This is a genomic window from Streptomyces sp. NPDC059989, assembly GCF_042736975.1.
Taxonomy (GTDB): Bacteria; Actinomycetota; Actinomycetes; order Streptomycetales; family Streptomycetaceae; genus Streptomyces.
Genome location: NZ_JBHWUO010000013.1, coordinates 1 through 189,363, shown reverse-complemented (window position 1 = coordinate 189,363; position 189,363 = coordinate 1). Strand labels below are relative to the sequence as shown.

181 protein-coding genes and 5 pseudogenes are annotated in these 189,363 nt (G+C 72.5%); 115 read left to right on the top strand and 71 right to left on the bottom strand.

Annotated elements, in window-relative coordinates:
• Positions 1 to 403: 403 nt before the first annotated feature.
• The gene (locus ACFWBN_RS14685) at positions 404 to 1,135 is read right to left on the bottom strand and encodes a hypothetical protein (protein WP_385176152.1); all 732 of its coding nucleotides are present in this window, start codon (positions 1,133 to 1,135) and stop codon (positions 404 to 406) included.
• A 263-nt stretch (positions 1,136 to 1,398) separates the two neighbouring features.
• Here ACFWBN_RS14685 and ACFWBN_RS14680 point away from each other — a divergent pair, with 263 nt between their 5' ends.
• Together ACFWBN_RS14680 and ACFWBN_RS14675 are read left to right on the top strand one after the other, a co-directional pair.
• Positions 1,399 to 1,929 carry an AAA family ATPase gene (locus ACFWBN_RS14680; RefSeq protein ID WP_385176149.1) on the top strand — a complete coding sequence of 177 codons (531 nt, stop codon included), beginning with the start codon at positions 1,399 to 1,401 and terminating at the stop codon, positions 1,927 to 1,929.
• A gap of 184 nt (positions 1,930 to 2,113) precedes the next feature.
• A complete protein-coding gene (locus tag ACFWBN_RS14675) occupies positions 2,114 to 2,518 on the top strand; it encodes a hypothetical protein (RefSeq protein WP_385176146.1) in 405 nt (134 codons plus the stop codon).
• A 32-nt stretch (positions 2,519 to 2,550) separates the two neighbouring features.
• Here ACFWBN_RS14675 and ACFWBN_RS14670 read toward each other — a convergent pair whose 3' ends face one another.
• Positions 2,551 to 2,985 (bottom strand): heavy metal-responsive transcriptional regulator, encoded by a 435-nt coding sequence (locus ACFWBN_RS14670; protein WP_385176143.1) that lies wholly within the window; start codon positions 2,983 to 2,985, stop codon positions 2,551 to 2,553.
• Positions 2,986 to 3,065: 80 nt separating this feature from the next.
• Here ACFWBN_RS14670 and ACFWBN_RS14665 point away from each other — a divergent pair, with 80 nt between their 5' ends.
• The 3 genes from ACFWBN_RS14665 to ACFWBN_RS14655 all read left to right on the top strand — a co-directional run bounded on the left by ACFWBN_RS14665 (position 3,066) and on the right by ACFWBN_RS14655 (position 4,985).
• A complete protein-coding gene (locus tag ACFWBN_RS14665; protein ID WP_385176140.1) occupies positions 3,066 to 4,040 on the top strand; it encodes an alkylmercury lyase family protein in 975 nt (324 codons plus the stop codon).
• A 37-nt stretch (positions 4,041 to 4,077) separates the two neighbouring features.
• Complete coding sequence (locus tag ACFWBN_RS14660; protein ID WP_385176137.1) at positions 4,078 to 4,542, top strand: DUF5990 family protein; 465 nt, start codon at positions 4,078 to 4,080, stop codon at positions 4,540 to 4,542.
• 65 nt (positions 4,543 to 4,607) lie between these two features.
• Positions 4,608 to 4,985 carry a VOC family protein gene (locus ACFWBN_RS14655; protein ID WP_385176133.1) on the top strand — a complete coding sequence of 126 codons (378 nt, stop codon included), beginning with the start codon at positions 4,608 to 4,610 and terminating at the stop codon, positions 4,983 to 4,985.
• 94 nt (positions 4,986 to 5,079) lie between these two features.
• Here ACFWBN_RS14655 and ACFWBN_RS14650 read toward each other — a convergent pair whose 3' ends face one another.
• From ACFWBN_RS14650 to ACFWBN_RS14630, 5 genes are all read right to left on the bottom strand, one after another.
• Positions 5,080 to 7,122: a serine/threonine-protein kinase gene (locus ACFWBN_RS14650; protein ID WP_385176131.1), complete on the bottom strand. Its 2,043-nt coding sequence runs from the start codon at positions 7,120 to 7,122 to the stop codon at positions 5,080 to 5,082.
• A gap of 171 nt (positions 7,123 to 7,293) precedes the next feature.
• A complete protein-coding gene (locus ACFWBN_RS14645; protein ID WP_385176128.1) occupies positions 7,294 to 7,608 on the bottom strand; it encodes a hypothetical protein in 315 nt (104 codons plus the stop codon).
• Positions 7,609 to 7,619: 11 nt separating this feature from the next.
• Complete coding sequence (locus tag ACFWBN_RS14640) at positions 7,620 to 8,120, bottom strand: hypothetical protein (protein WP_385176125.1); 501 nt, start codon at positions 8,118 to 8,120, stop codon at positions 7,620 to 7,622.
• A 64-nt stretch (positions 8,121 to 8,184) separates the two neighbouring features.
• Positions 8,185 to 8,859: a hypothetical protein gene (locus ACFWBN_RS14635; protein WP_385176122.1), complete on the bottom strand. Its 675-nt coding sequence runs from the start codon at positions 8,857 to 8,859 to the stop codon at positions 8,185 to 8,187.
• Between the two features lie 212 nt (positions 8,860 to 9,071).
• Positions 9,072 to 9,260, bottom strand: a complete 189-nt coding sequence (locus ACFWBN_RS14630; RefSeq protein WP_385176120.1) for a hypothetical protein — start codon at positions 9,258 to 9,260, stop codon at positions 9,072 to 9,074.
• A 377-nt stretch (positions 9,261 to 9,637) separates the two neighbouring features.
• On the opposite strand from ACFWBN_RS14630, the gene ACFWBN_RS14625 reads away from it, so the two are divergent.
• The 7 genes and pseudogenes from ACFWBN_RS14625 to ACFWBN_RS14595 all read left to right on the top strand — a co-directional run.
• Positions 9,638 to 10,696, top strand: a complete 1,059-nt coding sequence (locus tag ACFWBN_RS14625; RefSeq protein ID WP_385176117.1) for an MBL fold metallo-hydrolase — start codon at positions 9,638 to 9,640, stop codon at positions 10,694 to 10,696.
• Positions 10,697 to 10,798: 102 nt separating this feature from the next.
• Complete coding sequence (locus tag ACFWBN_RS14620; RefSeq protein ID WP_385176114.1) at positions 10,799 to 11,146, top strand: hypothetical protein; 348 nt, start codon at positions 10,799 to 10,801, stop codon at positions 11,144 to 11,146.
• 241 nt (positions 11,147 to 11,387) lie between these two features.
• On the top strand, positions 11,388 to 11,909 hold the full coding sequence (locus tag ACFWBN_RS14615; RefSeq protein ID WP_385176111.1) for a hypothetical protein: 522 nt from the start codon (positions 11,388 to 11,390) through the stop codon (positions 11,907 to 11,909).
• Between the two features lie 88 nt (positions 11,910 to 11,997).
• Positions 11,998 to 12,843 carry a DUF4097 domain-containing protein gene (locus ACFWBN_RS14610; protein WP_385176108.1) on the top strand — a complete coding sequence of 282 codons (846 nt, stop codon included), beginning with the start codon at positions 11,998 to 12,000 and terminating at the stop codon, positions 12,841 to 12,843.
• Positions 12,844 to 12,930: 87 nt separating this feature from the next.
• A complete protein-coding gene (locus ACFWBN_RS14605; RefSeq protein WP_385176105.1) occupies positions 12,931 to 13,929 on the top strand; it encodes an ATP-binding cassette domain-containing protein in 999 nt (332 codons plus the stop codon).
• Positions 13,926 to 14,717 (top strand): ABC transporter permease, encoded by a 792-nt coding sequence (locus tag ACFWBN_RS14600; protein ID WP_385176102.1) that lies wholly within the window; start codon positions 13,926 to 13,928, stop codon positions 14,715 to 14,717. Before ACFWBN_RS14605 ends, ACFWBN_RS14600 begins: the two co-directional genes overlap by 4 nt.
• A pseudogene (locus ACFWBN_RS14595) lies at positions 14,681 to 15,249 on the top strand (IS5 family transposase); the annotation flags it as partial. The gene ACFWBN_RS14600 and the pseudogene ACFWBN_RS14595, both read left to right, overlap by 37 nt.
• 107 nt (positions 15,250 to 15,356) lie before the next feature.
• Here ACFWBN_RS14595 and ACFWBN_RS14590 read toward each other — a convergent pair.
• Together ACFWBN_RS14590 and ACFWBN_RS14585 are read right to left on the bottom strand one after the other, a co-directional pair.
• Positions 15,357 to 15,791: a hypothetical protein gene (locus ACFWBN_RS14590; protein WP_385176099.1), complete on the bottom strand. Its 435-nt coding sequence runs from the start codon at positions 15,789 to 15,791 to the stop codon at positions 15,357 to 15,359.
• A gap of 111 nt (positions 15,792 to 15,902) precedes the next feature.
• A pseudogene (locus tag ACFWBN_RS14585) lies at positions 15,903 to 16,540 on the bottom strand (maleylpyruvate isomerase N-terminal domain-containing protein); the annotation flags it as partial.
• A 6-nt stretch (positions 16,541 to 16,546) separates the two neighbouring features.
• On the opposite strand from ACFWBN_RS14585, the gene ACFWBN_RS14580 reads away from it, so the two are divergent.
• From ACFWBN_RS14580 to ACFWBN_RS14560, 5 genes and pseudogenes are all read left to right on the top strand, one after another.
• Positions 16,547 to 17,263, top strand: coding sequence for a S8 family serine peptidase (locus ACFWBN_RS14580; RefSeq protein WP_385176173.1), 717 nt, complete (start codon positions 16,547 to 16,549; stop codon positions 17,261 to 17,263).
• Complete coding sequence (locus ACFWBN_RS14575) at positions 17,263 to 18,648, top strand: hypothetical protein (RefSeq protein WP_385176096.1); 1,386 nt, start codon at positions 17,263 to 17,265, stop codon at positions 18,646 to 18,648. Before ACFWBN_RS14580 ends, ACFWBN_RS14575 begins: the two co-directional genes overlap by 1 nt.
• 77 nt (positions 18,649 to 18,725) lie before the next feature.
• On the top strand, positions 18,726 to 19,991 hold the full coding sequence (locus ACFWBN_RS14570; protein ID WP_385176093.1) for an AAA family ATPase: 1,266 nt from the start codon (positions 18,726 to 18,728) through the stop codon (positions 19,989 to 19,991).
• A complete protein-coding gene (locus ACFWBN_RS14565) occupies positions 19,988 to 21,229 on the top strand; it encodes a VWA-like domain-containing protein (RefSeq protein WP_385176090.1) in 1,242 nt (413 codons plus the stop codon). Before ACFWBN_RS14570 ends, ACFWBN_RS14565 begins: the two co-directional genes overlap by 4 nt.
• Before the next feature lie 254 nt (positions 21,230 to 21,483).
• A pseudogene (locus ACFWBN_RS14560) lies at positions 21,484 to 22,211 on the top strand (maleylpyruvate isomerase family mycothiol-dependent enzyme).
• A 4-nt stretch (positions 22,212 to 22,215) separates the two neighbouring features.
• Here ACFWBN_RS14560 and ACFWBN_RS14555 read toward each other — a convergent pair.
• A complete protein-coding gene (locus ACFWBN_RS14555; protein WP_385176087.1) occupies positions 22,216 to 22,341 on the bottom strand; it encodes a hypothetical protein in 126 nt (41 codons plus the stop codon).
• A gap of 184 nt (positions 22,342 to 22,525) precedes the next feature.
• Between ACFWBN_RS14555 and ACFWBN_RS14550 the strand changes: the two genes are divergently transcribed.
• Positions 22,526 to 23,161, top strand: a complete 636-nt coding sequence (locus ACFWBN_RS14550; protein WP_385176084.1) for a VOC family protein — start codon at positions 22,526 to 22,528, stop codon at positions 23,159 to 23,161.
• Positions 23,162 to 23,248: 87 nt separating this feature from the next.
• Positions 23,249 to 23,943, top strand: a pseudogene (locus ACFWBN_RS14545) (transposase).
• Between the two features lie 35 nt (positions 23,944 to 23,978).
• On the opposite strand, the gene ACFWBN_RS14540 reads toward ACFWBN_RS14545, so the two are convergent.
• A complete protein-coding gene (locus ACFWBN_RS14540) occupies positions 23,979 to 24,290 on the bottom strand; it encodes a hypothetical protein (protein WP_385176081.1) in 312 nt (103 codons plus the stop codon).
• A gap of 438 nt (positions 24,291 to 24,728) precedes the next feature.
• Here ACFWBN_RS14540 and ACFWBN_RS14535 point away from each other — a divergent pair, with 438 nt between their 5' ends.
• The 8 genes from ACFWBN_RS14535 (at position 24,729) to ACFWBN_RS14500 (ending at position 32,331) form a co-directional block, all read left to right on the top strand.
• Positions 24,729 to 25,262, top strand: coding sequence for a hypothetical protein (locus ACFWBN_RS14535; RefSeq protein WP_385176079.1), 534 nt, complete (start codon positions 24,729 to 24,731; stop codon positions 25,260 to 25,262).
• A 150-nt stretch (positions 25,263 to 25,412) separates the two neighbouring features.
• Positions 25,413 to 25,751, top strand: coding sequence for a lysine transporter LysE (locus ACFWBN_RS14530; RefSeq protein WP_385176076.1), 339 nt, complete (start codon positions 25,413 to 25,415; stop codon positions 25,749 to 25,751).
• Positions 25,752 to 25,958: 207 nt separating this feature from the next.
• Complete coding sequence (locus tag ACFWBN_RS14525; RefSeq protein WP_385176073.1) at positions 25,959 to 26,723, top strand: cupin domain-containing protein; 765 nt, start codon at positions 25,959 to 25,961, stop codon at positions 26,721 to 26,723.
• Positions 26,720 to 27,793: a hypothetical protein gene (locus ACFWBN_RS14520; protein ID WP_385176070.1), complete on the top strand. Its 1,074-nt coding sequence runs from the start codon at positions 26,720 to 26,722 to the stop codon at positions 27,791 to 27,793. Before ACFWBN_RS14525 ends, ACFWBN_RS14520 begins: the two co-directional genes overlap by 4 nt.
• Positions 27,790 to 28,920, top strand: a complete 1,131-nt coding sequence (locus tag ACFWBN_RS14515) for a hypothetical protein (protein ID WP_385176067.1) — start codon at positions 27,790 to 27,792, stop codon at positions 28,918 to 28,920. Before ACFWBN_RS14520 ends, ACFWBN_RS14515 begins: the two co-directional genes overlap by 4 nt.
• The gene (locus ACFWBN_RS14510; RefSeq protein WP_385176064.1) at positions 28,917 to 29,858 is read left to right on the top strand and encodes a hypothetical protein; all 942 of its coding nucleotides are present in this window, start codon (positions 28,917 to 28,919) and stop codon (positions 29,856 to 29,858) included. Before ACFWBN_RS14515 ends, ACFWBN_RS14510 begins: the two co-directional genes overlap by 4 nt.
• A gap of 43 nt (positions 29,859 to 29,901) precedes the next feature.
• Positions 29,902 to 30,447, top strand: coding sequence for a hypothetical protein (locus ACFWBN_RS14505; protein ID WP_385176061.1), 546 nt, complete (start codon positions 29,902 to 29,904; stop codon positions 30,445 to 30,447).
• A gap of 96 nt (positions 30,448 to 30,543) precedes the next feature.
• Positions 30,544 to 32,331 (top strand): asparagine synthetase B family protein, encoded by a 1,788-nt coding sequence (locus ACFWBN_RS14500; RefSeq protein ID WP_385176058.1) that lies wholly within the window; start codon positions 30,544 to 30,546, stop codon positions 32,329 to 32,331.
• A gap of 67 nt (positions 32,332 to 32,398) precedes the next feature.
• Here ACFWBN_RS14500 and ACFWBN_RS14495 read toward each other — a convergent pair whose 3' ends face one another.
• Positions 32,399 to 32,857 carry a MarR family winged helix-turn-helix transcriptional regulator gene (locus ACFWBN_RS14495; protein WP_385176170.1) on the bottom strand — a complete coding sequence of 153 codons (459 nt, stop codon included), beginning with the start codon at positions 32,855 to 32,857 and terminating at the stop codon, positions 32,399 to 32,401.
• A 286-nt stretch (positions 32,858 to 33,143) separates the two neighbouring features.
• Between ACFWBN_RS14495 and ACFWBN_RS14490 the strand changes: the two genes are divergently transcribed.
• Positions 33,144 to 34,220 carry an alkene reductase gene (locus ACFWBN_RS14490; RefSeq protein WP_385176055.1) on the top strand — a complete coding sequence of 359 codons (1,077 nt, stop codon included), beginning with the start codon at positions 33,144 to 33,146 and terminating at the stop codon, positions 34,218 to 34,220.
• A 50-nt stretch (positions 34,221 to 34,270) separates the two neighbouring features.
• On the opposite strand, the gene ACFWBN_RS14485 is transcribed toward ACFWBN_RS14490, so the two are convergent.
• Complete coding sequence (locus tag ACFWBN_RS14485; protein WP_385176052.1) at positions 34,271 to 35,503, bottom strand: FAD-dependent oxidoreductase; 1,233 nt, start codon at positions 35,501 to 35,503, stop codon at positions 34,271 to 34,273.
• 115 nt (positions 35,504 to 35,618) lie between these two features.
• Positions 35,619 to 36,419: an alpha/beta fold hydrolase gene (locus ACFWBN_RS14480; protein ID WP_385176049.1), complete on the bottom strand. Its 801-nt coding sequence runs from the start codon at positions 36,417 to 36,419 to the stop codon at positions 35,619 to 35,621.
• Positions 36,420 to 36,678: 259 nt separating this feature from the next.
• On the opposite strand from ACFWBN_RS14480, the gene ACFWBN_RS14475 reads away from it, so the two are divergent.
• A complete protein-coding gene (locus ACFWBN_RS14475; protein WP_385176045.1) occupies positions 36,679 to 37,296 on the top strand; it encodes a TOPRIM nucleotidyl transferase/hydrolase domain-containing protein in 618 nt (205 codons plus the stop codon).
• A 64-nt stretch (positions 37,297 to 37,360) separates the two neighbouring features.
• On the top strand, positions 37,361 to 37,897 hold the full coding sequence (locus ACFWBN_RS14470) for an NUDIX hydrolase family protein (RefSeq protein ID WP_385176042.1): 537 nt from the start codon (positions 37,361 to 37,363) through the stop codon (positions 37,895 to 37,897).
• A gap of 60 nt (positions 37,898 to 37,957) precedes the next feature.
• Here ACFWBN_RS14470 and ACFWBN_RS14465 read toward each other — a convergent pair whose 3' ends face one another.
• Positions 37,958 to 40,024, bottom strand: a complete 2,067-nt coding sequence (locus ACFWBN_RS14465) for a SpoIIE family protein phosphatase (RefSeq protein WP_385176039.1) — start codon at positions 40,022 to 40,024, stop codon at positions 37,958 to 37,960.
• Positions 40,025 to 40,490: 466 nt separating this feature from the next.
• Between ACFWBN_RS14465 and ACFWBN_RS14460 the strand changes: the two genes are divergently transcribed.
• From ACFWBN_RS14460 to ACFWBN_RS14450, 3 genes are all read left to right on the top strand, one after another.
• Positions 40,491 to 44,324, top strand: a complete 3,834-nt coding sequence (locus ACFWBN_RS14460) for a hypothetical protein (protein ID WP_385176037.1) — start codon at positions 40,491 to 40,493, stop codon at positions 44,322 to 44,324.
• A 76-nt stretch (positions 44,325 to 44,400) separates the two neighbouring features.
• Complete coding sequence (locus ACFWBN_RS14455) at positions 44,401 to 45,018, top strand: GPP34 family phosphoprotein (RefSeq protein WP_385176034.1); 618 nt, start codon at positions 44,401 to 44,403, stop codon at positions 45,016 to 45,018.
• 156 nt (positions 45,019 to 45,174) lie between these two features.
• Positions 45,175 to 46,083: a hypothetical protein gene (locus ACFWBN_RS14450; protein WP_385176031.1), complete on the top strand. Its 909-nt coding sequence runs from the start codon at positions 45,175 to 45,177 to the stop codon at positions 46,081 to 46,083.
• A 124-nt stretch (positions 46,084 to 46,207) separates the two neighbouring features.
• On the opposite strand, the gene ACFWBN_RS14445 is transcribed toward ACFWBN_RS14450, so the two are convergent.
• The 4 genes from ACFWBN_RS14445 to ACFWBN_RS14430 all read right to left on the bottom strand — a co-directional run bounded on the left by ACFWBN_RS14445 (position 46,208) and on the right by ACFWBN_RS14430 (position 49,457).
• Positions 46,208 to 46,411, bottom strand: coding sequence for a cold-shock protein (locus ACFWBN_RS14445; RefSeq protein ID WP_328929665.1), 204 nt, complete (start codon positions 46,409 to 46,411; stop codon positions 46,208 to 46,210).
• Positions 46,412 to 46,642: 231 nt separating this feature from the next.
• Positions 46,643 to 47,890, bottom strand: a complete 1,248-nt coding sequence (locus ACFWBN_RS14440; RefSeq protein ID WP_385176028.1) for an MFS transporter — start codon at positions 47,888 to 47,890, stop codon at positions 46,643 to 46,645.
• 97 nt (positions 47,891 to 47,987) lie between these two features.
• Positions 47,988 to 49,121, bottom strand: coding sequence for a winged helix DNA-binding domain-containing protein (locus tag ACFWBN_RS14435; protein WP_385176025.1), 1,134 nt, complete (start codon positions 49,119 to 49,121; stop codon positions 47,988 to 47,990).
• A gap of 63 nt (positions 49,122 to 49,184) precedes the next feature.
• Positions 49,185 to 49,457 carry a hypothetical protein gene (locus tag ACFWBN_RS14430; protein ID WP_385176022.1) on the bottom strand — a complete coding sequence of 91 codons (273 nt, stop codon included), beginning with the start codon at positions 49,455 to 49,457 and terminating at the stop codon, positions 49,185 to 49,187.
• A gap of 269 nt (positions 49,458 to 49,726) precedes the next feature.
• Here ACFWBN_RS14430 and ACFWBN_RS14425 point away from each other — a divergent pair, with 269 nt between their 5' ends.
• Entirely contained in the window at positions 49,727 to 50,257 is a 531-nt protein-coding gene (locus ACFWBN_RS14425; RefSeq protein WP_385176019.1) for an EF-hand domain-containing protein, read from the top strand.
• A gap of 239 nt (positions 50,258 to 50,496) precedes the next feature.
• Positions 50,497 to 51,993 (top strand): serine/threonine-protein kinase, encoded by a 1,497-nt coding sequence (locus ACFWBN_RS14420; RefSeq protein ID WP_385176016.1) that lies wholly within the window; start codon positions 50,497 to 50,499, stop codon positions 51,991 to 51,993.
• Between the two features lie 34 nt (positions 51,994 to 52,027).
• Here the strand turns inward: ACFWBN_RS14420 and ACFWBN_RS14415 are convergent, their stop codons facing one another.
• Positions 52,028 to 52,435: a hypothetical protein gene (locus tag ACFWBN_RS14415; protein WP_385176013.1), complete on the bottom strand. Its 408-nt coding sequence runs from the start codon at positions 52,433 to 52,435 to the stop codon at positions 52,028 to 52,030.
• 173 nt (positions 52,436 to 52,608) lie between these two features.
• Between ACFWBN_RS14415 and sigJ the strand changes: the two genes are divergently transcribed.
• A complete protein-coding gene (gene sigJ, locus ACFWBN_RS14410; RefSeq protein ID WP_385176010.1) occupies positions 52,609 to 53,562 on the top strand; it encodes an RNA polymerase sigma factor SigJ in 954 nt (317 codons plus the stop codon).
• 43 nt (positions 53,563 to 53,605) lie between these two features.
• Here sigJ and ACFWBN_RS14405 read toward each other — a convergent pair whose 3' ends face one another.
• The 3 genes from ACFWBN_RS14405 to ACFWBN_RS14395 all read right to left on the bottom strand — a co-directional run bounded on the left by ACFWBN_RS14405 (position 53,606) and on the right by ACFWBN_RS14395 (position 55,974).
• Positions 53,606 to 54,538 (bottom strand): GNAT family N-acetyltransferase, encoded by a 933-nt coding sequence (locus tag ACFWBN_RS14405; protein ID WP_385176007.1) that lies wholly within the window; start codon positions 54,536 to 54,538, stop codon positions 53,606 to 53,608.
• A gap of 348 nt (positions 54,539 to 54,886) precedes the next feature.
• Positions 54,887 to 55,555 (bottom strand): DUF6042 family protein, encoded by a 669-nt coding sequence (locus ACFWBN_RS14400; RefSeq protein WP_385176005.1) that lies wholly within the window; start codon positions 55,553 to 55,555, stop codon positions 54,887 to 54,889.
• 83 nt (positions 55,556 to 55,638) lie between these two features.
• Positions 55,639 to 55,974 carry a hypothetical protein gene (locus ACFWBN_RS14395; protein WP_385176002.1) on the bottom strand — a complete coding sequence of 112 codons (336 nt, stop codon included), beginning with the start codon at positions 55,972 to 55,974 and terminating at the stop codon, positions 55,639 to 55,641.
• A 225-nt stretch (positions 55,975 to 56,199) separates the two neighbouring features.
• Here ACFWBN_RS14395 and ACFWBN_RS14390 point away from each other — a divergent pair, with 225 nt between their 5' ends.
• The 7 genes from ACFWBN_RS14390 (at position 56,200) to ACFWBN_RS14360 (ending at position 62,900) form a co-directional block, all read left to right on the top strand.
• Positions 56,200 to 56,625: a VOC family protein gene (locus ACFWBN_RS14390; RefSeq protein ID WP_385176000.1), complete on the top strand. Its 426-nt coding sequence runs from the start codon at positions 56,200 to 56,202 to the stop codon at positions 56,623 to 56,625.
• A gap of 85 nt (positions 56,626 to 56,710) precedes the next feature.
• A complete protein-coding gene (locus ACFWBN_RS14385; RefSeq protein WP_385175997.1) occupies positions 56,711 to 57,211 on the top strand; it encodes a pyridoxamine 5'-phosphate oxidase family protein in 501 nt (166 codons plus the stop codon).
• A 96-nt stretch (positions 57,212 to 57,307) separates the two neighbouring features.
• On the top strand, positions 57,308 to 57,973 hold the full coding sequence (locus tag ACFWBN_RS14380; protein WP_385175994.1) for a class I SAM-dependent methyltransferase: 666 nt from the start codon (positions 57,308 to 57,310) through the stop codon (positions 57,971 to 57,973).
• A 181-nt stretch (positions 57,974 to 58,154) separates the two neighbouring features.
• Positions 58,155 to 58,439 (top strand): isoamylase early set domain-containing protein, encoded by a 285-nt coding sequence (locus tag ACFWBN_RS14375; protein WP_385175991.1) that lies wholly within the window; start codon positions 58,155 to 58,157, stop codon positions 58,437 to 58,439.
• Between the two features lie 149 nt (positions 58,440 to 58,588).
• Positions 58,589 to 59,335, top strand: a complete 747-nt coding sequence (locus ACFWBN_RS14370; protein ID WP_385175988.1) for a VOC family protein — start codon at positions 58,589 to 58,591, stop codon at positions 59,333 to 59,335.
• Between the two features lie 619 nt (positions 59,336 to 59,954).
• Complete coding sequence (locus ACFWBN_RS14365) at positions 59,955 to 61,250, top strand: M20/M25/M40 family metallo-hydrolase (RefSeq protein WP_385175985.1); 1,296 nt, start codon at positions 59,955 to 59,957, stop codon at positions 61,248 to 61,250.
• 69 nt (positions 61,251 to 61,319) lie between these two features.
• Positions 61,320 to 62,900, top strand: a complete 1,581-nt coding sequence (locus ACFWBN_RS14360) for a carboxylesterase/lipase family protein (protein WP_385175982.1) — start codon at positions 61,320 to 61,322, stop codon at positions 62,898 to 62,900.
• A gap of 23 nt (positions 62,901 to 62,923) precedes the next feature.
• Here the strand turns inward: ACFWBN_RS14360 and ACFWBN_RS14355 are convergent, their stop codons facing one another.
• The 5 genes from ACFWBN_RS14355 to ACFWBN_RS14335 form a co-directional block, all read right to left on the bottom strand.
• Positions 62,924 to 63,979 carry a tartrate dehydrogenase gene (locus ACFWBN_RS14355; protein WP_385175979.1) on the bottom strand — a complete coding sequence of 352 codons (1,056 nt, stop codon included), beginning with the start codon at positions 63,977 to 63,979 and terminating at the stop codon, positions 62,924 to 62,926.
• Positions 63,980 to 64,049: 70 nt separating this feature from the next.
• A complete protein-coding gene (locus tag ACFWBN_RS14350; RefSeq protein WP_385175976.1) occupies positions 64,050 to 64,937 on the bottom strand; it encodes a LysR family transcriptional regulator in 888 nt (295 codons plus the stop codon).
• Positions 64,938 to 64,940: 3 nt separating this feature from the next.
• Positions 64,941 to 65,813 (bottom strand): MBL fold metallo-hydrolase, encoded by an 873-nt coding sequence (locus ACFWBN_RS14345; protein ID WP_385175972.1) that lies wholly within the window; start codon positions 65,811 to 65,813, stop codon positions 64,941 to 64,943.
• Positions 65,814 to 65,889: 76 nt separating this feature from the next.
• A complete protein-coding gene (locus tag ACFWBN_RS14340; RefSeq protein ID WP_385175969.1) occupies positions 65,890 to 67,641 on the bottom strand; it encodes a SpoIIE family protein phosphatase in 1,752 nt (583 codons plus the stop codon).
• A gap of 435 nt (positions 67,642 to 68,076) precedes the next feature.
• On the bottom strand, positions 68,077 to 69,405 hold the full coding sequence (locus tag ACFWBN_RS14335) for an ROK family protein (RefSeq protein ID WP_385175966.1): 1,329 nt from the start codon (positions 69,403 to 69,405) through the stop codon (positions 68,077 to 68,079).
• A 237-nt stretch (positions 69,406 to 69,642) separates the two neighbouring features.
• Here ACFWBN_RS14335 and ACFWBN_RS14330 point away from each other — a divergent pair, with 237 nt between their 5' ends.
• The 4 genes from ACFWBN_RS14330 to ACFWBN_RS14315 are packed head-to-tail and all read left to right on the top strand — an operon-like array spanning position 69,643 to position 74,251.
• Positions 69,643 to 70,968 carry an ABC transporter substrate-binding protein gene (locus ACFWBN_RS14330; RefSeq protein ID WP_385175963.1) on the top strand — a complete coding sequence of 442 codons (1,326 nt, stop codon included), beginning with the start codon at positions 69,643 to 69,645 and terminating at the stop codon, positions 70,966 to 70,968.
• 10 nt (positions 70,969 to 70,978) lie between these two features.
• The gene (locus ACFWBN_RS14325) at positions 70,979 to 72,013 is read left to right on the top strand and encodes a carbohydrate ABC transporter permease (RefSeq protein WP_385175960.1); all 1,035 of its coding nucleotides are present in this window, start codon (positions 70,979 to 70,981) and stop codon (positions 72,011 to 72,013) included.
• Positions 72,003 to 72,875, top strand: a complete 873-nt coding sequence (locus ACFWBN_RS14320; protein WP_385175956.1) for a carbohydrate ABC transporter permease — start codon at positions 72,003 to 72,005, stop codon at positions 72,873 to 72,875. The genes ACFWBN_RS14325 and ACFWBN_RS14320 overlap by 11 nt, the downstream gene beginning before the upstream one ends.
• Complete coding sequence (locus ACFWBN_RS14315) at positions 72,872 to 74,251, top strand: GH1 family beta-glucosidase (protein WP_385175953.1); 1,380 nt, start codon at positions 72,872 to 72,874, stop codon at positions 74,249 to 74,251. The genes ACFWBN_RS14320 and ACFWBN_RS14315 overlap by 4 nt, the downstream gene beginning before the upstream one ends.
• Positions 74,252 to 74,319: 68 nt before the next feature.
• Here the strand turns inward: ACFWBN_RS14315 and ACFWBN_RS14310 are convergent, their stop codons facing one another.
• Positions 74,320 to 76,482, bottom strand: coding sequence for a discoidin domain-containing protein (locus ACFWBN_RS14310; RefSeq protein WP_385175950.1), 2,163 nt, complete (start codon positions 76,480 to 76,482; stop codon positions 74,320 to 74,322).
• Positions 76,483 to 77,374: 892 nt separating this feature from the next.
• Between ACFWBN_RS14310 and ACFWBN_RS14305 the strand changes: the two genes are divergently transcribed.
• The gene (locus tag ACFWBN_RS14305) at positions 77,375 to 77,668 is read left to right on the top strand and encodes a WhiB family transcriptional regulator (RefSeq protein ID WP_385175947.1); all 294 of its coding nucleotides are present in this window, start codon (positions 77,375 to 77,377) and stop codon (positions 77,666 to 77,668) included.
• A 100-nt stretch (positions 77,669 to 77,768) separates the two neighbouring features.
• On the opposite strand, the gene ACFWBN_RS14300 is transcribed toward ACFWBN_RS14305, so the two are convergent.
• Positions 77,769 to 77,963, bottom strand: a complete 195-nt coding sequence (locus tag ACFWBN_RS14300; protein ID WP_385175944.1) for a hypothetical protein — start codon at positions 77,961 to 77,963, stop codon at positions 77,769 to 77,771.
• Positions 77,964 to 78,191: 228 nt separating this feature from the next.
• Here ACFWBN_RS14300 and ACFWBN_RS14295 point away from each other — a divergent pair, with 228 nt between their 5' ends.
• Positions 78,192 to 79,487 carry an MFS transporter gene (locus tag ACFWBN_RS14295; RefSeq protein ID WP_385175941.1) on the top strand — a complete coding sequence of 432 codons (1,296 nt, stop codon included), beginning with the start codon at positions 78,192 to 78,194 and terminating at the stop codon, positions 79,485 to 79,487.
• 28 nt (positions 79,488 to 79,515) lie between these two features.
• Here the strand turns inward: ACFWBN_RS14295 and ACFWBN_RS14290 are convergent, their stop codons facing one another.
• Positions 79,516 to 80,076 (bottom strand): SixA phosphatase family protein, encoded by a 561-nt coding sequence (locus ACFWBN_RS14290; RefSeq protein ID WP_385175937.1) that lies wholly within the window; start codon positions 80,074 to 80,076, stop codon positions 79,516 to 79,518.
• A gap of 100 nt (positions 80,077 to 80,176) precedes the next feature.
• Here ACFWBN_RS14290 and ACFWBN_RS14285 point away from each other — a divergent pair, with 100 nt between their 5' ends.
• The gene (locus tag ACFWBN_RS14285; RefSeq protein ID WP_385175933.1) at positions 80,177 to 80,572 is read left to right on the top strand and encodes a hypothetical protein; all 396 of its coding nucleotides are present in this window, start codon (positions 80,177 to 80,179) and stop codon (positions 80,570 to 80,572) included.
• 60 nt (positions 80,573 to 80,632) lie between these two features.
• On the opposite strand, the gene ACFWBN_RS14280 is transcribed toward ACFWBN_RS14285, so the two are convergent.
• The gene (locus ACFWBN_RS14280) at positions 80,633 to 80,821 is read right to left on the bottom strand and encodes a hypothetical protein (protein ID WP_385175929.1); all 189 of its coding nucleotides are present in this window, start codon (positions 80,819 to 80,821) and stop codon (positions 80,633 to 80,635) included.
• A gap of 156 nt (positions 80,822 to 80,977) precedes the next feature.
• On the opposite strand from ACFWBN_RS14280, the gene ACFWBN_RS14275 reads away from it, so the two are divergent.
• From ACFWBN_RS14275 to ACFWBN_RS14250, 6 genes are all read left to right on the top strand, one after another.
• The gene (locus ACFWBN_RS14275; protein ID WP_385175926.1) at positions 80,978 to 82,174 is read left to right on the top strand and encodes an aromatic acid exporter family protein; all 1,197 of its coding nucleotides are present in this window, start codon (positions 80,978 to 80,980) and stop codon (positions 82,172 to 82,174) included.
• A 154-nt stretch (positions 82,175 to 82,328) separates the two neighbouring features.
• A complete protein-coding gene (locus ACFWBN_RS14270) occupies positions 82,329 to 82,970 on the top strand; it encodes an endonuclease (protein WP_385175923.1) in 642 nt (213 codons plus the stop codon).
• A 102-nt stretch (positions 82,971 to 83,072) separates the two neighbouring features.
• Positions 83,073 to 84,044 (top strand): nucleoside hydrolase, encoded by a 972-nt coding sequence (locus ACFWBN_RS14265; protein WP_385175920.1) that lies wholly within the window; start codon positions 83,073 to 83,075, stop codon positions 84,042 to 84,044.
• Positions 84,045 to 84,058: 14 nt separating this feature from the next.
• Positions 84,059 to 84,445, top strand: a complete 387-nt coding sequence (locus tag ACFWBN_RS14260) for a VOC family protein (RefSeq protein ID WP_385175917.1) — start codon at positions 84,059 to 84,061, stop codon at positions 84,443 to 84,445.
• A 133-nt stretch (positions 84,446 to 84,578) separates the two neighbouring features.
• Positions 84,579 to 85,253, top strand: coding sequence for a YoaK family protein (locus tag ACFWBN_RS14255; protein WP_385175914.1), 675 nt, complete (start codon positions 84,579 to 84,581; stop codon positions 85,251 to 85,253).
• 104 nt (positions 85,254 to 85,357) lie between these two features.
• Positions 85,358 to 85,711, top strand: coding sequence for a PRC-barrel domain containing protein (locus tag ACFWBN_RS14250; RefSeq protein WP_385175911.1), 354 nt, complete (start codon positions 85,358 to 85,360; stop codon positions 85,709 to 85,711).
• Between the two features lie 169 nt (positions 85,712 to 85,880).
• On the opposite strand, the gene ACFWBN_RS14245 is transcribed toward ACFWBN_RS14250, so the two are convergent.
• Positions 85,881 to 86,585, bottom strand: a complete 705-nt coding sequence (locus ACFWBN_RS14245; protein WP_385175907.1) for a DUF4230 domain-containing protein — start codon at positions 86,583 to 86,585, stop codon at positions 85,881 to 85,883.
• 207 nt (positions 86,586 to 86,792) lie between these two features.
• Here ACFWBN_RS14245 and ACFWBN_RS14240 point away from each other — a divergent pair, with 207 nt between their 5' ends.
• Entirely contained in the window at positions 86,793 to 87,350 is a 558-nt protein-coding gene (locus tag ACFWBN_RS14240) for a VanZ family protein (protein ID WP_385175904.1), read from the top strand.
• Between the two features lie 38 nt (positions 87,351 to 87,388).
• Positions 87,389 to 87,787: a hypothetical protein gene (locus ACFWBN_RS14235; protein ID WP_385175901.1), complete on the top strand. Its 399-nt coding sequence runs from the start codon at positions 87,389 to 87,391 to the stop codon at positions 87,785 to 87,787.
• A 241-nt stretch (positions 87,788 to 88,028) separates the two neighbouring features.
• On the opposite strand, the gene ACFWBN_RS14230 is transcribed toward ACFWBN_RS14235, so the two are convergent.
• A complete protein-coding gene (locus tag ACFWBN_RS14230) occupies positions 88,029 to 89,402 on the bottom strand; it encodes a mycothione reductase (protein WP_385175898.1) in 1,374 nt (457 codons plus the stop codon).
• Between the two features lie 329 nt (positions 89,403 to 89,731).
• On the opposite strand from ACFWBN_RS14230, the gene ACFWBN_RS14225 reads away from it, so the two are divergent.
• Positions 89,732 to 90,304, top strand: a complete 573-nt coding sequence (locus ACFWBN_RS14225) for a hypothetical protein (RefSeq protein ID WP_385175895.1) — start codon at positions 89,732 to 89,734, stop codon at positions 90,302 to 90,304.
• A gap of 51 nt (positions 90,305 to 90,355) precedes the next feature.
• On the opposite strand, the gene ACFWBN_RS14220 is transcribed toward ACFWBN_RS14225, so the two are convergent.
• Both ACFWBN_RS14220 and ACFWBN_RS14215 read right to left on the bottom strand, forming a co-directional pair.
• Entirely contained in the window at positions 90,356 to 90,673 is a 318-nt protein-coding gene (locus ACFWBN_RS14220; RefSeq protein WP_385175892.1) for a hypothetical protein, read from the bottom strand.
• Between the two features lie 13 nt (positions 90,674 to 90,686).
• A complete protein-coding gene (locus ACFWBN_RS14215; protein ID WP_385175889.1) occupies positions 90,687 to 90,833 on the bottom strand; it encodes a hypothetical protein in 147 nt (48 codons plus the stop codon).
• Positions 90,834 to 90,974: 141 nt separating this feature from the next.
• Here ACFWBN_RS14215 and ACFWBN_RS14210 point away from each other — a divergent pair, with 141 nt between their 5' ends.
• The 10 genes from ACFWBN_RS14210 (at position 90,975) to ACFWBN_RS14165 (ending at position 98,991) form a co-directional block, all read left to right on the top strand.
• The gene (locus ACFWBN_RS14210) at positions 90,975 to 91,376 is read left to right on the top strand and encodes a VOC family protein (protein WP_385175886.1); all 402 of its coding nucleotides are present in this window, start codon (positions 90,975 to 90,977) and stop codon (positions 91,374 to 91,376) included.
• Between the two features lie 52 nt (positions 91,377 to 91,428).
• The gene (locus ACFWBN_RS14205; RefSeq protein WP_385175883.1) at positions 91,429 to 91,860 is read left to right on the top strand and encodes a VOC family protein; all 432 of its coding nucleotides are present in this window, start codon (positions 91,429 to 91,431) and stop codon (positions 91,858 to 91,860) included.
• Between the two features lie 282 nt (positions 91,861 to 92,142).
• Positions 92,143 to 92,928 (top strand): CAP domain-containing protein, encoded by a 786-nt coding sequence (locus tag ACFWBN_RS14200; protein WP_385175880.1) that lies wholly within the window; start codon positions 92,143 to 92,145, stop codon positions 92,926 to 92,928.
• 205 nt (positions 92,929 to 93,133) lie between these two features.
• Entirely contained in the window at positions 93,134 to 93,694 is a 561-nt protein-coding gene (locus tag ACFWBN_RS14195; protein WP_385175877.1) for a hypothetical protein, read from the top strand.
• A gap of 332 nt (positions 93,695 to 94,026) precedes the next feature.
• A complete protein-coding gene (locus ACFWBN_RS14190) occupies positions 94,027 to 94,794 on the top strand; it encodes a thioredoxin family protein (protein WP_385175874.1) in 768 nt (255 codons plus the stop codon).
• On the top strand, positions 94,791 to 95,438 hold the full coding sequence (locus tag ACFWBN_RS14185) for a TlpA family protein disulfide reductase (RefSeq protein ID WP_385175872.1): 648 nt from the start codon (positions 94,791 to 94,793) through the stop codon (positions 95,436 to 95,438). The genes ACFWBN_RS14190 and ACFWBN_RS14185 overlap by 4 nt, the downstream gene beginning before the upstream one ends.
• Positions 95,435 to 96,217, top strand: coding sequence for a cytochrome c biogenesis CcdA family protein (locus ACFWBN_RS14180; RefSeq protein WP_385175869.1), 783 nt, complete (start codon positions 95,435 to 95,437; stop codon positions 96,215 to 96,217). The genes ACFWBN_RS14185 and ACFWBN_RS14180 overlap by 4 nt, the downstream gene beginning before the upstream one ends.
• 66 nt (positions 96,218 to 96,283) lie before the next feature.
• Positions 96,284 to 96,862, top strand: coding sequence for a hypothetical protein (locus tag ACFWBN_RS14175; RefSeq protein ID WP_385175867.1), 579 nt, complete (start codon positions 96,284 to 96,286; stop codon positions 96,860 to 96,862).
• 9 nt (positions 96,863 to 96,871) lie between these two features.
• The gene (locus tag ACFWBN_RS14170; RefSeq protein WP_385175864.1) at positions 96,872 to 97,591 is read left to right on the top strand and encodes a response regulator transcription factor; all 720 of its coding nucleotides are present in this window, start codon (positions 96,872 to 96,874) and stop codon (positions 97,589 to 97,591) included.
• The gene (locus ACFWBN_RS14165) at positions 97,588 to 98,991 is read left to right on the top strand and encodes an ATP-binding protein (protein WP_385175861.1); all 1,404 of its coding nucleotides are present in this window, start codon (positions 97,588 to 97,590) and stop codon (positions 98,989 to 98,991) included. Before ACFWBN_RS14170 ends, ACFWBN_RS14165 begins: the two co-directional genes overlap by 4 nt.
• 42 nt (positions 98,992 to 99,033) lie before the next feature.
• On the opposite strand, the gene ACFWBN_RS14160 is transcribed toward ACFWBN_RS14165, so the two are convergent.
• Positions 99,034 to 100,647 carry an FAD-binding oxidoreductase gene (locus ACFWBN_RS14160; RefSeq protein ID WP_385175858.1) on the bottom strand — a complete coding sequence of 538 codons (1,614 nt, stop codon included), beginning with the start codon at positions 100,645 to 100,647 and terminating at the stop codon, positions 99,034 to 99,036.
• A 65-nt stretch (positions 100,648 to 100,712) separates the two neighbouring features.
• Here ACFWBN_RS14160 and ACFWBN_RS14155 point away from each other — a divergent pair, with 65 nt between their 5' ends.
• Positions 100,713 to 101,345, top strand: coding sequence for a TetR/AcrR family transcriptional regulator (locus tag ACFWBN_RS14155; protein ID WP_385175855.1), 633 nt, complete (start codon positions 100,713 to 100,715; stop codon positions 101,343 to 101,345).
• 47 nt (positions 101,346 to 101,392) lie between these two features.
• On the opposite strand, the gene ACFWBN_RS14150 is transcribed toward ACFWBN_RS14155, so the two are convergent.
• Positions 101,393 to 101,860: a MarR family winged helix-turn-helix transcriptional regulator gene (locus ACFWBN_RS14150; RefSeq protein WP_385175852.1), complete on the bottom strand. Its 468-nt coding sequence runs from the start codon at positions 101,858 to 101,860 to the stop codon at positions 101,393 to 101,395.
• Positions 101,861 to 101,948: 88 nt separating this feature from the next.
• Here ACFWBN_RS14150 and ACFWBN_RS14145 point away from each other — a divergent pair, with 88 nt between their 5' ends.
• The 5 genes from ACFWBN_RS14145 (at position 101,949) to ACFWBN_RS14125 (ending at position 107,380) form a co-directional block, all read left to right on the top strand.
• Positions 101,949 to 102,818, top strand: coding sequence for an SDR family oxidoreductase (locus ACFWBN_RS14145; protein WP_385175849.1), 870 nt, complete (start codon positions 101,949 to 101,951; stop codon positions 102,816 to 102,818).
• 94 nt (positions 102,819 to 102,912) lie between these two features.
• Positions 102,913 to 103,647, top strand: coding sequence for an ArsR/SmtB family transcription factor (locus ACFWBN_RS14140; RefSeq protein WP_385175846.1), 735 nt, complete (start codon positions 102,913 to 102,915; stop codon positions 103,645 to 103,647).
• Positions 103,648 to 103,733: 86 nt separating this feature from the next.
• Positions 103,734 to 104,675, top strand: coding sequence for a DMT family transporter (locus ACFWBN_RS14135; RefSeq protein WP_385175843.1), 942 nt, complete (start codon positions 103,734 to 103,736; stop codon positions 104,673 to 104,675).
• A 58-nt stretch (positions 104,676 to 104,733) separates the two neighbouring features.
• Entirely contained in the window at positions 104,734 to 105,663 is a 930-nt protein-coding gene (locus ACFWBN_RS14130) for a 2-dehydropantoate 2-reductase (RefSeq protein WP_385175840.1), read from the top strand.
• Between the two features lie 82 nt (positions 105,664 to 105,745).
• Positions 105,746 to 107,380, top strand: coding sequence for a phospholipase D family protein (locus ACFWBN_RS14125; protein WP_385175837.1), 1,635 nt, complete (start codon positions 105,746 to 105,748; stop codon positions 107,378 to 107,380).
• 51 nt (positions 107,381 to 107,431) lie between these two features.
• Here ACFWBN_RS14125 and ACFWBN_RS14120 read toward each other — a convergent pair whose 3' ends face one another.
• Entirely contained in the window at positions 107,432 to 107,875 is a 444-nt protein-coding gene (locus ACFWBN_RS14120) for a DUF3887 domain-containing protein (protein ID WP_385175834.1), read from the bottom strand.
• Between the two features lie 334 nt (positions 107,876 to 108,209).
• Between ACFWBN_RS14120 and ACFWBN_RS14115 the strand changes: the two genes are divergently transcribed.
• Positions 108,210 to 110,108 (top strand): hypothetical protein, encoded by a 1,899-nt coding sequence (locus ACFWBN_RS14115; protein WP_385175831.1) that lies wholly within the window; start codon positions 108,210 to 108,212, stop codon positions 110,106 to 110,108.
• Between the two features lie 28 nt (positions 110,109 to 110,136).
• On the opposite strand, the gene ACFWBN_RS14110 is transcribed toward ACFWBN_RS14115, so the two are convergent.
• Positions 110,137 to 111,681, bottom strand: a complete 1,545-nt coding sequence (locus tag ACFWBN_RS14110; RefSeq protein WP_385175829.1) for a DUF6056 family protein — start codon at positions 111,679 to 111,681, stop codon at positions 110,137 to 110,139.
• Between the two features lie 170 nt (positions 111,682 to 111,851).
• Between ACFWBN_RS14110 and ACFWBN_RS14105 the strand changes: the two genes are divergently transcribed.
• A complete protein-coding gene (locus ACFWBN_RS14105; RefSeq protein ID WP_385175826.1) occupies positions 111,852 to 113,354 on the top strand; it encodes a hypothetical protein in 1,503 nt (500 codons plus the stop codon).
• Positions 113,355 to 113,565: 211 nt separating this feature from the next.
• On the opposite strand, the gene ACFWBN_RS14100 is transcribed toward ACFWBN_RS14105, so the two are convergent.
• Positions 113,566 to 114,063 (bottom strand): hypothetical protein, encoded by a 498-nt coding sequence (locus ACFWBN_RS14100; protein ID WP_385175823.1) that lies wholly within the window; start codon positions 114,061 to 114,063, stop codon positions 113,566 to 113,568.
• A 134-nt stretch (positions 114,064 to 114,197) separates the two neighbouring features.
• The gene (locus tag ACFWBN_RS14095) at positions 114,198 to 116,303 is read right to left on the bottom strand and encodes a PIG-L family deacetylase (RefSeq protein ID WP_385175820.1); all 2,106 of its coding nucleotides are present in this window, start codon (positions 116,301 to 116,303) and stop codon (positions 114,198 to 114,200) included.
• 466 nt (positions 116,304 to 116,769) lie between these two features.
• Between ACFWBN_RS14095 and ACFWBN_RS14090 the strand changes: the two genes are divergently transcribed.
• Together ACFWBN_RS14090 and ACFWBN_RS14085 are read left to right on the top strand one after the other, a co-directional pair.
• Entirely contained in the window at positions 116,770 to 116,991 is a 222-nt protein-coding gene (locus tag ACFWBN_RS14090) for a response regulator transcription factor (RefSeq protein ID WP_385175817.1), read from the top strand.
• 172 nt (positions 116,992 to 117,163) lie between these two features.
• The gene (locus ACFWBN_RS14085; RefSeq protein ID WP_385175813.1) at positions 117,164 to 117,376 is read left to right on the top strand and encodes a hypothetical protein; all 213 of its coding nucleotides are present in this window, start codon (positions 117,164 to 117,166) and stop codon (positions 117,374 to 117,376) included.
• Positions 117,377 to 117,417: 41 nt separating this feature from the next.
• Here ACFWBN_RS14085 and ACFWBN_RS14080 read toward each other — a convergent pair whose 3' ends face one another.
• Positions 117,418 to 118,650, bottom strand: a complete 1,233-nt coding sequence (locus ACFWBN_RS14080) for a PP2C family protein-serine/threonine phosphatase (protein ID WP_385175810.1) — start codon at positions 118,648 to 118,650, stop codon at positions 117,418 to 117,420.
• Between the two features lie 235 nt (positions 118,651 to 118,885).
• Positions 118,886 to 119,386 (bottom strand): hypothetical protein, encoded by a 501-nt coding sequence (locus ACFWBN_RS14075; RefSeq protein ID WP_385175806.1) that lies wholly within the window; start codon positions 119,384 to 119,386, stop codon positions 118,886 to 118,888.
• Between the two features lie 200 nt (positions 119,387 to 119,586).
• Between ACFWBN_RS14075 and ACFWBN_RS14070 the strand changes: the two genes are divergently transcribed.
• The 5 genes from ACFWBN_RS14070 to ACFWBN_RS14050 all read left to right on the top strand — a co-directional run bounded on the left by ACFWBN_RS14070 (position 119,587) and on the right by ACFWBN_RS14050 (position 125,567).
• On the top strand, positions 119,587 to 121,401 hold the full coding sequence (locus ACFWBN_RS14070; protein ID WP_385175803.1) for a VanW family protein: 1,815 nt from the start codon (positions 119,587 to 119,589) through the stop codon (positions 121,399 to 121,401).
• A gap of 126 nt (positions 121,402 to 121,527) precedes the next feature.
• Positions 121,528 to 124,203: a SpoIIE family protein phosphatase gene (locus ACFWBN_RS14065; protein ID WP_385175800.1), complete on the top strand. Its 2,676-nt coding sequence runs from the start codon at positions 121,528 to 121,530 to the stop codon at positions 124,201 to 124,203.
• 9 nt (positions 124,204 to 124,212) lie between these two features.
• On the top strand, positions 124,213 to 124,899 hold the full coding sequence (locus tag ACFWBN_RS14060; RefSeq protein ID WP_385175797.1) for a M15 family metallopeptidase: 687 nt from the start codon (positions 124,213 to 124,215) through the stop codon (positions 124,897 to 124,899).
• Positions 124,900 to 125,050: 151 nt separating this feature from the next.
• A complete protein-coding gene (locus tag ACFWBN_RS14055) occupies positions 125,051 to 125,323 on the top strand; it encodes a DUF6400 family protein (RefSeq protein ID WP_385175794.1) in 273 nt (90 codons plus the stop codon).
• A complete protein-coding gene (locus ACFWBN_RS14050; RefSeq protein ID WP_385175791.1) occupies positions 125,310 to 125,567 on the top strand; it encodes a hypothetical protein in 258 nt (85 codons plus the stop codon). The genes ACFWBN_RS14055 and ACFWBN_RS14050 overlap by 14 nt, the downstream gene beginning before the upstream one ends.
• Positions 125,568 to 125,811: 244 nt before the next feature.
• On the opposite strand, the gene ACFWBN_RS14045 is transcribed toward ACFWBN_RS14050, so the two are convergent.
• Complete coding sequence (locus tag ACFWBN_RS14045; RefSeq protein ID WP_385175788.1) at positions 125,812 to 127,251, bottom strand: MFS transporter; 1,440 nt, start codon at positions 127,249 to 127,251, stop codon at positions 125,812 to 125,814.
• Between the two features lie 100 nt (positions 127,252 to 127,351).
• Between ACFWBN_RS14045 and ACFWBN_RS14040 the strand changes: the two genes are divergently transcribed.
• The 6 genes from ACFWBN_RS14040 to ACFWBN_RS14015 all read left to right on the top strand — a co-directional run bounded on the left by ACFWBN_RS14040 (position 127,352) and on the right by ACFWBN_RS14015 (position 136,170).
• A complete protein-coding gene (locus ACFWBN_RS14040) occupies positions 127,352 to 128,227 on the top strand; it encodes a helix-turn-helix transcriptional regulator (RefSeq protein ID WP_385175785.1) in 876 nt (291 codons plus the stop codon).
• Positions 128,228 to 128,496: 269 nt separating this feature from the next.
• A complete protein-coding gene (locus ACFWBN_RS14035) occupies positions 128,497 to 129,423 on the top strand; it encodes a cyclase family protein (RefSeq protein ID WP_385175782.1) in 927 nt (308 codons plus the stop codon).
• Positions 129,424 to 129,525: 102 nt separating this feature from the next.
• A complete protein-coding gene (locus tag ACFWBN_RS14030) occupies positions 129,526 to 132,258 on the top strand; it encodes a SpoIIE family protein phosphatase (protein ID WP_385175779.1) in 2,733 nt (910 codons plus the stop codon).
• A 132-nt stretch (positions 132,259 to 132,390) separates the two neighbouring features.
• Positions 132,391 to 133,941 (top strand): sugar ABC transporter ATP-binding protein, encoded by a 1,551-nt coding sequence (locus ACFWBN_RS14025; RefSeq protein ID WP_385175776.1) that lies wholly within the window; start codon positions 132,391 to 132,393, stop codon positions 133,939 to 133,941.
• Positions 133,938 to 134,999, top strand: a complete 1,062-nt coding sequence (locus ACFWBN_RS14020; protein ID WP_385175773.1) for an ABC transporter permease — start codon at positions 133,938 to 133,940, stop codon at positions 134,997 to 134,999. Before ACFWBN_RS14025 ends, ACFWBN_RS14020 begins: the two co-directional genes overlap by 4 nt.
• Before the next feature lie 34 nt (positions 135,000 to 135,033).
• Positions 135,034 to 136,170 carry a substrate-binding domain-containing protein gene (locus tag ACFWBN_RS14015; protein ID WP_385175770.1) on the top strand — a complete coding sequence of 379 codons (1,137 nt, stop codon included), beginning with the start codon at positions 135,034 to 135,036 and terminating at the stop codon, positions 136,168 to 136,170.
• 27 nt (positions 136,171 to 136,197) lie between these two features.
• Here ACFWBN_RS14015 and ACFWBN_RS14010 read toward each other — a convergent pair whose 3' ends face one another.
• Positions 136,198 to 137,259, bottom strand: a complete 1,062-nt coding sequence (locus tag ACFWBN_RS14010) for an alpha/beta hydrolase (protein ID WP_385175767.1) — start codon at positions 137,257 to 137,259, stop codon at positions 136,198 to 136,200.
• A gap of 226 nt (positions 137,260 to 137,485) precedes the next feature.
• Between ACFWBN_RS14010 and cseB the strand changes: the two genes are divergently transcribed.
• From cseB to ACFWBN_RS13985, 5 genes are all read left to right on the top strand, one after another.
• Entirely contained in the window at positions 137,486 to 138,226 is a 741-nt protein-coding gene (gene cseB / locus ACFWBN_RS14005) for a two-component system response regulator CseB (RefSeq protein WP_385175764.1), read from the top strand.
• A gap of 5 nt (positions 138,227 to 138,231) precedes the next feature.
• Positions 138,232 to 139,494: an ATP-binding protein gene (locus tag ACFWBN_RS14000; protein WP_385175762.1), complete on the top strand. Its 1,263-nt coding sequence runs from the start codon at positions 138,232 to 138,234 to the stop codon at positions 139,492 to 139,494.
• Positions 139,495 to 139,633: 139 nt separating this feature from the next.
• Entirely contained in the window at positions 139,634 to 140,425 is a 792-nt protein-coding gene (locus tag ACFWBN_RS13995) for an ABC transporter ATP-binding protein (RefSeq protein WP_385175758.1), read from the top strand.
• A 118-nt stretch (positions 140,426 to 140,543) separates the two neighbouring features.
• Entirely contained in the window at positions 140,544 to 143,084 is a 2,541-nt protein-coding gene (locus ACFWBN_RS13990) for an FtsX-like permease family protein (RefSeq protein WP_385175755.1), read from the top strand.
• A gap of 75 nt (positions 143,085 to 143,159) precedes the next feature.
• A complete protein-coding gene (locus ACFWBN_RS13985) occupies positions 143,160 to 144,014 on the top strand; it encodes an arylamine N-acetyltransferase (RefSeq protein WP_385175752.1) in 855 nt (284 codons plus the stop codon).
• Positions 144,015 to 144,091: 77 nt separating this feature from the next.
• On the opposite strand, the gene ACFWBN_RS13980 is transcribed toward ACFWBN_RS13985, so the two are convergent.
• A complete protein-coding gene (locus ACFWBN_RS13980) occupies positions 144,092 to 145,249 on the bottom strand; it encodes an epoxide hydrolase family protein (protein ID WP_385175749.1) in 1,158 nt (385 codons plus the stop codon).
• Between the two features lie 63 nt (positions 145,250 to 145,312).
• Here ACFWBN_RS13980 and ACFWBN_RS13975 point away from each other — a divergent pair, with 63 nt between their 5' ends.
• Complete coding sequence (locus tag ACFWBN_RS13975; RefSeq protein ID WP_385175746.1) at positions 145,313 to 146,278, top strand: helix-turn-helix transcriptional regulator; 966 nt, start codon at positions 145,313 to 145,315, stop codon at positions 146,276 to 146,278.
• 40 nt (positions 146,279 to 146,318) lie between these two features.
• Here ACFWBN_RS13975 and ACFWBN_RS13970 read toward each other — a convergent pair whose 3' ends face one another.
• The gene (locus tag ACFWBN_RS13970; RefSeq protein WP_385175743.1) at positions 146,319 to 146,771 is read right to left on the bottom strand and encodes a VOC family protein; all 453 of its coding nucleotides are present in this window, start codon (positions 146,769 to 146,771) and stop codon (positions 146,319 to 146,321) included.
• A 166-nt stretch (positions 146,772 to 146,937) separates the two neighbouring features.
• On the opposite strand from ACFWBN_RS13970, the gene ACFWBN_RS13965 reads away from it, so the two are divergent.
• Positions 146,938 to 147,411 carry a GNAT family N-acetyltransferase gene (locus ACFWBN_RS13965; RefSeq protein ID WP_385176165.1) on the top strand — a complete coding sequence of 158 codons (474 nt, stop codon included), beginning with the start codon at positions 146,938 to 146,940 and terminating at the stop codon, positions 147,409 to 147,411.
• A gap of 34 nt (positions 147,412 to 147,445) precedes the next feature.
• Here the strand turns inward: ACFWBN_RS13965 and ACFWBN_RS13960 are convergent, their stop codons facing one another.
• The 5 genes from ACFWBN_RS13960 to ACFWBN_RS13940 all read right to left on the bottom strand — a co-directional run bounded on the left by ACFWBN_RS13960 (position 147,446) and on the right by ACFWBN_RS13940 (position 153,634).
• Positions 147,446 to 148,117: a hypothetical protein gene (locus ACFWBN_RS13960; RefSeq protein WP_385175740.1), complete on the bottom strand. Its 672-nt coding sequence runs from the start codon at positions 148,115 to 148,117 to the stop codon at positions 147,446 to 147,448.
• Positions 148,118 to 148,205: 88 nt separating this feature from the next.
• Entirely contained in the window at positions 148,206 to 149,780 is a 1,575-nt protein-coding gene (locus ACFWBN_RS13955) for an FAD-dependent monooxygenase (RefSeq protein WP_385175737.1), read from the bottom strand.
• 69 nt (positions 149,781 to 149,849) lie between these two features.
• Positions 149,850 to 150,428, bottom strand: a complete 579-nt coding sequence (locus ACFWBN_RS13950; RefSeq protein WP_385175734.1) for a hypothetical protein — start codon at positions 150,426 to 150,428, stop codon at positions 149,850 to 149,852.
• Between the two features lie 80 nt (positions 150,429 to 150,508).
• A complete protein-coding gene (locus tag ACFWBN_RS13945) occupies positions 150,509 to 150,949 on the bottom strand; it encodes a DUF6086 family protein (RefSeq protein ID WP_385175731.1) in 441 nt (146 codons plus the stop codon).
• 129 nt (positions 150,950 to 151,078) lie between these two features.
• Positions 151,079 to 153,634, bottom strand: a complete 2,556-nt coding sequence (locus ACFWBN_RS13940; protein WP_385175728.1) for a discoidin domain-containing protein — start codon at positions 153,632 to 153,634, stop codon at positions 151,079 to 151,081.
• Positions 153,635 to 153,895: 261 nt separating this feature from the next.
• Here ACFWBN_RS13940 and ACFWBN_RS13935 point away from each other — a divergent pair, with 261 nt between their 5' ends.
• Positions 153,896 to 155,548 carry a hypothetical protein gene (locus tag ACFWBN_RS13935; protein ID WP_385175725.1) on the top strand — a complete coding sequence of 551 codons (1,653 nt, stop codon included), beginning with the start codon at positions 153,896 to 153,898 and terminating at the stop codon, positions 155,546 to 155,548.
• Between the two features lie 41 nt (positions 155,549 to 155,589).
• On the top strand, positions 155,590 to 157,755 hold the full coding sequence (locus tag ACFWBN_RS13930; protein WP_385175722.1) for an MMPL family transporter: 2,166 nt from the start codon (positions 155,590 to 155,592) through the stop codon (positions 157,753 to 157,755).
• 14 nt (positions 157,756 to 157,769) lie between these two features.
• Here ACFWBN_RS13930 and ACFWBN_RS13925 read toward each other — a convergent pair whose 3' ends face one another.
• The gene (locus ACFWBN_RS13925) at positions 157,770 to 158,378 is read right to left on the bottom strand and encodes an HPP family protein (protein ID WP_385175719.1); all 609 of its coding nucleotides are present in this window, start codon (positions 158,376 to 158,378) and stop codon (positions 157,770 to 157,772) included.
• A gap of 201 nt (positions 158,379 to 158,579) precedes the next feature.
• Positions 158,580 to 159,167: a DUF1720 domain-containing protein gene (locus ACFWBN_RS13920; protein WP_385175716.1), complete on the bottom strand. Its 588-nt coding sequence runs from the start codon at positions 159,165 to 159,167 to the stop codon at positions 158,580 to 158,582.
• Positions 159,168 to 159,299: 132 nt separating this feature from the next.
• Between ACFWBN_RS13920 and ACFWBN_RS13915 the strand changes: the two genes are divergently transcribed.
• Entirely contained in the window at positions 159,300 to 159,869 is a 570-nt protein-coding gene (locus ACFWBN_RS13915; protein ID WP_385175714.1) for a DinB family protein, read from the top strand.
• Positions 159,870 to 159,918: 49 nt separating this feature from the next.
• Here the strand turns inward: ACFWBN_RS13915 and ACFWBN_RS13910 are convergent, their stop codons facing one another.
• Together ACFWBN_RS13910 and ACFWBN_RS13905 are read right to left on the bottom strand one after the other, a co-directional pair.
• On the bottom strand, positions 159,919 to 160,167 hold the full coding sequence (locus tag ACFWBN_RS13910; protein WP_385175711.1) for a hypothetical protein: 249 nt from the start codon (positions 160,165 to 160,167) through the stop codon (positions 159,919 to 159,921).
• A gap of 39 nt (positions 160,168 to 160,206) precedes the next feature.
• Positions 160,207 to 160,431, bottom strand: a complete 225-nt coding sequence (locus tag ACFWBN_RS13905; protein WP_385175707.1) for a hypothetical protein — start codon at positions 160,429 to 160,431, stop codon at positions 160,207 to 160,209.
• 190 nt (positions 160,432 to 160,621) lie between these two features.
• Here ACFWBN_RS13905 and ACFWBN_RS13900 point away from each other — a divergent pair.
• Together ACFWBN_RS13900 and ACFWBN_RS13895 are read left to right on the top strand one after the other, a co-directional pair.
• A pseudogene (locus tag ACFWBN_RS13900) lies at positions 160,622 to 160,804 on the top strand (helix-turn-helix domain-containing protein); the annotation flags it as partial.
• A 351-nt stretch (positions 160,805 to 161,155) separates the two neighbouring features.
• Positions 161,156 to 163,156, top strand: a complete 2,001-nt coding sequence (locus ACFWBN_RS13895; RefSeq protein WP_385176162.1) for an XRE family transcriptional regulator — start codon at positions 161,156 to 161,158, stop codon at positions 163,154 to 163,156.
• A 26-nt stretch (positions 163,157 to 163,182) separates the two neighbouring features.
• Here ACFWBN_RS13895 and ACFWBN_RS13890 read toward each other — a convergent pair whose 3' ends face one another.
• Together ACFWBN_RS13890 and ACFWBN_RS13885 are read right to left on the bottom strand one after the other, a co-directional pair.
• The gene (locus ACFWBN_RS13890; protein WP_385175704.1) at positions 163,183 to 164,517 is read right to left on the bottom strand and encodes an LCP family protein; all 1,335 of its coding nucleotides are present in this window, start codon (positions 164,515 to 164,517) and stop codon (positions 163,183 to 163,185) included.
• A 106-nt stretch (positions 164,518 to 164,623) separates the two neighbouring features.
• Positions 164,624 to 165,211: a TetR/AcrR family transcriptional regulator gene (locus tag ACFWBN_RS13885; protein ID WP_385175701.1), complete on the bottom strand. Its 588-nt coding sequence runs from the start codon at positions 165,209 to 165,211 to the stop codon at positions 164,624 to 164,626.
• An 83-nt stretch (positions 165,212 to 165,294) separates the two neighbouring features.
• On the opposite strand from ACFWBN_RS13885, the gene ACFWBN_RS13880 reads away from it, so the two are divergent.
• The 3 genes from ACFWBN_RS13880 to ACFWBN_RS13870 all read left to right on the top strand — a co-directional run bounded on the left by ACFWBN_RS13880 (position 165,295) and on the right by ACFWBN_RS13870 (position 167,286).
• A complete protein-coding gene (locus ACFWBN_RS13880) occupies positions 165,295 to 165,708 on the top strand; it encodes a DUF4345 domain-containing protein (RefSeq protein WP_385175699.1) in 414 nt (137 codons plus the stop codon).
• 43 nt (positions 165,709 to 165,751) lie between these two features.
• The gene (locus ACFWBN_RS13875; protein WP_385175696.1) at positions 165,752 to 166,264 is read left to right on the top strand and encodes an isochorismatase family protein; all 513 of its coding nucleotides are present in this window, start codon (positions 165,752 to 165,754) and stop codon (positions 166,262 to 166,264) included.
• An 83-nt stretch (positions 166,265 to 166,347) separates the two neighbouring features.
• Positions 166,348 to 167,286 carry an alpha/beta hydrolase gene (locus ACFWBN_RS13870; RefSeq protein ID WP_385175693.1) on the top strand — a complete coding sequence of 313 codons (939 nt, stop codon included), beginning with the start codon at positions 166,348 to 166,350 and terminating at the stop codon, positions 167,284 to 167,286.
• 33 nt (positions 167,287 to 167,319) lie between these two features.
• Here ACFWBN_RS13870 and ACFWBN_RS13865 read toward each other — a convergent pair whose 3' ends face one another.
• Positions 167,320 to 167,748 (bottom strand): ester cyclase, encoded by a 429-nt coding sequence (locus tag ACFWBN_RS13865; protein ID WP_385175690.1) that lies wholly within the window; start codon positions 167,746 to 167,748, stop codon positions 167,320 to 167,322.
• Between the two features lie 74 nt (positions 167,749 to 167,822).
• On the opposite strand from ACFWBN_RS13865, the gene ACFWBN_RS13860 reads away from it, so the two are divergent.
• On the top strand, positions 167,823 to 168,467 hold the full coding sequence (locus tag ACFWBN_RS13860; RefSeq protein ID WP_385175688.1) for a TetR/AcrR family transcriptional regulator: 645 nt from the start codon (positions 167,823 to 167,825) through the stop codon (positions 168,465 to 168,467).
• Here the strand turns inward: ACFWBN_RS13860 and ACFWBN_RS13855 are convergent.
• Both ACFWBN_RS13855 and ACFWBN_RS13850 read right to left on the bottom strand, forming a co-directional pair.
• Positions 168,436 to 169,473: a PucR family transcriptional regulator gene (locus ACFWBN_RS13855; protein WP_385175685.1), complete on the bottom strand. Its 1,038-nt coding sequence runs from the start codon at positions 169,471 to 169,473 to the stop codon at positions 168,436 to 168,438. The genes ACFWBN_RS13860 and ACFWBN_RS13855 overlap by 32 nt on opposite strands.
• 118 nt (positions 169,474 to 169,591) lie before the next feature.
• Positions 169,592 to 170,605, bottom strand: coding sequence for an ArsR/SmtB family transcription factor (locus ACFWBN_RS13850; RefSeq protein ID WP_385175682.1), 1,014 nt, complete (start codon positions 170,603 to 170,605; stop codon positions 169,592 to 169,594).
• Between the two features lie 97 nt (positions 170,606 to 170,702).
• Between ACFWBN_RS13850 and ACFWBN_RS13845 the strand changes: the two genes are divergently transcribed.
• The 4 genes from ACFWBN_RS13845 to ACFWBN_RS13830 all read left to right on the top strand — a co-directional run bounded on the left by ACFWBN_RS13845 (position 170,703) and on the right by ACFWBN_RS13830 (position 175,669).
• Positions 170,703 to 171,926 carry an MFS transporter gene (locus tag ACFWBN_RS13845; RefSeq protein ID WP_385175679.1) on the top strand — a complete coding sequence of 408 codons (1,224 nt, stop codon included), beginning with the start codon at positions 170,703 to 170,705 and terminating at the stop codon, positions 171,924 to 171,926.
• Between the two features lie 153 nt (positions 171,927 to 172,079).
• Positions 172,080 to 173,450 (top strand): MFS transporter, encoded by a 1,371-nt coding sequence (locus ACFWBN_RS13840; RefSeq protein ID WP_385176159.1) that lies wholly within the window; start codon positions 172,080 to 172,082, stop codon positions 173,448 to 173,450.
• Between the two features lie 75 nt (positions 173,451 to 173,525).
• Positions 173,526 to 174,245, top strand: a complete 720-nt coding sequence (locus ACFWBN_RS13835; RefSeq protein WP_385175676.1) for a response regulator transcription factor — start codon at positions 173,526 to 173,528, stop codon at positions 174,243 to 174,245.
• Complete coding sequence (locus ACFWBN_RS13830) at positions 174,242 to 175,669, top strand: ATP-binding protein (RefSeq protein WP_385175673.1); 1,428 nt, start codon at positions 174,242 to 174,244, stop codon at positions 175,667 to 175,669. Before ACFWBN_RS13835 ends, ACFWBN_RS13830 begins: the two co-directional genes overlap by 4 nt.
• Before the next feature lie 3 nt (positions 175,670 to 175,672).
• Here the strand turns inward: ACFWBN_RS13830 and ACFWBN_RS13825 are convergent, their stop codons facing one another.
• The 6 genes from ACFWBN_RS13825 to ACFWBN_RS13800 form a co-directional block, all read right to left on the bottom strand.
• On the bottom strand, positions 175,673 to 176,617 hold the full coding sequence (locus ACFWBN_RS13825) for a TAXI family TRAP transporter solute-binding subunit (RefSeq protein ID WP_385175670.1): 945 nt from the start codon (positions 176,615 to 176,617) through the stop codon (positions 175,673 to 175,675).
• Positions 176,618 to 176,652: 35 nt separating this feature from the next.
• The gene (locus tag ACFWBN_RS13820) at positions 176,653 to 177,318 is read right to left on the bottom strand and encodes an MSMEG_1061 family FMN-dependent PPOX-type flavoprotein (RefSeq protein WP_385175667.1); all 666 of its coding nucleotides are present in this window, start codon (positions 177,316 to 177,318) and stop codon (positions 176,653 to 176,655) included.
• 40 nt (positions 177,319 to 177,358) lie between these two features.
• The gene (locus ACFWBN_RS13815; protein WP_385175664.1) at positions 177,359 to 178,306 is read right to left on the bottom strand and encodes a DUF5996 family protein; all 948 of its coding nucleotides are present in this window, start codon (positions 178,304 to 178,306) and stop codon (positions 177,359 to 177,361) included.
• 17 nt (positions 178,307 to 178,323) lie between these two features.
• Entirely contained in the window at positions 178,324 to 179,097 is a 774-nt protein-coding gene (locus ACFWBN_RS13810; protein ID WP_385175661.1) for a polysaccharide deacetylase family protein, read from the bottom strand.
• A 137-nt stretch (positions 179,098 to 179,234) separates the two neighbouring features.
• On the bottom strand, positions 179,235 to 180,119 hold the full coding sequence (locus ACFWBN_RS13805; RefSeq protein WP_385176156.1) for an aminoglycoside phosphotransferase family protein: 885 nt from the start codon (positions 180,117 to 180,119) through the stop codon (positions 179,235 to 179,237).
• A gap of 84 nt (positions 180,120 to 180,203) precedes the next feature.
• Positions 180,204 to 180,758: a hypothetical protein gene (locus ACFWBN_RS13800; protein WP_385175658.1), complete on the bottom strand. Its 555-nt coding sequence runs from the start codon at positions 180,756 to 180,758 to the stop codon at positions 180,204 to 180,206.
• A 194-nt stretch (positions 180,759 to 180,952) separates the two neighbouring features.
• On the opposite strand from ACFWBN_RS13800, the gene ACFWBN_RS13795 reads away from it, so the two are divergent.
• Together ACFWBN_RS13795 and ACFWBN_RS13790 are read left to right on the top strand one after the other, a co-directional pair.
• Complete coding sequence (locus tag ACFWBN_RS13795; protein ID WP_385175656.1) at positions 180,953 to 182,260, top strand: cytochrome P450; 1,308 nt, start codon at positions 180,953 to 180,955, stop codon at positions 182,258 to 182,260.
• A gap of 28 nt (positions 182,261 to 182,288) precedes the next feature.
• Positions 182,289 to 183,356: an amidohydrolase family protein gene (locus ACFWBN_RS13790; RefSeq protein WP_385175653.1), complete on the top strand. Its 1,068-nt coding sequence runs from the start codon at positions 182,289 to 182,291 to the stop codon at positions 183,354 to 183,356.
• 54 nt (positions 183,357 to 183,410) lie between these two features.
• Here the strand turns inward: ACFWBN_RS13790 and ACFWBN_RS13785 are convergent, their stop codons facing one another.
• Positions 183,411 to 184,355: a helix-turn-helix transcriptional regulator gene (locus tag ACFWBN_RS13785; protein ID WP_385175650.1), complete on the bottom strand. Its 945-nt coding sequence runs from the start codon at positions 184,353 to 184,355 to the stop codon at positions 183,411 to 183,413.
• Between the two features lie 97 nt (positions 184,356 to 184,452).
• Here ACFWBN_RS13785 and ACFWBN_RS13780 point away from each other — a divergent pair, with 97 nt between their 5' ends.
• Positions 184,453 to 185,250, top strand: a complete 798-nt coding sequence (locus tag ACFWBN_RS13780; RefSeq protein WP_385175646.1) for an NAD(P)H-dependent oxidoreductase — start codon at positions 184,453 to 184,455, stop codon at positions 185,248 to 185,250.
• A gap of 56 nt (positions 185,251 to 185,306) precedes the next feature.
• Here ACFWBN_RS13780 and fusA read toward each other — a convergent pair whose 3' ends face one another.
• The gene (gene fusA / locus ACFWBN_RS13775) at positions 185,307 to 187,379 is read right to left on the bottom strand and encodes an elongation factor G (RefSeq protein WP_385175643.1); all 2,073 of its coding nucleotides are present in this window, start codon (positions 187,377 to 187,379) and stop codon (positions 185,307 to 185,309) included.
• A gap of 445 nt (positions 187,380 to 187,824) precedes the next feature.
• Between fusA and ACFWBN_RS13770 the strand changes: the two genes are divergently transcribed.
• Together ACFWBN_RS13770 and ACFWBN_RS13765 are read left to right on the top strand one after the other, a co-directional pair.
• Positions 187,825 to 188,445 carry an L-threonylcarbamoyladenylate synthase gene (locus ACFWBN_RS13770; protein ID WP_385175640.1) on the top strand — a complete coding sequence of 207 codons (621 nt, stop codon included), beginning with the start codon at positions 187,825 to 187,827 and terminating at the stop codon, positions 188,443 to 188,445.
• Positions 188,446 to 188,541: 96 nt separating this feature from the next.
• Positions 188,542 to 188,790, top strand: coding sequence for a DUF6296 family protein (locus tag ACFWBN_RS13765; protein WP_385175637.1), 249 nt, complete (start codon positions 188,542 to 188,544; stop codon positions 188,788 to 188,790).
• Between the two features lie 159 nt (positions 188,791 to 188,949).
• Here ACFWBN_RS13765 and ACFWBN_RS13760 read toward each other — a convergent pair.
• Positions 188,950 to 189,363 (bottom strand): transposase (locus ACFWBN_RS13760; protein WP_385175634.1); only part of this gene is annotated, 414 nt, incomplete at its 5' end.

Here is a 189,363-nt window from a genome sequence, read left to right as displayed (position 1 = left end):
GACCCCCTGGCAACGACCCCGCTTACTAGTGGTCCTCGCAGCCGGGGCGGAACGGCCCCCCGGGGCCCGGATGGCCGTCCGTGCAGGTGAGAGCCCGTATGGAAGGGTGCATACGGGACCTTTAAGGGCTACGATCCCGGTTCGTATGTGACCTGGGTCCTGTGGGGCGGGTCACCGGCGGAGCGCCCGAATCTCACCGAATGTGACCATCCGTACCCCTTCGAGAGGCCCAACCGGATGTCCGAATTAGCTAAGAATCAACGGATATAGGCGGGGCCGAAGGCTGCATTCCTGGGGCGCCGCACGCCGGGAGGCCGGAGGAGCCCACGGTGTCGTGCCGGCCGTGCACGAGGAGCCGCGGCCGGCCGGGCCGTGGCAGCGGTGACCGCTCCGGAGACGGCGGTCAGGCCATGGCGTTCCAGGCCGTCGTGAGCCCGTCCAGCCACGCGGGCGGCAGCTCTGCGGCGTCCCACTCCTCCCCCAGCTCCTGCGGCGCGGCGTCGAGCCGCTCCAGCACGGCGATGCTCGTAGCGGAGTGGACGAGCGAATAGCGGCCGTGCACGGCGATGGCGCTGCCCGGTCCGAACGCCGCGAACAGTCGCTCCAGCCGGGCCCGGTGCGCCTCGGCGAAGTCCGTCAGCCGCCCGGCGTACCCGGCCCGCTGCCGGAGGCTCATCGTGCCGAGGACCGCCGCGAGCACCTCGTCGGTCACCTCCGGATCCAGCTCCGAGACCGATGTGTACGACAAGTACAGAGGTGTGAGCGCCACCAGCGCCCGCTCCACCTCCATGCGCCCGGCCCGCGGACGCTCCCCCGCCGGGCCCGGGTGCCCGTCCGCCCCCACGACCTGTGCCAGGGTCCGCTCGGCTACGGCGCCGAGCTCCCCCAGAACGGCCCCCGCACCGTCGAGCCAGCCCGCCCCGTACGCCTCGCCCTTGTCCCCCGGCGCGCTCCGGACGCCGCCGCTCAGCTCCTTGTGCGCGAGAGCCAGTGCACCCGCCTCTACGAGCCCGATCAGTTCCCGCGCATCACCGGAAGGGACCCCCGCCCGCGCGAGGAGCTGCAACAGCGTCGTCCTCGCGTTGTCGACACTGACCTCGTCCGGCCACTGCCGTCCCTCGTCGGCCGTGCTCATCAAGCCCTCCTCATCGCTCGGGTGGTGCGATGTGTGCAACGAGATCGCTCCCCTCGACGTTCCAAAGCCCGACAGCCGGGCTGTGTTCCCCGGCCGCGCAGCCCAGGCGGGCCTCGCCGCCGCCCGTGTGCGCCGACCGTCAGGTGACGGTGATGCGCACAACGTACGGCCCGTCGGTGCTGATCGTCTGCACTTGTTCCCACGGGTCCCCTCGGGAGAGGGCTCCCCCGCCACCCGCCGCTCTGCTGCCCTACTCTTCCCAGGTGAAGCGCATCCTTGTCGCCGGCATCAGCGGGGCCGGGAAGACCACCATGGCGCGGGCTCTCGCCGGACGGCTTCGGCTGCCGTTCCATGAGATGGACGCCCTGAACTTCGTCGGGCCGGACTGGGCGACCAACCCCGATCTGCGGGAGCAGGTGGCCGCGATCGCCGCCACCCCGGGGTGGATCTTCGACTCCTTCGGGTACCCGGAAGTCCGCGATGTGATGTGGCAGCACGCCGACACGGTGGTCTGGCTCGACTATTCGAAAGCCGTCGTCATGCCCCGCATCCTGCGCAGGTCGTTGCGCCGGACCGTGCTGCGCGAGCGGATCTTCGGCGGCAACGTGGAGACCCTGTCCGGCTGGTTCAGGAGCGACCACCCTGCCTGGTGGGCCTGGTCCCAGCACGCGGGGCGGCGAGCGGAGATCGAACTCCGCACTCAGGATCCCCGCTTCGCGCCGCTCCACGTCATCCGCTTCCGCTCTCCTCAGCGTGCCCACGAGTGGCTGCGAACACTCGATGAAGCTGGATGAGTGTGTCGCCTGACCGTCGTCCTCCGCGGAAATCTGCACCCGTCTGGGCGAAATCTTGATCAGATACTGCACGTCGCGCACCAAGGCAAGCCAAGGTCTCTTCTGAGGAAACGGGCTCGAAGAAGGGACTGCCACAGTGCATTTGAGGCGTACGGGAACGCTCCTTGGCGCAGCCGCGCTGACCATGCTGACGATCCCGGCCAACGCTCACGCCGCAGCAATCGCCTGTGGCGGAGGCACATCGACCGGCCGTGTGGCCATCAACGGCTGCATCAGTGCCCAGCGGGGATCCGTCGGCGAATTCCCCAGTCGAGAGATCACGGCGTACATCAAGGCGCGCAACACTGGAGCGAAAGGGCTCAACGTCTCCTACGAGGCGTTCTTCCGCGTCGTCGATGGGGGTCACTGGGAGAAACTAGGCAACGGTCGCGCCTACGTCCGGGCCGGCGAGGCCATCGGCCCTGTCGAAGTGGGGAGTTCGACGCGAGTCTGCGGCCCCGTGAAGGTCGAAATCCGGGTACATGCGCGAGCCGACGGCGCTGCCTGGAGCGGCTGGTCTCCCGCAGCCACGAAGCAGTGCCAGACCTGAGCGTTCTGGCCTAGGGCGCCGCGCACCGCCCCTCATGCTCGGAATGGCATCCCGCCGTCGGGGCGGTGCGCCGGCGTTGCGAGGATCGTGCAGATGTCGTCCTCGCTGCACGAGGCCGGGTCGACCTGGGCGGCTCGTCGGGCGAGTCCGCGCAGCGCCTCGCGCGTCGTGGCCAGCTCGGCCAGGCGTCGCTCGATGTCGGCGAGGCGCTGGTCGATCAGCGCGGTGACGTGCTCGCAGGGCGCCTGGCCGCCGTCGCGCAGGGCGAGGACGGAGCGGATCTCGGCCAGAGTGAGCCCTGCGCCCTGGGCGTCGCGGATGAAGGCGAGTCGGGCCGGGGTCTGCTCCGGGTAGTCGCGGTAGCCGCCGGGGGTGCGCGGCGGCGCGGGCAGCAGACCGGCCTGCTCGTAGAAGCGGATGGTCTTGGCGGTCAGCCCACTGGCTGTCGCGAGGTCACCGATGAGCATGCTCCCAGGCTACGCCTTGACCTTCCAGTGCACTGGAAGGTCTACGGTCGTCACAAAGGTTCTGAGCTGGGAGGACGCTCATGCGGATCACCGTGCTGGCGGTGCCGGACTGCCCCCATGCCCCCGTGATCGAGGAACGGATCGCCCGCGCGGGCCGTGACCGCGGCGCGAAGGTGGAACGGGTCGAGGTCGCCGATGAGGAGCAGGCTGTCCTGCTCGGAATGACCGGTTCGCCTACCGTGCTGATCGACGGTGTGGACCCCTTCGCCGTCCCCGGTGCACCCGCGTCCGCGTCCCTGTCCTGCCGCCTGTACCGGGGGCCGGACGGCCGGGTCGAGGGCGCGCCGAGCGTCGCCGATCTGCGGCGCGCGCTGATTGCGGCGGACACCGCCAAGGACTGCGCGTGTCCGCCGACGGATGCCGCCGGCCGCGGCGGCCGGGGGCGTCTCGCACCCGTGGCCGGCGGGCTGCGCGCCGTCCAGCAAGCGGTACTCCGCCACTTCGCGGGTGGCGCAGGCGCACCCTCGCCGACCGAACTGCAGGCCGCGGCCGCCGTACACGGCCGTGCCGCCGCCGAGGTCCTGGCCGATCTGGCGGCCGAGGACTTCCTCACCCTCGACGATCACGGCCGCATCCGGGCCGCCTACCCGTTCTCCGCCGTACCCACCTGCCACCGCGTCCGGCTCGCCGACGGCATCGAAGTGTGGGCCATGTGCGCGGTCGACGCGCTGGGCATCCCCGACATGCTCGGCACCGACGCCGTGATCACCTCCGCCGACCCGGTCACCGGCGAGACCATCACCGTCACCTCCACCGCCGGGCACATGACCTGGCAGCCGTCCAGCGCCGTCGTCCACATCGGCCAACGCTCCGGTCCCGGGGCCGCGGCCGACATCGCCTGCGGAGCCCTGAACTTCTTCACCAGCCGCCGCACCGCGCACACCTGGGCCCAACAGAACCCCGACCACACGGGCACGCCCGTCGACCACGCCCAGGCCGAAGCCCTGGGACGCTCCATCTTCGGCTCCCTGCTGACAGCATCGGAGCCGGTCTGAGCCGCAGACACAGACACAGACGAGGACAATGACCGGCATGCGCATCCGCATTGACGCTGTCGACCTGCCCGGCCTTACCTGCCCGCCCGAGGGACAGGCCGACGACGGGGCTGCCTACCGCAACATCCACGTCGCCGTACAGCGCCGCGACCGCCCCGCCGAGCTCCTCGACCCGCAGCCCGGCGACGCGGCCTCCGCAACCTGGACCCTGGAGTGCACCACGAGCGGCTCACCGACCGGCATCGACGTGAAGGGCCCCTACGTGCAAGGCCGTCCGGGGAGCCGGTTCATCTACCTGTCGTGGGGCACCATCGATGACACGGCTTCCTTCACCATGTTTCGCCGCGCCAAGCTCATGCTCGACGCCGTGCCCGTCCCCGTGCTCGATGCCGCCGTACGCAGCGGCCTGCTGGTGGGCCGCCTCGGCCTGACCGACGCGTGCGGCGCTCCCCTGTGCGCACGGGTCGTACCCCCGACCATCACCTGGAGACCCGCCACTTAGGACTTGTCCGGGCGATCTTGGATACCGAGGGGCAGGTCCCGCTGACGGCCACCTAGGATCCGTGCATGATCGCTGATCTGCAATGTGTAGTGCTGGACTGCTCGGATCCGGCGGGACTCGCCGAGTTCTACCGATCGCTGCTCGGCGGGACCGTCAATCAGCAGGATCGGCGGTGGGCAGTCGGCGACGGCTGGGCGACGTTGCACACGTCCTCCGGTCTCGTGTTCGCCTTCCAGCGGTCAGTGGACTATCGGCCGCCTCTGTGGCCGGACCCCGCCCGTCCCCAGCAGTTCCACATGGACTTCGGCGTTGCGGACCTGGACCAAGCCCAGGAACAGGTGCTGGCCATGGGGGCGACCGTATTGGACGGCGGTTCCGAGAGACGGAGCTGGCGTATCTATGCCGATCCCGCAGGGCATCCGTTCTGCCTGGTCCGTCACTGAGGACAGGTCACGGTTCCAGTCGCGGCAGGGCCCGCGGTGTGCGGACGGCGAGACCGGGCATCCGGTGGGCTGCGCCTCGCAGGTGCCGGAGTCGTCAAGCCTTGGTGCAGTCTCCGATGCTGCCCCAGCGGAGCCAGGTGGGGACCGTGTTTCCGTTGTCGATGAGGATCGCGTACCGGGTGTAGGGCCAGTTTGCCCAGGTCTTCGCTTCGGCGGTGACTTGCACGCATGTCTTCTGTGCGGCCATGCGGCCCCAGTTGGTCTGGGTGTTGTCGTCCCACTGGGGCTTTTCCGCCCACACGTACATGACTCTGTTGTGCGGGTCGAGTCCGACGCTGGTGTTGTCGTTGCCGAGCTGCTTTTCGGCGCCGGTGTTGAGCGTGTTCCACTCGGCGGTGACGGCCTTGAGGACGTCGGTGGCGACGCGGACCTCGTCACGGTCGGTGGAGGGGATCTGGGCGGCGGAGAACCCGGCCAGGTCGGGCTTCCACCCTGTCGCCTGCCCGTCCCCCGCGCCCGCGTTTGCGGGCCGGTCGTTGTGGGTGGTGGCGCAGTTCGAGTTGGTGACGAAGTTGTCGTCCCACAGGATGCTCGGCTTGGCCGGGTCGGTGGTGTCGATGAGGATGATCTTGTCGTAGCCCAGGTTCGTATACATGGCGCGCGCTCCTTCCCAGCCTCCCTTGAACTGGCGCATGGAGATGCAGGTCATCTTGGCGAGTTCGCTCACCTGGTAGCTGTTCATGATCTCGGCCTTGTTGCGGACGGTCACCTCGACGTACACCTCCCTCCGCTTCTCGTGGAACGTGACCACGGGCTGGGCGGCCGAGGTGGGAAGAACCCCGTCGGGGCCTCCCTGCCCGTATCCGAGGTCGTGCTGGAGGCCGCGTTCCACTTCGTTTTCCTGCTCGCCCTTGGCCCGCCGGGATTCCTTCCACGTGGCCAGGCTCGCCTCCCCCGAATCGGTCTTCGCCGTGTCCTGACGCGACTTGTCGGCTGCGCTCATCAGCGGGTCCGGCTGCGTCGTCGTGTTCGTTGTGTTCGTTGTGTTCGACGGCGTCGCGGAGTTGCCCTGAGCGTTGCCGCGCCGGCTGCGACCGTCCTCACCCGTGTCGAGTGCTGCGATGCCGCCGGTCAGCCCACCCGCGACGGCCGCAGCCACCGCGACCCCGACCACGACCCGCTTCAGGGACCTGGGCGGGGCGTGCCAGGTCGGGTCGTCCAGACTGGGCATGTCCCACTCGGCTGCGATGAGGTCACCGACCATCGTGGGCGCGCCGCCCTGCGCTATGGCCTGCGTGGCCTGAGCGGAGAGGAGGAGGGCGCACTGCTCGGCCGCTTCCTCGGCTGTGGGCCGGTCCTCGGGCTCCTTGGTCAGGGCCTGCTCCACGATGCGGCGCAGCTCGTCGGGTATGCCGTCCAGGTCGGCCTCGCCCGACATGACCCGGAAGGCGACCACGTCCGGGGCTCCGGTGCCGAACGGGAGACGGCCTGTGGCCGCATAGGCGATGAGCGCACCCCAGGCGAACACGTCCCCGGCCGGCCCCGCCGTGCCGGTGCGGTACTGCTCGGGGCTGATCCAGCCCGGGGTGCCGGTCATCACGCCGGTCCGGGTAACGCTCGTGCCGTCCGCGGCGTGGGCGATGCCAAAGTCCAGGACGCGGGGCCCAGCCGGGGACAGGATCACGTTCTGCGGCTTCACGTCCCGGTGCACCACACCAGCCTGGTGGATCGCGGCCAGCGCCTGCGCAGTACCAGTGGCCAGCGCGTACAGGGAGCCGCCTGTAGGCGGCCCATAGGCGGTCAGGTGCTGGTTCAGAGTCGGGCCGGGCGCGTACTCGGTGGCCAGCCACGGGGCTTCGGCCTCCGGGTCGGCGGCCAGCAGCGGGATCAGGCACGGGCCGGACACCCGGGCCGACAGCTGAACCTCACGGCGGAACCGGGCCCGGAACTCCGCATCCTGCGCCTGCGCGGCGTGGATGACCTTCACCGCGACCCTGACGCCCTGCGGGTCGAGAGCGGCGTGGACGGTGCCCATACCGCCGGAGCCGAGACGCCCGATGACCCGGTAGGGGCCGATCTTCTTCGGGTCACCAGGACGGGCAGGGTGAACCCGCCCACCAGAGCTGATGCTGCTCAAGGGAGCCTTTCCTTCATGTGATTGGGCAGAACGGGGCTGGGCGGGTCGCATTGCGGGTACGCCCGCCCAGCCCCGTGTCCGGCGGCGGATGTTATCTGCGGATCGCCGGGCGTGCGTGGCCGTCTCAGAGGACGGGCGCTTGGGTTTGCTGGTCCTCAGGACCCTTTGTTCTCACGCCACTTCTCGTACTGCTCCCAGTAGGGGTAGCAGTCCGAGGAGCGTCTCCCTCTGTTCGCTCGGTGGTGTGCCAGCAGACGGTCCACGGGTTGGGTTCCTTGCGGTGAGGTAGTCCAAGGAGCTGTGCTTGCGGCTCCCTGCGCCGGTGTCGAGGCGGAGTTCGTATCCCGCCGACTTGGCTGCCATGGAGGCATCGACGAAGCTCTTGCCCTGCTGGTCGGCCAGCGGCGGTGGTCCGTCACCTGCTCCGCAGCCCGTGAGGAGCAGGGCAGGGAGTACGAGGGCAGCGGCCATGGCGGTGCGCTTCACAGGGGTCTCCTTCAAGGGGGAAGGCGGCTTCTTGGCCCGTGCTGCCGTGGACGGACGGCGGATCGGCGGGGATGGCGGTGAACAACGGTTCCCTGGGCGTCGTACACGGTGACGGTGGTTCCCGAGCGCATGTCTTGGTATCCGCCGGTCCCGGAGCAGCCGTTCTCCCGGGAGGAGACCCTGCCGATGGAGCTCTTCTCGCCTCGGGCGGTCATGGTGCCGGTGAGGGTGAAGACGCCGGGCTCCTTGGGCTGGGGCGTGTCCTCGGGGGCGGTGGCGAGGTAAGTGATGCCGCTGCCGAGGATCGCTCCGGCGAGGAGTCCGGCGGCGGCCGGTACGAGCCGGCGGTTGCGGGGCGCGGGCGTCGGCGGCGCCGCTATTTGGGTGCCGTACGGGGGCGGGTAGCCGTAGCCCGGGGGTGGGGTGATCGCGGGGTCGTGCTGGGGCGGCTTCACCGGCATGGGTGGAAGAGCGGTCTCGCCTGCTGCGAGGCTGTCGGGCTGGTCGGACATGAGGTGATCGATCCTTCGGTCTATCCCCGCGTGGGCGGGACGGATTGTCGGGCTGCCCTTCCCGTCAGTGCGCGGTTTCGGTGGTGACGACCATGGCCATGCAGGAGCCGAGGGTGGAGTTCTCCTCGGGGGCGAGGTAGGTGACCGTCTTGGATGCGCCTGCTGCGAGGGTGAGGGGTTCGGGCTTCTTGGTCTTCTGACTGTCGATGGAGGCGCCGTCGACGCGGATGTGGAAGGTGACGGAGCCGGAGGAGGGGTTCGTCAGCCGGATCGAGGACATGAGGCGGCGCATCATGCCGTTCGGGGAGGTCTTGGAGGTGTAGTTCCCGGCCGGTACGCAGTCGACGATCCTGCCGGTGACGGGGCTCTTGCCTCCGGGCTTGGCGCGCTTTTCGGGGCCGGTGGCCTTAGCGCCTGCGATGCCTTCCTGGCAGCCCTTCATCCAGTCTTCGTTGTAGCCCTCACCTGTGTAGGCGTCTGCGCAGAGCAGGTTGGGGGCGACGATGCCTGCGGCGCTGTCGTAGATGTTCTTGCCGGTGTCGTAGCCGTCTTTGTAGTCGGCGGAGGCTGCGGCTTCGGCGGGGTCTGGGCTGTCGAAGGCTCCGGTGGCGGCTGCTGCGACGGCTGCTATGGCCAGGCCCGTGCAGACCGCGATGGCGATGGTGCGGGCGCGGGGGCGGCGGCGTCTGGGGGGCGCGACCACGGTGGGCTGGTAGGCGGGCGGTTCGGGGATGGTCACGGGGGTGTTCCTCGGTGGTGTGCGTAGGGCTGGCCCGGGGCCGGGCGGGGATTGTGAGCGGTGCGCCCACGGCCATTACCTTCGGTAAGCGGGCGGTGGATGCTAACCAGGTATGGGCGACACCTGAAGGGCCGTCTCACACCCTGGGAGGGGGTTGGCCGACGGCGCCGCGGATCTCCGGGCGTGCACATCAACGCCCGCCCGGCAGGCCGTCAGTAGCTCGTGATCTCTGCGTTCTCGACGGCGGTGGCCAGGGCTTCGACGTGCATGTCCTGGTCGCCCCTGATGCGGTTGTCGCCGACTTCGTTCTCGAACTCCACGAAGCTCCGCGGAGCGCCTTCGAGGAGCACGAGCTCCCGCGGCGGCACGTCGTGTGTGGTGAGCCCACGGGACGGGCCCACGCTGCCGCCATTGGTCCGGTCCGGGTGTTCTCGTATCGCATCCGCAGGTACGGAACCGGAGGCCGGGAGACGATCGTCGGCCGCAGCGTGCGTTTGAACCGCAGAACCGCCTCCTCCAGGCTCCTCCGCGGAACTCGCACTGGTACGCCGGGAAGACAGCTGAGACGACCTCGTTCAGGGCCTCGTTTCGCCCGTGGTGGTAGCCGTGCACGGGCGGCGAAGCCGCTGCCACGGCGTCGAACCACGGTGACCACCTTCCCGGGGACACCGCGCCCGGTGCGGCGTACGCTCGTCGGAGGGGACTGGTGGTCGACACGTTGAGGTGGGCGGCAGGGCTCCGGGGCGAGCCGGACCGCGACGAGACCGCGGGAGGATCCATGACCGCGCTCGGTGATCTGATCGAGATCGACGACAGGACCGTGCTGGTCCTCGGGCAGGAGCTGGATGTCGAGCACGATCAACCGGACGTCGCCAACGCCCTCGTACACCGGGTCGGCGACACCCTGGTGCTTGTCGACACCGGCGTCACGGCGGCCTTCCGCGCGGCGCTGCGGGCGGCGATCGACCGGGTCGGGCCCTTCTCGCGGGCACTGGTGCTGACCACGCACGGCCATCTCGACCACGTCGGCAACAACGACCTGGTCGACGAGCTGGGCGTGCCGGTCGAGCACTACGTACCCGCCCTTGACCTCGACCAGATGCGGGACCCGGCGTCGTACTGGGTGCGGTCCTTCGAGCGCATCGCCTGGGTGACGGCCCTGCCCGCGCCGCCCGCATTGGCCGGCAAGCTGATGTCGCTCTTCCAGCCGATGCGACCCTTCGGCGCGACGACCCGGACCTACGAGGAGCGACCGCTGGAACGGATTCGGATCGGCTCGCTTCGCTTCACCGGCTGGACCTTCGCCGACGGCGCGGTCCGCGTGCTGCGCAGCCAGGGCCACTGCGCCGGGCACGTGATCGTGCACCTGCGGGACTGCGGCGTCCTTCACCTGTCCGACGAGGGCAACGGGGCCTGCGGTGCGATGGCTGACGCCGACCAGCTGAAGATCCAGACCGCTCTCGGCGCCGTCGCTCTCCTCTTCGAGGAGGGAGAAGCCGAACTCCTCACGGACGGGCACACCTTCGCCGTGCGCCGTGGCGCCGAGGTCGTGTCCTACCTGGACGGGCTGCTGGAGCAGGCCACCGCCCTGCAGGCGGCGGCGCTCGGGCTGGCCGGGGAGAGCAGGCAGGTTCGGCCCGGCGAGTTCACCACCCGCTACGCGCAGGCCATCGCCGAACTGGGGGTCGGCGGCGCCAACCCGAATCCGATGTTCACCGCCATGATGGCCGTCAACCAGCTCCGCGAGCTCGGACTGCGCCCGGAGTCCGACGGCGTCGACGCGCCCTGGTCCCGACCCACGCTCCAAGACCTCGCGCCGGCTCGGCACGGACGCTGAGGACCGACGCACCGACGCACACCATCAGCAGCGTCAGATCTGTGGTGGGACCCGTTAGGCTCAAGCGCCCGCGTTCACTCCGTCGCCGACCGAGGACCATCCATGCCCCTCGTTTCGAGCCGCCGCGGCAGAATAGCCGTCGCGTCCGTCAGCTTCACCACGGCCATCGCCCTGCTCGTGTTCCTGGGCATCCACCTCAGCCAGGGCTACGACGCACAGAACCTCCCCCAGAGCAGTTGGGGAGGGTGGCGGATCGAGCACATCCAGGGCTGGGTCGCGAGGATCCGCGTCAACCGCTGGGTCAACGCGGCGGAGGCGGACGTACGACTGGGCAAATCACAGCAGGTGTTCCTCAACGCGTACGGGGCAACAGCCACCGAGACCACCGTCCCTGAGGACGTCACCTTCACGCTCACCCCTGACGGCAGACTCACGGTGAACCTCACGTAGCTTGCCGGCCAGCGCCTCACTGCCGGACGGCATCCCTGCAACCCATGGCACAGAGTGGCACCGTCCGGTGCCATCCGGCGCCATTACGCGCCCCAGAAGGCGCAGTGGCGGGCATGGCGCCACAGTGACTCAGATCGAGTATTTCACATTCTCGCAGGTCAGAGCGGTCACCCTCAGATTGACGCCACATGCGACGCCATCAGCCTTGCAGGCGGTGCCACGCTGATGCCATTATGGCGTCATGGATCTGACCCCCTATGTCGACACCCTCCGCCGCGAACTAGCGGTGGCCGCCGAAGCCGGCGGGGAAGAAGCCCGCGAGCTGGCCGATCGGCTCACCGCTCCGCTGGAGTCGGCGACCCGTCTGACCATGCTCAATGTTCTCTCCGCCGCGATGGACGAGATCACCCGCGAGCTCGCCCCCGGCTCGGTCGACGTACGGCTGCGCGGGGTCGACCCCGACTTCGTGGTGACGCTGCCGCCGACCGACGGCGGCAGCGGCCTTGCGGAGCCGGTCGCGCCCGTTGAACCGCTCAAGGCACCGGCGCCCGCCGAGGGCGACGAGGGCGGCACCGCCCGCGTCAATCTGCGCCTGCCGGCCCACCTCAAGGCGCGGGCCGAGGAGGCCGCGAGCCGCGAGGGCCTGTCGGTCAACGCGTGGCTGGTCCGGGCCGTGTCGGCCGCGGTCGAAGGCGGTGGCACGCCGCGTGCGCCGGAGAGGGCCCGCACCATCGGACAGAGCTTCACGGGCTGGGTGCGCTAGCCGCGCCCGCTCCCGCGCCCGCCTCGTTTCACCCACACCACGTCCCACCAGCGGGGACGACCCCAGGACTCATGAGGACGGTACAGCCATGCCTTCTTTCGACACTCCCGAACCGATTTCGGCCACCGCCCACGTGGACGCCGGTTCCATCCGGTTCACCGCGGGCGACCGTCTCGACACGGTCGTCGAGGTACGGCCCCGCGACCCGAAGCGGGACCAGGACGTGCGGTCGGCCGACCAGACCGAGGTCACGTACGCGGGCGGCGTCCTGACGGTCAGGACTCCCAAGCAGCGCTACCTCTTCGGGCGCACCGGCACCGTGGACGTGACGGTCGAACTGCCCACGGGCTCGCGCGTCGACATGACCGGCGCCTGGGCCCAGGTGCTCGGCGAAGGCCGGCTCGGCGAGGTCCACGTGAAGACCTCGTCCGGTGACGTCCGCCTCAACACGACCGGGCCGCTCCAACTGACCGCCTCCCACGGCTCGATCACCGTCGACCGGATCGAGGGCTCGGCCGAGATCAGCACCAGCTCCGGCAGCCTGCGCGTCGGCACCGTCGACGGCCCCGCAGTCCTGAAGAACTCGCACGGCACCACGACCGTCGGCGCCGCGACCGGCAACCTGCGGGTGAGCGGCTCCAACGGCGACATCGACATCACGCGCGCCGAGGGCTCGGTCGCCGCCACCACCGCCCATGGCACCCTGCGCGTCGCCGAAGTCGTTCGCGGCACCGTCCAGTTGGAGACGTCCTACGGCTCCATCGAGGTCGGCATCCGCGAGGGCACTGCCGCCTGGCTCGACGTCAACTCCAACCACGGGCAGGTACGCAACACACTCACCGCCTCCGAGGCACCGGAGACGACCGAGGAGACCGTCGAGGTCCGCGCCCGGACCCGTTACGGCAACATCGACGTGCGTCGCGCCCAGGCCTGACCGAAAACCGGCCCCCGCGAACTCGCCCCCCGCCCCTCGCCCCTTCGCTCAACTCCTCAGCCCCTCAGCCTCCGAACGGAGGGCTCCATGCCTTCTTCTGTCATGCCCACGCCAAGGCGAACTGGCGGCCTGCCGCCGTCGCCCGCTACCGCCGTCTCCACCCTCGGTCTGCGCAAGTCGTACGGCGACAAGACCGTGCTCGACGGCATCGATCTGCACATCCCGGCCGGGTCCGTGTTCGCACTGCTCGGGCCGAACGGTGCCGGCAAGACCACCGTCGTCAAGATCCTCTCCACGCTCATCGCCGCCGACGGCGGCCAGGCCGAAGTCGCGGGCCACGACCTCGCCACCGACCCGCAGGCGGTCCGCGCCGCGATCGGTGTCACCGGGCAGTTCTCCGCCGTGGACGGCCTGATCACCGGCGAGGAGAACATGCTCCTGATGGCGGACCTGCACCACCTGTCCAAGCGCGAGGGGCGGCGGGTCGCAGCCGAGCTGCTGGAACGGTTCGACCTGGTCGAGGCCGCGAAGAAGCCCGCCTCCACCTACTCAGGCGGCATGAAGCGCCGCCTGGACATCGCGATGACCCTGGTGGGCAACCCGCGGATCATCTTCCTCGACGAGCCCACCACCGGCCTGGACCCGCGCTCCCGCCACAACATGTGGCAGATCATCCGCGAGCTGGTCTCCGACGGCGTCACCGTCTTCCTCACCACCCAGTACCTGGAGGAGGCCGACCAGCTCGCCGACCGCATCGCCGTACTCAACGACGGCAAGATCGCCGCCCAGGGCACCGCCGAAGAACTCAAGCGGCTGATCCCCGGCGGGCACGTCCGGCTCCGCTTCTCCGACCCGGCCGCCTACCAGAGCGCCGCCTCCGCACTGCGCGAGGTCACCCGGGACGAGGACTCTCTCGCGCTGCAGATCCCCAGCGACGGCACCCAGCGCGAGCTCCGCTCCATTCTCGACCGGCTGGACTCAATCGGCATCGAGGCAGACGAGCTGACCGTGCACACCCCCGACCTCGACGACGTGTTCTTCGCCCTGACCGGCGGCACCGACCAGCGCAAGGAGGACCTCCGATGAGCTCCCTCTCCCTCGCCCTGCGCGACTCGTCCACGATGCTGCGCCGCAACCTGCTGCACGCCCGGCGCTACCCGTCCCTCACCCTGAACCTGCTGCTCACGCCGATCATCCTGTTGCTGCTCTTCGTCTACGTCTTCGGCGACGTGATGAGCGCGGGAATTGGGGGCGGCGGCGCCGATCGCTCCGAGTACATCGCCTACGTGGTCCCGGGCATCCTGCTGATGACCATCGGCGGCACCGTGGTCGGAACCGCGGTGTCCGTCTCCACCGACATGACCGAGGGCATCATCGCCCGCTTCCGCACCATGGCGATCCACCGAGGGTCGGTGCTCATCGGGCACGTCATCGGCAGCGTGCTGCAGTCGATCCTGAGCGTGGTGCTCGTGGGTGCCGTGGCCGTGGCCATCGGTTTCCGGTCCACGGACGCCACGGCCCTGGAGTGGCTGGCCGCGTTCGGCCTGCTCTCGCTCGTCGCCCTGGCACTCACCTGGATCGCCGTCGGGATGGGCATGGTCAGCCCGAACGCCGAGGCGGCCAGCAACAACGCTCTGCCGATGATCGTCCTCCCGCTCATTTCGAGCGCCTTCGTCCCGGTCGACGCGATGCCGGGCTGGTTCCAGCCGATCGCCGAGTACCAGCCCTTCACCCCGGCCATCGAGACCCTGCGCGGGCTGCTGCTCGGCAGCGAGATCGGCCACAACGGGTGGCTCGCGGTCGCCTGGTGCCTGGCCCTCTGCGCGCTCGGCTACTCCTGGTCGAAGGCGAGTTTCAACCGCGATCCCAAGTAGCCGGTGATCTGAGTGATGCCGAGTGGGAACGGCTTCGGCCGTTCCTGCCCGTCAGCAACGGGCGTTGTGGCAGGTGGCGGGATCACCGGCAGGTGATCGACGGGATTCTGCACCGGGTGCGAACCGGGGTGCAGTGGCGTGATCTGCCCGAGAGGTTCGGTCCGTGGAAGACCGTCTGCGAACGCCACCGCCTGTGGTCGGCCGACGGTACCTGGGAACGTCTGCTCCAGCAGGTCCAGGCCGCGGCCGACGCCGCAGGCGAGATCGACTGGGAGATCTCGGTCGACTCCTCCATCGTCCGCGCGCATCAGCAAGCGGCCGGCACCCGCACCGCCCCGCCTCCGGCCCCGGGATCAAAAGGGGCCGAAGGGATGGAACACCAGGGCGCGACCCCGTGGCAGAGCCTGGTCGCCCGCCTGGTGGAGGTGGTGCGGGAGGCAAGGGTCCGGGCCGCTCGCGGGGAGGGTTCACCAGCAAGCTCCACCTGAGCGCGGACGGCCGCTGCCGCCCGCTGTCCCTGATCGTCACACCGATTGAAGCAGTCCCGAGCGGTCACCACTCGCTACGACAAGCGCGGCCATGTCCTTCTCGGCACTGCCACCGCTGCGGCCGTCACGATCTGGCTTCGCACATGAACTCCTACGCGAGCCAGCAGTAGACGCCCTGGTTTTGGCGCAGGGCGCTACTGACGAGAGCAGCCAGATCACTCACGATCGTGTCGGCGATCTCAGTGTCGATGACCTGGCCATCCTCCGCGCGCAGCTGGGCCCACGAGGCAGCGACGTCACGCAACCTCGAGTGCCCGGCGCCCGCGAGTGCAGCGGACAAGCGAGGCGAGATCGCGAAGACGACGCACCCGTCATCGTCCTGGCCGGCGACGATGCGAGGCTCACCGGCTTCGACGAGTTCCTCGAAGCTGCCGCCGGCCAGAAGGCATTCCCACTCGATCACGGCCTCCTCGGGATCGAAGTTGCCGAAGGAGAGAGACTCGAACGCTCGTCCCGGCCCAGTCTGGAGGGCCAGACCCGCTGACGTGTCGTCTGGTGCCACGAAGAACTTCACCACGATGCTCACCCGGGCATCATGCCCGACTGCCCACAGCCATGATCGACCGGGCAAGTCCTAGTCCCGCCCGAGGGCGGCGTACTCCGACACCGCGTCGGCGTACGCCGCCCCGTCCACGTCCTACTCCTCCGGCTCCCAGGCGCGGAGCAGGTCGAGCAGACCCGCGTCTCCGTCGATGCGCAGGGAGTCCGCCGGGATGCGGTCGTACACGAAGAGGACCAGTTCACTGGCCGTGCCGCGGACGGAGGCGCCGGCCTCTTCCGGGCCCTCGTCGGCAGCGGTGCCGGGCGTCGTGCCGGTCGCGGGGAGACGGGTGCAGCGTGCGCCGTTGCCGTCGACCGTGAGGCGCCAGGAGCGGCCCTCGGTGGCGTGGAAGTCGAAGGCGGTGGGCTTGTGCGGCCAGGCGCTCGTCGTCGCGACGCAAGTGGACAGGAAGTCCTCGACACCGTCGAGCGCCACCTCGTCCGGCAGCGGCTGCGGGGCGCCCACGGTGACCTGGGCGTCGTAGGTGTGCACCGCGATCTCCTGGAGCTGGTGCCCGGCGACGGCACCGCAGGTCCGCGGCGACTGCGACCCACCCCACCACGTCCAGCAACCGCGATCCGGGCCGACTTCCCGCAGTGCGTCCAGCAGCTCCTGCGTCAATGCGGCCAACCAGGCCGACAGGGCTCGCGCTCCCGAGGCGCGGCCGGGGCGCCCTCCGCTGCGGACTTGGTGTCGGCGTCAGGCCCTGCGGCGATGGTGGCGGCCCAGGAGCGGTCGACATGGTCAGCGCCGCCTGCCCCTCTTGCAAGATCCTGCTTGTCCAGGCCAACGACGACACGTTTGGCAATCTCCTCACGGCCGTGGCTCAGGCCCGCACCCAGGGCGCAAAGTACATCTCCATGAGCTGGGGCGACTCGAGCGGTGAGAACAACGTCCGGCCTGTCCTCGACCAGATCTACTTCAATTTCCCCGGCATCGCCTTCGTCGGTAGCTCGGGCAACTTCGGCGTCGTCCAATGGCCCGCCGCCTCCCGGTACGTCACCGCGGCGGGCGGCACCACGCTCAGGCGCAACTTCCTGCCCGTACCTGGCCCGCAGTTCCTGCGCTTCGGCTGGCGCGTGCCCCGGCAACACCTACCTGTGCAGGGCGGTCCGCGGCTACGACGGCCCCACCGGCGTCGACAGCCCCCGCGGGGTCCTCGGCCTGCGGCGCTGACCACAGGGCGCGGACGGACAGTAGAGCGGAAGGTCGTTGCGTTGGGCCGCTTCGAGCCGCTGCGGTGGCCGCTCGCCCTCGCGCCCGGTGAGCATCTTGCGCGTCGGCTAGTGAGGTTGTGCCCCGGTCTCGCTGTCCGGCAGTACGTCCACGATCGGTTGGAGCTTCGCGCTCGCGTCGAAAACACCTGGCAGGGCGGGAGGGAGACGGTTACGCTCACCCCGATGACCACTCATTCTGCTTTCAGATTGGGGGTCCCCACCGCGCAAGGTGAGTGCTGATGCTCACTCGGACCGCTGATGGGGATTCCCACCCTTCCTTCTGGCTGCGCGTGCGCGAGTTCGCCGTGCCGCCCTCCATGATCGAGACTGCGACCGCCCGCCGGCATGCCGGCGACTGGGCGGGGGCGTGCGCCGCCGCAGGCATCGACGTCGATCTCAACCTGCGTTCCGTGGCACGCACCCACGGACACGACCTCGCGTCCCGCATCCGCGCCGACCTCCGCCATCTGGCTCCGGACCTGCTGCGCTGGCACATGCCGAGGATCGCTCCCGACGGGCTGCTGCGCCCGGGCCTGACGATCGGTCTGGCCCGGTACGAAGCCCCCGGGCGCGACGACGGCGCACGCGCGGTGCACCTCGTGGCCCGCACCGCGCCCCAGTGGGCGGACGGCGGTCAGCGGATCAGCCTCGCCCTGTGGGACGGGGCCCGCTCCGAGGCCGGCGCCTGCCGTCATCCTCGTCCCCGTCCCGACCGGCGGTTCCGCCTCGACCTTCACCGCCACCTTTGGGACGCGCGCAGGACGGACGAACTGCGCATCCGGCACGGGGCCGCCGGGCCGACCTTCGACAGCCGCGCCGACAACGGCAGTGCCGACGACGGCCGCGCCGCCGACCGGTGGGCCGCCGAGGCGGAGATCCTGCTCGCCGCCGAGGGACGGGCCACCGGCACCGTCACCGTACGGCTCGGGGCCCGGCACCGGCTGGTCCTGGACCTGGTCGCGGCCGGCGAAGGCCTCGGGCCGCCCATCCTGCGGACCGCGGCGGCCCGCACGAACGGCAGCGCCTCCGCACTGCCGGTCCTGCCCGACGCCGCGACCTGGGTGCTGCCCGATCTGGAACTGCTCCGCACCGGTGCGATCAGGGCCGACCGGCTGCACCCGCTGGTCGCCTCCGCGTTGGCAGAGGACCTCTCGCCGACCGGGCCCTCCCACGACCCCGGCGGGGCAGGAGCGCCGCACCTCGTGGAGTGCCGGGGCGCCCTGCACCGGATCGGCCTGGTCGACGGGGTGCTGGCCGCGCTGGACCACGACCCGGCCGAGATCCGCCGGGAGGAGCTCCTCGCCGCACTGAGCGGAACCCCGCTGCCCTGCCTGCAGGCCATCGACAGGGCGCACCGCCAACCGGACTGCCTCACCGGCGTCCGCGAACGCCTGGCCCACGGGGACACCGCCGGTGCGCTGGCCGTCGTAGAAGGCCTGCTCGGCCCTGACGCGCTGCTGCGTGACGGGGCGCTGCGGGACGAGCTGGAGGCGGCCGCGCTGCGGCGGATCACCTACGGCCTGTTCCGGGCGGGCCTGGCCGGACCCGGACCCGACCGCATCCGTCCCGGGGCCGCCCGCCCCCGGCACCACCGCTCTCGCCCGCGCCAGGCGACCTCCGCCTGACATCGGCGGCCACCCGCCGGCCGGGGCTCCGTGCCCCGCACCCACTCGCTTCCTCACGAACCCACAGGTGATCACACATGCCCGCATACGCTCCGTCCGCCGAAACCCTCGCCCCGGACCACCGCTCCCAGCTCGACGTCGCCGGCGAGCTGACGGCCCTGCTCCGTGACACCACCACCGAACCCCGCCCCGACACACAGCTGGAGGCGCTGACCCTGGCCGTGGCCGCCGACCTGCCCGTACTCCTGTGGGGTGAGCCGGGCATCGGCAAGACCGCGGCCCTGACCCAGCTCGCCGAGTCCCTCGACCTGCCGCTGACCACGGTCATCGCCAGCGTCCACGAGCCGTCCGACTTCTCGGGCCTGCCCGTCGTCGGGGACGATCCCGCGGAGCAGGGCGTGCCGATGGCCCCGCCGGACTGGGCCGTGCGGCTGGTCCGGGCCGGCCGGGGGCTGCTGTTCCTGGACGAACTGTCCACCGCTCCCCCGGCCGTCCAGGCCGCCCTGCTCCGCCTCGTCCTGGAGCGCAGGATCGGCGCCCTGAAACTGCCGCCCGGGGTACGGATCGTGGCCGCCGCCAACCCGCGCGCCTCGGCCGCCGACGGCTGGGAGCTGAGCCCGCCGCTCGCCAACCGGTTCGTCCACCTCCAGTGGATCCACGACCACGAGGTCGTCGTACGCGGCCTCGGCGGGACCTGGCCCCGGGCGACCCTGCCGCGGCTCGATCCGGAGCGGCTGCCGCAGGCCGTGGTCTTCGCCCGCCGTGCGGTGTGCGCGTTCCTCACCGCCCGCCCCAAGCTCGTACACCAGCTGCCCACCAACGAGACGCGTCGCGGCGGCGCCTGGCCCTCACCGCGCAGCTGGGACATGACGCTGTCCCTGATCGCCTTCGCGACCGCGGCCGGCTCCGCCAAGGAAGTGCTCTCCCTGCTGGTCAGGGGCACCGTGGGGGACGGTCCGGGGCTGGAACTGCTGGCCAGCCTCGACCGGTTGGACCTTCCGGACCCCGAGGAGGTCCTCGCCGACCCGGCGGGTGCCGTCCTGCCCGAGCGCGGTGATCTGCGCCAGGCCGTACTGGACGCGGTGGTGGCGGCGGTCCGCAAGCGCCCGGAGAAGTCCCGCTGGGACGCGGCGTGGGCGCTCCTGGTCCGGGCGGTGCAGACCGGGGCACCGGACCTGGTGGTCGTCCCGGCGACGACACTCGCCTCGCTGCGCCGCGCGGACTGGGAGGTTCCGGAGTCCATCGAGCGGCTCGCCGGAGTGGTGACCCTGTCCCGGCGGGCGGACGACGCGGCGAACCGTACGGCGGCCCGCGCCGGGCTCCCCGCGAGGGCCGGCCGGTGAGCCCGAACGCTCCGGGGCAGCTGGACCTCGACAAGCTGTTCGCCGCCCGGCTGCACGCCGCCCGGGTCCGCCCCTACCTGGCGACGGCACTGTTCGCCCTGCACACCGTGGAGTCCCGTCGGGTACCGACGATGGCCGTCGACCGGCACTGGCGGTGCTACGTCTCACCGGCGTTCGTGGACCGGACGCCGGTGGAGGAACTCGCCGGGGTGTGGGTGCACGAGGTGTCACACCTGCTGCGTGACCACCACGGGCGCGGCGACCGGGTCGCGCGCGAGCGCGATCTGACCGGCCCGGGCGAACGGCTGCGGATGAACATCGCCGCCGACTGCGAGATCAACGACGACGCCTTCGGCGACGGGCTGACCTGCCCCGAAGGCGCGGTCACGCCAGGGTCGTTGGGGCTGTCCGAGGGGGAGCTGATGGAGGACTACCTGCGGCAGTTCAGCCTCGGCCCGATCACCCAGGACCTGGTCTGGCTGGACTGCGGCAGCGGCGCCGACGGACTGGACCGGGAGTGGGACCTGGGCGCGGACGGCGCGCACGGGCTGAGCCCGCAGGAACGCGACGCGGTCCGGTTCCGGGTGGCGCAGGGCATCACCGGCCGTCCGGGCAGCGCCTCGAAGGGCTGGCAGCGGTGGGCGGAGGAGGTCTTCCATCCGCCGCAGCCGTGGCGGGAGTTGCTGGGAGCGGCGGTCCGATCGGCCACCTCCGGTTCGGGAGCGGGCGAGGACTACAGCTACGGCCGGCCCTCGCGGCGCTCGGCCGGGCTGCCCGGCATCGTCCTGCCCAGCCTGCGGCGCAGGCCGCCCCGGGTGTCGGTGGTCATCGACACCTCCGGGTCCGTCAGCGATGCCGAACTGGGCAGCGCGCTCCTGGAGGTCGCCGCGATCTCCCGGGCCGTGGGCGGCCGCCGCGACCTGATCACCGTGGTGCCGTGCGACGCGGCGGCCCGCATCGCGTACCCCCTGTGCCGCGGCGAGGGCATCCCGCTCCTGGGCGGCGGGGGTACGAATCTGCGCACGGGCTTCACCAAGGCCCTCCGGTCGGGCCCGCGGCCGGACGTGATCGTGGTCCTGACGGACGGGCAGACGCGCTGGCCGGACGCGCGGCCGCCCTGCCGGACGGTGGTCGGCCTGTTCCCGCGGCAGCGGACGGCCCGTTCGTGGGACGAAGACGATCCCGACTACGTGCCGGACTCGCCCCCCGAATGGGCCCGCGTGGTGAACATCGGCTAGAGCCTGTCTCTTGGAAGTGCGGTGCGCATGGTGCTGCATGCCGGATCGAAATCCTGTGGCAGCAGCGCTTGCCCCGCAGCGGCTGATCGAGCGGGTCGTGGGCCTCGACGAGGCGGCAGCGCTGCTGCCTGGCTTAAAGCTTTCTATTAGGTGCTCTAACTCCCACAGCTGACGGCCTGGAAAATAGGGTGCGGTCGGCTGAGCTGGGGTGATGGGTAAGCGATGCGACAGAGAGACTTGAGTATTCCGCCCTGCTGCAACTGATCGACGAGCGGTCGGCCGCGTTCCGGAGTGCGGTTGCCGCCGCGCCCAGCCTTGAGGCGCCGGTGCCGTCCTGCCCCGAGTGGACGTTGTTCGATCTGGTGCACCACCTGGGTACGGGCCAGCGCTGGTGGGCCGCAATCGTCGCCGCGGGCCCGACCGAGGCTCCGCCGGCCAAGGATGCCGCGGAGGTGCCGCGCGAGCTCGAGGCGCTGCCGGCCTGGTACGCCGAGTCGAACGAGCTGCTGCTGAGTGCGCTGCGCGAGGCCGGCCCGGAGCGCGAGTGCTGGACGTGGTGGGGCGCCGGCGTATCGCCGACGAATGCCTGGGGCGTTGCCCGGCGCCGGGTGCACGAGGTGCTGGTGCACACCTACGACGCCCAGCTCGCCGCAGGCGCCGTGCAGCCGATGCCGGCGGACGTCGCGATCGACGGCGTGGCCGAGTTCCTCGACACCTGCAACTCCACCCCGGCGGCCTGGCCGCACGAGGCCGCCACCATCCACTACCACGCCACCGAGGGCCGCTCCTGGCTCCTCTCGTTGGACGGCACCGGCGCCTGGCCCGCACCCCGGACGACGCCGCGCCCGCCTCCGCTGCGGCCACGGGCACGGCCGAGCAGCTGCTCCTCTTCGTCTCGGGCCGCCTCACATTGAGCGACCTGAAGATCGAGGGCGACCAGCAGGTGTTCGAGCGGCTGATCGCCTGGGAGCCCGAGGAGTAGCCAGTCAATACCGCCGGCGGACGGCCTTGATGACGACCGCCTCGGTGAACATCGTGAACAGCTCTGCGTCCGCGCGGCGGACGGCCAGTACGGCCTCGTACAGCTCGGGCCCGAGCGCCTCCCGCAGCACTGCCGACTCAGCCAGGAAGGGGATATGGCTACGACCAGGCTTTCTGTTAGGTGCTCTTGGACCGGGCCTCCCCCGCCGGGATGACGATGATCGATCCGTTCCACGGCTGAATCCACGGCGGACGCGGCCGGGGCGGCGGGCGTGGCGTCGGGATGTGTACGGGTTGTCGGGTGATGATGGCGCAGTGCGACTTGATCACGTGTCCTATGCGGTGGCCCGCGACAGCTTCGTCTCTACCGTCCAGTGGATCGGGTCGGCCCTGGGCGCCGGGTTCGTCGACGGGGGCGTGCACCCGCGATTCGGCACCCGCAATTTTATTCTCCCGCTGAGCGGCGGCACCTACGTCGAGGTCGTCACCACACTCGACCACCCCGCCGCCGACCGCGCACCCTTCGGCCAGGTGGTCGCGCGCCGCGCCGCCGAGGGCGGCGGCTGGCTCGGTTGGGTGGTCTCCGTCGACGACATCGCCCCGGTCGAGGCCCGCCTCGGCCGCACCTCGGCCGAGGGCCACCGTGTCCGCCCCGACGGGTTCGACCTGAGGTGGAAGCAGATCGGCCTGCTGGAACTGCTGGAGGACCCGCAACTGCCCTATTTCCTTCAGTGGTTGGTCCCCATCGAGGAGCGCCCGAGCGCCGACCCGCGCACCTCCACCACCATCCACGGGGTCTCCATCGCCGGCGACGCCGCCTCCATCGCCGAATTCCTCGGCGAACCGGCCGACCACCCCCTCGAACAGATCGACGTCACCTGGGTCGAGGATGAGGAACCGGGCCTGGTCTCGGTCGAGTTCGCCACCGCCCACGGCCCGGTCACGATCTGACCAGGGCCCGACCGCCCCGCGGGAGCAGCCGGCGGGGGTCTCCTGGCTGGCGCGTGCCTCTTTGATGGGTTGGTCAGTTGATCGGATGTGTCCGTCCGATTAGTGATCACTGATGCGATGTGGGGCCGGATCGAGCCGCTGATGCCGGCCGATCCGGTCCGCGGCAGGCGGTGGGCCGATCACCACCGCACCCTTGAGGCCATCGCGTGGAAGTACCGCACCAACTCGCCCTGGCGGGACCTGCCCGACGAGCTCGGCCCGTTCCAGACCGCCCACAAACGGCTGATCAGATGGGCCGTCGACGGAACCTGGCAGAACATCCTGACCGCCGTGCCGGCGGCCCCGGACGCCGATGACCGTGCACGGCCCCTGGCCCTGACCGTCACCGCGGGCCACGCCGCGACGCACCCGCCTTCGAAGCGGTCATGGCCCGCATCCGCGTGCCACGAAGTGGGCCCGGCAGGCCCCGAACCCGGCCGTTGACCGTGCTCGCGGACCGGGCCTACTCCTCCCGTGCCATCCGGTCCCACCTGCGACGACGCGGGATCCGCGGGTTCATCCCGCAGCCGTCCGACCAGATCGGCCACCGCCTGTGGCGAGGACGCCGAGGCGGCCGCCCGCCCGGCTTCGACACCGAGATCCACAAGCAGCGGAACACCGTCGAACGCTGCAACAACCGCCTCAAGCAGTGGCGCGGCCTGGCCACACGATGCGACAAACTCGCCACCGCCTACGAGGCAGCACTCCACCTCGCCGCGATTCTCATCTGGGCACGGCGCTGACCAAAGAGACAGAACCTAGCCTCCCCGGCTGCCGGCTAGCTGCTGCACTGGGTCAGTTCGCCGCCCTGCCGAACGGTGTACTGCCCGGGCGGCACGTTCAGGACCTGGAAGCCGCCGTTCTCCGCGATCTCGACGGACCCGCCGTAGCCGGACGACCCGTGCCAATAGGCCGGGCCCGGGGTGAAGCCGCCGCCGGAGAGGTGCACCTTGTTGTTCTCGAGGAGGCCGGAGACGGAGCAGGTCGCGGCCGGCGTGGACTGGGGGACCGCCGCGAGGGCGGTGGGGGCAGAGACGAGTGAGGCGGCCACGAGGGGGCCGAGGACGAAGAGGTGTGTGCGCCGGTTCATGAGTCTTCCTTACCGGGGGGAATCGGGAAGCCGCGGGCCGCACGCCCGGCGCCCCGGGCAGGCCCTGTCAGCCGCCGATACCGTCCGGCACTGACCGGCCGCGCGCCGCGAGCGGGAGGCCGTCCCCTCGCCGGGGACCGGGTCCGAGCCGAGAGCGAGGACCGCCGCCTTCCCATCGTCACCCCGCCCCCTCGTCGGTGCGACCGGGGACCGGAGCGCCCCGCCGCGCAGCCCGGGCAGCGCCGGAACCCGCTCGGTCGGCACTCGGGCTCGGGGGCTCGGCTCGCTGCGGCCGGGCCAGGATGTCGGGTCAAGACCTCGCGTGGGCGCTGTCAGTCGTGTCTGGCAAGGTTCGCCCGTGAATGATCATCTGATGGATGCAGACGCGAGGCCCCTCGTGGGGGTCCTCTGCCCTGCCGACCGCCGGGGTGAGGGCTGATGGGCGACCACTTCCAGACCATCGCCGACATCGACGCCACCGCCGAGGAGGCCGAGGCACTGGGGGCTCGGGTGGTGGCGTGGCTGGTCGCGGAGGGGATCGTGCGCGCCGAGCGGACGTACGAGATGCTCGGCAGGCCGGTGTACTCGCCGGGCCCGCGGTGGGACGACGTCACCGAGTGGCCGGTGCGGGGCGGCTGCGACGGGCTGGCCGTCATCACCAGCCGTACGGTCTTCTGGGGCTCCCTGGGCTCCGACGGCTCCCCCGTCTGCCCGCACTGCTCGACCCCGGGTACCACCGCGCCCTGGCCGGAGGCCGTGGACGCCTGGCACAGGACCGGCGCCTCCGAGCTGCGGTGTCCGGCGTGCGACCGTCGGGTCCCTCTGGCGGAGTGGACGTGGGAGGAGGACCGTTTCGCCTTCGCCCACCTCGGCTTCGAGATCTGGAACGCGGCCCGGCTCCGCCCGGAGTTCGTCGCCGAGTTCGGCCGGGTCCTCGGCCACCGGATCCGTACGCTCGCGGGGAAGCTCTGACCACCGATGAAATCGGCTCTGCCCTGGTGATTGCCCGGGACCCGCTGCAGGGCCGGCTCCTGATGCCTCTGCAACCAATTCCCGCCCGCGCGGGTCCTCCATGCCGGGGCCCGCGCGGGGCTGCGTCGTACTCAAGGGTGGAGGAGTGCCGTGGGGGTCCGCAGGGTAGCGAGAGGCATCGGCGAGTTCCTGGTGGAGCTGCTGGGGGAATTCGTCGCCGAGGTGGTCCTCAGCCTGCTCGCGTGCGCCCTGCTCGCCTGCCTGGCGCTGACCGCCTACCTGAGCTGGTCCTTCAGCCCGCCCTTGACCATCGCGGGCGCCGGACTGCTCAGCCTCTTCCTCGCCCACGGCGCCTGGCGGACCTTCCGCGACCCCGCGAAGGGCCGCCGCCGTCGGGGCCTCGCCGCCGCGACCACGGCCGGCTTCACCCTGACCGCCACGACGGCCGGCTTCCTGTTGTTCTACGCCACCGACTGCGGCTGCCTGTGACGTAGGTGAGACGTCGCGGCGTCGTGTGCCGGAGCCGTCCGTCTCCTGATGCCGGCCTGTGGCCCCCGGCGCGCGGGCGCGACACCTGGCGGTCATCCGCCGGCTGCGCCAGGTACGTTCCCAGTCCTCCCGCTCGTGGCGATCAGGGCCTTACCATGCGCGTGCGAGGCGCGTGGAGCGCATGGCGGGGCGTCAGGGGGAGGCGCGATGGCCGGACGACCGTACGACCGCACACCTGGACCGGGCGAGATGTCCCAGGACCTGCCGGACCGTGCCTGGCGCGGGCTGCCGGGCGGGGTGGAGCTGTACCACCTGAGGCCGGACGGCGGCATCGTGCTGGCCGACCGGGAGGGGGCCCGGGAGCTCGGGCCGGAGCGGGAGTTCCTGCGTTTCATCGACGACGGACAGTTCGCGCACTATCTCGTGGGTGACGCCGGCACCTCGCCGGAGCGGCCCTCCAACGCCACGGTGAAGCTCGGGGTGGTGGGACCGCGCAGCGCGTTCACCCCGCACGCGCACGGGGGCGAGCACTTCGTCCTCAGCCTCGGCCACGCCGCCTGCGGACTCTACGACCCGGACCGCGGCCGCGTCACCGAAGTCCCGCTCGTGCCCGGCATGTTGATCCGGATCCCGGAGATGATGCCGCACTCCTTCGCGAACCGGGGTGACGCACCGCTGACCATCCTCGCCGCCAACACCGGATACGGGATCGACCACGAGGACTACGCGATCACCGCGGCGGAAGCCGAGCACCGGGCGGCCGTGAGGGGCGGGCCGACCGGCCCGGCGGGGCGCGCCGCCGGGGCGGCCGCCACGGTCGCCGACGCCGCCACCGACTACCGGGTCCTCGCCGCCGCGTTGCGCGACATCGAGCGCGCCCAGCGGGTCCACGGAATCGCCGGCACCACCGTCCGCGAGCGGCTCGCCGCACGGCTGCGGCGGGTGGCGACGGCTTTGGAGGTCCCCCGGTGATCTGCCCGAACTGCGAACGCAACCTGCTCCGCAAGGAGCGCACCGGCAACATCTGCTCCCACTGCAAGCGCCGCTACGCCCTCGACCCCAAGACCAACTCCCTGCGCCTCAACGACCTCCGGGTGCGCCGGATAGCCACCGGGCTGACGGACAACGGCCGGATCCGGATCACCCCGGGCCAGTTGTGGTACGCCCTGTCGCGCAAGCGCCTCAGGGAAGCCGAGTTCGCACCCGGATGCGCGGGCGGGGCACTCGTCGGCGGCGTGCTCGTCAGTTTCTGGGCCATCTTCGGCAAGCTTCCGTTCATGCTGTACGTCGCGGGAGCCCTGCTGGCGACCGCGCTCGGCATCGTGATCGCCCGCCAGATGGGTGCGGGCCAGGGCATCGCGCCCATGACCCGCGGCTCCTTCCGTTCCGAGGCGCTCGCCGAATGGCTGCAGGTGTACGGGAGCCTGCCGGCCGGTGTGGTCGACGACGGCGGCCAGCCCTGGCCCCGGCGGCCGGCGGACGCGCCGGCGCCCCACGCCGTCCTCGTCTGCCCCGATCCCTCCATCGCCGCCTTCCTCGCCGCCGACGGACTGCCCGACCGCCACGGCATCGCCCTCGTCCAGGGCCCCGAGCACGTCACCGCCCTGCTCCCCGCCCTGCCGCCGCGCGGCCCGGTCCTGGTGCTCCACGACGCCGACGCGCGCGGTGAACTGCTCCTGCGGCAGCTTCGTGACACCCACCCCGGGCGCCCGATCGTCGACGCCGGAGTGTCGCTGCGTACCGTACGAAGCCTGCCGAAGGCCGTCCCGTACCGCGAACCCGAACGGAAACCCTCGGCGGAGGAGATGCACCGGCTCACCGCCCTCGGCGAGTTCACCGAGGAGGAGCTGAAGTGGCTGGCGCAGGGCTGGCGGTTCCCGCTCGTCGGCGTTCCCCCGGTCCGGCTGCTGGCCGTGCTCGACCGGCTCGCCGAACAGATCGGCCGCGGTGTCGACGCCGAACGCCGCCACGCCGCGGAGGTCGGCTTCATGACCTGGCCCGCAGCGGCCGGCAACGGCCCGGACCCGGCAGGTGGGCGGTGATCTGCCCGAACTGCTCGACCGAGCTGAAGCGCAAGGAGCGCACGGGCCAGGTGTGCTCCCACTGCCACCGCCCCTTCGCCCTTGACCCCAAGGTGCACGGCCGCGGCATGCACGACCTGCGGATCCGCCGCTGCGTGGACTCCCTGACCGACCGCGGCCGGCTCACGGTGACCCTCACCCAGCTGTGGTACCGCTGCCGCACGCACAGCAGGGCCTGGCCGGCGCGCGAGGCACGCGGGGTCCGGCCCTGGATCCGCCGGCTCGTGACGCTGCCGGTCGCCGGCGGGCTCCTCGTGTGCTGGGCCCTCACCAGCGGAACCCCCGCCCTGCTGGCCGCGGGCGCCGCCGTCGCTGTCCTCCTCGCAGCGCCCAAGCTCCTCCCCTACGATCCGGCCCTGGCCGCGGGCTCGTACCTCAACCCCACCGAGCGGGACTTCCGGCGGCTGATGACCGGCGAATGGCGTACGGCCTACGGGGGGCTGCCGCCGGGGGTGGTGGACGACGCGGAGCGCCGCCCCGGGCACACCGCGCCGCGGCCGCCCCGGCCCAGGGCCGTGATCCTGTGCACGGACCACTCCGTAGCGGTGTTCCTGCAGGCCAACGACATGCCCGTGCGGCTGCGGGCGGTGCTGGTGGAGGCGGAACCGGAATCCGCCCACCAGGCCCTCGTGGACGTCCCCGGGCGGCTACCGGTCGTGGTGCTGCACGACGCGAGCGCGCTGGGCGCGCTGCTGGCACCGCTCCTGCGCATCGCCCATCCGGACCGGGCCGTGGTGGATGCCGGGCTGCCGGTGGCCGTGGTCCGGGACCGTGACGCCGCCGTCCACCGCTTCTCGCCCGTCCCGGCGGGTTCGCGTGCCCCGGCCGTCGACGCCGGGGAACTGCGGGCCGTGGCGGGCCTGTCCGAGGAGGACGCCGCCTGGCTGGCCGAGGGGTTCTGGAGCCCCATCGCGGCCGTGCCCGCGCCGCTGCTCGCCGCTGTCGTCGAGGAGGCGGTGGAACGGGCCGTGGCCGCGGACTCGGCGGGGAGCGACTCCGCCCCGGAGTACGGCTTCTTGACCTGGCCGCACGCGGACGGGGCGGCAGGCGCGGACACCTCCGGGAAGAAGGGCACGCCCACCGCATGAGCACGAGTACGAGTACGAACACGGGTACGGGTACGGGTACGAGCCGGCCTCGCTCCCCGTCCGGCCGCTCCGGAGCCCCCGCCTTCGGCGACCGGCTGCTCGACCTGGCGATCGGTGCGGCCGCCGGCCGCGCGGCCGAGCCGGGCGGACTCCGGTTCACGGAGCGTCAGCTCTACTACGAGACCTGCCGCGTCCTCAGCCCGGCCGCGCCGCTCCTGCGCCGAGTGCCCGGTACCCCGCCACCGGTGCTGCGCCTGCCCTCCTTCACCCGCGCCCTGGACGCGCGGGGCCGGGGGTCCGTACCGGGCCTGCTGCCGGCCGCGGTGCCCCCGGCGGCACCGGCGGCACGGGCTGACGATGCGCAGGACCGGCCGTCCGAACCGGACCTGTACGACTACGGGCTCCCCCGCCTGCTGCTCTGCCAGGACCGCTCGATCGCCGCGATGCTGCTCGCCAACCACGTCCACCTGGAAGCGGCCTGCCCCGTCCTCGCCGCACCCGACGCACTGCCCCTGCCCCCGCGCCTCCTCGCGGCCCTGGAACGGGCCGACGGCGCCACGGTGCACGTCCTGCACGACGCGAGCCCCGAGGGCGTCACGCTCCCGGCCCGGGTACGCGCCGCGCTCGGCCCCGTTCCCGGGGTACGGGTCAGCTCGCTGGGGCTCGTGCCGCGGCACGCCGCCGCCCTGCGGCTGCCTTCGGGACGCGGCCCGGCCGTCGCCCCGGCGGCGGGCGCCGACTGGCCGGCCGCGCTGCGGCCGCGCGAGGCCGCGTGGCTGGCGCGGGGCCGGTTCGCCCAGGTGGCCGCCGTACCGCCGGCCAGGCTCGTACGGACGGTGCTGCGCCTGACCCGGGGTCCGCGGCCGCCCCGCGACTCCATGTGGGGCGAGCTGAGCGGTCTGCGCACCGCCGGCTTCATGACCTGGCCCGCCGCGTGAACGGCCCCCGTGACCCCTTCCACACATCCGAGGCAGGCACACGATGATCCGGCCCCAAGAGATCGGCTACGCGGACGAACTCCTCGCCGACGGCACGGTCCACCGCAGATACGAAGACGGCCTGGAGGAGTGGCGCAGCCGCACCGCCGGCCGCCCCCACCTGGTGCACTGGCGCGACAACCGGGGCGCCTCGGGGACGGACGAGCTGCTCGGCAACCGCGTCATCAAGCGCACCCTCGCCGACGGCACGGCCACCTACGCCCGGGACATCGGCTACGGCCGCACCGTGTGGCCGCGCGGCGAGAAGGTCACCGTCAACCGGAGCTCCTTCGGCGGCCGGGTGGGGGTGCTGCTCGCCGGCTTGGGCGTGGCGACGCTCGCCATCACTGCCGCGCACCTGCCGCCGCTGAGCATGACCCTGGAGGAGGAAGAGGCCCTGCGCCGCCAACAGGAGCAGAACCAGGCCTCGTCGTCGGGCGGCGACGGCGGGGGCGGGGATTCCGGAGGCGGCGGGGATTCCGGCGACGACAGCTGGGAAGCGGGCTGGGACGGCGACGACGACGGCTGGAGCGACGACGACTTCGGCTGACCCGGAGCGCACGGCGCACGAAGCGCAGAGCAGGAAGCACGCAGCAGTACGCGGCAGTACGCGGCAGTACGCGAGCACGAAGGAAAGGAGCCATCGGTGGCACGCTTCTGCGCCTGCCTGGCCGACACCACCGGGCAGGCCCGCGCCCATCTCGACGCGATGGGCGCGGTCGGACACGGCCGCGACCCCGTGGACGTACCGGGCGCCGCGCTGGGCCTCATCCCCGGCGAACCCGGCCCCGCCACCGGCCCGTTCACTGCGCACGGACGCACCGCGGTCGGCGAGGTCACCCTCCACAACCGGCCGGTGCTGTTCGCCGCCCTCGCGGCCCGGGCCGCCGCACCGCCCCCGCCGATCGACTGCCCCGACGGCGAACTCCTCCTCCACTGCTGGGCGTTGCTCGGCGAGTCCGGAGTGGCGCTCGCCGAGGGGATGTTCGTACTGGCCGTGCTCGACGGCCCCGACCTGGTCCTGATCCGTGACCACGTCGGCGCCCGCACCCTCTACTACGCGCGGGCCGGCGCCGCCTGGGCCGCCTCGACCTCGCTGCGCGCTCTGCGCCGCTGGCCGGCGCTCGGCACGTCCATGAACCTGTCGGCCGTCCGCTCCTTCCTCACCTTCGCCTACCTGCCGGGCGAGGAGACCCTGCTCACCGGGGTCCATGAGGTGCTGCCCGGCCGGGTGCTGCGGCTGGCCCGCGACGGCCGGGTCACCGAAACGGTCCACTGGGAGCCCCGGGAGCACATCGAGGACCCCGGCCCCGCCGACCCGACCGGCCATGTCCTGGCCCTGCGCGCCCTGCTGGAGCAGGCCACGGCGGCCCGGCTGCCCTTGGCGGAGCCCGCCGCGGTGCTGCTGTCCGGGGGCATCGACAGCTCCCTCGTCACGGCCCTGGCGGCGAAGCTCCACAGCCATCCCGTCCACACGTACTCGATCAGCTTCGGCGACGACCTGCCGAACGAGCTGGGCTACTCAGGGCTGGTGGCCTCCCACTCCCACACCCGGCACCGGATCCTGAACGTCTCGGGGGCGGCGGTGGCGGCGCGGCTGGCCGAGGCCGCGGCGCTGCTGGACAGCCCGGTCGGGGACCCGCTGACGGTGCCGAACCTGATGCTGGCCGAGGCGGTGGCCGCGGACGGCGCCTCCGTGGTCCTCAACGGCGAGGGCGGCGACCCCGTCTTCGGCGGCCCCAAGAACCTCCCCATGCTGGTGCAGGAGATGCACCGTACGCCGGGCGCGCCTTGGGACGAGGACCGGGCGACCGCGTACCTGCGCTCGTACCGCAAATGCTGGACGGACCTCCCGGTCCTGCTCACGGCCCCGGTGCTGGAGGCCCTACGGGACGCCCCGCGCCCGGAGCGGCACGTGGAGCCGTACCTGCTGCCGGAGACCGGCGCCGGTGGTCCGTACGCCATGGAACACCTCCTCAACCGGCTGCTCCACTGCAACCTGCGGACCAAGGGTGCGCACCACATCCTGACGAAGGTGGAACGGCTCACGTCCTCCCAGGGCGTGGAGGGCCGCTCCCCGCTCTTCGACCGGTCGGTCATCGACCACGCCTTCGCCACCCCGCCCGGGTACAAACTCCGCGGTACGGCCGAGAAGTGGATCCTCAAGGAGGCCGTACGGGACCTGTTGCCGGGCACGGTGGTGGACCGTCCGAAGAGCGGGATGCGCGTGCCGGTCCAGCAGTGGCTGACCGGTCCGCTGCGCGAGCTGGGGCACGAACTCCTCCTCGGCCGCCGTTCCCGGCAACGGGACCTGTTCCGCCCGGAGACCATCCGTACCTGGCTGAAGGGCGAGGGCACGCTGCTGCCCCGCCAGGGCGGCAAGCTCTGGCTGGTGCTGACGCTGGAGCTGTGGCTGCGGTCCTACGACGTGTGAGCGGCCGCCCGGCTGACGCACCGGATCCAGGGGGACGAGCGCGGCCCCTCCCCCGGGATCCCACGCCCTACCCGAGGGGCGCCTGGCGATCGACTGCCTCGACGAGGCTGTCCTCGATGCGGGCCAGGACCTGGATCGCGGCGTCCTGTTCGTCCGCGCCCAGACGGGAGGCGACGCTGTCTTCGAGTTCCGCCCAGATCTGTTCGACGTCCTTGCGCAGCGCGAGGCTGGCGGCGGTGGGTTCGATGATGGTGGCGCGTTTGTCGGTTTCGCTGGGCCGCCTGCGGACGAAGCCCGCGTTTTCGAGGCGCTTGATCGTACGGGTCATGGTGGCGGCGTCCGAGCCGAGCAGGCGCACGAGGTCGGCCTGACGCTGCGGGCCGAGGTCCCAGAGCTGCATCATGACGAGCTCCTGTCCGGGGTGCAGCCCCACGCGGCGCAGGAGCTGCCCGGCGAGCATCCGGTGCAGGCGGGCCACGCGGAAGATCGCGTGGGTCATCTCGCCGGCCTGGACCGAGGGCGGCATCGGCGGGCGGCTCACGTTCGCGGCGGCCGCTGCCGCTGCCGCGGATGATGCGGCACCTGGCTCGTTCGACACGTCGCCCGCCCCCACTCCTCCTGATTGCTGCTCGAACAGGAACACCTTACCCTGCGCGGCACTCCATCGCGCAGCGCGAGAAGACCGGGGCGAGAGCGCCGGCAAGTGACCCAGATCACACCCGTCCGGGAATCGATCCGCGGATTTACCTGTTCGGACAGGTAATGGCATCGCACGGTGCCACCCACTCACCGAACCGAACGGGAATCCGATCATGACTACGGCCTTCGCCCCCTACGAGCTGGGCGGCATCCACCTCTCCAACCGCATCGTCATGGCGCCCATGACCCGCAGCCGGGCCTACGGACCCGGGCAGACCCCCACCGAGCTGATGGCGGCCTACTACGCACAGCGGGCGAGCGCCGGCCTGATCGTCACCGAGGGCACGCAGCCGTCGGTGGTCGGCCAGGGTTACCCGGACACCCCCGGCATCCACTCCGCGGAGCAGATCGCGGCCTGGCGCAAGGTCACCGACGCCGTGCACGGCAAGGGCGGTGTGATCTTCCTGCAGCTCATGCACACCGGACGGGTCGGTCACCCGACCCTGATGGGCCTCACTCCGGTCGGCCCCTCCCCGGTCACGGCGAAGGGCCAGGTCTACACGCACAACGGGCCGCAGGACTTCGTCACCCCGCACGAGCTGACCGATACGGAGGTCGCGCAGACCATCGCCGACTTCGCCACCGCGGCGCGCAACGCCGTCGCAGCGGGCTTCGACGGCGTGGAACTGCATGGCGCCAACGGATACCTGATCCACCAGTTCCTCGCACCGAACTCCAACCGGCGCACCGACGCGTGGGGCGGCAGCCCCGAGCGGCGGATCCGCTTCGCCGTCGAGACCGCGAAGGCGGTGGCCGATGCCATCGGTGGGGACAAGGTCGGCTTCCGCATCTCGCCCGGAAACCCGTACAACGACATCGACGAGAGCGACCGGCCGGACGTGGAGGCCACCTACGCGGCCCTCGTGGACGCGCTCGCCCCTCTCGGCCTGGCCTATCTCCACCAGTTGGAGGCGCCCGAGACGCGCGACCTCGTCGCGCGGCTGCGCAAGGCGTGGCCGGGCACCTTCGTCCTCAATCCCTTCACGGACACGGCCCCCACCGGACCCGACGCACTGACCCTCATCGAGGACGGCACCGCCGACCTGATCGCCTACGGCGCCCTCTTCCTCGCCAACCCCGACCTGCCCGCCCGCCTCGCCGCCGACGGCGGCCCCTTGAACACCCCCGACAGCACCACGTTCTTCGGCGGCGACGAGCGCGGCTACACCGACTACCCCGCCCTCGCCTGACACGGTCCTCCGCTCGTGAGGGTGCCCGGCAGCGCCTCCCGGCCGGTCGTTCAGCGGAGGGACTCCTTCGGGGGGCGCTCGCGCAGGGCTCCGTACGAGATGAAGTAGGCCGGGATCCGGTTCAGCCAGCGTGAGTCGGTGACGAGCTCCGTCATCCGCTTGGCCCGTCGGGGATCGCCGAACGCCGTGCGGCCGGCCAGCAGCGGTTCGATGACCTGGGTGTGGGCGAGGCGCTGGAGGCCTTGGGTCGCCACGGTCGTGGGCCAGCGGCGGCGTTGGACGCGGCGCACGTCGCGGAGTCCCACGGTGCCCTCGCGCAGCGGACGCACCAGGTGGCGGGCCGCTGCCACCGCGTCCTGGACGGCGAGGTTGATGCCGATTCCGAAGACGGGCGACATGGCGTGGGCGGCGTCGCCGATGCACAGCAGCCCGGGGCGGTGCCAGCGGCGCAGGCGGTCGAGTCGTACGTCGAGCAGTTTCACCTCGTCCCAGGAGGTGACGGCGTCGCTCCGGTCGGCCAGCCAGGGGGCGGCGGCCGTGAACTGGGTCATGAAGCGCTCCAGGCCCTCGGCGCGGCGCTCCGCGTCGGTTCCCTTGGGAATGAGCCCTGCGCACTGCCAGTAGTCGCCGCGGTCGATGAGCGCGGTGAAGAACCGCTCCCCCAGGCCGCCCACGAGCCCGCTGGGGTCGTCCTCATGGCGCGGCAGACGGAACCACCAGGCGTCCATGGGGCACGGGAAGTCTTCCAGACCGAGTTCGGGCAGTGCTCGGGCCAGTGAGCCGCGGCCGTCGCAGGCCACGGTCAGGGTGGCCCTGAGCTCGCCGGTGCCGCCGTCCGCGGTGCGGTAGCGCACGCCCGTGACCCGTCCGCGCTCGATGAGGAAGGAGGTCGCCTCGGTGTCCATGCGCAGGCGGAAGGAGGGTTCCCGGCCCGCTTCGTCGGCGAGGAGGTCGAGCAGGTCCCACTGGGGCACCATCGCGATGTAGTTGTACTTCCCGTGCAGCGCCCCGATGTTCCCGACCATGACCAGGGACCGGTCCGGCCCGATGGGCAGCTGCACCGAGGTCACCCGACGCTGCGGCAGCCGGGCGAACCGTTCGGCGAGGCCGATGTCGTCCAGCAGCGACAGGGTGGAGGGGTGCACGGTGTCACCGCGGAAGTCGCGCAGGAAGTCGTTGTGCTTCTCCAGCACCGTCACCTCCACACCGGCCCGGGCCAGCAGCAGCGCCAGCACCATTCCGGCCGGCCCGCCTCCCACCACGCAGCACGTCGTACGCTCCACGGCAACCACTCCCTTCGCGGGGATCGGGTGAGCCCCAGGGGACGTATACCGCACCGAGGGCGGCGGGGCCGGTAACGGCGGCGCCGGGCTGACCCGGCGTCAGCCCGGCCCGGTGCTACCGCACCGCGGTGAAGAAGGTGGTCAGCACCGGCGCGAGGGCGCGCGGGTCGACGTTGTGGTCCTGTCCGGGGAGGGTGTGCAGGGTGTAGTTGTCCCCGTGGGAGGCGAGTTCCTTCGCCCCGTTGGCCATGTACGTCTCGCCCGCGCTGCCGTGGCCGACGAGGACGGGCACCTTCACGGACCGCCACCGGTCGGTGGGCAGCGGCCGGCCCGACATGGTGTCGCCGATCACCTGGCCGTCGTAGGGCAGGGTCGGGGCAGCGGCCTCCCACGCGGCCCAGACCGGGGTGTGCCGCATCCTGGCGATGCCTTCGTCCGGCACGGCCAGGCCCGCGGTCAGGAAGTAGGTGAGGGCCTCGGTCGCGTCCCCGCGCGCGACGAGCGCCTTCATGCGGTCGACGTAGTCGGCGGGCAGCGGCGGGCGGGTCCCGTCGACGACGAACGGCGGCTCGTACAGGGCCAGGGCGGAGACCGCGCTGCCCCTGGCCACGGCCTCCAGGGCCAGGACGGCTCCCAAGGACATCCCGAAGAGCAGCACCGGGCCGCCCACCCGCTCGATCAGCGCGTCCAGGTCGTCGACCTCGCGCTGCACGTCGTAGACGGGGTGGTCACCGCTGTCACCGCGGCCCCTGCGGTCGTAGTTGACGACGCTGAAGTCACGCGCCAGCAGCGAGGCGAGCGGTGCGTGCCGTGCCCGGGTCATCAAGGTGCCGCCGACGAGGATCAGCGCCGGGCCCTCGTCGCCGTGCCGCTCACCCGCGATCGCCGTACCGTCGGACGAGATCACCTTGAACATGCCGAATCCCCCTGCTCTCAAGGCCGTTCGGGCCTTGCACCCACCATCGGCCACGCCCCGGGCCAGAACCCGTCACCGGGCCGGGGGGCTGCCCTGGCGGTCAACTGCCCCCGCCCGTACGGTACGTCCGGCACACAGCACGGTGACCTGTACAGACGGACGAGATCACGCGCGGGCGACCTGGTCGAACCACCACACACCACGCCACGTCGACGGAAATTCCCTACCGCGGCGGCCGGAAGGGGCGGAGACTCGTCCCATGGCTGACATGGGGTCTTTCCGAGAAGCGGTCACCGCGTGGGCGGCCGGTGGCCCCGGCGATCCCGCGCGCGAGCTGGCCGCGCGGCTGCCCGTCCAAACGGTCGTCCTGCTCGAAGGGCCGAGCGACGTCGCGGCGGTGAACGCGCTGGCCGAGAGCCGCGGCCGGGACCTGGCGGCCGAAGGGGTCTGCGTCCTGTCGATGGGCGGTGCGATGAGCGTCGGGCGCTTCACCGAGCTCCTCGGGCCGCCCGGCCTGGGCCTGCGCCTCGCGGGACTGTGCGACGAGGCGGAGCGCGGCTACTACACCCGCGGCCTGGAACGGGCCCGTGCGGCGCAGGAAGGGTTCTTCGTCTGCGCGGCGGATCTGGAGGACGAGCTCATCCGCGCGCTGGGCACGGCCAGGGTCGAGGATCTCGTACGGGCGGAGGGCGACCTCCGCGCCCTGCAGACCTTCCTGCGCCAGCCCGCACAGCAGGGCCGCAGCTCACAGCAGCAGTTGCGGCGCTTCTTCGGCACGAAGAAGGGGCGCAAGATCCGCTACGGCCGCGTCCTCGTCGAGGCCCTCGAACCCGACCGCGTCCCCGCCCCGCTCGACGACCTTCTCACCTGCCTCTGAAGGCTCCTATGCGAAGTGGCCCGCGGATCGTGCGGCCGCTGCCCCCGGAAAGTATGATCAAGCAATGTCTGACATGACCGAAACCACGCCCGGCTGGCTGACCACGGATGAGCTGGAACTGGCCAGGGCCCGGATGCCGATCCTGTACGTGGAGGCCGTGCCCGTACGCGTGGACGACAGCGGCGAAGTCACCAGCATCGGGCTGCTGCTGCGCATCGGCCCGGACGGAACGGTCAGCCGAACCCTGGTGTCCGGCCGCGTCCTGCACCACGAGCGGGTCCGTGACGCGCTGCTGCGCCACTTGGAGAAGGACCTCGGCCCGATGGCCCTGCCCCGCGTCCCCGCCTCCCTCCAGCCCTTCACGGTCGCCGAGTACTTCCCCACGGCGGGCGTCACCTCCTACCACGACCCGCGCCAGCACGCCGTGTCCCTCGCCTACATCGTGCCGGTGGTCGGCGACTGCCGCCCCCGGCAGGACGCCCTGGACCTGGTCTGGCTCAGTCCGCAGGAGGCGGCCTCCGCCTCCGTGCAGAACGAGATGCCGGGCGGGCACGGGGTGCTGCTCAAGCAGGCGCTCGCCCATGTGGGACACGCCTACTGAGCTGGAGCTGGTTCTCCCGGCGGCACGCGGGGAGCGGGTGGAAGCGAGCGCACCAGGTCGTCAGCCGCCGATGCGGGCGATCAGGAGCGCGACGTCGTCATCGGCCGCCGCCGGAACGAGGTGGGTGATGAGCGAGTCGCACAGGTGGTCCAGCTGCGCCTGCGGATCCGTGAGCAGCTGCGTCAGTTCGGCCAGCCGCTCGTCGAGGTCACTGCCGCGGGCTTCGATCAGTCCGTCGGTGTAGAGCACGAGGAGGCTGCCGGGCGGCGCCGCGAACTCGGTGGGCGTGAAGGCGACGCCCCCGACACCCAGCGGGACGCCGGGCGGGGTGTCCAGGAGCCGGACCGTGCCGTCGGGGAGCACGAGTGCGGGCGGCGGGTGTCCGGCCCGGGTGACGGTGCAGTGCCCGGTGGCCGGGTCGACGACGATGTACAGGAAGGTGGCGAGCATCGGCTCGGCGAGATCGGTGAGGGCGGCTTCCAGCTGGTGCAACAGCCGGACGGGCGAAAGGTCCAGGCGCGCTAGGGCCCGTACGGAGGCGGACAGCCGGCCCATGACCGCGGCCGCGGCGATGCCGTGGCCCATCACGTCGCCGATGAGCAGACCGGCCCTGCCACCTGCCAGGTGCAGGACGTCGTACCAATCGCCGCCGACCTCGTTGACGTCGCTCGCGGGGAGGTAGCGGTGGCTGACCTCGATGCCGGCCGGCGGGGTGATGTGCTGGGGGAGCATGCTGCGCTGGAGGATGACCGCGGTCTCGTGCTCACGGTGGTAGAGCCGAGCGTTGTCGATGCTGAGCGCCGCACGTGCCGTGAGTTCACCGGCAAGAGTGACGTCTTCGGATCCGAACGGTCCTACCGGGCGCGTGCGGTAGAAGGTGGCGACGCCCAGCACCCTCTCCCGCGCCACCAGGGGCGCCATGATGAACGAGTGCACTCCCACCGCAAGCAGTTGCGCGGGTTTGGCCGAGTACCGGCCGGCGGGCGCGATGGCCTGCTCGTCGAGGCGGGCGATCAGGAAGGTCTGCCGGGCCGTGAGGGCCTGGGTGTAGGGGGTGCCCGGGGGGAAGAGGAGGGTACCGCCTAGCGGGGCGAGGATGTCGGTCACCTCGGATCCGGACAGTGGGGCCTTGCCGAGGCGCCGCAGGGCGACGCCGCCCGTCAGTCCCATGCCGGGCTCGTCCCCGCGCGCGAGCGCCTCCAGGACGTCCACGGTGACGGCGTCGGCGAGGCGCGGCACGGCGAGGTCGGCGAGTTCCTGCGCGGTGCGCTCCAGGTCGAGGCTGGAGCCGACGCGCATGCTGGCCTCACTGAGCATGGCGAGCCTGCGCCGGCCCGCTTCGGCTTCGACGTGGTCGCGCTGCTGCTCGGTGATGTCGACGAGCGAGGCGATGACACCGATCGGCATCCGGGCGGGGTCCTCCACCCGGACGTAGGAGCACGACCACACCCGGTCGTGGTCCGGTTCGGCCGGCGTCCGTCCGACACGCCGACGGTCCAGGAGCGGCTGCCCGGTCTCCAGGACCTGCCGCATGGCCTCCTCCATCTCGTGGGCGTTCACCTCCGGGAGGATCTGGGCCAGACGGCGCCCCACGTGCGCCGACTCGGGAAGGCCGTTCATGACTTCGAGAGCGGCGTTGACCTGCAGGAACCGCAGTTGCGTGTCGAGGATGGCGATGCCGACCGGGGAGCGGGAGAACAGGCCGTCCCACACCGCCGACGACCCCCTGATGCGCCGTGCCGCGTGGGCGTCGGCGGCGAAGACCAGCACCGTTGCCGCGCCGTGCTGCCGGTCGGACACCGGAGAGGCCCAGATCTCGACCTCGATCGGGTGCCCGTCGCGGTGCCAGGCGGTCACCGTGCCCATCACACCGCGCCCGGTGGCCGCGGCTTCCCAGAGGGAGCGGCCCAGGCTGCGATCGGATCCCGGGTGCAGGAGGTCGGCGATGTTGTGTCCCAGCATCTGCGGCGGGGCGTAGCCCAGCAATTCCTGCGCGACCTGGTTCCAGCGCACGATCGTCCCGTCGGCGCTGGTGGCCAGCAACGCGACCGGCAGCGCGCCCAGCCATCCGCCGGCGGCCTGCGCGGCGCCGCTGATCAGCTCGTCGACCGGCATGTGCTCGTTCATCTGGCACCTGTACCCAACGCCGCGGCGTCCTTGCCCTGCGTTCCGCGGTCGCGGTCATGCCCCGTTTGCTCAGGCGGACCGTCCGGGAACCGTGTTCCCATGGATCCATCGTCTGCCGGTCGGCGTGACGCCGCCTCCTGTCGTGACGTACTGCCCGTACCCGCTCACCGACCGCTACCACGGCGCGTCACCTCGGCGGGACCGCCGGACCGATCCTGCGCCGGCCCGCGGTCCTGGGCACGTCCGCGGAGGCAAGGCCGCCTCGCTCGGGCTGATCGTGCCCACGAACCGCCCCGGAGTGGACAGTTGGCTTCAACCCCCGTGTTCACACGTTCATTTGGTGGCAGTATGGATGCACGGGACACGTTCAGCCGACGGGTGGATCGGGGGATCTGATGCTGGCTGAGTCACGGCTGGCGCCGGCCGGCGGGAACGCCATCGTCCGGCGGGAGTCCGGCGGCCCCGAGTGAACTTCCAGCAGGTCACCGCCACCGGCGGGTTCGCGTACGGGGTGGTCGGTGCCGACATCCACGTGTTCGGTGACGGCACGCCGCTGTACGTGCTGGAGAACTGGCGCCCGCCCCCTGAGCCCGACTCGGCTTGGCTCGCGGAGCAGCCCAGCCGGATGCTCAACGCCCGCTTCGCGGTGGTCGGATTCACCGGCCGGGAAGGGGAGTTGGGCGAGCTGCGGCAGTGGTGCGGGGCCGGAGCCGGCCGCGCGGCCCGCTGGCTGCACGCCCCCGGCGGGCAGGGCAAGACCCGACTGGCCGACGAGCTGGCGCGCGAGCAGCTGCGGCAGGGCTGGAAGGTGGTCACGGCGACCGAGGGGCCCGGCAGCGTCCTGCCTCCGCCCGGCAGTCAGGACCTACGGCTCGACGGTGCGGCCGGGCTGCTGCTGCTCGTCGACTACGCCGACCGGTGGCCCCTTTCCTCTCTCACCTGGTTGTTCAGCAACGCGCTGCTGCACCAGCCGGGCGTGACCACCCGCGTTCTGCTGCTCGGCCGCAGTGCCGATGCCTGGCCGGCGCTCCGGGCCTCGCTGGTCAATCAGCAGGTATCGGCGTCGACCCAGGCCCTGCCGCCGCTCGACGCGTCCGGCCCCGGGGCGCGCGACGCGATGTTCCGGGCCGCCCGTGACGCCTTCGCGGACCGGTACGGCATCACCCCGCCCCCGGCGCGCGTGGACCTGGAGCACGAGGACTTCGGACTGACCCTGGCCGTGCACATGGCCGCCCTCGTCGCGGTGGACGCCCAGGCCGACGGCCTCGACTCCCCTGCCGGTCTGGCCGGACTCACCGTCTACCTGCTCGACCGTGAGCAGCTCAACTGGGCCCGTCTGCACAAAGGGCACCGCCACGGGAAGATCGGCACACCGCCGCGGCTGATGAACCGTACGGTGTTCACCGCGGCCCTCGCCGGCAGCCAACCGGCCGTGGAAGGCACCGAGTTGGTGGACGCCCTGCGGTTCGGGCACCCGACGGCCGGTCTGCTCGCCGACCACACGGTCTGCTATCCGCCGCCGGATCCGGGACGCGGGACCGTCCTCGAACCCCTCTACCCCGACCGCCTGTCCGAGGAATTCCTCGCCCTCACCGTGCCCGGCCACACGGCGGACTATCCGGCGCAGCCCTGGGCGGCGGCCACCGCCGCCCAGGTGGTGCGGGGGATCTCCCGGCCGGGCCGGGCGGTGACCACACTGGCCGCCGCGACCGCACGCTGGCCGCACCTCGGACGGAACTGCCTGTATCCGCTGCTGGAGGCCGACCCGGCGATCGCCGTGGCAGCCGGAGGCGCCGCCCTCTCGGCGCTCGCGGGGCTCCCGGACGTCGAGCCGTACCTGCTGGCGGAGATCCTCGACCGGATACCCGAACCCGTCCCGACCGACCTGGTGACCGCCCGGGCCACCCTCCGGGTCCGGCTGCTTCCCGCCCGGCTGGCATCGGCGGGCGACGACCGGGCCGAGACCGCCCGCATCCTCGTCAACCACGGCAACGACCTCCACGTCCTCGGCCGCGACGAGGAGGCCGCGGACGCCGGGCGGCAGAGCGTGGAACTCTTCGAGGCGCTGGCCGCCGCCGACCCGCAGGAGTACGAGGAACACGTCGGCCGGGCCCTCACCAACCATGCGAGCCAGCTCTCCCGGATCGGCCTGAACGCCGAGGCGCTGGCCGCGCAGGCCCGCGTCGTGGAGATCTTCCGCCGGCTCGGCAGGTCCGACCCGGAGCAGTACGACCTGCACCTGGCCACCGCGCTGGCCAATCACTCCCCGCTCCTCGAGGACGCCGGCCGGTGGCAGGACGCGTACCGGGCCAACCAGGAGGCGGCGGCCATTTACCGGAGGCTGGCGCCGACCGTCCCGCAGGCCCGGACGGGGTTGGCGATCGCCCTGACCAACGCGCAGGCCCTGACGCTGCGCAGCAGCGGCGAGGACGGCGCGGAGACGGGGATGGAGGCCGCGCTGGAGGCCGTCGAGCTGTGGCGGGAAGTGTCGGCGGCCGACCCGGTCTCCCACCGCGCGGATCTGGCCATCTCCCTGTTCAACGTGCAGACGGAACTCGCGGCGGCGGGCCGGCACCAGGAGGCGGTGGACGCCGGCGAGGAGTCCGTCGCGATCTACCGCGAACTCGCGCGGGCCGATCCTTCGTACCGGGAGGGGCTGGCCACCGCCCTTGGAAGACTGCGCGGCACACTCGTCGACGCCGGCCGGCCGGTCGAGGCCGTAGCGGCCGGCGCGGAGTCCGTCACCCTGTGGCGGCGGCTGGCCCGGGAGGCGCCGGGCGGGCACGAAAGCCACCTCCTCGGCGCACTGCACGAGCAGAACGACGCCCTCCGCGCCGCCGGCCTGCCGGAGGACCCCGAGGCCAGGGCACGTTCGCCGAGGGTTTCGATCGACTCGCTGGTCCACCGGCCCGCCGTCACCGTCGAGGTCTACGGGTGGGACGCCTCGGGTGTTCCGCCCACTCCGCCGCCGCCGGACCGGGCGGGGCGCGCGGCCGCCCGCCTCGCCCGGTCCGGCGACTGGCCCGCGTACTGGGAGCTGGTCTGCTCGCTCCCGATCGCGGAGGCCGTCCGGCTCGTCCGGCGCATCCCCCTGCGCAGGTGGCAGCCGCCGCAGGACACCGACCGTGAACTGCTGATGATGCTCAGGGAAGCCGACGCTGGCCGTACCGCTGCGGCGGTCGCCCGGCTTGCCGAGGCTGCGACCACCCGGCTGCCCGCCGAGATGAACCTCTTCAACGGCGATTACGTCTCCTTCTCGCACGGCGGTGCGGCCTTGCTGGTGGCCACGATCCGGCGGGACCAGAGCGAGGCGATCGAGACCTTCGACATCGAGGGCGGTCGCCGGGCGACCCTGCACGTGGGCGAATCCGGGCACTCCGCTCTGGCCTGCCTCGGGCCGACCCAAGTGGTGGCGGCCAGAAGGCTCGACGGGGACCGCTCCCTCTTCGAGATCGTCCGGCACAGTGCGGCGGGGACGTCCGTCCTGGCCCGCAGCACGGCCGTCGCCGGGGCCCGTTTCGCGGCGACCGCGACCGGGTGGGTGGCCGGGCTCCGGCTCGCACCCGCCGCGCTGGTCGAGGACGGTGCGGGCGAGTCCCGGCAGGTGGACCTCGGGATCTGGGGGCTGGCCCGGGGCGACCTGCTGGCCGCCGACCCGTCCGGGTCACGGTTGGTGCTCTCGGACGGCCACCGCATGGTCACCACGGACGCGGGCCTGCGGCGCGCGCTGGGCGTGGCCTCGATGCCCCCGGGTTGCGGTGACATCCGCTCCTTGGTCTTCGCCGGCCCCGACCACCTGCTGACCTCTGCGGCGGACGGCGAGCTGCTCCGGTGGGAACTCGGCGGCTACGAACCCACGGTGACGGCCCGGCTCCGGACCCCGCCGCTCGACAACCTGTTCGCCGTGCCGGTGTGGCGGGTGGTCGGCGGGAAGGACAACAGCGAGGCCCGGATCCGTTTCTACGACTCGGTCACCCTCGCGCCGGTACCGGCTCCTGCGGCCCTGGGCGGGGTCGCCGACCACATCAACCTGCTCCTGTCCTCGGCGGACGGTCGTTTCGTCGCCTACGGCGGTCAGCTGGCCGCCGGCGCCCGGCGAAGCAAGCGCTCCTACGAGTGGATCAGCATGCTGCACGATCTGGACCATCCCGGCTCGGTGCTCCAGCGCCCGCTCGTCGGCCTCCGCCGTCCCGTCCTGTCCGCGCTTGCGACCACCTGGAGCGACGATGAGCAGGTACGCGACCTGCTGACGCTCGCCTTCTTCCTGGCCTGCCGGTCGTCGCCCGGCGCGGGGGGATGAAACCAGAACCCGATACACGGCCGAGTCGATCAATAATGGGCCGTCGACCTTCCTGCACGATTGCGAGGAGCTCCAGATGACCACGACCACCCCCCGGGACTTGTTGATCATTTCCATGGACATGGGGTCCGGTCTCCCTGTCGAACAAGGCGACCTGTCGCTCGCGCTCGCAGGTGCCGAGGCGATCGACCTCCTCGCCGCCGAGGCCATCAGGCTGGACGGGGACCACATCGTGCCGGGCCACCAGCCGGCACTGGCCGATCACCTGTTGGACGAGGCAGCCGCGTCGCTCGTTCGCGAGGCGCCCTACGAGTCGGTCGCCGACTGGCTGTGGCGCAGGGGCCGAGGCCTGTCCGCGGCCTACCAGGCCGCACTTGAGGCAGAGGGGCAGCTCACCCGGCAGCGCCGTCACGGCATCTCCTTCCGGGCCGGCCAGTTGGAGCTGGCGGATTCGCCCGCCCGAAGCCAGGCTGCGGACCGCTGGACCTCGGATGAACCCGCCCTCGTCAACCTGGCGGAGGCCATCGGGGTCCGCGGCGAGCGGACCGGAGACCTTCCGGACGTGACCGACGACGCCGTCGCGACCGTGCTGGCCGCCGTCAACGACGCCTTGGTGGAACTGTCGTCCGTACGGCAACGCCGAGCCATCGAGGACGCGGCCTTCGACAACATCTGGCGAGGCGGCGTCGGATAACGACGGCGCGAGCCCGCAACCACCAGATTCGGCCATTCCCAACAGCCCCTTGAACAAATGGAGTTGCTGCCCAAAACCCGCGTTGCAAGACTCCGGTGGCCCTTACGGCAGCCCGCCGTGCAGGGTTCCACGCATGACACGTGGGGGGATTTGATCTTGAAGCGACAGACGATGCGCCGCGCCTTGGCGCGCACGGTCACCGGGCTGGGGCTCGCACTCGCTCTGGCCACGGGTGGGCTGCTGACGGCGACGGGCGCACACGCGCAGCCCGTGACGGAGGGAACCGTCAGCTTCAGCGGCGATTCCGGGGACTACATCAGCGGCGGTAGGTCCTACTCCTACTCCGCGGGCACGGACCAGATCCAGGTGAACGGATCCGCCGCGCGCGGACTGGTCGACGTCAGCGTCAGCGGCGCCAACGGCGACTGGTGGTCCCTCTCCCTGGCCGCGCCGCAAGGCCAACAGCTTCAGGCCGGAACGTACGAGGGCGCCACCCGGTTCCCGTTCAACGGGAGCAACGCCCCCGGCCTCAACCACGACGGCAACGGCCGCGGCTGCAACACGCTGACCGGGGCCTTCACCATCTCGAAGATCACCTGGGGCCCCAACGGCTACGTCGAGGCCCTCGACGCCGCGTACGAACAGCACTGCGAGGGCGGCGAGCCCGCCTTGCGCGGCCAGGTGCACATCAAGAACCCGGCCGCTCCCGCGGAGCTTTCGCTGGGCGTCGGCGTGGCCGTCGAGGGCAAGGCCAGCGCGCTCAACGGCAAGGCCACCGTGCACGGCAAGGTGACCTGCAACAAGCCGGTTCAGGTGGATGTTTCGGGCCTGGTGACCCAGGTCAAGCGGAACATCTTGATCCGTGGCTCGTACAGCACCACCGTGAAGTGTGTTCCCGGCGCGCCCGCCGCCTGGAGCGCCGAGGCGGATCCCACGGGAACCACCCCCTTCCAGGCCGGGGACGTCGAGGTCAAAGCGACGGCCACCGCGGTCGACAGCGACTACCAGGTCACCGTCACCGCCAGTGACGTCGCGGCAGTCCACCTGACCAGGGTGAAGAGGTAACGGGGCAGGGCAGGAAGGAGGCCCCGCGCCCGGCGACCGGGCGTGGGGCCTGCGTCCCGGCGGGCGATCCGGTCCCGCTCCGGAGCACGTGCTCCGGAGCGGGTGGACCTGCCGGCTACGCGTTTCAGGCGGCGGTGATGTTCTCCGCCTGCGGGCCCTTCTGGCCCTGCGTGATGTCGAAGGTCACGGCCTGGCCTTCCTGGAGCTCGCGGTAGCCGGTGGAGTTGATGTTGGAGTAGTGGGCGAAGACGTCCGGTCCGCCGCCGTCCTGCGCGATGAAGCCGAAGCCCTTTTCGGAGTTGAACCACTTCACGGTTCCGCTGGCCATGGTCATGCCTTTCAGTCGATGTCGGATCCGCACCGCGCGGACCCGGAGGTGATCGCCCTGGTCCGGCACTGCACAGCAAGACGCCCACGCCAGGGCGCGGGCAGGTACTGCGAACCACGACAGCTGGAGCTGAAGTTACACGCCGGATCCGCCCATCACCAGAGAGCAAGGATCACCGGCCGCCGACTCTTCCCGGTTCGCCTTCCGGCATCGGGGGTGAACCGCGGCCTGTCATGTGTGGTCGCCGGCCGGTTCCCGCTCGTGCTGTGGCGTGTGATCGTGCCGGGGAAGCAGGAGCGGCGTTGCCATGATGAGGAGACCGGCGATGGCGATCGCGGTGCGGGGGCCGGTGAGGGCGGCCAGCAGGCCCCACAGGGCGGTCAGCGCGGCGATGGTGGCCTTGCTGGTGACCGACCACGCGGACAGGGTGCGGGCGACTCGGTCTGCCGGTGTCCGGTCGAGCCGGTAGGTGGCGAACACCGGGTTGAAAGCACCCATGCAGGTGATCAGCCCGAGCTCCACGGCCATGACGAGCACGAGTCCGCCAGTGCCCGGGCCGACGAGGGCCAGACCGAGCAGCCAGCATGCCCGCAGCGTCCCGGCGGTGCGCATGACCCGGTGCCGCCCGAACCGTACGACGAGCCGCGGGGCCAGCCGTGAGCCGATCAGGCCGCCGACGCAGGGCACGGCGAACGCGAGTCCGTACTGCCAGGGCGTGAACCCGAGGCGGCCGAGCATGAGGACGGCGAGCACCGGCGCGGTCGCCATGATCAGGCCGCTGACCAGAACCGTGTTGAGGAACAGCGGGCGCAGGACGGAGTCGGTCAGGATGTACCGCCATCCCTCGAACAGGTCGCCGACTCGCAGCCGTGGCGGCGCGCCGGTCGGCGCGGGGTGCGGCTCGCGGCCGCCGATCGCGCGGATGCCGATCGCCGAGAGCAGGAAGCTCACCGCGTTGGCCACCACGGTCATCACCGGGCCGAACAGGCCGATCGCGGCCCCGCCGAGCGGGGGGCCGAGCATGGTGGCGGTCCAGGTCGTGGACTCGAACCGCCCGTTCGCCACGAGCAGGTCCTCCGGCCGGACCAGCGCCTTCAGGCATGCGCCACTGGCCGCCGTGAAGGCGATGTCGGCCGCGCCGACGACGACCGACACGACCAGGAGTTGGATGAAGCTGAGCCGGCCGAGCGCGTACGCCGCGGGCACGCTCATCAGCGCCGCGAACCGGACCAGGTCCATCGCGACCATCACGGGCCGCTTGCGGCGGAACTCGACCCACGGGCCGAGCGGCAGCGCCACCACCGTGCCGACCGCCAGGCCCGCGGCGGCCAGTAGCGACACCTCGGTCGTCCCGGCGTGCAGTACGAGGATCGCGATCAAGGAGAACGCGTCGAAGGCGAGCCACGTGCCGAGCGTGCTGACCGCGTACGCCGCCCAGAGCCACCCGAACCGCCGACCCAGCGACCGCCCAGCCACCATGATCAGCACACCCTCGCCCGCTCGTACGAACAACCTCACGTTGACCGGTGACATCCAAGCCTGCCGCACACCAGCGGTAGCCCGGTGGCGACGCCGGCTACAGCATCCGCACCTCGGCCTCGGGGAGCTTGTCCCACCAGTGGTGGTAGCGGCTGTAGACCGCCGCCTCGCGGTCGTCCAGGAGGGCCTTCAGGGATTGGGCCTCTGCGGCAAGTCCGTCCCAGGTGGCGGGCGACAGCGGCTGGAAGGCCGTGGCCTCGATTCCGTCGTCCAGCGGGCGCCACACCCCGGCGACGTGGCCGTCGACGAGCAGGCTGGGCAGCACATCGCCGTTGCGCCGGATCACCAGCGGCCGGTAGGCGGGCGGTATCAGCCGGCTGCGGTCGGCGTAGGCCAGCAGGGTGCTGTCCCACATGGCCATGAGCCGGGGCGGGGCGGGGGTGTCGGCGGGTGGCCGGGAGGCACCGGGGAGGTCGAACAGCGTGCCGCCGTCCGGGCCCTGGAGCTGTTCGACGGCGCCGTCGAGATCTCGGAGGGCCGCGCGGACGGGTGCCCGCTGCACCATGGCGAACTGCGCGATGTCCGCGACCGAGGCGGGCCCGAACCCTGCCAGATAGCGCAGGACCAGCGTCTGCATCGACTGCGGATCGAGCGCCCGGCCCGCAGGCGGGGCCGGGGTGTCCGCCGTCACGAACGACGGTCGGTGGCCGAACGACCATGCCGCGTCCGTCGGGGCGTGGTGCAGCGGCGCGTATCCCTTCAGCCCCCACCAGGCGCCGTCCTTCTTCTCGGCGCCCAGCCGTTCCTCGGTCCACGCCTGCATCTGCGCCGAAGTCCGCGGACTGCGGGCGAAGGCCAGCAGTTCCGGCACCAACTCGTGGGCGTCTGCCGGGGTCAGCCCCGCGGCGGCGAAGCGGGAGCCGAGCCGGGAGGCGTACAGCGTCGGCTGCATCGCCGCCCGGAAGACCGGGTAGTCCTCGGCGTGTACGGCGTGCAGGGTGATCCGCATCAGGGTCGCCTTGACGACCGACCGCCCGGCGAAGGCGGCGTCGAGCTCGGCCGGAGCGAAGCCCGTGAGCCTGTTCCACAGCGCGATGTACGGCGAGGCCGGGTGCTGCGCCTGGAGCGCGACCACGCGCCGCACCCCGTCGGGGACGCTCAGCGGTTCGCGTTGCAGCAGCAGCTGGCGGCTGAGGGTGGCCCTGTTGAGTTCGAGCGCGGTGATCGTCACAGCCCAGGATTCTGCCCTGTCCCCGCACAGCGACGGCGTCGCGGCTGCCGCGTAGAGGTGCTCCTACTTGAGGGCCACCCGGCAGGCGCTCACGGCGGTCCCGTTGGTCACACCGCCCGCGGTCAGGCCGGACACGCACTGCTCGTGGTCACCGTTCAAGCCGACGTAACACGCCGACCTGATGGAGGCCGGGGCCTCGCCACCCCGTAGCTCCCGCTCGACCTGGTTGATGCAGGCCGAAACGTCCGCGTGGGCGGCGGGGGCCGTGAGGGCCGCGCCACCGAGTGCGAGGGTCAGGCCGGTGAGGACACCTGCGATACGGGTCGACGTGCGCATGGGACGCACCTGCTCTCCGGATTCGTCGCGCGACCCGGCACCTGGATGTGACGGATCGGCGGAGGAACGGCGCCGAGCGCACACGGCCTGCGTACAGCCACTGGGCCCGGGCTCCCGCACCGGACCGGCCCGGCAGGGCCTCCCCTCCCTCCTTCGACGCTAGAGCAGCCCCCTGCCGCACGCACCCGCTGGGGCGCTCACCTGGCATGACACGCCCCCGGGTGCGGGAATCCGCTGGTACGGGGAGCCGCTCGGCCTAGGCTCGCGGCATGGGTACCGACAGGGTGACAGTGGCCGACCTGATCTTCGATCGGCTGGACACGAATGGTGACGGGGTGCTCGCCGCGGACGACTACCGGGCGAGTGCGGAGCACGTGCTCCAGTCGTACGGCATGGGGCCGAGCGCCCCGAAGGGACGCGCCCTGATCGAGGCGAACCTCGCGCTGTGGGAGCAGCAGGCCGAGCTGGTCGACCGCGATCACGACGGGAAGATCACGCGGGAGGAGTACCGGGAGTGGGTCGCCTCCCTGCCCGCCTCGGATTCCGGCCGGCCCTCGGGCTCCCCGGAGGTGATGGCCGCGCTGCACGCTCAGTTCAATGTGGCCGACCGCGACGGGGACGGGGTGATGGACCGCCATGAGTTCGCGGTGTGGCGGGGGCTCAAGAACGTGGCGGCCCAGACGGCGGAGGCCTCGTTCGAGCTGATCGACTCGGACGGGGACGGTGCGATCAGCTGGAACGACTTCACCGGCGCGGCGCACCAACACGGCCTGGCGGCGCTGCTGTACGGGCCGAGCTAGCCGAAACGGTGCGACCGTACCGAGGCGGGTGGGGGTGGCCTCGGCAAATCGCCTGGGGGGAGCTGGACACTGTGCGGAGCCGCTCGGAGGAGACCGGCGCCGAGCCGGCGAACGTGCCCTTCGCTGTCTGGGTCAGCGGCGTCGGAGAGTCACGCTGACCTGATTGATCCTCAGATCACGTGTACGTACTGTCTGATCATTGTCGGACGAGATGGTGCACTGAGTGGGGGGCGGGCGCATTGGCGTCGAAGGCGCGGCCGGGCAGGATCATCGGCGGACGGTACCGGCTCATCGAGGAGCTCGCGGCCGGAGGCTTCGGACGCGTCTGGAAGGCGCACGACGAGACGCTGCACGTGGACGTGGCGGTCAAGGAGGTTTGGCTACCGCCGGCGGCCTCCGAGGCGGAGCATCGTGAACGCTTGCTCCGCGCCGCGCGCGAGGCCCGCAATGCCGCCAAGCTGCGCGACCATGCCCACATCGTCGCCGTCCACGACCTCGTGGTCGAGGACGACGTCCCTTGGATGGTGATGCGGCTCGTCGACGGACGCTCCCTGGAACAGCACCTGCGGACGGACGGCCCACTGCCCGCCCGGCGGGTGGCCCTGGTGGCCAGGGCACTGCTCGACGCGCTCGGGGCCGCCCACGATGCGGGCATCACGCACCGCGATGTCAAGCCGGCCAACGTCATGCTGACCGCGGACGGGCAGGTGCTGTTGACCGACTTCGGCATATCCGTCCACCAGACGGACACCGCCCTCACCGCCACCGGAGGGATCATCGGCTCGGCTGAGTACATGGCCCCCGAGCGGTTGAACGGCAGCGACGACGAAGCCGCCGGAGACCTCTTCTCGCTGGGCGTCACCCTGTACCAGGCGGTCGAGGGCGTCTCACCGTTCCGGCGGAACACCCCGACCGCCACGCTCGGTGCCGTGGTGCTCCACGAAGCACCACCACCCCAGCGCGCCGGCGCGCTGGCCCCGCTCATCACCGCCCTCCTGGCCAAGGACCCCCGCGACCGGCCGACCGCCAAGAGTGCCCTGGCCGCGCTGCACAACACGCCCACGGAGACCTCGCCACCCCCCAAGGCCCCCAAGGCCCCCAAGCCCGCCAAACCCCCCAAGCCTCGCGAGCCCCACCCTCTGGCGCAGTCGACCATCACCGTCGCCAACGATGCCTCGGTCTTGCTCCGCGTCCTCGTCGACGGCGTCGTGCTCGGCAGGGTCGCGGGAAGCGAGACGTCCGCTTTCAAGGTCGCCCCCGGCCTCCACAGCATCCTGGTGCGGGCCGACGGATACAGCAGCCTTGCCTGGCCGATGCAGGTGAAACCCGGCTCCACCGTCAACCTCGTGGCCCGTACCCGGGGCGACGACGTGCTGCTGGGCACCGCCGACGGGAAGGTGCCGCAAGGGGCGGACCTGCCGGTGGAACCGGCAACGCCCGTCGGCAGGAATGGATTCGCGCCCTGGTTCAGCCTTCTTGGAGGAGCCCTGGTGATCCTCATCTGCGGGTGGATGGCCTTCGCGGCGTACGAAAGCTTTGCCGAAGCCGGCCGGGAGGCCGCCAACCCGATCGGCGCCGCATTGGTGAGCGCCGTTCCGGCGAGCGGCATCTGGGGTGGTGTGAACGCCATGGCAGGGCAGACGGTGTCGAGGCGTGCCACCCTGTGGCTCGCCTGGATCATCTCCTTCGGTGTCTTCGCGGTTCTCATGGGGAACTACGTCTCGCATCTTCCATGACACCGGAGCGCGGCGGTGGTCGTTCGCGCGGCGGCTAGCGCCGGGTGCCGGTGCGCTCCGAAAGGCGGCGGGACAGCACCTGGCCCAGCGCCAGCACGCTCAGGCCGAACATCAGGACGCCCAGGGGGACATGGAGCGACGGTATGCGCGCGACGCCGAGCACCACCTGCACCGAAGCGAGTACGAGGAAGCCGGACGCGTGCAGGATGGGGCGGGGCGAACCGCCGCCCGGGCGCCACGCCAGGATCGCGGCGAGCACGTACACCATCGACGCGCCGTACATCACGCGCGCTCCGACGCCGTGCAGCAATTCGCCGTGGGCCGAGGACAACAGGAGTCCGGCGGTGGCCGCCTGGAAGAAGATGGCCAAGGTCTGCAGGGCGATGGCGACCTTCAGGAACGTGAGGCTTCCCCGCACTGCTGTCGTCTGTGTGGCGGCCATGGAACGGTCCCCCTGTTCTGCCTCGCGGCGGTGGATCGGTAGTGTCTCGATGGTCCGACGAAACGGGCCGGCGAAATGTGAGGTGGGGCGCCTGCCTCGCAGGCCGGGTGCGGTGTTTCGGCGGACTGTGCGGAGCAGTAGCGGACGAGAAGAACCAGGAAGCGGTCACGACCATGAGCACCATCCCGTCCGAGTCAGGGCTTGACCGGTCCGAGCCGGGTCTGAGCGTGGTCGTCGGCGAGAGGCGTCAGCTGATCAATCTCGCCTACCGGCTGCTGGGTTCGCTGGCCGAGGCCGAGGATGCCGTGCAGGAGGCCTACACCCGCTGGTACGCGATGTCGCGGCAACAGCAGGAGGCCATCGAATCGCCCGGCGCCTGGCTGACGACGGTGGCCGGCCGCATCTGCCTGGATCTGCTCGGCTCCGCGCGGGTCCGGCGCGAGCGCTACGTCGGTGAATGGATACCCGAGCCGCTGCCCGACCGTACGGAGTGGATCAGCGGACGGGCGGGCGGCGGGGCCGAGTCGGCCGATCCCGCCGACCGGGTCACCCTGGACGAGTCGGTGGACATGGCCTTCCTCGTCGTACTGGAATCGATGACGCCGGCGGAACGGGTGGCGTTCATCCTCCACGACGTCTTCCGGTACCCCTTCACCGAGATCGCCGAGATCGTCGGCCGGACACCGGCGGCCTGCCGGCAGTTGGCGTCCTCGGCCCGTCGGCGTGTTCGCGCGGCGCAGGCTCCGGTGGTGCCGACGGCCGGGCAGGCCGGTCTGGTGCGGCATTTCAAGGAGGCGTGGGAGGCCAAGGACATCGAGGCCCTGGTCGGCCTCCTCGACCCCGACGCCACCATGGTCGCCGACGGCGGCGGCCTGGTCGGTGCCGTCCTGCACCCGGTCGAGGGCAGCGAGCACATCGCCGCGTACCTGATCCACATCGCCGGCAAGGCCCCTGGGATGACGCTCCTGGAGCGGACGGTCAACGGCCGGCCCGGCCTGGTCGCCCAGCACGGCGGTGTCACCGTGACCGTGGCGGCGTTCGGCCTGGCCGGCGACCGCATCACTCGCATCTGGGCGGTCCGCAATCCGGACAAGCTCCGTCCGTGGACCGGGATCGGACCGAACTGACCCGCGCCGGGAATCCGGCCCTCACGGCCGTCTCGCACCCTCGTCAGAGGGGGCGGCTGAACTCCAGTCGGGCCGCGAAGTTCTCGTACCCGGCGCTGCGGAACGCTCGGGCCATGGCCACATTGGCCCGGTCGCAGTCCCCGCGGACCTCGGTGGCGCCGTTCGCCGCGAGCACGCGTGTGCTCCGGCGCACGACCGAGACGGCATACCCCTTGCCCCGGTGGGCGGGGATGACTCCGACGAAGCCGATCACGGGCACGCTGGGGTTCTCGGCCGGCAGGCTGACCACGGCGGGGGTGCCGTCCGCGTCGTAGCCGATCTCCCACCAGTCGGGTTCGTGACGCAGCTCGGCCGTCTCCTCGAAGAGCAATTCGGCAGCGCGCCGCAGGCCGTGACGCTGCACGTCGGCGGCCAGGCGTGCGTCAGCGGTGTCGGCGAGCAGCTCCTGCAACACGTCGATGAACGGCTGCCGGCCGAGATCGGCGAGCGAGCGGAAGTCCAGCCGGGGGTCGTCCGCGGGCAGCTCCCCGGACACCTGGTGGCTGAAGCGCAGCCCGTCGCGAACCACCGTGAAGCGCGCACCTCGCAGGAGTTCGCCCCGGCGCTGTGGGTCCCGCTGGAACTGCGGGGCCTGGGCGGGCGAATCGACGACGTGTTCCAGCTCGGTCGCGCCGAGCTCACGGGCCTTCGCGGCTGCCGCGTCGAGCAGCGCGATGCCGGTCTCCGGTGAGTCTTCGGGCGCCTCGAACAACACGACGGCGAGGGGGACTTCGTGGCCCGGTATGGTCCACAGCACCACGCTGCCGCTCGGCCGCCCGTCGCTGCCTTCGGCAACGAGGCACCACTCCGGCCGCGTGCACTTCCTGTCGAGGAGCTGGCCGAGATACTCGCGGGTCGCGGCGTTGCGTTCGGTATCACCGGGGTACTCGACCAGGGCGGGGAGTTCGTCGGGGCGGGCGATGCGAATGAGTGTCACAGAGTGCCTTGTCATCGGGGGCGAGGTCGCTGGTGCGACGCGAATATAGCGCGCGCAACGGGCGTCAACCGAAAGGTTTTTGCAGGCATCCGCAGTTCACGCCGCTGAATCACCGCGCGTGGTCCGATGCCGTCCGGCGAGGAGCGGTCTCGGTCGCGTCTGCGAGGTTTCGGAGGGGGGCCAGGGGCGAGCGGACGACGAACAGGAGCGCGGTGAGGGTGGCCGATCCGGCCGGCACGCTGCCCGCGACAGTGATGCCCGGCAGGACAAGACAAGACCCAGGAGATACGTTCTAGTCCCCGCGGACAACGGTGAATCGGTGTTCGTGGAAGTGGTCCCAGTCCGGGATCAGGCGGAAGCGCGCATGGCCTTCGAGGTCTCGCGCCGCCACCGAGCGCCGGAGGTGAGGAGCTCGTCCGGGTACTCCAGCTTGCGCGTCAGGTGATGGATGATCGCCTGCTCAGCGCCCTCAAGGCTGCCCACTCGTCGCATCTCACCGAAGACTTGCCGCAGGCTGTGCGGCAGCGGGAGTACGTCCTCGGGCAGGGGAAGGGTCTCCGGCATCGTCCAGACGCCGTCGCCGTACGAGGCGATGCCGAGCGCGACCATGATGTCCGCCAGATCCCGGATCGTCGACGGAGCGCGCAGCCCCGCCGCCTCCAGGGCTGCCTGGCAGGCGGCCTGGCGTGCCTCCGCGTCGGCCCTGATCCGGGCCGCATCCTGCTCGTTGTCCGCCTCGTCGAGGTCATCCGGCTCCAGCCACATCACAGGGGAATCGAGGCTGTCGCCCACACCGTGGAAGACACCCGGCAGACCGGTCCCGAAGAGTTCCTCCGCCACCTTTCCGATGGCGGGTTCCCGCATGTGCCGTACAGCCGCCGTGCTGAAGATCATGCACAGCATGAACGATTGGTGGCGGGGCAGGACCCGCATCCACCCGCTGGGAAACCAGTCGTTGTGCACGGCCATGGAGTCGGATGCGGGACCGGTCGCGGCGCCCTCGGGTGTTGCTGACATGACTCGTGATCGTATGGACCCACAGCAGCCGGGGGCGGCCACCATCACCCGATCGGCGGTATGCGTCCACTCTCACGCGGCAGTCAGCTCGGGTTGACCGGTGGATGCCAGCCAGGCCACACCACGGGCGGCGTGTGGGGCGCGCGGCGCCGGCGGGTTTCCCGCGCGAGGAACGTGAATCCCGAGATGAGTGTCGCGCTGAACGACAGCACCACGATGGACGGCTGCCAGAAGGCGGCCACTCCCCCCAGCGCCAACCACAGCGATGCTGACCCCGCCGCCAGTACCAGCATCAACGGAACCCTGGCTCCGAGCGGCAGCCTGCCGCTCACCACGACGAGGACGTACCCGAGGACCGCACCTGGCGTGACAACCACCATCACACCAACGATCAGAAAGACGAAAAGAGCGATGATCATGTTGCGCTGACCTCCTGAGCTCATGGCGAACCCGCCACAAGGGCAGGCGGATCCACACCCCTCCGCCGCTCCCGCAGGTTCTCCCGGCGGCAATACTGCCAGAGGGCTTGAACGTGTTCAATATCGGGCCCCCCTCGCGGAACGCCGTCCTTCTTTCGGTGCGGTCACCGCCGTGGCGCGCACCGGCAGCCTGCCTGCGGCCGGTGCGCGCGGCACAGTGGGGGGATGAACGTGAGCAGCAACCTCCTGGCCCGGGCGGCGCGCGTGGCGACCAGGCTCCCCGCCCAGGATCTGGGACGGGCGCGGCGCTTCTACGCGGAGCGGCTCGGACTGGAGCCCGTCGACGAACGGCCCGGCGGTCTGCTGTACCGGTGCGGGGGCGCGGAGTTCGTGCTGTTCCGGTCGACCGGAGCCTCGCCCGGCACGTTCACGCAGATGGCCTTCGAGGTGGACGACCTCGCCACCGTGGTCGCCGAGCTCAAGCAGCACGGCGTGGTGTTCGAGGACGTCGACGTGCCCGGGTTCAAGACGACGGACGGGATCGCCGAGATCGACGGGAACTACCCGAGCAAGGGCGCCCGGGGCGAACGCGGCGCGTGGTTCCGTGACAGCGAGGGCAATCTGCTGGGGATCGGCGAGCCGGTCACCTGAACAGACCTGTTCGGCCGGTCAGCGCGTCCGCAGCTCTCATCCCATTCGTGATGTCAACTCCCGACCCCTGGAAGGTGGTCCGACCATGCAGCCGAGCGAGGTCACCGAGGTCCTGAACCGTCCGATCAGCCAGGAACTCCTGGCCCGCGATCTGACCCGCCTGGCCTACGTCGCCAAGGACGGCACACCCCGGGCCATTCCGATCGCCTTCGTCTGGAACGGCACGGAAATCGTCATGTGCACACCGCGGAACGCCCCGAAACTGCCGGCCCTGCGCCAGAACCCGATGGTCGCCCTGACGATCGACACCGAGGTGCACCCGCCGATGATCCTGCTCATCCGCGGTCGGGCCGAGCTGGACCTCGTCGACGGCATCCCGGACGAGTACCTCCAGGCCAACAGCACCTACACGATGACGCCCGAGCAACGCGTCGAGTGGGAGGCCGAGGTCCGCTCGCTCTACAAGGGCATGGTCCGGATCGTCGTGACCCCGACGTGGGCCAAGCTGATCGACTTCGAGACGACCCTCCCGAGCGCGGTCGAGGAGCTGATCCGGCAGCGGGAGGAGGAGCGCAACCGGGCCTGACCACGCACCCGCACCCGTGCAGGGGTGGGGCCGCATTTCCCGTTCGAGCAGATCCCACAGAGCGCTGCCGATACCTGAACCCGGAAGGCTGCCCACATGGCCGGACCGCCCCCGCACGACGACGCGGACACCGCGCAGCTCTCGCAGCGACTGGACGACCTGTACGCGGTCCGGCCGCCATGGGAGATCGGACGCCCCCAGCAGGCGTTCCTCGACCTCGCCCGGTCGGGCGCCATCCGGGGGCGGGTCCTGGACGTCGGCTGCGGGACCGGGGAGCACGTGCTCATGTGCGCCGACCTCGGCCTCGACGCCACCGGCCTGGACCTGGCGGACACCGCACTGCGGGCAGCGGAGGACAAGGCGCGCCGGCGCGGCGCCACCGTGCGGTTCCTCCATCACGACGCGCGGAGGCTGGCCGCACTGGGAGAGCAGTTCGACACCGTCCTCGACAGCGGTCTGTTCCACCTGCTCGATACGGGCGACCGTCCTGCCTTCGCGGCCGGCCTGCGGGCGGCGCTGCGTCCCGGGGGCCGCTACTTCATGCTGTGCTTCAGTGACCGGGAGCCCCAGACACCCGGGGCCCGGGGACCACACCGGCTGACGCGGGAGGACATCACAGCCGCGTTCGCCGGCACTCTGCGGATCGACTCCCTCGTACCGGCCACGATCGAGACCAACCTGGACCGGCCGGACGTCCGGGCCTGGCTCGCAGCCATGACGAGGGTCTCCGCGCAGGGTCCGAAGGCGCCGCGCCCCCAGTGACCGGGCGGGGCGTACGGCGGCCCGAGTCTTCGGCCGGTGACGTCGTCGCGGCGCCGTCATCCCCCTCGGTTCGGGTTCTCCACTCCCCCGGCCGGGTGGCCGTCCGCCGTGTCGTCATGTGGCCGGGCCGCCTCGGGACGAGGATGTGCCCGACGTTTCCCGACCTGGCAGGAGCTCCACCGTGCTCGAACGACACCGCCGCAAGGGCGCCGCTGACCGCACCGACGTCACCTTCGTCCTGCCCGCGGACACCCCGCCGGGACCCGTCAGCGTCGTGGGCGACTTCAACGACTGGCAGCCCGGCACCCACGAGCTGCGGCCGCGGAAGGACGGCACGCGGGCGGTGACCGTAGCCCTGCCGGGGAAGGCCACGCACGCCTTCCGCTACCTGGCCGCGGGCGACTACTGGTTCAACGACGAGGGAGCCGACGCGCTCGAGGGCCCCAACAGCCTCCTGCGCACCTGACGGCCTGCTCCTGGCCAACTACGCACCGTATTCCCCAGCACCCACGAGTACCGTTGGAGGGGCTCCCGGGGGCGCGTCAGTGGATGGGGTTGACAGTCGTGTCGACATCGAGCCATGAAACATTCGGTGCACCTTGCTGGGTCAGTCTCATGGCCCGTGACCTGGGCGCCTCCCAAGGGTTCTACAGTGCGGTCCTCGGCTGGCAATTCCGTACCGCCCGTCTCGGAGACGCGTTCACCGTGGCCTTCAGCGACGGCGTGCCGGTGGCAGGCATCGGCACCCTGCCGCCGACACTCTCGATCCCCGTCGCCTGGACGCCGTACTTCGCCGTCGACGACGCGGACACCACGGCGGCGCGCATCCTGGAGCGCAGCGGGACCGTCGCCGTCGGGCCGCTGCCCTTCGGCACCGGGCGGGCCGCGCTCGCCTCCGACCTGGACGGCGCGGTCTTCGGGATCTGGCAGGGGGACGCCATCCCCGACTGGGGCATGGGCAGCGAAGCCGCCCCGGCCTGGCTCGAACTGCGCACGAGGAACGCCTTCGACGCCGCCATTTTCTACGGTGAGGTCCTGGAGTGGGCCTGTGACCACGCGGGCTGCTGCGAGGTCGCCTTCGTGGAGGAGAGCAACCACATCCTGTTGCGCCACCACGGCCAGACCGTGGCGCGCCTGCGCGGCGGCGCCCTCACGGAGGCCCCCGACCCGCACATCCGGCCGCGCTGGCACGCCCACTTCCGGGTGCCCGACCTCGAAATGGCCGTGAAGGCGGCCGTCGGACTGGGCGGCAGCACCGCCTCCGGCAAGGACCCCGACCCCTTCCCCCGCGAGATCACCCTGCGCGACCCCGACGGTGCCCTGTTCGGCATCGTCGGCCCGGCCGGACCCGGCGCCTCCTGACCGCCCGCCTCTCAGCCGCGTGGTTGCGCTGCGATGCTCGAACCCGGGGAACTGCCAGGGAATGGCGCGCAGTTGGATGATGACCGCTCCGATGTCGTGGAAGGTGTAGAGGCTCATCTCCTCTCGCGCGGTGGTCACGTCCAGGCCCGCGCCTTCCAGCGCCTCTACGGCGAGGCCCAGGGGCCACCGGTCGGGATCGTTCGGTGCGGGGATGCCGAGGGATTCATTCAGTTCCCGCTGGTTGCGGCTGCCCACCTGCTGGGTGAGGAAGCGCCCGCCCGGCGCGACTGCGGTGCGGATGCTTGCCGCGTCCAGTAGTCCGTGCCGGTTGAGGACCAGGTCGAAGGGGCCGGGGTCACCGCCGCCGGTTGGCGGAACGGCCTCGCAGGGGCCGCGGCGGTTACACGTGCCGAGAACTGCGGGGCGGGGAGCAGTCGCAATGGTCACGATTCACAGCACGCTGAGCAAAGGGGCTAGACCAGAGCGCGGGTGCGATGCTACACAGATCCATCAGGGATAGTTACACGTGTAACAACACTCGCTCGAACCACGGAGGCTCCGGATGACAGCCCCTTCCCGCTGTCCGGCCCTGTGCCGTTCCGGGAACTCCGGAGGGTAGATGCCCACCGCGCCCCGGCCGATGCCGCTGCCCTTCTCCTGGGCCGACCAGGAACGACACCTCGTCGACCACCTTTCGGCGCTGATCCGCCTGGACACCTCGAACCCGCCGGGCAATGAGATCGCCGTCGCACGCCACCTCTCCCGCGAGCTGTCCCGCTCCGGGATCGCACACGAGGTTCTGGAGTCCGAGCCCGGACGGGCCAACCTCGTCGCCCGGCTGCCCAGCACAGGACAGGAACCGCCCCTCATGCTGCTGGGCCACGCCGACGTCGTCGGCGCCCAACCCGACGGCTGGAGTCGTCCCCCCTTCTCGGGCGAGGTCGCGGACGGCCGTGTGTGGGGCCGGGGGGCACTCGACATGAAGGGCCAGATCGCCGCGAGCCTGCTGGTGGTGCAGCTGCTCGCCGCGCACCGGATTCCCCTGCGGCGGGATGTGCTGCTGGTGGTCACCGCCGACGAGGAAGCCGGCAGCAGGCGAGGGGCGTACTGGCTGTGGGAGAACCACCGCGGCCTCGTCGAAGCCGAATTCGCGTTCAACGAAGGCGGCGGCCAGCGCTTCGCGACTCCCGGCGGCCCCGTTTACACCGTCCAGGTGGCCGAGAAGGGCAGCGCCCGGATGCGGTTCACCGCGCGCGGGCCGGGCGGCCACGCCTCCGTACCGCGCTCGGAGTCGGCGGTCTTCACGCTGGCCGAGGCCCTGCTCCGATTGCGCGCGTTCGCCCCGGAGTCGGTGCTCCATCCGACCGCGCGGCGCATGCTCGGCACCCTGGCGGACCTGCACCCCGGAGCGGGCGCGGAGGCGATCGAGCGGCTGGTGCGGGAGCCGACGTGGGCCCGTGCGCACAGCCTGCCCATCGACCCCGTCCTGCGGGAGTTCGTCGTCGCCGGACTCCACAACACCGCCACTCCCACCGTGCTGTCCGCGGGACACCGGCAGAACGTGGTGCCCGTCGAGGCGAGCGTGGTGCTGGACGGCCGCCTGCTGCCGGGCGAGCTGCCCGATCGGTGGGTGGAGGAGGTCCAGAGGGCAGTCGGAGACCGTGTCGAGGTGTCGCTGCTGCACGGCAGGGTGAGTCACGGCGTACACGACGACCCGGAACTCCTGCGGGTTCTGGGCGATACGGTCGCAGCCCACGAACCGGGTGCGCAGATCCTGCCGTACATCATCCCGCCGCCACGGACGCCCGCGCCTTCCCCGCCACGAAGGTGGTCGGATTCCTTCCCTCCGCGAGCGACGCGGACGTCATGCGCCTCATCCACGCACCTGATGAGCATGCCCGGATCACCGACCTGATGTTCGGCGGGAAATGCCTGCTCGACGCGGTCCTCAGACTCTCGACGTGAAAGTGAAAGGAGCCTCCCCATGGGTGTCGTCATCGAGACCTCGGCCGGCAAGATCGAAGGAACGGCAGAGAACGGGTTGTCCGTTTTCAAAGGGATCCCCTACGCCCTCCCGCCGGAAGGTCCCCTGAGGTTCCGCGCGCCGGCCCCGGTCCCCGCCTGGGACGGGGTCCGTCCGGCCACCTCCTTCGGAGCCGCACCACCGCAGTTGCCGCTGGTTCCCGGAATGCCCGCGGCCTGGCGACCGGAGGACGGCCTGGACTGCCTCAGCATGAACGTCTGGACTCCGGGCGGCGCCGGTGACCGGCTGCCCGTCATGGTGTGGATCTACGGCGGGGGGTGGAAGAGCGGCTACTCCGCCGACCCGAGCTACGACGGCGAGGTGCTCGCCCGGAGCGGCGTGGTCATGGTGACGTTCAACTACCAGGTCGGCTTCGAGGGGTTCGGCTACGTGCCGGGGGCGCCCGCCAACCGCGGCTTCCTCGACCAGGCCGCCGCCCTCACCTGGGTACGCGAGAACATCGCGGCCTTCGGCGGCGACCCGGACAACGTGACGATCTTCGGCGAGTCCGGCGGAGGCGCGTCCGTCGCCGCCCTGCTGTCCGCACCCGCCGCGCGCGGTCTCTTCCGGCGCGCCATCGTCCAGAGCATGGCCGGGCGGTTCCTGCCCGAGGAGGAAGCCCGGCGGATCGCCACGATGATCGGGGAAGCGGTCGGTGTGGGACGTGAGGGGCTGGCCGCCGTATCCCCTGAAGCCCTGCTGGCGGTACAGGACGTGCCCCTGCCCGCGATGCGGGCGGATCCGGCGAACTGGACGACTCCCGAGGCCATCACCTCCTTCTCGCCCGTCATCGACGGCGTCACCGTCGTCGACAAGCCCTGGCTCGCCGTCCGTTCGGGGTGCGCGCGCGACGTCGACCTGATCTCCGGCTACACGCACGACGAGTTCACCCTGTTCGCCATGGAACGCGGCCAGGTCAAGATCAAACCGGGCGCGATGCTCAAGGCCGTGCCCATGATGTTCGCGGCGGCACGCGCGGGCTTCCGCGAGCGCGCCGCGCGGAAGCCGGCGCAGCCCTCGGGGAAGATCCGCAACCTCGACCTCGATGTCGTGACCGAGGGGTTGGGGCTCGGCCGTCAGGCCACCGGCGCGTACCGTGCCGCCCATCCGGGCCTGACCGACTCCCAGTTGTACGTCACCATGTACTCCGACGCGCTGTTCCGGATGCCCGCGACCTGGCTGGCCGAGGCACACGCCGCCGCGGGCGGCCGTGCCTGGCTCTACGACTTCACCTGGAGCAGTCCGGCCTTCGGCGGAGCCCTGGGCGCCTGCCACGCCATCGACATCCCGGCGACCTTCGGCCATACGCGCGGACCTCTGGCGGGCTTCCTGTTCGGCGGCAAGCCCCCGTCCCCGGACTTCACACGCCTGTCCGAGCGGCTCCGTACGTCCTGGATATCCTTCGCCACCTCGGGAGATCCAGGATGGGACCCCTTCACGGGGGACCGGCCGGCGGCTCGCGTCTGGGATGTCGAACCGTCGGTCGTCGAGGATCCGCTCGGGGCGTCCCGCCGGATCTGGCACAAGGAGTCCGGGCTGTAGCGTCCCCGGTGACGGCGCCCCCGTCAGAGGTGTTGGAGGACGGCGGCCGTGAACTCGGCGGTGGACGCGGATCCGCCGAGGTCGCGCGTGCGCACCGAGGTGGTGGCGAGGACGCGGGCGATGGCGTCGGTGATGTCCGCCGCGGCCTCGGGGTGGCCGAGGTGGTCGAGCATCATCGCGGCGGACCAGATCGCGCCGATCGGATTGGCGATGCCCTGCCCGGCGATGTCGGGAGCCGATCCGTGGACCGGCTCGAACATGGAGGGGTACTCGCCCCGCGGGTTGAGGTTGGCGGACGGAGCGATGCCGATGCCGCCGGCCACGGCCGCCGCCAGGTCGCTGAGGATGTCCCCGAAGAGGTTGGACGCGACGACGACGTCGAAGCGTGCGGGGTCGAGGACGAATTTGGCGGCCAGCGCGTCGATGTGCTCCTGGTTCCAGTCGACCGCGGGGTGCTCGGCGGCACGTTCGACCACCAACTCGTCCCAGAACGGCATGGTGTGCACGATGCCGTTGGACTTCGTCGCCGAGGTGAGCCGGCCGCCGCGCCGTTCGGCCAGGCCGAAGGCGAAGTCGAGGACCCGGGTCACTCCCGTCCGCGTGAACACGGCCTGCTGGACGGCCAGTTCGTCGGGGCACCCGCGGTTCATCCGGCCGCCTATCTCGCTGTACTCGCCTTCGGTGTTCTCCCGGACGACCACGAAGTCCACGTCGCCCGGCGTGGCCGCGCGCACGGGGCTGGGCAGTCCGTCGAACACACGGATCGGGCGGAGGTTCACGTACTGGCTGAAGGCCCGACGGATCGGGATGAGCAGCCCCCACAGGGAAACGTGGTCCGGGACGCCGGGGTAGCCGACCGCGCCGAGGAGGATCGCGTCATGCCGGCGGAGCTGCTCCAGCCCGTCCTCCGGCATCATCGATCCGAGGCGCAGGTAGCGCTCGCAGGACCAGTCGAAGTGCTCGTAGGCGAAGGTGATGCCGTGGCGCCGGCCGACGGTGTCGAGGACCTCGCGTGCCGCCGGGAGGACTTCGGTGCCGATGCCGTCACCGGGGATGAGGGCGATGCTGTGGTTCGTCATGCCCCGAATTCCAGCAATCGGGGGCCATCCGGGTCCAACACGTATCCCCGATGCGTCTTATAGGCGGCGCCTATGTGCCGATCGTTCGGGTGGCGACGGCCAGGAAGGCGCGGGCTGCCGGTGTCGGCTCCATCGTCCGGCTGACCAGGACGTTGTGCTGCAGTGCGGGCGGCTCCAGGTCGAGGACGAGGGCTCCGGCCCGCTCGGAGAGGTCGGCCCACGCATCCGTCACCACGGCCAGCCCGACGCCTCCCAGCACCAGGGGCAGGAAGGCCATGCGGTGTTCGGTCTCCACCGCGATGCGGACGTCGATGCCCTGTGCTCGCAGGTCGTCGACGTAGGAGCGGATTCCGGTCCCCCGCTGTCCGACGATCAGCCGATGCCCTTCGAGCTGTTCGCGTCGGACCGGCTGCCCGGCGGGGAAGGGGCCGTCCATCGGGGTGACCAGGACGAGCCTGCTGTCCCCGACGTGGTGCGGTACGACGTTCAGGCCGCCCGGCAGCGGCGAGGAAGTGGCCAGGAGTCCGAGTTCGCATCCTCCGGTGCGCACCATCTCGATCACGTCCGCGCGGGTGAGGGCCAGGCGCAGGACGAGCGACACCGCCGGGTGGCGGTCGGTGAACCGCCGGACCATGGTGCTGAGCGGTTCGACCGTGGGTGAGGCCATCGCGGCGATCTCCAGGCGCCCGGCGCGCAGTTCGCGGACGGCGCCGACGCTGGCCCTGGCCAGCTCCAGTCCGTGCAGGGCCGCGCGTGCCGGTGGGACCAGTGCGGCGCCGGCCTCGGTCAGGACCGCCTTCCTGCCGATCCGGTGGAAGAGGCTGCTGCCCAAGTCGCGTTCCAAGCCCCGGATGGCCTGCGAAAGCGACGGCTGGGACACGTAGAGCGCCGCGGCCGCGCGGTTGAAGCCGCCGTGGTCCACGATGGCGAGGAAGTACTCCAGCTGCCGGAAATCCACGGCTCAGTACCGCCCGTCCGCGACGAACCGCACGGTCCCGTCACCGCCGCGCCGGAGGAGGCCTGCCGTGGGGGCGGGAAAGTGGGTGCCGATGACGAGCGTTCCCGTGTCGGCGTACCGCTCGACGAACGCCCGCCGGGTCGCCGCCGCCAGCGTCGCGTCGGTGTCGGCCAGGCTGGGTACGTCCGGCTCGATGAACTGCACGGGGTGGTGTACGAGGTCACCGGTGATCACCGCGCGTTCCTCCCCGGATTCGACGACGACCGCGACGTGTCCCGGGGTGTGCCCGGGAGCCGCCTCCAGGCGCACGCCGTCGCACACGCGGTGGTCGGTTTCGACGAGGTCGACGAGGCCTTCGTCGACCAGGGGCTGCATCGTGTCGCGCAGGTCGGCACCTCCCAGGTCGGTCCAGTGGCTCCATTCCGCGCGGGGGACCAGATGGCGGGCACGGGGGAACGTCGGCACCCACTTCCCTTCCACGAGGCGCGTGTTCCACCCGATGTGGTCGAAGTGAAGGTGCGTGCACACGACGGTGTCGATCGACTCCGGAGGGTACCCGAGGGCGATGAGGTCTTCGAGCCACGTGGTGTCCAGCATGGGCAGCATCGGCACCGAGGGCCGGGCGTTGCCCACGCAGGTGTCGACCAGGATCCTGCGCGGGCCGGTGTCCACGACCAGTGCGTGGATCGAGATCACGAAGGAGCCGTCCGCCTTGCTGTAGCCGGGGCCGGGCCACGGGTACCGCTTCAGGAGCGCGGTGTCGTCCGTCCGCAGGGCCGCCGTGAGGGAGGCGGTCACCTCCGCCTCCGGCACCTTGTGAACCGTCGTCGTACCGATGTGCCACGTCGCCACCATCCGGACCTCCACCTCGATCATGAGGAGTCGAATAATATTGACGTTCGCCAGAAATTCACAATAAATAAAGCTTCGCCGAGAGCGCTGTGATCAGAACTTAGACGGCCGGGCCCTCGATGGCCTGCTCCGTCCAGATGGTCTTCCCGCTACGGGTGAACCGGCTGCCCCAGCGGTCGGCGAGCTGGGCGACGAGGAAGAGGCCGCGCCCGCCTTCGTCCGTGTCCCGTGCCCGGCGCAGCCGCGGCTGGGTGCTGCTGGGGTCGGTCACCTCGCACACGAGTACCCGGTCCCGGATGAGCCGGAGCCCGACCGGGCCGCCGGCGTAGCGGATCGCGTTCGTGACGAGTTCGCTCACGACGAGCTCCGTCACGAAGCCCAGTTCCTCCAACTGCCATTCGGACAGCCGGCCCACCACCAGCTCTCGGGCGTGCGCGACGAGGGACAGGTCGGCTTCGAGTTCCCACTCGGCCACGTGGTCGGAGGAGAGCGCGTGGGTGCGGGCGAGCAGCAAGGCGACGTCGTCGGAGGGCTCTTGGGGCAGCACCCTGTCGAAGATGTTCTGGCTCGTCTCCCCCAGCGGGCTGCTCGAATCGGCGCCGGCGAGCGAGCTCCTCAGTCTCTCCATTCCCTCCTCGATGTCGCCGCCTCGGCCGTCCACGAGTCCGTCCGTGAAGAACGCCAGCAGGCTGGCGGGCCGCACGCCGAACTCCGTTACCTCGAACGGCATTCCACCGACTCCCAGCGGGGGACCCGGCGTCATGCCGACGAAGACGGGCTCCTCATCCGGCGACAGGACGACCGGCGGCGGATGCCCCGCGGTGGCAGCGGCGCATTTCCTCGTCACCGGGTCGTAGACGGCGTACAGGCAGGTCGCTCCGAGCACCGCCGGCTCGGAGCGGGATTCGCCGGTCGTGTGCTCGCTGGACAGGCCGAGCACCAGGTCGTCCAGGTGCGTGAGGAGCTCGCCCGGATCCAGATCGAGGTCGGCCAGGGTCTGCACCGCGGTCCGCAGCCGCGCCATGGCGGCGGTGGCATCGAGCCCGTGGCCGACGACGTCCCCGACGACGAACGCCACGCGGAGCGACGGCAGGGGGATCACGTCGAACCAGTCCCCGCCGGCCCCCACCCGGCCGCCCGCTGGCTGGTAGACCCCCACCGTGTCCGCCGCGGCCACGTTCAGGGCGGAGTGCGGCAGCAGGCTGCGCTGCAGAGCCAGCGCCGACCGGTGTTCCCTGGTGTAGCGGCGGGCGTTGTCCACGCCGAGTGCGGCCCGGGAGGCGACATCCTGCAGGAGGGCGGCGTCCTCCTCGCTGAATGCGGAGGGCAGCTGGCAGCGCCAGACCGTGACGCAGCCGAGGATCAGGCCGCGCGCGTAGAGCGGCACCGCCACCGAGGAGTGCGCTTCGTTCGGCACGAACAACAGCAGGATCTCGGGATCCACGCCGAGCGCCGTACGGAGGACGGAGACGTCGGACACCAGCACGGGCCGTCCCGCCATGAGCGGACGCATGACGTCGTTGTCCGGTACGGGAGGAAGTGCCTCTCCGACCGGCAGGAGGTCCTCCGCGGAAATCCCCGGGCTCTGCGCGGCCGCGGTCCGGCGAAGGCGGACATCGCCGCTGGCATCGAGGTGCGGGGGCTCGTCGCCGACCAGCACGGGCTCGGCGAGGTCCACGGTCGCCAGGTCGGCGAAATCGGGGACGAGGAGACTCACCAGGGTTTCGGCCATCTCCGTCACGTCCAGCGAAGCGCCGAGGCTGGCGGCGGCGGCCTGCGACAGTCCCGTCCGGCGCCGCTCCGAGTCGCGCTCGGCCGCCTCCGCCACGGATTCGGCCGGCGCGACCAGCACGAGCCATTGTCCGTCGGCGTCAGGACCGCCCGAAGCGGATGGAACCCGCGGAGTGCGCGCCGTAAGCCGGACAACGGTGCAGATCAGATCGACCTTGCGACCCGCATGATCGCTTCCGTGCAGGGTCACAGGGCGTCCGGGCGGTCCCGCTTCCGTCCCGCCGCGCGGCAGCAGCCCCTGCAAGGGAGCACACGCATGACCTGGAGAGCAGTCCAGCAGGGTCGCGGCCGTCTGCGAACAGGCGATGACCACGCCGTCGCCGTCCAGTACGACCGCTGCCGTGGCGCTGACGGGCGCCGAGGCCGAAATCGGGCCGCGATGCTCCGGTTCACGCATGTCGCCTCCACGCACCGTGACCTCCAGTATCGCCCCCGAGGGACCACCCGGCGACCCGCGGCGCGCGGCTCGCGTCCGCGGCTCTGCCTGACCGCCCCGTCAGGCGCGGCCGGTCCGGGACCGGGCCGCCGGGTCGGCGCGGGTCGACAAGGACGTGTGCCAGCCGGGGAGTTCCGAAGGCGTCTCCGGGGAGGCGCGGCGGCCGCCCGTGGCGAAGAACGCCGACAGCGGGAGCGTGGCCGCGCCGACCGTGACCGCGTCCGGGCCGAGCGAGCCGAGGCCCACCGTGACCCGGCCGGCGGGATGGCGCAAGGAGTACCGCGTCGCGTGCTCCCGTACCGAGGGCAGGATGTGCGGGCCCAGCAGCAGGCCGGCCCAGCCGCCGATGAGGATCCGCTCGGGCCGGAACAGGTTGATCAGGTCCGACAGGCCGGCGCCCAGGTACTCCGCCGTCTCCTCCAGGATCTCCAGGGCCACCGGATCCGCCGCTTCCGCCGCCGCGAGCAGTTCCGAGAGCGCCTCCTCCTCGTCCACCACTCCGGGGCCCGCCGGGCCGCCGCCCCGCTCGGCCCAGCGGGCCAGCAGCGACTCCGCGCCCGTATAGGCCTCCAGGCAGCCCAGGGCCCCGCACCGGCAGCGCCGGCCGCGTACCGAGACCGTCAGGTGCCCCCACTCCAGCGGGGTGCCCTCGGTGCTCCCGCCGTCCGGCGAGCCGTCGGTGATCAGGCTCGCGCCGACGCCCGAGCCGAAGAGGACCACCACCGCGTCCCTGGCGCCGCGCCCGGCACCGAACCACATCTCCGCCTGGCCGAGCGTCCGCGCGCCGTTGTCGATGATGTACGGGACCTCCTCGGGCAGCGCCCCGGTGGCCCGCAGCAGCCGTTCGAGCGGGACCGCGTCCCAGCCGATGGTCTGCCCGTGCACCACCGCCCCGCCCGGCGCGTCGTGTTCCACGATGCCGGGCACGCCGACCCCGACGCCGAGCAGCCGGTCCGTGCCGACTCCGGCCTCGGCGAGCACGGTGGCGATGCCCGCCCGGATGTGGTCGACGATGGGGCCCACGTCGTAGCAGCCGCGCGGCAGCAACGGCAGCTCGGTGCGGGCCAGTTCGGTCAGCGCGAGGTCGAACAGCTCGACCCGGACCCGGGTTTCGCCGACGTCGATGCCGATCATGTGCGCGCTGCCGGGGGTCACGCGCAGCAGGGTGCGGGGGCGGCCGCCGTCCGAGTCGACGATCCCGGCCTCCTCCAGCAGTCCGTCCGCGACCAGTTCGCCGACGACGTTGCTGACCGACCCCGAGCTCAGCCCGGTCGCGGGCCCGAGCTCCTGGCGGCTCATCGGGCCCCCGAAGTACAGCCGTTGCAGGACGGCACTGCGGTTGCCGCGCCGCAGGTCCCGCACCGTGCGTCCGCTACGCCCTGTGGTCATCTGGCCCCTTTCGCCGTCACGTGAGCGTGACACCGCTCGCAACATACCCTTGCGCGACCCCTTGACGCGACCCTTTCGCGAGGCTTAACTCACGTCCTAAATTAAGGCCTGGACAACAACGGATCCAGCACAGCGGGTACACCGGCGGCCCGGGCTCACGATGCCCAACGGCCCCTCCCACCTACCCGATCCGCCCACCGGCCTTCCCCCGCCCCCGCCGAAAGGGACCGAGCCGCCATGCACAGAACCAGAACCGGAGCCGCAGCAGCCACCGCCGCCGTCGCCGCCCTGCTCGCCACCGCCACCGCGTGCGGCGGCGGTTCCGCCGACAACGGCGGCGGCTCGAACACCGCCCCGAAGGAGCTGACGTACTGGGCCTCCAACCAGGGCGCCGACATCCCGGCCGACCAGGCCGCCCTCGGCCCGGAACTGAAGAAGTTCGAGGAGCAGACCGGCATCAAGGTCAAGCTCGAGGTCATCCCCTGGTCCGACCTGCTCAACCGGATCCTCGCCGCCACCGCCTCCGGCCAGGGCCCCGACGTCCTCAACATCGGCAACACCTGGTCCTCCTCCCTCCAGGCCACCGGCGCCCTGCTCCCCTGGGACGCCAAGAACTTCGACGCCATCGGCGGCAAGGACCGCTTCGTGGCGTCCGCCATCGGCTCGTCGGGCGCGGCCGGCCAGGACCCGGCCGCCGTCCCCCTGTACTCCATGTCCTACGCCCTCTACTACAACAAGAAGATGTTCCAGGAGGCGGGCATCGAGAAGCCCCCGGCCACCTGGGACGAGATGGTCGCCGTCGGCCAGAGGCTCTCCAAGGACGGCAAGTGGGCCCTGGGCGCGGAGGGCGCCAACCTCTCCAACAACATCCACCAGGCCTTCGTCCTGTCCCAGCAGCACGGCGCGTCCTTCTTCGACCCCGCGGGCAAGCCCACCTTCGACACCCCGGCCAACGTCGACGCCGTCAAGCAGTACGTCGACCTGATGGCCAAGGACAGGATCATCGCGCCCGGCAACGCCGAGTACGACAAGAACCAGTCCCTCCAGGACTTCGCCAACGGCAAGACCGCGATGGTCCTGTGGCAGAGCGCCGCCAGTTCCTTCAAGGCCCACGGCATGAAGGAGGGCGACTGGGGCACCGCCCCCGTGCCGGTCCCGGCCGGCGGCGCGCCCGGCACCGGAAAGAACGTCAACTCCATGGTCGCCGGCATCAACATGGCCGTCTTCAAGAACACCGACAACATCGACGGCGCCCTGAAGTTCGTGAAGTTCATGACCGGCGACGAGGAGCAGAAGGTCCTCAACCGGACCTACGGCTCCATCCCTCCCGTCAAGGCCGCCCAGTCCGACCCCGCCTTCGCGAACGAGGACCTCACCGTCCTGCGCAACACCCTCGCCACCAGCGCCGCCCCGCTCCCCCAGGTCCCCGAGGAGTCGCAGTTCGAGACCGCGGTGGGCACGGCCGTCAAGGAGCTCTTCGCCGACGCCGCGGCCGGCCGCCCGGTGACCACCGAATCGGTCAAGGCGAAGCTCACCAAGGCCCAGCAGCAGATGGCGGGTTGAGCCACCGGCCATGACCTCCGCCCCCACCACGACCCCTCCCGAGACCGCCGCGGGGCGGACGCGCGGCGCCCTCGCGCGCGTCCGCCGGACCGGAGACGGCCGCCGCCCCGCGGGCGCGCGCCGCCCCGGGCGGGCCCGCCGGATCGCCCTGCCCTACCTCCTGCTGCTGCCCGCCCTGCTCCTCGAACTGCTCATCCACCTCCTCCCGATGGTGATGGGCATCCTGATGAGCTTCCGCAAGCTCACCCAGTTCTTCATCCGGGACTGGAACCGGGCCCCCTGGACGGGCTTCGACAACTACGACCTCGCCATCGACGTCAACCGGCCCGTCGGCAGGGCCCTCCTCGACTCCTTCGTCACCACCTGCCTGTTCACCCTGCTGTCCGTCGCCCTGTGCTGGCTGCTGGGCACCGCGGCGGCCGTGTTCACGCAAGCCGGCTTCCGCGGGCGCGGCTTCCTGCGCGCCCTGTTCTTCGTCCCGTACGCCCTGCCCGCCTATGCGGCGGTCATCACCTGGGCCTTCATGTTCCAGCGGGACAACGGCCTGGTGAACCACGTCATCCACGACCAGCTCGGCCTCGGCGGCCCCGAACACACCTTCTGGCTGCTCGGCGACAACAGCTTCTGGGCGATGCTGACGGTCTCCGTCTGGAAGAGCTGGCCCTTCGCCTTCCTCATCGTGACGGCGGCCCTCCAGAACATCCCCAAGGACCTCTACGAGGCGGCCGCGCTGGACGGCGCCGGCGTCTGGCAGCAGATCCGCCGGATCACCCTGCCCTCGCTCGGCGCCGTCAACCAGGTGCTGATCCTCGTGCTGTTCCTGTGGACCTTCAACGACTTCAACACCCCCTTCCTGCTCTTCGGCAAGTCGGCCCCCGCGGCCGCCGACCTCATCTCCATCCACATCTACCAATCGAGCTTCGTCACCTGGAACTTCGGCACCGGCTCGGCCATGTCCGTCCTGCTGCTGCTCTTCCTGCTCCTCGTCACCGCCGGCTATCTGCTCCTGACCAGCCGCGGCCGGAAGGACGCCGATGCCCGCTAGCGCCCGCCGCTCCCGCAGCCCGCTCGATCCGCCCGCCTCCTTCCGGGTGGTGCGGGCCGTCTTCCTCACCCTGCTCGCCGCGTTCACGCTGCTGCCCGTCTTCGTGATGGTCACCAGCTCCCTGAAACCGCTCAAGGACGTGGCCGGGCAGTTCCGGTGGATCCCCAGCGGACTCACCCTCCGCCCCTACGTGGACATCTGGCACACCGTCCCGCTGGCCAAGTACCTCGTGAACTCGCTGATCGTGGCGGGCAGCGCGACCGTCGCCTCGGTCGTCATCGCGGTGTTCGCGGCGTACGCCGTCAGCCGCTACCGCTTCCGCGGCAAGCGCCTGTTCACGGTGACGGTGCTCTCCACCCAGATGTTCCCCGGGATCCTCTTCCTGCTCCCGCTGTTCCTGATCTTCGTGAACATCGGCAACACCACCGGGGTCGCCCTCTACGGCTCCCGCGGCGGGCTGATCCTCACCTACCTCACGTTCTCGCTCCCCTTCTCCATCTGGATGCTCATCGGCTACTTCGACTCGGTGCCGCGCGACCTCGACGAGGCGGCCACCGTCGACGGCTGCGGCCCGCTCGGCGCGCTCTTCCGCGTCGTCGTCCCCGCCGCCGTCCCCGGCATCGTCGCCGTCGCCGTCTACGCCTTCATGACCGCCTGGGGCGAGGTCCTCTTCGCCTCCGTCATGACCAACGACACCACGCGCACCCTGGCCGTCGGCCTGCAGGGCTACTCCACGCAGAACGACGTCTACTGGAACCAGATCATGGCCGCCTCGCTCGTCGTCAGCATCCCCGTCGTCGCCGGATTCCTTCTGCTGCAGAAGTACTTGGTGGCCGGACTCACGGCAGGAGCCGTCAAATGACCCTCTCCGAAAGCCTCCCCATGACCGGCGTGCACGCCGTCGACCTCGCCGCGCTGCCCCGCGACTTCCTCTGGGGCACCGCCACCTCCGCCTACCAGATCGAGGGCGCCGTCGCCGAGGACGGCCGCGCCCCCTCCATCTGGGACACCTTCTCCCGCGTCCCGGGCGCCATCGACGGGGGCCACACCGGCGACACCGCCTGCGACCACTACCACCGCTGGCCCGAGGACATCGCCCTGATGCGGGAGCTCGGCACCAACGCCTACCGGCTCTCCGTCGCCTGGCCGCGCGTCGTCCCCGGCGGCGACGGCCCCGCCAACCCCAAGGGCCTGGACTTCTACGACCGCCTCGTCGACGGGCTGCTCGCCGCCGGCATCCACCCCTCCGTCACCCTCTACCACTGGGACCTGCCGCAGGCCCTCCAGGACCGGGGCGGCTGGCCCGTACGGGACACCGCCGAGCACTTCGCCTCGTACGCGGGACTCGTCGCCGCCCGCCTCGGCGACCGCGTCGGCCAGTGGGCCACCCTCAACGAGCCCCTGTGCTCCGCCTGGATCGGCCACCTGGAGGGCAGGATGGCTCCCGGCCACACCGACCTGACGGCCGCCGTCCGCGCCTCCTACCACCTCCTCCTCGGCCACGGCCTCGCCGCCCGCGCGGTCCGGGCCGCAGCTCCCGGCGCCCGTATCGGCATCGTCAACAACCTCTCGACCGTCGAGCCCGCCACCACCTCCGAGGCCGACCTCGCCGCCGCCCGCCGGATGGACGGCCACGTCAACCGCTGGTGGCTCGACCCCGTCCACGGTCGCGGCTTCCCCGCCGACATGCGGGAGGTCTACCGGGTCGACCTCCCCGAACGCCCCGGCGACACGGGCACCATCGCCGCCCCGCTCGACTGGATCGGCCTGAACTACTACTTCCCGCAGGTCGTCACCTCCGACCCGGACGGCCCCGCCCCCTACGCCCGGCAGATCGCCCGCCCCGGCGTCCCGCGCACCGGCATGGACTGGGAGGTCGACGCCGACGGCCTGGAGACCCTGATCATGCGCCTGCACGACGAGTACGGCCCCCGGCCCGTCCACATCACCGAGAACGGCTCCGCCTACCCCGACACCGTCGCCCCCGACGGCACCGTCCACGACCCCGAGCGCACCGCCTACCTCACGGCCCACCTCGCCGCCTGCGCCCGCGCCGCCCGCCGGGGCGCGCCCGTGGCCGGCTACTACGCCTGGTCCCTGCTGGACAACTTCGAGTGGGCCTACGGCTACGACAAGCGCTTCGGCCTGGTCCACGTCGACTACGCCACCCAGCGCCGCACCATCAAGTCCAGCGGCCGGCACTACGCCGGGATCATCGCCGCCCACCGGGCCGGCTGACCCCGTGACCCCGGAAAACGCGGGGCGGCTCCTGGCCGCCCCGCGCTTGCGGGGGTTCGGTGAGGGGGTCAGGGGAAGGAGACGACCGTGGAGGGAGTGGTCGAGGTGCCCGAGGTCGGGGCGCCCGTGCCGTTGACCACGTGCTCGTACTGGCCCTTGCCGCCGAGCGAGACCACGAGCAGGTCGTGGAACTTCACACCCGGCTTCACCGGGACCTGGAAGCCGTGGTCCTGGCGGATGGTGGGGTCGACGTTGTAGTAGCAGTAGCTGCCCAGGCCCCAGCCCTCGTGGACGGAGACCGAGTCCGCCACCTTGTAGGCCGCGAAGCCCTTCACGGAGCCGTTCTGGATCGCCGCCTGGTTGGGGGCGTCGTACGCCTTCTCGTTCTGGTAGAAGATCGTCCGGCCGCGCTCGCCGTTCCACTCCACGTCGTACTTGTTGAAGTGCTCCACGAACAGTCCGGTGGCCAGGACGTCGTCCCCGTTGACCCGGAAGCCGTAGTCGGAGCGGTTGGTCTCCCAGCCGACCCCGTCGCCGTGGTCGGCCCGCCAGATCCAGGTGTGGTCGACGATCGTGTCGTGGCTGTTGACGACCATGCCGACCGTGGCCTTGCCGGGGCCGGCGCCGCCGACGCGGATGAAGACGTCCTGCACGGTGGTCGGGTCGGCCGCGTGGTCGGTGGCGGCGCCGGCCGGGCCGACCTCCAGCAGCGAGGGCGAGTTGACCGGGCCCGCGTCGATCAGGAAGCCGGCCAGCCGGACCCCGTCGACATCGGCGACCTTCATGGCGGTCACCCCGTTGTCCGGGACGATGGTGGCGAGGCCGAGGCCCAGGACCACCGTGCCGGGCCGGTTCACCTGGATGGTCCGGTCGACGTGGTAGACGCCGGGGGTGAACAGCAGGTGCAGGCCCTGGGCCAGCGCCTGGTTGATCGTCGCCGCGCTCGCGCCCGGCTTGACCACGTAGAACTGGCCGAGCGGGATCGAACTGCCCTGCGGGGCGGTGCCGTTGCCCCAGGAGGTGCCGCGCGCGTTGACCCGCTTGGCCGGGACGAAGACCTTGTAGTCGTTGCCGTCGAGGTAGAGGAAGGGCTTCTCGCGGGAGATCGGCGTGGTGTCCAGGGTGGTGTACGGCGGGTTGGGGAAGCCCTGGGCCGGGGCGCCCGGGGTGCCGGAGAAGACCTGGTTCCAGACGCCGTTGGACCAGCCGCCGATCGAGCTGTCGCGGGTGTACCACTGCTGCTGCGAGTAGTTGCCCACCTGGCCGTCGATCTTCGAGTCGGCGATGTAGCCGCCGGAGGCCCAGCCGAAGCCGTCCGGGGAGAGGTTGAGGCCGCCCTTGACGTGCATCCGGCGGAACGGCGCGGCCTGGGAGACGGCCCAGCGGTCGGTGCCGTTGACCGGGTTGAGGGCCAGGTTCTCGGCGGAGCGCCAGAAGTTCTGGGTGGCGTTGCCGTTGAACCAGCCCGCGTCGACGGTCACGTCACCGTTGATGGTGGTGTCGTCGGGGCTCAGGCCCAGGCCGGAGATGGCGGTGTAGAAGCCGATCTGGGCGTTCAGGCCGTTGTACGTACCGGGCTTGAAGAGGAACTGGTAGCGGCCGGAGCCGAACTGCGCGGACTCCTGCTGCTGGAAGACCTGGTCCAGCCTGGCCTGGATGTTCGGGGTGGAGGGGTCGAAGACGATCACGTTCGGGCCGAGGTCTCCGCCGCCGGGGAGGGTCGGGCCGGTGTCCGTGGTCCCGTACACCTGGAACTCCCAGAGCGAGTAGCCCCAGCCGGTGGCGCGCTCGGTGCCGTACACGCGCACGTAGCGGGCGGTGCCGCTGACGGCGTGGGTCTGGACGCCGCCCGTGGCGGTGGAGGTGGAGTAGGCGGTGGTCCAGTCGGAGCCGTTCGCGGACAACTCGATGCGGTACGCCTTCGCGTGAGCGGTCTCCCAGCGGAGCACCACCTGGTTCAGCTGAGCCGGGGCGCCGAGGTCGACCTGTATCCACTGCGGGTCGGCGAACTGGCTCGACCAGCGGGTGCCGTGGTCGCCGTCGACGGCGGCGGAGGCGGGGGTGCCGGCGCCTTCGGTACTGGAGGCGGTGGCGGGCTTGCCCTGCGAGAGCAGGACGGGGGCCGCCTGGGCGGTGGTGCTGCCGGGCAGCAGCACGAGGAGGGCGGCGACGAGGGCGGCAGCGAGGGCCGCCGCGACGGATCGCGGGGGATGGGAGGAGGCGAGGGCCATGCGGGGGGCTCCTGACGTCGTGGATCCGGGGGATCGAAGCGTGAGTGAACTGCCCGTCAGGGAGGCAGTCAAGGGTTTGAGCGTTCATGAAACGAAGGCCTGACGGGGTGCCATATGCGCGTCAGGCCCGTGAACTCGGGGTTTCTTCAATCCTTGTGAAAAGTATTGACGAAAAAAAATGCCGCCGCTGCACTGAGGCTCCTGACCGCTCCGTCCCGCCGAGCCCGCCGACGGGACGGAGCACGCTCAGGACTTCAGGAACTGACCCCGTGTGGGAAGGCTGGGGCCGTGATGCGTTCGATGCTTGACGCCTGAACGGGCCTTCGCCGGCGTACGGTTCACCGGCCGGCGGCGCGGGCGAGCCGGCCGTGGTAGCGGGCGCACAGGTCGGCCGCGGCCTGCCGGCCCCCGGCCAGCCAGGCCTCCTGTGCGCGGCGCAGGCCGGCCATCGTGGCCGGCCGCTCCCCTTTCACCGGGCCGTGGCATCGCGGTAGCCGCCCGATGCGAGCGAGCGCAGGAAGGCCTCGCAGCGGGCCCGTCCCAGTGGTCCACCGCCCGGTACGCCTCCGCCAGCCGGCGCCCGGCGCAGCCGGTGCGGCGAACCGGGCCTCGAACCCGGCGCCGAGCCGCTCCGGGGGCTGACCGCCCGCGGCACACGAACAGGGTTCGGGCCGCGACCGGTTGGGGTCGGACACCGCCACCGGCCCCTCCTCGACGTCCCGTTCACGCCATCCGTGCGGAGAGAGACTGCCCGCCGGGCGTGGGGACCATGTCGTCGACCGTCCCGCGGTTGTCCGGTCTCCCCGCCTTGCCGAGAAGGGACGTTTGAGCCACCGCTGAGCGCGCAGGCGCGGTAGTACCACCATTCGTCCACCCGCGGAGGAGCACAGTGATGACGGAACTCTCGCGCCTGCCGGGCCGAGCGGAGCACGTATGGGAGTGGCAGGCGACGGCAGCCTGCCGGGGCACGGGGTCGGAGTGGTTCTTCCACCCCGAGGGAGAGCGCGGCGAGGAGCGCGCCACCCGTGACGAGACCGCCAAGCGCATCTGCGCCTGGTGCCCGGTGCGGGCTCAGTGCCTGCGGCACGCGCTGAGCGTGCAGGAGCCGTACGGAGTGTGGGGCGGGCTGACCGAAGAGGAGCGCCGCCGGACCCTCGCCTCGACGCGGCTGCGGAGCAAGACGTAGGACTCGCGGCGGGCGGACGGGAACTGACGGGCGCCGCACGTCAGTCGGCGGTCGGCGCGCGTCTGAAAGGTTCCGGCGCCGTCGGAATCGGCGCCGCCCTTCAGGCCGTCGGGCCCGCGCGCAGTCGCCGCACGTCCCGCGCGAGCGCGGACAGGGCCACGAGGAGGATCACGGCTCCGGCCCCGATCCAGAGGGCCGACGCGCCGGAGCGGTACTCACGGACGGCGAGGATGAACAGCAATACGGCTGGGAGGACACCGAAGGCCGAGATCAGAGCGCTGATGCGGTGGGTCACGGGGACATCATCCACGACGACCTCGCTGCACGGGAACGCGCGGGTCGCGTACCGCCCCGCGGCAGGTCCGGCGGGCGCCGCGCCGATTTATCTTGACGTCAAGATTTACCTCGGGCAGGCTACGCAGGTATCTCGATATCGAGATACCTGGCTCGGGGGACGCGGAGGCTCGGGATGTGGCGGCTGGGCACGGGGAGCGGGGAGGGCCGGTCGGCCGGGACCGGGCTGGTGGCACAGCTGCGGCGGCCGCCGGGAGGCCGGGACGCGCGGATCATGCTGCTCGCCCAGCTGCTGGACCGGACCGGTACGGGAGTGTGGGCCGCCTCCTCCGTCCTCTTCTTCACCTTCGTGGTCGGCCTCGACGCCCGGCAGCTGGGCCTCCTGCTCGGCGCGGCCGCGGTCGCGGGCATCGTCGGCTCCCCGCTGGCGGGCCACTTGGCGGGCCGCGTCGCCGTACGGTCGTTGCTGATCGGCTGTCACCTCCTGCGCCTCGGCACCCTCAGCGTCCTGCTCGTGGCCACCGACTTCCGCGTGCTGCTGCCGGTGGTCGCGGTCACGTACCTGGGCGACCGCGCGGCCAAGACCCTGGAGATGCTCTTCGCCACCCGGGCGGCGGGCGATCGGCGCGCCACGTACCAGGCGCTGTCGCGCAGCACCGCCAACGCCGGCTACGCGCTCGGCGCGGGCATCGCGGCTGCCGGGCTCGCCCTGGACAGCCGCGGCGCGTACCACGCCCTGATCCTGGTCAACGCGGTGTCCTTCCTCGCGGCCGCGGCGCTGGTGTGGCGCACCCGCGAACCGCGGGGTCACGGGCGCGTGGCGGCGCGGGCCGGTGACGCGGAGGGGGAAGGACGCCCGGCGGCGGGCCGCCCGGACCCGCCGAGCCCGTGGCGGGACCGCGGCTACCTCCGGTTCGTCCTGCTGGACATCGCGATGAGCCTGGACGACTCGATCCTCAATGTCGGCCTCCCGCTGTGGCTGGTGGAGCACACCGAAGCACCGCATGCGCTGGTACCGGCCGTTCTCGTGATCAACACCGTGCTCGTCGTCGTACTCCAGTTGCGCGTCTCGGCGAAGGTGCGGGAGCCGCGCCAGGCCGCGGCGGCGGCCGTCGCGTACGGGCTGACGATGCTCGTGTGCTGCGCGGTCCTGGCCGCCAGTACGGGCGCCGGGGCCTGGGCCGCGTCGATCGCCCTGCTCGCCGCGGCGGCGCTGGTCACCGCGGCGGAGCTGATCCGCTCGGTGAGCTCCTGGGAGCTGGCCGTCTCCCTCGCTCCCGAGGAGGCGAAGGCCTCGTACCTGGGAGTGGCGGGCATGTCCCAGTCCGTGCAGAAGGCCGCCGGGCCGCTGCTGCTGACCGGCGCGGTGATGGCCGCCGGGCCCGCGGGCTGGCTCGTACTCGGAACGGCGGTGGCCGGGCTGTCGCTCGTGCAGCGGCGCGCCAGCCTGGGCCGGTTGGACGTCCTGCGCGCTACGGCCGGCTCCCCCGCACCGGCGGGAACCGACCCCGCGCGCACGCCCTGACCGCCACCTGGGCGAATCACCGGTCGGGTCAGGAGCGCGGTGACCAGAGAGCCGTCAGACGCCCCTCGCCCGGGGTCAGCGCGTCCCAGCCACCCGGCAGGTCCACCACCACGACCCCCGCCGTGGGCAGGCCCGCCCTGAGCTCCTCCAGCAGTTCCGGCGGGCCGGACCCGCACAGGGCCGAGGCCAGCTCGTGGATGCCGGGGTTGTGGCCGACCAGGGCCACACAGCCGAGGCTCGATGCCCGCTCCGCCAATACGGTGACCAGGGTGTTCGGCACCGCGTTGTAGAGCCTCTCGTCGTAGACGGCGGACGGCGGCGCCGTCAGCGCCGGGACCAGCAGCTGCCAGGTCTGCCGCGTCCTGCGCGCCGGCGAGCACAGGGCCAGGTCGGGCGTGAAGCCGGACTCCGCCAGCCAGCGGCCCGCCCGGGGCGCGTCGGCCCTGCCGCGGTCGCTCAGGGGACGTTCGGCGTCCTCGGCCGCTCCGTCCTTCGCAACGGCCTTGGCGTGCCGTACCAGCAGCAGCCGGCACCCGGCCGTCCCTGCGGAGGCCGAGGAGGTGGTGTGGGGCGCGGGGCCCGTGGGCATGGCCGTCTCCTTCGCCGCGGGGTACGGGTACACGGTCATGGTGCGGTGGGCTTGGACGGTACGCACCCGCACGTCCGGGCGCCGGGCTACGCTCCGCAGGATGGAACGCGCAGAGGTACTCAAGCGGGTGATCGGCATCCTCACCGAGGCCCAGGACATCCGCCGGGCCGTCGAGACCGGAGAGGACGGCGCCGACGAGGGCGCCGGAGACGGCCACGGCAACCACCCGGAGGCAACGGCCGGAGTGGCCACGACGCTCCTGAACGAGATGCTGCCGTCGATCAGTGTCCCCGCCGACGCGACTCCGCAGCAGGTGGCAGCGCTGGTAGCCGAGGCCCTCGGCCCCGCCCTGCACACGATGGTCTCCGGATTCAGCCTGGCCTTCACCAGCCTCGCGATCGCGCACGACAGCGGGCGGACGGACGTCTCCGCGATCGAAGTCCTCCAGGAGCTCGCCCTCGAGGTCGAGGCGGGGACCTACGACGAGGGTCCGTAGGGGTCCGTAGGGCAAGAGCCGGCCGCAGGCCCCCCACCTGCGGGTGGGGGGTGCGCGCCGTCAGCCCGCGTCGTCCTGCTCGGGGGCGCGGGCCATCTTCCGCTCCTGCATCCTCCTCAGCTCCGCGGGGCTCTTGCCGGAGACCGGCTTGCTGGCCTCGGGGTGGACCGGGTCCGGACCGGGGTGCTCCTGGATCTGCTCCTCGCGGCCCTTTCCCGGCTCCTGACTCTTGCTCTCCTTGCCCTGCATGGCTTCAGCTCCCTCGCACTGCTCTCGTCGACGGGGACTCCGGGTGCTCTCCGCCTACCCCGTCTTCGCCGGGTCAGTCGGGCCCCGCGCCTGCGGGCGGAAAAAGAACCCGCCCGCCGTGCGTCATCGGGTGCCGTGATGGGAAGGCGCCGGGGCATGCCGGAAATGATCAGCAGCCTCGCCACCCGTGTCGCGCGGCGCCGCCGCGAGCCGGTCGCCGTCCAGGCCCTGCGGTCCACCGCTGCGGCCGTCGTCAGCTACGTGGTCGCGCTCCGCCTGAGCAGCGAGCCGAATCCGCTGACCGCCCCGCTGACCGCCCTGCTCGTCGTCCAGGTCACTCTCTACTCCACGCTGACCACCAGCATCCGCAGGGTGAACTCCGTGGTCGTCGGCGTCCTGATCGCGATCGGTTTCAGCGTGCTGGTGGGCCTCACCTGGTGGAGCCTCGGCCTGCTGATCCTGGCCTCGCTGGTGGTGGGCCACCTGGTACGCGTGGACGAGTTCGTCCCCGAGGTCGCGATCAGCGCCATGCTCGTCCTCGGCGTCACCCAGGTGGCGGACACCGCCTGGGACCGGGTCCTGGAAACGGTCATCGGCGCGGTGGTCGGGCTGCTGGTCAACCTGCTGCTGGCACCACCCCTCTGGATCGGCCCGGCGGGTACCGCGATCACCGACCTCGCGCTGCGCATGAGCCGGCTGCTCGACCACCTCGGCGAGGAACCGCTGGGACCGGCGAAGGTCGAGCAGGCCGCGGCCCGGCTGCACGAGGCGCGGCGGCTCGACAACGACATCGCGCAGGTCGACGCCGCCCTCCGGCAGGCCGAGGACAGTCTCCGGCTCAATCCGCGGGTCAAGGAGGGCCTGCTCTTCCGGCTGGTGCTGCGCACCGGCCTGGACACCCTGGAGATCTGCGCGGTGGTGCTCCGCGTGGCCTGCCGGACGCTGGCCGACCTGGCCAGGGCCCGCCCCGACGGTCCGCTCTTCGAGGCCGGGACCGCCGACGCGCTGCGGCAGGTGCTGCGCCACACGGCGATCGCCGTGGAGAGCTTCGCCCAGCTGATCACCGCGCAGGTCAGCGCCAACGCGGAGGAGGCGGAGGCCCGTCTGACCGGGGAGCTGGCCGTGGCCCGGGGCCACCGCGACCGGCTGGCGCACCTGCTGCTGGCCGCCGCCCGCGCGGATCCGGCGCACTGGCAGCTGCACGGCGCGCTGCTCACCGAGATCGACCGGGTCCTCGACGAGCTGGACGTCGACAAGCGGTCCCAGCGCCTGCTGGAGGAACTCGACCAACATGCCGCCCGCACCCGGCGCACGAGTCGCCTGCGGGGATGGCTGCGGGGCCGACTGCGCTGACCGCTCGGACCGCTCGGACCGCTCGGACCGCCGAAGTGAGGTCCCGCGTACGCGGTGGGTCGCGGCAGTGCGGGTAGGCGCAGCGCATGAGCGGGGCCTGCGGGGGGAGCGGTCCGGCCCCGCACCGGCAGCCCTGCTCGGCAAGGACACGCTGATGGACACGACGAGGGAGATGGCCCGCCGCGTACTGCGCGAGTACGGCGAGACGTACGTGCACGAGGCCGGTATCCGGCTGCGTGACACTCCGGCTCCGCTGTACCAGCTCCTGGTGCTGTGCGTGCTGCTGTCGGCGCCCATCCGGGCGGCGACGGCGGTCGCGGCGGCCCGGGAGCTGTTCGGGGACCGGCTGCGCACGCCGAGGCGGATGGCGGATTCGCCGTGGCAGCAGCGCGTCGACGCGCTCGGGCGCACCCACTACCGCAGGTACGACGAGAGCACGGCCACCGCCCTGGGCAACGGGGCCCGGCTCGTCCTCGAACGCTGGAACGGCGACCTGCGCAGACTCCGGGACGAAGCCGGCGGTGACCCGGCCGCCGTGCGGGAACTCCTCCAGGAGGTTCCGCGGATCGGCGCCACCGGCTCCGACATCTTCTGCCGCGAGGCCCAGGCCGTCTGGCCGGAGCTGCGCCCCTTCGTCGACGCGCGGGTCCGCGCGGCGGCGGCCGGCGTCGGCCTGCCCGGCACCCCGCGGGCGCTCGCCGAGCTGGTTCCGCCGGCCGAGTTCGCCCGGTTCGCCGACGGCCTGGTACGGATCGCTCTGACCCCCGACGCGGCCGGCCGGCTGCGCGCGGCCTGACGCGGACCGCGCGCCGGGACGCCCCGTGGTCACCGGACCGGCGCCACGGCACACTGAAGCTCCACGCCCCGCCCTGCCCCGCCGCCCGCCAGGAGTGACGACGTGCCCGTCCCGATCATCCTCGACTGCGATCCCGGACACGACGACGCCCTCGCCATCATGCTGGCGGCCGGCGACCCCGCGGTCGATCTGCTCGCGATCACCACGGTCGCGGGCAACCAGACGCTGGAGAAGACCACCCTGAACGCGCGGCGCGTGTGCACGGTCGCCGGAATCACCGGCGTGCCCGTCGCGGCGGGCTGCGACCGGCCGCTCGTCCAGCCGCTCAGCGTCGCGGACGATGTCCACGGCGTCTCCGGCCTCGACGGGCCGTCGTTCCCCGAACCGACCGTCGGTGTGGTCCGGGAGCACGCGGTGGACCTCATCCACCGGCTGCTGGCCGAGCATCCCGAGCCCGTCACCCTCGTCCCGACCGCACCGCTCACCAACATCGCCCTGCTGCTGACCCGCTATCCGCAGGACGCCGACCGCATCCGCGAGATCGTCCTGATGGGCGGCTCCACGGAGCGCGGCAACCGCACTCCGGCCGCGGAGTTCAACATCCGCACCGACCCGGAGGCCGCGGACATCGTCTTCCGCAGCGGGGTGCCCGTCACCATGTGCGGCCTCAACGTCACCCACCAGGCGCTGGCCACGCCCGAGGTCGTCGCCCGCTTCGAGGGGCTGGGCACCTCCCTCGGCCGGACCTGCGCCGAACTGCTGACCTTCTTCGCGTCCACGTACCGCACGCTGTGGGGTTTCCCGAGCCCTCCGCTGCACGACCCGGTCGCGGTGGCCCGGGTCATCGATCCGGGGCTCGTGCGCTGCGTCGACGCGAACGTCGTCGTGGAGCTGAACGGCCGGTACACGCGCGGCGCCACCGTCGTGGACCTGCACGGCTCGACGGGCCGCCCGGTCAACGCCCGGGCCGCGATGTCCCTGGACGCCGACCCGTTCTGGGACCGCATGGTCGCGGCCGTGCGGGTGCTCGGAGCCCGTACGCATCCGGCGGATCGTCAGCCGCCGCCGTCGTGAGGGAAGCTGTGCCCATGGTGCACGTACTGGGCAGCAGGGTCCTGCTGCGCCCCACTGATCCCGAGCGCTCGCGCGCCTTCTACGGCGACGTCCTCGGCCTCGCCGTCCACCGCGAGTTCGGAACGGGCCCCGAGCGCGGCACGGTCTACTTCCTCGGCGGCGGCTTCCTGGAGGTGTCGGGACGCGCCGAGACACCGTCCGCGCCCGGCCTGCGGCTGTGGCTCCAGGTCGCCGACGTACAGGCGGCGTACGAGGAACTGCGCGGCCGGGGTGCGCAGGTGCTGCGGCCGCCGCTGCGCGAGCCCTGGGGCCTGATCGAGATGTGGATCGCCGACCCGGACGGCGTGCGGATCGCCGTCGTGGAGGTGCCGGCCGATCACCCGCTGCGCTTCCGCCCCTGAGCCGGGACGCGCCGCACCGTGCCGGGGGACGGAACATGCCGCTGTTGGGGGGCGTACGGTCGCGGCGGCCGGGGCCGGATGATCCACTGGTGGGCATGGACGCCGGTGCGGAGCATCCCCGGAGGGGCGGAGGGTGAGCGGCGCACGGCCCGAACCGACGGGGTGGCTCTACCCCGAGGGACACCCCTACGCGCACCTCGGACCGCTGCTGTTGGTGCTGACCTTCGCCAGCGGCCTGGTGGACGCGGTGAGTTTCCTCGGGCTCGGGCGGGTGTTCGTGGCCAACATGACCGGCAACGTGGTCTTCCTCGGCTTCGCGCTGGCCGGTTCGGGCGGGTTGTCGGCTCCCGCGTCCGCGACGGCCCTGGCCGCGTTCCTGGGCGGGGCCCTGGCCGGCGGCCGGTGGCGGCGGGCCGCCAGGCCGGCCGGCCTGTTCGGACCGCTGGTGGCGGGACAGGCGGTCCTGGTCGGGGTGGCTCTGGTGGCACTGGGGTGGGACCTCGGCCGGTATGCCGTCCTCGTGCCGCTGGCGGCGGGCATGGGGCTGCAGAACGCGGTGGTGCACCGGCTCGGCGTACCGGACCTGACCACCACCGTGGTGACGCGGACCCTGACGGGGCTGGCCGCCGATCCCTGGGGGCCGGCCACGGTGCGGCGGGGCCTGTCGGTCGCGATCCTCGCCTGCGGGGCGCTGGTGGGCGGCCTGCTGCACTCCGGTCCGGGGCCGGGGTGGGTGCTGGGGGCCGTGCTGGTGTTGCTGGCGGCCGTCGCGGTGGCGGCCGCGCGGGCGGACCGGACCGCCGCGTGACCACCCCTCCCGGCCGTGGTTCGGGACCGGGAGGTGTATCGCCGACGCCGCCGGGCAGGCGGGCCATTGACAGACACCGTTCGATGAAGGGAGCTGTTTCACCCATGTCTGAGAACGTCTGGGCCTACCGCGTCACCGTCGACCGGATCGCGGATGTGGACCTGTCCGGCTACAAGGTGGAGGCGACCGACGGCAGCGTCGGCAAGGTGGACAAGCACTCCGACGAGGCCGGATCCGCCTATCTGGTGGTGGACACCGGCCCGTGGATCTTCGGCAAGGAGGTCCTCCTGCCGGCGGGCACGGTCACCGGTATCAACGTGGCCGAGGAGAAGGTCCATGTCGGGCTGACGAAGGAACAGATCAAGAACGCCCCCGAGTTCGTGCGGGAGGAGCACCTGCAGGACCGGGACTACCGGCAGCAGCTGGGCGGCTACTACGGCGTCCTCCCGCCGATCTGACGTGCCCCGCGGCCGAGGCGGCCTCCGGCTCCGCGCCGGGGCCGCCTCGGCCGTACGAGACTCGGCCGTACGAGACTCGGCCGTACGAGACTCGGCCGTACGAGACTCGGCCGTACGAGACTCGGCCGTACGAGACTCGGCCGTACGAGACCTCAGCCGTACGAGGCCCTCAGCCGTACGAGACGGAGACCCGTTCGTAGCCCAGCGACCGGAGCAGGCCTTCGAGCATCAGCGTGGTGTTCCGCTCGGCGCGCTGCGTGAGGCCGCTGTCCCTGGCCGCTCCGCCGATGCGTTCCACCGCGAGCTTCTGCACGGCCTGTTCACCCTCGGGGTTGCCCGAGAACAGGTCGCCGAGCCGGTCCAGCAGCCCGCGCTGCTTGGAGACGGCGTACGAGCGCCCCGGGTCCAGCGCGGGAGTGCCGAGGGTGGCGTGCGGGAGCCGGAGGACGGCTTCGGTGCGGTCGGCGTTGACCGACACGGCCCGCTCGTCGAGCTCGCCCAGCTCCACGTACGCCGCGACCGACCCGGCGCCGACGTACAGGGTGCGGGTGCCGCGCACGGCGTCCGGCAGGAAGGGGGCGTCCCGCTCCAGGTCCACCACGACCTGGTAGTCGCCCGCGGCGCCCTCGAACCGGCTCATGTCGCGGAGGGACTTCAGCACGGCCGGCCCGGTGCGGTCGTGGGTGCGGGTTCCGAAGACGTCGCCCAGGCCGGGCAGGGCGAGCAGCCGGCCGGCGAGGAGCAGCAGGGCGGCCACGGCCACGAGCGCGACGGCGCCCCGGGCCGCCCACCGCCAGGTCCGGCCCGACCGGCCCGTCCACCGCGGTGTGCCGCGCGGGGCGGGCGCCCCGGTGTCGTTCGCGTGGGTGTCCATGGTGAGCGGATGCCCCGTCAGTTCATGGTCATCCCTTGCCCTTTGGCGGCCGGGGCGCCCGGGGAAGGCGTGTCGGCCCGCTGCCCGGGTACACGCGTCGCCGGGACCCCGACGGCGCGCCAAGGGCGGGAGGAGGCAGCCGGGGGCAGCCGACCATCCCGACAGCCCCCCGTACGGGGCTCGTTACGACACCCCACGGAGCGACCCATGGACGAGTCGAAGACCACCGTCGCAGCAGACAGCCCGGCGGATCCGCCCCGCCGCCCGGCACCCGTACACCCGGTGCTGCGCGCCGCCGCCGTGCTGGTCGCCTTCGCGGGCACGGTCCTGTTCAGCATCGTGCTGGCGCGGGTCACCCTGGAGCCGTCCGCCGCCTCCGTCGACCTCGTGCACAGCAACGTCCGCCCGGGTGCCTCGATCAGGGCCTACCTCGACGGCACGTCCGTCCGGGCCGTGGCCGAACAGCTCGGCGGGAACCTCCTCCTGGGCGTCCCCTTCGGTGTGCTGCTTCCCGTCCTGCTGCCGCAGGCCCGGGGCCTGCTCCGGGTGGCGGTGCCCACGGCGGTCGTGATGATGCTCGTCGAGCTGATCCAGGGTGCGCTCGTCGCGGGCCGGGCGTTCGACGTCGACGACGTCATCCTCAACACCGTCGGCGCGCTCCTCGGCTACCTCCTCCTCGGCCGCCGCCTGGGCCGCTCCGTCCATCCGCGCCGCCGGCACTGGTGGCACCGGACGCATAATGGGAGCGCGTCCCCGCACCATTGACGACTCAGGTGCACCCCGACCGACCGGATGAAGGATCGATGACGCTGAAAGAGGGCCAGCGGGTGAAGCTGGCGGCAGACCTGAGGCTGGCCGGCGCGGTCACCCTGGCCGCCGACTCCGCCGAAGAGGCGGATGCCGTCGCCGGATCCCTGTCGTTGGCGGCGGGCACCGAGGGCACGGTCGAGCGGGTGGACGAGGACCGGAACCAGCAGCAGAGCCACGAGGTCCTCGAGTACGTACGGCTCACGTCGCTGCGAGACGACTTCGGCCACCAGATGCCCCCGGGGAGCCGGCAGCAGCTCGAGGAGCAGATCGGCTCGCTGGAACCCGCGTGGATCGCCTACCAGGAGCGGAAGGTCCGCGTGACGGTCCGTGTCCGCCTCGACAACGGGTTCGTCCTCGACGACGCGCACGAGGAAGTCTTCGCCTCCGCCTGACCGTGCCGGGCCCTCCGGTAGAACCGCGCCCGGCAGCGACTCAGGGACGGTGGGAGCCGCCTAGTGCTGTGGCCGGGAAGGTTTGCCGGGTCGCGGCGTCCGGTGCGGTGCATCGCAAGGCGGAGGACCGCGCCTCGTACTGGACGTACTTGCGTGGTCCGACAACGCGGCGAGGTGCCGTGCCTGGGGGTACCTCCCAGCGGTAGCTGGGGGAGCGCCGCGACCCGGTGAACCTTCCCGGTCACAGCACTAGGTCCAGGTCGAGGAGGGCGTTCGACACCGCCTCGGTGGCCGCGGGATGGATCCAGTACGGAGTCCGCGCGAGGGCGGCGGCGCCGATCCCCAGGCTCATGGCCACCACCAACGGCTGGATCAGGGTGGCGGCCTGCGGCCCGAGGACGTGGGCGCCCAGCAGGAGACCGGTGCCGCGGTCCGCGAGCACCTTGCAGAAGCCGGTCGTGTCCTCCAGCGCCCAGCCGTACGCGGTGTCCGAGAACCGGCGGACCGCGACGGCGTAGTCGAGCCCTTCCTCCCGGCACTCCCGCTCGGTCCTGCCGACCTGCGCGATCTGGGGGCGGGTGAACACCGCCGCCGGTACGGCCTCGTGGGAGGTGGGGACCAGGTCGTCGGCGTGCAGCAGGTTGTGCGCCACCACCCGCGCCTCCCGGTTCGCCACGTGCTTGAGGGGGAAGGGCGTGCTCACGTCGCCGAGGGCGAAGACCCCGGGTGCGGTGGTCCGCTGGAAGGCGTCCACGACGACGCGCCCGTCGTCGTGCAGGGCGATCCCGGCCCGCTCGGCGTGGATCCTGTCGCTGTTGGGGGTGCGGCCCACGGCGACGAGCAGGGTGTCCGCCTCGACGGTCGCGCCGTCGTCGAGCACCAGGCGCAACCGTCCCGGCTCGCCCTCGATGCGGGTCAACTCCGTCCCCGTGCGCACGTCGTAGCGGCCGGCGGCGATCTCGGTGTAGGCGGCGGCCACGGTCTCGTCCTGGGCGGCGAGCAGCGTGTCCTCCTGCTCGACGACGGTGACGCGGCTGCCCGCGGCGTGGAAGACGTGGGCGAGCTCGGCGGCGATGTAGCCACCGCCGAGGACCGCCAGGTGGCGGGGCGGGCCGTCCAGGCGCATCACCGTGTCGGAGGTCTCGTACGGCAGTCCGGAGTCCGCCACCGGTGGGGGCACGGTGGGGCGGCCGCCGACGGCGATGACGAGCTGTTCGCCGCGGAGGGGTACGGCGCCCCCCTCGGTCTCGACCAGGAGCGTCCGCGCCGCGGTGAAGCGGGCGCGCCCCCGGTAGACGTGCACGTTCGCGGACCGGCGCCGGCCCGCCTCGCCTTCGGCGGCCTCCCGGTCCAGACGCCCGAAGACCCTGGCCCGGACGTCGTCCCAGCGAACCCCGTGCAGCGCCGCGTCCACGCCGAAGCGGCCGGCTTCGCGGACGCCGTCGGCGATGTCCGCCACGTGCACCAGCATCTTGCTCGGAATGCACCCCCGGTTCAGGCAGGTACCGCCGAAGGGCCCTTCGTCGACGACGGCGACGTCCAGATGGGCGAACCGGTCGTCGACGACGGCGTTGCCGGAGCCGGCCCCGACGATGACGAGATCATGAGTACGCATGCCGCGGAACGTACCTCCGCGGGGCGGGCGTGGCGCCGGGCGCGCGTGGTCGGGGCGCAGGTACGCCCGTACGGATCCGGCGCGGCCCGCAGACGTGCGGAGACGGCGCCCGACACCGCCGGGCCGGTCCGGCCCGATCCGGATCACAAGCCCTAGGCCGTCTCTTTCGGATCTTGCCGGTTAAGCCCGCGTCGTCCGGTGCCGTGCATCGCAAGGCGGAGAGGCTCCCGATTACTGGACGTCCTCGGGTGCCTCGACAACGCGGCGAGGTGCGGTGCCGGGCGGCGCGGGTCAGGCAAGATCCGGAAGAGACGGCCTAGGCTGGCGGCATGGGGCACGAGGACACCGGCGACACCGAGCCCGGACCTGACCGGGCCGACGCCGCCGGAGCCCCCGGGACGGCCGCCGCGCCGGGACTGGATCCGCAGGCGGCCGCCGCCCGACTCAAGGAGCGGCTGTACGCGACCATCACCATGATCTCCGTGGTGATCGGCCTGGCCGTGTCGGAGCACGCCGACGCCGCCGGGACCGCGGCCACCGTGCTGACCGCCGCCGTCGGGCTGTGGCTGGCGACCCTGGTCGCGGACCAGCAGGCCCATCGCGTGGTCCACGGCCGGCTCGCCTCCGGCGGGGAGTTGCGCCACATGCTGTGGGTCAGCAGCCCCCTGCTGCTGTCCGCCGTCGCCCCGCTGATCCTGATCGGCTCCGCCGCGCTGGGCGTGATGGACCTGCGGACCGCCCTGTACGCGGCGGCCGGGGTGAGCGTGGCCAGCCTGTTCGGCTGGGGGTGGTACGGCGGCGTCCGCATGGGCAGCGGTCCGGCCGTCGCCCTGCTGGCGGGCGCCCTCGACGCGGCGATCGGCCTGGCCGTCGCCCTGGTCAAGGCGGCCGCAGGGCACTGAGGCCGGCGGCGGAGAGCGGGCACGCGGAGCCGTGGACCCGTCGGGCCGGGGTCAGCCGCCGCTGTCGATTCCGGTGACGGCCGGAGGGCCCAGCGGCGCGTCCCGCTCCGCAAGGCCCGCATCCGCGAGGGCCGACTCCGCGATGCGGACGGCGGCGGCTTCCGCGTGGGCCTGGTCCGCCGCCTCGACCTCGAGCCGGAGGCAGAAGGTGCCGTCCTCGTTGACGGTGAGCAGGTCCAACTCCTGCGCCTGGCCCAGGTCCGAAAGCACGGGGTCCGCGGGACGCAGCCGCTGCGCCAGCTCTTCTCGTACGGCGGCCGGTACATCGGTGAGGAACGTGCCGGGTACGGTGATCACATAGGCGGTCACTGGGGACTCCTCGTCAGTCGGCTTGCGTACGCGTGCTCCCGCCCCGGTGCGGCCGGCCCCTGACCACGTCGAGGACCAGGACGACGACCGCCCCGCCCATCACCGCCAGGTGGAACCATGCCGGGGCGGCCTGCACGGCCTGTCCGTCGAACCAGTTCATGGTGAGATCCCTTCGCCTTCGCACGCACAGGCCGGGCGCCGCGCCGCGGCCACAAGGAGCGCCTGCCCGGAATCCCGGCCGCGACACAGCATGCGGTGTCACCGTCTGCGTGCGATCGAACTCAGCGGGTACACGCGGAACATGACCGTGCAGAAGACACCCGTAATCGCACTCGACTGCGCCGAGCCCGAGACGCTGGCCCGGTTCTACGCCGACCTGCTCGACGCGGAGCTCCGGCCCGGCCCCACCGCCGACGACGTGGAGGTCGTGGGCGCGGCCGGAATCCGGCTCGCGTTCCGCCGTGACCTCGGCTTCGCTCCGCCGAGTTGGCCCCGCCCGGAGGACTCGCTCCAGGCCCACCTACGGATCCAGGTGGCCGCCGCCGACCTCGACGAGGCCGAGCGGGAAGCGGTTTCGCTGGGCGCCCGCCCGGTCGGCACCGACGTCGACGACGGCCCCCGCCCGGTGCGCCTCTTCAGCGATCCCGCCGGCCACTCGTTCGCACTGGTCTCGACCGGCCCCGCCGGCCCTGCGACGGGGTGAGGGCCCCGCTCGCCTGCTGTGCGCGGGCGGGTCCGGCGTTTACGGTGGCGGGATGGAACAACGCATCAGCCTGGTCACCCTGGGCGTCACGGACCTCGCCCGCGCCAAGGGGTTCTACTCGGCGCTGGGGTGGCGCGGCACCGAGGTCGAGGAGACGGTCTTCCACCAGGCGGGCGGGCTGGCCCTGGTGCTGTGGGACCGGGGGAAACTGGCCGCGGACTGCGGTCTCGCCGACGCCCCGGCGGTCGGCTTCGGCGGTATCGCGCTGGCTCACAACGTGCGTACGGACGCCGAGGTCGACGCCCTGCTCGACGCGGCCGCGCGGGCGGGCGGCACCGTCACCCGGCCCGCCGCCGTCAACGCGATCGGCTTCTACTCGGGTGTGTTCACCGATCCCGACGGCCACCCCTGGGAGATCGCCCACAACCCCGGCTTCACCCTGGCCGAGGACGGCTCCCTGATCCTGCCCGACTTCGACGGGTAGCGGACGGGCGGGTGGCGGCAGTCGGGCGGGGCGGTCGGTCGGCGGGCCGGTCGAGTGGGAGGGCGGTCGAGTTGGGGGGTTTGCCGGGCTCGTCCCTGTGTCGACCCTGCGGGCTTCCTTAAGGGAACTTGAAGAACGCATCCAGGCGGCCTTTTTCGCTGGTCACAGGCCTAGGCTCGGGCGGACTCCCCTCTTCCCCCTTTCCTGTGAGGTGTTACCGGCATGAGCCGCAGCCGAACTCCCGAAGTGTCGCCCCGTATCGAGGCCCGACGGAGGAAGACGGTGCGCACGCGCGTCGTGCTGTCCGTCACCGCGGCGGCCGCGGCGGTGGCGGTCGGCGTCGCGGTGGCCGACTCCGACGGCGGTTCCCGCGCGGACCGGCGGGCCGACGGCGCGGTCGGCAAGGCCTCCGGGACGGCCGGCACCGGCGACGGCACGGGGACGGCGACCCCCACCCCTGCCCTCGCCACGCCCACCGCCGACGCCTCGGCCACGGCGAGCCCGAGTCCGTCCGCAACGCCCGATGCCTCTGCCTCGGCATCCGCCGCCGCCACGGAGCCCGCGACAGCGCAGAGCAGTACTCCGGCCAAGTCGCCGTCGACCCAGGCCGCCAAGCCCACGCGCAAGCCCAGCACGACGACGGGCGGCGGTTCCGGGGGGTCCGGTGGTTCCGGCACGGTCAACGGCGACGCCGAGTCCGCGGTGCTCGCACTGGTCAACAAGGAGCGGGGCGCCGCCGGGTGCGGGCCCTTGGCCACGAACGCGAGGCTGAGCGCCGCCGCGCGGACGTACAGCGACACCATGGCCCGTAGCGGCGTGATGTCCCACACCGGACCCGACGGGTCCACCATGACCAGCCGGGTGGAGGCCGCCGGATACGAGTGGTCCCGCCTGGGCGAGAACATAGCCCGCGGTCAGGCCGACGCCGACGCGGTCATGAACGCGTGGATGAACAGCTCGGGCCACAGGGCGAACATCCTCAACTGCGCCTTCAAGGAGATCGGCATAGGCGTCCACAAGGGTGACGGCGGCCCGTGGTGGACGCAGGACTTCGGGACCGGGAAGTAGCGGCCCCCCGCGTCACGAACGAACTCCCCCGCGGCCGCCCCGTGGATGCCGACGTCCTCCGACCCGTACGCGGGTGCGGGGGACGTCGGCGTTCCCCGGAGGGCCTCATCGCCACGCGTCGCCACGCCACGCGCCGCCGCTCGTCGCCGGGCTCTCCCCGGGGCGCGGTGACACGGCCGGCCCGCACGTCGGCCACTATGGGGCCGTGCCTCGAATTCCGCGCTACCTGCTCATATGGCTGTCGTGCACGGCCGCCAGCGTGACGGCCGTACTCGCCACGGTCCAGTTCGTGGTGGGCTCGACCCGGCATACGCCCCCGGTCGCGCGGTCCGCCCCGACCGTCATCGACACGCCGCCGGCATGGCAGGCGGCGCAGAGCCCGTCTCCGGGCCCGCAGTCCCCCACCGCTTCCCCGAGCGCCTCGCCCACGGCGACGCAGCGGCCGTCTCCCTCGACCGCCGCCCCCACCCCCGCCAAGGCCCCGTCGGGGACCCCCCGGCCCACCGCGCCGAAGAGCGCCGTCGACTGCGAAGGCGGCGCGGGCCTGCACACCGTCCCCTCGCAGGGCGGCAAGGCCACGGTGCGGTACGGGAGCCGGGGCGTGTGCCTGATCTCCGCGATCCCCGGCCTCGGTTTCAAGGCCACCACCTCGCAGACCTCGGCCGACACCCTCACGGTCACGTTCACCAGCGCCGACCACCGTTCGGTCATCACGGCGACGGTCGACCCGGGGGCGAAGGCCAGCGTCCGCGAGTCGTCGTTCTGAAGCCCGCGCACCTGAGCCGTTCCGACCGATCCGCGCCAACTCACCCCCTCTGACCCCTTTCACTGGGTTCACCGCCTTGTATGCGTGCATGGGAGCAGTCCCGGCGAAGCGGAAGGTGAGCTGTTCCTTAGGGCAACCTCAAGATCACGCCGATCCGGTTCCGGCGGCGCCGAGCGGTCCTATGCTCGCGTCAGCCGAGCGGCCTTCGGCGTCGGGGCGTGACACCCCGGCGGACCGTCGGGCCGCCGGTTTCACCGAGCCGGAGGGCGTGCCGCCCTTCCCGCAGTCCGAACCGAACCGTGCCCTGGGGTGTCTTCGCCATGAGTCCTCGCATGCTCCGATCCGTCCGCGCCGACCGCCGTACGACGCCGCACCGCTCCCCCGCGCTCCTGGGCGGCCGGCTGCCGCTGGTCGCCGCGGCCGTGGTCGCGGCGGGGCTGACCGCCGCCTGCGGGCCGTCCTCCCAGTCCGTCGGATCCGCGGTGCCGTCCGTGGCCGGACAATCCTCGCAGGCCCTGCCGTCCGGGACGGCGTCCGCGACCGGGTCCCCCGAGGCGTCCCCGACCGCGTCGGCCCCGCCGTCCGCGTCCGCGTCCGCCCCGGCCGACTCCTCTCCGACTCCCTCGCGCGCCAGGACCGGTTCGGTCGCCCCCACCGGGACGCCCGCCAAGCCGCCCCGTACCTCCGCCGCGCCCGAGCCGGCCCGGATACCCGGTCCCGGCTACAACAGTTCGGCCGATGCGCAGAAGCAGATCGAGGCGGCGCTGCGCGCGGCCAAGTCCGACGGGCGGATGGTGCTGCTCGACTTCGGCGCGAACTGGTGCGGCAACTGCAAGGCCGCCGACAAGGTGTTCGGGCAGTCGCAGACCGCCTCGATCCTGGGGGCCTCGTACCACCTGGTCAAGGTCGACATCGGCGGCAACAGCTCCGCCAACTCCGCGCTGCTGCGCAAGTACAGCCCCTCGGGCGGGACGTACACGATGCCCGTACTGGTCGTGGTCTCCCCGTCCGGCACGGTGCGCACCGACACGCACGTCACGGGCAACCCGTCGCTGACCTCGGAGGGCATCAACTCCTTCCTGCGCCAGTGGGCGTCGTGAGACGACCCGCCCCGCGGGGCCCGGGGCGCGGGCGGCGGTTCCCCGTCGCCGTCTCCGCCGTCGTGCTCGCCGGGGCCGGCCTCGCGGCCGCCGCCGGCTGCGTTCTCGCCGGCGGCGGTACGGACGGCGGCCGCGCCGGAGCGCCGGACGGTCCGGTGGGTGCCGTCAGGGCCGCGGACGGGGCGACGGTCGTGGACCCCGGTGCCCGGCAGGAGGCGCCCGCACTGGCCGGCGAAGACCTGGACGGGAAGCCGGTCGACCTCGACGAGTTCCGCGGCCACGTCGTCGTCCTCAACGTGTGGGGTTCCTGGTGCGGCCCCTGCCGGTCGGAGGCCGACGGCCTGGAGCGGCTCAGCCGGCAAACCCGGGACGAGGGGGTCCGCTTCCTCGGCATCAACACCCGGGACCGAGACCGGGCGGCGGCCCGGTCCTTCGTCCGCGCGCACGGCCTGAGCTTCCCCAGCCTCCACGACCCCACAGGCGAGCTCCTGCTCCGGTTCCCTCCCGCCCTGCTCAACCCGCAGGCGATTCCCTCGACCCTCGTGATCGACCGCCGCGGACGCATCGCCGCCGGCATCGGGGGCGCCGTCACCGAGGAGCAGCTGCGGCCCCTGCTCACGCGCGTGCTGGAAGAGGGCTCATGACGACGGCCACGGACTGGGCTCTCGCCGCGGCGGACGCGCCCTCCCTCGTGAACGGCACCCTCGCGATCGCCGCCCCCGTGGCGTTCGCGGCGGGGCTCGTCTCCTTCCTCTCCCCGTGCGTACTGCCGCTCGTACCGGGCTACCTCAGCTACGTGACCAGCCTCTCGGTCGCCGACCTGGCGGACGCGCGCGGCGGGCGCCGCAGCCGGATGGCGACCGGCGCGCTGCTGTTCGTCCTCGGCTTCACGGCGGTCCTCGTCTCCGGAGGCGCCCTGTTCGGCTACGCCGGCCGTGCCTTCGTGGCCCACCAGGAGGCGATCACCCAGGTGCTCGGGGTCTTCACCGTGCTCATGGGGCTGTCCTTCATGGGGTTCCTGCCTGGTTTCGCACAGCGGGAGTTCCGCAGCCACCGGCGCCCCGCGCTGGGGCTCGTCGGGGCGCCCCTGCTCGGGGCCGTGTTCGCGGTGGGCTGGACCCCGTGCATCGGGCCGACGCTCGCCGCCGTCCAAGCGCTCGCCTGGACCGAGGCGAGCGCGGCCCGCGGGGCCCTGCTGATGGCCGCCTACTGCCTCGGGCTGGGCCTGCCGTTCGTCCTGGCAGCGCTGGCCTTCCGCCGGGCCCTGGGCGCCTTCGGCCTGGTCAAGCGCCACTACCCGGCCGTCCTGCGGATCGGCGGAGGCATGCTCGTGCTCGTCGGCGTGCTGCTGGCCACCGGTGTGTGGAACGACCTGGTGTACCGCCTGCAGTTGTGGAGCGCGAACTCCACCACGGCCTTCTAGGGCCGCCGTTCACCCCCGAGGCCGAAGCCTCCTCGTCCTTCCCCGACACATGACACAGAGGTGCATATGAGCCTTTCCACGCACACGAGGCCTTCCCGGAAGGCGCCTGTGGCCGCCGCGCTGCTCACCTTCGTCTCCCTCGCCTCGCTCGCGGCCTGCGGCGGTCAGCCCGCCGAGGGCGCCGGCGACTCCCCGCCGCCCACGACGCGGTTCACCGAGAACGGGGTCACCGTCACGCTCTCGGTGTCCGACTGGCACCACTCGAAGGGCACCCTCACCGCGGTCTTCACCCCCGAGGCCAAGGGCTTCCACCTCTACAGCACCGATCTGCCGGCCACCGGCATCGAGGGCGTGGGCCGGCCGACCGCGATGGCCGTCACCGGCGTCCTGAGGGCGGAGGGCGGGCTGACGGCCGGCGCGGACGTACGGTCGATCAGCGTGCCCGGTGTCGACGCCCCGGTCCCCGTCTACCCGGACGGCCCGGTCACCACCACGCTGCCCGTCCGCGCCGACGCCGACGGGGACGCGACGGTGCTGCTCGGCTACGCGAGCTGCAGCACCGAGAAGGGCTGCACCATCCCGGTCTCCGACCGCCCCGTACACCTGCGCGTGACCGGCGACGGCCCGACGTTCGCCGCCCCCTAAGGTGTCCCCATGCCGAGCGTCCTGATAGTCGAAGACGACCCCAGCATCCGCCAGTCACTGATCGAGGTCCTGGCGGAGCACGGGTATGCCGTGCGCAGCGCGGCCGACGGGTTCGGCGCCCTGCGCGAGGTCACCCAGAACCCCGTCGACGCCGTGGTCCTCGACCTGGGGCTGCCCGATCTGGACGGAGGCGACGCCCTGCGCATGATCCGGGGCATCTCCTCCGTACCCGTACTGGTGGCCACCGCCCGCGACGACGAGACGGAGATCATCAAGCTCCTCAACGCGGGCGCCGACGACTACCTGGTCAAGCCCTTCTCCGGCGGGCAGCTCATCGCGCGCCTCTCCGCCGTTCTGCGGCGCACCAGCCACGTCCCGCCGGCCGGCGCCCCCGCGGGTGCACCGGTGGCGGCCTCCGAGCCGCTGCGCCCCACCACCGTGGGCGAGCTGGCGGTGGACCCGGGCGCGCGCACCGCGTACCTGGCCGGCCGGGAGCTGCGTCTGACCCGCCGGGAGTTCGACCTCCTGGCGTTCCTCGCCCACCACTCCGGCCAGGTCGTCTCCAAGCGCCGGCTGCTGACCGAGGTCTGGCGCGAGCCGTACGTGGACGACCAGACCGTCGACGTGCACCTGTCGTCCCTGCGTCGCAAGCTCGGCGAACGCGCGGCGGCCCCGCGCTACCTGCTGACCGTCCGCGGGGTCGGCATCAAGCTGGTGGCACCGCGTTGAGACGCTCACTGGCCGGCGTGGCGCTCGCCGTGACCTCCATGGTCGCCCTTTCCTTCCTCATACCGCTGGCCGCACTGGTGATGTCGCTCGTCAAGGAGCAGGGCGTCACCGCGGCCGAGCAGCGTGCCGCCGCCCTGGCCCCCGTCCTCACCCTGACCACGGATCCGCCCGCCCTGCGGGAGTCCGCCGCGAGCCTGGACGCGGCCGAGCACCTGGTCGTCCACCTGCCGGACGCCGGGCCCCTCGGCAGCACCAGAGCCCCCGCGGCGCTGCTCGAACGGGCACAACGGGGACGCGAGTCCATCTCCCAGGAGATACCCGACGGCTGGATATGCCTCCAGCCGGTGGTGCTCCCCGGCGACCGGGTCGCCGTCATCGAGAACTTCGTCCCCGAGGCTGAACTGACCCGCGGGGTCAAGGAGTCGTGGGCGGTCATGCTCTTCCTCGCCGTGGGACTCGTCGGCGGTTCCGTACTGGTCGCCGACCGCCTCGGCTCGAAGGTCGTCCGGTCCTCGCAGAGGCTCGCGCGGGCGTCGCGCGCCCTCGGCCAGGGCGACCTGGACACCCGCGTGGACCCCATGGGCCCCAAGGAACTGCGCGACGCGGGCGTCGCCTTCAACGCGATGGCCCACCGGATGACGGAGCTGCTCGCCGTCGAACGCGAACTCGTCGCCGACCTGTCCCACCGGCTGCGCACCCCGCTGACGGCCCTGCACCTGGCATCGGAGCGGATGGCCGGCACGCCGGAGTCGGCCAGGGTCGAGGCGGCGGTGGGTGAACTGGAGACCGAACTCCAGGCCATCATCGCCGCGGCGCGCACCCCGCTCGCCGTGGGCCCCATGGGCCAGGGCATGCTCGGGACGGAACCGCCCGCGGGCCACCAGGCCGGGGGCGCGGGGGCGTCCGGCCCCCGCTGCGAGGCAGCCGACGTCGTCCGCCGCCGCACCGCCTTCTGGACGGTCCTGGCGGAGCAGCAGAACCGGTCCTGCTGCCTCGACCTCACCCAGGAACCCACGGCCGTCGGCCTCTCCGACGACGACGTCGCGGCCGTGGTGGACGCGCTCATCGGCAACGTCTTCCGGCACACCGCGGCCGGCACACCGCTCGCCGTCCGCGTCGTACGCACGGCCCAGGCCGTGGAACTGGTGGTGGAGGACGGCGGACCGGGCATCCCCGACCCGGACCGGGCCCTCTCCCGCGGGAGCAGCACCGGTTCCACGGGGCTGGGTCTCGACATCGCGCAACGGGCCGCCAACGCCACGGGCGGCGCGATGCGCATCGCACGCGGCCCGCTGGGAGGCGCGCACATCACCGTGACGTTCGCACTGGCCCCGCCGGCCCCGTCCGGCCGCAGATCCCGCATCTCCCGCCGCCGGACGGCCCGGCCGCGCGGACGGTAGGGCCTGCCGCGCGGACGGTAGGACCGGTGGCGGACGCGTCGGTCAGTCGACGAGCACACCCGGGTTGAGGATGCCCCGCGGGTCGAGCGCCCCCTTCGCGGCGCGCAGGGCGAGGGCGAAGGGGTCGGGGCGCTGCCGGTCGTAGTCCGGGCGGTGGTCCCGGCCGACGGCGTGGTGGTGGGTGATGGTGGCCCGGTGGCGGTGCAGGACCTCGCTCGCGACGGCCTTCAGGTCGTCCCAGACGGCGACCTCGTCACCGGGGCGGCCGGCGGCGAGGACGGTGAAGTACGGCGCCGCACCGTCCGGGTAGACGTGGGTGAGGCGGCAGTTGACGGTCGCGGGCTGCCCGGTGGCCTTGAGCGCCGCCGCGCCCACCTCGGTGCGGACCGCCTCGATCAGGGCGGGGATCCGGTCCCAGGTCGCCGCCGTCTCGAAGGTCTCCGCGACGGCGCCCATCCGGGCCAGTCCGTCGCGGAGGTAGGGCATCCGCAGGAAGGCCGAGCGCCAGGCGCCCACGGCGGCGTCGGTGGGGGCGCCGGCCTCGTCCGCGGTGCCCGTGCCGGCCCCGCCGCGCCGGCCGCCGTGGGCGCGGGCCAGGTCGACGGCCTGTTCGAGCCGGTCGGTGACCGGCGCGTCCGCCGACTCGAACCCCAGGACGAGGACGGCGGATCCGTCCCGCGCGGCGCCGGAGAGCGCCGCCTCGCCGGCGTCCAGCAAGCGGCAGTTGGCGGGTGCGAGGTCGGACTGCGCGATGGCCCGCACCGCCCGGAGCGCGTCGTGGAAGTCGGTGAAGGCCAGTGCGGCGGACGCCTTGTGGCCGGGGCGCCGCTGGAGGCGGACCCATGCCTCGGTGATGACGCCGAGGGCTCCCTCGGAGCCGAGGAACAGGCGGTCGGGGGAAGGGCCCGCGCCGGATGCCGGCAGCCGCCACGAGGCGCTGGTGCCGGCCGGGGTGACGACCCGCAGGGACTGTACGAAGTCGTCGATGTGCGTGCGGCCGGTCGCGTAGTGGCCGCCGGCACGGGTGGCGAGCCAGCCCCCTAGCGTGGAGAACTCGAAGCTCTGCGGGAAGTGCCGCAGCGTGAGGCCGTGGGCGCGCAGCTGGTCCTCCAGGCTAGGACCGAGCGTCCCTGCCTGGACGCGGGCGGCCCGGCCGACGGTGTCGACCTCCAGGACGCGGCCCATGGCGGTCAGGTCGAGGGACAGCACGGCCCGGTGGGCGTCGCCCCGGTACTCCACGCCGCCGGTGACGGAGGACCCTCCGCCGTACGGGACGACGGCGACCTGCCGGTCCCCCGCCCAGTCCAGCAGGTCGGCCACCTCGCGGTCGTCCGCCGGGCGGGCGACGAGGTCGGGTATGCGGCCGGGCCGCCCGCGCAGGGCGCGTACGACATCGCGGTACGCCTTCCCCATCGCGTGCGCGGCGCGGTCGTCCGGGTCGGCGGTGACCAGGTGCGCCAGGCTCGGCGGGGGCTGGACGGCGGGGCCGGCGATGCGCAGGTCGCGGACGCGCGGGACGGGGAGCGGTCGGGCGAGGGTGCCGGGGAGCAGGGCGCCCATCGCGGCGCATTCGGCGTCGTCGGGATGGGCGTCCGCCCAGCCCCACCCCCACCAGGAGCGGGTGCGGGACACGGGGTGCGTCGGGGTGCCGGCCATGGGGTGCGCTCCGGAGGTCGCAGGAACTTACCTAGCGGTAAATTACTTACTGATAATATCCGCGCATGGCAACCCCACGCTCGAAAGCCGGCACCAAGGGAGTCCCGCAACACCAACGCCGGCAGCAGATCCTGGCCGCCGCCACGGAGGAGTTCGGCACGGGCGGATACGCGGGTGCGTCGCTCGCCGCGATCGCAGCGCGCGTCGGCGTCACCAAGACGCTCCTGCACCAGTACTTCGGCACCAAGGAGGACCTGTACGTCGCCTGCCTGGTCCCCGTCGGGGACCGGCTCCTCGGTGCCATCCGGGAGGCGATGGGGCAGGACGGGACCACCTCGGACACGCCCCTGCGGGTGCTCGACGGCATCTTCACGGCCCTGGAAGGGCAGCGGGAGGCGTGGTTCGTGCTTTACGACACCTCACTGCCCCCCGGCGGCGACGCCGCCCGGCGCGCCGCGGACTACTGGTCGGCCATCGACCGGCTCGCCGCCGACGGCACCGCCGACCTGCTGCGCGCGACCGGATCCAGCGACCCGCTGGACGCCGACGCGCTGACCTACGTATGGCGGGACCTGGTCGCCACCCTCGTCCGCTGGTGGGTGAAGCACCCGGAACAGTCCCCGGCGGCCATGACGCAGCGGTGCACCCGCCTGTTCGCGGCGGCCGCCGCGCTCACGCCCGGCCCCACCGCCACCTGACCCACCCGGCGCCCGCAGGCGGGCGCCCCCTGCCCGCCCTACCGGCCCTACCGGCCCTGCTCGCCCTTCGCGGCCTTGAGCTTGCGCCACACCGCGCCCAGGGCCTCCAGGTCCTGCGCGTCGAGGAGCTCCGTGAAGACCGGCGCCAAGGCCTCGCGCCGGGTGGCGTCCGCCGCGGCGAACACCGTACGCCCGGCGGGCGTGAGTGCGACCTCCACCGACCGCGCGTCACGCGCCGACGGCGTGCGCTCCACCAGGCCCCGGCTCTGGAGGGCGTCCACGACCCGGGAAACCTGGCTGCGGCTGAGCAGCGTGCTGTTACCGAGCACGGAGGCGGGCACGGGCTCCGGGCTGGACGCCAGCCACAGCATGACCTCGAACCAGGACACGGGCAGGTCGTGGGCCTTCACGAGGGCCTTGTCCACGCGCTCCGTCATCGTCGTACCGGCCCAGACGAGCCCGTAGAACGCGTAGTCGGCCGCCGACATCTCGGCTTCGGTGAGCTTTTTCGGCATGTCTCACAGTCTAGGGGTTGCGTGCGCACGCACATAAATTTAAAGTGTGTGTGCACGCACATAAATCTCGACCCCTGAGAGGTCCCCCATGTCCAGCTCCTCCGCCACCCCCGACACCGCCCTCCGTACCGTCCTGATCACCGGCACCTCCTCCGGCATCGGCCTGGCCGCCGCCATCGCCGCCGCCCGGGCCGGATGGCGCACGGTGGCCACCCTGCGCGACACCGGCCGCGCCGACGCCCTGCGCAAGGCCGCCGCCGAAGCGGGCGTCGAGATCGACATCCGCCGGCTCGACGTGGTCGACGAGGACTCCGTCGCCGCCGCCGTGAACGGCGTGATCGCCGACTACGGCCGCCTCGACGCCGTCGTGAACAACGCCGGCGCCGGGCACCTCGGCACGCTCGAGCTCGAATCCGTCGACGACGTCCGCCAGGTCATGGAGGTCAACTTCTTCGGCGTACTGAACGTCTCCAAGGCCGCACTCCCCCACCTCCGGGCCGCCGGAGGCCGCCTGATCACCGTCACCAGCGTCGGCGGGGTCATCGGCCAGCCCTTCAACGAGGCCTACTGCGCGGCCAAGTTCGCGGTGGAGGGGTACATGGAGAGCCTGGCACCCGTGGCCCGCGCGCTCGGCGTGAGCGTGTCCGTCGTCGAACCGGGCGCGGTGGCCACCGAGTTCGTCAACAACATCGGGCTCGACCTCGAAGCCCGGATCGCCGCGGCCGGCCCGTACGCCGACACCCTGCAGCACTACATCGACCGCACGGTGGCCCAGTTCACGGGCGACGCCGCCCAGACCCCGGCCGGCGCCGCCGAGGCCGTCATGGAGGCCCTGACCGCCGACCGCCCCGCCTTCCGCATCCAGACCTCGCAGTGGGCCCGCGACTTCACCGGGACCAAGCTGGCCGACCAGGACGGTGCGGCCGTCCTCGGCATGACGGGAACCTGGGTCGCCTGACCCATCCGCCCCACAGGGATGACGCCGGGTCCCGCCCCACCGCCGAATGCCGGAGATTTCGGTCCTCGCCGAAATCATGGGGCATCCTGGACCCATGAACGAGTCGCATCCCGAGCCGTCGGCGGACGCGCCGGCCCCCGCCGCCCGCCTGGCGGCCTTCGCCGCGGCCCTGGCCGACGAGACGCGGGCCGCCATCTGCATGACGCTGCTGGAGGGACGCGCCTGGACCGCGGGCGAGCTGGCCCGGATCACCTCAGTGGCGCCCTCCACCGTCAGCGGCCATCTGACCAGGCTGCTCGAAGCCGGCATCTGCGTGACCGAGCGGCAGGGCCGCCACAGTTACGTGCGCATCGCCGACGCCGCGACCGCCCGCCTCGTCGACCAGCTCGCCTCGTACGCGATCCCGGACCGGGACGCGGCGCACGCCGTACCCGTGGTCGCCGCGCCGGACCCGCTGGCCCGCGCCCGAACCTGCTACGACCACTTCGCGGGGAGGTTCGGCATGGCGGTGACCGACGCGATGGGGCGGCGCGGGCTGCTGCGGACGGAGGCCGCCTTCGAGCTGACGGAGGAGGGCCGGGCCTGGTTCGCCGAGGCCGGCATCAGCCTCGTCCACGAGGGGCGCAGGCCGCTGGCGAGCTCCTGCCTGGATTGGACGGAGCGGCGCCGCCACCTGGGCGGCGTCACCGGGGCGCGTCTGCGCGCACACGCGCTGGACGAGAAATGGGTGGTGCGCCCGGCCGGCGGCGGACGGGCCCTGGAGGTGACCGGGGCCGGAGAGCGGGCCTTCGGCGACCTGCTCGGGATCACCCCGGAGGCATGGAACTGAGCCGTGGGCGCCGCCGCCCGATTGCACCGAGATCCGGAATCCATATTTCGGTCGACACCGAAATGTTGCGCCCGTAGGGTGGCGCCATGACGTTCCGCTCTAGTCCGATCCCGCCCGGCGTCCTCACGGTCGGCGCCGTCTCCTTCACGGTGTTCGCCTGGGCCTCCGCCTTCGTCTCCATCCGCAGCGCGGGCGCCGCCTACTCGCCCGGCGCCCTGGCCCTCGGCCGGCTGCTCGCCGCCTCGCTGGTGCTCGCCGTCCTGCTCCTGGTCCGGCGGCAGGGCCTGCCGCCCCGCGAGGCCTGGCGCGGAATCCTGGTGTCCGGCCTGGTGTGGTTCGGCGGCTACACGATCGCGCTGAACTGGGGTGAGCGGCTGGTCGACGCGGGCACCGCCTCACTGCTCGTCAACACCGGGCCCATCCTCATGGCACTTCTCGCGGCCCGCCTGCTCGGCGAGGCGCTGCCGCCGCGGCTGTTGGCGGGCATGGGCGTCTCCTTCGCCGGAGCGGTGATCGTGGGCCTGTCGATGTCTTCCGGGGACGGCGGCTCCACCTCGGTGCTCGGAGTCGTGCTCTGCCTGCTCGCGGCGGTGGCCTATGCGACCGGGGTCATCGCACAGAAGCCCGCGCTCTCCTACGGAACACCCCTGCAGATCACCACCTTCAGCTGCCTGACGGGAACCGTGCTCTGCCTGCCCTTCGCGGGGCAGCTGTTCGCGCAACTGCCCGAGGCGCCCCTCTCCGCGACCCTGAACATGGTCTACCTGGGCGTGGTGCCGACCGCCCTCGCCTTCACCACGTGGACCTACGCCCTGGCCCGTATGCCCGCCGGCAAGCTGGGCGCGACGACCTATGCCGTCCCGGCCATCGTCGTCCTGCTGAGCTGGGCGTTCCTCGGCGAGGTACCCGCCTGGCTGACCCTCCTCGGCGGGGTGCTCTGCCTGGCCGGAGTCGCCGTGTCCCGGTACGCTCCTCGCTCCCCCCGAACTCCCCACCGCGACAGTCGACTTCGCGCGGGCCGGCCCTGACCCGATCGGCCCCACGCCGGGTCGTCCCGGCCCTCCCTCCCACGAAAGGAACTCCCCCATGAAGATCCTCACGGTCGGCGCCGGCGCCGTCGGCGGCTTTTTCGGCGCCCGGCTCGCCGCGGCGGGCCAGGACGTCTCCTTCCTGGTCCGGCCGGCCCGCGCGAAAGCCCTCGAGGCCCGCGGACTGCGCGTCGAGGGCCAAGGGGAGAAGCTGCACCTCACGCCGAGACTGGTGACGGCCGACGCCCCCGGCGGACCGTACGATCTGGTCCTGCTCTCCGTGAAGGCCACCGCCCTGCAGGCGGCCCTGGCGGACATCGAGCCCGCCGTCGGCCCGGACACCGCGGTCGTTCCCCTGCTCAACGGCTTCGCCCACCTCGACGCGCTCGTCGGACGCCTGGGGTCAGGAGCCGTCCTCGGCGGGGTCGCCAAGGTGGTCACCACCCTGAACGGGGAGGGCGACATCCTCCGCATGGCTCCGCCGGCGGTCATCCTCACCGGCGAGATCGACGCCCGCCCCTCGGCCCGGGTGGACACGATCCGCGCCGTCCTGGCCGACGCGGGCATCGACTCGCCGGCGACCGAGGACATCGTCGCGGCCATGTGGCACAAGTGGGTCTTCATCTCCACCCTGGTCGCCCTGACCTGCCTGATGCGCGGCACGGTCGGAGAGGTGAACGCCGTCCCGGGCGGGGCGGCCCTGGGGCCGTCGCTGCTCGCCGAGGCCGCAGCGGTGGCCGCGGCCGCCGGTCACCCGGTACCGGAGGCCGAACTCGCCTTCACCAGGGCGACCGTCACGACCCCGGGCTCCCCCCTCACCCCGTCCCTCTACCGCGACCTCGTCGCCGGAGCGCCCACGGAGGCCGACCACGTACTGACCGACCTCACCGTCCGCGCCCGCACGTGGGGGGTGGCCACCCCGCTGCTGGACCTCGCCGCCCTCCACCTGCGCGTCCACGAGCACCGCCTCGCCGCTGGACGCCCCTGAGGCACCGCTGCCGGACCCTCTTGGCACCCCGGCCCGGGTGGGCGGGGCGGGCTGGGGTAGGAGTACGGGTGGAGGTCGTGCCGTGTCCGACTCAGACTGGCTCCTGGAGCCCGGGGAGCGGGGCAATGCCGCCACCCGGCTGGACGCGCGCCGGCCGGGCGGGGCGACCTGGTCCGAGGGCAATGACGCCCGGCCGCTGGTCCACGGGGCCACGTACTTCGCCGAGCTCCTGGCGAGGATCCGCGGGATGCGCGCGGGCGATCTGCTCCTGTTCACCGACTGGCGCGGCGACCCCGACGAGCGGCTCGACGGGCCCGGTACGGAGATCGGCGCCGTACTGGGCCGGGCAGCCGAGCACGGTGTCATCGTCAAGGGCCTGCTGTGGCGCTCCCACCTGGACGGACTCCGGTTCAGCGAGGAGGAGAACCGTTCCCTCGGCGAGCAGATCGAAGCGGCGGGCGGCGAGTGCCTGCTCGATCTGAGGGTGCGGCCCGGCGGCTCGCACCACCAGAAGGCGGTGGTGCTGCGCCATCCCGGCCGCCCGGAGCTCGATGTCGCGTACGTCGGCGGGATCGACCTGTGCCACAACCGCAACGACGACGCCGCCCACCGCGGCGACCGCCAGTCGCTGCCCATGGCGGCGGCCTACGGTCCGCACCCCCCGTGGCACGACGTCCAGCTCGCCCTGCGCGGGCCGGTGGTCGGCGACGTCGAAGCCGTCTTCCGCGAGCGCTGGGAGGATCCGGCGCCGCTCAGCCGCAGCCCGCTGATGCGCCTGCGCGAGCTGGTGACCCGGGAGGACACCGTCGCGGACGAACTGCCCCCGCAGGAGCCCGATCCCCCGCCGTGCGGCACGCACACCGTTCAGGTCCTGCGTACGTATCCGAACCGTCTGCTGCGCGGCTACCCCTTCGCCCCCGACGGCGAGCGCAGCATCGCGCGGGCGTACCTCAAGGCCCTGCGGCGGGCCCGGACGCTGATCTACCTGGAGGACCAGTACCTGTGGTCCCCGCGCGTGGTGGACTGTTTCGCCCGGGCGCTGGGCGCGAACCCCCGGCTGCGGCTGATCGCCGTCATTCCCTCCGTTCCGGAGCAGGACGGCCGGCTCACCCTGCCCATGAACCTGATCGGGCGGATCACCGCCCTGGGCGAGCTGCGCCGCGCCGGTGGGGACCGGGTCGCGGTGTACGGCCTGGAGAACCACGCCGGCACCCCCGTGTACGTGCACGCCAAGGTGTGCGTGATCGACGACGTATGGGCTTCCATCGGGTCGGACAACGTCAACCTGCGCTCGTGGACGCACGATTCCGAGCTGAGCTGCGCCGTGCTCGACCGGAGCGGGGATGCCCGGCGGCCGCACGATCCGGGCGGGCTCGGGGACGGGGCCCGGACCTTCGCCCGGGAGCTGCGCCTGGAGCTGATGCGCGAGCACCTCGATGCGCAGGACGGGGCGGAGGCGGGACCGGGGGCGGGGCCGTGGACGGCGGACGCGCTGTGCGATCCGGAGGCCGCGTTCGACGGCTTCCGGGAGGCCGCCGCGGCACTGGACGCCTGGCATGCGGGCGGCCGCCGCGGGGCCCGGCCGCCGGGCCGGCTGCGCCGCTACGCCCCGCCGGACCTGCCCGCCGTCCGGCGCATGCTGGCGACCCCTCTGCACCACGCCCTGGTCGACCCGGACGGCCGCCCGATGAGGATGCGGCGACGGAACGGGTTCTGACGCGGACGGGCGGGCCCGCCGCGGCGGGGCAGCACGCAGGAGCGGCTCGCTCTACGGGACCGGCGCTCCTGGCGCGAGGAACCAGAGACCGGCGATGGTTCCGTCCTCGTGGAAGGTCACGCGGAACTCCCCGGGGTGCTTCTCCATCCGCAGCGGCACGTTGACCATGGTGAACTCACCGACCGCGACGTCCTTGGGATCCCCGTGTGACTGGTAGCGGCCGAACTGGTCCTGGTAGGTCTTCCAGGCCTCCGCGAGGGCGTCCGGGGGCAGCGCCTTGCGCATCGTCGCGTCGAAGTGGGCCGTGGCCGCCGCGTAGTTGCCGTTCACGATGTCGTCGAGCGTCTGAGTGGCGATCCGGTCGTACCGGGTCTGGGCCGGGGATGCCGCGACGGCAGGGCCCGCCACCGTCGTCGGGGCGTGCGCCTGGACCGCGGCCGAGGCGAAACCGTTGGCCGGGACCAGAACACAGGCGGTCAGGGTGACCGTGGCCACCGCCCTGCCCCATCGCCGCTCGCTGCTGAGTGCTGTGCTTCTGTCGGGCATCAGGACCACGGCTTTCTCCGGGTTGGCTGGTCCGATACGTCCATCGTGCTCCGCTCGCCCTCCCCCCGCACGCCGGGGGAGCAGGACTTCTCCGCCCGGGGCCAGGGGCAGAAACCATGTCTGTCACACGATCGGATGTCGTTGCGGCCCCATCCGGTGGGACACGCCCCGACTCCCCCTCCCCCGGGACCGGATGCGTGCAAGGTGGGTCCAGCTTTCGGCGCCCCGGCATCCTCCGCCCGGCGCGCCCTTCGAGCAACGGAAGGGCCTGTATCCGATGGTGATGGCGAGGGCTCTGCTGCCCGCCCTGCTCTCCTTGGCACTGACGGGCGTTCCCGCCGTGCTCCCGAACACCGCGGCAGCCGTGCCCTACGACGGGCAGACGCGCCGCGAGACCGCCCTGTTCAGCGTGAAGTCCACCAACAACGCGGCGGCCCAGGCCTTCACGGTGACCGGCACCCGGCTCTCCCGGGTCAGTGTCTACCTGGGCAGCGGCGCCGCGACCGGCACCGTGACCGCCCAGGTCCGCCGGGTCCGCACCGACGCCGGGTCGGCGGTCGCCTCGACGACCCTGAACCTCGCCGCCCTGGGCGGGGCCGGCGCGGGCTGGGTCGAATTCCCGGTCAGCGCCTCCGTCACCGCGGGCGCCACGTACTACCTGTTCGTCCAGGCGACCACGGCGGAGAGCAAGCCGATCGCCTGGTACGGCACCCGGCAGTCCGTACCCGGCTCACTGACCAGCTGGAACTACGACAGGGCCTACTGGGGCGGCTGGCACGCCGATGCCTCCCGGCTGGCCTTCCACGTCAATCCCACCGGGAGCGAGCGCTGCGGGGAGACGGAGCCCTGCTACGTGCCCACGTCGGCGCTCGCGGCCCGTACGTCGGGGCTGCTGACCAACCGGGTGGCCACCGAGGCGGTGCTGCCCTCCTTCGCGGTCGGTGCCTCGTACGTGGACGGCAGCAACGTGCTGCGCCTGCCGTCCGGCCGGTGGCGGTACCTGCGCGACGGCGCCTCCGCGTCCACCGTGGTCGCGGCGGACGACCCGGGCGCCCTCGCGCAGGTCGCCGAGAGCCGCGCGTGGCTGGCCGCGGGCCGGGTGCCCGGGACCACCGCCGCGCAGCGGGCGGCGGCGCAGCGGGCCCTGCTGTCGATGCGGGCGCTGCTGAAGCCCAACGGCGCCTTCGCCGCGGCGTGGTCGCCGCCGTGGGAGTACTCCTGGCCCCGGGACGGCGCGTTCGCCTCGGCCGCGTTCGCCGCCACCGGGCACGACGAGGAGGCGTACCGGATCCTGGGCTACGACGCGCGCACCCAGCGGGCCGACGGGACCTGGGAGGCCCGTACCAAGCTGGACGGCAGCGGGCCGCCCGATGCGCGGAAGTGGCAGCTGGACGGCAACGGCTGGGTGCCCTGGGCCACTTGGCAGTGGTACCAGGCGGCTCCGACGGGCGGGCGGGACGAACGGCTGCGCGCGCTCTACCCGATGGTGCGGAAGGCGTCCGACTACGCCGCGCGGTCCCTGGGGGCGAACGGGCTGCCGCCCGCGTCCCCGGACTACTGGGAGTTGGACACCGCGACCACCAACATCGGTACCGCCGCTCCGCTGCTGGCCGGGCTCAACGCCTCGGCCGACCTGGCCGCCCGGCTGGGCATGGCCGAGGACGCGGAGCGCTGGGGGGACGCGGCCCGGCGGCTGTCCGCCGGCATCGCCGCCGCCTTCGCCCCGTTGGGCTACCAGCGGACGATCGACGGCAGGCACGGCCGGGACAGTGCGGTGGCGTTCATGGCGCCCCCGTTCAACGCGGCCCCGACCGGCCTCGGCGGGGCGCTGGACTCCACCTACCGGGCGCTGCTGCTGCCCAACGGCGGCGTCTCGCCCGGCAACGATCCCGCTTTCAGCTGGGGGTCGTACGCCTGGACGGCCAGTACCTCCTTCTTCGCCCTCGCCTGGTCGGGTACGGGCGAGCAGGCGAGGGCGGGCAGGGTGCTGGACTGGGTCCTGTCGAAGCGGAACGGGCTGGGGGAGCTTCCCGAGACCGTGAACGGGGCCGGGCTGCCGTCCTCGGTCGCGCCCCTGGGCTGGACGGACTCGCTGGTCGTGCTCACCGCGCTGGCCCTGCAGGGCTCCCCGCAGCCCACCCCGCCGATGCGGGCGGGCGCGGCGCCGGCCGGCGCGAACTGAGCCGGACGCGCCGCGGCACCGCCCGGGCTCAGAGGCGGTGGATGCGGTCGATCCCGTACCACTTCGAGACGCAGCCGGCGACCCAGTCGCGGGCGTAGTCGGAGGTGAAGAAGGGCTCGGCCAGGCTTCCGATGTACAAGGGCCGGTAGCCCAGGTCCTCGGCGCCGCGGGCGGCCTCGGCGCGGATGCGGGAGTTCTGGGCGTCCCAGGCCACGGCGTGGGTGACCGTGGCGGTGGTGAGCCGCTGGAGGCTCGGGACGAGGGCGGCCAGCGCGAGCAGGGTCAGGGCGCCGGCCGCCACGACGGCCGTACCGGTGTTCCGGCGGCTGCTCGCGAAGCGGCCGGCGGCCCACTGGCCGAGCAGCGCTCCGTAGCCGCAGAGCGCCAGTTCCATCAGTACGAGGTAGCTGGTCCACGTACGGGCGTACGTCCAGCCGCTCGGGCCGTATCCGCTGCGCAGGCCCACGACCACCGCGAAGGACCCCAGCGCCACCACGGGTACGGGGAGCAGCAGCAGGGTGAGCGCCATCTTCCGGGGGACCGCCGGGACGGCCGGTCGCGGTTCCCGTCCGGCCGGCGCGGCGAGGCAGAGGCCCAGCAGGACGCCGACGGCGGCGGCGCCGAGGTAGGCCCACTGGCCGGCGACCGAGTCCCACATGCGCAGCCAGTCCCCGGCGGTGCCCCTGAGCTCGCCCGCCGAGAGCGGGGACTCCTTGGCCGGCTGCTGCGCCCGGCGCCATCGGGCGCCGGGGGAGGTGTAGAGCACGATCAGGCCGCACACGAGGCCGGCGCAGTAGCACAGGCACCAGGTGAAGGGGTGCCGGTCGCGCGCCAGTCCGAGGCGGGGCAGGGCCAGCAGCCCGGCGGCGGCCGCGAGCAGTCCGCTGACGAGGGCGAACGGCTCGCTGAGCGTGCCGAGTACGCAACCGGCGAGGAAGGCCGAGGCGAGGCCGGCCCGGCGGACGGCGGTGCGGGGACTTCGGGCGGTCCGGATGCCGAGCAGGAGCGTCCACAGTCCGATGACGCTCGGAATGGTGTGGGAGATCGTGGCGGGAGCCCACAGCAGTACCTGATAGCTGCGCGGGCCGCCGTAGTAGAGCAGCGCCTGCACGACCAGGGAGCAGGCGGCCAGGGCCAACAGGACCGGCAGGCGCGGTCCGGCGCCGCGGAACCGGATGAACTCGCGGCCCAGCAGGACCAGGCCGGCCGTGAAGGCGACGACGATGACCGTGGGCAGGATCTTGGGTCCCGCCAGTCCGTCGCCGTAGATGACCCCGCTCAGGAAGGCGTTGGCGATCCGGCCGTTCTGGGTGTTGTAGAAGTCGGAGGTGATGCCGGCGACTCCCAGGTCTCGGGCCTTCCAGGCGACGCACCAGTCGTCGGAGGTGGGGCGTACGTAGAGGCCGAGGAAGCAGCCGACGGCGACCAGGCCGCCGGCGGCCACGACGAGGGTTCCGCCCACTGCGGACAGAAGCGTGCGGAGCGTTCCGGGGGGACGGGTCCGGCCGCCCTCGTTGCCGCCGCCCTTGTGGCCGCCGCCCTCGCGCTCGGCTTCCGTCGCAGCAGTTCCCATGGACCCATCTGACGATATGTCCGGCGATTGTGCATGCCCAGTCGGGCGCCGGCCGCCGGGACACGAGCGCGCCGGCAGGCGTGGTGGCGCCTCGTCACCCGGGCGGTGGCCGTGCCGTGGCGGGGGCCGCGCCGCTCTTCCAGGATGGGGACTCGACGGAAGGAGTGGCGTTGCGCGCTGTCCTGCTCGTCCGCTGGGCGGTCGTCGCGGCGTCCCTGGCGGGCCTGGCCCTTCCCGTATGGGCCGCCAAGCCCGCTGCGCGACCCGCGGCGGGGCCCTCCGCCGGCCGGTCCGCCGGGGACGAGCGGCCGGTGTTCCTCGTGCGGCCCCTCGGGCACCAGAGCCGCGGCGATGCCGAGGGCAGCTATGCAGCCGTGTCGCTGCTCGCCTCCCCCACCGCCGGCCTGCTCTCCAACACGAGCTCCGCCGAGGGCATCTCGCGGGCCACCGCCAGCGGTGCGCGGTATGTCGAACGGAGCAACGTACTGGAGCTGCCGTCCGGCCGGTGGAAGTACCTCCCGGACGGCCGGACGGCGTCGGTCGTGGTGAGCCGCGGCGATCCGAAGGCCTGGCTGCAGATCGCACGGAGCCGCGCCTGGCTGGCGTCGGGCACGGTCCCCGGCAGATCACCCGGGCAGCGCGCGGCGGCCGAGCGGGCCCTCCTGTCGATGCGCGCGCTGCTGCAGCCGAACGGCGCCATGGCGGCCGGGTGGACTCCGGGCTGGCAGTACAACTGGCCGCGCGACTCCGGCTTCGCCGCGGCCGCGTTCGCGCACACCGGCCACGACGCCGAGGCCTACCGGATCCTGCGGCACAGCGCCGCGACCCAGCGCGAGGACGGTACGTGGGAGGCGCGGACGAAGCTCGACGGGTCCGGTCCGCCGGACGGCAGGCGGTGGCAGCTGGACGCCAACGGCTGGGTTCCCTGGGCCGCCTGGCAGTGGTACCGGGCGGCGCCCCGGGCCGGCCGCCCCGCCCGGCTGGCGGCGCTCTACCCGATGGTCCGCAAGGCGGCCGACCGCGCGGCGGCCTCGCTGGGGGCGGACGGGCTGCCCCCGGCCTCCCCCGACTACTGGGAGCTGGCGACGGCCACGGCGAACATCGGCACGGCCGCTCCCCTGCTCGCCGGGCTCAACGCCGCCGCGGACCTCGCCGCCGGGACGGGCCGGCCGGACGACGCGGCGCGCTGGGCCGGCGCCGCCGGGCGGCTCGCCGCAGGGATCGCCGCGAGGTTCGCGCCCCTGGGCTACCAGCGCACCGCCGACGGGCTGCACGGGCACGACAGCGCGGTGGCGTTCATGGCGCCGCCCTTCAACGCGGCCCCGGCCGATCTGCCCCGAGCACTCGACGCCACGTACGAGGCCCTGCTGCTGCCCAACGGGGGCCTGACCCCCGGGAACGATCCGACGGCTCCCTGGGGCAAGGCCGCCTGGACGCCCAGTACCGCGTTCTTCGCGCTCGCGTGGGCCGGTACGGGGAGGACGGCCAAGGCCGGGCAGGTGCTGGACTGGGTCCTCGCCCGGCGGAACGCGCTCGGTGAACTGCCGGAGAAGGTGAACGCGGCGGGCAGCCCCTCGTCGATCGCACCACTGGCCTGGACGGGCGCCATCACCGTCCTCGCGCTCGTGGCGCTCGACGGACCGGGCCTTCCCACACCGCCCTTGCGGAGCTAGTGCTGTGGCCGGGAAGGTTTGCCGGGTCGCGGCGTCCGGTGCGGTGCATCGCAAGGCGGAGGACCGCGGCTCGTACTGGACGTACTTGCGTGGTCCGACAACGCGGCGAGGTGCCGTGCCTGGGGGTACCTCCCAGCGGTAGCTGGGGGAGCGCCGCGACCCGGTGAACCTTTCCGGTCACAGCACTAGAAGGGTGCTGTACCGCGCCGGGTCAGACGGGCTCCGTCCCGTCGCCGGGAGGCGGGGCGGTGCGGACGCTCTCCAGCGCGGCGAGGAGGCGCTCGTACGCGAGCCGCTCCGCCACCACCGCGCGCCTGAACGGCGGGTGGTGCGGATCGCGCCGGGCCAGGGCCTGTCCCGCGGCTGCGGCACGGAGTGCTCGGGCCCGGTCCAGGGCGGTCTTCGCCTCGACGCATCCGGGGTCGAGGAGCCGGTGGTCGAGGACCTCGCCGAGGGCGAGGTCGGCGAGCGTGCCGAGCCGGTCGAGCTCGTCGGCGCAGGTCGCGGGGGCCGCCTCGTCGCAGGGCGCGTCGAGGGCGCGGGAGAAGGATCCCAGGGTCGCCTTGAGTTCCGGGTAGCCCCAGGCGGGTGCGGTGTCGTTCCGGCAGGCCGTCGCGAAGGCCGCGAGGGTGGCGACGGAGGCCATGGACGCCGCCGCGCGTATGGTGCCCGCTCGCACGCGCCGGTGGGAGATGCGGAAGGGGGTCACGGGGAGCCCGATCGTCCGTTGGTCAGGACCCGGCCGCCGTCGGCCTGCGACGGGGTCGGGCCGCCATCCTCGCCCGCCCCGGCCGGCGCGGCCACCCGGGGAGGGTCCGGCGGGTGCACGCACCCGGACGGTGGCTACGGCAGCGGCGCGACCTTCGAGGGCGGGACCGCCCGGTGCCACGGGACGGGGGGCGGGCTGCCGCCGGGCTCGGATCCGGCCGGGGGTGCCGCCGTGACCACGTGCAGCTCGGCGTCCAGGCCGAGGGCCGCCGCGAGGGACGGAGCGCCGGCCGACTCGGCCACGGCCGTCGGGGCGCCCGTGTACAGCATCTGGGACTCCTGCCAGGACGGCGGGCCGTCGGTGCCCGCCGTGCCGATCGTGCCCGTGCCGGCGCGGCCCGCGAGCAGGCCGCCCGCGACGCCGACGGCGCCGTAGCCGGCCTGGCCGCCCACCTCGGTGACCGGGGACAGCGCGGGCGCGTCGCCGCCCGCGGTGGCCAGGGCCGTCAGCACGGTGCCCGTGCCGGGCCGGCGGAAGTACAGGCGGACGCCGTAGCCGTCGGGGCTCGCCGACAGCACGCCCGTGGTCTGCGGCAGCCAGGTCTGCGCCGGGGCGCGGAGCGGGCCGCCCGGGGTCTCCTCGACCCAGGCCAGCACGGACCCGGTCGTCGCCGCGTACACGTGGCGCCGCCCCGCCGCGTCGGTCACGGTGACCGGATCGCCCTGGAGGCCAGTGCCACCGAGGGCCTGCCATGCTCCGAACGCGCCGTCCGGGGTCTCCTGCGCGCGGGCGCGCAGGGTGCGCCGGGAGTCCCGTACGTACACGGTCATCCGGCCGGTCCGGTCCACGGCCACGGCCGGTCCGCCGATCGCCGAGGTGACGGAGCGGTCGCCGGTGTCCGGGCTGCCCAGCGACTGCCAGGGGCCGAACGGGCCGTCGGCCGCGGCCTGGACGGCGTACACGAGGTCCCGGCGGTACTCCTGCGGCGTCGCCCCCAGGGTGGTGCGGGTGGCGAACACCGCGATCCTGCCGTCGGGGAGCCGGGCCGCCGTCGCACCCGTGTCGAAGCCGGTGCCGGGGAGGAAGCGGGGGCCCTGCCAGGGGGCGCCGGGGCCGCTGCGCGACCAGTACGCCATCCGGCCGTCCAGCACGGCGAAGGCCCAGAGCCGGCCGGAGACGCCCTCGGCCATCCAGGAGGTGCTGTCGCCCCGGCTGTAGCGGATGGTCTGGCTCCAGCCGGCGCCGGCGGGCCGGGTCGCGGTCTTGCGGTCGCCGCATCCGGCGGGGCTGCCGCACCAGTCCTGGTGGTCCGTCCAGGCGTAGGTCTTGAGGTAGCCGAGCTTCTCCTCGGCGGTCCGCGGGTCGAGCGTCGGGGGCAGCGAGCTGTTGGGGTAGCTCGTGTAGTTCTGGACCGAGAAGTGCGGCCGGTCCGGGGACTTCGCGTAGCGCGCCACGGCGGCCTGGACGAAGCGGGCGCCGTACATGTGGTCCTGGTGGTCCAGGAAGGCGCCGCTCCCCTCCGACCGGCCGGGCGTCGGGTCCTGCGTGCGTATGGTGGTCGGCCCGTACCTGCGGAACACGCCGGCTATGGCGTCTATCGCCTGGTCCTTCGTGTACGAGAACGCGTGCTTGACCGGCGTCCCGGAGGTCAGCTGGGCGCCGAGGGCGGGTATCCGGCCGTCCCACAGGCCGCGCAGGCTGTCGGGGTTGTCGTCGGAGATGCTGCGGGCCTCGCGCAGCTCCATCCACACCAGGTTGACCTCGGGCCTGGCGACGAGGACGTCCACCTCCGCGCTCCCGCCGCCGTCGGTGGGTACGGCCGTCCGCTTCCAGGCGCTGGTGCGGACGCCGGTGGCCATCTCCGCGTAGGCGGCCCGGATGCCGTTCTGCCGGGCCTCCGCGTAGGCGGCGCGGTCGGCGGGACGGGCGGCGTCCTCCAGGTGCGGGCTGTGGGCCTCGTTCCGGCCGTCGGACTCGCCGGAGGTCAGGTAGACCGTGGTGACCTTGACGCCCGTCGATATGGCGCGGCTCACGTCGGGGTTCATGAAGAACAGGTCGTCGTCGGGGTGCGCGACGACCTGGAGGACGGAGCCCTCGGTCACGCTCGCCGGGACGGCCGCGGGGGGAGCGGCCGGCAGCGGCGCGTCCGCGTCCGCGTAGGCCCAGGCCGTCACGCCGACGACGCCGGCGGAGAGCACGGCGAGGGAGGCCGCGAGGCGGGTGCGCCTGGCCAGGGACATCTGGAACGCCTTGGGGATCGGTCCGGTGCGGAAATCCGCTTGGGGGGTGAGTCGGTGCCCCGATGGCTCCACCGCTTCCGGAGACGACCGGCGGCCGATTATGCCTCACGCGCATCCGGCTGACACACCATCAAGGCTGATACCGAAGCAAACACACACAAAGCCGACATCGCGCCAACTTGGTTACGTGTGGGGCCTTTTGAAAGCTCGGCCCAGCGACTCGACGCTCAACGACAGGGCCGTCGAGCGACCGCGAGGGGTGACACCCGACACCCTCGGCGCGCCGCATCCAAAATCAGCCCACATACACACAAAACGACCCTTGTCACAGACCTGTGACAGTCGGCGGACATCCTCGCGAAGTCCCCCGGACAGGCTTTTAACAAGAGACAAAAAGGGCATTCAGCCCCTCTGCTTCCGAGGGTGAAAGCAGAGATGACCGAGCCGATCCGGCGGAGGAAATCCCATGAGCCTCACCCTCACCATGCCGCAGCCCCAGGCCACGCTGGCCCCCCGCGAGCAGGAAGCACTGCGCCACATCGCCGCAGGTCGCACCTACCTCCAGACCGCCCGCACCATGGGCCTCTCCAAGCACACCGTCGACGCCTACCTCCGCCGCATCCGGGCCAAGCTGAACGTCCACACCACCGCCGAGCTGACCCGTCTGGCCATCTCCCTGGGCCTGTGACACCCGGCCACCCGCGGACCACGCCCTGTCACCCCTGAAGGGTCGGCGCAGGCATTCGGGTGGCGACGCGCCGTGTCGGGCCGCCGGCACCGGCCGGGTTCGCCATCCTGGGCCGGGCGCGGCATCGCGATTGCCGCTGCCGCCCCTCCCCCACGGCGAGAAGGAGCACGGCATGCCGACGGACGCGGTCGGACGTTTCCTCGCGGCTTTGGACCCGCACCACCGGGAGGCGTTCACGAGCCGACCCCACGAGGAACAGGAACGACTCGCGGCCGCCTGGGAGCGGGAGCTGGAGTCGGACGACGAGCTCGACACCCTCGATGAACTGTCTCCCCCCGCGGCGGAGGCCGAGGCGGCCCGCCGCGTGATGGACCGCGAGCCCTGACCCGGCACTCCCTGCCCACCGGCAGGTAGTGCCACACGCCGTCACAGCCGCAGCACGATCAGAGCGGTGTCGTCGGTGATCCCGGCCGGGGGGATGAGGTCGGCCAGCAGGGCGTCCGCGAGGGTGTCGGGGTCGGCGGTGTGGTGGCGGGCCAGTGAGCGGGCGAGTCGGTCGAGGCCCGTGTCGATGTCCTCTCCGCGGCGTTCGACCAGGCCGTCGGTGTAGAGGACGAGGACGGACCCTTCGACGAAGGCGGTCCGGGCCTCGGGGCGGGAGGCGTGTTCGGGGCGGGCGCCCAGCGGGGGGTCGGTGGCCTGGTCGAGGAAGGTGACGGTGCCGTCGGGCCGGCACAGCGCGGGCGGGGGGTGGCCGGCGCTGCTGTAGGCGAGGGTGCGGCTGTCCCAGTCGAGGAAGACCGACACGGCGGTGGTGGACTCGGCCCCGTCGGTGGAGCGGGCGTACAGGCCGACGACTTCGAGGGCCCGGGCGGGGCCGGCGGCGACGCGGGACGCCGCGGACAGCGCGCTGCGCAGCTGGCCCATCACGCCCGCCGCGCGCAGTCCGTGGCCGACGACGTCGCCGACCGCGACGGCCGTGCGGTGACCGTCGGGCAGGTCCACGAGGTCGTACCAGTCGCCGCACACGTTCAGGGCCCCCACGGCCGGCCGGTAGCGCACGGCGGCCTGGTGGTGGGCCAGCGGTCGGGGCTCGGGCAGCATCGCCTGCTGGAGGTGGAGGGCCACTTCTCGTTCCCGGGCGTGGGCCTGGCGCAGGCGTTCGTTGACCTCCTGCAGCTCCCGGGCGCGGGTGTAGAGCTCGGCTTCCAGGACCGCGCTGCGGTCCCCGCCGGCGCGATCACCGCGGGCACGGATGAGCTCGGTGACCTCCTCCACCCGGTGCAGCAGCAGCGCCACGGTGCCGTCCGCGGCCAGGACGGGGACGTTGACCGGGCTCCAGTACCGCTCCTCCCACACTCCGGGCCGGTCGGGGTACTCCACGTCGTAGCGCTGCAGCGCCATGCTGTCGGGCTCGCCGGTGGCCGCGACCCGCTGCAGGGACGCGTACAGGTTGCGCATGCCGGTCGCACCCGGGTCGTTGGGGTTGTCGGGGAAGACGTCGAACAGGTAGCGGCCGATCACCTGGTCGGGGGTGCGCCCGGCCATCGCGAAGAACGCCTCGTTGGCGTCGGTGTACACGAGATCGGGGGTGAGCAGGGCGACCGCGCCCGGCAGGGCCTTGAAGACCGCCCGGTAGTCGATGACGGGTCCGTTCATGAGTCCACCTGCCCGTGCGCGCCCCCACCGTTCCGATCACGGGGTTCCCACGATGCCACGGCCGCCGGGGGCGAGCCGCTCACAGCCCGCCGGCCGTGGGCGGACCGGGGCATCCGACCGGCCGGCCCGGGGTAGGCGCAGGGTGCGGGGTGCGGTCCTGGCCATGATGGCCGCGACGGGGGCCGCACCTCGCACCGGGCGGCGCTGGGCCCGACGGCCTTGCCTCCGGACCGGCTCAGGCCTCCAGCCAGGTGCGCAGCAGGGCCTCCCGCACGTGCCGTTTCGGCGTGCCCTCCGGGCCGTGCTCACGGCCCCACGCCTCCATGGTCCGCGGGTCCGCGGTTCCCGCCACGAAGCGGGCGAGCAGGTCCTGGGACAGCGCCGCCTCCTCGGCGCCGTAGCCTCCGGACGCCGCCGCGTACACCGTCACCTCCTGCGGCCCGTCCGCCGTCTCCAGCCGCAGCGTCATCTCGGGCGGCCCCTCGCCGAGGAAGGCGCCGAGCGCGGCCGAGACCACCGACCCGAGGAGTTTCGACGCGCGGCCCGACGGGCTCTCGGCGGGCACGTCATCGACGACCGCGGAGCGCAGCCCCTCCCACGTCCACGTCCGGGAGCCGTCGGGGTCCACCGCTTCCAGCCCGCCGGCCGTCAGCCGGACGCAGCTCCCGATCGCGGTCGGCGGCGACCCCACGTACACCGCGTCCGGAGTGATCCAGAACAGTCCGACCATTGCCACGACATCACTCCCACGTTCGTCTCTCCGGGGCGGGCCGTACCCGGCATCAGCAACACCTTTGCCCCGTTTGTGAGAACTATTACCTTCTCACCCGAATGGCGCTGTTCCAGGGTCATCATGAATGACCGGAACTGTCATCTACGCGCCCCTGCCACGGCCCGCGAGCCGCTAGGCGACCGGTCGGCGCCACAAGGAGAGACGTGCGACCTTCGGGCAGCTGGACGGGTAACTGGCGGATCGCGTTGCCGGTGGCGGGAGGCGCCGTAGTCCTCGGACTGGGCGGCCTCTACGGTGCCGGACTCGCGGTCGGCGGCGACATCGCCTCCGGCACGCAGGTCCGGGGCGTGGACATCGGCGGCATGAGCCGCGCGGAGGCGGAGCGCACGCTGGCACGGGAGCTGGGGCCGCGCGCCGCCGCCCCCCTCGCGGCGGGCGTCGGCGACCGCGTCGAGCAGGTCGCCCCCGCCTCCCTCGGGCTGTCCCTCGACACCGCCGCGACCGCCGACCGTGCCGCCCGTACGGGCTACGGGCCGGTCGGCGTCATCGGCAGGCTCTTCGCCTCAGGCGACCCGGACGTCGAGCCCGTGATCCGGATGGACGAGAAGACCGCCCGCGCCGGGGTCGAGCGGCTCCGCGCGAGCACCGAGCAGCAGGTCCGCGACGGGTCCATAGCCTTCGCCGCCGGCAGGCCCGAGGTGGTCACCGCACAGACCGGCGTCACCCTGCTCCGGGACCCGGCCCTCGACACCCTCCGGGACGCCTACCTGCAGCCCCGCCCGGACGGCAGCCCGGTCGCGCTGCCGGTCCGGCGCACCGAGCCGCGCGTGGGAGCGGCCGAGACCGGACGGGCCCTGCGCGAGTTCGCGGAGCCTGCGGTGTCCCGCCCCGTCACCCTCACCGTGGCCGACACGCGCATACCCGTGAGCCCCGTCGTCCTCGGCGAGCACCTGAAGATGAAGGCCGACACCGACGGCCGCCTGGCGCCGGCCCTGGACTCCGACGGCCTGCTCGCCGACCCCGCCGTGGCCACCCCCCTCGGGGAGGCCGTCGAGCCGCCGCGCGACGCCGTGCTCGGCGTCGCGTCGGACGGCCGCGTGGTGGTCAAGGAGCCCAGCCGCGCCGGGCACCAGGTCACCAAGGAGGCCCTCGGGCGGGCCGTGATGCCCCTGCTCACCCGCTCGGGCGCCGACCGGAGCGCCGTGGTGGCCACCACGGCCGTCCAGCCGGACCTCACCGACGCCGAGGCGCGCCGCCTCGGCATCAAGGAGAAGCTCTCCTCCTTCACCGTCGAGTTCCCGGCCGCCCCGTACCGGTCCACCAACATCGGCCGCGCCGTGGAGCTGATCAACGGCTCCGTGGCCATGCCGGGGCGGGAGTGGAGCTTCAACCGCACGGTCGGCGAGCGCACCAAGGAGAACGGCTTCGTCGACGGCATCATGATCAATGACGGCCAGTACGTGAAGTCCCCCGGCGGCGGCGTCTCCGCGGTCGCCACCACCATGTTCAACGCCATGTTCTTCGCCGGCCTCAAGCCCGTCGAGTACGGGGCGCACTCCTTCTACATCGAGCGCTACCCGGAGGGCCGGGAGGCCACCGTCGCCTGGGGCAGCCTCGACCTGCGCTGGCTCAACGACTCCGGCCACCCCGTCTACGTGAAGGCCGAGTCGACCGACACCTCGCTGACGATCACCCTCCTGGGCACGAAGAAGTACGACGAGATACGCGCGACCAAGGGTCCGCGCACCCACGTCACCCCGCCCGCCAAGCGCACGGGCACCGGCCCGAAGTGCGAGGTCCAGACGCCCCTGGAGGGCTTCGACGTCACCGTCGGCCGGATCTTCGTCAAGGACGGCCAGGAGGTCAGGCGCGAGGAGCACACCACCCACTACACCCCGCGCGACGAGGTCACCTGCGAGCCCGAGACCGCGCCCGGGACCCCGCCCGCCACGGCGCCGAGCGGCGCCCCGGCGGCGGCCGCGGCGGCCGGCCCCGAGGTCCCCGCGCAGGGCCGGTAGGAGGAAAGAAGGGGTCACCTGAGGTGACCGGCGGAACGCGCCGTGCGCCCGTCGGGCGCCACGGACCGCCGGAAGTGCTACAACTGGGGACGTGACCCCTCCTCGCAACCCGTACCGGGCAGTTCGGTGCGGTCACCCCTGAGCAAGGGATTCAAGAGCGTCGCCGGACAGGTGTTCGTCCTTCAGGTGGCGATCGTGGTGTTGCTCGCCACCGGAGCGCTGCTCGCGCTGCTCCTGCAGTCCCGCCACGACGTCGAGCGGGAGGCGCGCAACCGGTCGATCGCCGTCGCCGAGACCTTCGCCCACTCCCCCGACCTGCAGGAAGCGCTGCGGACGCCCGACCCGTCCGCCGTCCTGCAGCCCCTCGCCGAGGCCACCCGCAAGGCCGCCGGGGTGGACTTCATCGTGGCGATGGACACCAAGGGGATCCGGTACAGCCATCCCCAGCCGGACCGCATCGGCAAGCGTTTCGTCGGCACCATCGAGCCCTCGCTCGCCGGCCGGGTGCACACCGAGAGCGTCGAGGGTCCGCTGGGCAAGGAGATCCAGGCGGTGGTGCCGGTCACCGCGCCGGACGGCCGGGTCGTCGCGCTGGTGTCCGCGGGCCTGACCGTCGAGCACGTCACCGGTGTCCTCGACCGCCAGTTCCCGGTCATCCTCCTGGCCATCGCGACCGGTCTGGCCCTGTCCACCGCCGGCGCGGCCCTGATCAGCCGCCGCCTGCGCCGGCAGACCCATGGGCTCGGCCCGCAGGAGATGACCCGGATGTACGAGCACCACGACGCGGTGCTCCACGCCGTCCGCGAAGGGGTGCTGATCACCGACGGCGAAGGGCGGCTGGTCCTGGCGAACGACGAGGCCAAGCGGCTGCTCGGGCTGCCCGTGGGGGCCGAGGGCCGCCACATCGGGGACGTACCGGGTCTGGACAGCCGGATGGCCTCCCTGCTGCTGTCCGGCCGGGTGGCCACCGACGAGGTGCTGGAGACCGGGGACCGGCTGCTCGTGGTCAACCAGCGGCCCACCCACCCGCGGGGCCGGCCGGAGGGCGCCGCCATCACCATCCGCGACTCCACCGACATGCAGATCCTCACCGGCCGCGCCGAGACGGCCCGCAGGCGCCTCAAACTGCTGTACGACGCCGGTGGCGACATCGGCACCACCCTCGACGTGACGCGGACCGCCCAGGAGCTCGCCGACGTCGCCGTGCCCCGGTTCGCGGACTTCGTCACGGTCGACCTGGCCAACCCGGTGCTCGACGGCGACGAGCCCGGTACCGGCGCCGAGATGCGGCGCACCGCGGTCAGCGGCATCCGCCCCGACCACCCCCTGTACCCCCAGGACCGGCTGATCGAGTTCAAGCCCTCCACCCCGCAGGCGCGCGGCTTCGGCACCGGCGAGGCGGAGCTGGTGCCCGACCTGGCCAACGCCCCCGGCTGGCACGCCCAGGACCCCGGGAGGGCCACGGCCATCGTCGAGTACGGGATCCACTCGCTCATCGCGGCCCCGCTCAAGGCCAGGGGCGTGGTCCTCGGCGTCGTCAACTTCTGGCGGTCCGGCAAGCCGGAGCCCTTCGACGAGGACGACGTGTCGCTGGCCGAGGAACTCGTCGCCCGCGCCGCCGTCGCCATGGACAACGCCCGCCGCTACACCCGCGAGCACACCCTCGCCGTCACCCTGCAGCGCAGCCTGCTGCCGCGCGCCCTGCCCGAGCAGAGCGCCGTGGACGCGGCGCACGCCTACCTGCCCGCGCAGTCGGGGGTGGGCGGGGACTGGTTCGACGTGATCCCGCTGCCGGGCGGCCGGGTCGCCCTGGTCGTCGGGGACGTCGTCGGGCACGGCCTGCACGCCGCGGCCACCATGGGGCGGCTGCGTACGGCGGTGCACAACTTCACCTCGCTCGACCTGCCCCCCGACGAGATCCTCGCCCGCCTCGACGACCTCGTACAGCGCATCGACCACGACGACGGCACCGACACGGACGGCGGCGTGCTCGGCGCGACCTGCCTGTACGCCGTCTACGACCCGGTGTCCCGCACCTGCGCCCTGTCGCGGGCCGGGCACCTGCCGCCGCTGGTGGTCGCCCCGGACGGCACCACCGACTTCGTCGACCTGCCGGCCGGTCCCCCGCTCGGGCTGGGCGGCATGCCCTTCGAGACCGCCGAGCTGATCCTGGCGGAGGGCAGCCAGCTCGTCCTGTACACGGACGGCCTGGTCGAGCAGCGGACCCGGGACATCGGCGAGGGGCTGGAGCTGCTGCGCACGGCGCTGAGCCACCCCGGCCGGGACCCCCAGGAGAGCTGCCGGGCCGTTCTCGCCGCGATGCTGCCGAACCGGCCGACCGACGACGTGGCGCTGCTCATCGCCCGGACCCGGGTCCTCGGCCCCGATCGGGTCGCGCAGTGGGACGTGCCGTTCCAGCCGAGCGGGGTCGGCGTCGTCCGCAACCTTGCCGCGGCGAAGCTCGACGAGTGGGGGCTGGAGGAGCTCGCCTTCACCACGGAGCTCATCCTCAGCGAACTGATCACCAACGCGGTCCGGCACGGCAGCGCGCCGGTCCGGGTCCGGCTGCTCCACGACCACGTGCTGACCTGCGAGGTGTGGGACGGCAGCAGCACCGCCCCGCACCTGCGGTACGCCGCCACCACGGACGAGGGCGGGCGCGGGCTGTTCCTGGTGGCGCAGCTCAGCGAGCACTGGGGCACCCGGTACACCCCCGAGGGCAAGGTCATCTGGGCGGAGCAGGTGCTGCCCAGCGCCCCGGGCGGCGTACCTCCGGAGGTCGGCGGGGAGCCCGGACCGTAACGTGAACGCGTGCGCCCGACGCGCCCCATATCCGTCTCCCTGACCGCGGTCGCCGTGTGGTGCGCGAGCGCGGCGCCCGGTTGCGCACCGCCTCCGCAGCACCCCCGGGTGCCGGTACGGGTCGCCGCGCCGGTGCTCGCGGCGGAGGTCACGGACGTGCCCGCGGAGAAGCTGGGCGCGAGCCTCCGGGCCGGGTGCCCGGTACCGGCGGAGGGGCTGCGGCTGATCCGGATGAACCACTGGGGCTTCGACGGCAAGGTCCACCGCGGGGAGCTGATCGCCCACCGCGACGCGGTCGAGCCGCTGCTGTACGCCTTCGGCCGGGCCTTCGACGCCCGTTTCCCGATCCGGCGGATGCGCGTGGCGGCCGAGTACCGCGGCGACGACCGCGCGGCCATGGCCGACGACAACAGCTCGGCCTTCAACTGCCGGCCGGTGACCGGGGACACCGGAAAGCTGTCGCGGCACTCGTGGGGCCTGGCCGTGGACATCAACCCGGTCGAGAACCCGTACGTGGACGTCCGCGGGGAGGTCCACCCGGCGGCGGGCCGGGCCTACCTGCGGCGCACCCCCCTCCGCCCCGGGATGATCGCGGAGGACGGCGTCGTCGCCACCGCGTTCCGGCGCGTCGGCTGGCACTGGGGCGGCGACTGGTCGAACCCGGACTACCAGCACTTCTCGTCCGACGGCGGGTAGGCGGGCGCCCGACGGCCGGTGCACGGTGGACGGGCCCCGCCGACCCGGTGATCGGCGGGGCCCGTCGGGGTGCGAGCCCGGGGCGCGGGCGGCTGTGACTTCTCCCACCTCCTCTTGCCCGGGGAACGAAGGGTTACCTAAGTTCCCTCTCATGGCTCCTTCTCCCCCCACTCCCGCCACCGGCCCGGACGAGTCCGGACTGGTCGGCTTCGCCGTCGACCTCACCTCCCACGAGGCGCTCCGGCGGGTCCACGTCCTGGAGGCCATCGGCCCCGACTGGGACCCGATCGAGGTGTTGCGCGGCGAGGAGGAGGCGTACGACCTGCTGTATTCCGGGCTCGACGCGGAGCAGCAGCGGCTGCACGACGAGCTCGTCGAAGCCGGGGTACTGCCTCGGCGCGGGGGCGGCCGTGCTGCCGCTTGATCCGCAGGCCGACATCGGGCGCCGCGCCTGGGCGGCCTGCCCGAAGTGCGACGACAGTCGTGGCTGCGAGCCGTGCGGGCAGCGCCGTACGTGCTCCGACCACTGGCGCTACATGCTGTCCAACACCGGCAGCCTGCTGCACCTCCAGTGCCCCTCGTGCACCCATGTCTGGGTGCACGAGAGCGGCTTCGGCGCCACCCGTTCCCTGTGGGACCGGGTCGTCAGCGGCTGGTCGCGCCACTGAGAGCGACCCGCGTCCCTCCCGCCCCGAGATGTGCGCCCTGCCGAACCGGGTCATCATGACGAAAGGCCGGCGGGCCCCGCTTACGGCCCCGGCACCGGAGGGAGGCGGAGCATGGAGCTGGACGAGTCGGGCCGAGCCTGGGCCGCCATCGCCGGCGTCGTCGCCGTCATCCTCGCGAATCTGGTGGCGATCATCCTGATGAACGTCCTCGGACGCTAGCGCGCAGCCGCCTCCGGGCAGCCGGTCAGCGCATACGGGGAAGGCGCAGGCTGAGCAGGGCGGTCAGGGCGATCAGGCCGAGCTGCACCAGCAGGGTGGTGCACACCGCCGCGCGCAGGCCCGCCGTCGGGGCCAGGGCGAGGAAGAGGCTCCCCAGCGTGGCGACGCCGAGCGCCAGGGAGGACTGCTGAGCGGTGATCATGACGCCGCTGCCCACCCCGGCACGGTCGGCGGGGACGTCCGAGAGCATCAGGCGCATCAGCACGGGCAGTTGGAGGCCCTGGCCCAGGCCCGCCAGGGCGACGCCGGGAGCCAGCGCGGCAAGGCCGACGTGCGGCCAGCCGTACCAGAGGGCGGCCAGCAGGAGGCCGATGCCGACCGCCTGGATGATGCCGCCGGCGGTGACGACCCGCGTGCCGAAGCGGCCGACCAGGCGCGGGCCGGCCAGGGAGGCCGCGAAGAAGGACAGGGCCATCGGTACGAGCGCCAGCCCCGCCGTCACCGGGCCCATGCCCAGGCCCTGCTGGAAGGCCACCGCGAGGACGAACATGAAGCCGCTGAACCCGACCGAGAAGGGCAGCAGGAGCACCAGGCCGCGCCGCAGCGACTCCAGCCGCAGCAGGCTCGGCGGCACCAGCGGGGTGCGCCCGCGGCGGTCGGCCCGGCGCTCGGTGAGGTAGAACGCCGCGGCGGCCACGGGGAACACCCCGAGCGAGACCCACGTCCACAACGGCCAGCCGGCGGCCCGGCCTTCGGTCAGCGGCAGCAGCAGCGAGACCAGCGACAGCGCGAGCAGGAGGGTGCCGGGCACGTCCACGGCGGCGGGCCGGCCGGCGCGGGTGTCCGGGACGCTGCGCACGGCCAGGACCAGCCCCAGGAGCACCACGGGCACGTTGACCAGGAACACGGCGCGCCAGCCCGTCCCGGCAAGGTCCGCGGCGACCAGGACGCCGCCGAGGATCTGCCCGGCGACCATGGACAGGCCCGCGGTGGCCCCGTACAGGCTCATGGCCCGGGCTCGGCGCGGGCCCTCGGTGGTGGCCTGGATGGTGGCGAGCACCTGCGGCAGCATGAGCGCGGAGGCCGCGCCCTGGGCCACCCGGGCGGCGACCAGGGTCCAGGCGTTCGGGGCGAGGCCGCAGGCGAGCGAGGTGACGCCGAAGGCGGCCATGCCGACGAGGAAGAGCCGGCGGCGGCCGAAGGTGTCGCCGACGCGCCCGCCGAGGACCAGGAGGACGGCGTAGGCGACGCCGTACCCGCCGACGACCAGTTCCAGCAGGGCGGGTCCGGCGGCGAGGTCGTGCTCGATGGACGGCAGCGCGACGTTGACGATGAAGAAGTCGATCAGGGGCAGGGCCGCTCCCAGCAGCACGGTGAACAGGCCGAGGCCGCCCAGGTGCGGGGCGGCGGTCCCGGCGGCGGGGCCCGGGGGTGCGGGGGTGGGGCGTACGGAGGTCTGGGTCACCCTTGGACCCTCGCCCGGCCGCCGGACGGGTACCAGAGTGTCCTTATCCGGGTACCGGCACTACCTGGCAACAGGATGGGCGGTGCGGCAGGCTGGGGCCATGACCACTGTGGCTCCCGATAGCGACGTCCGCCGGCACGAACTGGCCGAATTCCTGCGCAGCCGCCGCGAGCGGATCGCCCCCGAGCAGGTCGGACTGGTGCGCGGACAGCGCCGGCGGACCCCGGGGCTGCGCCGTGAGGAGGTCGCCCACCTGTCGTCGGTGGGCGTGACCTGGTACACGTGGCTGGAGCAGGCGCGCGACATCCACGTGTCGGCGCAGGTACTGGACGCGGTCGCGCGGGCACTGCTGCTCGACGTGAGCGAGCGGTCCCACCTGTTCGCACTGGCCGGGAGCCTGGACCCGGCGCCGCCGGCGCAGTGCCCCAGCGTGACGCCGGCCGTGCGGGCCATGCTCGACCAGCTGGGCCCCATTCCGGCGTGCGTGCAGAACAGCCGGTACGACATCCTCGCGTACAACGCCACGTACGGGCGGCTGCTCGGGAACCTGGACGACAAGCGGCCGGAGGACCTCAACTGCATGTGGCTCGCCTTCACGGATCCGCAGTGGCGGGCGGCGGTGGTGGACCTGCCGGCCACGCACCGGGTCATGGCGGCGAAGTTCCGGGCGGCGATGGCCGAGCACCTCGGGGAGCCCGCGTGGCGGACGCTCCTGGACCGCTTGGTGGGCGTGTCGGCGGAGTTCCGGGAGGTGTGGGCCCGCCACGAGGTGGTGGGGCAGGGCACGAAGTCGAAGGACATCCGCAACGCGCACGTGGGCCTGCTGCGCCTGGAGCACACCAACCTGTGGCTCGGGCCGGGGGCCGGGCCGCGGCTGGTGTCGTACGTACCGCGTGACCAGGAGACCCGGGAACGGCTGGAGCAGTTGGAGCGGCTGGCGGAACCGTCCGCCGCCGGGGTGCCGGTCTCCGTCTGACGGGCGCGCGCACGGGCTCGGGCTCGGGCTCGGGGCACGCGTCTGCGACACGCCGCTTTCCGGGCCCGCCACCCGGGGGAAAACGCGCATCAGGCCCGGTTCGGGACCGACCGCGGCGTACCCGGGCTGGTTGGCTGTGCCGACGCAGTACTTCGTGACGGTCCAGTCGAGCGAGACCCCGTCGACCTGAGCGCCGGTGCAGCCGCGACGCCCGACGCTCCGACGCCCCGGCGCGAACAGTCGTACGAATCCTGGAGCGCCGCGTACACATGAGCAGCACCCCCGCCGCCGTTTCCCGCCAGGAGTTCGACGCCCTCTTCGAGGCGGTCCGCACCTGGGGCCGGTGGGACCCGGCCGACCGCGGCGCCTGGAACCGGGTGACGGCGGCCCACGTGCAGCGGGCCGCCGCCCTGATCCGGTCCGGCACGGTCGTCCCGATGGGGCGGCCCTGGGACACCCTGCCCGGACCGGACAACGCGAGGCCCGCGTTGCACTACATGTCCGACCTCGGCGACGTGGAGGCCCCGGAGCCCTCCGCCTTCAAGGACTTCCTCGCGGTGGACTATCACGGCAAGGGCGTGAGCCATCTCGACGCACTGTCACACATCGCCTACCGAGGGCAGCTCTACGACGGCTGCCCGGCGCGCGAGGCCATCGATGCCGGGGGTGCCCGCTTCGGCGCCGTGTCGGCGCTCGGCCCCCTGGTCACCAGGGGCGTGCTCCTCGATCTCCCCGCCGCGCTCGGGGTCGAATGGCTGGAGCCCGGGCATGCGGTGCACGCGCACGACGTCGTCGCCGCGGAGCGGGCCCTCGACGTGACGATCGGGGACGGCGACGCGGTGCTGCTGCGCTCCGGCCGCTTCCGGCGACGCCGGGAGATCGGCCCCTGGGACCCCGGCGCGGCGAGCGCGGGCTGGCATGTGGACGCCGTGCCGCTGCTGGCCGAACGGGCCATCGCCCTGCTCGGCGGCGACGGGGACAGCGACGTACGGCCCTCGCCCGTCGAGGGCCTGCACTCCCCCGTGCACGTGCTCGCCATCACGGCGATGGGGGTCCCACTGCTGGACAACCTCGACCTCGAAGCGCTCTCCGCCGCCTGCGCCGAGGCGGGCCGCTACGCGTTCATGCTCGTCGTGACGCCGCTGAACGTCCCCGGCGGGACCGGCTCGCCCGTCAACCCGGTCGCGGTCCTTTGATCGGCGGCCCGCCGGCCGCCGGCTCCCATGCTCATCTCGAAAATGGGAGGAATATACTCAAATCTGGCGATCGGGACCGTTCCGGTGAGGGAAGTGGTGCAGATGGGGGTGGTGGGAGACCGCATCGGCCCCGTGCGTTCCCGTGACCGATTCCTGCACGGCGAGTCGGTCGATTCGGTCGAGGGGAGCGTGAGAAGCCCGATCCTGAGCTCGTGGCAGCGGAGCCGACTGCTGGGGCTGTCGCCGGACCAGTCCGAGCTCCCCTTCACCCAGGACTTCGACGCGGACGGACGGATCGTCCGCGCCGCCGGGCCCGTGCTCGACCGGCTGCAATACATCTTCTCGGGCAGCCAGATGAACATCTGCCTCGCCGACGGACACGGCACGGTGCTCGAACGCCGCTTCGGAGAGAAGTCCATGGCCACGCGTCTCGCCGCGATCCAGACCCTCCCCGGGTTCGTGTTCGCCGAGCAGTACGCGGGGACGAACGGCATCGGCCTCACCCTCGCGGAACGGCGGCTCTGCCAGGTCTACGGCGCCGAGCACTTCGCCGAGCGGTCCCAGTCAAGTGCCTGTACCGCCATCCCCGTTCGCGACCAGCTCAGCGGACACATCGAGGGCGTCCTGTGCCTCGGCTACCCCTACGCCGACGCCGACCCGGCACTGATCCCCCTGGTACGCAGGGCGGCCGAAGCCATCGAACGACGGCTGATGGATCAGAGTTCGGCGCGCGAGCGCGGCCTGCTGCAGGCGTACCTCGACGCCGGGAGCCACACGCCGATCGGTGAGGGCGCGCGGAACGGGTACGTCCTCGGAATGGACGATCTGCTCCAGAGCGACCTGGACCAGAACGATCAGATGATCCTCAAGCAGAAGGCCACGGAGCTGATGTCCGCCGCCCAGCGGGCCGCCACCGAGGTCCCCCTCTCCCACGACCGGCGGATCACCCTCGTGAGCCGTCCCGTGACCAGCCTCTCCGGAGTGGAGGGCGTCGTCATCGAGGCGCTCCTCCCCGAGGACTCGGAGCGGCATGCCCCGGCCCCGACGAAGGTCCGCGCGGCCGGCGCACCGGGGGCCGGCGCACCGGGCCCCGGCGCGTCCACCGACGGCATGGTCAGGGGGCTGGTGCTGGTCGGCGAGCCCGAAGTGGGCAAGTACGCCGTCGCGGCACGACGGCGCCTGGAGCTGCTCGCCGAGGCCAGCAACCGCATCGGCACCACCCTGGACGTGAGCCGCACCGCCTGGGAACTCGCCGAGACGGCGGTTCCGCGCCTGGCCGACTTCGTCACCATCGATGTTCCCGAGGCCGTGCTGCGGGGCGAGGAGTCCGCCCACCCCACCACCGAAATGCACCGTACGGTCGTCCACGGCATCCGCGAGGACTGTCCCTTCTACCCGGTGGGCACCCACGTCAAGCTGAGCCCGACCACGCCCCACATGCGCAGTCTGGCCACCGGGCAGCCGGTACTGGAACCCGACCTGAAGGGCGCCTTCGGCTGGATCGCCCAGGACCCCGAGCACGCCGAACTGCTCCTCGCCCACAACGTCCACTCCCTCATCACCGTCCCCCTCCTCGCCCGCGGCGTCGTCCTGGGCATCGCCGGCTTCTACCGTTCACAGGACCCGGCCCCCTACGGTGACGACGACCGCTCCCTGGCCCAGGAACTCGCCGCCCGCGCCGCGCTGTGCATCGACAACGCCCGCCGCTACACCCGCGAACACACCCTCGCCCTGGCCCTGCAGCGCAGCCTGCTGCCGCGCGGGCTTCCCGAACAGGACGCCGTCGAGGTCGCCCACCGCTATCTGCCCGCCGAGTCCGGCGTGGGCGGCGACTGGTTCGACGTCATCCCCCTCTCGGGCACCCGCGTCGCCCTCCTCGTCGGCGATGTCGTCGGCCACGGACTGCACGCCGCCGCCACCATGGGCCGACTGCGCACCGCCGCCCGCACCTTCGCCGAACTGGAACTCTCCCCCGACGAGGTCCTCACCCACCTGGACAACCTCCTGGTGCGCCTCGACCGGGAGGAGGACGGGGACAACCCGGCCTTCGGCAGCACCGGCATCGTCGGCGCCACCTGCCTGTACGCCATCTACGACCCCACTTCGCAACGGTGCACCATGGCCCGCGCCGGCCACCCGCCGCCCGCGCTGGTCCGGCCCGACGGCACCGTGACCTTCCCCGACCTGCCCGCAGGACCGCCTCTCGGCCTGGGCGGGCTGCCCTTCGAATCGGCCGAGATCCACGTTCCCGAACACAGTCAGCTGGTGCTCTACACCGACGGGCTCGTCGAAGACCGCGACCGCGACATCGACGTGGCCCTCGACGAGCTGCGCCGCGTGCTCGCCCACCCGGGCCGCGCCCCCGAGGACACGTGCCAGGCGGTCCTCGACGCCGTGGCACCCGACCACCCCGCCGACGACATCGCGCTCCTGGTGGCCCGTACCAACGCCGTGTCCTCCGACCGGATCGCGACCTGGGAGCTGCCCTCCGACCCGGCCCTCGTCTCCGAGGTCCGGGCCGCCGCCGTTGCCCGGTTGAGCGGGTGGGGGCTGGACGAGTCCGCTTTCGCCACGGAGCTGCTGCTGAGCGAGCTGGTCACGAACGCGGTCCGCTACGGCACCGGGCCCATCCGGGTGCGTCTCATCCACGACCGCACCCTGATATGCGAGGTGTACGACGGCAGCAGCACCGCCCCGCGCATGCGCCATGCGGCCAGCACCGACGAGGGCGGGCGCGGCCTGTTCCTCGTCGCGCAGCTCGCCCAGACCTGGGGCACCCGTTACACCACCGACGGCAAGGTCATCTGGGCCGAGTGCGCCCTGGACGCGGCGTGACCTGTGACCGGCGCATTTCCGGCGCATTCCGGCGCATTCCGGCGGGGCAAATACCGGAGATATAGGGGCAGGTCGGCATAGAATCCCCCATGCAGTCGGGAAGAACTCGGAGGCCGACCCCCGGAGAAGTCTGTGCATGACGCTCCCGACACCTCAACGGGCCCGCCCTCCCGCTTGGGCGGGGATCCGCTCGTCCGCGTGCGCGGCCTCGGCAAACGGTTCGGCGGCACTCTCGCGTTGGCCTCGGTCGACCTCGACATCCACCGGGGCAGCATCCTCGCCCTGCTCGGCCCCAACGGCGCCGGGAAGTCCACCCTGATCAAGGTGCTCGCCGGCGTCCACCACGCCGACGAGGGCGAGGTGACGGTGGCCGGGCACCCGCTCGGCTCACACGGCGCCACCCGGAGCATGTCCTTCATCCACCAGGACCTCGGTCTCGTCGAGTGGATGACGGTCGCCGAGAACATCGCCCTGGGCACCGGCTACCCGCGCCGCTTCGGGCTGGTCTCCTGGCGGCAGACCCGGGAGCGCTGCGCGGACGCCCTGCGGATCGTCGCCGGGCACCTGGACGCCGACGCCCGGATCGCCGACCTCGCACCCGCCGAGCGCTCCCTGGTCGCGATCGCCCGCGCCCTGGCGACGCGCGCCGAGCTCATCGTCCTCGACGAGCCGACCGCCACCCTCCCCGCCGCGGACTGCGCGCGGCTGTTCGGCGTACTGCACGCCCTGCGGGACCGGGGGCACGGCATCCTCTACGTCAGCCACCGGCTCGACGAGGTGTACGAGGTCGCCGACACGTTCGCCGTCCTGCGGGACGGCCGCCTGGTCGAACGGGGTCCCCTCACCGGTTACAGCCCGGCCCGGCTGGTGCGCGCCATCGTGGGCCGCGAACCGGCCGTCCACGCGCCCGCCACCGTCCCCGCCGCCGGCCCTCCCCTCCTGAGTCTCGACGAGGTGCGGACCGCGTACTGCGGACCGGTGAGCCTGGACCTGCGGGCCGGCGAGATCCTGGGCATGGTGGGCCTGACCGGCGCCGGCCACATGGACCTGGGGCGCGCCCTCGCCGGAGCCCGGCCGGTCCTCGGCGGGAGGGTGCTGCTCGACGGCCGCCCGTACCACCCCCGTACGGTCTCCGCGGCCGTCGGCTCCGGCGTCGGCTTCGTGGCGGGCAACCGTCAGGAGGAGGGCTGCGCCGCCGAACTGACGGTGAGGGAGAACTTCCTGGCGAACCCGCGGGCGGCGGGTGTGCCCGCGTTGCGCTGGATCGGCCCGCGGCTCGAGCGCGCCGAGGCCACCGCCCTGATCGACCGGTTTTCGGTGCATCCCCGCGACAGCGAGGTCCCCATCGCCACCCTGTCCGGCGGCAACCAGCAGAAGGTCATGGTCGGCAGGTGGCTCCGCGGGAAGCTGCGCCTGCTCGTCCTCGAAGAGCCGACCGCCAGCGTGGACGTGGGCGCCAAGGCGACGATCTACCGGCTGCTCGACGACACGCTGGCCTCCGGCCTGGCCGTGCTGCTCATCTCCACGGACTTCGAAGAGGTCGCCACGGTGTGCCACCGCGCTCTGGTGTTCGTCCGCGGGACCGTGGGAGCCGAGCTGACCGGCGAAGCCCTCACGGTCACCGAACTCACCCGAACCGCCTCGGCCATGCCGCCCATCACCGGAACCGCGACGAGCCGATGACCAACCCTCCCCCGCCCCGGTCCCTGCCGGATCGACTGCACGGGCACCTCCTCGGCACCTACGGCCTGCTGGCGCTCGCCGCCCTGCTCTTCCTGGTCTTCTCCCTCTCGCTGCCGGGGACCTTCCCCACCCGGGACAACATCTCCTCCATCCTCTCCAACCAGTCGATCCCCGCCATCCTGGCGCTCGGCGCGACGATCCCCATCGCGACCGGCAAGTTCGACCTGTCCATCGGCTACGGGCTGGGCCTCGCGCACGTCATGGTGATGCAGCTCATCGTCAACGAGGGCTGGCCCTGGCCCCTCGCCTGCCTCGCGGTGCTCTGCGGAGGGGTGGTGGTCGGCGCTCTCAACGGCGTCATCGTCGAGTTCGGGCAGATCGACTCCTTCATCGCCACGCTCGGCACCGGCAGCATGATGTACGCCTGCACCGGCTGGATCACCGACGGCACCCGGATCGTGCCGGGGCCGCAGGGCCTGCCGGCCTCGTTCACCGACCTCTACGCCTCCACCTTCCTCGGCCTGCCGCTCCCCGCCTTCTACGTCCTCGCCGTCGCGGCCGTGCTCTGGGTGGTGCTGGAGCGGCTGCCGCTCGGCCGGTACCTGTACGTCATCGGCTCCAGCCCGCGCGCCGCCGGCATCATCGGCATCCCCACCCGCACCTACTCCGTCTACGCCTTCGCCGGATCGGGCCTGGTCGTCGGCTTCGCCGGTGTCCTGCTCGCCGCCCAGCAGCAGATCGGCAACCCCAGCGTCGGGCTGGACTACCTGCTGCCCGCCTTCGTCGGCGCCCTGCTCGGGTCGACCACGATCAGGCCCGGCCGTGCCAACGCGCTCGGCACCCTGGTGGCCGTCGCCGTCCTCGCCATCGGCCTCGCCGGGATCGGCCAGTTCGGCGCCCAGTTCTGGGCCACGCCGCTGTTCAACGGCGGCACCCTGCTCATCGCCGTCGGCCTGGCCGGCTACTCCGCCCGCCGCCGCCTGCGCGGCGGCACCTCCGCGTCCCGCCCGTCGCGCGCGGAGCCCCCGGCAGCGCCCGCGAAGGACCGCCCCCTGTAGACCACTTCGCACGCGCACCCGCGTCAGGAGCACCGTGTACTCGAACCGCAAGACCACCGTCACCGCCGCAGCCCTGCTCGCCGCAGCAGCCGCCCTGGTGGCCGGCTGCGAGAGCGGCCCGCCGACCGGCACCGGGCCGTCGAACGCCGGCTGCCCCGCCGTCCTCGCGAAGGCCGCAACGGCCGTTCGGCAGGCCGAGAGCACCGATGTGGCGTGGACCGGCCCCACCAGCGGCCCCCCGGCGGCTTCCGACAAGACCATCGTCTACGTCGCGCAGACCATGACCAACCCCGGCGTCGCGGGCGTGGCCAAGGGCGTCGAGGAGGCCGCGAAGGTGATCGGCTGGGACGTCCGGGTGATCGACGGAGAGGGTACCCCCGCCGGCATCCAGGCCGCGCTCAGCCAGGCGATCACCCTCAAGCCCTCGGGCATCGTCATCGGCGGCTTCGACCCCCGTCTGACCTCACAGCAGGTGGAGCGGGCGCGAGCGGCGCGGATCCCCCTCATCGGGTGGCACGCGGTGGATGCCCCCGGTCCGAGCGAGAACCCCGAGCTCTTCACCAACATCACCACCAGGGTGGAGGACGTGGCGAAGATCAGCGCGGATTGGATCATCGCCCGGTCCCAGGGTAGGGCCGGAGTCGTCCTCTTCACCGACGACTCGATCCCGTTCGCCAAGAACAAGGCCGAACTGATCAAGAAGGAACTCGCCGGCTGTTCCGGCGTACGGCTCCTGACGTACGAGAACATCCCGATCCCGGACGCGAGCAACCGCACCCCCCAGGCGGTCTCCTCCCTGGTGTCCCGCTTCCAGGACGAGTGGACGGACTCCGTCGCCATCAACGACCTCTACTTCGCCGACGCCGCCCCGGCCCTCCGCGCGGCCGGCAGGCCGGGCTCCGGACCACCCTTCAACATCGGCGCGGGCGACGGCGATCCCTCCGCCTTCCAGCGCATCAACAGCGGGCAGTTCCAGGCCGCCACCGTCCCCGAGCCGCTGTCCCAGCAGGGCTGGCAGATCATCGACGAATTCAACCGCGCGTTCGCCGGGCAGCCCGCCGGCGACTACGTCGCCCCGGTCCACATCGCCACGGCCGACAACAGCAGCGGCGCCACGTCCTGGGATCCGTCCGGCTACCGCGAGGCGTACCGGAAGATCTGGGGCAGGTGACGGCCTCGTACGCGGCGGGTTTCCGGTTCAGCCGCGGCGGCGGGCGGCCGGATCGCGCTCCGCCGCGTGTGCGGCGGCCGCGTCGGAGCCGGGCCGGTTCCCCGGGCCGGACTGTGCGAGGAGGCGCCGGAGCCAGCGGGTACGGGCGTCGCGTGCGTCCCGGCTGAGGGCCGCGTGCGGTGCCATGCCGTCGAAGCCGTGGTAGGCACCGGGCCATACGTGCAGTTCGGCCTGGCCGCCGGCCTGCCAGATGGCGTTCGCGTAGGCCACGTCCTCGTCCCGGAACATCTCGGCCGATCCGGCGTCGATGTAGGCCGGGGGGAGTCCGGAGAGGTCCGTGGCGCGGGAGGGGGCCGCGTAGGGCGGCAGGTCCGGGGCGCCGTAGCGGTCACCGAGCAGGGCCTTCCAGGCGGTCGCGTTGGAGGTGGCGTCCCACACGCCGAGCCCCGTCATCTGATGAGCGGAGAAGGTGCTGCCGCGGTCGTCGAGCATCGGGGACAGCAGCAGCTGCCCCAGTGCCCCGGGACCGCCGCGGTCACGGGCCAGCAGGGCGAGGGCCGCGGCGAGCCCGCCGCCGGCGCTCCTCCCTCCGATGATGATCCGGTCCGCGTCGATGCCCAGTTCGGCCGCGTGCCCGGCCGCCCAGAGGAGTCCGGCGTAGCAGTCCTCCAGCGGTTCCGGGTAGCGCGCCTGGGGCGCCAACCGGTACTCGACCGAGATGACGGCCAGTTCCAGCGGCAGGGCCCACTCGCGCAGGATCCGCGGCAGCACCGACCACGCGTTGCCCATGATCATCGCGCCTCCGTGCATGTAGTACAGGAGGGGCAGCGGCCCGACGAGCCCGGACGGCCGGGCGCTCACGAGCGTGACGTCCGGCCCGTCGGGCGGTCCCGGCACACGGAGCTCCGCCACCTCGAAACGGCCGCCGGCGCGGAGGTCCTCGGCCGTCGGCCTGGGCCGTGTCGTGGCATCCCGCTCTCGCCGGTCCTCAAGGTTCTCGGGGGTGATCGGCTCCCTCGGCTCCTTGCCCAAGGCCGCCAGCACGACGCCCAGTTCGGGGTCGAAGGGGGGCACTGCCTTCGGTGTCATACGGGGCATCCCATCACACCGCCGGCCGGCTCCGACGCCCGGCTTCCGGAGCGGCGCACCGCTCCGGGCGGGTTTGTATCGGGCGGGTATCAGGGAGCGCTTGGTTGTCCATCGGATCGGCCCGCAGCCCCATCTGTGCCATATCGTTCCTTTCAGGTCGCCGTCCGCGCGTGAGTGCCCACGGCGACCCGTACCCCACGCCCCTCCCCACAGGAGTCGTCTGCCCGTGTCCCCGTCCGCCCCGGCTCCGGCCCCTCCGCCACCTGTGCGCGTACTGCTGGTGGAGGACGACGATCTGATGCGCCGGTCCTTCACCGTGGCCCTCGAGCGCTACGGCTATCAGATGAAGGCCGCGGCCGACGGGCTGACGGGGCTGGAGCTCTTCCGCGAGGAGAGCTTCGACCTGCTCATCCTGGATGTGATGCTGCCGGGCCTGGACGGGATCGGCCTGTGCCGCAGGGTCCGGGAGACCAGCCTGGTGCCGGTCCTGATGATGTCCGCCCGCGGCGACGGGCTCGACGTCGTCGCAGGTCTGGAGGCCGGGGCGGACGACTACGTGGTCAAACCCGTGGACACGTACGTGCTCGTGGCCCGCATCCGTTCGCTGCTGCGGAGGGCGACCTACGCGCCCGTCCCGCAACCGGGGCCGGCCGCGGGCGACGGGCCGTCACCGTCCGGGGCTGAGCTGTTGGTCTTCGGGGACCTGACCATCGACACCGGCGGCCTGGAGGTGTCCGTATCGGGACGCCCGGTGGCGCTGACCCCGACCGAGCTGAAGCTGCTGTTGGAGTTCGCCGCGCACCCGGGCATCGTGCTGGAGCGGCACACCCTGCTGCGGGACGTGTGGGACTACGGCTGGGACGGTGACAGCCGGGTCGTGGACCTGTGCGTGCAGCGGCTGCGCGGCAAGCTGGGCCGGGACAGGATCGAGACGGTCCGCGGCTTCGGCTACAAGCTCAGGCGTTGAGGCCGGTGCGCTCGTTCCACCGGCCGCGGCCGGCCCGCGTGCCCCTGCGCTGGAGGATCGCCGCGCTGGCCGCGGCCACCGCCTGCCTGGTCGCGGCGGCGGTGGGCGTGCTGGTGCACGTATGGACCGCGCAGGACATCCGGAGCCGGGCCGAGGCACGGGCCTTCAACAGTTTGTACTCGGCGATGGACGTCTACCGGCGCACCGGAACCCTCGCGGACGGTGCCGAGCTCGATCCGGCCGGGCTGCCCGCCGCACTGCGGCACCCGGCCGACGGCGTCCGGCACACGGCCTACGACGCGCGCGTCGACGGGAACTCGGGCCCGACCGTCTGGGCCGCCCAGCGGGTCGACGGCCCGGACGGGCAGGTGCTGGCCGTTCAGATCAACATGAACCCGGAGCTGTACGGGCTGCGCCGGCTCGACGTGACCATGGTGGTGGCCTCGCTGATCGCACTCGCGGCGGCCACGCCCCTGGCGGTCTACGGAGCCGGGCTGCTCGGCCGCCGGCTGCGGCGGGTCTCCGAGACCGCGGTCCGGATCTCCGCCGGGGACCTGGACGCCCGCACCGGGCCGACCAAGGGCCGCGACGAGGTGGCCGACATCGCCGCCACAGTCGACCTCATGGCGGACAGCCTCAGCCGGCGGCTGCGCACCGAGCGGCAGTTCACGGCGGACGTGGCCCACGAGCTGCGTACGCCCGTGGGCGGTCTGCTGGCCGCCGCGGACCTGCTGCCGGCCGGTGAGACGGAGGACCTGCTCCGGGCCCGGGTGCGCGACCTGCGCGGCCTGGTCGAGGACCTGCTGGAGATCTCCCGGCTGGACGCCGGCGCCGAACAGCCGGTCCGCGCCCGTGTCCCGCTCGGGGCGGTCGTGTCCGAGGCCGTGACGCGTACCGGCTTCGACACCGAGGTCACCGTCGCCAACGCACCGGACGGCGAGGCCGCCCGGACCGTGGAGACCGACCCGCGCCGTCTCGAACGGATCGTCGGCAACCTCGTCGTCAACGCCCACCGGCACGGGGACACCCCGGTACAGGTCACCGTCGAGGGCCGCACGGTCGTCGTACGCGACCACGGCCCCGGCTTCCCCCCGGACCTGCTGCGCGACGGCCCGCGCCGCTTCCACACGGGCGGGACGGAGCGCGGCTCGGGCCACGGCCTCGGGCTGACCATCGCGCTGGGCCAGGCCGGGCTCCTCGGGGCCGAGCTGCGCCTGGACAACGCCCCGGACGGCGGCGCTGTCGCCACCCTGCGACTGCCGGCCTGACCTCTCGGCCGGCCGCCCGCCCGCCCGCTACAGAACTGCTACGCGGCGGAGCGGGGGCCGATACACGGCGGTCCAGGCTCCGATACCTTCCCCGGACACCCTTCGGAGTGCACCCTTCCGCACCCGAAGAGGAGTCCCCGTGACCGCCGTATCCCGTCATGAGCCCGACGCGCTCGCGCCGTACCCGACCCTCGGGACCGCGGCCGCCGTCACCGATCTGTCGAAGGTCTACGGCAGCGGCGACACCCGTGTCGTCGCCCTGGACCGTGTCAGCATCTCCTTCCGGGAGGGCGAGTTCACGGCGATCATGGGCCCCTCCGGCTGCGGCAAGTCCACCCTGATGCACTGCGCCGCCGGGCTCGACTCGTTCAGCTCCGGCTCCGCCCGCATCGGCACGACCGAACTGGGCACGCTGGGCGACCGACTGCTCACCCAGCTGCGCCGCGACCGGATCGGCTTCATCTTCCAGGCGTTCAACCTGCTGCCGACGCTGACCGCACTGGAGAACATCACGCTGCCGCTGACCATCGCCGGCCGCCGGCCCGACCGGCAGTGGCTGGACCGCGTGGTCTCGATGGTCGGCCTCTCCCAGCGGCTCGACCACCGGCCCGGCCAGCTGTCCGGCGGGCAGCAGCAGCGCGTCGCGGTGGCCCGGGCCCTGGTCTCCCGTCCCGCGATCATCTTCGGCGACGAACCCACCGGCAACCTCGACTCCCGAGCCGGGGCCGAGGTACTCGGCTTCCTGCGCGACTCGGTGCGCGCGCTGGGCCAGACCGTGGTCATGGTCACCCACGACCCCGTCGCCGCCGGCTACGCCGACCGCGTGGTCTTCCTGTCCGACGGCCGCCTGGTCGACGAGATGGCGCAGCCCACCCCGGACCGGGTGCTGGACCGGATGAAGGCGTTCGACACCCGCTCGCGCACGAGCTGACCAGCCCGCGCGCCGGCACCGAACCAGCCGCCCGCCGGCATCCGCCCGCCCGCGCCCCCCGCGCCCCCGCGTCCGCCCGCTCGCATCCGCCGAGCCCGCCTCCCAGGATCCGCACCCCATGTTCCGTACCGCCCTGCGCAACGTGTTCGCGCACAAGGCCCGCCTGCTGATGACCGCGTGCGCGGTCATGCTCGGCGTCACCTTCATCACCGGCAGCCTGGTCTTCGGCGACAGCCTGAACCGTGCCGCCACCGCCCAGGCCACCGACGGCTACGAGCGCATCGCCGTCAACGTCGCGCCCGACGGCCCTCCCGCCGGCGACGGCGGCGGACCGGCAGGCATCGACGCCGGCACCGTGGCCGCCCTGGCCAAGCTCCCCGGTGTCGCCGTCGCCGCGGGCCGGGTCGACGGCTTCGCCGCCGTCGCCGACCGCGGCGGCCGGCTGATCGGTCACGGCCCGTCCCACCAGGGCGCCAACTTCGCCCAGGGAGCCGACGGCAAGGACCCCGCCTACCGCTTCACCCGCGGGTCGGGCCCGACCCGCGACGACGCGATCGCCCTCGACGAGAAGACCGCCGCGCAGGGCGGCTACCGCGTCGGTGACACCGTCCGCGTCGGCACGAACACGGGCGCCGCCTCCTACACCCTCAGCGGAATCTTCCGCACCGACGGGATGCGGCTCCCCTCCGGGGGCAGCCTGACGCTGTTCACCAACGCCACCGCCCAGCGGCTGTTCGTCCAGCCCGGCCGCTACCAGCACGTCGAGCTCACGGCCGCCCCCGGCACCCACCCGCAGGAGCTCCTCAGCCGCGTCGAACCGGTGCTTCCCCCGGGCACCGGCGCGGTCACCGGGGCCCGGCTCGCCCAGATCAAGACGAACCTCGCCACCTCCGACGGCGACACCATGAGCCAGATCCTGCTGGGCTTCGCCGCCGTAGCCCTGTTCGTCGCCACCTTCCTCATCTCCAACACGTTCACCATGCTGGTCGCCCGACGCACCAGGGAGCTGGCGCTGATGCGGGCCGTCGGCGCCTCCCGCAAGCAGGTGCGCCGCATCCTGCTGACCGAGTCCCTCCTCGTCGGCGCGATCGCCTCCGCGGCCGGCCTCGCCGCCGGCACCGGGGTCGCGGCCCTGCTCCAGGCGCTCTTCGCCCCTGCCGACGCCCCCGCCGCCCCGCTGGTCCTCACCCCGGCCACCGTGATCACCGCGATGCTGGTCGGCACCGCCCTGCCGATGGTCGCCGCATGGCTGCCGATCCGCCGGGCCATGGCCATCCCGCCCGTCGCCGCTCTCAGCGCGGCCGAGCCCACGGCGCCCGCGCGCGCCGGCTCCCTGCGCAACGGCGTCAGCGCCGCGCTGGTGCTCACCGGCACCGCCGCCGTGGTGTACGGAGCCCTCACCACCGGGAAGGACGCCCGGACCGTCATCGGTCTCGGCGCGGCCCTGACCCTGACCGGGACGATCGGCTTCATCCCGCTGCTGTCGCGGCCTTTCGTCGCCGTTCTGCAGCCGCTGCTGACCCGTCTCCACCCGGTGCACGGCACCCTCGCCGCCCGCAACACCGTGCGCGACCCGCGCCGTACGGGCGCCACCGCCGCCGCGCTCGCCATCGCGCTCACCCTCGCCTCGGGCCTGTCCGTCCTCGGGGCCTCCGCCGCCCAGTACCTCGACCGCGCGACCACCCACGACTTCACCGCCGACTACCTGGTGAAGCCCGCCGAAGGCGGCATGCGGATGACGCCCGCCACCGCCCAAGCCCTCGGGAAGCTGCCCGGCGCCGCCTCCAGCCCGCTCAACCAGTCCACCGAATACCGCCTGGCCGGCACCTCCTCCGTACTGACCGGCGTCGACCCCGCCACCATCGGCCGGCTGCTCCGGTACGACGTGGTCGAGGGCTCCCTCGACTGCCTCGCCAAGGGCCAGATCGCCGTGGCCGACTTCAAGGCCAAGGCGGCCGGCTGGCAGGTCGGTCAGACCCTCCCCCTGGAACGTCAGGACGACGGGCGCGGCAGCGTCACCATCGGAGCCATCTACCAGGCGGACGAGCAGAGCAACCTGCTGCCCAGCATCACCGCGCCCGACTCCCTCGTCGCCCGCTACGACTCCGCCCCGAACACCGCCGCGGTCCTCGTCGCCACGGACGGCGGCCCCGGCCGCGCCGCGCTCGGCAGCGTCATTCACGCCCTCGGCGACAACCCCGCGCTCGCCGTCCTCGACGAGGCCGGCATCCGCGCCCAGGACAGCGGAGACATCGGCGACCAGCTGAACGTCTTCTACGCCCTGCTCAGCATGGCCCTGGCGATCGCCGCGCTGGGCATCGCCAACACCCTCGCGATGTCCGTCCTCGAACGCCGCAAGGAGATCGGCACGCTGCGCGCCCTCGGCCTGGACCGCGCCGGAGTGACCCGGATGATCCGGCTGGAGGCCCTGCTCCTGGGCGGACTCGGCGCGACCCTCGGCACGGTCATGGGCGTCTTCCTGGGCTGGGCCCTCGGGCGCACCCTCCAGGAGCACGTCGTGGGCTACACGCTGGTCCTGCCCTGGGGACGCCTCGCGCTCGGCGTGCTCATCGCCCTGGCCGGCGCACTGGTCGCCTCGCTCTGGCCCGCCCGCAGGGCCGCCCGCGTCGACATTCCCGCCGCGACGACGGCGCAATAGGGCGCAATAAATCGGGACGTGGGGCGGCGGTACCGGTGACTATGCTGATCATCCGTTCGGACAGAGTGGAGAAGCATGATCGACGTCGACCGGTATCTGGCCGTGCTCGGGGTGGCCCGGCCGGCGGCCCCGACGGCCGAGGCGCTGTGGGCACTGCACCGGGCGCAGGTGGAGCGGGTCGCCTACGAGAACCTCGACATCCATCTGGGGCGGCCGATGGGCATCGGCGCCGCGGAATCCGTGGCACGGATCCTGGGCGGGCGCGGCGGCTACTGCTTCCAGCTCAACGGGGCGTTCGCGGCGCTGCTGGAGGCGCTCGGCTACGACGTCACCCTGCACCGGGCCGGCGTGCAGGACGAGGTCGAGGACCCCGAGGGTCCGGGCGGCGACCATCTCGCGCTCACCGTGGGGCTCGACGGCGAGCGGTGGCTGGTCGACACCGGGCTGGCCGGCGGAATGTACGAGCCGCTGCCGCTGCGCGAAGGCAGCTACACCCAGGGGCCGTTCACCTATGCGATGGCCCCGTCGGTGGTGGTGCCCGGCGGCTGGCGGTTCGCCCATGACCCGCGCGGCGCCTTCACGGCGATGGTCTTCGCGCCGGACCCCGTCGAGCTGTCCTCCTTCGCCGCGGAGCACGAGCAGCTCTCGACCTCCCCCGAGTCCGGCTTCGTCCGGGTCTTCCAGGCCCAGCTCCGCGACGCCAAGGGCGTGGACATGCTGCGCGGCTGTGTGCTGCGCCGGATCGACGCCAGGGGCACCGACGAGCGGACCATCGAATCGGCCGAGGACTGGTACGACGTACTGGCCGGCGTGTTCCGGCTGGACCTGGCCGATGTCGACGCCCGCGCGCGGGCGGAGCTGTGGCACCGCGTCCACACCGCGCACCGGGATTGGGAGGCCGCGGAGCGGCAGCAGGGGGCGCCCTCGTAAGCCGGTGGCGGGCCGGTCCGGGCAGGCCCCGGCCCGCCGGTTCGAGGCCGTGGGCTGCCCGGGCGTTCTCGGAGCGCCTACCGCGGGTGTCGGGCGCCGAGCGTGCGGAAGAAGGCGCGCACATCGGTGACGAACGCCTCCGGCTGCTCCAGTGCGAGGAAGTTGCCGCCGCGCTCCAACTCGCTCCAGTGGGTGATGTTGTGGTCCCGCTCGGCGAAGCGGCGGATGGCGACGTCGGTGTGCAGGGCGACGGCCACGCCGGTCGGGACGGTGCCGCGGGGCTTCGGGGCCCAGGCGCTCGGGTCGTGTCCCGACTCGTAGTACAGGTTGGCCGAGGAGCCGGCCGTCCCGCTGAACCAGTAGACGCTGATGTTGGTCAGCAGGCGGTCGCGGCCCACGGCATCCTCGGGGAGCTCGGCGGCGGGGTCGGTCCACTCCTTGAACTTCTCGGCGATCCAGGCGAGTTGGCCGACCGGCGAGTCGTGCAGGCCGTAGGCGAGGGTCTGCGGGCGAGTGGACTGGATGGCGTTGAAGCCCATCTTGTCCTGCTGGAAGCTCTCCAGCCGGGCCAGCCGCTCCTGTTCGGACGCGGTCAGGCCCTCGAATTCGGCGGGGTCTCCGGAGGGGAAGGTGATCAGGCCGTTGACGTGGACGCCGACGACCCGGTCGGGGGCCTGGCGCCCCATCTCCGAAGCGATCCAGGCGCCGCCGCCCGTTCCCTGGACGCCGTAGGAGCCGTACCCGAGCCGACCCATCAGCTCGACGAACGCGCCCGCGATGCGGCCGGTGTTCCAGCCGGCCTCGCCGAGCGGACCGGAGAATCCGGTGCCGGGCGTGGAGGTCACGATGACGTGGAAGTCTTCCGCCAGCGGCCGGATGACCTCGACGAACTGCACGAACGAGCAGGGCCAGTCGTGCAGCAGGAGCAGCGGGACGGCGGCCGGGTTCTGCGAACGGACGTGGAGGAAGTGGATGTTCTGGTTGTCGATGGTGGTGGTGAACTGGGGGAACTCGTTGAGCTCCGCCTCCGCCTTGCGCCAGTCGAAGCCGTCGGCCCAGTACGCGGCCAGCGCCTTGAGGTAGTCGGTGGGCACACCCCGGCTCCAGCCGGTGCCGGGGATCTCGCTGCCCCAGCGGGTGCGCGCCAGGCGGTCGCGCAGGTCGTCGAGCTCGTCCTGCGGGACGTCGATGCGGAAGGGGTGGATCCGGGCGTCGGTGTTGCTGCTGCTCTCCATGGGTGAAACAGTAGGCTCGATATAGGCACGATGCGTTCCTAATCGCACAGCAGGCTGGTCCTCATGCTCGATACCTCCGCACGGTTGCTGCGCCTGCTCTCCCTGCTGCAGACCCCGAGGGCCTGGCCCGGTTCCGAACTGGCCGAACGCCTCGGGGTGAGCGGCCGTACCGTCCGCAACGACATCGACCGGCTGCGTGAGCTCGGCTATCCCGTGGACGCCACGCGCGGGTCCACCGGCGGCTACCGGCTGGGCGCCGGCGCCGCGATGCCCCCGCTGCTCCTCGACGACGAGGAGGCCGTCGCGGTGACGATCGCGCTGCGCACCGCCGCGCAGGGGGCCGTGCCGGGCACCGAGGAGACCTCGCTGCGGGCCCTGGCCAAGCTGGAGCAGGTGCTGCCCTCGCGGCTGCGCCGCCGTGTGCGGACCCTCATGGCGTACACGGTGGCCGTGCCGACGGACCGTCCGGTCCCGACGGTCTCCGCGGACGTGCTGACCACCTTGGTGTCCGCCTGCCGCGACCGGGAGCGGCTGCGCTTCGACTACCTGGACCACGCCGGATCGCCCACCCGACGGGTGGTGGAGCCGTATCGGGCGGTGAACTGGGGCAGGCGCTGGTACCTGGTGGCGTGGGACGTCGAGCGCGAGGACTGGCGGACCTTCCGGATCGACCGGATCCGGCCCCGCACCCCGACCGGACCGCGCTTCACCCCGCGCGAACTGCCCGGCGGCGACGCCGCGGAGTACGTCTCCCGCCGGGTGTCGAGCGCGGCCTGGCGCTACCACGCGCGGGTGACCGTCCATGCCCCGGCGTCGGCGGTGATCGAGCGGATCAACCCCGCGGTCGGCACGGTCGAGGCCGTTGACGCCGACACCTGCGTCCTGGTCACGGGCGCGGACACGGTGCAGACCCTCGCCGTCCACCTGGGCATGCTGGACTTCGACTTCGACGTCACCGAGCCGGAGGAACTGGTCGCCCACCTCCGCCTGCTCGCCGACCGCTACGCCCGCTCCACCGGAGCGATGTGAGACCGGATGTCGCGAGACACCGGCCGATGATCGGCCCGGGTCAGGCCGCGCAGAACTCGTTGCCTTCCGGGTCCTGCATGATCCACCAATGCCCGGCAGGTCCCTTGTCGACCTCGCGGACGACGGTTGCCCCCAGGGCTTCCAGTCGGACCACCAGCTTGCCGAGCTCTCCGGGCTCGCTGTGGACGTCGATGTGCAGGCGGTTCTTGCCCGCCTTGCCCTCGGGCACGTCCTGGAAGAGCAGCCGCCGGCCGCGGCCGACGCCGCTGGTCGGGTCGTACGGGTCGTCCGGGTGGCGGATCGCCGCGTAGCCGCGGAAGGTCTTGCGGCCGCGGTGCTCGACGACCGCCTCCTCGCCGATGTGACCGGCGGCCAGCAGCTGCTCGATGAGCGCGCCGGGGTCCTCCACCTCGTATTCCAGGGCCTCGGCCCAGAAGTCCGCGAGGGCCGGTGCGTTCGTGCTGTCGATGACCAGCTTCCAACTCAGTGCCATGCACCCATTGAACCCGGTCGCGGCAGGCCCTTGAAATACTCCGGCCATGAACACGAGTACGAGTACGGGTGCGGGTGCGGGTGCGGGTGCGGGTGCGGGTGCGGACGGCATACGGTCGGACCGGGCGGCGCCCGGGCACGAGTCGGACCGTCCCGTGGCATGGGCGCTGCGTTCCGCGGAGCCGGCCGATGTCGAGGCGATCGCGGAGCTGCGGGCGGCGGTGATGCGCCCGGACCTGGAGCGGTTGGGACGCTACGACGAGCATCGGGTCCGGCAGCGGCTGCGGGATGCCTTCTCCCCGCAGCACACGTCGGTCATCGTGGCGGACGGCGCTTTCGGGGGCTGCGTTGCCGTGCGCCCGGCCGAGGACGGGCGGTGGCTGGAGCACTTCTATCTCACTCCGGGCCTCCAGGGCCGGGGCCTCGGATCGGCCGTGCTGCGGACGCTGTTGCGGCGGACCGATGCCGACGGCGTCCTCGTCCGCCTGAACGTCCTGCAGGGCAGCGCCGCCCGGCGGCTGTACGAGCGCCACGGGTTCACCGTGGAGGCGCAGGATCCGGTCGACATCTACATGGTGCGACGGCCGGGTGCGGGCGCCCTCCGAACGCCGGCGCCTCCCGATCACATCGCGGCGACCTGATCGAGAGCGCCGGCACCGGCTCGCGGCGGGCCGCTCACCAGCCGCAGGTGTGGAACGTGCAGAAGCGAACCTCGACCACCCCCGGCACTTGCGCTATCTGCTCTTCGAGCGCCTCCCGGCTCTGCCCGGCCGCGAAACTCCTCGGCATCCCGACGTGGAGTTTGAACTCCCCGGCCATCTCCCCCACTTCGACCTCGGTGGCTCCGAAGCCGCGCAGCCGTTCCTTGGTCTGGTGGAACTCCTCGCCCTTGAGCCGGTTGGCGGAGTCCAGTTTCGCGCTGAAGAACGGGGGCGGTTCGTTGTCCGGGTCCTCGTGCGGGTTCGGCACGAAGGCGAGCCAGACGGCTGCCGCAACGGCGAGGGGTGTCACCACCGCCCACCGTGCGCCGGGTCGGTTGCCGGGGTCCACGAAGGCCGCGGCGAGCAGCAACAGGGCTGCCGGGAGGAACAGGAACATGCCGATGAGGGCGCCGATCAGCCCCCAGCCCAGCAGGCCCACGCCCACGACGAGACAGGTTCGGGCGAACGCCTTCGGCTGGCCCCGCAAGAGGAGCGGCACCGCGACCACACCCGCACAGAGCACGAAGTACGCGCCCAGAAACGTGGAGATCAGCAGCCCGAACACCGCCACCCCTCCGGCCACCACGGCCGCCGCCACGGCCCAACCCCGCTGCTGCGCCGACACACCCTGACGCTCCGCCACCACGATCCCCACCCCTTGAACGCGTTCAATTGAACACGTTCAACGTACAGTACGCACGGCTCTCCGGACAACGCCCCCGTCCGCCCTGCGACTAGCGCGCGGAGGTCGAGCCGGTGGTGGTGGCGAGGGCTTCGCGGAGGGTGGAATCCTTCGATGGACGGTCGCCCCAGCGGGCGCCGACATGGCCGTCGGGTCGGATGAGCAGTGCCCCCTGGGGAGGGAGGCCGCAGACGTCCGCGTGCTCGCGGGCCAGGGTCTCGACGCGCAACGGCCATGGAGCGGCGGCCTGTTGCTGCCACGGGACGGGGTCCGCGGTGAGCAGGGTGAACCATTCGCCGAAGGCGTCGAGCGTGGAGCGGTCGGGTGCGAGCCAGAGGTGCGGCATGCGGTGGCCCGGCTCCGCGGTGGGGACGTAGTCCGTGCCCACGTCGGACGGTTCGGGCGGGACGTGGCCGTCACCGAGGATGGCGTCAGAGCGGTAGGTGACTCCGAACACGAGCCCCAGTTGGGCGAAGTAGCGGTCGGACCAGGGCAGTTCGACCTGCTCCGGCGCCGCCGCTCCACCGGCCTGGAGTTGCTCGCGGCGCCGGCCGAGCACGTGGAGCGCGAGTTGGGTGTTGGCTACCGCCTGGCGGAGGGTCAGGTGGGCGACGGGCAGTCGTTCCGTCTCGTAGGTGTCCAGCACACCCGGTCCGGCCCACCCGTGGAGGACACCCGCCAGTTTCCAGCACAGGTTGTGCGCATCGGCGACGCCGGCGTTCATGCCCATGCCGCCGAAGACGGGGATGGCGTGCGCGGCGTCGCCGGCCAGCAGGATCCTGCCGTGGCGGAAGCGTTCGGCGACGAACGCGTTCATCACCCAGTGCTGGACCCGCACCACCTCGGCCCGTACCTCGGCGCCGGGGCCGAGGGCGCGCGAGACGAGGTCGGGCCAGTCGACCTGCGCCGTGTCCTCGGGTGTGGGGCCGAACCAGGCCCAGCCCCCTTCGGGGTAGAGCGGGGCGAAGGATCCGTGCGCGGTGAAGTAGACCCCGGCGGGTTGCTCGGCGCACCACCGGCTGAGGTCCGCGTCGAACACGACGGTACTGAAACCCGCCATCGCCCCGGGGCCGGTGGTGCCGATGCCCAGCCGTTGGCGGATGGTGGAGTTCGCGCCGTCGGCGGCGACCACGTAGCGGGCGCGCACGCGGGTCTCTTCACCGCTCCTGCGGTCGACCAGCACGGCCAGGACGCTCTCGGGCCCTTCGGTCAGGTCGATGAGCTCGACCCCGAACCGCACCGGTGCGTCGGCCGCGGCGAGCAGGGTGGGTTCCAGACGGTCCTGCGAGGTGACCACGCCGATCACCGGGCTTTCGGGGATCGGCGCGTTGACCCCCACCATCGCCGCCGTGGCGAAGTCGCTGTCGTACAGGGTGTCGCGGAAGCGGACGCGACCGAACTCCGGGGCGAAGGCGCCGGCGGCGATGTCGGCGGCGAGGCCGAGCTGGCGGTAGATCTCCATCGAGCGCGCGTTGACCAGCCGGGACCGGGGAAACGGCGACAGCTCGCGGCGCTTCTCGACCAGTAGGGTCCGCACGTCCCAGCGTTCCAGTAGCGCCCGCGCGGTGAGTCCGACCGGCCCACCACCGACGATCAATACGTCCACCTCGGTGTTCGCCACGGGCATGTCGGGCTCCTCCTGCTCACCTTCGGCCGCCGTTCATCCCACCCTGCCGCCGGGCGGATCCACGCGCATTCACCCGATGGTCGGCGCGCCCTCTCCACCATGCTGCTTGACCGGCAACATGGCGTTGACGGCCTCGACGGCGGCCCGCGGATCGTCGGCGTGGCAGCGGACCGTGTGGACCTCCGTACGTCTCCCCAACAGGCTCACCGCGGTGACCGGACCGGTCAGTTCGAGAGTGATCGCGGTCTGCGACGCGACGGCCAGCTCCAGCACGCCGTCCTCGGGCTGGTTGGCGTTCGGGAACCGGAGGTCGTAGCGGGCCGACGCGATCCGTTCCAGGGGTATCCACAGGTCGAGCCCAGCACCGCGCCGCACCCGCACCCCGCCCTGTCCCACGACGTGCGGGCGTGTGACGGCCGCGGCGTGCAGCCCCAGGGCCAGGAACACCGTGTAGAGGTCGAGGAGCAGCATGATCAGGTGCGCGACCGGATACGCGGCGAGCATGAAGGACACTCCGACCGTCTCGACCACGAACACGAAGACCAGCCCGTACGCCGTCGGCGCCTGAGCACGCGCGTACCCGACGGCGGTGTCCGCGGCTCCGACCCCGTCCGTGCGCCGAGCCGCCCACAGTCCGAGGCTCGTCATCCACCGCCCCTCGTGTGCCGCCAACCGCCGTGCCCGTGCCCCCCATACCCCGATCCCCATGCCCCCAGTGAATCAGAGGCTCAGTTGGGCATGCGGCGACCCAGCTCGCGGGCTCTCTCGCGCAGTCCCGACCCCCATGCTCCGCCGTCCGCCGGGGTGGACATGCCTGCGCCGGCAGAGACTTGCACGTCTTCGAGCGGGCCGTTCGGGGCGGCACCGAGCTCTGCCCAGTCCACCGTGATGCCCGCGCGCTCGGCGAGGACGAGCACCGTCGCGACGAAGCCCTCGGAGAGCGCCAGCATGATGGCGTGGCTCGTTCTTCGGTGCCGCGCCAGCAGGGCGTTCACGAAGGTCTCGAAGGTGGCCGGGTCGATCTGGCACTCGTCGTTCTCCATCGGGCCGATGCCCGAGGGGAGTTCCAGATCGGCCTCGAAGACCGCCACGTGCCGGCAGAACATGCGGGCAGCCCCGTTGGACGGGTTCCACAGGGTCTCGTCACCGATGTCGAAGTATTGGCTCATGTTCACGCCTCCCGGCTGTTCACGGCCGGCCAGCGTATCCAGTCGGTCATCATCGTCGTCCGAATTACGTCCTGGTCAGGCGGCGTTGGCCGGTCGGCCGGAGAGCCGGCCGGCCAACGCTCGCGGAGCTCAGGAGATGGTGATGAACCGGGCGGTGCTCGGTACGCCCTGGGCGTCGAGGGCGAACAGCATGTACGTGCCCGGCAGGACCACCCCGGTGTCCGCGGGTACGGACACCGTGTACGCGCCGGTTCCCGTGGCCGTGGACACGAGGGGAACCCGTCGCTGGTCGTTGTCGGTGGAGTGGGTGGCGGCCGCGGCCCGCATCAGGACGAACGACGCCACCGGGGCCTCGGTGGTCACCGTGAGCGATGCGCCGGGGGCCGCCGTGGAGGGCACCCCTCCGGTGATGGCAGGGCGCGGCTTCGGCGATCCGTCCGCGTTGAGCAGGTACGGCGGTGTGAAGACGGCCCCGTCGGCGTGGTTGGTCGCGCAGTCGCCGCACAGGCCGCCGCCGCCGGAGAAGATCCGCCCGTCCGGCAACAGGTTGGCCACGCTGTGGTAGTTGCGCGGGATGGCCATGGTGGCGAGCGGGGTGAAGGTGCCGGTCGACGGGTCCCACAGCTCCGGGGCCAGTACCGAGGTCGCGTCGCTGAAGGGCACCGGGTAGGCCTGTCCGCCGAAGACGGCCACCTTGCCGTCGGGCAGGACGACGCTGTTGCTGAAGGCGCGGGCGTGCTCCATGTCTCCCGTGCGGGCGGCCTGGACCTGGCTGCCCGAGATGCTCACGGTGTACGCGCGCTGGGTGGCGGGGGTCCTCTCGTAGGCGGGCGAGCCGCCCAGTGTGAGGAGTTTGCCGATGTCGTACGCGACGGCGTTGCCGGTCATGGCGTCCTGGCTGTCGGCCCGGGCGCCGGCGGGGGTGATGCTTCCGGTGCCGCTGGTCGATATCCAGTTCATCTGCTTGCTGGGGCCCAGTTGCAGGACCTTGCCGCCCGAAGTGGCGTGCAGCCACATGTGGTTGTCGGAGCGGTAGGGTCCGGCCGGGTCGGCCGTCATCGCCGGGACGGCGGAGACTCCCGGGAGCCCCCGCCAGGTGCGGGTGTCCGGCGACCAGACCTCACCGGCCTTGTCTCCCGCGGCCCCGCTCCAGGATCCGCCGAGGACGAAGGCCTCGCCGGTGGAGAGCAGGGTCATGGCCTGGTAGCCGCGGGCGATGTTCATGCTGGTGGTGGCGGACCACTCGCCGGTGGCCGGATCGTAGATGCTCGCCTTCTCCGCGTTGCTGCCGCCGGTGACCAGCACACGGCCGTCGGCCAGCATCGCTATGCCGGGACAGAACATGTCGTGGCCGGTGTTGTCGATGCGGCGCTGGGTGACCTTGCCGGTCTTCAGGTCCAGGATCGCGGTCTGGGTGTAGCCGTTGCTGCCGCCGAAGCGGTCGACCGCGTACGCGGACCAGGCGAGCAGCTTGTCGCCGGGCAGGGCGGCGGTGGCCACGGGCACGAGGGGGAAGCCGGTGATCCGGTCCCAGGTTCCGTGGACGGCGGGGCTGGCCGGTCCGCTCAGGCGTATCTCGCCGGCCGAGGTCCACGGGCCGCGGCCGCCCGCCTCGGTGGTCACGGTCAGCCGTATGGAGCGGACGGTCTCGGTACGGGTGAAGGTGGCGGTCTTGACGGTGTCGTCGTCCCGCCAGGTGCCCGCGGCGACCGGTGGGCCGAAGGTGGTGCCGTCGGTGCTGGTGGTGACGGTGTACGCGCCTGCCCGGCCGTTGGGCCCGTCCATGCGGGGGTGGTAGACGAGGGCGGAGACGGCCACCGTGCGGTGCATGTCGATGGTGATGGTGTGCGGCAGGGGCGCCGGGGTCCCGGACCATTTGCTGTGCCAGAGGGTGTTGGCGTTGCCGTCGAGCACGTTGGCCGCGCGGCCGTTCTCTCCCACGGTCTCCTCGTCGCCGGCCGTTGCCGTCCATCCGGTGCGCGCCAGGTCGACGGTGGCCGCCGGGGTGCCCGGGTCGCCCAGCAGGTCGATCTCGGCGGCGGAGGTCCAGGGCCCGCGCCCGCCGGCCTCGGTGAGCGCCGTCAGCCGTACGAACCGGGCGCCCTGCGGGGCGAACCCGAGCGTCTTGGCGCCGGCGTCGTCGGCGAGCGTGCCGGTGGCGACCGGGCTCGCCCAGTCCTGTCCGTCCGTACTGACACTGAGGCTGTACTCGCCGATGCGCCCGTTGGCCCCGTCGGCGCGGGGGCGGTAGACGAGCGCGGAGACGACTGCCGTGCGGTGCATGTCGATGGTGATCGTGTGCGGCAGGGGGGCGGGGGTGCCCGTCCACTTGCTGTGCCAGATGGTGGTGGCGTTGCCGTCGAGCACGTTGGCCGCGCGGCCGTTCTCGCCCACGGTCTCCTCGTCGCCTGCCGTGGCCGTCCATCCGGTCCGGTCGAGGACCGGAGCGGTCGGTTCCATGGCGTTCGCCGGAGCGATGCCGTGGTGCGGTGACTGCTGCGCCGTCTGCTGGTCGAAGGGCACGGGTGCCGGTCGGGGCTCCGGGGGGCGGGCGGCCGCTGCCGGGCCCGCGACCCCGAGCCACGGCACCAGACCGATCAGCAGCGAGCCGAGGCCGAAGGCTATGAGCAGGTAGGAGCGGCGTAATGCGCGGGGCAAGGCGAGGGAGCGTCGCCTGTACTGCAATCTGACCTCCTGGGGCGAATGGGCATACGCCCTGGAAGATAGGTCATTAGAGCATCAACTCGCCTAAAACTAAAGAGAGTTGGCGGGAAGATCATCGACTTCGAGCGGTGCGCGGAGCGGCGGACCGGCCCCCGTGCGCTCCGAGGCCGATCCGAGGCCGATCCGGCATTCGACTCGTGATCGCCGCCGACCGCGTACGCGGGCCCTCGTCGATCGTTTGACCGGGCAGCCCCGTAGAACAGCCGAACGGAGTCCGCCCCCGTGACCGCAGTCCGACTCGAACCCTCCCCGCACCCGGTCCCGCCGCTCGGCACGCGGGCGGCGCCCGCCGGTGAACCGGGGCACCGGAGCCACCGCGTGCCGCTGACCGCCACCGCGCTCGTGCTCCCCCTGTACGCCCTGTGGGCAGGGGCCCTCGCGACGGGCGGCGGGGACCTCGCGGCGCAGGAGGCCTGGGCCGGGTTCGTGGCACGCCACCCCGGGTCCGTCTACAACCTGTCCTGGTACGGCGGATTGCACACGGGTGGCTACAGCCTGATCTCCCCCTACCTGATGGCGGCCTTCGGGGTGGTCCCCGTCACCGCGGCGAGCGGACTCGCGTCCACCTGGCTGATGGGCCGGCTCTGGGCCCGCGCGGGGGTCCGCCGCCCCCACTGGCCCGCGTTGGCCTCAGCCCTGATGCTCTGGTGCCAGGTGGCCTCGGGGCGCTCGACGTTCATGCTGGGCGTCGCCTTCGGGCTCGCCGCCGTGCTGGCGTTCACGAGCGGGCGCCGTGCCGCGCTCACGGCCGCCTGCGCGGTGCTGACCGCGATGGCGAGCCCCGTCGCCGGGCTGTTCCTCGTGCTGGTCGGCGCGGCCTGTGCGCTGAGACGCCGGTGGGCGGGGGCGGCCGCGATGACGCTGCCTCCGATGGCCGTCCTGGGCGTGACCGCCTGGCTGTTCCCCTTTCAGGGCGAACAGCCCCTGCCCCTCCTGCGGATCTGGCCCCCGCTGCTCATGGGCGCGGCCGTGGCCCTGACCGCCCCGCGCTCCTGGCGGCTGGTGAGATCGGCTACGGCGGTGTACGCGGCCGGAGTCGTGCTCGCCGGTGCGATCCCCTCGCCGGTCGGGACCAATGCCGAGCGGCTGGCCAATCTGCTGGCGCCGCCCCTGCTGCTGGCCGCCGTGATGACGGTGCGGTCCTGGCGGCGGATCGCCGCGGCGGCCGCCCTCGCGCTCTCCCTGGTCTGGGTGGGCGGCAATACGGTGGCCCACGTCACCGACACGGCGGTCGTGCCCCGGTGGGCGGCGGAGAGCGGTGGTGTCGTACGCGCACTCGCACGGCTCGGGGCCGACCGGACCCGGGTCGAGGTGGTCATGGCCCGCAGCCATCGCGAGGCCGCGGTGCTGGCCCCGTACGTGAACCTGGCGCGCGGCTGGAACCGGCAGGCCGATGTCGAACGAGGGCCGCTGTTCTACGACGGGTACGGCGGGGCCGGCGTGCGAGCGGGAACGTTCACCCCGGCCGCCTACCGCGCCTGGCTCGACCACTGGGCCGTCGGATTCGTCGTGCTCCACGAGGGCCCGCTGGACGCCGCATCGGAGCGCGAATACGCGCTGGTGACGCGCGGGGTCCCGTACCTCGATGCGGTGTGGCGGGACGAGAACTGGCGGATCTACCGGGTCAAGGAGCCGGTGCCCTTGGTGGATCCGCCCGCGTCCGTGGTGCGCTCGGACAGCGCCGAGCTCGTCGTACGGATGCCCGTGCCCGGAACCGTGACGCTGAGGATCGCCCATTCGCCGTGGCTCCGCGCGGAGGGCGGCTGCCTGGCCGCCGCGGGCGACAGCGGGCTGACCCGGCTGACGGTGGGTCGGCCGGGAGACGTCACGGTCGGCTCCTCGTACGGGATCGGGGTCCGCCGATGCGCTGGTTGAGCCCGATGCCGCGGTCTGGGAGGGGCCCGTCCGGCAGGCCGGTGTCCGCCCGGCTCGCTCTCGTGTGCGTCCGCCACCACCGGCTCGTCCTGGTGATGTGGCTGGTGCTGCTGGGCGCGGGCCTGGGCGCGGTCGGCCCGGTGATGGACCGGCTGGACCGGCAGCCGTGGAGCGTGGCCGCGCACGAGTCGGTGCGGGGAAACCGCCTCATGGACGGCGGTCGTTCCTTCAGCGGGCAGATCGACGCGGTCGTGGCGGGCGCGCCGGTGGCCGATCCGGGGTTCCAGCGGGAGTTGGCCGCCGTACGGCGTGATGTGTCCGCGATCACCGGTGTGCTGTCGGTGACCGCCCCGACGGGCCGGGCCGGCCAGGCCGGCCAAGATCGGCCTGCTCCGGGCGTCTCGGCCGACGGGAAGGCCGCCCTGATCTCCGTCCGGCTGGAGCGCACCCTTCCTGACCGGGTCCGGGAGAGCGCCGAGCGCGCCGTCGAATCCCGACTGCGCCGGATCGCCGGCGCCGTCCCCGGCCTGGAGGTGACCCTGGGCGGCAGCGACCGGGCGCGCCGCGCGGTGGCGGCGCAGTCGCTGGCCGACACCCGGCGCAGCGAGATGATCACACTGCCCGTGACGCTGGCGGTGGTCTACCTGCTCTTCGGTGGCCTGGTGGCGGCCTCGGTACCGGTGGTGGCGGCCGTGTGCACGGTCGGAACGGGGATGCTCTGGCTGCTCGTCCTGTCCCACTGGTACGACCTCACCTCCCCGGCGCTCTCGACGACCACGATGGTGGGGCTCGGCCTGGCCATCGACTATTCGCTGGTCACGGTGGGCCGGTTCAGGGAGGAGCGGGCCGCGGGGCACGGCGTCCCGGAGTCGGTCGTGCGCACCATGGGCACCGCGGGGCGCGCGATCCTGTTCGCCGCGCTCATCGTCGCCGCCGCGCTCTGCGGGCTGGCGGCCTTCCCGAGCGACTTCTTCGCCGCGATCGGGCTGGCCGCGGCGGGAACCGTCGCCCTCTCGCTCGCCGCCGCGCTGACTCTGACCCCGGCGCTCCTGGCGGCCTTCCCGAGGAGGATCGGCGCGTGCGCCGCCCCCGACACCGACTTCGGCGCGTTCGCCCGGCTGGCCCGCTGGACCCGGCGCCGCGCCCTGCCGGTCGCGGTCGGCGTCGGGGTGCTGCTGCTCGCCTGCGCCACGCCCTTCCTCCGGGTCCACCTGGTCAGCCCCGTCGGGGAACGCCAGCTCCCGCCGGCCGCCGAGGCGCGCCGCTACGCCGACGCCGTGACCGAGCGGTTCCCCCAGCACCGCGCGGACGCGGTGGTCGTCGTGGCCCGCACCGAACCGGCTCGCCTCGCGGCGTGGGCGGGCCGGTTCGCGGGCCGGCCGGACGTCGAGACGGTGGGCCCGGCCGCGCCCGCGGGCCCCGGGGTGGCCGTACTGCGTATCGTGCCGAGGGCCGAGGCCGCGGGCGGTGCCGCCGACCGGCTGGTCCACGACATCCGGGCGGCACGGCCGGCCGGTTTCCCGATCTGGGTCACGGGACGCAACGCCCTGGACATCGACTTCCGGGCCGAGGTCGTCGACCACGCACCGCAGGCGGCGGCGCTGATCGCCCTGACCACCTTCGTGCTGTTGCTGATGATGACCGGCTCGGTGCTGCTGCCGCTCAAGGCGATCGCCATGAACACCCTCTCGCTGGGGGCGTCGTTCGGCGCCCTGGTCCTCGTGTTCCAGGACGGATGGGGCGCCGGATTGTTGGGGGTGCACACCCTGGGCGGGCTGGGGTACTGGCTGCCCGTGGTGGTGTTCGCCCTGGCGTTCGGCCTGTCGATGGACTACGAGGTGTTCCTGCTGTCCCGCATCCAGGAGTTCCACGACTCCGGCCTGGACAACGACCGTGCGGTCGAGGTCGGCGTACAGCGCTCCGCCCGGATCATCAGTTCCTCCGCCGCGTTGATGTGCGTGGTCTTCATCGGTTTCGCCACGGGCGAGTTGATGGTGATGAAGCAGCTGGCGACGGCCCTGGCCATCGCCGTCGCGGTGGACGCCACCCTGGTCCGCTGCCTGCTGGTCCCCGCCACGATGACGCTGCTGCGCAACGCCAACTGGTGGGCGCCGCACACCCTCCGGCGGGCCGTCGGCAAGCCCCCTCCCCTGCCCGCCGGGCACGAGGAGCGCCCCGCCGCGGCCGCCTCCGCATCGCGGGCCTGAGCGGGGGGGGCCGGTCACCACCAGTACGCGGGGTACCTGGGTGCCTTGCGGCGGACCCGGGAGGCGGCGTAGCCGGTCAGGACGAGCAGGACGGTGGAGCCGAACAGCAGGGGTACGAACCGGCCGGCCTCGGGAGTCTGCAGGACGACGACCACGGCGGTGGCGACGCCGGGCGAGTGCGGGGTACGGGCCGCCATGTTCACCGCGAGGGTGAGACCCGCCGCCGCGGCCGCCGCCCAGGCACTGCTGCCGGCGGCCGCGAGGACGGCGTAGCCCAGGGCACAGCCCACCAGGTGCCCGATGACGACGCTGCGCGGCTGGGCCAGCGGCAGGGCGGGGGCGCTGTGCACGAGGGCGGCGCTCGCCGCCAGCGGCGGTATCAGTACGGGCTCGTGCAGCATCGCGCCGATCGCGACGAGCCCCAGCAGGACCGCGGTCGCCGCGCTGACACTGTGGAGGACGGCCGCCGGGGTGGGCCGGGCAGGGGCCCGGCCGGTCACCCTGCGCGGCCCCTGCTCTCCGGGCGTGGGCTCGGGGACTGCCGGCGGGCCGGCGCCGTCGCCTGAGGCGCCCGGGGCCGGGGCAGGAGGGGGCGTGGTGCGCGCAAGGGCGTCGGTGATCATGGGTGCGGGGTGTTTCCAGGGCAGGCGGCAGGCGGTCCGGTCACGTGCGGGGGGGGCGGACCGCCATGACCCTATCCGCCACGCGTTCGAAGACCGGCCCGGGGGTGAGCGCCGGAGTGCGGGTTCCGCCGTCGCGGCCGCCGACCTCTGCGGGGAACAAGGCCCCCGCCCTCCCCGGCGGGGGTCTCGTGGGGGCGGGGCTCAGTAGGAGTTTCGGGACACCTTGAGGAGCTTGCACTCGATCTTGTCGCCGGACTTCGCGGCCTTCGCGATCTCGTAGCCGAGGGCGCCCGCGTTCTCGTCGGTGTACTTCTGGCCGGGCGCGAGGTTCGAAGCGGTCGACAGCAGGTCGGCCTTTTTCTCCCCGTTCACCAGGACCTCGCCCTCGACGAGGTAGCTGAAGCGGCGGTCACCGCTGTTGGTGTAGTCGATCTTGACCTCGAGTTCCTTGAGGTCGTAGTCGCCGGTCTTCACCGCGCAGGCGGTGACCTTCACGTCCTTGGTGATGTCCGGTTCGCCGACCTTGGAGGTGTCGCCGGCCTTGGCCGAGCCGGAGGGGGCGACCGCGGCGGAGTCGTGGTTCTTGTCCAGCTCCTTGCTGACGTCGTCGGCGGCCTTGCCGACCACGGCGGTACAGCCGGCGACCAGGATCAGGCCGAGGACCGTGGGGATGCCGCACCCCAGGGCGACCTTCTTGCCGGTGCTCATGCCCTGCTTGGGCGGGGGCGGGAACTGCTGGCCGTAGGGCTGCTGGGGGTAGCCGTAACCGGGCTGCTGGGGCGTGGACATGCGGGATCTCCTGGCGGCATCGAAAGCGAGCGGCGCTCAGCTTAAACAAAATGTCAATCTGTGCCACCAGGTGTACGAAGGGTGAGACGGCGGCCGTAAAGAACTGGCGAACTCGGGCCCCCGCGGACGAACATGGCACGCATGAGCGATCAACCCGCACGCTGGACCCAGGCCACCGTCTACCCCGACATGTGGGCGGATCCGGACGACGACCCCCGCCACAACCAGGGGGCCAGCCCGGACGGCGAACTCGAGACGCTGCAGGACTTCCTGACCGGCTACCGCATGACCCTACGGATGAAGTGCGAGGGCCTGGATCCGGAGCAGCTGGCCCGCCGGTCGGTCCCCCCGTCGACGATGTCGCTGCTCGGCCTGCTCCGGCACCTCGCCGAGGCAGAACGGGACTGGCGCAACTGGATCACCGACGGGGAACCGCTGCCGAAGCTGTACGGCAAGCGCGACGCGGACTTCGACGGAGCCGTCGCCGACCAGGCCGAGGTCGACGCCGCGTACGCCGCTCTGGAACGCGAGCAGGCCGCGACCGACGCCGCGCTGGCCGAGCACCCGGACCTGGGCGAGCGTCTGGGGAAGGACGGGATCGCGGTGCGGGAGCTGATGGTGCACAGGATCGAGGAGTACGCCCGTCACTGCGGGCACGCCGACCTGCTGCGCGAGTGCGTCGACGGCAGGGTGGGCCAATAGCCGGTGGGCCGATAACCGGTGGGCCAATAGCCGGTGGGTCGATAACCAGCTAGCCCACTCCCGTGCTGAATCCCTCCCAGTATTCGCGGGCCTGGTCGTAGACATCCGCCCGGGTCGGCCTGAGGCCGGCGAAGTGCAGGACCAGGAACTGCTGTTCCCGTTCGCTCAGCTTTCCCCATTCATCGCCGGCGGCGATGGCAAGGCCGGCCACGCACGCCCCGAACAGCCTGACCTCACTTCCCAGCCATTCCCTCTCCAGCCACTTCTGGTGTTCCTTCATCTCACGCCTGCCGGCCATGATCCACCCTTCGGTTCGGGACGGTACGGACTTGAATTGCTAGCGCTGGCACTGCGCGGCGAGGAGCAGCAGGACGAACAGGATCCCCAGCATCGGCAGACACCCGAGGCCGTTCGGGTCCTTCTTGTTGACCTCGAAGCTGCCGCCCGGGAGAACCCCGGGGTGCTGCTTCGCGTAGTGCTCGATCAGCTGCTGCTCGCTCTCCGACTCGCTGAGCCACGCCGTCTTGTGACTGCACTCGCCGCACCAGTGGCGGTATGCCATGTCGACTCCTCTCGGACGCCCGGACATCGGGTCCTGCCTCGTGCCGACTCGGGTCGGGCCGGCGACCGGGACACCACTGATGCTGGTGTTCGTGCTGCTCAGCGAACAGGCCATGGGACCGGCCACATATGGCCGGTCGTCACGGTAGGCTCGCGCGCAGGCCGTACGCGCAGGTGGAGAGGGCGCCGAAGTGGCGAATGAGCTCGGCAGGCTGTTACGTCGGCTGCGCCTTCAGGCGGGGCTGACACAGGAGCAGCTGGAGGCGCGGTCGGGGGTGAGTGTCCGCACCATCCGCAGGCTGGAGACCGGGAAGTTCACCGATCACCGGTTGAAGACGGTGAATCAGCTCGCGGATGCCCTGGGGGCCGGGCCGGAGGATCGTTTGCTCCTGGCGGCCACCCTCGCGAACGTGCCGGCCGAGCCCGTTCTCGAATCGCCTTCCGAGTCGACTTCCGATACACCGGGCTCCGATGCATCGGATTCCGAATCCCCTTCCGGGCCGGACTCCCTGCCGGATCCCGCGCCGGCTCGCATACCGGCCGCACTCGCCGATGCGGCCGCGGAGTTGGCGGGGGAAATCAGGCGCCGCTGGCAGCTCGAAGAGGAACAGCGGCGAGTCCACGATCCGTTTCCGCTGCCGGTGCGATGGCAGAAGGCACCCCAGGACCTGACGGACCATACGGCGAACATTCAGCGTCTGCCGGCCGGAGGAAAATCGGGCGGGTTGGAACTCGGCGGTGATCTGCGCACCGTGGCCGAGTTCTACCGGCGGATCCGGTCCGGTCGGCTGGTGGTCCTCGGACGTGCCGGCTCGGGCAAGTCGATCCTGACCATCAGATTCGTCCTGGACCTCCTGGCCGCCCCCGCCCCCGTCACTCACCGGGTTCCGGTCATCTTCAGCCTCGGATCCTGGGACCCGACGGCCATCACGTTGCGCGACTGGCTGATCGACCGGCTGCTGCGCGACCACCCCCATCTGATCCAGCGCGTCCCCAGCGGATCGACCCTGGCCGCCGCGCTGGTCGACGCCGACCTGATACTGCCGGTGCTGGACGGGTTCGACGAGATCGCGGAGGGCCTGCGGAGCGACGCGCTCGCGGCACTCAACGACACCTCGATGCCGCTCGTCCTGACCAGCCGCCGCGGGGAGTTCGCCGAGGCGGTCGAGGCGGCAGGGAGCCCGCTGGTGTGGGCGGCCAGCGTCGAACTCGTCGACCTGACCCCCGGCGACCTCACGGACTACCTTCCGCGTACCTCCCGGCCCGTCAGCGCCCCTGGAAGCACCCGGGGCCGGAACGGCAACGTGTGGGACCTCGTCCTGGAGGCGCTGCGCACCCAGGACACCCGGGCGAGCAGGAACCTCGCCGCCGTCCTGAGCACCCCGCTGATGGTCATCCTGGCGCGGACGCTCTACAGCGAAGCACCCGTCACGGATCCCGAGGAACTCCTGGACACCACCCGCTTCCCCACCGAGCACTCCCTCGAAGAACATCTGCTGGCGGGCTTCGTACCGACGGTCTACCGGCGCCGCGCAGCCGCGCGGACCGCCGCGGGCCATCCGCGCCGGCGGCCGGACCGCGACGCCGAGCTGGTCCGGCACTGGCTGGGCTACCTCGCGCACCACCTGGCCCGGCTCGACGAGGTCGACCAGCAGGACCTCGCCTGGTGGCGGATCGGCGACTCGCTACGGCGCTCGACGCGCGTCATCACCGCCGCCCTGACCTGCGCACTGTGCACCACCCTGGCCGTGTGGTTCGTCGGCGGGGTCATCCACCTGCTCGGCGGCCGCATCGCCATAGGACTCGGCAAGGTCGTCCTGGAGGGGGCCCTGATGGGGCCGATAGCGGGAGTGGCCTTCGGATCCGTGTACTGGCTCCTGACGAGGTTCGGTACAACGGCCTTCGAACCGACCCACGTACGACTGCGACTGCCGGGCGCCCGTACGGCGCGCACCCGCATCGGGCGGAGTCCGATGCGCACCTTCGCCGCCCGGTTCGGGACCCTGCTGCTGGGCGGATTCGTGGTGGGCGTCGGCTGTGCCTGCACCCTCACCTTGGAACGTGTGCTGTTCAACGGGATCCCGCTCACCAGCGGCTCGGTGATCGAGGGCACGCTCATCAACATGCTGGCCTTCGGACTGATCTTCGGCTCGGCGGCCGGAGTGGTCTTCGGGTTCATGGCCGTTCTTGAAGCGCCCCTGGACATCGCCTCCGCGGCCACTCCGATCGGCCTGCTGTCGTCCAACCGCGCGACGGTGGGCCGGCAGGTGCTCGTGCTCGTACCGGCGCTGACCCTCGCGATCGCGCTCGGCGGGGGTCTCCTCGTCGATCTGCTGCGGCACGTCCTCGGACCGCTGAACTGGTCGCTGCTGACGGACGGGGTGTTCTTCGGGGCCGTGACCGGGCTCGCCGGCGCGTTCTCGTACGCCTTCGCCTTCACCGCCTGGGGCCAGTGGGTGATCCTCTCCCGATTCTGGCTGCCGCTGACCGGCAGGCTGCCCTGGGACACGGTCGCCTTCCTGGACGACGCCTACCGGCGGGGCGTGCTGCGGCAGACCGGTGCGGTCTACCAGTTCCGCCACAGCCGGCTCCAGCACCACCTCGGCGACTCGTTCCGCAAGCGGCACACCGGCTATGCGCCCGCCACGTTCGCGGCGTCGACACCCATGCCCGGGGCCGAGTCCGGGTCCGCGCCCGGGTCCGGATCCGACCAACGGACGGTGTGACTCCAGAAGGCGGCCGTGCGAACGCCCTACCGGGCGGTCGGCGTGCTCATGAGGTAGTCGCAGCCGAGGTGGGACCCGGTGACCGCCGCGCCTTCGACCGAGCTGCGGTCGTACGTGACGGTGACGACCTTGCGCCCCCGGTCCCCCACCGCGACGTCGAACGTACTGCCGTGGCCCGGGACGGACCGCAAAACCGCCCCGGGAAGCGCCGACGCCAGGGTCTGTACGGAGCGCTCGTGGAGGGGGTCGTACGTGATCACGGTCGGGCCTGTGGGCGCCGGCGTTCCGGGCGGGGCGGCGGCTTCCTGGACGATGAAGCCGTTGCCGCGCAGTGCCGCCGCGACCTCGGCGTCGTCGACCCTGACCTGCAGCGAGGAGGGAGCATGCGCGACGGGCACCCCGCCGGGCGGCTGGATGCGGGGGTCGCCGGTGAAGGGACGGTCGGCGCGCAGGGCGGTCCACAGGGCCTGGGAGCGGTCCTTGTCCCACACGAGGGTGGATCCGACGCCCGGGACGCGGTGATCGAAGTCGGAGATGGGCACGGTCATGAACTCCGTCTGGTCGGCATTGAGCCGGCCGAGGGCCAGGCCGATCCGGACGAGGTCGCCGAGGCCGGTCCGCTCGTCCGTGGTGACGGACTGCAGCAGGGTACGTGCGGTGTGCGCCGCGGCGGTCGGACTGGCGAGCGCCTCCTCCGCGGTGAGGCGCGACAGCATCTCCACGACCGCCCGCTGCTGGCGCCGGACCCGGCCGAGGTCGCCGGAGAACGGTGCGATGTGGCGGGCGCGGACGTAGCGCAGGGCTACGCGGCCGTCGACGTGATGGGTTCCGGGCGCGAGGTCAAGACCCGAGTTCTCGTCGGTCAGGGGCTTGTCGGTGCAGACCTTCGCTCCGCCGAGGCGGTTGACGGTGCTCTCGAAGCCGCTGAAGTCGGTCTGCAGGTAGTGGTCGATGTGCAGACGGGTGGCCTGCTCGACGGTGCGCACGGTCAAGGGGCCGCCGCCGCGCGCGAAAGCACCGTTGATCTTGCCGAGTGGGCGGGGTTGTTCGTCTGTGGCGTACTCGGTGTAGGAGTCCCGGGGGATGGACACGACGCTCGCCCGTCGCCCGTTGGCGGACAGGTGCACCAGCATCATCACGTCCGTGCAGTTGCAGCCCTTGCCGCCGACGTGGAGGCGGTTGATCTCCTCCCTGGACAGGCCTGCGCGGCTGTCGATGCCCACGACGAGGATGTTGGTGCCGCGGGAGTGGGGCACGGCCCCCGCGGGCGCTTCCCTCCCGGCTGTCCCCGGGTGGGCCCACAACTGCGAGCCGGCGGTGAGCCCGGCGAGCAGGGCGGTGGCGACCAGGAGGCGACGCATGAAGGCTCCTGACACGGTGAGGGCGGCGAGGAGTGCAGACGATATGCCGCGCGCGCCCGCGGACGGCCCGGACACGCGGGTGAACGGCCCGTTCAGAGGAACGCCTTCACACCGCCCGGAGGAACGGACGGAGGGCGCCGAGCAGGGCGCCGATGCAGGTCTCGCGCAGCTCCGCGCGCGTGCACGTCTCCACGGTGAGCCAGTCCAGGCAGAGCACCCGGACGAACACCAGCCAGCTCTTCAGGACCGCCGCCACGGCGGCCCGGACGGAGTCGTCGGCGAGCGGGAGGACCTCCAGGAGCCGGGTCCGCAGGACGTCGAGCTCGCTGTCGATGATCGTCTGGACCACCGGGTCGCCCGCCAGGACACGGTTCGCCGCGAGCACGGTGTTGCGGTGGGCGACGAAGTAGTCGAGGTGCACGTCGAGTCCGTCGGCGAGCTGGCCGAGCACGTCACCGGGCCGGTCGAGCGGGACCTGCTCCAGCAGCCGGTCGGACGCCTGCCGGTAGACGGCCGCGAAGAGCTCCTGCTTGCCGGCGAAGTGCCGGTACAGCAGGGCGCGGGAGACTCCCGCCCGCTCGGCGACGTCTTCCATCAGCACCTCCTCGTAGGGGTGCTGGGCGAAGAGCCGCGCGCCGACGTCGAGGAGCTGGGCGCGGCGTTCGTCGGGGCTGAGGCGTCGGCGGGGAGGCACGCGACCGATCCTACTTGACACACGTCTACTAGTGGCCCCTACTAGTAGACACACGTCTACTTATCGGGGTGGGAGGTCGGAGCATGGCCAGGACTCTCAAGTGGCTCGCACGGACGATGGGCTTCGCCTGCGTGGCGATCGGGCTCGGACACGTGGTGCTCGGGAACGCGGCGATACCCGGCGCGGGTTCGGCCGGCGCGACGGTCGACAGCCTGGGCCGGTTCCTGGGCGCGACCTTCGCGGGCTACGGACTCGCCTGGATCTGGGCGGCCAGGCAGTCGCCGATCCCGGCGGGCGTGGTCCGGTGGCTGGCCGGCGTGTTCCTGCTCGGGGCGGTCGGGCGACTGCTGTCGCTCTCCGTGCACGGGTGGCCGCACGGCTTCCAGGTGGGGCTGACCGTCGTCGAACTCGTCATGCCACCGCTGTACTTCTGGCTCGCGGACGCCGATGAGAAGGCCCATCGGGCGGCCCGGACCGCGGCTCCGGACCCGGCCTGAGCGCTCCCGCCACAGGCACGGCGGCCGCCTGTAGGCTGGCCGGGTGATCACTCCGGAACCCTCACGCACCGCACTCGTGCTGATCGACTTCATGCCGAGGATCATCGGTCTGGAGCTGGGCCCGCGCCCCGGCGCCGAGGCCCTGGAGGCCGCCTGCGGGCTGGCCGAGCGGTTCCGGGCCGTCGGTGCGCCCGTGGTGGCCGTCCGGGTGGACCGGCCGAAGGTCGCGCAGCAGCCGGCCGGGAGCGAACTCCACGCCCGGGTGGCCGCCTTGGCCGACGAGGTCGTCACGAAGCACACGGTCGGGGCCTTCCACGAGACCGGCCTGCACGAGCTGCTCCGGGGCCTGGGCGTCTCCACGCTCGTCCTCGCCGGCATCGCCACCAACATGGGTGTGGAGTCCACCGCCCGCGCGGCCTCCGACCTCGACTACGAGCTGGTCTTCGCCGAGGACGCGATGACGGCCCTGACCGCGGCGGAGCACGAGGCCTCGGTGACCCTGAACCTCCCCCGCTTCGGCACGGTGCTCTCCTGCGCCGAGATCATGCCCTCGTAGCCACCCCCTGCCAACCCGGTGAATCCGCCGGCCGCCCGGAGTGGGGCCCCGGGCCGGGCCGGACCGGTCGGCATGCTGGGGGCATGCCGACCATGGACCCAGAGATCGCGGCCCTGCTGGCGGAGTTCGGGGTGGCCGGGCCGGAGCCCGCCGCGCCCCCGTCGGTGGCGGAGATGCGGGCGGGGAACCGCGCCCTGTCGCTGGCCGTCGCGCCCAGCCCGCCCCTCGACGTCGGCGCGGTCGCCGACCAGCGGCTGGTGGGGGTACCGGTGCGGGTGTACCGGCCGCGTACGGAGGGCCCGGCGCCGACCGTGCTCTTCTTCCACGGCGGCGGATTCGTCGTCGGGGACCTCGACACGCACGACGGGGTGTGCAGGCGGCTGTGCCGGGACCTCTCGGCCGTCGTCGTGAGCGTCGGCTACCGCCTCGCGCCCGAGTTCCCCTTCCCGGCCGCGTTCGACGACTGCGCGAGCGTGGCCACCCACGTCGGGGACCACCCCGGCGACTTCGGCGGCGGGGTACTGGGATTGGCGGGCGACAGCGCGGGCGGCAATCTTGCCGCCGGGGTGGCGCTGGCCTTCCGCGACGAAGGGCGGCCGCTGGCGGCCCAGTTGCTGGCCTACCCGGCCACCGACCTCAGCCCCGGCCGCGCGTACCCCTCGCTCGCGGAGAACGCCACCGGGAACCTGCTGACCACGGCCGAGGTGCAGCGCGACATCGCCCTGTACTTCGGCGAGGACTCCGGGCCGGCCGCCGGCCACCCACCCGCCTCTCCGCTGCTCGCCGCCGACCACGCGGGCCTGGCGCCGGCAGTCGTCGGCTGCGGCGACTGCGACCCGCTGCGCGACGAGGGGCTGGCGTACGCGGATGCCCTGGCCGCCGCCGGCGTCCGCGTGCACCGGCACCTCTATCCCGGACTGATCCACGGCTTCCTCAGCTTCGACAGCAGGTCGAAGGCGGCCGACGTCGCGGTGACCGAGATGATCGCCGAGTTCGGCGCCCTGCTCCGCGGCACTCCCTAGTGCTGTGGCCGGGAAACCTCCCCGGCCACAGCACTAGAACATTCCGTTCTGGTTCTCGGCGCTGTCCGGGACCGGCTGCATCACGTCCCAGTGCTCGACGATCTTCCCGTCTTCGAGCTTGAAGATGTCGACGATGGCCGTGCCGGCCTGCCCGGGTACGCGCACCCCGTGCACGTGCGCGATGACGAAGTCCCCCTCGGCAAAGACCCTTTGGACGTTGGCGCGCAACTCGGGGAAGGTCTCCTTGATGTAGGTGACGAACCCCTTGAAGCCTTCCAGACCGTCGGCGATCAACGGGTTGTGCTGCACGTAGCGCTCACCGATGAGACGCGAGGCGGCGTCGAAATCCTTGTCGTTCAGGCCGGCTTCATAGAAGGCCAGGACGGTCTGCTTGTTCATTTCAAGCTTCGGGTCGAGCGGAACACCCGACATGCTCACGTGGCTCTGGGACGGGGCGGTCATGATCCTGCCTCCATAAGTGAACGCGTGTAGTGCTACGACTGTAGCGCAACATGCGCTCCTTTACACTGGCCCACATGGACACGACCTCCTCGACACAGGGCCGCACGCGAGGCCGAAACCGGCGAGGCCAGGGCGAACGACTGCGCGAGGAGATCCTCACCGCCGCTCTCCGACTGCTCGACGAACTCGCGGACGACCAGGCCCTGTCCATGCGCGCTCTGGCGCGCGAGACCGGCGTCGCCGCCACCTCCGTCTACATCCATTTCGCCGACCGGGACGCTCTCGTCGTCGCGGCGATGGAGAGCTGTCACCGCGATCTCATGGAAGCCGTCGACCGAGCCGAGGCCGACGCCGGCGACCCCCTGGCCAAACTGCGCGCCCGCATCCGCGTCCTGGGCGCCTGGGCCCATCAGCACCCAGGTCTGTACAAAGTGCTCCACGAGAGCACCCTCAACCAGCGCGCGCACATGGAATTCAAGAAGGAGCTCGCCGACCGCACCACAGCCGCGGTCCAGCGATGCATGGACGCCGGGCTCGCGCCGGTCGACGACGCCGCGACCGTCTCACTGGACCTGCGAGCGGCCGTCCACGGCGCGGTATCGATGCGTCTCAACCAACCCGACGTCGCTTGGCCACCGCTGGAGGAGCAGGTCGAACGGTTCCTCACCAAGCTGCTCGGCACTTCGGTCACCGGCCGTCGAGCAGCTGCCAGGCGGTGAGGGCCAGCCTGGCCCGGATCAGGCCGGCGGGCTCGGTGAGTTCGATGCCGAGGGTCTTCCCGATCTGTTCCAGTCGGCGGGCGACGCTGCTGTGGTGCAGGTGGAGGAGGTCGGCGGCCCGGCGCAGGGAGCCGGTGGCGCAGTACGTGTCCAGGGTCTCCAGATCGTCCGGGTGGTCGGCGATGCGGGCGATCGCGGCCACGTCGGCGTTGTCGCGCACGGCGTCCTGCGGTACCTCGGCGAGCAGGGCCAGCGCCCCCAGGTCGTCGTAGGTGACGACCGGCCGGCGTGGCGTGGTGAAGCGGAGGGCGGTGCGCGCTTCGCGCCAGGACCGGTCGGGGCTGCCGGCGCCGCCGACGCCCGCCTGTACGCCTGCCGGAATGCGGGCCGGGTCCACGGTGGTGGCCAGGATGACGCCGACGTCGGCGAGGGGCGCCGCCTTCACCGGGCGGGCCGGGCAGAGCAGGCCGCCGATCCGGTCGAGCGGGAGCTGTGAGCGTACGGCGACGACGTGCACCGGCAGGTCGGCGGCGAATCCCAGGAGTCGCAACGCCCTTGCTCTGGCCGCCTCTTCGCTGTCGGAGCTGATCACCAGCTCGACGAGGGCCGGGTCGGCCATGGTGGTGCGGGCCGGGCCGTACCGCTCGACGACCGCGGCGGCGGCGAGGGCGAACCGTTCCAGGAGCACTTCGTCGAGCGGATTCGGCGGGCCGGCGCGTTCCAGCCACACCGTGCCGATCTCCTCCTCGTCGAGCGTGATCGGCTCCGTGGTGGACGCGGGTGCCGGCGGGGCGGACGCCGGCCTGCCGTCGGGCGAGACCCGGATCACCCGCCCCGTGCCGTGGAGCCGGATCCCGGCCACGCACTCGGCCAGGCCCGCCGAGGCCCGGGCGAGCGCCGGGAGATCCACGCGTCGGCGCATCAGCGTGTCGTAGAACGCGACGACGCGGATCGCGCCCTCGACGTAGGGATCCAGTCCCGACAGTCGTACGGCCAGTGCCTCCATGGCAGGAGGATAGGGCCCCGCGGCGGGGAGCAGGGGCGCCGATCGGCGCGCGATCGGCGCGGGAAGCGCGACGGTTGGCGGATGACCCCACGGGCGACCCGCGTGATGATGACAGGCCCTAGGGGCGTCCGGCGATGAGCTGGTCGCCGAGCGGGCTGCGCCGGTAGAGGACCTGGCGGCCCTGGCGGGCGCGGGTGACCAGACCGGCGGCGTACAGCACCCGCAGGTGCTGGGACACGGCACTGGGGGTGACCCGCAGCCGGCGGGCGAGTTCGATCGTGGCCAGCGGCTCCGCCAGCAGGCCGAGCAGCCGGGCCCGGGGGGCGCCGAGGAGCGGTACGAGGGCCGACGCGCCCTCCGGGTCGGAGGGGTCACGGGCGGGTTCGGGTCCCCAGAGCGTCGCCACGCCGCGGCTCGGGTAGAGCAGGTGGGGCGGTTCCTCCGGGCCGACCGGGGGTGCGGGCTTGTGGGCGAACACGGACGGCACCAGCAGCAGGCCCCGGCCGGACGCCTTCGCGTGGAAGCCGAGGATGGTCCGGTGGATGCGCAGCACACCCCGGGATCCCTCGTCCTCCCAGGTCAGTCGGGGGTGCATGTCGGCGAAGAGCAGCCGGGCGCCGCCCCGGGCCAGTTGACGTGCCCGGTAGGTCATGTCGGCCTCGGCGACCAGCCGGATCTGCGGCCAGACCGGCTGGACGGCGATCTCCCAGTACCGGTGCAGGAGTTCGCAGATGCTGTCGCGGAGCGCGATGACGGGCGCGTCCTGCGGCGCGGTCGCCGCGCGCAGGGGCGCGGGGAGCGGATCCGGGGCGTGCGCGGCCAGCAGATCGCGGCGGACCAGGTCCGGCGGGGACCGGCGGACGACGGCCAGCTCCTCCTCGAAGGCCGGCTCGAAGGACGCGGGCCTGGGGGTCAGGAAGTCCGGGAGGGTGAGCCGGTCCGCCACCAGGGACATCAACAGGCCGGTGTCCAGGCCGCCGAGCCGGGCCAGTACGGACCTGCGCCACGGAAGGTGCAGCGCGGACAGGCCCGGGTCGCGCAGCACGCGCAGGCTCAGCACGGTCTCGCCTATGGGCGAGACGGCGAAGCGCGTGTGCGCGAGGTCCTCCACACCGAGCTCGAAGCTGATCATTAAGCCGTACGCTACATCAATTGGCAGGGGGTGGGCGGTGCCGTGGACTTCCCTCCATGACTTCCCCCACTCGCACTCCGGCCGAGCCGGTGGCCGGATGAGCCGCCGACTGGTGCTGATCCTGTCCGTGACCTGCGCGGTCGCCGTGGGCAATCTCTACTTCCCGCAGGCCATCGGTCCGCTGATCGCCGCCGGGCTGGACGTCCCGGCCGACGCGGCCGCGCTGGTGGTGACCGCCACCCAGATCGGCTACACCGCCGGGATGGTCCTGCTGGTGCCGCTCGGCGACCGGATCCGGCACCGCTCGCTCCTGGTCGTCCTGCTCTCCCTGACCGCGCTGGCGCTGCTGGGCGCCGGCTGCGCCCCGTCGCTGCCGCCGTTGGTCGCCGCGAGCGCCCTGGTCGGGCTGACCACCGTGGCCGCGCAGATCATCGGCCCGATGGTGGCCGGCCTGGTGGCGCCCGAGCGCCGGGGCGAGGCGATCGGCACGCTGCTGAGCGGATCGACCGGGGGCATGCTGCTGGCCCGTACGTTCAGCGGGACCCTCGGCGAGTGGCTGGGCTGGCGGGCCCCGTATCTGGTGGCTTCGGTCGTGGCCCTCGTCCTGGCCGTCGTCACGGCGTACGCGGTCCCCGCCACGACCCCGGCCGCCGCCCGCGAGCCGTACGCCCGGTTCCTGACGGAACCGCTGCGCCTGCTGCGCTCCGAGCCGGAGCTGCGCCGCTCCTGCCTCTACCAGGCCGCCGCCTTCGGAGCGTTCTCCGCGGCCTGGACCAGCCTGGCCCTGCTCCTGACCGGCCCGGTCTACTGGCTGGGCGCCGAGGCCATCGGCCTGCTGGCCCTGGTCGGCGGGGTCACCCTGCTGTGCACCCCATTCGCCGGGCGGCTGGTGGACCGCCACGGGCCCGACCCGGTGAACCTCGTCTCCCTGCTCGGGATCCTCGCCTCGGCCGCGGTCCTCGCGGTGGGCGGCCTGGGCGGCGCGGCGGGCCTGGCCGCACTGACGGCGGGCACCCTGCTGCTCGACGTGGCCATGCAGTGCGGCATGGTCGCCAACCAGTCGCGGGTGTACGCCCTGCGCCCGGAGGCCCGCAGCCGGCTCAACACCGCCTACATGACCTGCGCGTACCTGGGCGGCACCGCGGGATCGTGGTGCGGCGTCCGCGCCCACTCCGCGTTCGGCTGGCCGGCGGTGTGCGCGCTGATCGCCCTGCTCGCGGCGGCCGCTCTGGTGCGCCACCTGTTCCCGCGCCGCCGCCCCGGAATCCGGCGGCGGAAGCAGGTCGCACCGAATCCGGCCACCGCGCCCGGGCTTTCTTAGCGGAACGTTAGATCTCGCTGCCGGGCCTTGTCCCGGTGTGACGGCCGACGCATGCTCTGGGAACTTCCCCAGCGTCGGGGGCGCTGGGGAAGGTCTCCGTCCCGCATCAGGGACTTCCGTCCGCCTGGAGCCGCCATGTCCTCGTCCGCCGTCATGCCCGGATCGCCGCCCGCGGACGAGCGCAAGAAGCGCCGTCTCGCCCTGATCGGCGGGTCGCTCGGGAATCTCGTCGAGTGGTACGACTGGTTCGTCTACGCCAGCTTCGCGATCTACTTCGCCGACTCCTTCTTCCCCGGCGACAACCCGACCACGCAGCTGATGAACACGGCGGGCATCTTCGCGGTCGGCTTCCTGATGCGCCCCGTCGGCGGGTGGATCCTCGGCCGGGCCGCCGACCGGCACGGCCGCAAGAGCGCGCTCACGCTCACCGTCACCATGATGTCGGTGGCCGCCCTGCTGATCGCCGTCGCCCCGACCTACGGACAAGCCGGCTACTTCGGCGCTCTGGTGCTGCTCCTCGCCCGGCTGCTCCAGGGGTTGAGCATCGGCGGCGAGTACGCGGCCAGCGCCACCTACCTCACCGAGGCGTCGGCCCGCAATCGGCGCGGCCTGGGCTCGTCGTTCCAGTACGTGTCGATGACCTGCGGCCAGCTGCTCGGTCTCGGCATCCTGATCACCTTGCAGCACACGCTCAGCACCGCCCAGTTGGAGAGCTGGGGCTGGCGGATCCCGTTCCTCCTCGGGGCACTGTTCGCGGTGGTCGTCTTCTGGCTGCGGCGGAGGCTCCAGGAGACCGACGCGTTCAAGGAGCAGTCGGCGGGCGAGGGCGCCCACGACGACAGCACGCGCGGCACGCTGAAGGCCCTGTGGGAGCACCGGCGGCAGGCCGGCCTGGTCATGGCCCTCACCCTCGGCGGCACCGTCGCCTACTACACGTACACCACCTACCTCACCAAGTACCTCGTCGGCAGCGCGGGCATGGCGAAGACGACCGCCACGCTGGTCAGCTTCACCGCCCTCACCCTCTTCGCCGTGCTCCAGCCCTTCGCCGGGATGCTGTCCGACCGGATCGGCCGGCGTCCCCTGCTGATCACCTTCGCCGTGGGCTGCACCGTCGGCACGTACCCGATCATGACCGCGCTCGGGTCGGCCTCCTCGTACTGGTCCGCGCTGGGTCTGTCCCTGCTGGCCCTGGTGATCGTCACCGGCTACACCTCGATCAACGCGGCGGTGAAGGCCGAGCTGTTCCCGACCCGGGTACGGGCCCTGGGCGTGGCGCTCCCCTACGCGATCGCCAACGCGCTCTTCGGGGGCACGGCGGAGTACGTGGCGCTGTGGTTCAAGAGCAGCGGCCACGAGAAGATGTTCTTCTGGTACGTCTCCGGGTGCGCGCTGGTCTCCCTCGTGACCTACGTCCTGATGCCGGACACCCGCAACGCCGCGCTCAGCCGCGCCGAGGCCGCCGAGGACAAGTCGGGGGACCAGGACCAGCCGGCTGCCACGGCCGCGCCGGCCGCCCGCTGATCCGCGCCGGTACCCTGTCACGCGGCACGGTTCAGGGTCAGGTCAGGTCAGGTCGGAGTCGCGAGGAGGCTGCCCATGCACGCCCTTCTCGTCGAGGACGACGACCGCATGGCCCAGGCGCTCGGCACCGCCCTGGCCCAGCGCGGGCACACCGTCCGCCGGGTCGCCCGGGCCCTGGACGCCCTGCGGTACGTCCGCGAGGCCGAGTTCGTCCTGCTCGATCTCGGCCTGCCCGACCTGGACGGGATCGAGCTGCTGCGGCGGCTGCGGACCGTCTGCGACGCACCGCTGATCGTGGTGACCGCGCGCTGCGAGGAGCGCGACATCGTGCCGGCGCTGCGGGCGGGCGCCGACGACTACGTCGTCAAGCCGTTCCGGATGGCCGAGTTGATGGCCCGTATCGACACCGTACGCCGCCGGACGGACAGCCCGTCCGGCCGTTCCGGCGCCGCCCTCCCGGACGGCGGGCACCGGCCGCCCGTCCGTGCCGGGGACGTCGAGGTGGACCTGGCGGGCCGGACGGTGACCGTGGCGGGCGGCGAAGTCCGGCTGACCCGCCGCGAGTTCGATGTGCTCGCCGTCCTGGCCGCCCGCCCCGACGAGGTGCATTCCCGCGAGGAGATCCTGGACCGGATCTGGGGCGACGCCTTCCTCGCCGCGTCCCGCTCGCTGGACGTCCATGTGGCGGGCATCCGCGCCAAGACCGGCCGCTCCGGCCTGGTGCGCACCGTCCGCGGGTTCGGATACCAGCTCGGCTGCCCCGCCCCGCGCGACGACCGGGACGGCGCGCCGTGAGGCGCAGGCTCCTGGCCGTGCTGATGGTGCTCATGGGGGCCGCGGCACTGCTGCTCTGCCTGCCGCTGGCCGACGCCTACGCGCGGGGGCGGACCGAGCACCTGCTCCTCCAGCGGCGCTCGGAGGCGGTGCGGTTCGCCGATCTCGCCGACCGCATGCGCACCGACGCCGACCGGTCGGAGCTGTCCGCCGAGATCGGCCGGTACGCCCAGCTGTACGGAGCCGGGGTGGTCGTCGTCGACACGGCGGGCGCGACGGTCGCACGGGCCGGAACGGGGCCCGACGCCCAGCCGGCCTCGAAGACCGCCTCCGAAGCCGCGGATTCGCTGCGCCGGGCCCTCACCGGACGCTCCACCGACCGGCTGCCCACCCTTCGGCCCTGGGGCCCCGCGACCGTCGTGCTCGCGGAGCCGGTGGGCCGGGACGAGCGCGTCAGCGGGGCGGTGCTGATGGCCGTGCCCACCGGGGCCGCCCGCCGGGACGTGACGGTCCGCTGGTCGCTCATCGCCGCCGGCGCGCTGGCCGCCTTCGCGGCGGCGGCCCTGGTCGCGGCGGGGATCTCGCGCTGGCTGATGCGTCCGCTCCTCGACCTGGACCGGGCGGTGGAGGGGCTGACCGCCGGCAGCCTCCAGGCGCGGGCCGTCTCCGGCGCCGGACCGCCGGAACTGCGCCATCTGCGGCAGCACTTCAACACCATGGCGGAGGCCGTGTCCGACTCCATCGGCCGCCAGCGCGATTTCGTCGCCGACGCCTCCCACCAGCTGCGCAATCCGCTCGCCACCCTGGTGCTCCAGCTGGAGAACGTGGAACCGTACGTCGCCCCCGGACCCGGCCGGGCCGAGCACACCCGCGCCCTGGACGAGGCGGAGCGCCTGGAGGAGCTGCTCGACGGCCTGCTGGCCCTGGCACGGGTGGAGTCCGGCGCGGCGGAGCCGGGGGACCAGGACGTGGCGCGGGCGGTACGGGAACGGGTGAGGGCCTGGACCCCGGTCTTCCGCGACGCCGGTCTGGAACTGGCACCGGCCAGGGACCCCGCGTCCACCGGCCCCGCGCAGGAGGAGCTGCGGGCACGCGCCCTGCCGGACGCGGCCGGCCGGATCCTCGACGCGCTCCTGGACAACGCCGTCAAGTTCGTGCCGCGCGGCGGCCGTGTCGAGGTGAGCGCCACGCGCGGCGCGGACGGGTGGGCCGTCGTACGGGTCGCCGACGACGGCCCGGGAGTACGGGAGGACCAATTGGGGCTGCTGCTACGGCGTTTCGCGCGCTCCCCCGAGCACCAGAACGTGCGCGGCAGCGGGCTGGGCCTGGCCATCGCCGACGAGATCGCCCGGATCAGCGGCGGCCGGCTCGATGTCGCCGGCAATGCTCCCCACGGCCTGGTCGTCGAGCTCCGGCTGCCGCTGTCGCCCCCGCCCGCGCCTTGACGCTCAGCCGTACACCGAGCGGTAGTAGGTGACCGCGCCCGGGTGGAGCGGCACCTTCCCGGTCGAGATGGCGAACCGGGGCTCCAGCCGTGCCCCCGCCGTCACCTCCCGCAGCAGGTCGCGCCAGCGGTCGAACACCACCTGGAGCAGGGTGCGCACGACTCCGGCAGGTACGTCGCCACGGGCCAGGAGGTAGTTGCCGACCCCGATGGTTCCCACCGGCTCCGTGAGCCCGTACACGCCGGCCGGGAGGGTGACCGCCGTGTAGACGGGGCCGTGCTGTTCCCGTAGCGCCCCGACATGGCCGTCCAGCGGCAGGAACCGCAGGGGCAGCTCGGCCGCCAGCCCGGAGAGCGCCGGTGTGGGCACGCCTCCGGACCAGAACAGGGCGTCGACGGTGCCCTCGCGCAGGGCCCGTACCGATGCGGCGAGCCCCAGTTGGCGCTCCCGCGCCGGTGCGGGCCCGGTGCTCAGGCCGGCCGCGCGCAGCACCCGGCCCGCCACCACCTGGACGCCGGACCCGGCCGCTCCGGCCGCGACCGGACGGCCGGCGAGATCGCCCATCGATCGCACCGGACCGGCCGCCGGGACGAGGAGATGGGTGTAGTTCACGTAGACCCGGGCCAGTGCCGTCACGGCGGCCGGCCGGGAGAACGACTCCCGGCCCAGCACCGCGTCCTCCGCGACGTCCGCCATGGCCACCGCCAGCTCGACGGAGCCGTCGTCCAGCTTCTGCAGGTTGTTCACGCTGGCCGCGGTGCTCACCGGAACGATCTCCAGCCGGGCGCCGGTCGCGGCGACGGCCTGGGCCAGGGCCTGCCCGAAGGCGTTGTACGGGCCGCCCTCCGGCCCCGTGGCGAGCCGGAGGCGGCGCACCGGGCCGGAGTCGGCCGAGCATCCGGCCAGTGCCGCGGCGGCCGCGCCGACGGCGCCGAGTCCGGTCCCCATCGCCCGGCGGCGGCTCAACCCTGCGCCGGCCACGGTCACTCGTAGCGGTGGAGCAGCGACTCGCGTTCCTGCTCCCGGATCTGCTCCAGCGTCAGGCCGGGCAGGTCGAGGTGGGCGAGGGTGACCTCGGCGGAGCTCGGGACGGCGTCCTCGGCGAGCCACTGCTCCGGCTTCCACGCGTTGCTGCGCAGGAAGGCCTTCGGGCAGTGCTGGTAGGCCTCCTCGACCTGCACGACGATGGCGCTGCGCGGCGGCTTGCCGACCGCTTGGAGCTGCTCCAGCAGGCGCGGGTCGCCCGAGACGCAGGCCTTGCCGTTCACCCGCAGGGTGGTCGCCCTGCCGGGGATGACGAAGATCAGACCGGCCCGGCCCGTCTCGACGATGTTGTGGGCGCTGTCCAGCCGCTTGTTGCCGGTGGCGTCGGGGATGGCGAGGGTGAACTCGTCCAGGACGGACACGAACCCGGCGGGACCGCCCCGGGGCGTCACGTCGCAGCTGCCGTCGGCACCGGCGCTGGCGATGAAGACCAGCGAGGAGCGCCCGATGACGGCGCGGGCGACGTCGTGGATCCGGTCCACGGCCTTGCGCCGGACCAGCTCGCTGGGGTCCTCGTAGAGTTCGCGCAGCCGGGCCGTGTTCTGGACGGCGGTGGACTGCAGAGCTTCGAATATGCGGCCGTTCGGCAGCGAGGTGGCTGTCACGTGCACGCAATCTATACGACGTCCGGAGCGGGTTCGAGGGTCAGGCGTCGTGGGGCGACAGGAGCCGCGGGTCGGTGATGCCGCCCGGGCAGTCGAGCCCGTCCGTGTCCCAGCCGGCGCGTGCGGCCCCGGCCCGGTACGCGCTCTCGTAGAAGCCGAGTACGGCGGCGCGCGGATCGCTCGCGGCGCGGGCCGCGGCGTAGGGCAGCACGGCCAGGTGGCTGCCGTGGTAGGCGATCCAGCGCGCCGGCTCCGGGGTGAGCGGCTCCTCGGCCAGCGCCGGGGGCTCGGGGGCGGTGTAGGAGTAGAACGCCGGCTCGCCGAAGGTGGCGTCGCCGAACCAGAACCCGAAGCTGATGAGTTCGCGGGAGTACGCCTCCCGGGTCACCGGGTCCACGTCGGCCGGCTGGTCGATGTGGCGCTCGGAGAACCGGGTGTGGGCGATGTCCAGGCTGTGCCAGAAGTGGTGCACGGGGCTGGCCTTCCCCGAGAATCCCGCCGCGAACTCCTCCAGTACCAGCGCCACCCGGCTCAGGACCTGCCAGTAGCGGTTGGCGTGCACGGGGTCGTAGACGGCGTGCTCGGTGTCCTCGGCGAACGGCCGGGCGGTATCGGGGAGGTCGTACGGGCGCGGAACGGGAAGGTCCACGCTGACGCCCAGGGCGGCCAGCGCGGCGAAGGTCTCACGGTGGAAGGAGGCCACGGACTGCCCCACCAGCGGGAAGGACACCGAGCGGCCGTCCAGCCTCGCGACGACCAGCCGGTGGTCGACGAAATCGAAGTCGATGGTGAAGACCGGATTGCCGTCCACCTGCCCCATCGGCCGGGTGGTGATCCCGCGCCCGGTCAGATGGAAGGTGACGTTCCACCAATGGTTGCGCCGGACGCTCGCCGCGAGGCGGATCTTGCCGACCAGCTGCGTGAAGCGGTGCAGGGTCTCCTTGGTGTCCCGCCACTCGGCCAGGGGGATCGGCGGGAACGGTTCCATCGCGTCGCCTTCCCGCTCTAGCCGGCGGTGAGGAACCGGCGGAGGTCGATGATCTCGTAGCCGGCCGTCAGGGCCGCGTCGATGATCCGGGGAAGGGCTTCGGCATCGGTGACGATGCCGTCCCCGTTGCCGCCCACGTGCATCTGGATGATCGCGCCGGGGCCGAAGGCGTCGACGGCCCGGCGGACGGCGACGTCCACCGTCACGCCGCCGTCCGGGCCGAGGTAGCCGTTGGTGTCGGCGCTGAACTCGATGACCGCGTAGCCGAGGTCGTTGACGTCGGCGATGGAATCGTCGCTCGCGGCGCTGTAGGGGAAGCGGAAGAACGGCAGGGGCTCGGCGCCGGAGGCCGTACGGATCGCGGCGTCGGCGCGGCGTACCTCTTCGGCCCGTTCCTCGGTGTCGAGGTCGTCGAAGTAGGGGTGGCTGTAGGAGTGGTTGCCGAGGCCGTGCGCGGCCGCGATGGTACGCAGGGCCGCGGGGTGGGCCTCGGCGAACTGTCCCGTCGGGAAGAAGGTGGCGGGCAGCTTCCGCCGCCGCAGCTCGGCGAGGACGGTGTCGATACCGCTCTCGTCCCACGCGGCGTTGAAGGTCAGCGCGATGACGTTCCGGGAGGTCGGCAGCCGGCGGATCTCGGTGCCGAGGAGCGACGCGGGCGGGCGCGGACCGTCCTTCGGCCCCGACGCGGCCGGCGGCCGGTCGGCGCGCCGCGGGGCCGCCGCGGCGCCGCCGCAGGGGGTGAGCCCCAGGGCCAGCAGCCCCGCCATCGCCGTGCGACGTCCGACATCCACCACCGTCACTCCCTCCGCCGCGGCTCCGCGGTCGCGGGCCCGCCACGACTATGCGGGTGCGGTCCTGGCAGCACACGGAGCCCGCGCCGTGCAGTTGGGTGACAGCCGGGAGAGGGCGTCGGACCGGCTTGCGCGGCTCAGCGGTCCGCGAGCACTTCCCGGATCACGTGCCGGGCGTTGCGCGCCATCGACGGGTTCGTCTTCCGGTAGTACGGCAGCGCGATCAGCGCCTGTGAGAGGGTCCGGGCGCGGCCGCGGGTCCAGGTCGCGTCGTCCACGTCGAGCGCCTCGCGGAAGACCTTCCGTGCATCGGCGGGCAGCAGGTTCCACGCCGGGAACAGGTCGCAGGCCGGATCGCCCACGCCCGTGCAGCCGAAGTCGATGACCGAGGTCAGCCTGCCTGCGTGCACCAGCAGGTTGCCCGGCATCAGATCGGCGTGCAGCCACACCGGCGGCCCGTCCCAGGCCGGGGCGCGCAGTGCGTCCTCCCATACGGCGCTCGCGGCATCGCAGTCGACGCCCTCCTCGGGGATCTCGCGCAGTGCCCCGATCGCCGCCCGGGTCGCGGCGTCGAGCGTGGCGAGCGGCCCGCCCCGGTGGGCCCGCGGCGCCCCCGGCAGGGTGATGCCCCGCATCGCCGCCACGAAGCGGGCCAGGTCCTGGGCCAGCGGCACAGGCTCGCTCAACGCTCCCGCTTCGGGGTTGTCCCCCGCCAGCCACCGGTACACCGACCAGGGCCACGGATACCCCTCGGCGGGCTCGCCGGCCCCGAGGACGTCGGGGATGGCCGTGGGCAGCCGGGTCGCGAGGCGGGGCAGCCAGTCCTGCTCCAGCAGCACGTCCGGTGCCCCGCCCGCCACCAACGGCAGCCGTACGACCATGCCGTCGCCCAGCCGGTACATGCCGTTGACCGTGCCTCCGGACGGGAACCGCTCCACCGCCAGCCCCGCCCACTGCGGGAACTGACCGGCGACCAGCCGCCGTACGAGGTCGTCGTCCACGGGGTGCTCGTCCGGGTGCATCTGTGCTGTGCTCACGGGCCGCCATCCGACCGGCGGACACCGACCGGCGTCAACCCGTTTTCCGGACGGCCCTCCCCTGCGGGCCTACGCCGCGGGAGGGCGGGTGGTGCCGGGGAGGCAGGTCACCGCCGGGTTGTACGTCTCGAACAGACCCCGGGGGTTCTTCTTCCAGAGCCACAGGTGCAGGGCGTAGTGGATCGGCTGGCCGCGGAAGTTGCCCGGCCGCGGGCCCTTGAAGGGGACGCCGAACAGGGAGGGCCGGTCGTCGTCCGTCTCCAGCTTCTGGTCGCGGTCGTAGACCAGCCACTGGACCCCGACGAGGCGTTTGCCGCCCTGTCCGTCGTCCTCGTAGTACAGGGCGGCGGGCTTGGCGGGGTCGAGGGAGTTGTCGTAGGCGTGGTTGAAGTGCGGGTAGCCGAGCGAGCCCGATCCCGTCGCCCGGTCGGTGACGCAGTACTTGTCCGGTACGTAGCCGTCCCGCACGGCGTTGTCGTGCTGCTGGTACCTGGCGGTGGCCCGGTAGGTGAGGGCCCGGTCGGCGGCGGCCCTGCCGGGGTCGCCGTGGGCGGCGGCGGGGAGGGCGGGGGCCAGGGCGAGCGAGGCGGCTGTCGTGAGGACCAGGGCGAGAGTGCGGACCATGCGCTGACTCCTTGCGGCGGGTGCTGCGGCACCAGCAGCCTGTCCCCCGCCCCGCGGGGCCCGCCACACGGCCGGACCGGACGGCGGACGCGGGCTCACTCGATCGAGCCAGGGGTGGTTTCGCGTTCGGCCCTGCCAGGGAACCGGTGTGTCCGCAGACCGCGAGTGTCCGAGTGCCACGGAGGGTGCGGAACATGACGCAGGAAAAGCCGGCACCGAGCGGCGGCCCAGCGCTGCACGAGATCGTTGCGGCGGTGGCCGCCGGCGCGCCGGAATACCGGGCGTGCCCGCACCCCGTCTACGCCGCACTGCGCGAGCAGGCCCCGGTGTGCCCGCTGACGCCCCGGCACGGGGTCGACACCTATCTCATCACCCGCTACGACGACGCCCGGGACGCGCTGTCGGACCCCCGCTTCAGCAAGAACATGCGCGGGGCCCTGGAGACGTACCACGCCGTGTACGGCAGCTTCTTCGACGCGCTCGACGACAACGTGCTGTTCTCGGACCCGCCCCGGCACACGCGGCTGCGCCGCACCCTGCGCAGCGCCTTCACGCCCCGCCGGGTGGAGGCGATGCGGCCGCGCGTCACCGAGATCGCCGAGGGCCTGCTGCGGGAATGCGCGAAGGCCAACTCGGTCGACCTGATGTCGTCGTTCGCCTTCCCGCTGCCCATCGCGGTCCTGTGCGAACTCATGGACATCCCGGAGGAGGACCGGCCCGAGATCCTGGGGCAGTTCTCGGTGGTGACGCGCGCCAGGTTCGACCCACGGATGCGGGCGGAGCTCCAGGCGGCCCAGGAGTGGCTCCAGGGCCGGCTGGCGCGGCTCATCTCGTACACGCGCGAGCACCCGTCGGACTGCTTCCTCAGCGACCTGATCCAGGGTGAGGAGGGTCTGGACGACGCGGATCTGGTCTCGTCCCTGTGGGTGCTGTTCTTCGCCGGGCACAAGACCACCGCCTACCAGATCGGCAATTCCGTCCTCGATCTGCTCCTGCACCCCGATCAGCTGGAGATGATCCGGCGGGACCCCCTGCTGATTCCTCGGGCCGTAGAGGAACTCGTACGGTTCGAGGGATCGGTGGAGACGTCGACCTTCCGGTACGCGGCCGAGGACGCCGACATCCGCGGGACGGTGATCCCCCGGGGCTCGCTCGTGCAGATCGCCATTTCCTCGGCGAACCGGGACCCGGAGAAGTTCGACTCCCCCGACGTCCTGGACGTGACGCGCGAGGGCCTCCACGGGATGCACCTGGGCTTCGGACACGGGACGCACTACTGCCTGGGGGCGCCGCTCGCGCGCCTCGAACTCGAGATCGCGCTCTCCTGTCTCCTGCGGGAATTCCCGAAGATGGAGCTCGCGGACGCGGAGGAGAGCAAGGGCGCGTGGCTGAAGGGGCCGGTGGCGGCGTTCCGGGGTCTCGAGCAGCTCCGGCTCGTCCTGGACCCCTCGCGTCCGGACGACGATCTCTCGCCCATGGCCTCCGTGGCAACCGGAAAGTAAACCAGACCCGACGGACGGTGGATTTGGCATGCCGGACCCTTCGCATATCTCCAGACTGAGCCTCCTGGGAACACCGGAGGACGAGCCGCAGATCTCCTTGGCGCGGGAGGACTCCGCTCCGGAACCCGCCGAACGGCACGCGGCCCAGTCGAAGATCGACATGCACCATCACTTCTGCGCCCCGGAATGGCGCGAGTGGGCCGAACGGCACGAGCTGATCACGCCGCAGCAACTGCCGCCGTGGGCACGGCTCGACGTCGAGGCCTCGGTCGGCTTCATGGACCGGGCCGGTATCTCGACGGCCGTCCTCAAGCCGATGCTGCCGGCGCGCTACCGTTCGTCGGCTCAGCTGCGCGAAGCCGTCAACATCACCCTGCAGTCGATGATCGAGGTGGCGGCCTCTCATCCGGGACGGTTCGCGTTCTACGTGCCGCTGTTCCTGGACGACCTCGACGCGTCCTCCTGGGCCGTGCGGCGCGGGCTCGGGCAGCTCGGTGCCGTCGGTGTGAACGTGACGGCCAACTACGGGGGCGTGTACCTCGGCGACCCGTCCTACGACCGCGTGTTCCACGAGCTGAACGAGCTGTCCGCCGTCGTCGACACCCATCCGCACAACCTCCCGGGCGGTCCGCCCGGCGCGGCGACGGTTCCCGGGATTCCGAACTTCATGTGCGACTTCCTGCTGGACACCACGCGGGCCGCCGTGAACATGATCAGCAAGAGGACGCTGGACCGCTTCCCGGACATCTCGGTGATCCTGCCGCACGCGGGCGGTTTCCTGCCGTACATCGCCACGCGCATGGAGGCCCTGGGGCGGTTCTGCGACCCGCCGATCGACCCGGCCGCCGTCCGCGACCACCTGCACCGCTTCTACTACGACACGGCCGGCCCCATGGCGGCCGCGGCGACCCTCCTCACCCATGTTCCGGCCGACCACGTCCTGTTCGGCACCGACTGGCCGGCCGCCCCCGCCGATACGGTCACGGACCTGGCGCTGCCCGCCCTCGACGCCGACCCGGCCTTCACGGCGGAGCAGCTCCAGGGGGTCTACCACGACAACGCCCTGCGCCTGATCCCGCAGTTGGCGACCGTCTGACCCGCGGTCCGGCCGGCAGCACGGCTGCCGGCCGGACCGACCGACCGGGTCACCTCATCGGCCCGCCGAGGTCCGTCCGGCTACGGCCGTGGCGAGCCGGGCGAGGGCTGCGGCCTCCGGTGTGCCCTCGTCGGCACTGAACACGTGGACCACCAGGCCCGTCTCGCCGGGCGAGGCGGGGACGTGCAGGGTCTCGAAGTCCAGGGTGAGCAGCCCGGCCTCCGGGTGCCGCAGCCGTTTGCGGCCCGCCGCGCACATCACGACCTCGCCGGAGTCCCAGATCCGCCGGAACTCGGCACTGCGCGCGGAGAGTTCGCCGATGAGCCCGGACAGTTCCGCGTCGTCGGGGTAGCGCCCCGCGGACACCCGCAGCTGGCCCACCGCCTCCGCCGCCCTGTCCTGCCAGTCGGGGTGGACGAGACGGGACGCGGGGTCGAGGAAGAGGAACCCGGCGTTGTTCCTGTCGCGGCCGCCCGACTCGGCCAGGCCGCCGAGCAGTTCGGCGCCCAGGGGGTTCCACGCCACCACGTCCAGGCGGTGGTTCGTCGCGAAGACCGGGAAGTGGGTCAGGGAGTCCAGGAGCCGTTGCAGCAGCGGGCTGACCCTGGCTCTGGGCGCGGGACCGCGACGGTCTCCGGCGGCCAGGGTGGCGAGGTGCCCGCGCTCCGCCGCGTCGAGGCCGAGTGCCCGGGCGAGCGCGTCGAGCACCTCGGGGGACGGCTGGGTGGCCCGGCCCTGTTCGAGGCGCTGGTAGTAGTCCACGCTGATTCCGGCGAGCTGGGCCAGCTCCTCGCGGCGCAGCCCGCGTACCCGCCGACGGCTGCCGCCGGTGAGCCCGACGTTCTCGGGCGTGACCCGCCCCCGGCGGGCGCGCAGGAAGCCGCCGAGCGCCCGCCGGGTGTCCCCGGTCCCGCCGGTCCCCTCGCTTCTGCCGGCGTCGGTCCGGTCCGCGTCCGCCCTGTTGTCTTCGATACGTTCCATCTGGTCCACGCCGTCCATGTGATCCAGTATGGGTGGCCCTCGCGGTACCAGGACCACCGTTCCACGGTTGAACAGGGTGCTGGCTGACCGGGCGCGCCCGGGAGAGCGTGGGGCCATGAACGAAACCACGCCGCGGCAGCCCAAGAAGATCCTCGTCGTCAGCGCCCACCCCGACCCCCGTTCGCTCAACACCGCTCTGACCGGCTTCGCGGTCGAGCACCTGCGTGCGGCAGGTCACGAGGTGCGCGTCTCCGACCTCTACGCGATGAAGTGGAAGGCGACGGTGGACGCCGACGACTTCCCCGACCACCCCGGGGACGAGCGGCTGAACGTGATGGCCGCCTCCGAGCGGGCCACGCTGGCGGAGCGCCTGTCGCCCGACGTCGCGGCGGAGCAGGAGAAGCTGCGCTGGTCGGACGCGGTGATCCTGCAGTTCCCGATGTGGTGGTTCTCGACCCCGGCCATCCTGAAGGGCTGGATCGACCGGGTGTTCACCAGCGGGTTCGGCTACGGCCCGGCCGTGCCCCCGCCCTACGGCGAGGGCTCCGCCCTGGCGGGGCGGCGTGCGCTGGTGTCGGTCACCGTGGGGGCCCGGGGGTCGGCGTTCTCCGACCGGGGCATCCACGGGGCGCTGGCGGACGTCCTCCATCCGCTCCAGCACGGCCTGTTCTGGTTCACCGGGATGGAGGCGCTCGAACCGTTCGCGGTGAGCGAGGCGAACGACCTGCCCGAGGAGCGGTACGCGGTGGCCGTGCGGGAGTACGGGCGACGGCTCGACGGGCTGTTCACGGACGAGCCGGTCCCCTTCCGGTCGCTCGTCGGCGGCGACTACGGCCGCGACATGCGGCTGCTGCCGGACGTGGAGGCACCGGGCGTGAGCGGCCTGGAGATGCACGTCCGCCCGCGCGGCTGAGGCACACCCCCGTCCGCCCCGCCCTGGTGGGGCGGGGCGGACGGGGGCGCTGTCGGCTACCGCTGCAGGAGCGCGGCCGCGATCGACTGCGGTACCGCCGCGAGGGGCGCCGGCCGGGTGGTGAAGGTGCCGCGGCCCTGGGTGCGGCCGCGCAACCGGGACGCGTAGCCGAAGAGTTCGGCCAGCGGCACGGCGGCCGTGATCACCGCGGTTCCGGACTCGGTCGTGGAGCCGGAGACCCGGCCGCGGCGGGCCGCGAGGTCGCCCAGGACTCCCCCGACGCCGTCCTCCGGAACGGTCACCGTGACCTCCACCACCGGTTCCAGCAGCTCCACCGTGCTCGCACGCAGCGCCTCGCGCAGCGCGAACCGGCCCGCCGCGCGGAACGCCATCTCCGAGGAGTCCTTGGAGTGGGTCGCCCCGTCGGTGAGCGTGACGCGCAGCCCGGTCACCGGGAAGCCGGCCAGGGGTCCCTCGGCGAGGGCGTCCCGGCAGCCGGCCTCCACGGCGCGCGCGTACTCCTGCGGCACGCGCCCGCCGACGACCGCCGAGCGGAACTCGAATCCCACCTCCTCCAGTGGCTCGACATCGAGCACGACGTGCGCGAACTGGCCCGCGCCGCCGTCCTGTTTGACGTGCCGGTAGACCAGGCCGGTCACCCCACGTACGACGGTCTCCCGGTAGGAGACCTGCGGCCGGCCGACGACGACCTCCACCCCGTGGCCCCGGCGGATCTTCTCCACCGCGACCTCCAGATGGAGTTCGCCCATCCCGGACAGCACGGTCTGGCCGGTTTCCGCGTCGGAGCGCACCGCCAGGGAGGGATCCTCCTCGGCGAGCCGCGCCAGCGCGGTCGAGAGGCGGCCCGTGTCGATGCTGCGGCGGGCCTCGACCGCCACCGATACGACCGGTTCGGCCACGGACGGCGGTTCGAGGACCAGCGGGGCACCGGGCGCGCACAGGGTCGTGCCCGCCCGGGCGGCCTTGAGACCGATCACGGCGACGATGTCACCGGCGACCGCCTCCTCCCGTTCCTCGTGCCGGTCGGCCTGGACCCGCAGGATCCGGCCGACCCGCTCGGTGCGGCCCGTACCGGCGTCGAGTACGGACGCGCCCTTGCGCAGGGTGCCCGCGTACACGCGCAGGTAGGTGAGCCGCCCCGTCGGCGTCGCCGTCACCTTGAAGGCCAGACCGGTGAACGGTCCTGCCGGGTCGGGGGCGCGCTCCTGCTCCCCGCCGTCCACGGTCCCCCGTACGGGAGGCATGTCGGCGGGCGAGGGCAGGTACGCCAGGACGGCGTCCAGCAGCGGCTCGATACCGCGGTTGCGGTACGCGGAGCCGCACAGCACCACCACGCCGTGCCCGGCGAGGGTCAGCTCCCGCAGGGCCCGGGCCAGGGTCGGCCCGGTCAGTGCGGACGCCGCGCAGAACTCCTCCAGTGCGTCGGGGTGGAGTTCGGCCACCGTCTCCTCCAGGAGCCGGCGCCGGCGGTCCGCTTCCTCGCGCAGCGGCTCGGGGACCGGCCCCTCCTCGTACGTGTCGGAGCCGGGGTGCCAGATCAGCGCGCGCATCCGCAGCAGGTCGACGACGCCGGTGAAGCCGTCCTCCCGCCCGATGGGCAGCTGGACCACCAGCGGGACGGCGCCCAGGCGCTGCCGGATGGACGCGACGGCCGTGTCGAGGTCGGCGCCCGCCCGGTCGAGCTTGTTGACGAACGCGATCCGCGGGACTCCGTGCCGGTCGGCCTGCCTCCACACCGATTCGCTCTGCGGCTCGACGCCGGCGACGGCGTCGAACACCGCGACCGCCCCGTCCAGCACCCGCAGGGACCGCTCGACCTCGTCGGAGAAGTCCACGTGGCCGGGGGTGTCGATGAGGTTGACCCGGTGTCCGCCCCAGGTGCAGCTGACGGCCGCGGCGAAGATGGTGATGCCGCGGTCGCGTTCCTGGGCGTCGTAGTCGGTGACGGTCGTTCCCTCGTGGACCTCGCCGCGTTTGTGGATGGCACCGGTGGCGAAGAGGATGCGTTCGGTGATGGTGGTCTTGCCGGCGTCGACGTGGGCGAGGATGCCCAGGTTGCGGACGGCGGTGAGGGAAGGGGTGGCGAGCGGTCGCTCGTTGGTGCGCATGGCCCGAGGCCTTTCGAATGCCGAGTGAAGAGGGCAGCGCGATTCCCGGACGGCGGGCCCGCCCGTGTCACCGGTCCGGCGGCGCGCGGCCCGGCCCGGGGGAAGGCCCGGGCGGGCGGCGGCGTACACGGAGCGGGAGGGACGGAACGGAACCTAGAAGTGCGTCAGGGGCATACGGTGACGGCCGCGCAGCCGGCACCGCTCGCCGCGAGACACCGGGATCACGTCGTACCGGGACGGGGGAACGAAGGCGATGGTGCGGTCGGTGCACATGGCCTGGCTCCCCTTCTCTTCGTCAACTCCGCATGGGACGCGGTGCCCTGTCGGCAGCGCGTGTGGCGAGTCTAGGGAGCGGAGCCGGTCCGGGGCACGGGATTATTTTCGGCGGGCAGTTCGAACGGGCCGGATCGTTCGGGCCGGCGGCCCGATCCCGTAGTCTCGGCGAATGGCGAAGTACTTCGATGTTCATCCTGAGAATCCCCAGCCCCGCACCATCGGCAACGTGACGGACAGCATCCGCTCCGGCGGGCTGATCGCGTACCCGACGGACTCCTGCTTCGCCCTGGGGTGCCAGGTGGGCAACCGCGAGGGCATCAGCCGGATCCGGTCGATCCGCGAGCTCGACGACCGTCACCACTTCACCCTCGTGTGCCAGAACTTCGCGCAGCTGGGTCAGTTCGCGATCGTCGACAACGACGTGTTCCGCGCGATCAAGGCGGCGACTCCGGGCCCCTACACCTTCATCCTCAAGGCCACCTCGGAGGTGCCGCGCCAGCTGCAGCACCCGAAGAAGAAGACGGTCGGCGTCCGGATCCCCGACCACGTGGTCACCCAGGCCCTGCTGGCCGAGCTCGGTGAGCCGCTGCTCTCCAGCACCCTGCTGCTGCCGGACGAGGAAGAGCCGATGACGCAGGGCTGGGAAATCAAGGAACGGCTCGAACACCTGGTGGACGTCGTCCTGGACTCGGGCGACTGCGGCACCAGGCCGACCACCGTCATCGACTTCTCCAGCGGCGAGGCCGAGATCGTACGCCGGGGAGCCGGCGACACCGCTCGGTTCGAGTAGTCGCGTACCCCGGTCGGACCCCGGTGCCGCGTGGTGCGGCTCGCCATCGGCGCCCATGGGGCACGTTGGTACGCGACAGCGGGGACCAGGAGGTACGTGGTGGGCGAAGACGGCGAGGATCGCTACGAGCTGGTGTTCGAGGGCGGTGAGATGGGGGCGGAGGCCGCCGACACCGTCGTCGTCTCCCGCACCGAGCAGGCGGGCCCGGGCGGCCATCCCGTCTACGCCGATGAGACCGGCATCATCCGAGCCGAGATCAGCGACCAGGGCGAGGTCCGGATACTGGCCTCGGGCGCCCATCAGGCCCTGCCCCGACCAGTCCGGGCGCGCCGCCCCGCGCACTAGGTCGTCTCTTTCGGATCTTGCCGGTTAAGCCCGCGTCGTCCGGTGCCGTGCATCGCAAGGCGGAGAGGCTCCCGAGTACTGGACGTACTTGGGCGCCTCGACAACGCGGCGAGGTGCGGTGCCGGGCGGCGCGGGTCAGGCCAGATCCGGAAGAGACGGCTAGGCAGTGTCTGATGGCTCTTTGATGAGGTCGCGGAGCCAGATCACGATGGCTGCTGTGGCCAGGGTGCCGTTGAAGATGTAGTCGCGTTTGTCGTACCTGGTTGCGACGGCCCGGTGCTGTTTCAGTTTCCCGATGCAGCGTTCGACGGTGTTGCGCTGGCGGTACTGCTCGCGGTCGAAGGCCGGCGGGCGGCCGCCGGCCCGGCCGCGCCTGCGGCGCTTCGCGCGCTGGTCGTCCGGCTGGGCGATCGTTGCCTTGATCCCGCGTTTGCGCAGGTAGGTGCGGTTGGCGCGGCTGGAGTACGCCTTGTCGCCGCGGGCCCGGTCCGGCCGGGTGCGGGGGCGACCGGGCCCGCGGCGGGCCACGTTCAGGGCCTGCATGAGCGGGATGAACATCGGGCTGTCCCCGCG

Coding starts and splice junctions, on each gene's coding strand:
- ACFWBN_RS14475 (WP_385176045.1), top strand. CDS start 36,679: ATGGCTGACATGGGGTCTTTCCGAGAAGCGGTCACCGCGTGGGCGGCC.
- ACFWBN_RS13790 (WP_385175653.1), top strand. CDS start 182,289: ATGCCGGACCCTTCGCATATCTCCAGACTGAGCCTCCTGGGAACACCG.
- ACFWBN_RS14400 (WP_385176005.1), bottom strand. CDS start 55,555: ATGTCAGCAACACCCGAGGGCGCCGCGACCGGTCCCGCATCCGACTCC.
- ACFWBN_RS14310 (WP_385175950.1), bottom strand. CDS start 76,482: ATGGCCCTCGCCTCCTCCCATCCCCCGCGATCCGTCGCGGCGGCCCTC.
- ACFWBN_RS14465 (WP_385176039.1), bottom strand. CDS start 40,024: ATGAACGAGCACATGCCGGTCGACGAGCTGATCAGCGGCGCCGCGCAG.
- ACFWBN_RS14315 (WP_385175953.1), top strand. CDS start 72,872: ATGACCCTCTCCGAAAGCCTCCCCATGACCGGCGTGCACGCCGTCGAC.
- ACFWBN_RS14535 (WP_385176079.1), top strand. CDS start 24,729: ATGGGCGACCACTTCCAGACCATCGCCGACATCGACGCCACCGCCGAG.
- ACFWBN_RS14180 (WP_385175869.1), top strand. CDS start 95,435: ATGACGACGGCCACGGACTGGGCTCTCGCCGCGGCGGACGCGCCCTCC.
- ACFWBN_RS14095 (WP_385175820.1), bottom strand. CDS start 116,303: ATGTCCCTGGCCAGGCGCACCCGCCTCGCGGCCTCCCTCGCCGTGCTC.
- ACFWBN_RS13865 (WP_385175690.1), bottom strand. CDS start 167,748: ATGACCGCCCCGTCCCAGAGCCACGTGAGCATGTCGGGTGTTCCGCTC.
- ACFWBN_RS14395 (WP_385176002.1), bottom strand. CDS start 55,974: ATGATCATCGCTCTTTTCGTCTTTCTGATCGTTGGTGTGATGGTGGTT.
- ACFWBN_RS13955 (WP_385175737.1), bottom strand. CDS start 149,780: ATGCCCGTGGCGAACACCGAGGTGGACGTATTGATCGTCGGTGGTGGG.
- ACFWBN_RS14480 (WP_385176049.1), bottom strand. CDS start 36,419: ATGTTCAAGGTGATCTCGTCCGACGGTACGGCGATCGCGGGTGAGCGG.
- ACFWBN_RS14290 (WP_385175937.1), bottom strand. CDS start 80,076: ATGCCCACGGGCCCCGCGCCCCACACCACCTCCTCGGCCTCCGCAGGG.
- ACFWBN_RS13800 (WP_385175658.1), bottom strand. CDS start 180,758: ATGGTCCGCACTCTCGCCCTGGTCCTCACGACAGCCGCCTCGCTCGCC.
- ACFWBN_RS14495 (WP_385176170.1), bottom strand. CDS start 32,857: ATGCCGCCCTCGGTCCAGGCCGGCGAGATGACCCACGCGATCTTCCGC.
- ACFWBN_RS14390 (WP_385176000.1), top strand. CDS start 56,200: ATGAACGTGAGCAGCAACCTCCTGGCCCGGGCGGCGCGCGTGGCGACC.
- ACFWBN_RS14665 (WP_385176140.1), top strand. CDS start 3,066: ATGCGGATCACCGTGCTGGCGGTGCCGGACTGCCCCCATGCCCCCGTG.
- ACFWBN_RS14090 (WP_385175817.1), top strand. CDS start 116,770: ATGAGCCTCACCCTCACCATGCCGCAGCCCCAGGCCACGCTGGCCCCC.
- ACFWBN_RS14325 (WP_385175960.1), top strand. CDS start 70,979: ATGACCTCCGCCCCCACCACGACCCCTCCCGAGACCGCCGCGGGGCGG.
- ACFWBN_RS14670 (WP_385176143.1), bottom strand. CDS start 2,985: ATGCTCATCGGTGACCTCGCGACAGCCAGTGGGCTGACCGCCAAGACC.
- ACFWBN_RS14655 (WP_385176133.1), top strand. CDS start 4,608: ATGATCGCTGATCTGCAATGTGTAGTGCTGGACTGCTCGGATCCGGCG.
- ACFWBN_RS14305 (WP_385175947.1), top strand. CDS start 77,375: ATGACGGAACTCTCGCGCCTGCCGGGCCGAGCGGAGCACGTATGGGAG.
- ACFWBN_RS14620 (WP_385176114.1), top strand. CDS start 10,799: ATGCCCCTCGTTTCGAGCCGCCGCGGCAGAATAGCCGTCGCGTCCGTC.
- ACFWBN_RS14215 (WP_385175889.1), bottom strand. CDS start 90,833: ATGAACTGGTTCGACGGACAGGCCGTGCAGGCCGCCCCGGCATGGTTC.
- ACFWBN_RS14345 (WP_385175972.1), bottom strand. CDS start 65,813: ATGATCGAGGTGGAGGTCCGGATGGTGGCGACGTGGCACATCGGTACG.
- ACFWBN_RS14320 (WP_385175956.1), top strand. CDS start 72,003: ATGCCCGCTAGCGCCCGCCGCTCCCGCAGCCCGCTCGATCCGCCCGCC.
- ACFWBN_RS14575 (WP_385176096.1), top strand. CDS start 17,263: ATGCTCACTCGGACCGCTGATGGGGATTCCCACCCTTCCTTCTGGCTG.
- ACFWBN_RS13795 (WP_385175656.1), top strand. CDS start 180,953: ATGACGCAGGAAAAGCCGGCACCGAGCGGCGGCCCAGCGCTGCACGAG.
- ACFWBN_RS14510 (WP_385176064.1), top strand. CDS start 28,917: ATGAGCACGAGTACGAGTACGAACACGGGTACGGGTACGGGTACGAGC.
- ACFWBN_RS13985 (WP_385175752.1), top strand. CDS start 143,160: ATGATCGACGTCGACCGGTATCTGGCCGTGCTCGGGGTGGCCCGGCCG.
- ACFWBN_RS13845 (WP_385175679.1), top strand. CDS start 170,703: ATGAGCCGCCGACTGGTGCTGATCCTGTCCGTGACCTGCGCGGTCGCC.
- ACFWBN_RS13990 (WP_385175755.1), top strand. CDS start 140,544: ATGTTCCGTACCGCCCTGCGCAACGTGTTCGCGCACAAGGCCCGCCTG.
- ACFWBN_RS14430 (WP_385176022.1), bottom strand. CDS start 49,457: ATGCGCACGTCGACCCGTATCGCAGGTGTCCTCACCGGCCTGACCCTC.
- ACFWBN_RS13770 (WP_385175640.1), top strand. CDS start 187,825: ATGGCGAAGTACTTCGATGTTCATCCTGAGAATCCCCAGCCCCGCACC.
- ACFWBN_RS14040 (WP_385175785.1), top strand. CDS start 127,352: ATGACCACTGTGGCTCCCGATAGCGACGTCCGCCGGCACGAACTGGCC.
- ACFWBN_RS14210 (WP_385175886.1), top strand. CDS start 90,975: ATGACCGTGCAGAAGACACCCGTAATCGCACTCGACTGCGCCGAGCCC.
- ACFWBN_RS13920 (WP_385175716.1), bottom strand. CDS start 159,167: ATGTCCACGCCCCAGCAGCCCGGTTACGGCTACCCCCAGCAGCCCTAC.
- ACFWBN_RS13805 (WP_385176156.1), bottom strand. CDS start 180,119: ATGCACCCGGACGAGCACCCCGTGGACGACGACCTCGTACGGCGGCTG.
- ACFWBN_RS14030 (WP_385175779.1), top strand. CDS start 129,526: ATGGGGGTGGTGGGAGACCGCATCGGCCCCGTGCGTTCCCGTGACCGA.
- ACFWBN_RS14225 (WP_385175895.1), top strand. CDS start 89,732: ATGGGGCACGAGGACACCGGCGACACCGAGCCCGGACCTGACCGGGCC.
- ACFWBN_RS13855 (WP_385175685.1), bottom strand. CDS start 169,473: ATGGAGGCACTGGCCGTACGACTGTCGGGACTGGATCCCTACGTCGAG.
- ACFWBN_RS14490 (WP_385176055.1), top strand. CDS start 33,144: ATGACTACGGCCTTCGCCCCCTACGAGCTGGGCGGCATCCACCTCTCC.
- ACFWBN_RS14580 (WP_385176173.1), top strand. CDS start 16,547: ATGGTCAGCGCCGCCTGCCCCTCTTGCAAGATCCTGCTTGTCCAGGCC.
- ACFWBN_RS14330 (WP_385175963.1), top strand. CDS start 69,643: ATGCACAGAACCAGAACCGGAGCCGCAGCAGCCACCGCCGCCGTCGCC.
- ACFWBN_RS14160 (WP_385175858.1), bottom strand. CDS start 100,647: ATGGCCGGCACCCCGACGCACCCCGTGTCCCGCACCCGCTCCTGGTGG.
- sigJ (WP_385176010.1), top strand. CDS start 52,609: ATGAGCACCATCCCGTCCGAGTCAGGGCTTGACCGGTCCGAGCCGGGT.
- ACFWBN_RS14605 (WP_385176105.1), top strand. CDS start 12,931: ATGCCTTCTTCTGTCATGCCCACGCCAAGGCGAACTGGCGGCCTGCCG.
- ACFWBN_RS14260 (WP_385175917.1), top strand. CDS start 84,059: ATGGTGCACGTACTGGGCAGCAGGGTCCTGCTGCGCCCCACTGATCCC.
- ACFWBN_RS13815 (WP_385175664.1), bottom strand. CDS start 178,306: ATGGAACCGTTCCCGCCGATCCCCCTGGCCGAGTGGCGGGACACCAAG.
- ACFWBN_RS14335 (WP_385175966.1), bottom strand. CDS start 69,405: ATGACCACAGGGCGTAGCGGACGCACGGTGCGGGACCTGCGGCGCGGC.
- ACFWBN_RS14140 (WP_385175846.1), top strand. CDS start 102,913: ATGAACGAGTCGCATCCCGAGCCGTCGGCGGACGCGCCGGCCCCCGCC.
- ACFWBN_RS14600 (WP_385176102.1), top strand. CDS start 13,926: ATGAGCTCCCTCTCCCTCGCCCTGCGCGACTCGTCCACGATGCTGCGC.
- ACFWBN_RS13850 (WP_385175682.1), bottom strand. CDS start 170,605: ATGATCAGCTTCGAGCTCGGTGTGGAGGACCTCGCGCACACGCGCTTC.
- ACFWBN_RS14365 (WP_385175985.1), top strand. CDS start 59,955: ATGCCCACCGCGCCCCGGCCGATGCCGCTGCCCTTCTCCTGGGCCGAC.
- ACFWBN_RS13945 (WP_385175731.1), bottom strand. CDS start 150,949: ATGAGCCAATACTTCGACATCGGTGACGAGACCCTGTGGAACCCGTCC.
- ACFWBN_RS14055 (WP_385175794.1), top strand. CDS start 125,051: ATGGCTCCTTCTCCCCCCACTCCCGCCACCGGCCCGGACGAGTCCGGA.
- ACFWBN_RS14245 (WP_385175907.1), bottom strand. CDS start 86,585: ATGGACACCCACGCGAACGACACCGGGGCGCCCGCCCCGCGCGGCACA.
- ACFWBN_RS13925 (WP_385175719.1), bottom strand. CDS start 158,378: ATGATCACCGACGCCCTTGCGCGCACCACGCCCCCTCCTGCCCCGGCC.
- ACFWBN_RS14445 (WP_328929665.1), bottom strand. CDS start 46,411: ATGGCCAGCGGAACCGTGAAGTGGTTCAACTCCGAAAAGGGCTTCGGC.
- ACFWBN_RS13970 (WP_385175743.1), bottom strand. CDS start 146,771: ATGGCACTGAGTTGGAAGCTGGTCATCGACAGCACGAACGCACCGGCC.
- ACFWBN_RS14190 (WP_385175874.1), top strand. CDS start 94,027: ATGCTCCGATCCGTCCGCGCCGACCGCCGTACGACGCCGCACCGCTCC.
- ACFWBN_RS14080 (WP_385175810.1), bottom strand. CDS start 118,650: ATGAACGGACCCGTCATCGACTACCGGGCGGTCTTCAAGGCCCTGCCG.
- ACFWBN_RS14275 (WP_385175926.1), top strand. CDS start 80,978: ATGCCGGAAATGATCAGCAGCCTCGCCACCCGTGTCGCGCGGCGCCGC.
- ACFWBN_RS13980 (WP_385175749.1), bottom strand. CDS start 145,249: ATGGAGAGCAGCAGCAACACCGACGCCCGGATCCACCCCTTCCGCATC.
- ACFWBN_RS14205 (WP_385175883.1), top strand. CDS start 91,429: ATGGAACAACGCATCAGCCTGGTCACCCTGGGCGTCACGGACCTCGCC.
- ACFWBN_RS13890 (WP_385175704.1), bottom strand. CDS start 164,517: ATGCGTCGCCTCCTGGTCGCCACCGCCCTGCTCGCCGGGCTCACCGCC.
- ACFWBN_RS14440 (WP_385176028.1), bottom strand. CDS start 47,890: ATGGTGGCTGGGCGGTCGCTGGGTCGGCGGTTCGGGTGGCTCTGGGCG.
- ACFWBN_RS14130 (WP_385175840.1), top strand. CDS start 104,734: ATGAAGATCCTCACGGTCGGCGCCGGCGCCGTCGGCGGCTTTTTCGGC.
- ACFWBN_RS14110 (WP_385175829.1), bottom strand. CDS start 111,681: ATGGGAACTGCTGCGACGGAAGCCGAGCGCGAGGGCGGCGGCCACAAG.
- ACFWBN_RS14570 (WP_385176093.1), top strand. CDS start 18,726: ATGCCCGCATACGCTCCGTCCGCCGAAACCCTCGCCCCGGACCACCGC.
- ACFWBN_RS13870 (WP_385175693.1), top strand. CDS start 166,348: ATGCCGACCATGGACCCAGAGATCGCGGCCCTGCTGGCGGAGTTCGGG.
- ACFWBN_RS14505 (WP_385176061.1), top strand. CDS start 29,902: ATGATCCGGCCCCAAGAGATCGGCTACGCGGACGAACTCCTCGCCGAC.
- ACFWBN_RS13975 (WP_385175746.1), top strand. CDS start 145,313: ATGCTCGATACCTCCGCACGGTTGCTGCGCCTGCTCTCCCTGCTGCAG.
- ACFWBN_RS13840 (WP_385176159.1), top strand. CDS start 172,080: ATGCCCGGATCGCCGCCCGCGGACGAGCGCAAGAAGCGCCGTCTCGCC.
- ACFWBN_RS13825 (WP_385175670.1), bottom strand. CDS start 176,617: ATGGGGACCGGACTCGGCGCCGTCGGCGCGGCCGCCGCGGCACTGGCC.
- ACFWBN_RS14135 (WP_385175843.1), top strand. CDS start 103,734: ATGACGTTCCGCTCTAGTCCGATCCCGCCCGGCGTCCTCACGGTCGGC.
- ACFWBN_RS13860 (WP_385175688.1), top strand. CDS start 167,823: ATGGACACGACCTCCTCGACACAGGGCCGCACGCGAGGCCGAAACCGG.
- ACFWBN_RS14385 (WP_385175997.1), top strand. CDS start 56,711: ATGCAGCCGAGCGAGGTCACCGAGGTCCTGAACCGTCCGATCAGCCAG.
- ACFWBN_RS14610 (WP_385176108.1), top strand. CDS start 11,998: ATGCCTTCTTTCGACACTCCCGAACCGATTTCGGCCACCGCCCACGTG.
- ACFWBN_RS14010 (WP_385175767.1), bottom strand. CDS start 137,259: ATGACACCGAAGGCAGTGCCCCCCTTCGACCCCGAACTGGGCGTCGTG.
- ACFWBN_RS14625 (WP_385176117.1), top strand. CDS start 9,638: ATGACCGCGCTCGGTGATCTGATCGAGATCGACGACAGGACCGTGCTG.
- ACFWBN_RS14360 (WP_385175982.1), top strand. CDS start 61,320: ATGGGTGTCGTCATCGAGACCTCGGCCGGCAAGATCGAAGGAACGGCA.
- ACFWBN_RS14285 (WP_385175933.1), top strand. CDS start 80,177: ATGGAACGCGCAGAGGTACTCAAGCGGGTGATCGGCATCCTCACCGAG.
- ACFWBN_RS13910 (WP_385175711.1), bottom strand. CDS start 160,167: ATGGCCGGCAGGCGTGAGATGAAGGAACACCAGAAGTGGCTGGAGAGG.
- ACFWBN_RS14085 (WP_385175813.1), top strand. CDS start 117,164: ATGCCGACGGACGCGGTCGGACGTTTCCTCGCGGCTTTGGACCCGCAC.
- ACFWBN_RS14240 (WP_385175904.1), top strand. CDS start 86,793: ATGGACGAGTCGAAGACCACCGTCGCAGCAGACAGCCCGGCGGATCCG.
- ACFWBN_RS14415 (WP_385176013.1), bottom strand. CDS start 52,435: ATGGCCGCCACACAGACGACAGCAGTGCGGGGAAGCCTCACGTTCCTG.
- ACFWBN_RS14540 (WP_385176081.1), bottom strand. CDS start 24,290: ATGAACCGGCGCACACACCTCTTCGTCCTCGGCCCCCTCGTGGCCGCC.
- ACFWBN_RS14145 (WP_385175849.1), top strand. CDS start 101,949: ATGTCCAGCTCCTCCGCCACCCCCGACACCGCCCTCCGTACCGTCCTG.
- ACFWBN_RS14380 (WP_385175994.1), top strand. CDS start 57,308: ATGGCCGGACCGCCCCCGCACGACGACGCGGACACCGCGCAGCTCTCG.
- ACFWBN_RS14175 (WP_385175867.1), top strand. CDS start 96,284: ATGAGCCTTTCCACGCACACGAGGCCTTCCCGGAAGGCGCCTGTGGCC.
- ACFWBN_RS13905 (WP_385175707.1), bottom strand. CDS start 160,431: ATGGCATACCGCCACTGGTGCGGCGAGTGCAGTCACAAGACGGCGTGG.
- ACFWBN_RS14280 (WP_385175929.1), bottom strand. CDS start 80,821: ATGCAGGGCAAGGAGAGCAAGAGTCAGGAGCCGGGAAAGGGCCGCGAG.
- ACFWBN_RS14425 (WP_385176019.1), top strand. CDS start 49,727: ATGGGTACCGACAGGGTGACAGTGGCCGACCTGATCTTCGATCGGCTG.
- ACFWBN_RS14235 (WP_385175901.1), top strand. CDS start 87,389: ATGACGCTGAAAGAGGGCCAGCGGGTGAAGCTGGCGGCAGACCTGAGG.
- ACFWBN_RS14020 (WP_385175773.1), top strand. CDS start 133,938: ATGACCAACCCTCCCCCGCCCCGGTCCCTGCCGGATCGACTGCACGGG.
- ACFWBN_RS13780 (WP_385175646.1), top strand. CDS start 184,453: ATGAACGAAACCACGCCGCGGCAGCCCAAGAAGATCCTCGTCGTCAGC.
- ACFWBN_RS13950 (WP_385175734.1), bottom strand. CDS start 150,428: ATGACGAGCCTCGGACTGTGGGCGGCTCGGCGCACGGACGGGGTCGGA.
- fusA (WP_385175643.1), bottom strand. CDS start 187,379: ATGCGCACCAACGAGCGACCGCTCGCCACCCCTTCCCTCACCGCCGTC.
- ACFWBN_RS13915 (WP_385175714.1), top strand. CDS start 159,300: ATGGCACGCATGAGCGATCAACCCGCACGCTGGACCCAGGCCACCGTC.
- ACFWBN_RS14455 (WP_385176034.1), top strand. CDS start 44,401: ATGACCACGACCACCCCCCGGGACTTGTTGATCATTTCCATGGACATG.
- ACFWBN_RS14230 (WP_385175898.1), bottom strand. CDS start 89,402: ATGCGTACTCATGATCTCGTCATCGTCGGGGCCGGCTCCGGCAACGCC.
- ACFWBN_RS14355 (WP_385175979.1), bottom strand. CDS start 63,979: ATGACGAACCACAGCATCGCCCTCATCCCCGGTGACGGCATCGGCACC.
- ACFWBN_RS14170 (WP_385175864.1), top strand. CDS start 96,872: ATGCCGAGCGTCCTGATAGTCGAAGACGACCCCAGCATCCGCCAGTCA.
- ACFWBN_RS14270 (WP_385175923.1), top strand. CDS start 82,329: ATGGACACGACGAGGGAGATGGCCCGCCGCGTACTGCGCGAGTACGGC.
- ACFWBN_RS14115 (WP_385175831.1), top strand. CDS start 108,210: ATGGCGAGGGCTCTGCTGCCCGCCCTGCTCTCCTTGGCACTGACGGGC.
- ACFWBN_RS14150 (WP_385175852.1), bottom strand. CDS start 101,860: ATGCCGAAAAAGCTCACCGAAGCCGAGATGTCGGCGGCCGACTACGCG.
- ACFWBN_RS14615 (WP_385176111.1), top strand. CDS start 11,388: ATGGATCTGACCCCCTATGTCGACACCCTCCGCCGCGAACTAGCGGTG.
- ACFWBN_RS14640 (WP_385176125.1), bottom strand. CDS start 8,120: ATGTCCGACCAGCCCGACAGCCTCGCAGCAGGCGAGACCGCTCTTCCA.
- ACFWBN_RS14660 (WP_385176137.1), top strand. CDS start 4,078: ATGCGCATCCGCATTGACGCTGTCGACCTGCCCGGCCTTACCTGCCCG.
- ACFWBN_RS14035 (WP_385175782.1), top strand. CDS start 128,497: ATGAGCAGCACCCCCGCCGCCGTTTCCCGCCAGGAGTTCGACGCCCTC.
- ACFWBN_RS14370 (WP_385175988.1), top strand. CDS start 58,589: ATGGCCCGTGACCTGGGCGCCTCCCAAGGGTTCTACAGTGCGGTCCTC.
- ACFWBN_RS13835 (WP_385175676.1), top strand. CDS start 173,526: ATGCACGCCCTTCTCGTCGAGGACGACGACCGCATGGCCCAGGCGCTC.
- ACFWBN_RS14525 (WP_385176073.1), top strand. CDS start 25,959: ATGGCCGGACGACCGTACGACCGCACACCTGGACCGGGCGAGATGTCC.
- ACFWBN_RS13880 (WP_385175699.1), top strand. CDS start 165,295: ATGGCCAGGACTCTCAAGTGGCTCGCACGGACGATGGGCTTCGCCTGC.
- ACFWBN_RS13785 (WP_385175650.1), bottom strand. CDS start 184,355: ATGGACGGCGTGGACCAGATGGAACGTATCGAAGACAACAGGGCGGAC.
- ACFWBN_RS14470 (WP_385176042.1), top strand. CDS start 37,361: ATGTCTGACATGACCGAAACCACGCCCGGCTGGCTGACCACGGATGAG.
- ACFWBN_RS14685 (WP_385176152.1), bottom strand. CDS start 1,135: ATGAGCACGGCCGACGAGGGACGGCAGTGGCCGGACGAGGTCAGTGTC.
- ACFWBN_RS14675 (WP_385176146.1), top strand. CDS start 2,114: ATGCTGACGATCCCGGCCAACGCTCACGCCGCAGCAATCGCCTGTGGC.
- ACFWBN_RS14250 (WP_385175911.1), top strand. CDS start 85,358: ATGTCTGAGAACGTCTGGGCCTACCGCGTCACCGTCGACCGGATCGCG.
- ACFWBN_RS14155 (WP_385175855.1), top strand. CDS start 100,713: ATGGCAACCCCACGCTCGAAAGCCGGCACCAAGGGAGTCCCGCAACAC.